The sequence below is a fragment of the Paenibacillus sp. RS8 genome (genome assembly GCF_041956825.1).
Lineage (GTDB): Bacteria > Bacillota > Bacilli > Paenibacillales > Paenibacillaceae > Paenibacillus_AQ.
In genome coordinates this window covers 5,237,795-5,468,480 of record NZ_CP168131.1, presented here as the reverse complement: position 1 = coordinate 5,468,480, position 230,686 = coordinate 5,237,795, and the positions used below count along the sequence as shown (strand labels likewise).

The window sequence follows — 230,686 nt, the reverse complement described above, 5'->3', positions numbered from 1 at the left end:
TTTATTACCTCATTTTAAATTAGATGATTGTATTCATTGTGCACAGTGCGATACGGTATGCCCTGATTTATGTTTTGTTTGGGAGGAGCAGCCTGATAAGAAGGGGCGTCCGCAAATGTTCCTGCAAGGCATTGATTATCAATACTGTAAAGGCTGTTTAAAATGCGTAGAAGCTTGTCCTACAACGGCTTTGTCTGGCGAACGCGAGGAAGATGGCTATGCAGAAAGTCATACTGTCCGGCATATTTTTGATCTCGTTACCGAGGCCTAATTAACGATGGAAAGGTGGAACACACGTGGCTATAGATTATGAAAAAGAAGTAGGCTCAAAGAAAGTAGAGCAGAAATTCCTATATGAATCCGGCAATGAAATGGCGGCTTATGCTGCCCATCAAATAAATTATCATGTCATGGGTTATTTTCCGATCTCCCCATCGACAGAAGTGGCTCAATTTCTAGATACGATGAAAGCGAACGGTCAGCATGATATTATGCTCATTCCATCAGATGGTGAACATAGCTCTGCAGGAATCTGTTATGGAGCTTCGACGGCTGGTGGACGTGTATTTAATGCAACCAGCGCCCAAGGCTATATGTTCATGCTAGAGCAATTGCCGGTACAAGCTGGTACTCGGATGCCTATGGTTATGAATTTGATCTGCCGCTCGATTTCCGGTCCGCTTAATATTCACGGTGACCATTCTGATTTGTATTTTGCGCTAAATACGGGCTGGCCGATTCTAATGTGCCGTGATCCACAATCCGTTTATGATATGAACCTGATGGCATTAAAGCTAGCTGAGCACGCCAAAGTGAGACTTCCAGTAATGGTAGCATCAGACGGATATTTTACTTCTCACCAGAAACGCCGCGTACAAGCATTTACTCACCGTGAGGATGTTCACAAATTTGTCGGACCACAACCTCCGGCAGGCTTTACGGATACACTGGACCGCAATAATCCGGTTACCGTAGGTCCTTACATGAACGAACCTGATTATATCAACAACCGTTATCAGCAGTCGGTAGCGATGTACAATGCGGGTGAAGTCTTCGAAGAAATTGCTAAAGAATTCGCTGAATTGACCGGACGCCACTATCCAATGATCGAAGAGTATCGGATGGAAGATGCAGAAGTAGCGGTATTCTTGATGAACTCAGCGTCAGAGATCATTAAAGATGTGGTAGATCAGCTTCGTTTGCAAGGGATCAAAGCAGGTGCAATTTCACCGAATATGATTCGACCTTTCCCGCAGAAGCAAATGGCTGAAGCGCTGAAGCATGTTAAGGCAATCACTGTAGGAGATCGCGCGGATTCGGTTGGCGGTCACGGCGGTAATATGGTAAATGAAATCAAGGCAGCTTTGTTCACCTACGGTAACACTACTACAAAGGTTATTAGCCGTATTTACGGGTTGGGCGGTAAGGACTTCTATGCAGAAGATGGTCATGCGTTCTTCCAATTGGCATTAGATGCCGTTGCAGCAGACCGTGTTGAAGTTCCGTTTGACTACTATGGTCACAATCCAGGTACTCCGGACAAAGCGCCACAGCGTCTATTGAAGCCGATGAATTTTGATTCACTGAAGACAGGATTAATTACGGTAAAACAAGATGAATCAACAGGAAAATTAAGTGTGCGGATACCCCCACTGCGGAGCTTGACGAAGAAACCTAAGCGGCTGGCACCAGGTCATGGCGCATGTCCGGGCTGTGGGATTTTCTCAGGTCTGGAGACGTTCTTCAAAGGCATTGAAGGGGATATCGTAGCGCTTTATCACACGGGTTGTGCGATGGTAACGACTACGGGCTATCCATATTCTTCTCATAAATCTACCTTTATTCATAACCTGTTCCAAAATGGTGCAGCTACCTTATCCGGTGTCGTAGAAATGTTCTGGGAACGCAAACGCCGTGGTGAATTGGACGGACTGGGGCTTCAAGACGACTTTACCTTTGTAATGGTAACTGGTGATGGCGGTATGGACATCGGAATGGGGCCGGCGATTGGGGCTGCACTACGCGGTCACAAAATGATTATCGTAGAGTACGATAACGAAGGTTACATGAACACAGGTGCTCAGCAGTCCTATTCCACACCACTGGGTCACCGTACCTCTACATCCAGCATAGGTAAGAATCAGCAAGGTAAAGTTACACAGCATAAGGATACTGCACAAATCATGGCAGCTACTAACATTCCATATGTCTTTACAGGTTCTGAAGCTTACCCGCAGGATCTTGTGAAGAAAGCAGCAAAAGCACAATGGTACGCTCAGAACGAAGGACTTGTGTACGGCAAAATATTGATCGCATGCCCGCTGAACTGGATGTCTGAAGATAAAGAAGGCACCAACATCGTTTCGTTGGCTGTTGAATCTTGCTTCTTCCCTCTATATGAAGTGGAGCACGGTTCTACGAATATTACGTACAATCCAGAGGATAAAGGCAAACGCGTTGAGCTCTCTGCTTGGTTGAAGACAATGGGTAAAACCCGTCATTTACTGAAGCCTGAGAATGAACCAGCTTTACGCAGCTTTGAGGCAGAAGTGGAGCGTCGCTGGAATCGTCTGAAAGCAAAACATGAGCATCCTGATTTGTAAGATATAATGATAAATAACCCGGCAGATTCGTCTGCCGGGTTATTTGTATATAATGGTAGTAGGGAGGGATGATTCTATTGAGCTGGATTCTATGGATATGCTTTTTTGTTTCATTACTATTGTCTTATGTTGATCAGCGAAAGACATTGAAGCTAAAAGACTGGATGATCATAATAGGGGCGTTTTTACTTTGTGAGTTCTACGTCAATTTATTTGGGTTACTGATTCCTGTAGGTTTTATCATTGGATTGATTGTTATGAATAAAAAGAAAACATTTCTTTACTCAAAAGCCCTACTATTTGGTTTGATTAGTGTCTGTGTTATTTTTTATGGCCCTAAGATTAGTTTGAATGAAATCCATGAGCTAACGAAGGCTAATAAATATACTGAGCAATTTAATAAGATTAAATCCGTCTCACAATTTTCCGTCGAATCAGATATTAATGATGTACTCTCAACGTCAGCAAATCATTTAAAAGATAAAAATCCAAACTCAGAAATTCCTGTAGACGACCCTCATGTAGCCTTCAGTATATGGGTTCTCCAGCATAGAAATGTAGCTCTTAAAGATTTAGATTGGTTATGGTATAAAGCTCCTTTAGAATTACATTATTATTGGCAAATTAATCGTCCCGATCCATTGGTTACTCTTGAATATGTTGTTTTTAATGAGGTTGGATACATGGGTGTTTTTGAAAGAGAGAATACGACTAGTCCTTACTATTTACGTAAGATTTTTGAGTTTGATCGGTTGAAAACAAATAACCCACAAATCCCTTGATCATATAAAAATGGAGGTTTTTCACTAAATTACGTCTAATGAATGGATATTTGCGCTTACAAAGTGGTTATCGAACTCCAGAGCACTTAGTTATTAGCATGGAAAACAACAAAAAAGGCTGTGAGATTGGAATAATCCATACTCTCCTGTCACTTGATAGGTTAGAACAAATTCCAGTTCCCTTTAACCCTAGCATGTTGTTCTGCCCTAAGCAAAAGATAGCGGGTACAAATAACAAGCCCTACACTACCCACAATTAATGCTCCTAAAGCCAACCACCAGGTGAACCCTATATTATCGTACAAAGCTCCCCGCACGAGAACTAGGCTATAGGTAACCGGAAAGAGAAGTGATAGACCGGTCGCCCATATTGGAAATACCGCTGGAGGAATCCGAACCCCGCCGAACAACTCCATAGGCGCTTGAAAGATGTAATATAACAGACCCGAATCTCGTGAAAATAGCGATATCGCACAGAGCAAAGCTCCCCAAATGACCGCAGAAATCATAATCAATGCTAATATAGGCAGTAAGACCCCCCAGTGAATAGAAGATACATCCGTTATAAAAAGGAAGGTTAGGCAGGAGAAGGCTGCGAACATCCATATACCGTGAAAAAGAGAGTATAAGGAACGCCCGTACAGAAATGCCATTTTTGAAGCAGGCGTTAAGAATATCATCTCCAATGTGCCGCCTTTGCGTTCCTGTTCGAATAGCCAGGCTGCCTGAACAACCGTCCAAAATAATTGGAAGACGAGATAACCACTAAGCAGAAATAACGGAATTCGCCCATCTGGAATTACCCTGGAGAGCGTGGAGCCTGCTCCGTTTCTAAAAGGCTGCATCGTAAAGTAGGAGGTCAGAAAGGTAAGCGCCGGCCAGAGAAGGAGTGAAAAAAATACTGCATGCCCCTTAACTCGGTTTCGATGCTGCTTCGTGACCTCGGCGCTAAGAGTTAGCCATAAACTGCTTAAGTTCATGAGACCCTTCCTTCCGAAAGAAGGATGATAGCATCTTCCAATGTAGGCTTCTCAGTAGCGAATCCAGTAATGCTTAATCCGTGCTCAGTAGTCCAAGGTAATAGTTCAGTAATCATGCGATCTGCGGAGGGTGTCATTACTGAGATTCGATGTGGCTCATCTGAACGTAGAGCTATTATTCCTTCACCTTCAGCTTTGATAAGCTCTGCAGGGTGTACAAGCGTTCTTAGATGCTTCAAAAGCTTGGGACGTAGTGATTCACTCCAACCCGTTACATCCAAATGTGCAGTTTGTGAACCAGCGACTTGACGGACAATATGTTCCGGTTTGTCACAGAGCAGCAATTCTCCACGATTTAGTACATAGACACGGTCACACAGCTCTTCGACCTCCTGCAAATAATGGCTGGTGAGTAGGATGCCTTTACCACTGTCAGATGCAAGTTTCCTCACAGTACTGCGAAGCTGCCTAGCGATTGGTGCATCTAGACCGAGTGTAGGCTCATCAAGGAATAAATATTGTGGATCATTAATAAGTCCTCTGGCGATTTGCAGACGTTGTTTCATCCCTTTAGAATATTGCTCAACGGGCTGGTCAGCCGCTTCAGTTAGTCCAACTTCTTCTAGTAAACGATTCGATTCTCGTTCGATGTGAGAGGTGCTCATCCCATATAGTTTTCCGAAGTACTGTAAATTTTCTCTACCGGTGAGCCGCCAATATAACATTCGTTCCCCGCCAGCAATCATATTTACTTTTTGTTGAATTGCTTGTCTATTCTTCGTCATGACCATTCCATCTACTTCTATATTTCCTGAAGTCGGTTCAAGTAGAGTAGAGAGCATGCGGATCGTAGTGGTTTTTCCAGCACCATTTAGGCCAAGAAGACCCACAATTTCTCCAGGGACAATATTCAGAGACAGAGATTTTACTGCGGAGACGGATCTCTTCTCGGAACGGAACCAGCCTTGTCTATGCTTCGTTTCATAAATTTTAGTGACCTCATTCATAGTAATCACTTTGGTTTCACTCCTTCTCATACTAGAATCGTTCGAATAAGCCCCGTTCAACGCGATGATTCGTCCATAGTCCAATGGTTATGTACAGAATGCTTAACAATAAAATCGGGTAAATATCATGAAGTCGGTTCAATTCTCCAGTAAGCAACGTCCCCCGGAGGAGTTGAAGCGCATGGGTCAGCGGGAATATTTCACCTACAGTCTGTAATATCTCAGGTAAATACTGCCTTGGAAATTGAAATCCGCATAACAGAGCGGTAATCGTAAATAACGTATTTTGCACAATGAATGTGTCTCGTGTATAGAGCATTATGCTTCCTAGTACTAGAGCCATGGCAAAACAAGATAGTAAATATAGTAAACTTGCCAAGAGGATAGAAAACACATGTACAGAAGGTAAATGTAATCCGGCTAGAAGACCGAACGAGAGGACCACCAGCAACTCGAACCCACTCCGATATAACTGCTGAACTGCATTCCCTAGAAAATAACCGCTCCGACTAGAAGGGGAGAGTAGGAGTGCCTCTAGTGTTCCTTCCCGCCATTCGGTAATGAGCGCTCTTGATACATTCATCATCATGCTGACGGAAAAGATACTGAGTAAACCACCAATGATTACGAAGGTTAAATAGTCATTACTGCCAGCGTAGATTGCGAATTTTGAATCGACATCTCCTTTAATTAAGTAGACATATGAAAAATATGAGATTAGTACGAGATAGGCCCCTTCAATGATGTGTCCGAATGTAAAGGTCCAGGGAAAGGCTCTAAGATTGGCCTTTTGGTTCCTTTTTAGGGTTGCGATAGCGGTATGCCACAAACGAATCTACTCCTTTCAAATATATCATTGTTCCAGATATTGCCTTTGCAGAACGATTAGACTATCAAAGGATTCTTTATGGACTGAATAGAATAAATAGTTTCCCTTACGCTCAGACTTGGTGAATCCAGCTTCAGTAAGCTGCTTTAATTGTTTGGATACTGCAGCCTCAGAGATCCCCAATACTGGCGCAAGCTGTTTCGTACAATGAGGACCTTTCCACAGAATCTTCAAAATACGCATTCGTGTATCATCACTTAAGGCTTTGAGTTGACGCAATAGGTCGCTTGGCGGACCGTCATTATACACTTGACCTGGAATATCGACGGCTAGAGGTAAGAATAAAGTATCCTCATTCCAGCCAATAAGCAGGTGTGGGAATATAAATGAAGAAGGAAACACAAACACCTGCTGCAAAGTTTCATAAGGAAAATAATAAGTGTGTGCTTTTTGTGCGGTTAGTGTCCCATTCTCAGCTGAGAGGCGAGGGTGCAGCGTACGTAATGCTTTTTCCGGAGTGCGACTGGCTGAATCTTGAAAATGAGCGGCAGTGGTATTCATCCAAGGCTGGATATAGTCCCATTCCTGACGAAAATAATCTTGTTCATAAGTAATTAATGTTTCAATCAGTAGCTTTCGTACACTGCCTAGATTCTCGATCAAAATCTGCATAGGTGCATTGATTAAAGCTCCGGAATTACTGCTAGCCGAACCACACAGGGCTTCCACAATCGTACTTAATGTGACTTTTTGGTTCATCATTAGATACACAAATTCCGCATCTGGAAGTTTACACAGCATAGTGATCCCTTGGTTGCATGAAATGGGGGCACCTGTTTGATCTGGAAGATCTAAGAGTGCGATCCAGCCGTCAGATAACTCTCCTAAGGATAGGATGTTCTCTTGGAGTGCGATAGGCATTGTTTTCTTGAGAGATCGCGCCCACTGCAATCGTTTCGAATGGTGCTCCGGTTGATACAAGACATGCAGACTGCATAATAATTCGTGAAAAGGGCTAACAATCGTTTTAATTTTTCGATTTAATGTTGGGAGTGAGCTCATCTCGTTCCTTTCCGATTAACCGTTTGGTTAATCAAAAACCACTTTCGCGTAAAGTGTTCAAAATTATAGGGGCAATGGTCGATATTGTCAAATATTTTCTGCAAAAAAAAGCGAGAGAAGACCCATTGCATTTAGCACGGGGCTGTCTCTCACTTATTGGGGACTTTTAATAGAGTTGTGAAGTAGAGTTATCTTCCGCCTCTAGGCATCATGTTATTATCGCAAAAAACATCTTTAACAGAATAAGTGTAGCAATGGCGAGGCACGGGTACACAGTGGTGACGTCTTACGATCTCAACAGGATGAATCACATTTACTACTTGTGGGTGGAAGTGATCTTGATAAATGACCTTAGGTGGGTCAGTAACGGTTTGGGCCGGGCATTTTGGACAATCAGACATTTCCTTCAGCTCCTTTTGTGTGTGGACTTACCGTATTATACGCACAGAACAAAAGCCTGCTTGGTTGTTTGTCTATTGCATTTAAAAATGGGTATTAGCTTAACGCTTGTAAATTTCACGCATGACATGGCGAAGTTCCGGGATAATTAACCGTTCCATAGCCAGCTTTACGGCTCCAGTAGAGCCAGGCATCGAGAAGATTGCAGTCTTTCCCATGGTGCCGGCAATGGCTCGACTAAGAATGGCAGCTGAACCGATGTCCTCTGTAAAGCTCAGCATCCGGAAAATCTCACCGAAGCCAGGTAATGTTTTATCTAGCAAAGAGGCAACAGCTTCATAGGTCGTATCCCGTGGAGAAATCCCTGTTCCACCAGTCAGGAGTACGGCTTCTATTCCGGCATGGTCGACACATTTATACAATAGCTCACGAATATCCTGATAATTGTCTTTTGTAATGGTGCTGCCTATCACTTCATACCCGGCTTCTACGAGCAAAGATTTAATCAAAGCTCCTCCGGTATCTGTTTCGGTAGTCCTGGTGTCCGAGACAGTAATGATATAGCAGGAAACGGTTTGTGGCGCTTCTTTCCGATGTTCTTCAACAGATGACAAATGGCTCAACTCCTAAATTAGAGATGAATTCATGATAGGGTATGGCTGAAATAAAGACAAGCTGACTTAGACTTACAAAAAGCACCTGGAATTTTCGGTACCGCTTGCGTGCTTCGCGCGCATGTAGTACACTCGCTACACATAACTGTAATTTGCTGGGGAGCGATGAAACATGGAACAGGTCGTACCTGTGTATATATTGTCAGGATTTCTGGGAAGCGGCAAAACAACACTGCTGCAGCGTCTACTAGATCATTGGAAAAATCAAGGTTTACGTCCTGCAGTAGTGATGAATGAACTGGGTGAAGTGAATTTGGATGGATTGCTAGTTGAGCAAACTGTCCCTATGGCAGAACTGCTTGGTGGATGCATATGCTGTTCTATCCGAAGTGATCTTAGTACAGAGCTGGCTACTCTGATCAAGAAGGAGTCTCCAGATGTCGTAGTGATTGAGGCAACAGGCGCCGCGAATCCGCTGGAAATTGTGGATGGCGTAACCGAGATTTCGTTATATCAAAAAGTAGAGCTGAAAAGCTTGATCACCGTCGTTGACGCCGCGCATCTTCTTGAACTGTATCGCGCGCAGCAGGGGCAAACGTATCGTTTGATGCAGGAGCAGATTCGCTGCGCTTCTGTCTTGTTATTGAATAAAATTGACCGTGTAACCGCTGAAGAGGCGGAGGAGGTTAACGCTGTACTGCGGAAATGGAACGCTTATGCACCTATTTTGCCAACTGTGCGTTGTGAGGTGGATACGGAGGAACTGTTGCGTGTTGCAGGTGGAGTTCTTACAGATGCACAATTGGAAGAGGCTGAGGACGCGAGTGTAAGCTCATCACATCATGAAGATGAACACACTACTAGTGGCACACATGCTACTCACGATCATGTTATGGCGTACACACATTATTTTAAACGTCCAGTAAACAGTGAGGAATTCGAACAGTTTGTTAAGGAACTGCCGCGTGATGTTTATCGAGCTAAAGGTATTGTGACCTTTAATGACACCTCCAGCCGGTTTCTTTTCCAATATGCCTATCGTGAAGCTGATTTTATGAAAATTACACCACAAGGCGAAGTGCCTGACGTAGCGGTATTTATCGGTGAACACTTCTCATCTAGCGAGCTGCGCACTAGGCTTCTGGAGATGGAGGGACGTAACTTCGTTCGTCCTAGTACAGTTAAGAGAAGCCTATAATCAGATCTCCTTGTCAGAAGTTGTAATGGTTCATTCCTAATCTTGTAGGTTAATAGTATCGCATACCCTATAAAAATACAGGAGGTTTAAGGCTATGACCCGAATTCAATATCAGGAGTGCATTGACGCTTGTTTGGAAAGTATGAATGCCTGTAATTATAGCTATGTCTCAAGCCTAAAAGAATATGATCTTGCTTCTCTGCGTGAAAGCATGCGGTTAGATCGTGAATGTGCGGATATTTGTTCTTATGCCGTACAAGCGATGACTCGCCAAAGTCCGTTTGTAGCCGGAATTCTTCGTCTGTGTGCCGAAATTTGTGAAGCCTGTGCAGATGAAAGCAGCAAGCATATACATACACATTGTCAGGAATGTATTGATGCCTGCCGTAGATGTGCTGAGGCATGCCGTTTGATTAGCGATGCGGTTGAAGTATACGCGTAAGATTGTATACCAAACTAACTATATATAAGCAAATGACCAGACCATTGCTGTGGATGTACAGCATGGTCTGTTTTTCTTTTTAGCACAAGGTTAGATTTATTTTCGTTTCTTGAAGAGGAAATATGTAGGGAACTGGAGAATTAACAGTAGATGTGAAGCGAACATAAACTTCTCCAAATCATATGGATGATATCAGTTTATTATAGCTCTGGCAGACCGTACAGAAGTGGAGGGGAAAGATGAAGCATACACAAGTACCAGAGAGTGAACAATCAAAGGAGTTATTTGCATATTTTGGACTGGCAGTTTATTATGGTCAAGCCCTAGAACAACAGTTGACCAATTTGTTATTGCTCACCAAATTATCTCAAGGCAAAGCGCCCACAGAAGCAGACCTGACGGATCTGTATCAGCGAAAACTCAGCAATTCACTCGGTCAACTCATCAAAGAAATCCAGCATCACTTTCCTTTCTCAGAGCAAGAAACCGCTCAGCTAGAAGAAGTGTGGAAACAGCGTAACCATATTGTTCACGATTATTTCAAGGAACGGATACAAGAAACGTTCACCCCCGCTGGAAGGGCGAAAATGATCGAGGAGTTAAAACGATTCAAAAATAAAGCTAGAAGACTTGAAATCAAATTACAAGGCTATTGCACAGAAATGTTCACGAAACTGGGGTTAGAAGAGGAGAAGTTGTTCTAATAACCCTTCTAATCCGCAGCCCTCTACAACCTCCGGTCTAAATTGAATCTTAGAAGCTCTAACGCAGCGTGAGAGTGCAGATAAAGCTTCGCCTAATGCCGGAAGCATCTCTGGCGTTAGGTGCTCACCCGGTTCCCACCACCAATTCACAATGTTCAATGTTTGGCTCTTCTTATCCATCACCGGTTCAAATCTCCCAATTAAACGATCATTATACAATAAAGGCAGTACATAATAACCATACTCCCGTTCCAAGGCGGGTTTATAGACTTCCCAGCGGTAATGAAATCCGAATAATTGGCGGATTAATTCTCGATCCCATAACAAGTTATCCAGTGGTGCTAATACCGCCGCAAACGAATAATTTGAATGACGCGCATCTTCTTCTGATTCCTGTTGTAATACAGCTTCTAAGGTTGGCGCGTCTATACTACGGATGTAGAGTGGAAGCTTAATTCCCTCAACTAGAACTTCCCTTAGACTGTCGGCTATTAACAGCCTTTGAATCGCTGCAGTACGTTCTTTGCTCTTCAGACCGGAAATCCCTAGCCAGCCGTCTCCGGATTTATTCCATAACAGTCCGATGCTGCCTATTCTTCGCAGCACATACCAATCATGAAATTGTTCATCAGTGGGGTTAGGATCTTCAGTGTTTAAAAGATGATGAGGAAGCAGACGTTCTGTGAAATCGTAATAACGGCGGGTATGAACACGATGATGAACGACTACTTCACCCCAAAAGTACATACTTTCCAACGCAGCCCGAGTTAACCTAGCTGGAGCCCAAGCCCAATCTACCTTGTCCTTACCATCTAGATCCAGAGAGGAGAGAGGCCCGCGCTTCAATAACTCTTCACGAACCTGCGCTACTGTAACCATCACAGGTTCATTTGCCTGATGGTACGAGGCTGATGCATCTCTTCTGCGTTTAAAATAAGGCCAGTCCTCTGTACAATAAATGGACATGTTCTTGTCCCAGCCATCTAATAATAGTCTGTCCTGATACAGAAGCTCCTGGGCTTGTTCGGGTGTGAACCCGGGAACTCGTGCTTGGAGAACAAGCTCATGGTTATGGCCTGCGATGTTAAGTGGATCATATTGAATACAACCTACGTGACGGACATAATCATAAATGCTAAGTTTACCGGCAGGAAGTGCACCTTTAGTTAACTTTTGGTGAGCCAGGAGAAAAAGTCGAGCTTGCTTCTTAGATACTGTGTATGTACGCATCAAATGCCCCCTTGACCTTTATGTATTATTTTTCATTTTACAGAACAAATGTTCTAATATCAAGTATATAAAAACCCTGAATCACTGGATGTGACTCAGGGCATATTTTACATTTTCTCTAACGATGGTTGCAAGCTACCTAATGAAGGTCTTGAGGGTACACCATTATTATTGTCTATACTGTTAGAACCAGCACCTACTTGTAGCTGGTACATTCGGAAGTATCTACCGCCGAGTGCCATTAGCTCATCGTGGCTACCCCGTTCGACGATCTCTCCGTGATGCAGAACAAGAATCTGATCTGCACTGCGAATGGTCGATAGACGGTGTGCGATGATGAATGTGGTGCGACCTTTTTTAAGAACTTCTAGTGCATCTTGAATAACGCTTTCTGTCTCCGTATCGATATTGGAGGTGGCTTCATCAAGAATTAGAATAGCTGGGTCGAAGGAGAGCGCTCTGGCAAAAGAAATTAATTGCCGCTGTCCTGCGGATAAGGTACTCCCTTTTTCAATAACGGGTTCATCAAAACCTTGAGGAAGGTGAGCTAACAATTTATCAGCTCCGACTTCCCGTAAAGCCCGTTCTACCCGTTCGCGTGAGATTCGTTCATCTCCTAGGCTGACATTGGAAGCAATGGTACCAGTGAAGAGGTAAGGGTCTTGAAGAACAATTCCCATGTGATTGCGCAGCCACTGTTTCGGAATATCCGTAACCTTCTGGCCATCAATCGTGATTTCCCCTTTTTGCGGATCATAGAACCGGAATAACAAGTTGATAATCGAGCTTTTACCAGATCCGGTGTGACCTACTAGAGCAACAGTTTCTCCCGGGCGTGCTTCAAAGGAAATATCGCGAAGGACGAAGTCTTTTTTGTAGGCGAAAGATACATTCTTAAACTCCACTTTTCCTTTATAACGCGGCATGGAACCGTCGGTAACATTCTCCCCGGGCTCATCCATAAGTGTAAAGACACGACCCGCAGATACCATAGAAGTGTTGAGGTTTGCGAGCTGATTCACCATACCCGTAATTGGTTGGAACAAACGTCCAAGCACATCGACGAAGGCGTACAGCACACCTAAAGATACAAATGTTGAACCCGTAATACTGCCATGTCCGAAATACCAGAGCACCATCACAAAAGAGAGACTGCGTAGAGAGTTCACCAGGTTGTGGGAGGTAAAGGCATTCAGATTCAACATTTTATTCTGATATTTCAAGTAGTCATCGTTCAGATTCTCAAATTCTTCACCAAGCTGCTTTTGACGGCGGAATATGCGAACAATGGTCATACCTTGAATCGATTCATTAATGATAGCGTTGATCTCACTCAGGCGTGAGCGGATGATCGTATTGTATTTTGTTGCGATTTTACGATAAAGCACGATCCAAAGAATAAGAATCGGGATGATGAACAAGCTGATCAGACCTAGTCGAACGTCAAGCAAGAACAAGGCGATGTATACGCCAGTAATATTAATAATACCGGTACTGAAATTGGAGAGAACCGCAATAAAGAGATCCTTAATCGCCTCGGTATCATTAGTAACACGTGACACTACCTTACCTGCTGGCAGGTTGTCAAAAAAGTAAACCGGAAGTCGCTGAATATGCGCATACACATCGGTTCGCAGCTTTCGGATTACCTGATTCGCCGAAGATTGCAGCCAATAAGTCTTGCCGAATTCGGCAAAGATCGAGATGACTAGGAAGATAGCGTACAAACCGACCAGCTGATAAATTCCTGGAAGCTCAGGTTTGTAAAAATCGAACAGCTCATCTGCTGATAGTTTAACCGCAGGATAGATGGCTTCATCTTCACCCCGCGTGATATGCATTTCACCATTGCTGAACTTTCGCTCACCATCAGGCTGTGTTACAGCTTCATTAATAAAGTAAAAGGTTCTTCCCTCTTGCAGAATGCGAATTTCTTGACCCTTAGCTTCCCCGGGTTCAAAACGGTCTCCGCGTTTGTAATAAGTGTTGTTATACTGAACCGCCTCATCTGGAGACGTAGTACTAAAATAAGGCTTTTCGATGGCCAACATATGATTGTCAATCATGCTTTTGGCGATAAATGGGCCTGCCAGTTCCGCCGCTACCCCGATGGAAAGGAGCAGAAGAGCTGCGATAAAGGTTTTTTTCGCAGTCAATGCGTATTCAAGCAGGCGTTTGCCTGTACTCTTTGTCAACGGTGACACCTCCTAAATGTTTTGCATAATCATAGCTAGTATGTCTTTTAATCATTCGATAAATTATTCTCTACTTGCTGCCGGTCATACTGCTCACGATACCAACCATTCATATCCAGCAGCTCTTGGTGCGTGCCACGTTCCACGATGTGTCCGTTATCCAGTACGACGATTATGTCGGCATGTTGAACAGCTGAGAGGCGGTGCGTAGAGATTAATGTAGTCTTTCCTGCACGCTCTTGTCGGATGTTCTCGATAATCTGAGCTTCGGTACGAGCGTCAACAGCGGATAAGGCATCGTCAAGAATCAGAACATCTGGATTTGCGATAAAGGCTCTGGATAAGGATACACGTTGCTTTTGTCCGCCGGATAAGGATACTCCACGTTCACCCACCAACGTATCTAAACCATCGGATAATGTTCCTAAGTCATTTTGGAAGGCGGCAGCTGTGATAGCTTTCATGATCGTATCGTCATCCGCGTTGTCTAGACCAAATTGAATATTCTGACGTACTGATTTGGAGAAAAGGATCTGCTCTTGAGGAACATAACCCATCCAGCTGTGTAGCTGATCCAATGAAATCTGTTGAATCGGAACTCCAGAGATGAGGATTTCACCATTACCTGTCGGATATTCACGAAGCAGCTGTTTGAGGAGCGTTGATTTACCGCTTCCCGTACGACCGACTACACCTAGTGTTTGCCCTTGGTTCAAGGTCAGACTGACATTGGTTAGATTGTCAATCGTCGATGAGGGATAACGGAATGTCACATCGTTTAGTTCGATTCGGGTAGGATTGGCAACATGAACCGGTTGTGCAGCACTTTGAACATCCGCTTTGGAGTTTAGCGTCTCATCAATACGTTCGAGAGAGGCACCACCACGTTGCATGATGTTAATTAGCTCTCCAATAGCGAACATCGGCCACACAATCATCCCGAGGTACATATTGAAGGAGACAAGATCACCTAGCGTGATCTGATTTCGGAACACAAGATAAATCCCATATGTAAGACCGATAATGTAGCTGAGTCCTACGCAGAACCGAATCGTCGGTTCGAAGAAGGCATCGACACGGGCGACGGCCATGTTCTTGTTGTATACATCTTCTGTAATATCTGAGAAACGTTTCTCATCGAGTCTTTCTTGTACATAAGCACGGATAACTCGCACACCTGAGACAGATTCGAGAACCTGATCATTCATATCCCCGAATGCATCTTGCGCTAAACTGTAGCGATCATGGATAGCCTTACCATAAAAAATCATAGCTATTGCAATTAATGGTAATGGCAATACTGCTGCAAGAGTCAGCTTCCAGCTGACAAGAAAACCCATTGCGAACAATACGACTGTGAGGTAGATCGTAGAATCCACCAGTGTGAGCATCCCAAATCCAACGGTAGCTGAGACAGCTCTGATATCGTTGGTTGCCCGGGCCATCAGGTCGCCGGTTCTATTGCGTTCGAAAAACGATGGGGTCATGGTCATCAAATGATTCATAAATCTCGAGCGCAGCAGGCGCTCTACGAGGTTGGAGCCTCCGAATAATTTGTGCATCCATATGTAGGTAATCCAATAAATGACTAGCAGCAAAAGGAGGATCATGCCGATATATTTGGCTAATGATGCTGTAGTTATCGAACCGCGTACTATGTCGTCAATGGCATTGCCTAGTAGGCGTGGGGGGAGTAATTCAAGAACACCAACACCAATTAGTAAGATCAGGCCAATCAGGTAACGCTTTTTTTCTCGGCGAAAGAACCAGCCAAGATTGCGGAGAACGGAGAACAAGTAAATCCCTTCCTTTCGAGTTGAAGTAATAGCTGTGACGTTGAAAAAAAGCACAAGTGGTTATCTCTACAGCCAAGAAAAAAACGACGGTGCCGTCCTTTAAAGATGACAACCGACAAAAAAGGCATATCATCCGAAAACGGACGATATGCCTGTAATTTACAGCTATCATGCGCACGGTGCTATACAGCACCAGGCATGTGAGAGACCTTCAAAAACTAAAGTTATACGATCAATTACACTCGCAGGGAACTTCAGGATGGTTTCACCACTTGGGCTGCTTCGGTATTCGGTTGATTGGAAATTCCAACAATAGTGATATGATATGGCTGTAACTTCGTAAACACCGCGCTCACCCCTTTCAATGATTTAATAATAACTACTGGTAATAACTAGTAGACCGTTAGTTATGTTCAGAGTTTATCACTCGCTTCGCAAAGTTGTCAAACTAATTTTTGAGGAGCTTGGGAAAACATTAATTGTATAAAGGTATTTGAATATCGATTCATTTTCAGTATGATTAGACTATACAAAGGAGCTGAGAGAGATGAACATGGAAATTAGTCAAGCAGCGGCAGCTTGGTTTAAAAGAGAACTGGATCTTAACAATGGAGACTATATTCGTTTATTTCCCCGTTATAGCTCGGGAGGCGGACTTCACCCTGGCTTCTCACTGGGTATCGCAACAGAGGCGCCTGGACGTCCGGCTATTCAAGTTGAACAAGAGGGTATTGTGTTCTACATGGAGGAGCAGGACTTATGGTATATGGAAGGTTATGGTTTAACTATTGTGTATTCTGAGGCAGAGGATGACATTGAATATAAGTATGAAGCCAAGTCAGTGCCTGATAGTGTACAGATTTAACTGACTTAATTTTGTTTATTAACTAATGATGAAAAGCCCTTGCCAAAAGGCAGGGGCTTTTTCTACGTTGATATAATCAGTGCGAATTGCGGAACGTTTCTTCCTCCATAGCAAAATCAAAATCGTCAATGTCGTATACTTGAACCGGGACTCCACCTTCAATAATGCGTTGAATCAGCTCGAATTGGTCAGTAAGAATAGGAACCTTCTCACGTTGAGAGGACAATAGCAGTTCTGTTTCGATTGGATCGAACGTTTCTCCATAGACTGCGGTATCCATGCTGTTAATGATGGTGATTTTTGATTGTCCACCGAGAAGAATTCCGGAGCTTTTTGCCCAAGGAACGGCCAGACAACGGTTGATTTTTTTAGCATTTAGCGGCTCTTCGAAATAGGCTATGAGCTCACCAATTTTGAGTTTGACATGCTTGTCATCATCTGGACGGTTCATTAACGGATCATCACTGTCCCGCAGCTCGTATAATTCCATTACGGTCGTATAAGGCACTATATATTCTACAGGGCTGCTCGATATGAGAAGCTGGCCGTAAATCGCCATCATGACGGCTTCCGTCACAAATTGTCTAGACATCTTTATCCTCCTGAAGTTCGGGTACTGCTATCGTACTTATGGACTTAAAAATATAAAAACACTGTAGAGCGCAAAAGTCAACTGTACTTAAGCAACTCAGTAAAGAGAAAGGACAGAATATTCCTGTGAAGCAATGGAAATCATATTTTACTTTCGTACGTCCTTACATGAAATTGATTGTGTTTACGCTATTTATAGGTATGATCAAGTTCAGCATTCCATTAACACTGCCAATGATTCTGAAATATGTAGTCGATGACCTGCTGATGAACCCTGCCATGAGCGTAGAGGAGCGGGTATCCCAATTGATGCTTATCCTCGGAGGCGCTTTTGTTCTATTTGTAATCGTGAGAGGACCGGTGGAGTATTACCGTCAGTATTTTGCTCAGCTGATTACAAGCAAGGTATTGTTCGACATGCGGAATAAGCTATACAGTCACTTACAGCGATTATCACTCCGGTATTATCAGAATACAAAAGTGGGCGAAGCGATTTCAAGATTTATAAATGATGTGGAACAGACCAAAAATTTAGTGGAAGTCGGAATGATGAATGTATGGCTGGATTTATTTACGCTAGTGTTTGCGCTTGGTTTTATGTTTTATTTGAATCCAGTGCTGGCGCTAGTATCTATCGCTGTCCTTCCGTTCTACGCCTTTGCGGTAAGCAAACTATATAAACGACTTAAGAAGTTAACCAAAGACCGTTCACAAGCTCTGGCAGGTATTCAAGGCTATCTTCATGAACGGATTCAAGGCATATCGATCATTCGCAGCTTCACCATGGAAAAAGTGGATCAGAAGCAGTTTGAGGATATCAACGGTAACTTTCTCAAAAAAGCGATGGCTCAAACCCGTTGGAATGCGATCACCTTCGCGATTATCAACACACTAACGGATATTGCACCACTGCTAGTCATCGGGTACGGCGGTTATCAAGTGATTCACGGCAATTTGACAGTGGGAACCTTTGTTGCTTTCTTTGGCTATCTTGACCGGATGTATGCGCCGCTGCGGCGATTGATTAATTCTTCGACAGTGCTAACACAAGCTTCAGCTTCTCTTGAACGGGTGCTTGAGCTGCTGGAAGAGCCTTATGATATCGTGGATAAGCCGGGAGCGAGACCGCTGACGAATGCACGAGGTGAAATTGATTTTCATAATGTATGGTTCAAATACAACGAAGAGAATGATTGGGTACTGAAGGATATCGATTTAAGTATCAAACCTGGGCAGACCGTCGCTTTTGTCGGAATGAGTGGTGGTGGGAAGTCCTCTCTCATCAGCTTGATCCCGCGATTCTATGACATCAGCAAGGGTAGCCTTAAGATGGATGGCCAGGATATACAAGATTTGACGCAAGAGAGTTTGCGAAGAACTGTTGGGATGGTGCTTCAAGATAATTTCTTATTTAGCGGATCTGTACGAGATAATATTTTGTTTGGTAATCCTAATGCAACAGAGGAAGAAGTCCTCTCGGCGGCAAAAGCTGCCAATGCGCATGATTTTATTGAGCAGCTGCCGCTAGGCTATGACACAGAAGTGGGAGAACGTGGAGTGAAGCTGTCCGGTGGGCAAAAGCAACGGGTGGCCATAGCAAGGGTGTTTCTAAAAGACCCGAAGGTTCTCATCTTAGACGAAGCTACATCAGCTCTGGATCTGGAATCAGAGCATTTAATTCAACAAGCGCTGCAATCCCTCTCGTCGGAACGGACTACACTAATTGTTGCGCATAGACTGTCTACCATTACACATGCTGATCAGATTGTAGTACTTGAGAACGGTGAAATCACAGAGCGTGGTACACATGAAGAACTGATGGGGATAGATGGGAGTTATGCGAGATTGTTTAACGTACAGCATTTGGATACATGATAAGATATATCATTATAATAAATTACTTAGGTGGTCTTCTCGGGAGAGAGGGCCACTTTTTTTAAACTCTATTGAGTCTTTTTGGATATCACATGCGTCTAAAAAATATAAGCAACATGAAAGGTAGTGAGAACTTGAATACAACAGAGCTGGAGGAAAAGGCGATAGCGGGTGATGAAGACAGCTTTACTGCATTGATAGAGGGGATGCAAGAGCGTCTTTACCGTATGGCATACTCCTATGTGAGGAATAAGGATGATGCGCTAGAGATTGTGCAGGAGACCGTCTATAAAGCGTATATCTCTGTTCATAAACTACAGCAACCTCAATATTTTAAAACTTGGCTGACAAAAATAGCCGTCAATTGTGCCTTAGACTTTATCCGGAAATCTAAAAAAATCGTGTATATGGAGAAAAATCCCGAAGGCAGCTACGCTTCAGAACCCATAGAGGATGTCATTGATCTTCAGGAGGCATTAAGAGTCCTTGATAAAAGATCAAGAATGATTATTGTGATGAGATATTTTGAAGACTTGCCCATAAAAGAAATTGCCGGGGTATTAGACATGCCAGAGAGTTCAGTGAAAACCGTCATCTATCGGGGATTAGGAAAATTAAAAATTAATATGAAGGGGAGTGAGTACTTTGGATAATCAAATGGAACGTTTACAGAAAGCATACAACGATATTGAAATCCCTGAAGAACTATCACAAGCCTCTCGTAAAGGTATTGAAAGAGGAAAACTTCATAAACAACAGAAAAGAGGAATAAAAATGAATGGATTAAAATGGACAGGGTCAGTTGCAGCAGCAGTTATTATTTCTTTTACAGTGGGCGTAAATACGGTGCCAGCCTTCGCTGATAGTATGAATGATGTGCCAGTGCTTGGTAAGCTGGTAAGTGTTTTGAAATTTACGGATGGAAGTGCAGGAGGCGGCACGATTCAGGATGGAGTAGATGTCAATTTCATTTCGTTGAAACATCAGAAGAACAGTGATCAAATGATTTTAAACTTTGCAAATTCGGACAATACACAAGACCTTGCAAGCTCTTATAACGTAAAATTCACTGACAATCCTTATACAATGACCGTAACCGTGAGTGGGGCAAGGAACTTCTCAGCTGTTAAAGATCTTGAGACATTAAAAGAAAGCAAGTATGTTCAAGATGCTTATCCTTTAATTACATTGGATGACTCGATGATACGTTTCAATGTGACCTTCAAAGAGCCAGTTGCTTATGAGGTAAAGGAATATAAGGATCCGGCACAGGTGGCGATTACATTGATGGATAAGAAGGGCGACGTGGGGGAAGGAGCTTCTATCTATTCACTTAGAACGGTCTCAGCGCCTTCTGGCGAGAGTCAAGGCATGGCTGAAGAGATGTTATTCGGGTTAAAAGACGTGCGCGTATTAAAGGATCAGAAGGGATTATTCCTAGTGGAAGCTGGCTATTACAATTCTGAAGCAGAGGCGTTGGCCCAGCTGGAAAAAATACAAACAGAGTATGGTATTAGTGATTTATTGTTTGTAGAAAAACGATCATCTCAGGAAATTCCACAGTCCATTTCTCAGGCTGAATAAAAAGAAAGTAGAGCGGCGATTCTCTCGTAGTGGAGAATCGCTGCTCTACTTTTGTGTTCAATCGTTGATCACCTTTTACATTTTGCCAATCAAGAGCGATAATATACCGGCTGCGATAAGCGGTCCTACAGGGACACCCTTGAACAATGCAACGCCTATCACTGTTCCGATCAGGAGACCCGCAACAACTGTGGGCTGGTTGGTCATAAGGATAGCTCCTCGCCCTCCAAGATAAGCGACGAGAATACCGATCGCAATTGCAAGAAGAGACTTCCAGTGAAGGAAGGATTGACCGACCATTTGTAGCGATATTTTTCCGCTGGCCAAAGGTGTCATGACCCCGATCGTAAGAATGATAATCCCGAGGGTTAAACCATATTTTTCAAGCCAAGGGAAGGTCTGCTGCAGCCCAAGAACTCTTAGCAGTAATAGGACGACCATTGCTATTGTTACAGGGGAGTTACTGCTTATAATACCGAGCGCAGCAAGTCCAAGCAAAAGCAAAGAGGTCATGTCCATCTTAAACGTTCAACTCCTTATTGTGAGAACTTCGCTTCGAAAGAATATGATCTGCGATAAGTTTACCATGCCCACGTCCTGTCTCAATAAACACTTCATTCGCATTCCGACCTGATGCAATTACTCCTGCAACATAAAGACCTGGAACATTACTTTCCATACTGGAGGGGTTAAAAGCTGGCTTATCCAGATCATCATCCATAACTACTCCCGCTGAAGTGAGAAGCACCCGGCTAGGGCGGAAGCCTGTCAAAGCAAGGACGAAATCATTATCTATGGATTTCTTATCTCCATTGTGACTTGTAACGATGACCGAATTAGCCGTAATTTCAGTAACACGTGATTCCAAATGAAGGGTGATCCTTCCCTTTTGTACCATCCCTTCAAAGATTGGCCGAACCCAAGGTTTAATATTCGAGGAAATGCTCTCACCACGATAGACCATATCTACTGTAGCTCCAACACGCATAAGCTCCAGCGCTGCATCTACGGCGGAATTACTTCCACCTATTACTGTAACCTTCATCCCAGTATATGGATGGGCTTCGCCGAAATAGTGGGTAACCTTAGGAAGCTCTTCACCTGGAATACCGATCATATTCGGTTGATCAAAATAACCTGTAGCTATTACTACATTCGCGGTAATCCGTGTTTGATGCTCACCCCGCATATTGGACGTATGTACAGCAAAGGTTCCATCCTCCAAAGGCTCAATGGACGTCGCTTCTTCGTAAGCGGCGATATCTAGACCATACTGTTTCGCAGCCCGGCGGTAATAGACAAGTGCTTCATGACGGTACGGTTTATCATTAGTCGAGGTGAAAGGAACGTCTCCGATCTCCAATAGCTCAGCTGTACTGAAGAATTGCATATTTGTTGGATACAAATAAATGGAGTGAACAATAAAGCTTTTTTCAATAATGAGACTGGACAGTCCTTGGCGCTGGCATTCAATAGCTGCCGAGAGGCCGCAAGGACCTGCACCGATAATAATTACATCTTTCATACAGCGGGTTACCTCCTGATTGTTACTATCTTTTCTTTAAATCCTACCCTAAATTCATTCATTTTGCCATAAGCATAGGATTAAACATAATATCCATTGCAACCGTAATGTTGATTGTTATATAATTAGATATATATCTAATGAGAATGTAGCTTACGAAAGTGAGGAGTGTGATTCCGATGCAGTTGGAAAAAATAGTGAACTATCATAAAGCTTTGGCTGACCCAACACGTTTGCGTTTATTGCTGCTTCTGTCACAAGGAGAAATGCATGGACAAGCGCTGGCTGAAAAATTGAATTTATCGCAACCGACAGTAACTCATCATGCTGCGAAATTGCGGGAAGCGGCTTTAATTAAGGAGCGGCGCGACAAGAATACCGTTTATTTTAAGTTGAATCCGGAGTTCATTAGTAGTGGCGCTGAGGCTTCACTTCAGTTTATTTTTTCGAAAGGAGCGAGAAATATGGAAGAGAAATCACCTGAGAATAGTCTAAAAGAGTCTGTGCTTCGTAATTTTTTCTCGAAGGATGGACGGCTACGGCAAATCCCGGCACAGTATAAAAAGAAATTGATCGCCCTTCAGTACATGGTTGAGAAGCTAGAACCTAGGGTAGTTTATACTGAAAAGGAAATTAACGAGTTTATTAAGCAGTTTCATGAGGATTTTGCTACCATTCGGCGTGAATTTATTATGCATCAGTTTATGTATCGAGAGAATGATAAATATGAGCTTAATCCCCGAGAAATATGGACTCGTTGGGAAGATGTCAAATAATGATCATAAAATTGTTAACAATTTGTGTCGAATGGAAATATGCTGATTAAGAAGGAGGAATTCGAATATAATAGAATTGTAAGCGTTAACAAAGATAGTTTTTCGAAAGGAGACTTGTCTTATGTTTTTCAAACGCATAAAAAAACAACCCCAATCCGATCACATTACCGTTACCTTGAATCAAGTCAAACAGGCAATCAGACAATTTGAAGAAGATATGCCTGCGCTCATTAATAGAACAGCCTTAATCCTTGACGACAAAAGAATAGATTTGAGTCGACTAAAACGATATTTAGGTGGAGTTCCAGACCAGAATTTCTATATGTCACGTGAGACATATGAAGTTTTCGAGGAAGAAGATAAGCTGGTTCCCTATTATCTTGATATGGTTCAGTCTGCTGTCGATAATTACATCAGTGATACAGGTCAGCTGCCTCTTGTTGAAGATTCTTGGTTGCCAGAGGTTCATTATCGATTGCTGGCCACAGAAAGTTATCTCAAAGAAACCCCTCCTTTCCCACTGTATATCACAGAAGAGGAAATGATGCTGACACATCGAGCGGAGCATTTTGAGTAAATGAATAAATCTAATATAAATCTTATAAAGACTGTTCGGTAGAAGGGGAGACAGCTAATCCTTTTTACAGAATGGTCTTTTCATTGTCTTAAAAGGCATAGTACAATAGATTACTGAAAGTTCAATTCTTAAAATCAACAGCATATAAGGGGAATCGCTTGATGAAAGAAGTACAAGCCATATTATTTGATTTAGATAATACTTTAATGGATCGTGACAATACATTTCGCAGTTTTTGTACTCAGTTTGTGCAAGATTTTCTAGGACATTTGGAACCTGCGGAAGCTCAGGATGTAATAGAGGATATGATCTATAGAGATGCTGATGGATACCGTGATAAAGACGGATTTTTCATTGAGCTAAGCGAGATACTGCCATGGGAAACGCCAGTTACAGCTGAGCATATTCGTGCGTATTACGATGCGAGCTATATCAATCATGGCGCAACGATGAAAGATGCTGTAGATATTCTGAAGTTCTGCAAAGACCGTGGTTATATTCTTGGTCTCGTTACCAACGGCAAAGTAGAAATTCAGAATACCAAAATTGATACACTTGGCCTACGAGAGTACTTTAAGGCTATTGTCATATCCGGAGAAGTAGGAATTGCTAAGCCCGATCCTAAGATTTATCAACTTGCATTAGACAGACTGGGGGTTACTGCTGATCAGACATTGTTTATTGGAGATCATCCAGTGAATGACATCTGGGGTGCTGGCAAAGCAGGACTTCAAGGGATTTGGCTGCAAAGGAAACATGCCTGGGATGATCAATTAGACATTCAACCTTGGAAGATGATTCGTGAGTTGAATGAGCTTAGGTCTATTTTGTAATCATATAGAAATTTGTAGTTGACATTATAAGGCAGCACCGATTATGATAACAACATCTTATTTCGGAAGGAGACGATGTTTTATGACAGTTTTAAATGTAATGAACTCAACTGTTGTGGATACGTGTCTTCCGGGAACAGCGGCTGCCGAATAAGTTATTCGTGCAGTTTAGCAGATAAGCTCTATTACGCTTATTAGAGTCGCGGGAACCGTATTGGGTCCGGCGGCTTTTTTGCGTGTATAGAACCGATAGGATTTTGTAGTTAAATGCCTATTTGTCTATATATCGCACGGGAAAATGAACTTATCCTAGCCTTTACGATAAGACACTTTTCTGATTGTGTATGCACTTCCTGTCCTTTTCGTCCTAGAAGAGTACATGAAGTGTGGACCGCCGCCGGATTCTTAAATTCCGGCGGCTTTTTGTGTTCTCGGAAAATGCTGGTAGGACAAAAAAATAAACCTTTAACAGATCTTTAGGAGGATTTAAATGACTAACATACAGCAATATGGTTGGAATGAAAATTGGAGTTCAAAATGGGATGAAAGATGGAAACAGTCGGAGAATAATAAACAGTTAGTTCCCGGACGAATTGTAGGTGATTTCGGAAGTAAGTATAGAGTAATGACTGATATGGGAGAGACATGGGGTGAACTATCAGGAAAGCTGAGACATACATTTGTGGCTTCAGGTGACTTTCCTGCGATCGGTGATTGGGTAGCACTTTCAATGCAGGATGGGGGTGAGCATGGGATTATACATGGGTTATTGCCTCGACATAGTGTCATCTCACGTAAGGTAGCAGGTAACACACAGGAGGAACAAATTGTTGCTTCGAATGTAGATACCTTATTTTTGGTCAGTGCTTTGAATGATGACTTTAATGTTCGGCGGATGGAGAGATACCTGATTATGGCGTGGAATAGTGGGGCAAATCCAGTCATTCTGCTGACCAAAGCGGATCTTTGTTCAGATGCAGATCGTAAAATCGCGGAAATGGAAAGCGCCGCCCCAGGTGTATCAGTTCATGCAGTTAGTACACTGCAGGATAATGGCCGTGAGAAACTGCTGCCTTACATCGGCAGTGGACAGACAGTGGCTCTAACGGGCTCATCAGGCTGTGGTAAATCAACGATGGTCAACTGGCTATGCGGAAAGAACCTTCAGCTTACACAGGATGTTAGAGAAGGAGATAGCCGCGGACGCCATACCACTACTCACCGTGAATTGTTTGTTATGCCGGACGGAGGAATTATTGTGGACACACCAGGGATGCGTGAGCTACAGCTCTGGGAAGATGAAGGTGGATTAGATCTGGCGTTCAGTGATATTAGCAGTTTTGCTGCAGCCTGTCGGTTTAGTAATTGCAGCCATGAACGTGAAGAGGGCTGTGCAGTGCTTGAAGCGGTTCGAACTGGTGAGCTGGAAGAGAAGAGACTGCTAAACTACCGAAAGACTCAGCGGGAGCTGTTGTACCAAAGCACCAAAGAAGTGAAGCTCAAGAGAAAAAGTGCTGCTTCCTCAAAAGTTAGTTCTTCAAGAACCAGAGGATACGGGTGGCGCAAAGAATTGGATGAGTATTAGAAGAATTGCTAAAGACAGTAACATTGATGGTAGTAATTTACTAATAAGAAAAAAATTCAAAAAGGGTGACCCTGTTGATATGCTCCCCATATAGTAGACAGGCGAAATAATAAAAACCTGCTGCTGTATGGGGAGTATTTTTATGGAACAAAAGAAGTATACGGCACTCGAAAAATTAACGGTTCTCCAAGAAATTGAACGGGGCGACATTGGTTTGAAAGCTGCGGCCCGAAAGTATGGATTATCCAAAAACTCTATAGTGAAGTGGCGGCAACGTTATCAATTGTATGGGTACGAAGGGCTGGAAGTTCGAAGCCACAACCGTACGTATTCCGCAGAACTTAAACTCCATGCCGTTAAGGATTATCTCGAGGGAGGATTGTCACAAAACCAAATCATCTGCAAGTATAAGATTGCAAGTTCAACCCAACTCGCCAACTGGATTAGGAAGTATAATGGTCATAGCAACAGCTTAACAGCTCATTCAGGAGGATCTAAAGCTATGACCAAAGGACGCGTAACCACTTGGCAGGAACGGATAGATATCGTGCTGTACTGCCTTTCGAACGGAGAAGACTACACGAAGGCGGCAAGCCATTTCCACGTGTCTTACCAACAAATATATAGCTGGGTAAAGAAGTACGAAGCAGGCGGTGAAGAGGCGTTACGTGACGGCAGAGGACGTACTAAAGCGCCCGAAGAACTTACGGAAGCAGCTCGCCACAAACTCGCGATGCAAAAGCTGGAGTACGAGAATGCACGCCTGCGTGCGGAGAATGCTTTTCTAAAAAAGTTAGAGGAACTCGAAAGGAGGAGACGTTAAGAACCATTCGCCAGGAGAACATCTACCTGGCCATTCAAGCCGTTCAACAGGAACAGTCTTGCTCCATTCGACTTATGTGTGACATCGTAGGGATTTCACGGTCAAGTTACTATAAATGGTTGAATCGCAAACCTAGTTCCCGAGAGACCGAAAACGAGAAACTGACAGAGGCTATGCTTCTCTTGTATGAGAAGGTGGAACGAACCTTTGGGTATCGTCAATTGACCCTGCATTTGCGCAGACAAATGAACAAATCTATTAACGCAAAACGAGTATACCGACTCATGAGACGCCAAGGTATCCAGTCTGTCATCCGCAGAAAGAGAAAGAAGTATGTAGGCTCCACGCCTCAGCAGGTCGCGGAGAATGTGCTAAACCGTAATTTTGAGGCGGAAGCTCCAAACCAAAAATGGGTAACGGATGTAACTGAATTCAAATACGGCAAGGGTAAGAAGGCGTATTTAAGTGCAATAAAAGATCTGTATGACAATTCCATTGTTGCTTACGTTCTGGGCCATTCCAATAATAATTCGCTAGTTTTTAACACGCTGGAATTAGCATTACAGGCAGCGCCGGAGAGCCGAACCTTACTCCATAGCGACCGCGGTTTCCAGTATACCTCTCTGCATTTTAAGAAGATGCTGGACGATTCACAACTGAAGCAAAGCATGTCCCGAGTAGGCTGTTGCATTGACAATGGGCCGATGGAATCCTTCTGGGGAACAATGAAATGTGAGAAGTACCACTTACATACCTACCAGACCTTTGAAGAACTCCAAACAGATATTGATACCTACATTCACTTTTACAATAACGAACGGTTACAGGCAAAATTAAACGGCCTCAGTCCCATTGAATTTAGGACTAAGGCCGCTTAAACTACTTTTATTTTTTGTACTGTCTACTTGACGGGGTGCAGTTCACTGTGCTCAGGGTCACCCTTTATATTGAATTGGCTCTTATAGGCTTGTATTAGAACGATGCAGCAGTTTCCTTAGCCAATTGTAATCCGTTCTCAATGATTTCAGCGGATTGTGCAGGAAGTTGGTTGTGACCTTCGATGATTACTTGTGTAATATCTTTGATACCCCAAAGGTTAAGGTTACCAACGATGAAGTTTACAGCCATTTCAGCACTTGCTGCAGGGCCTTCGGAATAAATGCCACCTCTAGCGTTCAGAACAATTGCTTTTTTACCTGTCAAAAGACCAACTGGACCTTCAGCAGTGTAAGAGAATGTTTTGCCAGCTTGGCAAAGGTAATCGACATAAGTGTGCAATACAGCTGGTACGGTCATGTTCCACAGTGGGAAACCGAATACTACTTTATCAGCAGCAATAAACTGTTCCAAATATTTATTTACTACAGCAGCACCTGCAGCTTCTTCAGCGGTTAGTTCGTAACCTTGAGCAGCTTTGTACATACCAGTGATCAGGGTATTGTCGTAGTAAGGAAGTTGTTCTGCGAACAGATCAAGTTCAGTGATTTCATCTTCTGGATTGTTAAGTTTGTAGTTCTCCAAGAATTCATTGTAGAGCTTAACACTTACGGATTGTTCTGCTGGACGGTTGTTTGCTTTAATAAATAGAACTTTAGACATTATGATTGCTCCCTTGGATGTGTGTATTTAATATTAACTATAAATAATATAGCATGTATTCTTTTGTTTGTAAATTATTATTTTGTAATAGTTTTTTGGGAATTGAGGAGTTTAATAAAAGTGCTAAAGTTTAAAAAAAAGAATTTCCGGTTAATAAACATACAAGGAAACAGGAAAAATTTCCCTATATCCATGAGTATCTGAATGAATTAAAAGGAGCGATGGACATGTCCATTGATCGGTTTATCATTAAGAAATTGGATAGCTGTCACGAAGAGCATACACGCCAAAATTTAGTGAGCCTCTTTAAGCTTCGAATACAGAAGGCTGAAAAAGCAGAAGATAAGAACTATAAGATTAGCTGAAATTGACTTATACTCGTAATTCACTAAATCTGCAAAATTAAAAACAGCAAGTCTCATTCAGAGACTTGCTGTTTAGTCTGCTAAAAGGTGAAAAAACTTTACAAAAAAACTACCCCTCTATTAATAGAGGGATAGCGCCAATGAATCATTCTCACTATAACTGTGCAATATAGCCTCAGAGCCTTTAATTTCGATACTAATCAGAGAATTCAGGCATTTCTGGATGGCATTTTTGCCCTTTTGAATTTTGAGCTCCAACGTACTGTTAAGTAATCTAAGTACTTTCTGAGTGGGCTGTTTATTTTCTGTTGTGAAATACACAGGTACAAGTTTGTTCTGAAAAGTGATGAGCATTCTCATTTTGAAGACACCTCGCTAAAAGTATTTCATGTTAATGATAATACCCTTTGTTTCTTAATTTTACCTTAAAATTAGCTTATGATAACATAAAGATTGTTATATTAATATACATATATATGTAATACAGGAAGGATACAATGATGTGAATGACAATGGAGTAACGGATTTAACGCATTTTTTATTCCCAGATGGGATAGAGGGGGAAGTAATAAGGGATCAGTTACATAAAGCTTCTACCGCAGACCGGATCTGTAGATTGAAATATAAAGAAAAGGAGAAGATGAAGGACCTTTGTCTCCAAGTACATAAAGATCGAATATTAGTAATCTGCAATAGTAAACCAGAATCCCTGCCCTATGAATTAAAGGACGAAAGTGAAACGGAGAGCTTTTGTCTTCAGCTGTTCGAATGTGTGAACACGAAGGAGCTCTACAATCGTGGGATTCCGGCATTACTAATGTCAAAAAAAAAGATTTGAAGAGCTGAGAAGAAGCTCTTGCTCATCCACGTTGCAAATGCTTTCAGATTGTTTAGCCGCAGAGACAGGGGATGATGTACATTCCATCCAACTAGCACGGGTGATGAAGTGCTTCATGGCAGAAGGAGAATTACGACTCTGCACATCCAGTGATAGTGGATGGATGTTTCAAAAAGCTCGCTTCATGGGTGATCATTCCAGTGGCTGGTTGTTACGAATGAGCAGCGATCCAACCAAAGACTGGCTTATAGCCCTCCCGATTACAAAAGCTCAATTATGCGGTTCAGTAACAAAATGGGTGTTGCATGCCTCCTCATTTCTTACTCCACAATAGCTGTTGAATAAGGAGGGAGGGTGAGTTGATCTGAATTCAAGGTCGACTTGATAGTAATGGTCTTTAGGATCTTGGAATAAGAGAAACCCTCGACATTGGGATGTAGAACAATGGTTTGTTCTTTTCCAGTAAGGTTATGAACGACGAGCACCTGATTCTGTGTTGTTAGTCGTTCGTAAGCCATAACCCCGGTATTGCCAGATGCATAGTCACGGATACCTCCATCCCGGAGCGCTGGGACCTCATTTCTTAATGCAATGAGTTCGCGATATCTTCCAAGCAGTGAGCTACTGTCATTTAACTGGCTCTCAACATCAACGTTGATCGCACCCGCATTATTACTTCCCGGCTCCCACGTAGTCTGCCCCTCTCCTTGATCGGCTGCCACCCATCTCATAGGCTCTCTAAGGCCTTCATCTGGCTTCACACCTAGCATTCCAATTTCTTCACCATAATAGATAAAAGGATTTCCGGGCAAAGTTAACAGTAGGGCTGCTGCCATTTTTGCATGATTTGGGTTGTTGTCTAATTGACTCATGACTCTGTTTTGATCATGATTCGTTAAGAAAGTAGCATCGGTAAATTGATTGTCGGATATTTTGGAGTACAATTTATACGTTCGCTCTAGCGTAAAAGCAGTCCCGCTGTCTTTTTCAGTTTTTACAGAATTGACTAGTGTTTCTGCTAATCCAAAGTTAAAGCTTGAGTCAAAGGCTTGATCTAAATAAGCCCCGACGGTGACAGCAGAATTTTCCCATACCTCACCCACTATATATGCCTCAGGATTAACTTCATTCATGGCTTTGCGGAACTCCTGCCACCAGGATACATTTTTAGCCGTAGTAGCCTCAGTTTTGTCACTCAACAGATCTTCATAGATATGCTTCGCAGCATCCAGTCGGAATCCGTCCACACCTTGCTCGAGCCAAAACTTTCCTATGTCCTTCATTTCCGTACGAACCTCAGCATTATCGAAATTTAGATCTGGCATGCCTTCCCAAAAGCCGCCCAGATAATGACTGCCAAGTAAAGAATGCCACGCATTGCCTCCGCCCGCAGCGCTGGCTCCGTTTGCGGCACGGCCTTGATCTTCAGCCCAGACGTACCAATCTCGATATTTGCTATCTGTGTTTTTAGCCGAATCTACGAACCATGGGTGTTCTTTGGAGGTATGATTCACAACCAGATCCATAATGATTTTAATTCCTCGTTTATGCGCTTCTGTAATAAGCTCTTGAAAATCCTCAAGTGTCCCATAATCAGGATTTATCGAAAGATAATCGGTTACATCATAGCCATGATAGCTCGGCGATGGGTTGATGGGCATAAGCCAAATCCCACCGATTCCCAAATCGTTGTTGGTCTCAGGATTCCCGTCATTTAAGTAATCTAACTTTTGGGTGATTCCTTTGAGATCTCCGATGCCATCCCCGTCTGAATCATAGAAGGAACGAACAAATAATTCATAATAAACCGTAGAGGGCTGTTCGTCCACCGTAGCTATGACTTTTGTAGCTTGAGGGGTAGCGGGGGGTTGAACTGAGTCTGTTTTAGGGGAAGGAGAAGCAATGGATGCTTTGTTGCCTGCATCTCCAGAACAACTGGTCAGCAGTAATGCGGTTAGGCTAATGCCTACCAGATTAAATATTATGTTTTTTTTGGTTATGGATGTAGCACTTTTATACATATGAACTAACCCCTTTTGCCGCAATTTTCCGATACAAGAAATAGAAAGCGCTTTATTTCCTATAGTACTCGAATGCATCCCTATTGGTAAAACGTTTGCACAGATACAAAAACAGCAAATTAATCGATATTTATCCATTATTCCAATGAAAATTGCTAATATCATGGTTATTCTTGGATTTCCCTATGTTATTGGAGGTTTTAACCTTTTTGTAGGCATCTGCATATGCTTTAAGCAAGGGCGAAGGACCCGGTAAGAAAGGAGAATGAAGAATGAAGATTAGGAAAAAGCTGTCATTGTCGCTCATGATCATTACTTTATGCTTTTCAGTGCTTGCCGGTTGCGGCGGAAAGTCAGAGATGGTGAAGGTGAAGATTGGTGAAGTCACACGTTCTGTCTTTTATGCACCCGAATATGTTGCTTTATCACAAAATTTCTTTAAAGATGAAGGACTTGACGTAGAACTACAGACGATCCCCGGTGGAGATAAAACTATGACTGCACTCCTCTCTGGCGCCATCGATGTGGCATTGGTAGGTTCTGAAACCTCTATTTATGTGTATCAGCAGGGCTCAGATGATCCGGTCATTAATTTTGCACAGCTGACTCAGAGGGATGGAACGTTCCTGTTTGCCCGTAAAGCTGACGGTGAGTTTAACTGGGATAAAGTGAAGGGGTCTACCTTCCTTGGTCAAAGAAAAGGCGGAATGCCACAAATGGCAGGCGCGTTTACTTTATCTAAAAAAGGAATAGATCCTGCCAAAGACATCACCTTGATCCAAAATATTGACTTTGCCAATATTGCAGGTGCTTTTGCTTCAGGTACTGGCGATTATGTGCAGTTGTTTGAACCTCAGGCTTCAATCTTTGAACGTGAGGGACGAGGGGAAGTAGTGGCTTCGTTTGGAGTCGAGAGCGGCTATTTACCTTACACCGTGTTTATGTCTAAGAATAGCTATATTAGTAAAAATGGAGACACGGTACAGAAGTTCACGAATGCGATCCAGCGTGCTCAGCTTTGGGTGAAAGAACATAGCCCTGAAGAAATTGCAGATGCGATTATGACTTATTTTGATAAAACAGATAGAGACATCGTGGTTTCTGCAGTCAAACGTTATAAGGAACAGGATACCTATGCGGTTAATCCAATTATAGATAATGAAGAATGGAACAATTTGCTTGATGTCATCGATCTTGCTGGCGAGCTTAAAGAACGCGTTCCCGCTGACAAAATAGTGAATAACAGTTTTGCTGAGAAAGCTGAGAAGAATATAAAGAGTAGCACTTCAAAATAAGAGAGAACCAAAGATCCTAAATAAGATGTGTAAACATGAAGGAGGGGCTGACAATGCCTCCAGTAGTGCAATTAAAGGGAGTAACGCATGCCTATCTTGGCGACCGTGAAGCATCACTGGCCGTTGAGGACCTGAACCTTAATGTCGAGCAAGGAGAGTTCGTTAGCCTAGTAGGTCCAAGTGGTTGTGGCAAGACGACTCTCCTATCGATTATTGCAGGACTGCTGCAGCCATCTCAGGGCGAAGTATTCGTAAACGGTCAAACCATTACGGGGCCTTCACCAGAGGTTGGGTATATGCTGCAGCAGGATTATCTTTTTCCTTGGCGGAGTATATTGGACAATGCGATTTTGGGTCTGGAGCTGACTGGAAGCTTGAACGAGGAGAGCAGAAAGCGGACCTTGGAGCTGCTTAGGGAGATGGGCTTAGAGGGAAAAGAGCATGCTTATCCTTCTCAGTTATCAGGTGGGATGCGGCAAAGAGTGGCTCTGGTACGTACCTTGGCTACGAATCCTGGACTACTTCTACTAGACGAGCCGTTCTCGGCGCTGGATTATCAGATTAAATTACAACTGGAAGATTTGGTCTCTGAGACCTTACGCAGCAGAGGAACGACTGCAATATTAGTCACGCATGATCTATCTGAAGCAATTGCAGTAAGCAGCAGTGTTATTCTTCTACAACGAAATCCGGGGAAGATCCGCAAAGTATTCTCAGTGCCAGAGCAAATCCGAACAGCACCTCCGCTGTTTGCACGTGATCAGCCAGGCTTTTCGGAGCTTTTTCATGAGATATGGAAAGAGATGGAGATTGCAGGGAGGGAAAGCTAATGAAGCATACGGAGCAATCGGGGTTATTAGCTTCCCGTGAACAGTGGCTACAGCAGATGCATGGTGATTATAAAAAAACGAAGCACCGGTGGCGCAATCGTGTAAATGTTGTAAGGGGCAGCCTGTTACTATTGTTTTTTGTTCTCTGGGAAGCAGGAGCAAGAATGGGCTGGATTGATGAGCTACTGTTTAGCTATCCTACAAAAGTCTTTCGCCAAATCTGGGGAGATATGGTTAGCGGGAGCTTGTGGCCGCATCTGGGGATGACGGTAGGTGAGACTGCGGTAGGCTTTGTACTGGGAACGCTGTTAGGGACACTGCTGGCTGTGATTATTTGGTGGTCTCCTTTTTTATCAGCAGTACTTGATCCGTATATGGTCGTATTTAACAGTATGCCGAAGGTGGCGCTGGGGCCGATTTTTATCGTCATGTTCGGGGCCGGATTCACTGCTATCGTTGTTACCACTTTATCTATAACGGTGATTATTACGACGCTTGTTGTTTACAACAGCTTTTGCAGTGTAGATCCTAATCTGGTCAAGGTGGTTCGTTCCTTTGGAGCTTCCAGAGTTCAGGTGTTCTTTAAAGTGATTCTGCCTGCTTCATTCCCAACGGTGGTGTCCACCCTCAAGGTGAATGTGGGGATGTCATGGGTAGGGGTTATTGTAGGGGAATTTCTAGTCGCAAAATCTGGTCTGGGCTATCTGATTATTTATGGCTTCCAGGTTTTTAACTTCACTCTCGTGATGTCCAGTCTTTTGATTATCGCGGCAGTGGCAACGGCGATGTATCAAATAGTGGTATATCTAGAGAAACGATTGCTATCAAGACGATGATCCTGATGTAATATTGTGTCCGTACACAAAATCTTGTAACATGTCTATATCTTTACCTATATATTGGATAGTGTTTGTATAGTGTTTGTAAGGAGAGATAGGGTTATGGGATTTCGTGTGATTAAAACAGCAGCAGCTACTTTATTATCCGTACTAGTTGCTTCTGCAGTGGGTATACCTAACGCACAGAGTGCAGGCTTGTTGGCAATTTTAGGTGTAGAGGTTACTTTGAAAAGGAGTTTCCGAACGATAACGGCTCGTTTTTTAGCCTCGCTCGTGGGACTCTTTTTTGGCTGCATCCTATTCTGGCTTCTAGGGTTCCATTACTGGGTACTTGGGCTGTATGTACTCGTAGGCTTTCCGATGATCGTAAAGTCTGGCTACAAAGAGGGGATCGTCACCAGCTCGGTTATCGTGTTTCGCGTGTTTGGACAAGCTGAACTGTCGCTCCATGTCCTGCTGCAGCAAATTGAGCTTTTGGCTATAGGACTAGGTTCAGCAGGATTGGTAAACTTGGTTTACATGCCTCAGACGGGTGGAGTTATTTATGGGATCCGTAAGGAAGTGGATCGTTATTTCTCAGTTATTTTTACTCAGATGGCCCGTACGCTTCGAGACCCTTTGTATATTTGGGACGGTAAAGAATTAATTGATGCAGATAATGCAGTGCAGCGGGGACTAACGGCAGCTACCCGTGAGATGGAGAATCATGTTATTCATCCTGATGAAGCATGGAATGTCTATTTCTATATGCGGAAGGAGCAACTGGAATCGATTCAAAGTATGATGCAGCTGCTGTCTCAAGTGTATCGCCACTTACCGCATGGGGAGATGGTTGCCGAATTGTTCGACCAGCTTAGCGGGGATGTGCTTGCAGAGGAATATACTGGACGAACTGAACATCTGCTGGACGAGCTAACACGAGAATTCGAAGAAATGGATCTGCCGGAGACACGTGAGGAATTTGAAGTACGGTCAGCTATTCTTCAGTTATGTAGGGAATTGGCACTTTATTTAAAGATCGCTAAGCGGCATAAAATACCGGTCAGTTACAAGCCGGAGAAACGTCTTAGCATACGAAAAAAAGCTTAAACTGAGGCTTTAATAAAGTGAAGTATTAACTATCTCTGTCAAAATCACGATAAGATATGTATGAACTAAAAGTTAATCACAAGATAGGATTAACGATTTTATGGTGAGTTCAAATAATAGCAGGAAGTTCGGTAGTCGAATTTTCCGCATTGGCAGGTGAGGCGTATGGACAAAGTTATGGAATCATTTATCGGAAAACAACTTATAGCTAACCTTTTTAATGACAAAGGTGTATTTGTTTTACCCGCATTGACTTTATTAAGTGCTGAGCATATACGATTAATCAGTCAACATAAGATCACGTTAGAGTCACATGACGTCGTGCAGCTGGACAGCGCGGAGTTTTTCCAACTAGCCATTGATGATTGCACAGCTGCAATAGAGAATATTTTTGAACAGATTCGACATAACAAAAACAAAAGAATTCCTATGCTTGAAGTTAGAAATGAAGTCATTCCGTTTATACAGCAGGTAAGCGAAAAAAATGATTTTTATGGCGTATTGGCTGCATTGCAGTCCAAGGATGATTATACATATAGACATAATGTAGCGGTTGGCATTTTATCTACTTTGCTAGGGAAATGGCTAAAATTAAAGCCTGAGGATTTGAGTATGCTGACGATCGCTGCGACTCTGCACGATATCGGCAAAATGAGGATTCCGGATGAATTACTAACTAGACCGGGCCCGTTGACCAATGAAGAGTATCAGCTTATGAAAAAGCATACGACCTATGGTTACGAGATGATCCGGGACACTATTGGAACCAATCATATGCAAGCGCTCGTCGCCCTGCAGCATCATGAAAGAATGGACGGCAGCGGTTACCCGTTCGGCGTTCTTGGAAATCGGATCACTGATTTCAGTAAAATTGTTGCTGTCGCAGACGTGTTCCATGCAATGACATCCGACCGTTTTTATCGTAAAGCATCCCCTCTATATGAAGTATTGTTGCAAATGGAGGAAAATGTGTTTGGTAAGCTTGACCCTTATATTTGTAGAGTCTTTATTAATAAGTTAATGCAGTCAATGATAGGGAATGAAGTGGAATTGACAGATGGACGGACAGGAAAAATCATAATGATTCTTGCTACGGATCCACTGCGCCCGCTCGTGAATATTGATGAGGACTTTATTGACTTAAGTAAACATAGATCACTTGGTATTGTACGCGTAATCCCGCAATAGCGCGCTTTATAAGGTTTTTTTAACGTTCAGAATGGATATGTAATAGGCTGGACCATTTTTATAATCTACTCATATCTGTACAAATTTTGAAATAAAATGAACTATGAGTCTTCTGATAAGACCTTTTGGAGGGCTTACTCAAATAAATTTATAGACTAACAATCAACAAATGCCTAGAACCTGCATACACTTGATAGTGAATGATTGTATGGAGGAGGTTTAAAGATGTCATTAAGCCATAAACGTCAAACAAGGGAGATCATTACGAAGGCAATTTGCGGCAAAGGTCGTAAGTTCTCTACAGCAACCCATACCGTGACTCCGCCACATCATCCGACTAGTATTCTGGGGGCTTGGATTATCAACCACCAGTACGAAGCGGTTGCCGCCGGGAACGGAATCGAAGTAATTGGTACTTACGATGTAAACATCTGGTACTCGTACGACAAGAACAAGCAGACCGAGGTAGCTAAAGAAACGGTCTCCTATGTGGAGCTCATTCCGCTCTCGTACCTGGACACGAGACACCGCACTTCTACCGTTGAGGTCTCTGCGGAGGCAACGCAGGAACCCAACTGTGTAGAAGCGGGCGTATCGCCAGGCGGAGGCAGTGTGACACTTCGCGTAGAGCGCGAATTCGAAGTGGAGTTGGTGGCTGAGACCAAAGTCCGTGTGTATGTTACTGAGCAAAGTGATGATCCGGAAGACAAGGATTATGATTTTGACGGTGATAGCTTCGATTACGATGATCTGGACCCTGACAATCTGGATGATGAACTGTAAGGAAGGATGCGCCGCCGCTAACTGAGTATCGATGGGTTATGGTCCATTATATGTAGGAGGGGCGGCGGCGTAGAGGGCGAATGCCCTCCTTTTTTTTATTTATTTTTAGGAAATCGGATGCATCTAGTGAGAATTGGTTCGAATTCAGGGCAGTAAGATGTGAAGGAGCTAGTGCTGAGCTTTCAATCTCGGGTGTAAGGGATGGAGGGGCGAGAGAAATGAATGAAGGCTATAAAGTGTATTCGGGATTGTCAGCAGCGCAGAGAGAGTCTAGGTTACTTAGGAGTGGTATTGAAGCGACGTTGTTGTCGTCTGCAAAACAGATCCTGTCGCGAAAAAAAGGCACAAAAACATCGATACAGACGCAGAGAAACCAGACCTCTGATGAAAGAACTCGTTTAGCCGATACATATGGTGCTTCGTCTTTCGAAAAGGCTCATAAACAGTGCTATAACATACTCGTATATAATCTGAACGTTCTTCAGATCACTCCACTTGGAGCAGGTTTAGGGATGCGAGCAGCCTTAGATGTGTTTTCCGGGGGATTAAATGAGGATCGCTTTGATAACAGTGAATCAATGAGCAGTGCCTCAAGAGAGTGGCGCGGGGTGATGAAATTGCTTCAGCGTATTGCTGTTCGAACTTTATACAGCTTGGGGCTGGATAGTGGTGAAGTACTATTGAGGGCAATGGGGAACCGGAGGTATGTTGTGGAGAGAGTTACTCCACTTTTACAGATTTCCGGCAAATCATTGCCTGAGCCATATCGTTCCGCAGCATTAGCGCTGGAACGGAAGCTTGCTCTGGAGCAGCCAGGCCGCAGTGGCCTGCTCATGGGCATGGACCCGGAGTTCATCATCCTCCGGGAATCCACCGGCCGCGTCGTGCCTGCGTCGCGGTACTTGCCCACGGACGGCGTCGCTGGCTGCGACGCCGGACCTCCGGGAACGCGGGGCGTGTTCCCGGTCGCCGAGCTGCGCCCCCAGCCGCGCGGGGAACCGCGCGCGCTGCTGGCGCAGCTGATGTCCGCCGCGGCCACGGCGGACCGGCTCATCGCTGACCGCACGCTGCGCTGGCGGGCGGGAGGCATGCCGCTGACGGGCTGGGCCCTCGGCGGCCATTTGCACTTCAGCGGCGTGACGCTGACAGCGCCGCTGCTGCGCGCGCTCGATAACTATCTCGCGCTGCCCATGCTTTTGCTTGAGGACGTCCGCGCGGGAGCGCGTCGTCCTCGTTACGGCGTGCTCGGCGATTTCCGGACTCAGCCGCATGGCGGCTTTGAGTATCGGACCTTGCCGAGCTTCCTGGTATCCCCGGTCATCGCTAAAGGCGCGGTCTATCTGGCTCATCTAATCGTGAGCCATTATGAAGACCTGACGCTGCGCCCGCTCGACCGGGAAGACCTGCATATCGCCTACTACGTCGGCGATAAATCCCCGCTGCGCGACGCAGTACCCCCTCTGCTGGCGCAGCTGCGCGCTCTAGGCGGCTACGAGATGGCCGCCCAACACATAGAGCCTTTGTTTCAATATATCGCCGCTGAACGAACGTGGGATGAATCTCGCGATATCCGTGAGCTTTGGTGCAGCAAAGTTAAAGGTTGAGCTTTTATTTCAAAATATTAGAAAGTGTTAGTTTTTCACATATTCCTTATATCTATTATTTCTCGCATAAACGCCTTGGGCGTCCTTATTAGGACGCCCAAGGCGTTTATGCTTGTCTACATGTACATGATGCTCCAAGAACCGATATCCTGAAATCCAAGACGTTTGTAAATAACCCCGGCATGAGGGTTGTCATAAAAGAGGCATAAAGATTTCCCTTCATGGAGCAGGTCTGTACATAGCTGTGCAACTACGCTTGTAGCCAATCCTTGCTCTCTGAATGCTTGATGCGTGGCAACCCCTACGATCATAGCCGACATGGAATTTTCTGCCGATGTTGAGGCTGTTGCAATTACCTGATCTTCACATTTCATATAATACGTGCGGCCTGTACCACTCGCCAATGTTTTACGTAGGCTAGTTCTCGATCCGTCCCGACTGCTTTCAAACTCTTCTATAGTATCTGTAAGCGAGCAAATCGCTTCTACATCCTGAACGGTTGCTTTTTTAATGTTTTCAGTAGGTGGAATGGATGCTTTAATTATAGGGTTCATTTCCTTTAGTTCAGCAAAGTACAATTGCTTTTCTTGTTTAAAGTCAACCACTCCGTCAAAGGCTTTTACCACTTCGGTTACACCGGAAATCATATGAATATCGTTATCTTTTCGCATGATTGTAGCGAATCCCTCGACATCAAACGGCCCATCTGCATAGGGAAGATAGCTTCTATAAAAACGCAAAAGAACGGCTCTCATCCGACCATTCGTTGAATCTATCTCCCCCCATAATGTCATGAAATCCTGTTCAAACCCGAAATTCTCTACATCTCCGATGATAAATAAATTAAGAGCCGGCTCTTTCCGCAGCAATGCCATTAGTAGTTCCCGATCATCCTCCGTGAGTCTTCGTATCATCTGATATTCTCCTTTGATTTTCTTATGAGTTGACACTCTGTGTTAAGATTTTACAATATTAAAATGCAGAAGAATATACCTCTTTCTAAGGAACAATGGATGCTTGAAAAATAAACAAACGGTAATACCCATTATGCCTTAGTAATTGTGTGAGATTTCTTGATTTTTTACCTGAGGATTGAATAGGATGAACTTCCATGAGGTCGCAGGGTGACTTTGTACGCCGACTTTCTGTTATAATGGAGGACAGCAATAAATAGGCATGGAGGTTGACCATGGCACAATATACGCCGATGATTGAGCAATATTTGAAAGTAAAGGAAGGGGCAAAGGATGCCTTCCTATTTTTTAGACTGGGCGATTTTTATGAAATGTTCTTTGAAGATGCCATTTTGGCTTCCAAGGAGCTTGAAATTACGTTGACAGGTCGCGAAGGCGGGGGCGCAGAGAAGATCCCGATGTGTGGAGTACCTTATCACGCCGCCGAGGGTTATATTCAGCGTCTGATTGAAAAAGGATATAAAGTCGCCATTTGTGAGCAGTTAGAGGATGCTTCCGTCACTAAGGGAATGGTGAAGCGGGATATCGTACGTGTCGTGACACCGGGAACGGTTATGGATGGAAAAATCATTGCCGACAAAAGTAACAATTATCTCGTTTGTGTAACCGAAAGTGATGGGATGATGGCGTTAGCCGCTTGTGATTTAACAACAGGTGAATTGTATGTTACTTCAGTTTTATCTGGTGGAGAGTGGCTGCGCGATGAGATTGGTATTTATGAACCGGCCGAGATCATCGGAGACCCAGCTTTATTGGAACTTTTACGCAGTGAAATGCCTCTGTTAGCGAAGCCTGTGGTGTACACACCTTGGGAGAAACGCGAAGAGGAACTGGCACGCCGTCAATTTGGTGAAGCTGCATGGGTACGTTTGGAGAAAGAACGCGGACAATGTCTAGCGCTGCTGATCTCCTATCTAAACGAGACGCAACGACGTTCAATGGGACAGCTTAGTCAAATTTCCCCTTATGAACCAGGCAATTATATGATTCTTGATCCCTTCACGCGCCGAAATCTGGAACTTACTGAGACGGTCCGAGAACGATCTAAAAAAGGATCTCTCCTGTGGCTTCTAGACCGTACCGAAACATCCATGGGTGCGCGCTTGTTACGTCGTAGAATTGATAAGCCGCTGTTGCAGCGAGCTCCGATCGAACGTCGCCTAGAAGCGGTTGATTATTTGTACAATCAGTTTATTGTTCGGGAGGACCTGCGTTTAGCGTTGAAGGAAATTTATGATTTAGAGCGGCTGGTAGGTCGAATTGCCTTTGGTAGTGCGAATGGTCGTGACATGAATGCTTTGAAGCTATCGCTGGCACAAATCCCTGCTTTGAAGGAATTATGTATGACTTCGGGGTCTGCAACCTTACGCGAGATTGGTGCGAGTATGGATGAATGCGCCGAGATCCGGGAGGATATCGACCGAGCAATTGTAGAGGATGCGCCGGTGTCCGTACGAGACGGAGGTATTATCCGGTCTGGTTATCATGCCCGGTTGGACGAGCTGCGGGAAGCTAGCAGTAATGGTAAACGTTGGATTGCTGAACTGGAAGCGAAGGAACGGCAAGTCACTGGCATTAAATCACTGAAGATCGGCTATAACAAAATCTTCGGTTATTTCATAGAGATTACCAAATCCAATCTGGCCGCGTTGCCGGAAGGGCGTTATGAACGTAAGCAGACGCTTGCAAATGCAGAGCGTTTTGTTACACCAGAGCTTAAGGAAAAAGAGGCACTGATTCTTGAAGCGCAAGATAAAATGACAGATTTGGAGTACAGCCTGTTTACTGAACTGCGTGATCGAATCAGCAGCCAAATACCGCGACTGCAGAATCTTGCAGAAAAGGTAGCGGAAATTGATGTGTATCAATGTCTGGCAGCTGTGAGTGCAGAGCATCGCTTCGTGAAACCAGTCCTATCCGATGGGTACGATCTTCGACTTGAAGGCGGTCGCCATCCTGTCGTAGAGGCTGTGTTAAAAGACTCGGCGTTTATAGCAAACGGAAGTACGCTCAGTAAGGAAGAGGGAAATATTCTTTTAATCACTGGTCCTAATATGGCTGGGAAAAGTACCTATATGCGTCAGGTTGCACTTATTTGCATTATGGCTCAGATTGGTTGTTTCGTTCCGGCATCCAGTGCAGAAGTACCTCTTATTGATCGGATCTTCACACGTATTGGGGCAGCCGATGATTTGATCGGTGGTCAGAGTACATTTATGGTAGAAATGGCCGACATTCAGGTCATGACAGAGAAAGCAACCGCCCGGAGTTTGATCATAATAGATGAACTTGGTAGAGGAACTTCGACTAGTGAGGGTATGGCGATCGCACAGGCGGTGATTGAGTATGTGCACGATACCATTTCTTGCAAAGCTTTAGTTTCAACGCATTTTCATGAGTTGGCTCACTTAGAAGAAAGTCTTAAAGGGCTTAAGAATTATTCTATGGCCGTTCAAGAGAGTGGCGATAAAGTAAACTTCCTGCGTAAGCTCGTTCCGGGAGCGGCAGACAGCAGTTATGGAATTTATTGTGCACGTCTTGCCGGGCTTCCTGAAGGCATTATTGATCGTGCTTACGGTCTACTTCAGAGCATCGAGCAGGCAGCGCATCCGGGAGGGTCCTCAATACATTATGGCGGTGGACTAGAGAGTCATGCCGCTGTAAAAGAGATCGCAGCAACATCATCTATCCAACATTCCGATAGCCTTATCGCTGAAACGTCAGGAATTCCTACGGGTTCTTCAGTAGGAAATGAAGTTGTTCAACTGTCTATCTTTGGTGAGGAAGAACCGCGTAAGAATCGCAAAGGTAGTTCAAGTCAGGCGGTAGTAGGATCTGAAGTACAAGAGAACCCTGCAATAAAAGAATTTATCACTTCTGTACGTAACGCAGATCTTATGAATATGACTCCGCTTCAGGCTATGAGTCTGCTGAATGATCTGAAGATGAAAGCGAAGGATCTTTAATAATTGATTGCCTAAATAAGAGGTGAATGAAATTGGCCAAAATTCATATATTGGACGAGCATATTGCCAACCAGATTGCTGCGGGTGAAGTTGTAGAGCGGCCAGCTTCTGTTGTGAAGGAGTTGGTTGAGAATGCTATTGACGCAGGAAGTACAAGAATTGAGGTTTCGGTTGAAGAAGGCGGCTTACAGAGCATTCGAGTAAAAGATAACGGCTCAGGGATCGAGCCAGAGGATTGCGAGACCGCTTTTTATCGCCATGCTACAAGTAAAATCGCTAATGGGCGAGATTTATTCCAGATTACTAGCTTAGGGTTCCGTGGGGAGGCACTTCCCAGTATTGCGGCGGTATCCAAAGTCTCTCTTCTCACGGCTACTGCCGATGACGGCAAAGGACGCTTGATCGATATTGAGGGTGGTAATTTAATTCGGAATGAAGATTCCCCTTCGGGTCGTGGGAGCGATCTAGCGGTGCGTGAATTATTTTTTAATACGCCGGCAAGGCTGAAATATATGAAGAGTATCCAGACGGAGCTTGGTCATATATCGGATGCCATGTATCGAATGGCGCTAGCGCATCCGGGGATTTCTTTTACCTTGCATCATAATGGCAATCAGCTGCTGCACACGCTTGGTAACGGTGATCTGCTGCAAGTGATCGCAGCAGTATACGGGACTTCCGCAGCCAAGGCTATGCTGCCGATTACGGCAGAGGACTTGGATTATCGTATTTCCGGTTATATAAGCCGTCCGGAGTGGACACGATCAAATCGGAATGCAGTGACTACCATTGTTGGAGGACGTTATATTCGCAGCAATGGTCTGAACGCGGCGATCATGCGTGCTTATCATACTTTGCTTCCGATAAACCGTTATCCGCTGCTGGTGCTTGAACTGGACATGCATCCTTCACTTGTGGATGTCAATGTTCATCCGGCTAAGCTAGAGGTTCGATTTAGTAAAGAGAACGAGCTTTACTCATTTGTTGAACAAGAAATCCGTAAAGTATTGCTGGGGCAAAGTTTAATACCGCGTCCTGGTAAAGAAACCATCGGACCAAAGGGCAGTAGTTCCTTTATACAGGAACAGTTTGCTTTTTCCAAAGGAACAGTTCCGCCACCGCCATCGGTTGACGGAGGCAAGGATTCAGTTCCTCAGGGAGCTGGTAGTTCCTTCAGTAGACAACAAACATCAAACGTTGAGCTTAACGCCCGTGAGTTCAGGCAGGAGGGGCTGACTGATCATCCGATGACTCGTGAAGCGGCTCCATCTTATGGGTCGGGTTATCAGCCTACCTCTTTACAAGGACGTCAAAATAATGTGAGCAATAACTATACGAATAGTTATCACCCACAACAAACTGCTTCATCACAGAAGCAACTGCCTTCTGTTGAAAAGCTGTGGGCTCCTCCGCAGCAGCAGGAAGAACCAGGACTCCCTGCCTTCCCGGAATTAAATTATATCGGGCAGCATCATGGAACTTATATTATCGCTCAGAATGACGGTGGGCTGTATCTCATTGATCAACATGCGGCTCACGAACGAATAAATTACGAATTTTTTTATGAGAAGTTCGGACGACCTGAAGATGCTTCTCAGGATTTACTTTTGCCGATTACACTAGAGTTTACCCCTTCGGAAAGTCGTCAACTTAGTGAACGTCTGCATTGGTTTCAGCAGGCCGGAGTGTACCTTGAGCATTTTGGGGGACAGACATTTTTAATTCGATCCTTGCCTTATTGGTTTCCTGAAGGCGAGGAAAAAGCGATCGTTGAAGAAATGGCGGAGTGGGTCTTGAGTGAACGCTTGATTGACCTTGCGAAGCTGCGTGAGAAATCATCAATACTCTGTTCATGTAAAGCTTCTATCAAGGCTAACCAGAAACTAACAGAACAGGAAGTCGAGGCATTGTTGTCTCGTCTGGCAGCTTGTAAGCAACCGTATACCTGCCCGCATGGGCGGCCGATTGTAATTTCTTTTTCATCCTATGATTTAGAGAAATTGTTTAAACGGGTGATGTGATTGTAAGTCTCCTTTTAGAATGTTTTTAAGATGAACTTATATAGAAATTTGTTGTAAGTATGACTGGAGGCAACATGATTATAACTACGGGTTATAGCCCGATAATGGAAATTGTAGAGCGAGCTCAGAATCTCGCAGAGAGAACGGGCTGTAATTACGCTCCACGGGAGAAATTCTCCATACCCAAGCTGGTGGAAAAGTACGGAGATGAGGATATTCTAATTCTTTCTCAAGAAGCTGTTCGTTTACACCGATTAGGGATGGAGCCGATGGAGTTTCACCCGAGCATGGGGTTCGTTCGCGCGAAACGGATTCTGAAGGGTGATATTGAACCGATGATTGTCGCCGCTCGAATGCTTCCCGGAGATAGTGTATTAGACTGCACAGCCGGCCTAGGCGCTGATTCCTTGCTGTTTGCTGTACATGGTGGTGAGTCCTCTGTAGTTACCGCTCTGGAGAGCTCATTGCCGCTGTACGCACTGCTCTATGAAGGAATGCGTCACTATACCTCTGGGCAAGTATTGGTGAATGAGGCGTTACGTAGAATTAATGTCGTGCATAGTGAGCATTTGGACTACTTACGAGCTCAACCGGATCGAAGTATTGATATAGTTTACTTCGATCCGATGTTCCGGGTGCCACTTACGGGTTCTGCTTCGATTTCTCCGCTGCGGCAGTTTGCTAATCAAGCTGCTTTATCTCTGGAGAGTGTAGCTGAGGCAGTGAGAGTCGCTCGTAAAACGGTTCTTTTGAAAGAGAAAGCTTTAAGCGGCGAATTCGAACGTCTTGGTTTTACAGAGCTGCTTCGGAGCAACTCTAAAACATCGTACGGGGTGATACACATTGACAACTAAAGAGAGACATAAGGTTCTAGTCTTATTAGGACCAACAGCCGTAGGTAAAACCAGGTTAAGTCTGGAGCTAGCGGCCGCCTATAATGCAGAGATCATTTCTGGCGATTCGATGCAGGTTTATCGTGGTATGGATATTGGTACAGCTAAGATCACTCCAGCTGAAATGATGGGAATTCCCCACCACCTAATCGATATTCATGATCCACAGGACCCATATTCTGCAGCTGAATTTCAGGAGCAAGGCAGCAGACTGATCGAGGAGATAAGCAGCCGTGGGAAACTTCCATTTATTGTAGGGGGGACGGGTCTATATATTGAATCCTTGTGTTACGGATTTCAATTCTCTGAAGCTGTAGCTGATGAAGCGTTTCGAAAAGAACAAGATCAATTCGCAGAAGTGCATGGAGCGCTTGCACTGCATGCCAAACTTGAAGCGGTTGATCCGGTCAGTGCGGCGAAACTGCATCCAAATGACCGTCGAAGAATCATACGGGCACTGGAAATTCATCACCAGACAAACACCACTCTGTCCGCTTCACATGCCGCTCAAAAGAAGGAGTCACCCTATGACTTATGCCTTATCGGTTTGACAATGGACCGGAAAATACTATATAAACGTATTGAGGACCGAATTGATAGCATGCTTGCGGATGGTCTTGTTGCTGAGGTAAAAGGACTGCTGGATAACGGTTACAGCAGAAGCCTTGTGTCCATGCAGGGGTTGGGCTACAAGGAAATTGCCGCTTACCTCGCAGGAGAACTGACGCTAGAGGAAGCTGTGGTACTGCTTAAACGCGATACTCGCCGATTCGCCAAAAGACAGTTGTCATGGTTTCGCCACATGAAGGAAATCGAGTGGATCGATGTCGAAGGTGAGCAAAACTTTTCTGAGAATTTCTCAAAAATACGTGCTATAATAGCAGGAAAGTTTCTCTCAGGTCTTGAATATACTTCTGAACAATATAATTGAACCATTGGGGGTACGTCATATGAACAAGTCCATTAACATCCAAGATACATTCTTGAACCAACTACGCAAAGAAAATATCCCTGCTACAGTATATCTGACCAACGGTTTTCAAATCCGGGGAATTATTAAAGCTTTCGACAATTTTACAATCGTTATTGATAGTGATGGGCGCCAGCAAATGGTGTATAAGCATGCGATATCCACATTTACACCACAACGCAGTGTGTCACTCATGCAGGACAATAGTAACGAAGAATAACATTTATCAAATTTGAAGTGAAACCTTTCTTGTTTATAAATCGTTTGAATAGAGAGTGCGAGAGCAACCTGAGAAGGTTGTTCTTTTCATTCAGAGCAGTCCATACATGATTTATCAAGGAAGGGAGTCAGGAGGCATCATGTCTAGAGATGATTCATCAAGGACGAATAACAATAGAAATAGAGGATCGTCCAGTTCCAATTCTAATTCAAAATCAAAACCGAAAAGTAAAAAGAAAAAGAAATTTTTAACGAAGAAGCGTGTGCTGTGGAGCTTGTTCTTTGCTACAGCGTTGGCTATTTTCTGTGCACTGGGCGGTTATCTGTTCATTATGCTGAATGGTCAAAAACTTCTTCTTGAGAACCAAGATAAGCTAACCGTTAATGAAACTACAAAAGTATATGACCGCAATGCTAATTTAATCGGTGAATTATCGCTTGAGAAAAGTGATCCTGTAGAGTATGAGAAGATCCCTCCGTTATTGATCAATGCCTTTGTGGCTACAGAAGATAAACGCTTCTTTGAGCATTCTGGTGTGGATTTATGGTCTATCGGCCGGGCAGCGGTAAAAGATATTGCTGCACGCAGCATGGTAGAAGGCGGTAGTACCATTACTCAGCAGCTAGCCAAAAACATCTTTTTGACACGGGATAAGACATTTTTCCGTAAAGCGACTGAGGTATCCATTGCTGTAGCGTTGGAGAACCAGAAATCTAAAGAAGAGATCATTACCATGTACCTGAACCGAATAAACTTTGGGGGTACGATCTACGGAATTAAAGCGGCATCGGAAAGATATTTTGGCAAGAGCGATCTGAATGAGCTTAAGGTTTGGGAAATTGCGACATTGGCTGCGATGCCTAAGGGACCGTCTCGTTACAACCCATTGCGCAACCCAGAGCTTTCAAAGGAAAGACGAGCAGTAGTGCTTCAGCTCATGTATGAACAAGGATATATTACGGAGCAAGAAAGAGACGAAGCACAAGCCGTGGATTATAATTATAAGCCGCCTGAAAAGAAACAGCGTTACCAAGCTTTTATTGATTTCGCAGTGGAAGAAGCGGAAGAGAAGTTTGGCTTGTCTGAAGATGATCTGAATATTGGTGGTTACAAGATCTACACCACGATGGATAAGCACGCTCAAGAAACCGTAGAGGATGCTTTTGCAGACAGTGATAACTTCGAGAAAAGTGTAGACGACGAGCTGGTGCAAGGTTCTATGACCATCGTCAATCAGGAGAATGGTGGCATCGTCGCACTTCTAGGTGGACGGAATTATGAGAAAAAAGGTTACAGCCGTGTAACGGGCAGCCGACGTTCTCCAGGTTCAGCTTTTAAACCAATCGTTTCTTATGCTCCAGCACTGGAAACTGGAAAATACAACATGAATTCTACGCTTAGCAACGAGAAGCAGTGTTTCGCGAACTATTGCCCAACTAACCTTCACGGGTATTCTAAGAGTATCAGCATGAGTGATGCTATACAGAAATCAGAGAATATTCCTTCGGTCTGGTTGCTTAATGAAATTGGAGTGAATACCGGATTTAAATTCGCCAAGAAATTAGGGATTGGACTGGAAGATGAGGACAAGAACCTCTCACTGGCTCTCGGAGGTATGAGCAAAGGAACGAATACACTGGAAATGGCACAAGCCTACAGTGCTTTTGCAAATGGCGGTGAACTACGAGAATCCTATTCGATTAAATCGATCACTGATAGCAGCGGAGAGACTGTCTTCAAAGCCAATACAACTCCTGAACGTGTAATGAGTAAGGAGACGGCTTATCAAATGACCGAGATGATGCAAAAGGTTGTTGAGAGTGGTACAGGTAGAAAAGCAAGGATTGACCGTCCTGTTGCTGGTAAGACCGGTACAACTCAAAGTGGATATTCTGGAATCAGCTCGAACCGTGACGTATGGTTCGTAGGATACACACCAGAATGGACAGCAGCTGTGTGGATGGGTTATGACAAGCCAAGTAAGAAGCATCTGCTTAAGAATAGCAGTGGGCTTGCCGCAGCATTCTGGGGCAAGGTGATGGAGGAAGCGTTAAGGGATGTTCCTAAGAAGTCTTTCCCACAGCTAGATAATGAAATTGCTCCTGAGCCTACCGAAACACCAGAACCCGCTCAGAATGTTAGTGGTCTTACAGCAGCCTATGATCCATCTACGATGACAGTAAACCTGGGCTGGAAGGCAGTTCCTGTTGCAGGTGTGGAATATCGTATATATCGTAGAGAGACCTCTGAGGCAGATTTTGGCTTATTGTTAAATACGGTCACGACTAGTGCAGGAGATTTTAGTGCAATGCCTGGGCTGGTTTACGAGTACTATGTTACTTCTTATGATCCTGCGACCCAATTGGAAAGTGAACCATCAAATGTGGTTACTGTCTCTGTGCAGGATGAGATGCCAACACCTGAGCCGACTATTGATCCTAATCTTCCGACACCAACACCTGAAGATGGTGGGGACAATGGCTGGGATAATGGTAATGGTGGAAATAATGGTGGTGACAACAATGGAGGCGGGAATAATGGTGGAACAGGTACCTTACCTGAAATCACTACGCCTCCACCTTCAGCAACACCGATACCTACCGCGCCACCGGATGTACCTTCTGGAGGCGGAACCTCAGGGAATGACAGCGGTAATGCAACGACGAGCCCTGATCAAGAGGTTGGCCATTTGAATGGAGATTCTTCTGTTCAATAAACACCTTAGAATTTATGAAGTTAAGCTATTCTTTACCCGAAGCTGTCTCAAAAGTAGTGAATGCTACTAATGAGACAGCTTCTTTTATTTGAGCAGGATTAATATGTTCCTTGAAGAAGATGGTTCTCGAAACGACTGTTGTTCAACCATTTCAGCTACATTACTAATTACAACTCCTTAATTTGCGAATTGTATTGTGATAATAATTGGTTGTATTTTACGGGATGTTTTGAGTGTATCCGCTAAATGTGTTAAGCTGAAGACACCATACTGGAGAGGGTAATTTCTATGAAACGTAAATTCGGAGACCGGGCCAACTGGCGCCGGATTACGCGTCGCCATTTTGCCTGCCGCTATGTGGAGAGCCGGGAATTCAGCGGATATATTACGCTTTATACCATCTACGGGCTGAAAGAACCACTGTGGAAGAGCTATGGACGGCATACATATCGTATTGCGGATAAAGGTTATTCCTGGCTGCAATATTTCCCCAAAGACAGTCACTATATTGTGACGGCTATGTTCGACGAACGGCAAAATATCATTCAATGGTACATAGACACCTGCAAGGTTCAGGGCGTCACAGACCAAGGCGTTCCATGGTTTGATGATTTGTATCTGGATGTGGTTGTGCTTTGGAACGGCGAGGTTTTCTTGCTTGATGAGGATGAATTAGAGGAAGCGCTGGAGAGGGAAGATATTTCCGAGAGTGATTATAAACTCGCCTGGGAGACAGCCAATACTATTTTACGCGGCATCGATGCTCATGCTTTCCCTTATTTCTCACTATCTTTGAAGCATCGTGCCGAATTATTTCATCATGGAGAATTCAGGAGGAAATAAAGAAATGGAATGGTACGTCTACGGAAGAGGGTCTTCCCCGATTCGGATTGTTTCCAAAAAACGCAGATTCTGGTCGAAACGAACGTTGCTTATCGCTTTATCGATTATTGTGATTGCTGGATTGTTGTGGTGTGCTTATGCGTTAAACAATATTAATAAAGCTGCCACGACAGATCCTATGCAAAAGGCGGAAGTTGGGATCATTCTTGGCATGTCGATGTGGGGGGATGAGCCAAGCCCTGGACTCAAGGAAAGACTGGATTACGGACTGAAGCTTTATGAAGAAGGGATGTTCCCGCATCTTATTGTTTCTGGTGGTTTAGATAAACCTGATTTACAATATACCGAAGCTCAAGGAATGCGTAATTATTTGGTTGCTAAAGGCGTGCCGGATAGCGCCATTTTTGTAGAGAATGAAGCTACCAGCACTTACGAGAATCTTTTGTATAGTAAAGAGATTATGGCGCGTGAGAGCTTGTCTTCAGCGATAATCATTACGCATACCTATCATGGGTGGCGGGCTCATGAAATTGCTGACGAGCTTGGATATGTGAATCCTGAGCTGGGACTTACAGAATCCACCGTACTTTCGATGACAAGACATAAAACACGTGAGATTCTAGCCTATACGAAATGGAAGCTTCAGCAGCTATTCCTGTGATTTGTCCAAAAAATCCCGAATCTTCTAATAACACTTCATTTGATGGAATAGACTTGATAAGAGAAGTCAGCCCTGGATAATGAGGTGATACCGATGAGCGGACGCGTAGCAGCGGCCAGTGGACGGGAGGAAGAAAGACCGTCTCGACAAATCAACATTGTATTGCGGAGTCAAGAGCCTCCGGCTATAACTCACCCTACTGGAGAGAGTCGGCCACTGCCTCCAAAAAATCACGGCCACACTAGCTTATTCCAAGAGTTAACACAAGAATTGGAAGGTTTAGTGGGTCTGGACAATATCAAAGAGCTAGTCTTTGAAATCTACGCTTTATTACAGATTGCACAAATGCGTGCTGAGGCAGGACTTGCAAGCGGTGGGCAAGCATATCACATGGTTTTTAAAGGGAATCCCGGAACGGGTAAAACAACAGTAGCTAGGATCGTAGCCAAGCTGTTCCAACGTATGGGAGTGCTGACCAAAGGACATCTCATTGAGGTGGAGAGAGCTGATCTTGTCGGCGAATACATTGGTCATACTGCACAGAAGACTCGTGATCTGGTGAAAAAGGCTTTGGGCGGCATTTTGTTTATTGATGAGGCTTATAGTCTTGCTCGTGGCGGGGAAAAGGATTTTGGAAAAGAAGCGATTGATACGTTGGTCAAGGCCATGGAGGATCATCGCAGTCAATTTATACTTATCTTAGCGGGGTACTCTGGGGAGATGGAGTATTTTTTGATGAGTAATCCTGGATTGCCTTCACGGTTTCCAATACAGGTAGAATTTCCTGATTATACGATCGACCAACTGTTGCAGATTGCTGAACTAATGGCAAAGGATCGCGACTATATTTTGATGCCACAGGCGATACTCAAGTTAAAGCAGCATTTGTTAGTAGAGAAGACGGAGAGTCTTCATGCTTTCAGTAATGCGAGGTATGTTCGCAACGCCATTGAAAAAGCTGTTCGGGGTCAGGCTGTAAGACTGCTTAACCAGTATGAAAGTACCAGCCCAGGCAAGCAGGAATTAATGACGCTTCGAACTGAAGATTTTAAATTATGATTTACAGGATACTATCACCGTCATAAGGAGCATGACATACATGGCAATAACTACGCATGATACGGAAACAGATGTACAAGATCGAGCGATATTGGTAAGTCTCGTCACAGATAAAATTAAAAGAACAGGAATTGATCCAGAGCTTTCTCTGCAGGAATTAGTGCAATTAGCTGAAACGGCAGGTGTTGAAGTTCTGGATGTGCTGCGTCAAAATAAGGAAACGCCTGATTCAAGATGGTTTATTGGTAAAGGTAAAGTAGAAGAGCTACGGATGGCTGCTGATGCTCTCGGAGCAAATACAGCTATCTTTGATCAAGAATTGTCCGGAGCCCAAGTACGGAACCTTGAGGAGGCTCTGGATCTTAAGATTATTGACCGGACGCAGCTTATTCTGGATATTTTTGCGGGGCGTGCGAAGACGCGAGAAGGGATTATTCAGGTTGAGCTGGCACAATTGTCCTATCTGTTACCCCGGCTTGCTGGCCAAGGCAAGAACTTATCTAGACTAGGTGGCGGGATTGGGACCAGAGGTCCGGGTGAAAGTAAGCTGGAAACCGATCGCCGGCATATTCGTGATCGGATTACGGAGCTGAAGCGTCAGCTTGATGAGGTCGTTAAGACTCGGGAGCTACATCGGGAGCGTCGCCGCAAGGCGGGAGCGGTGCAAGTCGCACTTGTTGGGTATACGAATGCAGGGAAATCAACGCTGCTTAAGCAACTTACCGATGCGGATGTCTATATTGAAAACCAGTTGTTTGCCACACTAGACCCTACTTCACGTGTGCTTGAACTAGCAGGCGGTAAAGAGGTTGTGCTTACGGATACTGTAGGCTTCATTCAGAATCTTCCGCATGATCTAGTCGCTTCTTTCCGTGCAACGCTGGAGGAAGTCAATGAGGCCAATTTGGTGCTGCATGTGGTGGATGCCTCTTCACCAATGCGTGAGGAGCAGATGGAGGTTGTTCAAACCATTTTGCAGGACTTAGGTGCAGCTAGTACTCCTCAAATCGTACTTTTTAATAAAATCGATCTGTGTCAGCCTGAACAACTGGAAATGTTGCCAACAGGTACAGGGTACTTGAAGATCAGTGCATTTAATCCTGAAGATTTAACTCGGATTACCGAAATGATCGCCGATGAACTGGCTGGCGACACACTCAACTTCCGTATTCCCGGAGACCGAGGTGACATTTCTTCCTTGCTCTATAGGGTAGGTGAAGTTCTGGAAACGACTTATGACGAGAACGATGTGCTCTATAACGTTCGTCTCAACAAAGAGGATTATGACAAATGGGGTTATATGCTTGCTGATTTTGTGGACCAGTAGTAATCTTGTCAGTTATTCCTAAAGTGGAAATGCTGCGTATATAGGTATAAAATAATAGCTAATCTAGAAAGCGTCAGTTAACTGCCGCTTTCTGTCATTATGATGGCAAGTAAATGTAAGGAGCGAATAAGAACGAATGGTAGTTTTTGCAGAGGATATTTTGAGCGCGGCAGAGGCCGCAGAAGTTGAAATAGAAGGCGCTGTCAAAGCCCTTGATCGTATTGTAGATAAGAATCAGTGGAAGGTTATAGAAGCGTTCCAGCGTCATCAAGTCAGTGATTTTCACTTTGCCGGTTCAACGGGGTATGCGTATAATGACCGTGGCCGTGAAGTGTTGGATCTTGTCTATGCTGACGTTTTTGGTGCGGAATCTGCTCTGGTACGCCCGCATTTCGCTTCAGGAACACATACGATATCAACAGCTCTATTTGGTGTGCTACGCCCAGGAGATGAGCTGCTGTATATCACAGGTCGTCCGTATGATACCCTACATAAGGTAATTGGACATGCCGGCGATGGGACAGGCTCTCTCGCAGATTTTGGGATCACTTATCGAGAGGTTGCTCTGACGGCAGAAGGAAAGATTGATTGGGATGAGGTAGCACTCTCTATTAACGAAAATACTAAAGTGATTGGAATCCAAAGGTCACGAGGGTATGATTGGCGTGCTTCTTTCACTGTAGCTGAAATTGGTGAGATGACTTCAAAGGTAAAGTTGATGAAACCGGAAGTTATTGTATTCGTAGACAATTGCTATGGTGAGTTTACCGAAGAGCTTGAGCCACCACAGGTTGGTGTAGATCTGGTAGCAGGTTCGTTAATTAAGAACCCAGGTGGCGGTATTGCTGAGACCGGCGGTTATATCTGTGGTCGACAGGATCTTGTGGAATTGGCAGCTTATCGACTAACCGCTCCTGGTATCGGTGGTGAGGTAGGGGCTATGTTAGGAACAACTCGTGGCCTTTACCAAGGATTGTTTATGGCTCCGCACACTGTAGGGCAAGCACTAAAAGGGAGCATTTTTGCTGCATCAGTATTTCAGCGCTGCGGGTTTGAGACGAAGCCAGCGTGGAATGAGCCTCGGACAGATTTAATTCAGGCGGTTTCCTTTGATGGTCCAGAACACTTAATTGCCTTTGTTCAGGGCATTCAGCGCGCTGCGGCTGTAGACAGCCATGTGGTACCAGAGCCTTGGGATATGCCAGGTTATGAACATCCTGTTATTATGGCGGCAGGTACGTTTATTCAAGGTGGAAGCTTGGAGTTATCTGCAGATGCACCTATACGTGCTCCTTTTATTGGGTACATGCAGGGTGGATTAACTTATTCACATGTGAAATATGGCGTTTTGATGGCGCTCCAAAGTATGCGTGAAAGAAAATTGCTGTAAGAATATCTCACACACCATTGACACGCTGTATTAGGAAATGTACAATGAGATCAGAAAAAGATCATTGGAAGGTTGGATGAGTCATGGGTGATGAAATCCGCAGAAATATGGCACTATTTCCTATTGGAATTGTAATGAAGCTGACCGATCTGTCTGCAAGACAAATTCGTTATTATGAGCAGCACAGTCTGATCGTACCAGCACGTACGTCGGGGAATCAGCGGTTGTTCTCTTTTAATGATGTTGAGCGCCTATTAGAAATTAAAGCACTGATAGAGAAGGGTGTTAATATTGCTGGCATTAAGCAAGTGATGAATCCTGTCTCTAAGGAATCCGAGGAAGCAACTGTTATTACTCCTGATACAGAGGTTAGACGTAGAGAGCTATCCGATTCCCAGTTACACCGAATGCTGAAGCAAGAACTAGTTTCCGGTAAAAGACCGGGACAAGTGTCTTTGATTCAAGGTGAGTTATCCCGGTTTTTTAATAAATAATAATATATAGAAGTTTGAAAGGGAGAGGATCACATGAGCTTTTCTAAAGAGGATATTTTACGCATTGCCAAGGAAGAGAATGTTCGTTTTATTCGTCTGCAATTTACGGATCTATTAGGTACTATCAAGAATGTTGAAATTCCAGTTAGCCAATTGGAAAAAGCACTTGATAACAAAATGATGTTTGATGGTTCTTCCATCGAAGGTTACGTACGGATTGAAGAATCCGATATGTATCTCTTCCCTGACCTTGATACATGGGTTATCTTCCCTTGGGTGACAGATAGTCGTGTAGCACGTCTGATTTGTGATGTTTACATGCCGGATGGAACACCTTTTGCTGGAGACCCACGTGGTATCCTCAAGCGTTGTCTGAAGGAAGCAGAAGAAATGGGTTTCACAGCTATGAACGTTGGACCTGAACCTGAATTCTTCCTGTTCAAGACAGACGAAAGAGGCAATCCAACTACGGAATTGAATGACCAAGGTGGTTATTTCGACTTAGCGCCAACAGGTTCTAGGAGAAAACTGTCGTCGTGAAATCGTATTGACCCTTGAAGAAATGGGCTTTGAAATCGAAGCTTCTCACCATGAAGTAGCATCCGGTCAGCATGAGATTGACTTTAAATATGCTGATGCGATTACTGCTGCTGACCAAATTCAAACCTTCAAGCTGGTTGTGAAGACGGTAGCCCGTCAACACGGCTTGCATGCAACCTTTATGCCTAAACCATTGTTCGGTATCAACGGATCTGGTATGCACGCTCACCAATCCTTGTTCAAAGGTAAAGAAAACATGTTCTACGATGAAAGCGACAAGTTGGGTCTGAGCAAAACTGCTCGTTACTACATGGCAGGTATTTTAAAGCACGCTCGTGCTTTTGCAGCGATTACTAACCCAACAGTGAACTCATACAAACGTCTTGTTCCTGGTTATGAAGCTCCTTGCTACGTAGCTTGGTCTGCAAGTAACCGTAGCCCGATGATTCGTATCCCGGCTTCTAGAGGCCTTAGCACACGTGTTGAAGTTCGTAACCCGGACCCAGCAGCTAACCCATACCTCGCACTTGCTGTTATGTTGAAAGCAGGTCTTGACGGAATTAAACGTAAGCTTGATCTTCCAGCTCCAATTGACCGTAACATCTATGTGATGTCTGAAGAAGAGCGTATTGAAGAAGGTATTCCAAGCTTGCCATCCGATTTGAAAGAAGCACTTAGCGAAATGATCCGCAGTCATGTTATTACCGAAGCTCTCGGTGAACATGCTCTGGCTCACTTCTACGAGCTGAAAGAAATCGAATGGGATATCTACCGCACACAAGTTCACGAGTGGGAAAGAGCACAATACATGACTCTTTACTAGAACTTTCAAACCCTTGACGCTAATGGCGTTGAGGGTTTTTTTTGTTTGTGGGCGTGGGAGTAGTCAGGGACCTCTGTAATGACGGTGCCCACAAAATGCCCACAAATAATCAGTGGGTGCTATTCGAGGATAGATCTCATGTGGGCTTCGTACTTTTCCATACTGCTTTCTTCAATCTTCTTGGAAATGTGAGAATAGACATCAGATGTAATTGTAATACTGCCGTGTCCGAGTCGCTCCTGAACATACTTCATATCATTGCCTGCTTCTAGTAGTAGCACTGCATGAGTGTGTCTTAGTGAGTGAATCGGCATTGGTGGGAGACCGATCCGTTTCAAAATTCTCGAAAAGGAATTGAATAAAGAAGACTTTGGCATGAAGTTTCCATCATCTCTACAAAGAACTAAGTTTAACTTATGTTTATAGGAACCCTTCCAAGCTAATTTGTTTTTATTCTGATATTTAATGTGTTGTTTTAGATCGCTAATGATAGATTGACTAATCTTTATTGTTCGTTGCGAATTAAACGTTTTTGTATCTCCGAATAGAGTTGCTTCATCCTCAGCTGAAAAATCTAAGGTCTTAAAAATGTTTATTGTTCCGGCTTTCAAATCTATGTAGTCCCAAGTTAGTGCTGCGGCTTCACCTTTACGCATTCCTGTCTCAATGAGGACTCTATAAAAGATCCAGTAAATGTAACCATATTGGTGAGCATTTTGTAAAAAGGCTGAATGTCTTCAGATTCGATATATTTTAAACTCTTTGTTTTAACAACCCCTTAATAGTAACTCCTTTACAAGGGTTCTTTTCTAATTTCCCAAGAATTACGGCTTTCTCTAGCGCTCCGTTCATGGTGTTATGAATAATCTGTATCGTACTTTTACTGTATCCTTGATCTCCGAGATGATTTAGAAATTTTTGATAACCAATCGGCGCTGATTTAATCTTTACAGCTGCTGGCAGGGATCTCCTAGCAAAAGAAATTAGATTTCTGGAATCATTGGAGATCAAGGATCTAAATACCTTCACAGCGTGTTTACTGATGTTCTTAATGGCTATGCTGCTCAGGGGGCTTATCGTGCACATGATCGTTTTGAAGATTAAATAATTCATATAACAATATAATTAAGTCATAATTATCGGTGAATGAAATGATAGAACATCTAACGGCAAGAGTCAACAAGTCATGAAAAAGAGCTGCTTTAACAGCTCCTCATAAATCGTAAATTACTCTGGCATGATCCAAACAATCTCACATATCCGGACAAAGAATTTTCTGCCTCTAGCATCTAACACAACATGGTCTGGTTTGACATCAATTACACATCCGCTGATTCCACCACGAGTAGTTTCTATCACAACTTGTTTTCCAATTACGGATTTTAAGGTTTCTACAACATATGGATCAACAGGGTATACCACGATGGATTGTGGAATTTGGTGCATTTGATGCTTCGAATTCATTTGGTTCATTGGATAGTTCAACATATTACCTCCCAATTGGTTATATGTCATCCTATGCTGATGCCTAGCCAATGTACTGGGCAGTAACCCAATTTCGAAAGAAGGTTAAACCATTAACCAGGCATAGCCCCATAAGGAGAGATGAACGAAATGACAAAACAACCAAAGCTCAAGAAATCGGGACCGAAACTGGAAGACAAAGTAATAATGCATTCATGCTATGAAGCTCGGAAGGAAAAATATAAGGATAAGGTCTGGACGGTGAATTACGGAGCCATGGGACTTGTGTGGATCGGAGGTTGTGTTGCTGGAAGGCTTTAATTGCGGTTTTGAGACTGAGTATCTGAAGAAGGTAGAGGGTTAACCACCCTCTTCCTAAAACATAAATAAGTTTTAAATCATTTATAAAAGTAAGAAGGGTGGTCTAGACCGGTTGGCTCATAAAATTCATTATGAGAGTAAGTAAATCCTAACTTTTTCAACAAATTACTAGAACCGATATTCTGGGGGTTGTGACCAGCAAATATGTTCTCAGCTTTTAATATTTCAAAAGCATAATTTATTACAGCATTTGCGGCTTCTGAAGCATAGCCACTACCCCAAGTGTCACTTTTAAGATGTATTCCAATCTCATATATATTTTGTTCTCGGTCGTACGGGCGTAGGCCGCAACAACCAATAAATCCCTCAGATTCGAGATTAAACAGAGGCCAATACTGTACTTGAAATTCTTTCTGCATATTAATTTCCTTGTATAACCTATCTGCAACTTGTTCTTTAGAAAATACTCCGTTAGCGGAGATATATCTTGTGACTGTTGTATCACCCCAAAGGGAATAGGCTAATTCTAAGTCACTATATTCCCAATGCGAAAAACCTAAACGAGCAGTGGTTAAAAAATAATTTTTCATTTTTGTTGAGCCTTCTCACTAGGACTTATTTTATTTAAGAATAACATTATAGGTTAACTTGTAAGGTGAACAATGCCTACATTTCAACACGAGATACTTTGTTCAAATTGTTGAATGATGCTTTAGCATGGGAAGGGTAAGTCAAGACACAGGTAAAGGATTAGACAAACATTTGCCCACGAGAGATGGCAGAGGCGGCATATATCACGCTTAGTAGTAAGCAGTAGACGCTTACTGCTCACTAGCGAATTCCATAGGAGCTCGTTTTGAAGGTTTCAATATAAAACCAACAGCAGTCTTAAACTTATAAATAAAGTCCTAGACTAGTGTTGGGTTATTGAGTTAAATTTCTCGGTTAGCTTAGTTGTGAGAATTGGATAAGTGCTAGAAAAATACTTAAAACAGTTAGTACAAAGAAAATAACAGAAATTTGACGATTCCTACGCATTTTGATTCCGTATAAGCAAAAGAAGATTGCGGCAGCTAACTTGGCAATAATATTAAAATAGACATGATTCGAAAACAATGAACTGCTAAAGAGAATAGAAGCAAGTAAAGTTAAAGATATAAAAACTTTAAACCATAGAGGTTCCCTTAAAAATTGATAGTACATAAATTTTATCGATTTCATAACGTCTTATCCTCTACGTTTTTAATCCTATTTTATCACAGAAAGCACCGAGAATCAGAATTCATTTCCATTGTAGTAAACTGCCGTTAGATGAGACGATGCACAGTAGGAAGATACATAGACAAAGAGGGTTAGCAGCCCTCCTCTCACAAAGGTTATGACGTAGTAGATGCATATTGCGACATGAAAAAAGATAAAAATGCTTATGCATCCTTACTGGATCTGGAATTGGTTCAGCGCATTGACTGCATTATTGCTGGCGGTGCACTTAATCTAGGGAGGAGGCCCAATGACACAAAGGAAGCTTGGACGTGGAGATCCGGTTATCATGTCAAGTGGTTTGGTTACGGAGCTCACAGATATTCAATACGAGCATAATCGTTACCGCAATAGGGCCGCAGGCCATCAACTCTTATCCATTGAAGATATACCATAGTAATCCATAAGCTATTCCAAAGTAAGCAATCACACCCAGTAAAGAGATGGATAAAAGAATAATAATAACTTTCTTACCGTTCATAAAATTCACCTCATATTTAATATAGCACGGGTTGAAGGAGGAACAAGAGACTATAATCAACTGGATTAAATACGATCCGAATAATCCACCAGAAGGGCATACAGAATACTTAGTTTGCTCAAGTTCATTCCGTGATGGCAAGAGGAGCGGTCTCTCGTTACCAAGCATTTTTAAACCATGCGGGTGATAAGGATTTGAAAAAGGTTCTTAACAGCCTAAGATCAAGCTGAGTTAGAAATTAAGGAATGTGATACACTGCTTACTGATAATGGCATCATTCCAGCGCCCATAATGCCAAAAGACCGGATGCAAAGCTTGAGGATATCCCAGTCGGTGCAAGAATTTCAGATCCTGAAATAGCAGCACATATTGCTGCTGATATTGCCGCAGCCTTAGTGGCTTGTAGCCAAGTAATGTGGCAATCCATTTGAGTGGATATTGGAGCCTTATTCGCTAAGTATCATTTAACGAAAGCGGCATTAGGGGTTAAAATAATTGAAATAACGAAAGAAAAAGGTTGGCTTGTTCCCCCACCTTTACAAATTAAACGACATGAAACAGTTGAAGCTTAGAAAAAAGAGATCCTGCATTTTTTTGCGGGATCTCTTTTTTAAACAATGAAATTAGTGAACACTGGACTTCTAAGTAAGCCTGACTTGTTCCAGTTTCTTATTCTCACCGTTGCTCTTAACTACATACCTCTTTATAAAATAGATCTAGACCCTGCCGGAAGTGGGTTGGGGCACTTTTTTTTCGCTGGTTTCGAATGGTGGGCTTTTTTTCAATAACAAACTAGTCGTTTAGTTAGATAATAGCAGTAAAGAAATATATGGAATTTGTATGTTAACAATTATAGTGCGTATAGGCTTGCAACGTAACCTTCATGATTAAAAAAGATAACAAAAGCTGAAGGGCTATCACTCTCTCTATTCACATAAGTCCATTGTTCGATATCTTGGAAATTGTATTTTTCACCAAGTACTTTTTTTATTTCTTCTATTTCTTAAGAACTACCTCTCAATATACGTTCGCTGATTCCAATAAAAGTACCAATCGTACCAATCGCTACAACTCTTCCACACCTTCCACCAAATCCGCTATCGTGATTGTCACAGATACGCACGGACGGCCCCCGGCTTTATTTCTTCCCATCTCATAAAGTAGGGGGTGCTCCTAAATCATTTAAAGTTATCTGGAACATTCCAAAGTAAGCAGCCCGATCATTTGAATAATAGTACTGTCGTTGTATCGTTAGCATCAGTGGTGTCTCCGGGAACTAATCATTGCAATGATCCGCAGCATACCTGAATTAACCCGGATTCTCATTCTCACTTTTGCTCTATAGCACAATGCAAGGATATTGGACGATTCTACCATCATCAATTTGAAAAAGTGTTAAGAATAAAAATAATGGAACCATAATGCATAATTAATCGTATCCAGTAATAGTAAGGGGATGGCTATAAAAGTAAAGTTAGGAAATGACTGTGTTAAGTGAGTGCAATGAATTAATTATTAAGAAATCATAATAAAGAATATACATAGAGGATTATCAAAAATATAGAGCAGATAAAGAACAAAAAAAGATAAATGACAGCAGATTACACAATGTTCTCGCAACTGGGGGAGTACCGCTTGGTCTGTCCGAAGTAAGTAGAAATATATTCACAACGGAATGGAGCTTAGATATTCACTAGAGTAAGGCGGCATTTTGGAGATTAGCCGGTTATCACATCTGATCGATTTGATGTGTATCATTGGAAGGAGATATTCGATATGAAAAAATGGAGAAGATCGGTCTTATGGCTCATTCTTTCCGTATGTATCCTCGTATCAGGGGCCTGCTCTATGAAGTCTCCACAGCAAGCGGCCTCGAAGGCAAATAATCAAGAGATCGAGAATGCATCAAATTCGCCTACTATGAAAGACGTAACAATTGATGCCGCTCGTGGTTTCATGTGGGAAGTGAAGAATAACGGAACGACGGTTTACCTCGTAGGATCAATACATCTTACGGATGATAACTTCTACCCCCTGCATTCGAAATATGAGAAAGTTTTTGCAGAAGCGGATTATTTGGGTCTTGAAATTGATTTTACCAAAGCCCCTGATGAAGAGCAGCAGAAGAGGATTGTGGATATGATGATGTATAAGGATGGCACTACACTAAAAGATCATGTATCCAAGGAAACGTATGCGAAAGTAAAAGAGTTTTTGATGAAGAACGGTTTGAAGGCCAACGCGTATGATGCGTTTAAGCCTTGGCAGGTGGAAGGAAATATTTCAGTTATGGCGTTGAAGGCAGACTACAACCTAGAAGAAGGAATTGATCTGTATTTTCTTCAGAAAGCCCTTGAACGCAAGATCCCGGTAATAGGACTAGAAACTCAGGAATCCCAGATGGGGACCTTAGCTGGCTTCTCTAAGGAGCGGCAGGAGAAGAGTCTCAATACTACGCTAGACGATTATAATTCTGGCGTTATCAATGATCCAACAGACGAATTGATAGAGATGTGGAAGAAAGGCGATGATCAAACGCTGCTCAAAATAACTAACAGCCTATATAGCGATCCAGAATACGGAAAAGCGATGCTGACTGATCGTAATATAGGTATGGCTGAAAAGATTGAAGGTTACTTAAATAGCAATAAGGAAGGAGAGTATTTCATCGTCGTTGGTGCTCTCCATTATCTGGGTGAGTATGGAATCATTGAACTGCTTGAGGATAAGGGCTTTACCGTCGTTCGTAAATAAATAGCTTATCTACAGTTACTCTCGAAGACTAAGATAATTGTGGGTGTTGGAATTATTCTCTGGAACAATCCAAGGCAATACATAACTCTTTACTAGAACCTTCAAACCCTTGACACCTTTGGTGTTGAGGGTTTTTTATGTTTGGTAAACCTGTTTCGGTAGGTTAACTTCTGGATAATTTCCAAAAAACTGATTATTCTCCCAAAATTACAAATAATAATGATAAACTAAGTAGTAAATACGACATTCTCCTAGGTAGGAGTGGAACGGAACTAATTTTCATTTAAATAGGGCTCTGCATTATTTTGATTTATGGAATTTATGTTGGAACTTTAGAAAGGAATAAGAATGACTGATTATACAAATGAACATAATGATTTAAAATTTGCGTATAAACAAGATTCAACGAATCCATTAATAGCCAATCAACTGGCGATAGCTAGTATGGAAGTTAATGATTATTTAGAAGCTTTTAAACTCTTCAAGAGGAATGCTGAAATAAACCCTTCTGAACAGTCATTATCTAATTTGGCTTACTTTTATTTTCATGAAGGAGAGCCGGAGATCGAGAGTGGTGGATGGATCAATCGTGAAGAAGATGCGATTCTATTATTAGAAAGAGTAATGCTGCTGAATCCAAAGTCAGAAGTTCCCAGTGCAATGCTTGGTCAATTTTATTTTGCAAAAGAGAGATGGAATGAAGCGAAATCAGCGCTAGAAAGATCTTTTAGTGTTAAACCAACCTTTCTAAATCAATATAATCTCGCAGCATCTTTATTTCAATTGGGACAACTGGAAGAAGCTTCAGAGTACTATTGGAAGGCTCATCAGGTTAAAAATGAATGCTACAGCTACTGGGCATTGTATTATTATGCTGTATGTAAAATTAAGACAGGTTCTTACCCAAAAGAGGCTATTGAAGAGCTTGTGAGGTCTATGGATGATAAGAATTCAGAGATAGATAAGGAAGGGTTAGCAGACATTTATTATGAACTGGATCAGTATACTAACGTGGTCAATGCTTATGAGGGAACTAAATTATGGGTCAGTCCGAACTGGGTGCTTCGCTATTTGTATGCCAACGTTCAATGTGGATTTTTGGATAAGGCTAAGGACATTCTGAACAATGCCTTGGTTAAGATTAATGAAGAATTAATTAATTGCATAACGGATGAAGATGAAGATTTTACTCCAGAAGATCGCGAAAGATATAAGTTGGAACTGGAGGCTGATAAACGGGATTATCTTAGAGGCTATGATGATATCCTACATTTAAATTATCGTCCTAGTATGAATTTTACGGCATATGTTGAATCAAAATGTTATTTATTTGGTTGTAAAAGACATGACAATCCTGACTTCTTAGAATCCTGATTAATCATTGTTGCTTAAATTCCTAATCAAATGATATGGTATGCACAGTTTTTGAGGATAAGGGGGCTTAATAATGGTGAAGATTTTTAATGAAAATACAGTTTCTTTTAAACAAAAGTTATCTCCGATCCCTGAGTTTGCTTGGCATACAAGTGAGAGGCTAGCTGAGGTTGCTAATTCTAAACATCTTGTTTTCGACATTAGATCGCTAGATCCAGATAAATATTCCTTTCCTTATCATTTTCATAGAAATGCTGAAGAGATATTTGTGATCTTAGCAGGAAAAGCAATGTTAAGAACTCCTGAAGGTTTTACTGAGGTTAGTGAAGGCGATGTGATTTTTTTTGAAATGGGACCGGAAGGTGCGCATCAACTTTATAATCATACGGAAGCACCCTGCAGGTATCTTGATCTTCGAACAAATCAGGGCATAGATGTTTGCGAATATCCTGACTCAGGTAAAATCAACATTCTCCCATATCAAGAGATCTATCAAGCGGATGATCAGGCGGATTATTATAAAGGTGAAGAACAGGTCCGGGAGAAATGGAACGGGTTGGAGGATCGCACTTGATGGAAGATCGATGGTTCACAGTTACGGAAATTGACCCGACAACGTATGCGATAAGTGAATATGGTCATTGGGAAAAGGTGCATTCATTTTTGCTGTTAGGAAAAGAACAAGCTGTATTGATTGATACAGGCTTAGGCATCGATAATATAAAAAGAATCACAGATCAGTTAACGGATTTACCTATTGCTGTTATCACCACACATGTGCATGCAGATCATATCGGCAGTCATGGACAATTCGATACGATCTATGTTCATAAAGAGGATGAGGATTGGCTGACGAATGGAATACAAGGCTTGTCCCTTGCACAGATCAGAAAAGATATGAGCAGAGACCTTACGCTAACTCCACCTGAATCCTTTGATCCTAGTACATACACACCATTTCAGGGTAAACCGACAGCTCTATTGCAAGAGGGAGATGTGCTTGACATAGGAGGGCGTAAATTAGAAATTTACCACACACCGGGTCATTCACCAGGCCATATAAGCGTCTTTGATCATGCCAAAGGGTATCTGTTTACAGGGGATTTATTGTATGATGTTACACCTGTTTATGCATTTTATCCTTCGACTAGTCCGGAAGATTTAGTGGCTTCTTTAGAAAAGATTGCGCACATTCCAAAGGTGACCCAAGTATTCGGCTCTCATAATACGTTAGGTCTAGATCCATCTATTTTGCATGAAGTAAAGCAGGCGGTTCGTGCTTTGCGTGAGCAGGGACTTGTCGCACATGGTACGGGGATTCATCGGTTTAATGGGTTTAGCTTGCAATTCTAATAAAAAGATAGATGTTCTGTTGATGTAGAAATAGAAATACGTTGATGGTTTTTAAAAACAGTAAAACGGCCTCAAAGAGGACCGTTTTTTGTAGCTTGTGAGCTTGTAGATTTCATCTGTTGGAAATAGAGATATTAATTGAGAGGAAAGAGGTAGTGGAGTAATGTTACCAACAACTGAAGCCTTTGCAAAATCGATGCGTTCCTATTCGAATTATATCCAAATGCCTTGGGGGAGATTGTTCTACCTGACCGCCTGGCATCAAATTGAAAATCACATCCTTTTAGAAAAGAAGCCATCGATTTTAGATATCGGCTGTGGGTTTGGGATAACTAGTCATGAATTTGCCAGAAAGGGGTACACAGTAACCGGAATAGATCCGACGACGGAGATGATAGCGAAGGCTCAAGAGTCTGCGATGAAAGAAGGTCTCGGTATTTCTTATAGCGTAACTACGTTACAGGATTCAGACGTGTTGGGGGAGCGTTATGACTGGATATTTTGCCACAACGTGCTTGAATATCTTGAACATCCCAAAGAAATGTTAATAGACATTAGTAAAAAACAATCTGCAAATGGAATGCTCTCTCTGATCGCTCATAATCCTGTGGCCAAGGTGATGAAGAAAGCCATTATGAATAAAGATCCTCAGGGAGCTCTGGATAGCATTGGAAATATGCGAGAATATAGTGGCATTATTCAAACAGAAATTACGATCTATACGAATGATCAATTGGCGGAATGGTTTGAGAATTGCGGATACGAGGTTAGATGCACTTACGGAATACATAATATCTATGGTTACATAGCAGAAAATGAAGTGAAAATGGATGAAGATTGGAATAAACACATGGTGGAGCTGGAGCTTAAATTAGGCAGTGAATCACCATATAAAGACATAGCGATTTTCACACATTTTATTGCGGAAAAAATCAGATAATTATTCGGATACGATCGTCCTGAAAAATGCATGCAACTGCTGTACTTGGGAGTAAGCTTCTTTATACTGATTGTCGGATTGTTTAATGGGCAATAAGCCTGGCAAGAAGGAGATACTATACACAGGCATTTCACTGCTGTTCATATATATTTTAAGCGTAAGTTCCTCAATAACACTAGCCTCTTCGTCAGCGCTATTAAGCACATTAATATTCGCACTTGAAGCGGTTGCTTTGCTGCTTTGTTGTCTTTTGGATACTTTTGAATGGGTTAGCGCGTTAACAACAATCTCTGATCCCATTACATTATCGAAGGAATACAGTTTTGCTATAGCTTTTTTACGTGTTTTCGGATCGCTACTGCCTATGGCTATTTTCTTATAGGATTCGTTAAGGGCGATCAAGTGAGATTGATTGGGTGGAATGAACGTTTTGGTGAATATGATGTTAAAGGATGAGATTGCGTTTAACAGCTTTGAAAGATCTGAAGAAGTAGATAGCTTTTTCAATTCTAGAAAACCGGCACTAAGAATTAATACAATTCCTATAATACCAAATATGTACATCAAGAAAATCAGCATGGAATCACACCTCCTAGTTATCTCTGCAGAACAAGATTTATTACTTAATGAAAGATATGCCTAAATCTTCTCGACTAGTATCTGCTAAAAGTGAAATTCGTTGAAATATAGGAACAATTACAGCATTAGCAAAAAAAAGCACCCAGAGATCCGCCTTTTATGCATGCTTGGGCAGTTACTGAGTGCTTAGATTAGAGTTATTAATGTAAATATGTCAAAATTATAAGAAATTGAATGCCGTAATTTGATCGGTATACACAATTAGCTGTTTGTATTCGATCGATGATTCAAAGTTAGCATAGGGTCTTACAGAAACATCATTGAGGACTACAAAGTTATAGCTGAAATTTTTATCGGGATGTTCCGCACCTAAATAAGATATGTATTCATCTACAATGACATCATCCATTAGAGATTTTAAGTCAAAAACATCCTCTTTATTGGAGGCGGAAGGGGAGATCGTCCCTTGAATACTGCCAAATGAGGTGAGTAGATTTACTTTTTTTCCACTAGCTTGATCGTTATTTAACAATAATCCTGAGAGTTTAACAAGTGCATCGACTTTAAAATCGACGAGGGTTCTAATTTTGGAGTTGTTCAAAACCAGACACTTCCTTTCTATTTGAAATCCTGTTAACATTATTCGACATATAACCACATAATTCCTATTACGCCATCAAAAATACTTAAATACAAACACACCCCATTCATTGAACCATGAGTGAAGTGTGTTTATTTATGGATAGATTTAATTCCTGATCGTTACTTGTGTTCCAATCGGAACAATCGCAGCTAGTGCTAGCACATCCGCATTGTACATCCGAATACAACCGTGGGAAACTTCGTGACCTATCGAGGAGGGATCATTATTTCCATGTATTCCATAGTGAGGCTTAGATAGACCCATCCAAAAGACCCCAAATGGACCACCTGGATCGGGTTCTTTGTTAATAATAGTGAAGTCACCCAAGGGTGATTGGGTTAACATTTTACCGATTCCGACGGGGAAACCTCTGATCACAATGTTGTTATCAAGAAGATACAGCATACGCTGGGTCAGATCTACAATAATTCGGTAATTTGGCATTGCGCAACACTCCTTTCTAATAGGATATGAGCAGAAAGCCTAAACGGTTATTAATAGAAAATGGCCATTTTAGCGTATGCGAACGCGTGTTCTAGTATGGATGATTTGAGTTAGAAAACAAAAAAAAGCTGTTCCACATTTGTGGAACAGCCTTTGATATTACAGTAAACAGTATCTTTATGCTTCTCGTAGAAACGGATACCGTCCTTTAATGGACGGTATCCGTTTTGGCTTGGTAGGAGTGCATACTTAGTGGATATCTCGAAATAATCCGATAACTCTGCCGAGAATGGTCACGCGATTAAGGCGAAGAGGCTCGTACGCCGGATTCTCCGGCTGAAGACGTATATGATCACGTTCTTTATAAAAGGTCTTAACGGTAGCTTCATCTTCTTCGGTCATAGCTACAACGATATCTCCGTTATCAGCTGTCTGTTGTTGACGGACAATAACATAGTCACCATTCATTATCCCAGCTTCGACCATACTGTCACCTTGAACCGATAACATAAATACTTTGTTATCTCCAACATAGTGAGTTGGAAGCGGGAAGTAGTCTTCAATATTCTCAGTAGCAGTGATAGGAACCCCGGCGGTAACCTTACCTACGACAGGAATGCGTGCGACGGTTTGTGCGAAATGATGGACATTCTCGGAATCCTCTTGGCCAAGCAATTCTATTGCACGAGGCTTCGTTGGATCTCGACGGATAAGTCCCTTCTTCTCTAGCCGATCCAAATGACCGTGAACTGTGGAGCTGGAAGCAAGACCAACAGCTTCTCCAATCTCCCGAACGGAAGGAGGATAACCCTTGCTGCGGACTTCGCTACGTATAAATTCCAGGATCGCCAGCTGGCGACTTGAAATCTTTGACATTGGAATCAACCCCATATAGTAATGTTTGGGAAAATTATAACATAGAACTACCGTTCGCACAAACATAAGTTCTAACTATTATAAATATTAATTCGAAAGAGTTAATAAATGGTAGTCTCGTATTGATAAAGCGAACTTTAAAACAATGATCAGCTGGATTCTTTTTATAGATGATAGGGTGATTTACTCTTTTCAAAAAAAAGAGAACAATTGTTCTGAAATAGTATTGAACAAAACACATGTTCGTGTTATTATAATTTCAAAAGTAAGAACAAGTGTTTGGAGGATGATATTCATGTTAAAATACAGTACATACCGTAGCATCTACGATAAAGCCCCCGTGGTTGAATCTTTAGGACATAATCCTGTTACCCGTTATTCAGCTCAGATTAAAGAGATTACAGCGCTTTTGCTTGAAGGATTGATGCGTTTGTTCCGGAGAGATTTTGTTATTAAACTTACATTGATCATTGTGCTCGTACTATCAGGACTCACAGTAGTAGGTAATGTATTTGCAGGATCTACTACTTTAATGAAGGATGAGAAGCGCGTAGTGGTTGAACGCGGAGATACACTTTGGAGTATTGCTCTTGAGAATAAACCATCGGATATGAAGACGGCTGTATATATAGAAGGAATTAAAAAATCTAATGGCATTAAAGGCAGTCAGATTAATGCTGGAGATATTCTCAGTTTACCTATTTATTAATATTCTAAGAACATAATAGAAGGACATAAAGAGCTTGCAGGGAGTAAACCTTGACAAGCTCTTTTTCTCATGGCAGAGTTAGAATTAATTTATATGGGGAGGGAAAGTTTTGAACATTGATGAGTTGGTCGCGCGTATTAACGAATTGGCACGCAAACAGAAGAGCGTAGGCCTTAATCAAGAGGAAACGGCGGAACGCGCCAAGCTTCGTGAAATCTATTTGGGGAATATTCGCAATAACTTCCGAGCACAATTGAATACGATTGAATTGGTCGATAATGATGAGCATGAACAAGGTAACAAGGGGCTTAAGCATTAACACCCTGTTCCTTTTCATAGATACTACTGGATGACTAGGGGGAACGCATATGGCCCGTTCTTGGGAAAGAATGGTTCAACGTAACACACAGCAAATTAACAAGCAAAGAAAGAAACAGGGGAAGGAAACGATTTACGCATCAAAATCCAAATCTCCTGGCAAGAACAGTGAAACCTTTAAAGGCCGTAACATTGCATTTCCAGTAGTGTTATTAGTGCTTGGTACTATGTTTTGGATGATTGGTTCGGTAGATCAGGCCAAAGGCAATGGTATGCTGATGAATTGGCTAGGAGTCGTTTTGTACTACTTACTAGCAGCACTTCTGTTTTTCCGACGTCCGTATTTGAAGGTGGAGAATGCTAGACTATCCACTATAAAATTCAATCGCGAACGCTATTTACCAGCTTCTGATATTGAGAAAATTATCCTTTCGCGTGGAGCTGTTGTTATTAAGCATAAAGGCAAACGCACGAAATGGATTTTTACCAGACTTATGAATCGTTATGATACAACTGCGATGGGGACTCGACTGGAAGCATTCGCAAAAGCTCACCAAATTGAAGTAGTTCACGAATAGAAATTAACCAGCCATGGGAGAGGGAGACCTGTAATGCCAATTTCCGCTGTACTATTTGACCTTGATGATACACTGCTCTGGGATGATCGGAGCGTCAATGAAGCATTTCGTTCTGCATGTGAAGCCGCTGGGGATACGATTGATCCACAAGAACTGGAACTTGCGGTGCGTAAAGAAGCCATAGCACTATATGAATCATACGAAACGAACCCATTTACAAAAATGATTGGGATTAATCCGTTTGAAGCACTTTGGGGGAACTTTACTGCAGGTGAACAACCGGAATTCCGTCAATTGGAGCAGCTTGCACCGGGATACCGTAAAGAGGCGTGGCGTCGTGGTCTTGCAGCACTTGGTGTAGAGGACGAAGTTCTTGCTGAGACATTAGCAGCCAAATTTGCAGCAGAGCGTAGAAATCGGCCTTACATCTATGAAGAAACAATTCAGGTGCTCGAAGAACTGAAGGGAAAAGTGAAGTTATTGCTTTTGACTAACGGATGCCCTGCATTGCAACAAGAGAAACTAGATGGTGTACCTGAAATCGTTCCTTTCTTTGATCATATCGTAATTTCCGGAAGCTTCGGCAAAGGAAAGCCGGATAAGGATATTTTTCTGCATGCTCTAGAGCTTCTAGATATTGCACCTGAGCAAGGGGTTATGGTCGGTGATAAGCTTACAACGGATATTCGTGGTGGGTTGGCAACAGGTTTGACTACGGTTTGGATTAATAGAAAAGGCAAACAGCCGGATCCGGAAATTCAGCCGGATTATGAAATCAAACATCTTGGAGAGCTTCTTTCATTAGTTCAATCTTTATAAATTAGAGTTAGAGGCTTTGAATAATTGAGCCTTAAGAAGGCAGTAAGTTCCTGGGTTACTAGGAGGCTTACTGTCTTTCTTTATATCTACATATTGCTTTTTAAAAATTGATGAAATTATCTAGTATATGATTTTAGTCACAAGAGTTAAGCTGAATTGATATGAAATACTGAAAAACCAATAATAATGTGTATAATAGATGGAGAATGTATAACATGAATTGGTAGATTCTTAGTACTCAAATCGGCTGGGAGGACTCTATATGAAGATTTCAAGAACAATCGTTCCTTTATTATTAGGTGCAACACTTTTAGTTCTGGGAGGATGTTCATCAGACCAAACCAAACATTCTGGAATACATAATATGAACATGAACATGGACATGTCTATGGAACCTATCAAAGTTGAGTTACATTGGAGTCCTGAAGAGGTTGTTGTAAATCAGAAGGTGACCTTTGAGGCTGTGGTGACGCAAGATAACTTGGCGGTGGATGATGCGAAAGAGGTTCTATTCGAAATTGTGAGTAAAAATGATAATGAACAGAAAATTGAACTTAAAGGGAAGCTAGTTGGTGATGGAGTCTATCAAGCAGAAGGAACACTTGAGAAAGAAGGACAATATATTGTTACATCACACGTAACTGCTAGAACTCAGCATTCTATGCCTAATAAGGAACTCTCTGTGAAACCATAATTAAAAGAATAGTAATGATATCCTATAATTACAGATAATGCAGAGTGGAAAGGAAGGCTTTCCGAAATTCCTTTATTCTGCTAAACTTACTCTAATGTTTTACTGGGGGGACTATACGTTGGCTAAATATACACTTGAGGAAAGCTTACAACAAAGAATATTAATTCTAGACGGTGCAATGGGCACAATGATCCAACAGGTGCCTCTGACAGGTGAGGATTTTGGTGGGGAAGAATTGGACGGTTGTAATGAAATGCTAGTATTAACCCGTCCAGAAGTGATTCAGACGATTCATGAGCAGTATCTCGAAGCAGGTGCTGATCTCATAGAAACGAATACCTTTGGTGCAACGTCTGTTGTACTTGCCGAATATGATATTCCGCAACGGGCACGCGAAATTAATCTGGTTGCAGCGAAGCTAGCTCGCAATGCCGTTGATAAATATGATACACCTGATCGTCCTCGATATGTCGTAGGCGCAATGGGTCCTACAACAAAGACGCTCTCTGTTACAGGCGGCGTCACTTTCCAAGAGCTCGTTGATAGCTACGAGGAACAGGCAGTGGCATTGATTGATGGTCAAGTGGATGCGTTACTGCTAGAGACCTCTCAGGATACTTTGAACGTGAAGGCTGGAAGTATAGGCATACGTAATGCGTTTGAGAAGACAGGCATCAAATTGCCAGTAATGATTTCGGGGACGATAGAGCCGATGGGTACCACGCTTGCCGGTCAGAACATCGAAGCCTTCTATATTTCTTTAGAACATCTCAAGCCTATCTCTATTGGTCTGAACTGTGCGACGGGCCCTGAGTTCATGCGGGATCATATTCGTTCGCTTTCTGCAATCTCTTCAGCGGCTGTGAGTTGTTATCCGAACGCTGGGTTGCCAGACGAGAATGGACATTATCATGAATCTCCTGATTCTCTTGCGCGTAAAATTGCTGCGTTTGCAGAAAAAGGATGGCTTAACATTGCAGGGGGTTGCTGCGGAACGACACCGGAACATATCCGTGCTATGTCGGAGGCACTCTCACAATTTCCTCCACGACCGCTTACAGGGAATCATCCACCGGCACTTTCAGGTATTGAGCCTATCTATATCGAGAACGACAACCGACCATACATGGTGGGTGAACGTACGAATGTATTAGGTTCGCGTAAATTTAAACGTCTTATCGTCGAAGGCAAATATGAGGAAGCTTCAGAAATTGCCCGTGCACAGGTGAAGAGCGGTGCACAAGTCATTGACGTCTGCGTGCAAGATCCGGACCGTGATGAGATTGAAGATATTAAACTTTTTTTAGAATTAGTTGTAAAGAAGGTTAAAGTTCCTCTAATGATCGATACTACCGATCCTAAGGTTATTGATCTGGCACTACAGTACTGTCAAGGTAAGGCTATAATTAACTCCATTAACCTTGAAGATGGTGAAGAAAAATTCGAGCTGGTTACTCCTTTGATTCATAAGTATGGTGCAGCTATCGTTGTAGGAACGATTGATGAGACAGGACAAGCAATCAAGGCTACAGACAAACTGGAAGTGGCTAAACGCTCCTACGACTTACTTGTGAATAAATACGGATTAGCTGGAGAAGATCTTATTTTCGACACGTTGGTATTCCCTGTAGGAACCGGAGACGAACAATATATTGGCTCTGCCAAAGAAACCATTGATGGAATTCGGTTGATCAAAGAAGCCCTTCCAGGTGTTCACACGATCTTGGGGATCAGCAATGTTTCTTTTGGATTACCGGAAGCAGGACGTGAAATGTTGAACTCAGTATTCCTTTATGAGTGCACTAAGGCCGGTTTGGATTATGCGATCGTAAACACCGAGAAGGTAGAGCGTTATGCTTCTATCCCTGCTGAAGACCGTCGTCTTGCTGAAGAATTGATTTATAATACGAATGACGACACACTTGCTGCTTTTGTAGCCGCCTTCCGAGGAAAGAAGGTTGAGAAAAAAGAGAAAATTTCTAATCTTTCGCTAGAAGAGCGTCTGGCTTCTTATGTGGTTGAGGGTACTAAAGAAGGTCTCATTCCTGACCTTAATGAGGCGCTTACTAAATCAGGACCTTTGGAAATCATCAATGGACCGCTAATGGCTGGGATGTCAGAGGTTGGACGGTTGTTTAATAACAATGAACTGATTGTTGCTGAGGTGCTGCAAAGTGCTGAAGTAATGAAGGCTTCAGTTGGTCATTTGGAACAGTTTATGAAGAAGGATGAGACATCGGTAAAAGGTAAGATCATGCTTGCTACTGTAAAGGGCGACGTACATGATATAGGCAAGAACTTAGTGGAGATCATCTTATCGAATAATGGTTATCAGATCATTAATTTGGGTATAAAAGTACCACCTGAGTCCATTATCGAAGCGTTTCGTCGTGAAAAAGCTGACGCGATTGGATTGTCTGGGTTACTCGTAAAATCGGCACAGCAGATGGTGCTGACGGCACAAGACTTACGTACGGCTGGGATTGATGTACCTATTATGGTAGGCGGTGCTGCCCTGACGCGAAAGTTCACCAAAACACGTATACGTCCGGAGTATGATGGTTTAGTACTGTATGCTAAGGATGCTATGGATGGCCTAGATATTGCTAATCGGCTTATGAACCCTGTTGAACGGGAGAAAATTGCCGAGGAAATTCGAGTAGAAGCGGAATCTGCAGTAGCAGTTGCTCCTAAACAAGAGCTTCCTAAGTTAACTAGAGCAGTTCGCTCCAAAATTTCACCAGATGCACCTGTATTTGTTCCGCCAGACTTAGAGCGTCATGTAATTCGTAATTATCCATTGGGGCATATTATCCCTTATGTGAATATGCAAATGTTGCTCGGTCATCATCTGGGTCTACGTGGTTCTGTAGAGGCGCAGTTAGCTGCTGGTGACGAGCGGACTGTTGAGTTGAAAGGTACTGTAGATGATATTCTACATCAAGCAATGCTGGAAGGTACGATTACTCCACATGCGATGTATCAATTCTTCCCGGCACAATCAAGTGGTAACAATATCATCGTGTATAATCCACAGAATACGGCCGAGATTCTGCATACTTTTACTTTCCCAAGACAAGGTGTTGAGCCTTATCTCTGTCTAGCGGACTTTTTGAAGTCGGTCGACAGTGGGATTATGGACTATGTTGGATTCCTCGTGGTGACTGCGGGACACGGTGTTCGTGAGCTCTCTACAGCACTTAAGGAGAATGGTGATTATCTACGCTCACATGCCTTGCAGTCTGTTGCACTAGAAGTAGCGGAAGGGTTAGCGGAGCGTGTTCATCACATGATGCGTGATACATGGGGCTTCCCAGATCCTGCGGATATGACCATGAAACAAAGACATGGAGCAAGGTATCAAGGGATTCGTGTATCCTTTGGTTATCCTGCATGTCCGGATCTGGAAGATCAGGGACCACTCTTTAAGCTATTATCCCCCGAAGATATCGGTGTCCACCTTACAGAAGGCTTTATGATGGAACCCGAGGCTTCTGTGTCGGCAATGGTATTCGCCCATCCAGAAGCGCAGTATTTTAATGTAGAGAAGCTGTAATTCTGTCATTTATTCACCCGGTCTGTAAGGGGATTGTATCCCTATCAGCGGAACCTCCCGTAACTGGGGGGTTTTTTGCTGGAAGAAGGACGTTTAGAATAGACATGAGAGGGTTCAGCCAATAAGAAGAGGGGAGGAAAAAGGATGGAATTATATTTTTTGGGTACGAATGCAGGGGTACCGACTCTGCAGCGCAATGTAACGTCGATTGCATTAAGACTACTGGAAGAACGCCGTAGTATTTGGATGTTCGATTGCGGAGAAGGAACTCAGCATCAGGTTCTTCGTTCACCGATTCGCCTAGGAAAACTGGAAAAGCTATTTATTACTCACTTGCACGGAGATCATCTATTTGGCCTTCCAGGTTTGTTATCGAGTCGTGGTTATCAGGGAGGGACCTCGCCGTTAACGGTTTACGGACCACCTGGATTGAAAGCATACTTAGATATATCCTTAGCTGTGAGTCAATCTCGTATTCCATACAAAATTGAGATTGTCGAGCATACCGGAGGAACGGTATTCGAGGATGATGGCTTTAAAGTGGAGGCGGCATTATTAGAGCATCGTATTGACAGCTATGGTTACCGGGTAACGGAAAAGGATAGTCCTGGGAGCCTCAATACGGAATTACTTAAGAGTTATGGTTTGAAACCTGGACCGATATATGGAAAATTAAAAAAAGGTGAAGATGTTATAACGGACGAAGGTATTCGTATCTGCGCGGCTGATGTTGTCAGAGAGCCTAAAAGAGGGCGTATTATTACGATCTTAGGTGACACAAGACCTTGTTCTGGAGCTTTAGAACTCTCACTTGATGCAGACCTTATCGTTCATGAAGCAACCTTTGGGCATGATCTGGCAGAAATGGCTTATCAGTACCATCACAGTACAGCACGTCAAGCTGCAGAGCTAGCAAAGGAAGCCAATGCAGGTCAACTATTGCTCACTCATTTCAGCTCTCGGTACAGCTCGTCTGAGGAGTTGATTCCTTTGCTGGAAGAAGCTGAGCTCGTTTTTCCAGAGACATTGTTAGCTGAAGAATTCAGCACATATCCAATTTATCGAAGACAAAACGGGCAATTGGGGAAATGATTATTTTCCGGGAAAGCGCAGGAAATGACAGTCCTATGCTAAAAAATGCTGGCTGAGACTCTCGTTCGATTTCTTTCGACGAAGTGTGTTAGATTTAAAGTGATCACAGCGTGGAAGACGTACGAATGGCAGGAAATCTTGCCGAATACCAGCGGGCAATACGACCAAACCCAAAGGATAATGAACCATTCCAAATTCAAGCTGGGCTTAGGTTTATCGCTTATTAATATCATTATTTATTTACCACATTAATTAAATTTCTTATGGAAATAGAGGGATTTATAATGGAACAGATTAAAGGGTTATTGATTGATCTTGACGGTACGTTATATCATGGGCATAAAATGATTCCCGGTGCTGATTTACTGATTAAAGGATTACGTGACGCAGGCATTCCTTTTCTATTTGTTACCAACAATTCATCGCGCACAGCGGCTAATGTGGCTGCTCACTTATGTGGAATGGGAATCGATGCGAAAGCTGAGGAGGTATGTACCTCATCAATGGCGGCCGCGCGTTACATAGCTGAGGAATCACCTGGGGCTGCAGTGGCGATACTTGGAGAAGAGGGTTTGCGTGAGGCCTGTAACGAAGCGGGGCTTCGCATCGTGACAGACTCACCTGACTATGTACTGCAAGGTATTGATCGTTCCTTCAACTATACGTCGCTCTCACAAGCTTCGCGTTGGATTCTGGGAGGCGCAAAGTTTGTACTCACCAACCCGGATTTAATGCTGCCATCAGATGATGGCGTCATGCCGGGGGCAGGTACCATTGGTGCAGCCATTGAGGCTGCTAGCGGTGTGAGTCCGGTAGTAATTGGCAAGCCGGAATCTCATCTAATCAAATTCGCGACAGATCTTCTTGGTATCGAGCCTGAACATGCAGTGGTTGTCGGTGATAATATGCGAACTGATATAGCTGCTGGAGTAAATGCGGGCTGTAGGACAGTTCTTGTATTTACAGGATTAACAAATGCCGACAATCTTGACCACTATAAAAATCTTACCGGGATCTCACCGGATGAAATTTGTGCCGATTTAACTGAACTTAAAACGTTTCTCGGTGTATAATAGCTAGGATCTTATTACTTCACCAACTTAGAGGGGACGATGAGCTATGCCGGAACTGCCGGAAATGGAGAATTATAGAAAGCTGCTAAGTCAGCATATTATAAATGTGCCAATATCTGATGTGATCGTGAACAGAGAAAAGTCAATTAACATGGAAACAGACGCTTTTAGAAAAGCATTGATCGGCGCACGTGTTGTTTTTGTTGAGCGGCGTGCCAAGTATATTTTGTTTCACCTTCATGATGGACGAAGACTACTTTTACATTTGATGCTAGGTGGACTGCTTTTTTATGGTACAGAGGAAGAACGTCCGGATCGTAACACACAGGTTGAAATCGCATTTGGTGATCATATCCTTTACTTCATAGGACTTCGCTTAGGGTATCTACATTTGCTGTCCGTTAAGGAAAGCGAAGCCACAATGGGTAAGCTTGGACCTGAGCTGTTGGATCGTCGAATGACACTGGAACGATTCACAGGATTATTAAAGGGACGGCGTGGTGCGCTCAAAAGCCTGCTGGTGAATCAGCATGTGATGGCTGGAGTCGGAAATTGCTATGCCGATGAGATTGCTTTCGAAGCTAGACTTTTACCTTCTGCACAAGTTCAGAATTTAACATCGGATTCTATAGCCCGCCTTTATGAGAGCATCCAAAAAGTACTGACTGAGGCTACTGAAATTGGTGGGTACATGGAAATGCCTTTTATGACTGGGGATACAGTTACAGGATCATATAATAATCAATGTAAAGTGTATGATCGTGAAGGCGAACCTTGCCTTCGTGATGGGGGAACCATTATTAAAACAGAGCAGACTGGACGCAAAGTATTTTATTGCCCAGACTGTCAGCATGAAGAATAGTCCCAAAATAGGGGCTCATGTTAGCATTCGCGGTGGATATGGGAGAGCTGCCCGATTTGCTTGGGAGAGCGGTGCAACATGTTTTCAATATTTTCCTAAAAATCCGCGTAGTTTGAAACTTAAACAGGTGGATGTCCGAGATACGAGGGATTGTGCGCACTATTGTCAGGAAAAAGGGATCGATTCGATTGCGCACACACCTTATGGGATTAACATGGCGGCTGGTATAGAGGATGTTACTCCGCGAAAGGTTTATGTAGCTTCTCTCTTAAATGATTTGGAGATTGCAGAAGCTTGTGGTTCATTAGGCATCGTTGTACATTTTGGACATTTTGGTGGAATGGAGCCGTTACAAGGCTATCAAAATATTATACAATGTATGAATGAAGTGCTGCAGTCCTGGGATGGCCGTGCTAAGCTCCTAATTGAGAATCAAGCAGGCAACCATGGAACGGAAGGAATTACACTTGAAGAACTCGTGAAAGTTCGAGAGCTCAGCCAATTTCCGGAGAACATAGGATTCTGTTTGGACACCTGTCACGCTTACGCAGCCGGTATCTGGAACCCTGAGCGAACGGAAGACTTCCTTGAACGAGGAGAGCAACTCGGATTTTGGCCACATCTTGTTGCGGTTCATTTAAATGATTCTAAGTTTCCTTTCGACTCAAGACGTGACAGGCATGCTGGAATCGGACAAGGACATATTGGAGAGCAAGGGCTGAAAAGCTTATTGTCCTCCGAGCTTTTACGAAGCTCAGCTGTTGTCATGGAAACTGAGAAGGGTGCGGATGGCAGTCATCGAAAAGAAATTGCTACTGTGCGTGGTTGGTTTGAAGCGGAGGCGTAATTGTGATTCATATCTATATGGATGATCTTCGAAAGGTACCGAAAGGGTTCGCTCTGGCTCGTACGACGGAAGAATGTCTTCTGATGCTGCGTGAGTGTGAGGTGGATATTTTATCACTGGATTACGATATGGGGCCGGATGATTATTCGGGTGGAGAAGTTGCTAGACGGATCGTACTGGAAGGACTATATCCCCGAGAAATTTATTTGCACACTTCCAGTCTATGGGGGCGAAGAGAAATGTTTGAGATCTTATACACGGCAAAACCTGAGGGGATGCTTTTGGTAAATGGCCCCCTAAGTTCTGATAAGCTTCGTGATATCTCCAAGGAGACGGAATTGAAATGAAGGAAATGCAGGAAGTAGAATTACTGGACGCGCTCAAGAGCGCTGGAGAACCACTTGTAGTATTTTTACACACTCCATTGTGCGGTACTTGTAAGGCTGCTGAACGAATGTTAGAAGTGGCGGCCCATCTTTTACCCCCTGAACTCCAGATGGTTGCAGGCAATGTGAATATGCTCCCCAATCTTGTAAGACATTATCGTATAACCAGCGTACCTGCGCTACTAGTGGTTTCTGCAGACCGGACAGATGATCCGAATATTTATTATTCAATGGTTTCAGTTGAGCGGGTGCTGGAATACATAAGGGGTGTTATATCATAATCATTTCATTACAACATTTATCTCTTCGTAGGGAAGAAAGCTTAATCTTGGATGATGTGTCGCTAGAAGTTAAGGAAGGTGAGAACTGGGTCATTTTGGGCCGGAACGGTTCTGGTAAAACAACAATTCTAGAGATTGTGACAGGTTACCTGTTTCCTAGCAAAGGGACTGTAGAAGTGCTGGGTTATAAATATGGGCAATGTGATGTACGTGAGGTTCGTAAAGAAATTGGTTATATCGGTCCTTCCTTGATGGAAAAGATGTCTTTAAATGATCCGGTGTGGGAGGTCGTAGCTACAGGGGCTTACGCTTATTTGCGTTTTTACGAGACGATCCCTACCGAAGTAAAAGAGAAAGCAATCAGTATGCTTGAAGATATGAATCTAGGCAATATGGCATTTCATCCCTTTGGGACCTTGTCACAGGGAGAACGTAAAAAAGCCATGCTGGCAAGATGTCTTATGGCTGACCCTAAGCTATTAATTATGGACGAGCCTTGTGCGGGCCTTGATCTATATGAAAGGGAAAAAATGCTGGCTGAAATAGATAAGCTGAGACAGCGTAATGTTTCTGTAGTGTACGTAACTCACCATGTGGAAGAAATTGTCCCGCTTTTCACGCATGTTGCATTAATTCGTGAGGGTAAGCTAGCTGGATCTGGACTGAAAGAAGAAGTATTAACGAAAGAAATGATCTTGGCCACTTATGATATTCCTGTTGATGTTGAATGGGATAGCGGTCGTCCCTGGATTAAAATTAGACCTGGAGGCAAAACGATTTGAACGATTTTAGACAAGATACCGAAGAGCAGACCATCGCTCCGGAAGAAGTAGTGTATTCCCGATATATTTGTACAGCTAATCACGGCTTTGCGCCTTATGCGCAAGAAGAGCTTCGCCGTTTATTCGGTGCTGTGAAGAGTACTTTGCTGTTGCCGGGAGAAATCTTTTTGGCTACATTGCAATGTGAACCGGAGGAAGTAACGCGCCTACTCACTCAGAACCTGCCTATTTTCCTGCGTCATATACAGCCTGTTGAGTTTCAGGATGAAGGAACCATGGAGGCACTACAGCGTTTGGCAGTCTATTTAAGTCGACGCAGCGAGCTGGAAGGGGAGAAAGTATCCCTGAACGTTCGTAAGGGGGATCCTTCCTTCTGGCAGGACAGTCCGGGAGAACTTCGTGAATGGCTCCAAGAGCAGTTGCAGAGCTTAGGCGCAGAATTTACAGTGCAAGATCCAGCCTGGGTCATTTCTGTCTACGCTGACGGGAATGCCTTATATGCAGGTGTATCCAGACCAGAAGCGAATTTATCTAGCTGGAATGGCGGCGCCATCCGTTTTCGTAAGGAAGATGGACAAATCTCACGCGCTAAGTTCAAGCTTATGGAAGCTGAGAAGGAGTTTGATATCCCTTTTTACAGCTTCCGTAATGCGTTAGATATTGGCGCTTCTCCAGGAGGGTGGACTTCTTTCTTGCTGGAACGTGGAATGAAGGTTACGGCGGTTGACCCTGCATTAATGCATGAATCCCTACGTAATTATCCGGGTTTGAAGATCCTTCGTAAAAACGCTGGAGAAGTGAAATTCCGCGATAATGAATTTGATCTGCTCGTTTGCGATATGAGCTGGAGTCCTAAGCTGATGGCGAAGCTTGTAACTGGGCTGCTACACAGCCTGTCGCCGGGTGGGACAGCTATTGTGACCGTAAAACTGATGCATAAGAAGCCGCTAGCGATGATCAAGGAAATTATTGCGATGTTTGAAGGAGAGCGGATGCAGATTCAGCGTGCCAAGCAGCTATTCCATAATCGTGATGAAATTACGCTTTATATGATTAAGTACTAAATCAAACAAAATTCTAAATTTCTAAGGGAAAGCATCCCGTTATTAACGTGACCGTATTTTGCGGTAAGACGTTAATGGCGGAAGCTTTCTCTTTTTTTTACGAAAAAGGGGGATTTAAATTGTATTTTGAGACAAAGCTTAAGATTGGACAGGTTATTAATGACAGATACAGAATTACGGATCTGATTGGATCAGGTGGGATGAGTATTGTTTATCTTGCGGATGATTTGCGCCTAAAGGGTAAACGATGGGCTGTAAAAGAAAGCTTGTGCTTAGATGAGCTTCATTCTGATATCCAAGCAGAAGCCGATATGTTAATCACTCTAGACCACCCACGTCTGCCTCGGATTGTCGATTTCTATCTTCCAGATCGAGAAGGGTATTCCTATTTAATCATGGACTATATTGAAGGCGTGAGCTTAAATCAGTTAATGAAGGACAATCCCGGACCTTTGCCATGTAACTTCATCGTTAAAGTGGCTAGACAGCTATTAGAGGTTCTTCAGTACCTACATGATCATCATCCACCGATTATTTATCGTGATCTCAAGCCTTCAAATATCATGTTGACGCTGCAAAAAGAACTGATGTTAATTGACTTTGGGGTCGCTCGAAGCTACAAGCACGGTATCTCCGAAGATACGGTTAAGCTTGGTACAGTTGGCTTCGCGGCACCTGAGCAATATGGAAGCGGGCAAAGTCAGCCGGTATCCGATTTATACGGGCTCGGAGCATTAATTCTCTATATGGCAACTGGAGGGCAATGTAGCCATTGGGAGTACGGGATGGAGGATCGGCTATATAATTACATGCCAGCAGGCATTATTCCAATCATAAGACGCTTATTAAGACATCTCCCAGAGGAGCGATATCAGAATGCAGGAGCAGTTCTTAAGGCGTTAGATCGTGTGGAATCCGAAATGGACCGTGAAAATGATCTAACAGCAGTAGTCCCGTTTCCGCTAGAAAAGGGAAAATCGATCGTTATCGCTTTACTCGGAGTAGCTTCAGGTCTTGGAACAACACATACTTCATTTGCTGTGAGTAGCTTACTTGCACAGAAGGGGTCTACTGCATGGGTTGATTGTTCTATGAATTCATCGATTTTTGATCGCATTCGTAGTTTGTTATATGCACAGATTGCAACTGTCCCATATACTGACGAACAATCTGCTTTTTCATGGAAAGGAGTACATTATTGGAATCGTTCTGTTGACAGGGAAATGGCTGATCTACTGAGTGGAAACTATCAATTTGTGGTGTTGGACCTGGGCACTGGCGAATATGGAGGGGCTCTTGAAGAGTTTAAACATAGCGATCTTCCGCTTTTAATTGCCTCAGGTGCAGATTGGAGAATCGAAGAGTTGCTTCTATGGATTAGGCGAAAGGGAATACAGGCTGAACCGAATTGGAGAGTGGGATTACCGCTCGCTGAACACTCCTCTACACAGCTGCTACAAAGCGCTATTGGGACAGCCAAAGTTTATGGACTTCCTTTTCAACAAGATCCATTCAAGCCCAAGGGGAAGTTGGCGGATGTCATTAATGAAATAATTGAGGGATTATTAGATGCGCCTATTAAGGTGAAAAGTCGTGTTTTTTTCAAAAAAAATGCTAAATGAAGGGGTTCTGTATGTTTTAACGGCTCACTCAACGAACTTTTAATTCAGTGTTGCGCTAAAGTGTGTTAAAATATATATTTATACGTGTTTTAAAAATATAATAAAGTATACGTTTTACACTATACTTTATTCTTAGATTTCTCGTATAAACGCTTACCGTCCTATGGAGACGCCGAAGGCATTTTTGCTTGTTTACGCATTATTTAAGTATAGATAGGAGCTTGCTGAGAATTTATGAGTTTACTTAGTGTAGAAGACGTTTCCCACAATTTTGGGGATCGGACGTTGTTTAAGAATGTTTCTTTCCGGTTGTTACCTGGAGAGCATGTAGGAATTGTAGGAGCAAATGGCGTAGGGAAATCAACGCTTATGAATATTTTGACAGGGAAACTGTTGAAAGATAGTGGAAGAGTAGAGTGGACACCTCGTGTCCGTTATGGCTATTTGGATCAGCATACCATCTTAACACCAGGTAAAACCATCCGTGATGTATTGAAGGACGCTTTCTTGCCGCTTTTAGAGCTGGAACAGGAAATGCTGAAGATCACTGAGCAGATGGGGGACGCTTCTCCTGAAGAGTTAGAGGTTTTACTTGAGCAAATGGGGGACATCCAGGAGCAGCTGGACATCGGGGATTTTTATTTAATTGATGTGAAAGTGGAGGAAATGGCGAATGGCCTAGGCTTATCCGTCATTGGACTTGACCGTGATGTCGCTTCTTTAAGTGGGGGCCAGCGCACAAAAGTCCTGTTGGCGAAGCTACTGCTTGAGAAACCAAACGTACTGTTGCTGGATGAGCCTACCAACTATTTGGATGTTGAGCACATCGACTGGTTAACTAACTATTTGAAGCAGTATCCATATGCATTTATTTTGATCTCCCATGATACGGAATTCATGAATAAAGTCGTAAATGTGGTCTATCACCTGGAGTTCGGCAAACTTACTCGTTATACTGCAAATTATGAGAAATTCCTGGATATGGCTGAGATGAACAAGATTCAACATATAGATGCTTATGAAAAACAACAGGATTTCATTAAGAAGCAAGAAGATTTCATTCAGCGTAACAAAGCCCGTGCCTCCACATCTGGTCGGGCGAAGAGCCGTGAGAAGCAATTAGATCGTATGGATCGAATTGATCGCCCAGAAGAAGCTGCTAAGCCGACCTTTAAGTTTAAAGAGAGTCGTGCCAGTGGCAAAACAGTCTTTGAAGGCATTGATTTCGAGATTGGCTACGACCTTCCGTTGCTACCTATGCTGAATATGACCATTGAACGTGGAGAGAAAATCGCTATCGTTGGTTGCAATGGTGTGGGTAAATCGACGTTATTAAAGACCATTCTCGGAGTAATTCCAACATACAGCGGTAAAACCTATCTTGGAGATTATCTGAATTCAGCATACTTCCAACAAGAAGTGAAAGCAGCTAATCTTACACCTATTGAGGATGTATGGAATGAATTTTCTAGTCTAACTCAGAATGAAGTGCGTGGACATCTAGCTCGTTGCGGTCTGAAAAATGAGCATATTACACGACCGCTTAGTATGCTGAGTGGTGGCGAACAAGCTAAGGTACGTCTTTGTAAGCTGCTGATGCGTGAGAGCAACTGGGTACTGTTCGATGAACCTACAAATCACCTTGATGTGATTGCCAAAGCTGAGCTGAAGCGGGCACTGCAAGAATATAAGGGTACAGTCCTGCTGGTCTCCCATGAACCTGAGTTCTATGAAGATTGGGTTACGAAAATTTGGGATGTAGAGCAGTGGTCAGCTGTACAAGTATAGAATCAACATCTTTCCGGGGAATAGCAGACTATCTGCTGTTCTCCGGTTTTTGGATACAGGGAGGGGAATCGATTGATCCATACAGAGGGGCGTGAAGACCGTTATTCTCGTCAGGTGCGGTTTACGCCATTTGGTGAAGAAGGACAACAAGGGCTCGCGCAGTCTAGTGTATTAGTAGTAGGAGCGGGTGCGCTTGGTACCGGAATTGCAGAGACGCTGGTACGCTGCGGGGTCGGGAGGATTATTTTAGCTGACCGTGACTATGTAGAGTGGAGTAACCTTCAAAGGCAACAGCTCTATACCGAGGCAGATGCACTAGAACGGATGCCTAAGGCTGCCGCTGCGCTGAGAAAACTTCAACAGATTAATTCTGAGGTTGTTATTGAATCCCACGTTATTGATGTCCGTGCAGAGGAGCTGGAAGGGCTCATTTCTGGGGTTGATCTAATCATGGACGGTACGGATAATTTTGATACTCGGCTCATTATTAATGATATGGCACAAAAACACGGTATTCCATGGATCTATAGTGCATGTGTAGGCAGTTATGGAATAACATATACGATTTTGCCAGGAGAAACCCCATGTCTCCATTGTCTCTTAGGGACAGTACCTATAGGGGGGGACACCTGTGATACTGTAGGAATCCTTCCGCAAGCTGTACAATTAGTTACGGCAAATGCTACTACAGAGGCGCTAAAGCTACTGGGAAAGCGTAAAACACAATTAAGAAACAAATTATTAACGTTCGATGTGTGGCGGAATGAACATCATGAGATTGGAGTGAAGGCTGCCAAAAAGGAAAACTGCCCTTCTTGTGGGAGTCATCCGATTTATCCCTATCTTACGGCAGCAAATACCGAGCGAAGCGATGTCCTTTGCGGGAGAGATACCGTACAAATCCGTCCTTCGAGACCACAGAAGCTTAACTTGCAGGAAACTGCGAATCGTTTGTCTCGTTTAGGAAGCGGAAGCGTGGACAGCAATGCTTATCTGGTTTCTTTTATAGAAGGGCCTTATCGAATGGTTATTTTTGCGGATGGCAGAGCCTTAATTCATGGGACTAAAGATATTGCTGCTGCTAGAAGTTTTTATCATCGATATTTCGGATAAAGAAGCGCTAAATAGGGTTCAGACCATTTCTAAGGAATGGTCTTTTTGTTTTCCGGGAATTCTATAAGTACCGCAGTGTTGCTATTGCAAGTCATATAGATATGGGGGAGCTTTGTGATTGAGCAAATAATATGGTATATGGCTGATAGCTCTAGTAGCGAAGAAGATCGAGTCGTTATTCAAAGTGTGCTACAAGATATTGGACTTGAAGCAACAAAAAGCGAAGATCCCGAGGATCTCCGCTTAACCATATCAAAAGTAGAACCGGTACTGCTGCTTGCTGAGTTATACGAGGTGGGGACTTGGGAAGGCTGGGATATTATTTCCGCTGTAAGAGCAGAGGGGATGATACTCCCGGTAATGGTGATTTCCGGTGAACAATCTGAATCTGGAACTGGGGCGGTTTCGGCATTCTCAGCCGGGGGTAATGAATATATGACCAAGCCTTTACATACCGGTGAATTCAAGTACAGAATTCTAAATTTATTAACCCTTACTGGACGGCGTCGAAATTTAAATCAACTGCTGAGAGTCGATGGTTTAATGCTCGATCCCAGTCGCAGATTTGTAAGTCGCGAAGGGATCGAGTTAAAGATGACGCCCAAGGAATTTGATCTATTGTATTATCTCGCTGCAAATCAGGGAATGATATGTTCCCGTGTCGAGATACTTAAGGAAGTATGGGGTTACCAATTTCACGCAGATACGAATGTTGTTGATGTTTACATTAGACATATCCGTTTGAAAGTTGATAAAGGTCACCGGAACAAGTTAATTCATACTGTTCGCGGAACAGGATATGTAATGAGGGCGCCCGAAGGCAGCACCACATCCTGAGACTTTTTCTCTATTATAGTTTGAACTCTACTACAGAGCCGTTGTTTACAGTACGCGGCGAGCCTTTAAATAAGTTTTTTTCCAAGTACCGGAGTTAAGATCGGAAATCGTAACACCTGGCTTACCGTAAGTGTGCAGAATTTTACCGTTGCCGGCATAAACAGCTACGTGAGTAACGTTTTTGCCAGTTGCTCTGCTACCGCTTGAGAAAAATACGAGATCGCCTACACGAAGATTCGCTTTAGATACGGCTGTTCCTTTTTTGGATTGTTCTGCAGCCGTACGAGGCAGTGTTACGTTATATTGTTTAAAGATATATTTAGTAAAAGAAGAGCAGTCAAAAACTTTAGTAGTAGATGTGGATGCACCGAATTTGTAAGGCACTCCCATATATTTCTTTCCGAGATTCACTATGCTTTGAGCTTTAGACACCGAAGCAGCTTCAACTTTAGTTGCTCCTACGCCTGTTGCCATCATTGTTCCTAAGCCCATTGTAGTAACCATTCCTATAACAATCGCTTTTTTAATCCATTGTTGTTTATTCATGTTGTAGTACCTCCAAGGTGTTAGTCTTTGTTGTTGTGTTTGTCTGTCTTGCTTGCCTGATTCGTAGTATAGCAGGTTATCTATTACATAAAAAATGGTAGAGGTGCAATAAAGTGAGGCTGGGTATGGGTTGGAAGCGTTATATTAAAAATTCATTAAAAGTTACAAAAAATTAATAATTTAATCTGTCAGGATATAAAAAAAGCCGAAAAACCCTTGGTATATAAGGATTTTCTCGGCTTCTTTCAATTTGCTATAAAAGTTACAATGATGTTTCTAAAATGCAAAAAGGGAGCATTTTTACGTTATACATGTGCCATATGTAATTAATCTTTACTCTGAATAATCAGCAACAATCCACTTCGGATGGAAACCGTTCCTGAGGATGAAATCAGTTTATTACTTACGCCAAGAGATTGTCCAAGCTTCAGCGTAGCGTCAGTCAATGGATATTGAAAACCTTCAATGGTAATCCCCGATACTTCTGGGGTTAAGGGTAGCAAAGAAACGTAGGTGTAGCCTAAATCGTTGATAACAGCCTGGGATCCTGTAAGGGTTATATAGTTATGAGTGTCCATGACGTAGCAGTTGATTTGACGTTGAAGGGCTCTTGTCATCATTTGAATGCTAGCCAGAGAATGATCAATTCTAGTCCCTGTAACACCTAATAGTAGAATAGAATCAGGTTGCTGATCTATTGCAATATCGAGTGCCATCTCGCTATCTGTTAAATCCTTGTTCACGGCATCACAGGTGACGGTCTTTTTACTTAGGTTCTCAATATCTTGAAGTGCCTCAGGCGAAACGGAATCAAAATCACCTACTGCTATATCTGGTGTATATCCGTGTGAAATGAGAAACAATGCCCCTTGATCCGCACCGATAATAAAATCATCTTCATCTAATAGATCGAAATAATCCGGAGATAATTCACCACCGGCAAAAATAACGACGCGTTTGGATGACATAACATCCATTCCTCCTCTTAAACCTCTAGTTGAGTATCCTGTCCAGTATAATGCAGATCGAAAGGTTGCACAATTGACCTCGACAACGCTAAAATGAGAGTGTGTGATCTTTTGAGTATAATTTCACATATATTTTAGGTTTAACAACCAGGAGGTGAACGAAAATCGTAAGAGTACTGTTTGTATGTCTAGGTAATATTTGTCGATCACCGATGGCGGAGGCTGTTCTACGGCATAAGATTCATGAACGAGAATTATCAGACAAGATTCTTGTAGACTCTGCGGGAACTGGTGACTGGCATATTGGGAAAGAACCGCATGAAGGAACGAGACGTATCCTTGATCATAATGGTATTAGCTATGAGAATATGATGGCGCGTCTAGTTAGCAGTGAAGATTTTCAAAAATTTGATTATATCGTCTGTATGGACAAGTCTAATGGAGAGAATGTTCGAAAGGTTCCAGGAGGAAATGACGCTGATCTAATGTTCTTCATGGATTTATTGCCTGAGGAGGAACTGCGTGAAGTACCAGATCCGTATTTTACAGGTAATTTTGAACAGGTGTATGACTTGATCAACGCGGGCTGTGACATATTGCTGGAAAGAATGATAAGAGAAAAGCTGTAACCCAATTTGGATTACAGCTTTCTCGTTATGATTCATATGGTAAATCGAGGAAAGTTGCTGGATTAAACTGTAAGCGCAAACAAGTAATCTACATACTGTTCTTTAGATGTTCACTATTTACTACAATCAACTGGTCATTATGCGTTTAAGAAATAGAGTAGAGACTCTGGTAGCTCTTTCTGCCAAAATCCCCAGAGATGACGTCCGTCCTTCTCTCGGTAGGATACGGTTGCTCCGCGTGATTCAAGCAATGTTTTAGTTTCTCGATTCATCTGAACAAAATCATAAATGCCGGTATCCGTTTTGTAGTCAGTTTCCTGAAGACCGACGACCATATTAATGTTGAGCCAGGAAAGATCCTCTTCTTTGGCCAGCATTTCGCGGGACTCAGGATAGAAAGCCCCGGAAAGGCTGATGATACGTGTAAAGATCGCAGGATAAGCAAGTGCAAGATGGAGCGATACACTGCCCCCAAGAGAGTCACCTGCTAGGATTCGTTCGTCCGGAGTACGGCGTACAGGATATTTTTGTTCAATGAAGGGAATAATCTCTTCGGAAAAGCAAGATAAGTACTGCTTGAATCTGCTGCCAAACGGCGCATATTCTTGAGTCCGAACAGCGACGTCTACTTCGACACCAACAATGATGAAGGGCTCCACGTCTTCTTCTATAATAAGACGTCCAGCAAGTGTAGCGATGCGGCCAAAGTTAAAGAATTCTTCTCCGTCTTGGCAATACACAACGGGATAGCTCAAGACTTCGTTGTAGCCGGGAGGGAGATAGATGCGTAATTTGCGTTCCTCCTGCAGATGTTCACTCCAAAGCGTTTCTTTTACAATTGTGCGTTTCAGAAAAACAGAATCGCTCATAGTTGCCACGTCACCTTTCTTGTCGAATTTTGCAATACACAACGGTTTGCTCTAAAATAAATAGCTGAGTAACTGTGTGATTAATCATTTACTTGTTCCAAAAGCTTTAAACTGTTATATAAAAATATATCACCTGTTATACATACAAAATTTAAAGAAATATAAATTTTATAAGTATTTCTTTGACGAAAGTAACCAAACAGGTGTATAATAATATTATAACAGAGGCAGCTGATATTCAAATTTTTTTATTGAGGTGAAGATAATGAGTAAAGTTCCTTATGAAGTGTATACAGAGGACGTCGAGGCTCTAACGGTACTTTCCCCGGATGGAGAAATTATCAACAAGGATAAAATGCCTGATTTAACCGACGATCAACTGAAAGAAATTATGTATCGTATGGTATTTACCCGTACTTGGGATGATCGTGCAGTAAATCTTGGTCGTCAAGGCCGTCTTGGTTTCTACGCACCGGTATCCGGTCAAGAAGCTACTATGATTGGTAGCGAATTCGCTTTGGAAAAAGAAGACTTCTTATGCCCAGGCTACCGTGATATTCCGCAGCTAGTATGGCACGGACTTCCATTGTACCAAGCATTCCTATATTCCCGTGGACACCAACATGGTGGAGCTATTCCTGATGGCGTTAATGTATTGATGCCACAAATTATCATCGGCGCGCAAATCCTGCACGCTACAGGAATTGCAATGGGCTTTAAATTGAAGAAACAAAAGAGTGTTGCAATTACTTACACTGGTGATGGCGGTTCTTCTGAAGGCGACTTCTATGAAGGCTTGAACTTTGCTGGTCGCTTTAAACTGCCTGTTATCTTCTTTGTTCAAAACAACGGTTACGCGATTACGACTCCGTTCGCAAAACAAACAGCTTCCAAATCGATCGCTCACAAAGCGGTTGCAGCTGGTATTCCGGGAATCAAAGTTGACGGCATGGACATCTTTGCGGTAATCAGTGCTGTTCGTGACGCTGCTGAGCGTGCACGTAATGGTGAAGGTGCTACATTGATCGAAGCTGTAACTTACCGTTTCCGTCCACACTCCCTTTCTGACGATGCAAGTAAATACCGTTCGAAAGAAGAAGAAGGACAATGGAGTGAAAAGGATCCAATTAACCGTCTTGCCAAGTATTTGGAGAAGAAAGGTCTTTGGACTGAAGAAGATACGCTGCGCGTGAAAGACGAAGCGAAAGCTACTGTTAACGAGCAGATTAAAAAAGCTGAACAAACCGAAAAAATGACAATACCTGGCTTGATCGACAGCATGTTCGAAGTAACACCTAAACATCTGGAAGAGCAAAAAGCCGATTTTGAATAAGGGGGATATCAGGCAATGGCACAAATGAATATGAAAGAAGCGATCCGCGACGCGATGCGCGTTGAACTGAATCGTGACCCTAACGTTCTTATCTTCGGAGAGGATGTTGGTAATGTAGGTGGCGTTTTCCGTGTAACGGAAGGACTGCAAAAGGAATTTGGCGAAGATCGTATTTTTGATACTCCACTAGCTGAGTCCGCTATCGGTGGTTTGGCATTTGGTCTTGGTGTACAAGGCTTCCGCCCAATTGCAGAAATTCAATTCGTAGGTTTTATCTTTGAAGCACTTGATCAGATCGTCGTTCAAGCGGCACGTCTGCGTTGGCGTTCTGGCGGTAAATATAATGCTCCAATCGTATTCCGTACTCCTTTTGGTGGCGGAGTTAAGGCTGCTGAGCTTCACACAGACTCACTTGAAGGTTTGATTGCACAAAGCCCGGGTATTAAAGTAGTAATTCCTTCAAACCCATATGATGCTAAGGGACTTCTTATCGCGTCTATCCGCGACAATGACCCTGTATTCTTCATGGAGCATTTGAACCTTTACCATGCGTTCCGTGCTGAAGTACCAGAAGGTGAATACACTGTTGAACTTGGCAAAGCTAACGTAGTTCGTGAAGGTACTGACGTTTCGATTATTACTTACGGGCTGATGGTACATACAGCTACCAAAGCAGCCGAGCAACTCGAAAAAGAAGGCATTAACGTTGAAATTATTGACCTTCGTACTGTAAGTCCAATCGACATCGACACTATTGTAGCGTCTGTGAAGAAGACTAATCGTGCTATCGTAGTACAAGAAGCTCAAAAGAGCTCCGGTGTTGCTGCTGAGGTTATTGCACAAATTAATGAAAAAGCATTGCTGCACTTGGAAGCGCCTGTGCTTCGTATCGCAGGACCTGACACAGTGTATCCATTCGCACAAATTGAAGATACATGGCTTCCAAACCCTGCGCGTATCATTGCAGGCGTGAAGAAAGTTTTGGATTTCTAAAAAATTCTATGAGAAACGGTTGTCATCCTATATAGGATGACAACGTCGTTTCTTCTTCTAAATTCTAATCATAAGGTCAGTCCCAATTTCACAAGGAGGTTTTCAAAGTGGCAAAGTTTGAATACCGATTCCCTGAACTAGGTGAAGGTTTGCATGAAGGTGAAATCATCAAAATGCATATCAAAGCCGGTGACAAGGTAACGGATGATGATATCGTAATGGAAGTTCAAAATGACAAGGCGGTAGTTGAGGTACCTTGTCCAGTGAACGGTACTGTGTTGGAAGTTTTGACTAAAGACGGTCAAGTATGCCGTGTTGGCGAAGTTGTAGCAATTATCGAAGCTGAGGGCGATGTGCCTGAGCAAGAAGGTCATGCTGCTGAAGAAGCTCCAGCTGCACCTGCACCTGCTGCACCAGCTCCTGCGAATGCTAAATCAGCGAACTTTGAATATCGGTTCCCAGAACTGGGTGAAGGTCTGCATGAAGGTGAAATCATCAAAATGCATATCAAAGCCGGTGACAAAGTAACCGATGATGATATCATCATGGAAGTTCAAAATGACAAGGCGGTAGTTGAAGTTCCTTGTCCAGTGAACGGTACTGTATTGGAAGTTCTGACTAAAGACGGTCAAGTATGCCGTGTCGGCGATGTTGTAGCTATCATTGCTGCAGAAGGTGACGTTCCTGAACAAGCCGGTCATGCAGCTGCAGAAGCAGATGTAGCAAAAGGCAGTGCAGATACAACTTCTTCCCCTGCAAGCGGATCTGTTAGTGCGGCACCAGCTCCTGACCGTGATGTATTGGCTACACCAAGCGTTCGCAAATTTGCTCGTGAGCAAAAAGTGGATATTTCTAAAGTGAACGGAACTGGAAAAGGTGGCAAAATCACTCGTGAAGACGTTGAAGCATTCCTGAAAGGCGGTTCAGTACCAGCAGCATCTGCAACACCAGCAGCGGCAGCTTCTGAAGCTCCTAAGGCTGCTAAGACCGAAGCTAAAGCACCAGCAGCAGCGGCGAGCGGTAATGTTAGTCTTGAAGAAGAACGTGTACCATTCAAGGGCATTCGTAAGGCGATCTCCAATGCAATGGTTAAATCGGCTTACACTGCACCGCACGTTACCATTATGGACGAAGTAGATGTTACTGAACTGGTAGCATTCCGTACACGTATGAAACCAATCGCTGAGAAAAAAGGCGTTAAGGTTACTTACCTTCCGTTCATCGTTAAAGCATTGGTTGCAGCTTCCCGTCAATTCCCAGCACTCAACGCTATGATTGATGAAGAAGCAGGCGAAATTGTCTACAAGAAATACTACAATATCGGTATCGCTACTGATACACCTAACGGTTTGATTGTTCCAGTTATCAAAGACGCTGACCGTAAGAGCATCTGGATGATCGCTAGCAGCATCACTGACCTTGCAGTTCGTGGTCGTGACGGTAAATTGTCTGCTAACGAAATGAAAGGCAGCACGATCTCTATCAGTAACATTGGTTCTGCTGGCGGTATGTTCTTTACTCCAATCATTAACTTCCCTGAAGTGGCTATCCTCGGAACTGGCCGTATCAGTGAAAAAGCAGTTGTGAAGAATGGTGAAATCGTAGTTGCTCCTGTAATGGCGTTGTCACTCAGCTTTGACCACCGTATTATCGATGGTGCGACTGCTCAAAACTTTATGAACTACATTAAATCGCTGCTCAATAATCCTGAGCTGCTGGTTATGGAGGTATAATTATGGTAGTAGGAGACGCTTCTCTAGATATTGACACATTGGTCATTGGTGCAGGTCCTGGTGGGTATGTGGCGGCAATTCGTGCCGCCCAGCTCGGCCAAAAGGTCCTCATCGTGGATAAATCGGAACTCGGCGGTGTATGTTTGAACCGTGGTTGTATTCCTTCTAAAGCACTGATTGCTGCTGCACATCAGTTCGAATCTGCTAAGCATGGTGAAGTTTTCGGTGTTACAGCTGAGAACGTTAAAGTGGATTTTGCCAAAACTCAAGAGTTCAAAAACGGCGTAGTTAAGAAAATGACTAGCGGCGTGACTAGCTTGATGAAGGGCAACAAAATTGAAGTATTTAACGGCGAATGCATGTTTATCAGCGACACAGAAGCACGTGTGTTCAATGATCATGAATCCCCACGTTACCGCTTCAAGCACTGTATCATTGCTACAGGTTCCCGTCCGATTGAATTGAAACCTTTCCCATTCGGTGGACGCATTTTGTCTTCGACTGAAGCTCTGGAACTTCCAGAAATTCCGAAGAGCATGATCGTAATCGGTGGTGGTTACATCGGCGCTGAGCTTGGTCAAATGTACTCCAAATTCGGTACTAAAGTAACAATCATTGAAGGATTGGATACTGTACTTCCAGGCTTCGATAAAGATATGACTCGTCTTGTTGCGAAGAACATGGCCAAAACTGGCATCGAAATCGTAACTAATGCTAAAGCTGAAAGTGCTGTACAGAACGACAAGGAAGTTACCGTGAAATATTCTGTTGGTGGCGAATCCAAAGAAGTAACTGCGGATTACTTGCTTGTTACTGTAGGCCGTCGTCCTAACACAGACGGTGAACTTGGTCTGGATCTGATCGGTCTAGAGCTTGACGATCGCGGATTGATCAAAGTTGATCACCAAGGTCGCACAAGCATTCCTAACATCTTCGCTATCGGCGACGTTGTTCCAGGTCTGGCATTGGCACATAAAGCTTCTTACGAAGGTAAGATTGCCGCAGAAGCGATTGCAGGACTTACATCTGTTGTTGACTACAAAGTCATCCCAGCAGTTGTGTTTACAGACCCTGAGTGCTCTAGCGTAGGTCTAACAGAGAAAGAAGCAAAAGACAAAGGCTACAAAGTGAAAGCTGGCAAGTTCCCATTCGCAGGGAATGGCCGCGCCGTATCTTTGAACAGCCCAGAAGGTTTCATCAAAATTGTTGCTAACTCCGAAAACAACCTTGTGCTTGGTGCACAAATCGTTGGTATCGAAGCTTCTAACTTGATCGCTGAACTTGGTTTGGCAATTGAAATGGGCGCAACACTTGAAGATATCGCTTTGACTATTCATGCGCATCCAACCCTTGGCGAAATCGTCATGGAAGCTGCTGAACTGGTTGAAGGTCATCCTATTCACGTAATGAAATAATTTCTCTACCCAATTGCTCTAGCAGGCACAAAAAAGGCGGAACGCATTTGCGTTTCGCCTTTTTGAGTTTTTCACTTATTTTTGAAAATAGATATAATGGGAGGAGATGAAGCAAATTGAGCGAATACACTATAAAAATCAATCATCCGTATTTAAAAAACTTATATAGGGAGGACAAATGATGAAACCCAATAAGTTAAAGCCTGGTGATGAGTTGCGGATTATCTCACCTGCCAGAAGTCTGTCATTAATTGCTGCTGAACAAAGGAAAATTGCCAAAGAGCAGCTACAGCAATTAGGATTTCGGATATCATTTTCCGTAAATTCCTTTGAGAAGGATGAATTTGTTTCCTCATCGATCGATTCTAGAATAGAGGATTTGCATGAAGCTTTTTTAGATCCGAATGTTAAAGGGATTCTTACTACCATTGGAGGCTTTAATAGCAATCAACTGCTACGTTATATCGATTACTCACTGATTGCAGAGCACCCTAAACGATTATGCGGGTATTCAGATATTACGGCTCTAAGTAATGCAATTTATGCCAAAACAGGATTAGTTACTTATTCCGGACCGCATTTTTCAAGCTTCGCTATGCTTCACGACAATGAATATACCACCCAATATTTCCGCAAGCTGATGATGGACAATAAAGAAATATTGGTAAGGCCATCTAAGCATTGGAGTGATGATGAGTGGTATTTGGATCAGGAGAACCGTGTGTTTATCAGAAATGAAGGTCCATTCATTATCAATGATGGAGAAGCGCAAGGGACGATTATCGGCGGGAACCTTTGTACGTTAAATCTTTTGCAGGGAACGGAGTATATGCCTAGTTTAAATAATTCGATTTTATTTCTCGAGGATGATTATGAATCATCGCCTGTAACCTTTGATAGGGATTTACAATCGCTGATTCATCAACCAGATTTTCAGCATGTCAAAGGAATTGTTATTGGCAGATTCCAACAAGGATCACGCATGACAAAGAATTTGTTGACCAAAATCATAACATCGAAAGAAGAGTTATCAGATATTCCTGTCATTGCGGACGTGGACTTTGGGCATACATCTCCTATGATTACTTTCCCTATAGGTGGACAAGCCTCACTTCGTGCGTATGGGGTTAGAGTAGAGTTAAGGATAGCGGAGTAGTGGACTCCTCATATTATTAAATAAATTTTAAAAATATCTTACCTCCTACAAAAATCGGATTTTTCAGATATAATATATGAGGTGAAATATTACGGAGGTGCAGTAAATTGACGAATGAGTTAGAACAAACCTATTTGGATTTTCTACAATATATTTTAGATAACGGTGTGACAAAAGAAGATCGTACCGGAACAGGTACAATTAGTGTATTTGGTTATCAAATGCGATTTGATTTATCAAAAGGCTTCCCACTATTTACAACAAAACGTACACCGTTCCGCTTAATCGCAAGTGAATTATTATGGTTTATTAAAGGCGACACAAACATCCGTTATCTCCTGAAAAACAATAATCATATTTGGGATGAATGGGCTTTCAAAAGATGGGTTGAATCAGATGAATATACTGGTCCAGATATGACAGACTTCGGGAATCGTTGTTTAATTGATGAAGATTTCAATCAAGTTTATCAAGCAGAGATGAAAGCATTTTGTGATCGTGTCTTAGAAGATGATGCGTTCGCAGCGAAACATGGCGACCTAGGGAATGTTTACGGTAAGCAATGGCGAAATTGGACATCTTCTACAGGTGAATCCATTGACCAATTACAAGATGTTATTCATCAGATCAAAACAAACCCTGATTCCCGTCGATTAATTGTTAGCGCATGGAACCCAGAAGATGTTATAAATGCTGGGGCAAAAGGGAGTAAAGCGGCGTTACCACCTTGCCACGTTATGTTCCAGTTCTACGTTGCAAATGGTAAATTAAGCTGTCACTTGCTGCAACGCAGTGCGGACTCTTTTCTTGGAGCTAACTTCAATATCCCGTCTTACTCATTACTTACTCATTTAATAGCACATGAGTGTGGTCTAGAAGTAGGCGAGTTTGTATATAGCATTAGTGATGCACATATTTATTCAAATCATGTTGAACAAGTTAAAGAGCAATTATCAAGAGACTTAAGACCATTACCTACATTGGTTATTAATTCAAATAAGAAATCACTTTTTGATATCGAGCTGGAAGACCTAGTTATTGAAGGGTACAATCCGCATCCTTCGATTAAAGCGCCGATCGCAGTATAACGTAATTGTCATAAATCAATATTTTTTGATCTTTATAGGCAGGAAGGAGCGTGTTTCGTGAGTATTACTTTAATTTGGGCAATGGGCACCAATCATGTCATTGGAAAAGATAATGATATGCCATGGCATTTACCGCTGGATTTCGCTTATTTCAAAGCAGAGACACTAGGGAAGAGAATGCTTATGGGCCGTAAAACGTGGGATTCGCTTGGAGGGAAGCCTCTGAAGGGCAGAACAAGCATAATCATGACAAGAGATACAGATTATGCTCCTGAAGGCGCAGAGGTTGTAAACACGCTTGAGGAGGCTCTCAGAGAGGGTAGAAAAGACGATGAGCTGATGGTGATCGGTGGTGCGGAAATTTACAAACTGATGTTACCTTATGCTGACAAGTTGTTGTTAACCCAAATTGAACAGGATTTTGAAGGGAATACCCGGTTTCCTGATATTGACTGGAGTGTGTGGAAAGAGATTTCCAATAAGAAGGGAATACGTGATGAGAAGAATCCGTATGATTACCGTTTTCTTGTTTATGAACGTACGGAATAGCAATAAAACGTTTTCTCTGACATAACATGTGAAATAGTACAAAAAAACAGTAGATTAATCCATTACTGTGCAAAAGTAATGAGTGCTACTATAATTAAAATTAGAAATGATAATCTACAGGTATAGAATGTGCAGGTACTTCATTGCGCTGCTCACGACCATACGAAGCCGCAATATGCTACAATGTACTATACTTCAACACGAAGAGAACGGATGGGGGAAACGTAAACATGTCTACACCTACAGGTTTTATGGAGTATAAACGGCAGCTCCCAGGGGATCGGGATCCTGAGCAGCGGGTAAAAGACTGGGAGGAGTTCCACCATCATTTATCCGAGGACGAGCTTCAGACACAAGGAGCGCGCTGCATGGATTGCGGAACTCCTTATTGCCATACAGGAATTGATATGGCTGGAGGAACCTCAGGTTGTCCAGTTCACAATTTAATTCCAGAGTGGAATAATTTGGTGTACCGCGGACTCTGGAAAGAAGCATTGGAACGCCTGCATAAGACGAATAATTTCCCTGAGTTTACTGGGAGTATTTGTCCTGCTCCTTGCGAAGGCTCTTGCACAGTGGGTCTAATTGGACAGCCGGTAACCATTAAGACCATTGAGCTAGCTATTATTGATAAAGGTTTTGAAGAAGGCTGGGTTGTACCTAATCCTCCAGAGAAACGTACAGGCAAGAAGATTGCAATCGTAGGCTCTGGGCCTGCTGGACTCGCAGCAGCTGCACAACTTAATAAGGCTGGACATACTGTAACTGTATTTGAACGCAGTGACCGCATCGGCGGTCTGCTCACATATGGCATTCCGACTATGAAACTCGATAAGAGAGTTGTGCAACGTCGTGTAGATTTATTAGCCGCTGAAGGTATTAATTTTGTAGTGAATACAGAGATTGGTAAGGATATTCCTGCGCAGCAAATTGTTGATGAGTATGATGCAGTCGTTCTGTGTGGTGGAGCTACTAAGGCACGCCGCTTTAACGTTGAAGGTAGTGAGCTTAAGGGTGTAATGTATGCTATGGACTATTTAAATGGTACGATTAAGAGCTATTTGAATTCCAACCTTGAGGATGGCAACTATGTGTCCGCTGAAGGTAAAGACGTGATCGTCTTGGGCGGTGGGGATACAGGTTCTGACTGTGTTGCCACTGCGCTTCGTCACGGCTGCAGCAGTATCACTCAATTTGGTACACATGAAAAAGCACCGTTACAACGTGATCCGATAGCTAATCCTTGGCCACAATTCCCGAATGTATACACGCTGGATTATGCGCAAGAAGAAGCCAAAGCCATTTTTGGGGATGATCCGCGTGAGTTCTCTATCATGACCACTAAATTTGTTGGTGATGAAGAGGGGAATTTGAAAGAACTTCACACCGTCCAAATCCGCCGGATTGTGGATGAGACAGGTCGTAAGATCTATCAGCCGGTTCCAGGCACCGAAGCTGTATATCCTGCTCAACTTGCTCTGATTGCCATTGGCTTTGATGGCCCAGAACAAGATATTATTCAAGAGCTTGATCTTGAGACAGATCGTCGTTCAAATGTGAAAGCACGTTATGGTAAATTCAATACGAACGTAGACAAAGTATTTGCTGCTGGTGATATGCGCCGCGGTCAAAGCTTGGTGGTTTGGGCTATCAACGAAGGTCGCGAAGCTGCACGTGAAGTAGATAAATACTTGATGGGGTCAACCGTTCTTGTTTAAAACGTTAAGATAATAATTGTATAATAAGCCGTTTCAAAAGCAGTTTACCTGCTGGAGAAACGGTTTTTTAAATAAAGCGATGCTTGACATAGATATCAGTATCCTATAAATTAAATACATTATTCACATGGTAAAAGCATTGACCAAGGATCTACGATTCAGAAAGCGTTAGAACAGAGAGGGAACCCACCGGGTGAAAGGTTCCTCAAACACGTGTGAGTGGTATCCTGCCTTGGTAGCTGTAGCGATATTATCTACTAACCCGCTACCGGAATCGACCGTTATCCGATTTGAGGATTGCCAAATCAGAATGGATTGTATGTTGAGCTGGCAGTTGAATAAGGGTGGTATCACGACACATTCGTCCCTGACGAATGTGTCTTTTTGCATTTAGAGAGATAATTTTTGGGGAGGGTATTTAAGATGCGACAAAGCAATTTATTATTAACAACACTGCGTGAGGTGCCTTCGGAAGCGGAGACAAACAGTCATCAGCTACTGCTGCGTGCGGGGTATATCCGTCAATTAGCTGCTGGAGTATATACCTATTTACCACTTGGACGGCGGGTTCTACGAAAGATAGAAGCGATTGTGAGAGAAGAGATGGATCATTCCGGAACGCAGGAGATTTTAATGCCATCCATGCAGCCAGCGGAACTTTGGAAGGAATCAGAACGTTATGATGTTTATGGTAAGGAGTTGATGACTTTTAAGGATCGTCATGAGCGGGAATTCATTCTCGGTCCAACGCATGAAGAAGTAGTAACCACACTTGTGCGGAATGAGATCAGCTCCTATCGTAAGCTTCCTGTTACCGTGTATCAGATTCAGACTAAGTTCCGAGATGAACGGCGTCCACGTTCTGGATTGCTAAGAGGTAGAGAGTTCTTGATGAAGGATGCGTACTCTTTTGACATAAGCTCAGAAGGACTTGATAAATCATACCACCAAATGTTCGATGCTTATCACCGGATATTTAAGCGATGTGGATTGAAGTTCAGAGCTGTTCATGCAGATTCTGGTGCAATTGGCGGAGAAGGGGGCAGCCATGAATTTATGGCACTGGCTGATATCGGGGAAGATACGATTGCGGTATGTTCCTCTTGCGATTACGCAGCCAATCTGGAACAGGCAGAAGCTGTGCGTCCTGTTAAGAAGGAAATGAATTTCGAAGTACCAGCGATAGAGAAATTCCATACTCCAAATTTACGTACAATTGATCAACTAGAGCAGGAGTTGGAGATCCAGCCAGAGCAGATTATGAAAACATTGATCTACGAAGGTAGCGGACAATTCTTTGCTGTAGTGGTTCGAGGAGATCATGAAGTAAATGAGATAAAAGTGAGTAAATATTTAGGTGCGACGGAGATTAAGCTTGCTGACTATGATGCTGTGAAATCCTTAACGGGTGTAGAGAGTGGGTTTGTGGGGCCGGTGGGTTTGACACTACCTGTACTAGTTGATGCTACAGTGTCTGGAATGACCCATGGGATTGCGGGAGCAGGAGAAAAAGATTATCACTTCCGTAATGTTGTACCTGGTAGAGATTTTGGGCTTGAGCATGTGGGGGATTTTCGCAATGTAGCGGAAGGAGAAGCTTGTCCACATTGCGAGGATGGCGTGCTTCATTTTCAACAAGGAATAGAAATTGGGCATGTCTTTAAATTAGGTACCAGATATAGTGAGAAGCTTGGAGCTTCCTTTTTAGATCGTTCTGGCAAAAGTCAGCCTATGATCATGGGTTGTTATGGAATTGGGATCTCACGTCTATTGTCCGCGATTGTAGAACAGAATCATGATGATCAAGGAATCATGTGGCCAGTTGCATTGGCACCTTATCAGGTTCATATTTTGATCATGTCTGTTAAGGACTCGGAGCAACTGGCAGTTGCAGAGGATCTATATGTTCAGCTTACTAAGCTCGGTATTGAGACGCTGCTGGATGATAGGGATGAACGTGCTGGCGTTAAATTTAAGGATTCAAGCTTGATTGGTATACCTGTAACGCTAGTGGTTGGTAAGGAAGCAACACAGGGAAGGGTGGAGTATCTAGAAAGAAACACAGCAGGAAAAGAGGTCCTAGAGTTAGTCGAAGCAGTTACTCGTATCCAAGCGATCTTTTCACAGCTGAAATAATTTCTATAACTCAAACCGAATACCATTGTTCAGGGCGGGAGAGTGCTGGCGGTAATTTTGTATAGTCATCGCCTTTCGCCGCATTAATCTGAGCTTGAGTTAGAAAAATACTTTCAGTTAGATTAGCGCCTCTAAGGTCAGTATCACGGAAATCTGCTCCTATGAGATCGGCACCTCTAAGATCAGCATCTCTAAGATCTGCAGCAATTAAATAGGCTCCCCGTAAGTTGGCGCCTCTGAGATCAGCGCCTTTGAGGTTAGCACCAATAAGATCGGCACCCCGGCTGAAAGTTCTCAAAGATTTTTTTAGTTTACGGCGAGCTTCAGTACGTACAAGTTCACTGACTTGCAGCAGCAACAGATTTATTTTTGCTCGATGAGCGTCAACATTTACTTTTAGTAGGGATTCAGGGTTAAGTAAAGTGAGTTGTTCCGTCTCATCGAGTGCTGCTTGCAGCTCAACATGGATAGTATGGGTGACTTCTAAGTTTAAAGATTCGTTTAGATACCATAACAATTCGTGTAAATGCCACATGGCCGGAAATACCTCGAACATTTGCTTCGCAGTTTTTGGATTCGTTCGCCAGTCCTCACCAGTATATGTAACCTGAGAGAGCTTTTGCCCAGCGCCAAAACAGTCATATACCCTACAACCACGAAATCCTAGTGTTCTTAAATCTGTATGTACACCACAGCGAAAGTCTGATTGTAGGTTATGACACGGCTGGCCGGCTGCTTTATCCATAGCAAAATCAACTGAAGCTGAAAAAGGCAAGGCGGCACAGCACAAACCGAAGCAGTTCTCACATTCTGCTTTAAGATAGTGGCCATTTCTGTCCGTAAAAGTTTCTGTGAATTTGTGATTCTCGGGCACGGTTTGATTCCTCCGATTTATAATAGAGTTTACCAAACTATTCTAATTCATAGAAAAGACTAAGTGAAGTCTGAATTTTACTAGCCTTCTAACCTATCCATTAAAAAAATCAGAGGTTAATGTTATAATAGAATACTGGACGCATTTTGGACTTAAGAACGAAAAGGTAAGGAGCGATTGTTTTTGAAGACACTCATTATTGCGGAGAAACCGGATATGGGGCGGAATATCGCCGCCGCAATAGAACCGAAGGCCAAAAATTACCGTTCCTATCTTGAAGGGGAGCAGTACATTATTACGTGGGCAATAGGGCATCTAATCGGTTTGGCCGAGCCGGATGCTTATGATGTTAAATACAAAAAGTGGAACATTAATGATCTGCCCATTATTCCAGACCAGTTCAAACTGGTGCCTAATGCGCGGACGATCGATCAGCTGAAGGTAATCGGAGACCTTGCGAAACGAAGTGACCTTTTAGTGAATTCATGCGATGCGGGGCGAGAAGGGCAGCATATCTTTTCACTTATTCAACGCCATTTAAAGCTGGAGCATCCTGTGAAGCGACTATGGATCTCGGATTTGACGCCAGAGACTATTCGCAAAGGATTTCAGGAGCTGAAGGATGGATCGGAATATGAGAATCTAACGAAAGCGGCAAAAGCACGCAGTGAAGCGGATTGGCTCATTGGTATGAACGGATCACGTGCTTTTACTACAAAGCATAATGTGCTGCTGTCCGTGGGTAGAGTTCAAACGCCCGTGCTTGCGCTGATTTACGATCGTCAGAAGACAATTGAGGCGTTCTCCTCCCTTAAGTTTTTTGAGGTGGAGGGACATTTTACTCAGAATGAAATGACCTATAAAGGGATGTGGCAGGGAGATCGGCTGACTGATGGAGAGAAGGCGGAAGCGCTAGCTGCCAAGGTCAAAGGAAAACCGGGCCGGATTGAGTCCTACGAGGTCAAGGAAACGAAAGAGTATCCGAATAAGCTGTATGATTTAACGCTGCTGCAGCGGGAGGCGAACGGAAAGTACGCATTTTCCGCAAAAAAGACGCTCGATATTGCTCAAGCATTATATGAAAAGCATAAGGTGATCTCTTATCCGCGGACGAACTCCAACTATGTTACCGAACAGAATATTCCTGAGATGCATAAGACCTTATCAGCGCTGCAAGGGACGGCTTATGATGAATGGGTGAAGGGTGCGAATCGCAATCTGGTTCATAAAGGGAATAAATTCATCTGTAACCCCTCGAAGGTGGAAGATCACCACGCGATTTTGCCTACATATCGTAAAGCATCAGGACTTAGTGCAGATGAGGGAAAGCTGTATGATTTGATTGTACGGCGCTTTTTGTCTCAGTTTTATCCGGCAGCGGAGTATAAAGTGCATACCGTGATGACCGAGGTAGAAGACGAAAAGTTCAAAACCACAGTCAAGGAATTGTTAAGCCTAGGTTGGAAGGTCATTTATGCCGACCAGAAAAAGGATAAAGCGAAGTCGTCCAAAAGTAAAAACAAGGATGATGAGGAAGACGAAGAAATTGAAGTGAATGAACCGTTCGCTATCGCTCCAGCAGATGAAGTGATTTGTAGTGATGCTGTCGTTAAAGAGAAAGATACACAGCCACCAAAGCACTACACAGAAGGTACGCTGCTTAGAGCGATGGAAAGTGCGGGCAAGCAGATTGAGGATGAAGAGCTTCGTGATGCCATGAAGGATTCAGGGCTAGGAACTCCGGCTACCCGCGCAGCAACTATAGAACGGCTTAAGAATGTAGGATATATTGAAATGCAAGGTAAAAAAATAGCCATCACGCAAAAAGGACGCACAGCTATTGAGCTGATACGTGGAGCGGGCATTGAGCTGTTAACTTCGCCTGAAATGACCGGACAATGGGAGCGTCGCTTGAACGAAATCTCCAGAGGAACGGCGTCGGACGGACAGTTTATGGAGAATGTAAAAAGATTCGCTTGTATGATCGTCGATAAAGTACGAGTACAATCTCGGGCGTCCAAAACCTCTTTTGAAGGGGAAACGCCTTCTGTCAATACAGGTGCTAAAGGTCGAGGCGGTGCAAGCCCAACCCGTAAAACCACTGAAAAACCTGCGGCACCGCGAAAACGTAAGGCAAGTAGCGAAGCGGAAGCTGCAAATTCAGGGCCTAAAATTATTGGGAACTGTCCACGTCCCGGCTGCGGCGGTATGATTTTTATGGGTAAAAAAGGCTACGGCTGCTCTCATTACAAGGAAGGCTGCAAATTCGTGATCTGGAAAGAGAACCATGGTCGTACACTCACGGATGCGCAAGTGAAAGCCTTGATTGAGAAAGGTCGGACGGGCAAGCTAAAGCTAACCAGCGAAGACGGTACGCCACTTGAAGGCAAATTAGTGCTTCAGAATATGGATACAGGTCAACTAGCAGTAGAGTCATAGCCGATCGGAAAGAATCTATGTACGGCAAAAAGGTGTCTTCAGCCATGTTGGATACGTGGCAGAGACACCTTTTTTATTCGCTAATTATTCAGTAGCTTTATCTAATTGCGCTTCAATCGCTGCAGTTAGCCCTTCATAGGAGGAGTCTGGAAGTAGGGCACCATTTACCATAAATTTAGGTGTACCATTAACCCCGTAGGATCCCGCAATTTTGAAGTCTTCTTTGACGTCGAACATGTAGGTATGATTCTTGAGATCTGTCTCGAATTGTGCATAATCAATGCCTTCAATGTTATCTTTGACGAAATTTAGAATGAACTTCTGTGTGGCCCATATTTTGCTCTCATCACCTTGATTGGCATATAGCTTATGGAGGTATTCCCAGAACTTCTCGTTGCTTTGCTTATAGATGGCTTCACCTGCACTTGCCGCTAGATAGGAATCTCGATCCAAGAAGGCAAAGTTCATGAAGAAGAGTTCAACTTTTCCGGTCTCCACATAGTCCTTAACAAAAGTGTCCAGATATTTCTCTGTCCAATTTTTGCAGGCAGGACATTTGAAATCTGCGAATTCGATAACTTTGATTTTGGCATCAGGACTACCAAGATGAGGTTGCTTTTCATATTTCAGCCCGTCAACAACAATGCTCCCCTTCACATCAGTGTAGTTAGGTAGTCCCTCAGTACTGTCCGTCTTGTCATTCAGAATAAAGACAATAACAGCGACAAGGATTACTACTACTACGCCTAAGAGCATGGGAAGCATTGGTTTGTTAGTTCGGGAATGGTTGGACTTCACGTTCTTGTTCATATCTCATCTCCTACCTCATATGGGAATTATACAAAAATAGTATAATCATCCTAGAGATAGAGTGGATATGTCATTTGTAACAATGTCTAAGTTTACGTAGCACCTAGAGTTTCTGCAGGGTAGCTGTACGAATAACAGGAGGCACCTCATGGATGGAGGAAATGGTCTTCACAGCTTGCTGCATCTCTTGCTCCAGTTCTATAAGGTTGTAACTCCATTCATTCTGTTGCTTTAGATAGATACTGTTAATGCCTGCGGTCACTGCTGGGAGTACATCTGTACGTAACGAGTTACCAATCATCCAGGTACGTTTGCGGTCAAACCCTTGTGTAGTCAAAATATTTTCAAGTGCCTCAACATTTTTATGTTGACGAATATAGATCCGATCATCAAAGTAAGCATCCAGCTTCATTTGCTCTATCTTACGTTGTTGGATCGTATCGTCTCCACCTGTGTAAAGAAATAAATGGTGACCGTCCTGCTTCAACGCATCGAGCGTTTCAACCATGCCGGGATAAGCTTCGATTTCTTGGTCGTAGACACTTAGTCCGAGCTTGTGTAATTGCTGTTCTTGAAAACGGTCTGTCGGGCGATTATATTTAGCACAAAAATAACGGTAGGTAGCGATTAGGGATTTAGGGAAATTATCGCTGGCAAGACCACTTGTGTTGACCGTGTGCACATCTATTTCTATTTGTTTGTTGCGTAATTCACTCGTGCTCGGTCCAAATTCATTAAACCAATCTGTCATCAGCTCAAAATATTGCCCTAAAATCAAATCAAAGTATTTGTTGCAGTGAACCAGTGTATCATCTAGATCGAAAATCACCTGTTGTGTCATGTATTTCATATCTCTCACTCCTTGGATCTGTATCTGTATAGTGGTCTATAGGTAAATATAAGACTCTAGGAACATTTGAAGCTCTGAGGCGCCATCTGGACGAATACTGAAGCGTTCGTCTTGTTCTCCTCTTAGATGGATGCGGAGTAAGCCGGCTACTCGTAGAATCATAAGGTGGTGCATGAGCATTTCTCTGGATTGATTGAGATCGGATTGCATCTCCCACAATGACTTTGGTTCATGTGCGACATAGCGGAGTAACCGAAGTCTGTTGGGGTCGGAAAGAGCCTTAGTCATGCGCAACAGCACCATAGGGGCTTCATTTTCGTCTTCTAAAGGCACATCTACAGGATACTGTACGATCACCATAGTTTTGTAGAAGCAGTAGGTGTTAATCGGACGATTATGAACAGTTGGCAATAATACAATCGTCTTTAGATCCTTGATCTCCTCGAAAACTACACCGCCTGATGCGTATTCAATTAAAGAAATGGGGTCCATTTTGCTTTCAAGCATTTTTTTCTCAGAAGCATCTTCAATTAATAGCGGTAAAATTTTGTGCTCCACATGGCGGAAGTATTGTTCGTACCAGAGACGCAAGAGTGGACTATAGCTGTTCCGGATCCGCAATGCATCTTCAATCGTAAACTCTTGAATGAGGGGAGCAATCTGCTGATAACATTCTTCTATGGAAGCGGAATCCAGATCATCGAAGAAATGCAGCACTGAGGTTGCAGGTCCTCGAATGTAAACCCAGGCATACAGCACATCATAATCCGTAAATGGCCACTCAGCGGCTTGCATTAAAGCTGTTACCTTATGAGAAGAAATGCGATCTTCCACATCACTTATCCAGTGGGGACCAATATCCAAATTGGAGATCCATTTTCTAGTTACATATAACATAAAACTGTCTAGCAGTTCATACACCGGCGATACGTCGATCTTTAATTCGTACTCCATGTCTCATGCACCCCCAGGAAATCCGTAACATCTTCATATTATCTCTTGTTTTGAAGAGGGTTGTCCACTATAATGTTCGGTGTTTGCCAATTGGCGTTAGATCAAATTAGGGTTATTAATCTTAGGGGGATATCATCTGTGTCAGACCGGCCAAGAGTATCTATTCGCAGTAACAGCAAAATGAATTTCATGATTCTTATTACCGCTACCATAGCGGCTGGACTCAGCCAAGGAATGCTGCTTCCCGTATTATCCATTCTATTGGAGCAGAAAGGAGTTTCTTCTTCGCTTAATGGACTAAATGCAGCGGCTCTATACATAGGATCATTCGGAATGACCTTGATTGCTGAAAGAGTTCTCGGAGCGATTGGATTCAAAAAATTGATTGCTGGCGGGATCAGCCTAGTCTTAGTAAGCTTACTTCTGTTCCCCTTTTTTCCTGGTATCAAAATATGGTTTGTATTGCGTTTGCTTGTTGGTGTTGGTGATGCAGCTATCAATTATGCCGCACAGCTATGGGTACTGCTAATGACGCCTGCCGAGCATCGCGGACGAAATCTATCCCTGTACGGGATGTCCTATGGCCTGGGCTTTAGCTTGGGACCGCTGGGAATTAGCCTGCTGCGATTTGGTCAGGCAACACCATTTATAGTTCTAGCATTTCTTTTTTTATTAGTCCTAATACTTGCCGTTACAATGCTTCCAGATTCCCGCCCAGATAAAGTTGAGAGTGGAGAAAGTCAGGTACGCCGGTTTGGACGTTGTTACAGTTTAGCCTGGTTCGCCTTAATTCCTGCACTCCTATACGGTTTCATGGAAGCGAGTTTAAACAGTAATTTTCCAGTGTATGGCCTCCGGATCGGTTACAGCACAGATCAAATTGCAGCCTTATTGCCTTTTGCAGGTATAGGGGGACTGTTGTTACAATTCCCACTAGGGCTCTGGAGCGACCGTTATGGTCGAAAGAAGGTATTGATTCTAACCGGGATTGGAGGCGGAATTGCCTTCGCATTGCTGCCGCTAGCAGGAGACCATTTTAAAGTGACTATGGTACTGCTGATGATTGCAGGTGGTCTTGTAGGGTCTTTTTTCTCATTAGGGCTAAGCTTAGCTGCGGATATTCTACCACGACATCTACTGCCTGCTGCAAATGTGGTTGCTTCTTTTCATTTTAGTATAGGCAGTATTATAGGTCCAGGTATCGGCGGTTTGCTCATGCAAGTCGGCTGGGGCGGGGGGATTTTCGGCTTGATGGGCGCTTTATATATCACGTTCGGATTGCTTGGGTTATTTTTCTCGCCACGGCAAAAAATTTGAGGTAAGATAAGAACGAGTGCTCGCATGGAAATTCATCTGGCTTTCAGAGTACACTATAGATTATAGATAAAGACAGGGAGAGGCTGAACTATGATCACAGTTGAACACTTAGCCAAGGCAGTTGGGGAAGATAAAAATCCAGTTCTACAGGATATAGGCTTTCAATTAGAACCGGGTGAGTTCGTAGCAATACTTGGAGCTAGCGGGAGCGGTAAGACCACTTTACTGCGCTGTTTAGCGCTGCGTGAGAAATGGGATAGAGGGAATTTTAGAGTAGACGGTACAGATATTATGGCGAGTGCCTTTACAGGTAAAAGAAAGATCCGCCGCGAGTGGGCTTACCTGGAGCAGAATGCAGAGCTCAATCCGAACCGTACTGCATTGAAAAATGTACTGATCGGCCAGTCCGCGCAAACGCCTTTATGGCGAATGGTTACTGGGATGGTACGTTCAGATGATTATATGGGTGCAATGGATGAATTGGATGCCCTCGGCCTTCTGGATAAGGCGAAAATGAAGGCGAGCCAACTTAGTGGTGGTGAAAGGCAGCGTGTAGCAATTGCGAGAGCATTGACTCATGGTGCGAAAGTGATTTTAGCGGATGAGCCGGTAACGGGATTGGATCCTAAATCCGCAGAGAATGTGTTGGAAACATTGCGGAAGCTGTGTAAAGAAACCGGCCTTACAGTTATAACTGTACTTCCGATAGAATTAGCGGAACGTTTTGCTACACGTCTTTGGGTACTAGAAGATGGCAGAATTAAGCATGATATAAAGGGGCGTAGATTAACGTTCCAAGAACGTGCAAATCTTTAAATTTTGGACACGGATAAGGAAAAGAGTGATGAAGTTGAATATGAGAAGTCTTAGGTGCTTTGTAGCCGCAACGCTGACTTTATCCGTTTTGTCGGGTTGTACTTTCATCAGTGATCCTGTTTCTAAGATGAAATCCCCACAATTGTCTGCTGACAAAGCAACACTTATGGCTGCTATTAATTCACTTAAGCCAGCGGGGTCCACGTTGATTCGACCGACCAATGACGAGGATAGTACCATTTTTACTGAGGATCTCAATAAGGATGGAATAATGGAGACACTAGTGTTCTATAAGACACCTGGAGAAGCTGTAGAGATTCACGGGATGATCTTGGAGAAACAAGGCGACACCTGGGTCAAGAAGCTTGTATTCGATGGTGACGGAACTGTGCTGGAGTCGGTTGATATAAAGGACATGACGGGTGATGGGAAGCTTGAAATTGTTACCGGATATTCACGAGGTGAAGAAAAGGGGCTAGTGGTCTATAGCTATTCCAGCGGTTCATTGGTAGAGTTGCTTTCACATCCGTATACAAAATATATGATTGATGATCTAAACGGAGACGGAATTGAAGATATCACCGTTGTTTATTTTAAAAGAAATGAATTTTCGACCATTTCAATCTATCAGTACAATGATGATGGCTTTAAGGTTCTCGATAAACTTGATGATATAGACCCTTATTTTAACAATTATTACAATATTGTTGCAGGAAAAATCTCGGAGGATAAAGAAGGAATCGTATTGGATGCTGCAGTGGATTCTCAATCTGCTTATTCCTCGATTGTTCTTATGGAGAATAATAAGCTGCGTGTGGTTTTACCAGGTGATGCGCGGACTTATAAAGATCGTCGGATTGCAAGCGAAGATATTGATCATGATGGCATTATTGAAATTGGATTGCTTGAGGTACCCAAAGGGTGGGAGTATTTCGATCCAGCTGAAATTCCATACTTTACCTCCTATTATAAATGGGATGGAAAAGACGGGCTGACCTTCACAACCCAGCTATATCATGATCCATCGGATCGATTCAATATTAATTTTTCTCCAGAATGGCATGAGAAGGTGACGGTTGATACGAAATCGGTTTTGGATGAGAACCTTAAGTTCATCATGTCTGATACAGGTGAGACGGTTGCTGAGGTTGCTTTCTTTTCTCCTTCTGAATGGGACCGGGTAAAGAATGACGGTTGGGATCTTCTTGCACGTGATGCAGCTAAGGTTATCGCCTACCGCGGTAAGTTAGAACAAAGTACAACAACGGAAGGAAGTAATAAAATTGCTTCCCCTATAGAAAGGAAGGGAATAGATGAGTAAAGTACTGATACTGGAAGATGAGGAGTCTATTCGTAGTTTTATTGTTATCAACTTGAAGCGTAATGGTTTCGAAGTGATAGAGGCTGCGGATGGGCATGAAGCTCTTCACAAGTTAACCACGATTCCTGATATTGATATCGCCCTATTGGATGTAATGGTTCCAGGTATTGATGGATTTGAAGTATGTAGACGAGTTAGAGAAACCAATGAACGTTTGGGTATTATTTTTCTGACTGCCAAGGTTCAAGAGCAAGATAAAGTGTATGCTTTATCCGTAGGTGCTGATGACCATGTTAGTAAGCCATTCAGCCCGACAGAACTGATAGCTAGAATTCAATCCTTGCTGCGTCGAGTGAACGTTCATCGTGAACAGTCAGCGAAGGTCTCTTTTGTTTCAGGTCCTTTCACCCTGGATCTAATTTCCAAACATTTCAAGCGTGATAATGAAGCGATTGAACTGACGCCAACGGAGTTTTCATTAATTCAATTCTTCCTTGAAAAAGAAAATACACCGCTCAGCCGCGATCTTCTGCTGGATCATGTGTGGGGTAAGGAGTATATGGGTGATCCCAAAATCGTGGATGTGAATATTCGTCGTCTGCGCCAAAAGATAGAAAATAATCCGTCGGAGCCAGAATTTTTGCAAACGGTATGGGGACACGGATATAGATGGAAAGGCCAAGTACAATGATTAAGAAGGGGATGCGCAGGCAAATCGTTCTACACTACATTCTTGTAGTTTTTTTGGCGCTTCTCCTTGTAGAAGTTATCTTCTTGCTTGCCATCAGAACGTATTATTATGACAGTGTTTATAGCAAGATAAAAAACCACATTACCATGGCAGAGACGTTCTACCATAAATATCAGTTAGGTGGCGATAACAATTCGAACCAGCTGCAAGAGCTGCTGGATAGATTTTCGCTGAACAATACCGAACTGGAAGTATTGACCCTGAATGGGGATATGATTACCAGTTCAACTGGTTTTCAGCCTGACCGTACGATTACAACCAGTGACGTCCCAGAAGCAGTAGGAGGCAGTATTGGCCGCTGGGTAGGGCGCCAGAGTGGTACTAACGAGAGCGTTATGGCTGTATCTAAAATGTTACAGATTCACGGCCGTGATACGTATGTTCTAAGGTATCTTACTTCACTAGAAGGCATTAACAACGACTTGCTTAATCTTACATTACTGTCGATTGGAATAGGTGCAGCTGTCTTGGCTGTTGTTATCGTATTCAGCTTCGGACTTGCCAATTCTATCGTAAAACCGCTCAATAACATTACGGCGGTTTCAGCCCAGATGGCTAAGGGCAGATTTAATGTGCGAATTAAGGGGAATTACAAGTTTGAGATTGGTGATTTAGCTTCAACGCTGAATTATATGGCTCAAGAAATTGTGCGAAGCAATCAGATTAAGGATGATTTTATTTCTTCTATTTCACATGAGCTACGAACACCACTTACGAGTATCAAGGGCTGGAGTGAGACATTGATCTCTGGCGGCTATGATCCGGAGGAGACGAAGCTTGGTGTAAGTATTATTTCTAAAGAAAGTGAACGACTGATTGGTCTAGTGGAGGAGATTCTCGACTTTTCAAAGCTGCAGCAGAACCAAATGAAGCTATCCATTGGGATTGTTGACGTGAAAGTGTTACTTCAGGAGACGATACTGAATATTTGGGCTAAGGCGGAGAAGAAGCGTATCCACTTGCTTCTGGAATGTGAAGATGGGATCTATGTTAAAGGCGATGCTAATCGTCTAAAGCAAGTGTTCTTGAATCTGGTAGATAATGCTGTGAAGTTTTCCCATGAGGACTCCAGTATAGAATTGTCTGCGAAGAGACTGTCCTCAACTGAGACTGCTATCATGGTTCGTGATAGTGGAATTGGGATTAGTGAAGCGCATATCTCCAGAGTTAAAGACCGATTCTTTCAAGTGGATGCACTCAATGGGGGAACTGGCTTGGGGTTAGCGATCTCACAGCAGATTGTAGAACTTCATAATGGAACACTGGATATGGTAAGTGAGCTTGGAAAAGGGACGGAAGTTACCGTAATCTTACCACTTACTGAGAAACCACCTGAGGTCGTTTCAGATCAAGTAATGCCAAATCAAGCTATATTACCTGATTCAGATGTCTAGGGGGTATGGAAATGGATGTCTTGGGGAACTCAATTAGGATTGTTCGCGGAGAACCCGACCGGACAGGTGATATCTTAAGTTTACTGCAGGAAGCAGCAAATTGGATGGAGCTAAACGGGATTAAACAATGGACTCCAGGACAATTCAATGAGTCTGATATTGCAGGCTATTTTAACGACAGGCATGTTTATCTTGCGCTTGTCGATGATGTTGTAGTTGGAATGTTCACGTTACAATTTACTGACCCTCAATACTGGGGAGATAAAAATGATGAGGCCTATGCTTATTTGCATAGGCTGGCTGTAGCGGGTACACACCGCAGTCAGGGACTTGGGAAGCATATGCTTATGTATGCTGTGGTGCTAGCTAAAGAACTTGGGTGCAGAGGACTCAGATTTGATACCGTCGCACACAACATTAAACTCAATCGTTATTATCAAAGCATGGGTTTTCATTACATGGGCACTAACGATATGGGAAATGGTCGTTTAGTGAACCTTTATGAGCATTTTGAGGAGACACCTGATCCCGATCGTCTGATTCTTAGATTTATGTCTGAATCGGACTTTGAACACTTGAAACGATGGAGTGTATCACTTGATTATCTGAAGCAGTGGGCTGGACCTTCACTAACCTTCCCTCTTGACGATGACCAGCTTAATAAGTATTTGAGTGGAGCTAATCATCCAGCGAATTCTGACCGCATGATCTTTTGTGCGGTGCATGAAGCTACTCTAGAGGTCGTGGGTCATATCAGCTTTTCAACCATAGACCGTTCTAATCGATTTGCACGAATAGGTAGGGTTGTTGTAGATCCTGATTGTCAGGGTAGAGGCTTTGGAACAAGGATGATGAATGAAATGCTTCGGATCGGATTTGAGAGCTTGGGGATGCATAGACTTTCCCTGGGTGCGTTTGCTTTCAACACCGTTGCCTTGAAAACTTACGAAGCCGTGGGCTTTAAGCGTGAGGGCGTTCAACGTGAGGCAGCGCTGTTTGGGGATCAATATGTAGATTGTGTGGAAATGAGCATGTTAGATAGAGAATGGACAGCACTTCAAAATTCATAAAGATTAACCTCTAACAACCGAAGGGGCTGTTGCTCTGGTCATGATCGACCAGGACAACAGCCCCTTTTTATAAATATAAGAATGTATAAGTTTCACACTATACATCATCCTTATATTTCTCGCATAAACGCTTACCGTCCATTTGGGACGCCGAAGGCGTTTTTGCTTGATAAAGTATTTTTCTATATAATGGTTTTTATGAAGGGAGAACTTCCCGTAGACGTCCTGTCTTCTCATAAACATCCTGAAATAGACGGGAGGGTTGGTTCCGAACCGCTGGCTTTGGAGCTACGGTCTCATAAGGCCCAACGACTACAATATTATTTATACTTCCCTTGATGACAGTCCCATCCTTAATAATTGCACCTTCGCCAATAATGGCATTTTCAATCTGTACTCCACGCCCAATGCGGACGCCAGGCATAATAACACTTTGCTTAATCTGGCTCATTTTGCCGATTTCAACACCGTTGAAGATTACAGAACGTTGTAAGCTGCCTTCTTGTGTGCAGAATTCATTCACGAGTGAGTCCGTTGATGGGATCTGAACACGTGGTTTATGGACAGCAAGCTTGGTCCGGCGGTTCCGGCTGTACATCGGCCAAAGTGCTTTGTCGAGCTTCATGCCATTGTTTTTTTGCAGAAGGTCCATGTGAGCTTCCCAGAGACTACCCACAGTTCCAACATCTCTCCAGTATCCTTTGAAGCGGTAAGCGAATAAATCATCATTCTGATCAAGCATCGTTGGTATAACATCTTTACCAAAGTCATGACTGGAATTCGGATTAGCTGCATCCCGCAACAAGTGCTCCTTCAGATAAGCCCACTCAAACAGGTAAATACCCATGGAAGCCAAATTACTTTTAGGTACTTTAGGTTTTTCCGCAAACTCAGAAATTTTTAGTTCATCATTTACGTTCATTACGCCAAAACGACTGGCTTCATCCCACGGTACCTCCATTACGGAGATGGTGGCTTTTGCAGCTTTCCCTACATGATATTCTAGCATTTTCCGATAATCCATATGGTAAATATGGTCACCGGATAGAATGAGTACATGTTCTGGATTGCAGCTATCGATATATTCAATGTTCTTATAAATCGCATCAGCAGTTCCTGTATAGCTATCTCTGCCTTCAACACCGGAAGGAAGCAGGGTGACGCCTTTGTCCTTTTGACTATGTAAGCCCCAAGGTTCACCTTCTCCGATGTGATCATGCAAGGATTCAGCTTCATACTGTGTCAGGACACCTACTGTATCAATTTTGGAATTTACACAATTACTTAGTGGGAAATCAATAATTTTGTACTGTCCACCGAAAGGGACTGCAGGCTTAGCCATACTGGAAGTTAAGGGAGCCAATCTACGGCCTTCCCCTCCTGCCAAGAGCATGGCGATACAATCTTTTTTGTTATTCATTTGTTATCCCTCCCATTATTTTGTCAATGCTTGTAATATAAACTTACGACAAGCACTTGAAACGACATAGGTGAAGTATATTGCTGTGTAAAAAGAAAAATTACAATTAATATTTCTTTATCAGAAAATCTTTTGTTTTCACATCAAATCATTTTCAAAATGGTAATATTCGGTTAATGTAATAGGTACAAGCATTCAAAAAAGGTGGTGTAGAATTGGCTGAAATAGCAACAATCGATACCCTTCCGTCAGCTGCTGATATTTATTTGTTCCATGAGGGCACCAATTATCGCAGCTATTCTATGCTGGGTGCGCACACTGCCGCTGAAGAAGGCGTTACGGGCGTGCGCTTTACCGTGTGGGCTCCTCATGCGACATATGTAGGACTAGCTGGTGATCATAACGGCTGGGATGGAACACAGGACATGGACTCGTTATATAAGATACCCGATTCAGGATTTTGGAGTCGTTTTTTTCCGGGAATAGAGCCGGGAACTTTTTACAAATACAGGATTGTTGCCAGTGATGGCTCAAGCTTCCTAAAAGCTGATCCATTTGCCTTCAAAGCTGAGGTTCGCCCGGCGACTGCATCCGTTGTTACGGATCTCAGTGGTTACCGATGGGGGGATGCGGTATGGCGGAGAAAGAGTAAAACTCCATATCATCAACCGATGAACATTTATGAGATGCATTTTGGAACTTGGCGTCAAAAAGAAGACGGAGAATTTTACAGCTATAAAGAAATGAGTGAATTATTAATTCCTTATTTGGTGGAAATGGGCTATACCCATGTTGAGTTTATGCCGCTAGCGGAGCATCCATACGATTTATCTTGGGGCTATCAAGGAACGGGGTATTTCGCGGCGACGAGTCGATATGGTGAACCCCATGAGTTGATGTATTTAATCGATCATCTGCATCAAGCTGGAATAGGTGTGATTCTGGATTGGGTTCCGGCTCATTTTGCAAAGGATGCTCACGGTTTAAGAATGTTTGATGGTTCACCGCTTTATGAATATGCAGATCCGATGTTGGCGGAAAAACCAGGCTGGGGAACTCTTTCCTTTGATTTCAGCAAGCCAGAGATTTCTTCGTTTCTTATCTCAAACGCACTCTTTTGGTTTGAGTATTATCATATTGACGGGATGCGTGTAGATGCGGTTACCAGCATGCTTCGTCTCGATTTTGAAAAGCAGGCTCATCAATATCGGCGGAATGTGAATGGTGGTCTTGAGAATTTAGAGGCTATTAAGTTTATTCAGAACCTGAATAAAGCGATATTTCAGTATTTTCCTAAAGCATTGATGATGGCAGAAGAATCCAGTGCTTGGCCGGGAGTTACTGCGCCCGCTCATGAAGGTGGGCTAGGTTTCAATTACAAATGGAATATGGGATGGATGAATGATACATTGGGCTACATAGAACATGATTTCTGGGGGCGTCCATATCATCATAATTTATTAACTTTCCCAATATGTTATGCTTATGCCGAAAATTATGCATTACCGCTATCGCATGATGAGGTTGTACATGGTAAGAAGTCGTTGCTCGACAAAATGCCGGGTTCTTATGAACAAAAGTTCGCAGGACTTAGGCAGCTGCTTGGTTATCAAATATCCCATCCCGGAAAGAAACTCCTGTTTATGGGAGGAGAATTTGGTCAATTTATCGAATGGAAGGATCAGGAACAGCTGGATTGGTTGCTGCTGGACTATGAGAGCCATCGCGGCATGCTAGCCTATACTGCTGCTCTTAATAAATTGTATCGCTCGGAGAAAGCTCTGTGGGAGCTTGACCATTCTCAAGAGGGTTATCAATGGATTGATGCAGATGACAATGAGCAAAGCGTAATTTCATATATGCGTAAAGGTAAGAAGCCTGGAGATACCTTGCTGTTTATCATCAATTTTCAACCTGCCCAGCGTCAACAGTATCGTATAGGTGTCCCACGTCAAGGAACTTATGAAGAAATTTTTAGCTCGGAAGATGTAGCATTCGGAGGCTCGGGTATACACAATGCACCTCAGAAGAGCAAAAAGCTGGAATGGCATAATCAGGTGAACAGCATAGAGCTAACATTACCGCCTCTTAGCTTCCTAGTGTTTAAGAAAACAGCACGAGTGGGTAAGAGTAAAGAGGCAAATGAGTAATAGTAATGAGTAATAGTTCAAAGCAAGTATAGAGAATCCGTACACTTTAAAGGGGGAAATAATCATGAAAGTTTTATTTGCCGCAGCTGAAGCTCATCCATTTGTCAAAACGGGTGGCCTGGCCGATGTCATTGGGGCATTACCTAAAGCGCTGAAGGGTGCCGGGGTGGATGTACGAGTGATTTTGCCTAAATATCGTGGGATTCCTGAAAAGTTTACTTCGAAAATGGAACATTTAACGGAAGTTTATGTGCCAATCGGCTGGCGTAATCAATACTGTGGGATCGAACATATGGTTTATGACGGTATTCCGGTATACTTTATTGACAATGAGTACTATTTTGGGCGGGACGGAATTTACGGATATATGGATGATGGTGAACGCTTCGCGTTTTATAATCGTGCGGTGCTGGAGTGTCTGCCGGCTATTGATTTTCAGCCTGATGTCTTACATTGCCATGATTGGCATGCGGCTGTGATCCCAATGCTGCTTCAGGGACATTATCGACACAATCCATTTTACAGCGAAATGCGAAGTGTATTTACTATACATAACCTGTTGTATCAGGGAGTGTTTCCTTATGAGGTGCTTGGGGAGCTATTAGGTCTGGATAGCAGTTATTTTGGAGGCGTGGAGTATTACGGGAATGTGAATTTCTTAAAAGGTGGCATTGTATACAGCGATCGAGTCACCACCGTTAGTCCAACCTACTCAGAAGAAATCCGGACCCCATATTATGGTTATGGGCTGGATGGATTGTTGAATGCGAGAGCGGATGTGTTAAGCGGTATTGTGAATGGGATTGATACGAAAAGTTATAACCCTGCAACAGATACAAGTCTTGTTACACGTTATCGTTCTAATCTGGCTAAGAAAACGGAGAACAAGCTAGCCCTGCAAGAGGAATTAGGATTACCTGTGGATGCTAATATCCCTATGGTTGCCATGGTTACTCGTCTTGTGGATTCCAAAGGCTTAGATCTGCTTACTCGAGTATTGGATGAGCTACTCTATAATGATGACATTCAATTTGTTCTGCTGGGAACGGGGGATGAGTCCTATGAGCGTTGGTTCAAGGAGGCAACTTGGCGTTATCCAACAAAGTTATCTTCACAAATCCTGTTTAATGATGCACTCTCACGCAAAATATATGCCGCTAGCGATATCTTTCTCATGCCTTCCAAGTTTGAACCTTGCGGGATCAGTCAACTTCTCGCATTGCGCTACGGAAGCATACCAGTAGTGCGGGAAACGGGTGGTTTAAATGACACTGTCCAAGCTTACAATGAAGAATCCGGTGAAGGTAATGGCTTCACGTTTAGCAACTACAACGCCCACGATATGATGTTTACGCTTCGCCGAGCGATCTCTTTATATAAGCAGCCTGAACACTGGAAAAAGATTACGAAAAACGCGTTCGCTGGCGATTACAGCTGGAATGTATCCGCTCAGCAGTACATTGATATTTATAATGAAATTACGGATTAAAGGTTTATCCTAATCTCTAACAGTTTAATAAGGAGTACTCTTGAAGTTTGGCTCATACTTCAGGAGTACTCTTTTTTATGGGAAAAAGGGAAATCTAGCCGCATGATTTGGTTAAGTTAGGGAATAGTAAAAATGTATAAAATTATATAAAATTTGAATAAATGTTGAATAATTATTTTCTGAACAATGAATCATTTGCTTTGAAACCCAATAAAAGGAAGTTATTGTCACAATTATGCCTTTGCATATTCATGCGTTCTGATTTATAATAAGTCGGTCAAAGAGACAACTTGGATTTTTTTCATAAGAATAGGGGAGATATAGAAATGAACAAATGGGGTAAACTTGGTTTAGGTATGATATTAGCGGTAGGTCTGTTATCAGGCTGCGGTCAAAATAAAAATGATAATGATACCGCTGCAACTGGTAATGCTAATTCCGGTGGGGCTACTAAGAAGCTTACAATGGGAACAAGTGCTGATTTTCCTCCATACGAATTCCATAAAGTAGTAGACGGTAAAGATACTATCGTGGGCTTCGATATCGATATTGCTAAGGAAATTGCTGCTGATATGGGCGCTGAACTTGTAATTAAGGACTTGCCATTCGATTCACTGCTAAACGAATTGTCCAGCGGAAGAGTAGATATTGTAATTTCTGGACTGAGCCCAACTGAAGAACGTAAAAAGGCAGTTGACCTTTCAGACATTTATTACAAAGCTGAACAAGCCATTGTTGTGCGCGAAGCAGATAAAGATAAATACGCCACTATGGACGCTGTAAAAGGTACAAAAATTGGTGTGCAGACTGGATCGATTCAAGAAGAAATCGCTAAAGGGATAGAGGGAGCTAAGATCACTTCTCTTGGTAAAATCTCCGAAATCGTTCTACAATTGCAATCTAATCGTGTAGATACTGCTATCATTGAAGGACCTGTCGCCAAATCATTCGTTAAGAATGTTCCTGGTCTTGTAATTACTGATGCTAAGCCGGAAGTTGAAGACGATGGTTATGCAATTGGTATTAAGAAAGGCAATAAAGAGCTTTTGGATCAAGTAAACAGCACACTGACACGTTTAAACTCTGAAGGTAAAATTGATGAGTATGTGACGGCAGCTAGTGAGCTTGCAGATAGCACGAAGTAAAGAAACAACGGATATTTTTTAAGTCTGCTAAAGTAAATTGTATGTGTATACAGAAAATAGCGGCAATAGCTATTTTCTATTTTTTTGGAGATGGGAGGATAGGTTATGGATATTACTTTATTTAAAATGGCTTATGATTATCGTGATTTTTTCCTGACCGGTTTGCAGTATACTTTGTTACTTGCCGTTCTGGGTGTCTTCTTTGGTTTTATTCTAGGAATTATCGTTTCATTGCTGCGTATGTCCAAATGGGGTGTGCTTCGCTTCTTGGCAACAGCCTGGGTAGAATTCCTTCGTGGCACGCCTATGCTTGTACAACTTTTCCTAATCCACTATGGATTGGCTACGTTCGGTATTGAGTTTACACCGATTCAGTCGGGGGCAATCACTTTATCCATTAACAGTTCTGCTTACCTTGCAGAGATTTTCCGTGCTGGGATACAGGGGGTAGATCGCGGACAAATGGAGGCAGCCCGTTCGCTTGGAATGAAGCAAGGGATGACTATGCGTCATATTATTCTCCCTCAGGCACTGAAAAGTGTTCTTCCGGCAATCGGAAATGAATTCATCACCATTATCAAGGAATCATCGATTATTTCTTTTATCGGCGTTACGGATTTGATGTTTCAAGCCCGTACGGTTACAACGATTTCATACGATGGTATGACACCACTGGTAATAATCGCATTTATGTACTTTGTACTGACATTTACGCTATCCAAGATCCTTGGCAGATTGGAAAGGAGGCTGAATACCGATGATCGCCGTTAAGAACTTGCAAAAAAATTATGGGAAGCTGGAAATTCTCAAAGGGATTGACTTGGAGATTCATAAGGGTGAGGTCGTCGTCGTGATCGGACCGAGTGGATCGGGTAAAAGTACCTTCCTGCGTTGTTTGAATTTACTGGAGCAGCCAACAGGTGGCGAAATCACGTTTGAAGGTGAATCGATTACCTCTAAAAAACATGATATTAATGTCACACGTGAGAAGATGGGGATGGTATTTCAGCAGTTTAACCTCTTTCCTCATAAAACAGTTCTGCAAAATATTACTCTCGCACCTATTAAGGTGAGAAAGCAGCAGCAGGCTGAAGCAGATAAATTTGCAATGGAGTTACTGAAAACTGTAGGGCTGGAAGATAAGAAGGATGCTTATCCAGCTCAGCTATCCGGAGGACAGAAGCAGCGGATCGCGATTGCCCGTGCGCTGGCGATGCAGCCCCATGTGATGCTCTTTGACGAGCCAACCTCAGCACTTGACCCAGAAATGGTCGGTGAGGTGCTGGAGGTTATGAAGAAGCTTGCAGAAGATGGGATGACAATGGTCATTGTTACGCATGAGATGGGCTTTGCCCGCGAAGTGGGCGACCGTATTCTATTTATGGATGGTGGCGTCATTGTAGAGCAGGGTACACCGGCACAAGTCTTCGGGAATCCTCAACATGCACGTACGCAGGATTTTTTAAGTAAAGTGTTATAATAAGTTAAATTACAGCGGCACTCGGACAAGTTATCCGGGCGCCGCTTTATTTTTTTAACAGTTGCGTTAATTGAGGATATAATGGACTGAGTTCATTTATTTATGTAAACCATGTATAATAGATGGTCAATCAACTTGAAAAGGAGTACATACATAATGAGAGATGATCTGCGCCGTATAGGCATTATCGATATTGGTTCTAACTCCATACGTCTTGTAATCTATGATACAACGCCGGAGGGAGGCTATAAGATCATCAAGGAGTGTAAGTACTCTGCACGTCTTAGTGAGAAGATTACGAAGGAAGGTCGACTGGAGCAGAAGGATATGGAGACCATTATTCCTGTCTTGCGTCAGTTTAAGGAGATCTGCAATGCTTTTGAAGTGGAGACTATACGTGCGGGTGCTACAGCGGCAATCAGAAACGCAGCTAACTCTAATGAAATTATTACCTTCTTGTCACAAGCTTCTGCGATTCCAATAGAGGTTATTAGTGGTCATCAGGAGGCTTACTTTGGCTTCTTAGGTGTCATAAACGCTTTTAATGTTGAGGATGGTTATGTCATAGATATTGGTGGCGGCAGTACTGAAATCACACTTTTTCGCGGACGCCGTTATCAACATAGCATTTCCTTTCCATTTGGAGCGGTGAATACAAACCTGATGTTCGGACAAGGTGGTAACTGGAACGGAGATCAGATTCACAAGCTGGAGACTTTTGTTCTGGGGAGATTGGTAGAACATGATTGGCTTAACGCAACAGCGGGTCTTCCGTTATTTGGACTGGGAGGGACAGTGCGTTCTTTAGGCAAGCTGGATCAAAAAACGAGAGCATACTCATTACCTAACTCGCATGGTTACACCATGGCTAGTGAGACGATTGAGCATTTTATGAACACATTACCTTCAATGCCTTACGATAAACGTAAAGATTTAGATGGGCTGTCTAAGAGCCGAGCAGATATCATTGTATCCGGTTTAATTATTTTCCATACGGTATATCAGTATGTTGGTGCTAGCCAGGCTGTAATCAGCGGTGAAGGGCTCAGAGAAGGTATGCTTCATGATCTACTGAAGCCGGAGCAACCGGTGCGAGACAGTGCGCTTGAATACAGTTTAAATACGATCATTCGGTTTGATATTCGTACCTCTAAACGGTATTTGGATCATATCAACAAGCTTGCGCTAAGTCTGTTTGATGCATTCAAGGATGAGGAGAATAAAGCTGAACATGAGATGTTGATTTATGTATCCATCATGCTGCATCGCACGGGATCTAACATTAACTATTATCAATCCAAACGTCATACCCTGTATTGGCTAATGAATTCACCGATTCGTGGGCTAACACACCGTCAGCTTATCTTATGCGCGATGATTGCCTCGTATAGCACAAAAAGCCGGAAGCAGAAACTGTCCCAAATGTATAAGGACATTTTACTGCCTTCCGACGAAGAGTGGATTCATAAGCTCGGATCGCTTGTTCAGCTAAGTATTGCACTGGACAGCACCGAGATCGGGATTGTAAGTGGCTTGAAAGCTAATCTACACGGCAATTCACTTCATCTGGACCTTGAGGGCGCCTCAGCACTTCTGATCGGTCTAGAGGACATTGAGAACGCCTTAAAAGCATTTAAGAATGCTTGGGCGGTAAAGGTAAAACTCGGGTTCCCTTCCAACGTATAACATCCATAGCTGCGAACTGGCTCCGGAAAGGGGCCTTTTTGTCGTCTGGTTGCTCGTAATATCCGTTAGGCTGTAAGAAGCTGGCCTTCACATTATCTTTAAGGGATAGTTCAAGAATCTTAACTATCTGTTTACGAATATTGCTGTCTTTGACTGGGCACATCAGCTCAATCCGGCGGGTTAGGTTTCTTGTCATCCAGTCTGCACTGGATAAATAAACCTCAGGCTTTCCACCATTTTCAAAATAGTAAATTCTTGAATGCTCCAGAAAGCGGTCGACAATACTGCGAACCGTAATGTTCTCGCTCAAGCCTTCAATCCCTGGACGAAGACAACAAACTCCCCGAACGATTAAATCGATCGATACACCGGCCTGTGCAGCACCATATAAATCGTCAATGACTTGTTGATTGGAAAGAGAGTTCATTTTGGCAATGATACGTGCAGGTCTACCAGCTGCAGCATGCTCCGCTTCACGGTGCATCAGCTTTTGTAAGGAAAGACTCATATTCGTCGGAGCAACAATAAAGGAGTTCCAGTCAAAATTGGCGGAATAGCCAGTCATTTGATTAAATAGCTCAGAAGCATCGAGTCCAATATCGCTTTGAGCGGTAAATAGACTGAGATCCGTATATACTTTGGCGGTACTGTCATTGTAGTTTCCTGTGCCTACATGCACGTAGCGACGTAATTCTTGACCTTCCTGACGGACGATCAAAGTAACTTTGGCATGCGTTTTGAGTCCAACTAAACCATAAACGACATGACATCCGGATTTTTCGAGTTGGCGAGCCCAAGCGATGTTACGTTCCTCATCAAACCTGGCCTTTAACTCTACAACCACAGTTACCTGTTTCCCGGATTCAGCAGCATTAGCGAGTGCAGTGATCAGCGGAGAGTTTCCACTAACCCGGTACAAAGTCATCTTAATGGCCATCACCTGTTCATCCTCTGAGGCTTGAATGATAAAGTCCGTCATCGCGTCAAAGGATTCGTAAGGGTGGTAGACTAGGACATCCCGCTCACGCAATACCTCAAAGAAATCCTCATTTTCTTCAAATTCAGCAGGGTAGACGGGCTCGATACTTGGATAGTTTAAGTAACCAAAGCCTTTAATACTTCCAGCGAAATTACGAAGGAAACTTAGGTCTAGTGGACCTTCAATTTCGAATACGAAGTCCTCCAGTTCAAACTCAGCTTGCAGCTGTTCCAAAGCATAAGGATGAATGCCTTTTTGTACTTCAAGTCTTGCAGGGACACCGCGACGACGCTTGCGCAGCTCTTTTTCAATCTCTTCTAGAAGATCCTCGGCCCCTTCTTCGTCGATCGTGAGATCAGAGTTGCGGGTCAAACGAAATTCACTAACAGCCACTGGCTCGTAACCACTAAACAATGTTTGAATGTGATGACGAATGACATCCTCTATAAATACGAACTGCCGTTTCTTACTGTTTGATCGGTGTGGAAGAGGGATACATCTCGGCAGATTTGATGGAATTTGCAGAATTGCAAAAAAAGGCTCCTCTTCAAGGCCATTCTTACGAGTAAGAACTACTGCTAAATAGATGAATTGGCTATGAACGAGTGGAAACGGTCGACTCTGGTCAACAGCCATTGGTGTAAGTACAGGATAGATAATATCCCGGTAATATTGTTCTATGGACTGTTCCTGTGCATGAGTGAGATCCTCATAATCCACAAAAACGATTCCTTCTTTATGCAAGCTCCGTGAAATATCACGGAAAATCCGGTATTGATCGGCAACAATTTTGGTAACTCTCTTAATGAGACGTTTATATAACCCGGAAGGGGTGTAGCCAGTGAAATCTTTTTTCGTATACCCCGCCCGGATTTGATCTTGAATTCCTGCTACTCGAACACTTATAAATTCGTCCAGATTACTTGAGACAATAGCCAGAAATCTAGCGCGTTCCATAAGCGGGTTATCTGGGTCTTGCGCTTCTTTAAGCACGCGTCGATTAAACTCGATCCAGCTCAAATCTCTATTGAGGTAAGCAGTGGCTGGACTGCTTTGGTTGTTTTTATTCTCTTCTGTATTCATGAGACCTCCAAATATGATTCGTTATCTATATCTAATCTATTTATCATATTCTATCATTCTACTATTGGATAAAGCATGAAATGTTAACGCTATGTAAAATCTTCGGGAAATTTATATGATATTTTTTAAAAAAAAGGTGCATGAATCTTTATACGAAGTTTACATAACAAAAAATATGTTAACTGAAATCTGAAAAGATGACAAAATTGAAACTTGATATTTCGTAATGGTAACAATTACATAGGCACAGGTTACAAAATTGTGATATATTAAGTCCTGTCAGTTTTACAAAAGACCACAACACACCATGAAATCACACGGGATGTACATAGGTACTCAAAATGTACACGAGCGTATACGGAAGTCATACCGTTCACGCCCATCTAATGAGGAGGCAATTATGAAGAACAAATTTAGAACAATTAAAGCCCTTGCTGCAGTAATGGGAATCAGTGCATTGTTGCATGCTGTACCAGCACATGCAGACAGCGTTCATATCGCTAAAGAAGGCAATACTTTTTATACTTTATCCAAGCAATACAATGTAGGTATGAATGAATTAATGAAAGCAAACCCAAACGTTGCAGCACTTAATATTTACGAAGGTCTTGAGATTACGATACCTAGTAAAATGCAGGCTGAGTCCGTAACCACAACTACAACTACAACTGACAATTCACCAGTGATTACACCAAATCTGAATGTAAACTCAGGGACCAAAACAGTTGAAGCATGGGGTAAGACCTTTAATTATGACAAAACGATTCAAGTTAAAGCATCAGCTTATTCATCAGCAAGCAGTGAGAATGGCGGATGGGGTGCTGTAGATTATTTCGGAAATCCGCTCAAGCTTGGTACTATTGCAGTTGATCCAAATGTGATTCCACTCGGTACCAAAGTGTTGGTAACTGGTCATTCACATGATGGATTGCCTAAAGATGCTTTCTTAGCTACGGCAACAGATGTGGGCGGTGCTATAAAGGGTAATCGTATAGATATCTTTATTCCTGGTAGCCAAAGCTTTGTATCATCTTTTGGTTATCAATATGTACAATTATACATTGTTAAATAGAGAGATAAAAATAGAAAGACTTATATAGATAAATAAGAGATATGAAAAGTTCTAAAAAAGATAAATAGGAAACGGAGGGAGTCCTTAGCGGCTGCCTCCGTTTTTTTTTAGAAAATATCATTAAGTCTATGTTTGTGGGGATTCTTTATTTACTTTTGGATACCTGTAGTAATTGAGGAACAGTAACGAATGTATAACCCCGTTTGCTCATAATAGTGATTACTTCAGGCAAGGCTTGAATCGTTCCTTGTAGTTGACTACCAGGACCTCCTCCACCGTGTTGAAGAATAATCGCTCCTCTTCCAATATGAGCTAGAATGTTATTTCTAACTTGGTTTTTGGAAAGTCCCTTCCAGTCTAAAGAGTCCACATTCCAATTCACCAGCGTGTAGCCATGATTTTTCGCCCACTTTAACTGTTGTTCACTGATGTCCCCATAAGGTGGGCGAATTAGACGAGGTTTATATCCCGCCAAGGTCTGTATAATATTTTCGGTCTTAATGATTTGTGTCCGAAAATCATTCATCTCTAATTTCACAAACTGAGGGTGGTTATACGAGTGATTACCAATCGCATGACCTTCTCTAATCATCCTTTTTACCAACGCTGGATGTTTTTTTGCTCTACTTCCCACCACAAAGAAGGTTGCCTTGACATGATATTTTTTTAGGATGTTTAGCAATTGGGGGGTAAATCTTGGATCAGGAACATCATCAAAAGTAAGTGCGATGACTTTATTCCGAGGCCCACTTGTCTTAAAAGTTTCTGGATATTTGTGTAATAGCTGACTTAACGTCAGACCCTTAGTGTTCTTATTATTGTTAAGCGTCGAACTATTTGTAGCAGCGCTACCTGCTGAAATTGCCTTATCTTCGTCTGAAACAGGTGCGCTTTGTGTTTGTTCTTGCGGAGTTTTCTGACTCTGCACAGGCGCTGACGCAACCTCTGAAGAATAGGTTGGGAATAGCATAGTTATGATTGTTCCTAATATTACAAGCAGTTTCTGACCTCTCCGTTGAAAATACATCCCCATCTGCCTCCTTTACTACCTGATCACCGTCATATTCTTAATTGTTATCTCCATAGATGGGTAGATTTATGCTGATAACAATACAGTATTGGTTAAGATTTCTTGAAGGAACCAATGCGTGTATACTAATAGAACGGGGAATTCCCGAGTCAATTATAGATTACGGAAGGATGGAGACATGAATGTCTGATTTGTTTGCACCGTATGAATTGAAGGGGTTATCGCTGAAGAATCGTATTGTTATGCCACCTATGTGCCAGTATTCGGTGGATAAAGAGGATGGTATCCCTAATGATTGGCATTATGTTCATTATGTAAGCCGTGCTATTGGTGGTACAGGATTTATTATCGTGGAAATGACTGGCGTACATTCAGACGGTAGAATCACTAATCGAGATACAGGAATTTGGAGTGATTCACAAATTGATGCTTATCGTAGAATCACAGATGGTGTACATGCCTATGGATCAAAAATCGCAGTTCAATTAGGACATGCTGGACGGAAAGCCGTGGATGCAGAGCCGCCAGTAGCTCCATCAGCAATTCCTTTTGATTCTAAATCTAAAACGCCACAGGCTCTTTCTAAGGATGGGATTTTAGAGTTGATCGAAGCTTTTCGTGAAGGTGCGCGCAGAGCTGTGGAGGCAGGATTTGATACGGTTGAAATTCATGGTGCACACGGTTATTTAATTCACCAGTTTCATTCACCATTGACCAATATCAGAAAAGATGAATATGGCCAAGATCCTGCGCTGTTCGGAGAACAAGTAGTTAAAGCTGTCCGAGAAGTAGTTCCTGTGGACATGCCATTGATTATGAGAATATCTGCTAAGGAATATGTAGAGGGCGGATATGATGCTAATTATGCCCTGGATATTTGCCGCCGGTATAAGAATGCTGGTGTGGATATGTTCCATGTTTCTTCAGGTGGGGAAGGTCCAATAGGTTCAAATGGCGGGCCCAATGCCGGACCTGCTTATCAAGTGGATCTGGCTGAGTTTATCCGCAGTGAATTACAGGTGCCAGTAATTGCAGTAGGGCGGCTTGAATCTTATCCTGAGGCACAGTCCATTGTCGCGGAAGAACGGGCGGAGCTGGTAGCAGTTGGCCGTGGGATGTTAAGTGATCCATATTGGGCTTTACATGCGGAAGAAGCGCTTGGAGGCGTGCATAACGTACCCAAACCTTATGAACGTGGGATCTGGAAAAAAGGATAGCTCGCTTTGAATGTGAAGTTTGTCACAGATTTTATGTTCCTTCTAAGGCAATCTTAATAAAGATAAAATTTGAAGGAGCTTGATAACGTGGGGATGGTTTTAAGTAACGATAGGCTAACAGACGGAGTGTACCACCTTAAGGTTGAAACGAATAGTGGCGGTAAAATGGGTCAATTCTACATGTTACGGGCATGGGGAGCTTATCCCATCCTTTCCAGACCGTTAAGTATACATGAAGTGAACGAAGATAGTATTGAATTTTTATATCACGTAGTAGGGGAAGGTACAGAGATATTTTCTCGGTTGACTCCTGGTGATTCTGTGGAGCTTGAAGGACCTTTTGGTACGGGATTCCCGCAGGTAGAAGGGAAGGTTGCACTTATCGGTGGTGGGATCGGAATAGCGCCGCTATATTATTGTGCAAAGCAGCTCCCCGGTTGTGATGTCTTTCTAGGATTTAGTCGGGAGGCTTATCGGACAGAAGCCTTTCGTCCATTGGCTGCCGAGCTTACAGTAGATGTAGGCGGATTTATTTTGGATCGTGTAGACTTTAGTCAATATGATCATATTTTTGTCTGCGGTCCGCACCCAATGCTTAAAGCTGCACAGCTTAAAGGCATAGCAGCTGAAGAGGCAGGCAGCAAAACAAAAGTTTACCTCTCTCTAGAGAACCGAATGGCTTGCGGTATTGGTGCTTGTCTTGTCTGCAGTGTTTCATGTCGTGATGGACAACGAAAAGCCTGTGCAGACGGACCTGTGTTCCTTTCAGAGGAGGTGATATTCCATGACTAAGATGAGCACAACAATTGCAGGCGTGCATTTTAAGAATCCGATTGTAATGGCTTCAGGCACATTCGGCTTTGGTCGTGAGTACGGAAAGCTGTATGATGTATCTTTACTAGGTGGAATCTCAGGCAAAGGGCTCACCCTCCATCCAAAAGCAGGTAATCCTGGCACTCGAGTATATGAGACAGCCTCTGGTATGCTGAATAGTGTAGGATTGGAGAATCCTGGTGTAGCCGCGTTCTTGGAAAAAGAATGCCCTTATTGGGAAACACTCGATACCGCTCGTTTGGTGAATCTTGGGGGCGGGACGCTTGAAGATTACGTACTTGGAGCAGAAATGATCCAACGTGATGCTGATCTACGATCAAGCTTAGGTAAAACAGCTGTTGATATGATTGAGTTGAATATTTCCTGTCCAAATGTAAAAGAGGGTGGAATCGCATTTGGGATCAAGACTTCTGAAGCTCAAAAAGTAGTACAAGCTGTTAGACGTGCTACTAAGCTGCCACTTGCGGTAAAGCTGTCTCCAGGTGCTGAGAATATCGTTGAAATGGCGCAAATGTGTGAGGAAGAGGGAGCAGATGCCGTCTCTCTGATTAACACTATTTCCGGTATGAAGATTGATGTGAGACGGAGAAGCAGTGTGTTTAATAACTTGTATGCCGGACTGTCCGGACCAGCAATTAAGCCAGTGGCTTTGCGCATGGTGCATCAGGTTGCTCAGAACATATCTATTCCGGTGATCGGAATGGGGGGCATCACCACAGCTACTGATATTATTGAATTTATTATGGCAGGTGCTTCGGTAATTCAGGTGGGAACCTACAATTTCATGAATTTAAGAGCGGGTAGTCAGCTTGTTGAAGAGCTTGAGCAATTCATGGTGCAAGAAAATATTCAATCCTTGGATGAAATACGTGGCATTATATAAAGTAGAGTAGTGAGGAGATACTATTGGCTTCTAACAAGATTAATCCTGATGATATTGAGCTGACGGCGACGGCTGTCGGACGTGATCTCTTGCTCGTAATTTGTGGTGGCGTTCATCATATCGGAGCGTCAAGTACGGCTTATCTAAATGGAGATCAGGTTGAGGTGCAAACCTCTGCGGTTCCTCACCATAAAGAGCACACGATAAGCGAATCAATTGCGGTCAAGGTAGCGGAGGCGCTGAACAAGACGGTCACAGTTGTTATGGGCATTCATTACGACGAGATCACGAAAGAAGGCATTATGGAAGTCGTAGAAATTGTAAATAATAAAGTTAATCAATATTTAGCGCAACAAATTTGAAACGGGATTGGCAATTCTGCGTAAAAGATATCAAGTGAGTTTTTAAATTATCTTTTGGAGGAATGAAACCATGTCTATATTTAAAAGATTGCGCGATTTAACGATGTCTAATGTGAATGCGATTATTGACAAAGCAGAAGATCCAATTAAAATGACGGATCAGTACATTCGTGATATGACCGAAGATTTGGAAGATGCAGAAAAAGCGGTAGCGGCTCAAATCGCTATTGAAAAGAAATTCAAGCAGCTGTATGAAGAACAGGAAGCGCTTGTTAACAAACGTACACAACAGGCACATGCTGCAGCTCAAGCTGGTAACGTTGATCTCGCTCGCCGTGCTCTGGAAGAGAAAAAGGCTGCTGAAGCTAAATTGGTAGAATATAAAGCTAGCTTCGATCAGAACAAAGCCTCTGCGGATAATCTTCGTGGGAAGCTTGACGAAATGCGCAAGCAACTTACTCAAATGAAGAACAAACGCGAAAGCTTGGTTGCTCGTTATAATGCTGCCAAAGCTCAAACTGAAATTAATAAAGCGATGAGCGGCTTCAGCTCTGATTCCGCATCTGCTGGTCTGAAGCGTATGGAAGAAAAAATGCTGCAAGCAGAAGCTCAAGCAGAAGCAAGCAACGAAATGAGCTCGGGCAACAAATCACTTGATGATGAGTTCGAGAAGCTGAACAAAGATCAAGCAGTAGAAGATGAATTGGCTGCTCTGATGAAACAATATGAGAAGCAATAACATTTGATCTTAGCCGATTCACGGCTGATGTTCACAGGCGAAGGGGAGACAGGAATATCGTTTCCGCTTCGCTTTATCTATGCTTATGACAGGCATGCAAAATGAATAAGCGGGGGCTATTTGAATGGATTTCCATATCCTGGTGTCCATGGTCGTGTGGACGGTGAGCGGTGCGGTGTTACTGTTTGTGCTAATGTTTGTGGATTCACTTTTCACTCGATACAATGATCTAGAAGAGTTAAAGGCTGGAAATATGGCAGTTACTACACGTTTTGTGATGAAGCTATTAGCACAGGCATTCATTTTATCGTCATCGATAGCTGCATCTAACAGTTTGCCAGATGCTTTGTTGGTCTCGATTGTATCTTTTTTTCTTTTGCTTATATTGGAAAGAACGGTCCGTCTTCTCTTAGCTAAATGGGGGAATCTGGACCTGGATCATGGGACACAGCTTGGCAAAATTGGATACGGCTTATTATCAGGCTCACTGCAAATTACGGGAGCTTTAATTATTTCTGCATTTATGTAGGGGGAATGATCAAATTGAGTATATGGAAACGTATAGGTAATCTTTTCTCCAAACCAGTGACTCAGGAAGTACAGAAAAGTATGCTTAATTTGTCTCCCGGAGACATCTGTGAAGTATCACTCGTTACCTACGAGGTAACCGGCAGGACTCATAATCGTGGACGAAACGCAGTAGTACTGACGTTAAGAGATGGTAGTCAAATTGCCTATTTGCATATTGAGGAGCGGGAACAGCTACAATATGGTTTGTATAAACCTATCGATGGGCGCTTAGATAATCCTGCTGAAGTTCCAACAACTCTTGAACTGGATGATTATACATTTTTTCTGGAGGAAGAGTATGAAGGATATGTTGCTGTTGCTGGCCAAACCCCTTTTATGAATGGTGGAGAACAGCATGTATGGCAATATCAGTCAGACGATTCTCGGCTTCTGCGTGTGGAATGGCAACATGGACGGTTCATGCTTTATGAAGGAGAAAAAGTAATTCCTGGTGATGTAAAGGTTATTAGAGCATCCTAGAAATGAATCGTAGGAGATGTGATCTTGTGATCGCATCTTTTTTTGTGCAATTTTGTAGTTGAAATAGGTAAAGGATTTTGCCGTTTCCGCAATTCATTTATCTTCAGGATGTCTCATGTTAAAATAGTACCTATTATACTGAAAAATGGACGATTTAGAGCGGAGGCATTTGTATGGAGGATCATAAATTTCAGCGCAGAGCACTTCAAGTAAAAGAGGCACAAGCTAAAATAATCAAATTTGCTAATCCGTTAGAGCCACAGAAGGTCCCGTTGAATGAGTGTTGTGGTCGCTATTTAGCTGAGGAAGTAATTGCTCCGCATCCTTTCCCAGCGTTTAACCGTTCGAGCATGGATGGATATGCGATTATCGCAGCGGATACGAATCTCTGTGTAAATGGACAAGTCGTATGGTTAGAAATGGTGGACAATATTCCATGTGGCGCTGTGCAATCTGTAGATATTACTTCGGGAACAACAGCAAGAATAATGACAGGGGCACAAGTTCCGTCAGGGGCAGATACTGTAGTAATGCTGGAAGTAACGGAGACACGTGTGGAGGATGGAAAGACTTTCGTTGGTATTCGTAAGAAGCAGGAAGCGAATTCTAATATCACACCGATGGGGCTGGAGTTAAGTCCTGGCGAGCTAGTGCTGCCAGCGGGACGATTAATCTCTGCGGGGGATATCGCTGTTCTGGCAGCGTTTGGTATACATACAGTGAAAGTCTATCGTCGGCCTAAGGTGGCAATCTTTGCGACAGGAACAGAGCTGCTAGAGGTACATGAACCGCTACAGCCCGGAAAAATTCGAAACAGCAACTCTCCTATGCTTGAGGCTTTAGTCAAAGAGGCAGGCGGGGAGCCAGTGATGCTGGGATCCATTGTGGACGATCTGGAGCTGGCCCGAAGTAAAGTGCAGATGGCGCTGGAAACTTATGATTTTGTAATCACAACGGGTGGTGTATCGGTAGGAGATTATGATATTATGGGCGATTTGGTACGTGAACAGAGTGGAGATATGTTGTTTAATAAAGTGACGATGCGTCCGGGGAGCGTTACCACTGCTGCTGTTAGAGGGGGGAAGCTGCTGTTAGCCCTATCAGGTAATCCAGGTGCTTGTTTCGTTGGGTTTCAATTGTTCGCACGTCCCGTTATCAGATTAATGCAAAGTGCCTCACAACCCTTCTTGCCTGAATGGAGAGCTACACTTGGTGCAGATTATAATAGAGTAAATAACTTTACCCGATTTGTTAGAGCACGACTAGAGATCCGGGATGGTAGTCTTTATGCCTTTCCAGCAGCTATTGACGAATCTTCTGTGACGGTCACGATCAAGGATAGCGATTGTCTGATAGTTTTTTCACCAGCGGAAAATGGAATATCTGCGGGAGCTAAAGTAACTATTATCAAGCTTCCTGGAGAAATTCGTGGATAGGATAAAGATGAAATGTACTTTTTACATTAACAATAGAACGGAAATAGCTAAAACTAATATTCCAACGATATTATTTATAACGTTTCAACATATGAAAAATTCACAATAGAAAAGCCAATAATTTAACATAATGCTAATCTGATCAGTCTTTCTATACAATGTAGAAAGAGAACCGGCCACACCTTTTCCATAAAAATCGGAGGAGGTATGGCCGGGTTTTTGCGAAAAATTAACTATCCAAACGACGTTCAATCGCCTCAGACATCGTTTTGTCTGTGAGGTGAGCATAGATTTCGGTTGTTTCTGTGGAAGCATGCCCGAGCTGTTCTTTTGTTTTATAAATATCATTTTGCAGATAATAGTCTGTAGCAAAAGAGTGACGAAGCTTATGTACCGTTAAATAGGGCTTACCAAAACGTTTTGCGTATTTAATAATCATTTCTTGAATGGCCCTTTTGGTCATACGTTTACCTTCTTGACGTCCGTTGGGCAAAGCGATAAACAATGCTTTTTCCCTCTTTGGTGTTTTATAACGAGATTGACGCAGGTTTAGATAAAGAGCTAAATCATCCTTTGCTTGTTCACGAAAATAAACAGGGGTTTTGAAGGTTTCATCATTATTCCCTTTTCGAGTGACATAGAGTAGCTTGTTGTTAATATCCAGATCATCCACGTTCAGATTGACTACTTCAGATACCCGGAGGCCAGAATTAAGAATTAAGCTGGCAATACAGGCGTCGCGTTCACGATTTAATTGAAAAGAATAATAAGCCTGCTTGTTTCCTTCAACATCTCGTCCATATCCTTCAAAAATATAACCCACGAATTCCAGCAGTTCCTCATCTTCTAGAATCTTGCCCTTTAATTTAGCAGCGGTATCCTTAGGCTTATGCGTTCGTTTAACTTCTACCTTGGCCATAATATTTCGTTTAAGCAAAGGATAGAAATTCTCGTCCTCAGCGATTTGACTTAAATAATGAAATAATGAGCGTAATGCAGACAGTTTACGAGATACGGTTACACGTGTATTTGTTCCCTCTGCACGGGTTGTGAGATGCAGACGGTATCCAACAATACTATCCATATGCAGGGTTTCTAATTCAAGTAGCGTGATCTCTGTATTGGAGCTGGCTTGAGAGAGACCTTCGGCACGTAGCCATCCGAAAAAGGACTCATAGTCCCGAATATACTCCAGGAGGGTGGAGGGGGATAGATCAGGACGTTTATAGTCAATGAACTGCTGAACGAACCAAGGCATGAGAGGTAGCTTTAGATCCAGTTTTTTACGGTCATCGTTCTTTTGAACGCTCATGTGATTCACCTTTTTCCATAGTTTTCTTATAATTTCTTCCTTCTATCTTATCATGTTTTAGCCCCTATGGGCTTTGATTAGAGTTAATTAAAAGGGGGGAACTTGCTCCTAAAGGAACTAAGTTATATGATGTGAAGTAAACATAAATGGCAGAGGTGCACCTAATGGAACTTGGAATGGAGCTGGTTCCCAGAGAGCGGAAACAGACGATAAGCAAACTTATGCAGTTTTATTTATATGATTTTACCCGTTATCTGGAGCTTGATGTAGACCAAGATGGCGTATACCCAGCTTATCCGGGACTAGAATCATTTTGGAGTAGTGGCGATAATAAATTTGTGTATTTGTTCAAAGTGGACGAGCATATTGCTGGATTTGCTTTGGTAGAACGGTTGCTGCGTAATCCCGAAGGGCAATTTTATATGACAGAGTTTTTTGTAATGCAGAAATATCGCCGGAGCGGAGTAGGAACCTGGGCTGCACATAAGTTGTTTGACATGTACCCAGGTGATTGGAAGGTGTCACAGGTACGTGCGAATACGCCTGCTCGTAATTTCTGGCAAAGAGTGATTGGGGAGTACACAAATGGAGAATTTCAAGAGCGTTATAATCCACCTCAAGGCAATCCGAGCCAGTACTTCAATACATTAAATAATAATAGAGTTAATAATTGAAAAGAAAACAATGGTATTGTAGTCAATCTAAATGAATGGTTATCTTATGATAGTTAAGTTAAAAGCACATTAAGTTAACATAATTATGATTATGTTAACTTAATTAATAACCCAACGATCTCACTAGGATTGTTTGGGTTATTTTTGTTCATTTCACCCAAGCACAGATGGGGATTTAGCATATCTTATGATGTACTCAATTACAAAGGAGGAGTTAAAATGGGCGAATTCGCAGGCGGATACGGTGGATTTACTTCCACAGGAGCAATTCTGGTTCTGTTTATCCTGTTGGTTATCATCACTAAAACTCTTTGTCTGTAATCCTTTAACTTCATGAATAAGGGTTCCTCCGTCAGTCTATATGGACTGGCGGATTTTTTATGTCTGGATATTACATTAACTGGGCGGGTTTTGTGTGTGATTTACTATATAGAAAATAATAAAAGAACTTATATATATTTAACAGTGTTCAATGATTAAACGATGTTCAAGTTATGAGGAGACATTAAGATGAATAAAGAACAACGGCAAATGCGTGAACGTGAGAAAATGAAGAAAAGGATTTTACAGGCCGCGGCTTTGTTGATTGCAGAAGAAGGTATTGAGAAGCTTTCTATTCGCAAAATTGCAGAGAAAATCGAGTATTCACCGGGAATTATTTATCATTACTTCCAGGGTAAAGATGAAATTGTGGTGAGATATTTGCAACAAAAATATACAGATATGGTCACCGAGCTTCAGTCCGTACAGCGCAAGGCGGAGCATGAACTGCCACCAGAGAAGCTTTTGAGACAATCGCTTGAGCAATGGATCAGGATGACCCTTTCGACAAGTGTAGAGTACCGTAATGTAATGCTGAACGATACACCGGCTGTTCTTAGTTACACAGCTGTTCTATTCAAGGGAGCTGCTCAGGAGCGTAAAGCGATTGGTATGCTCTGCCAATGTTTATCTAGGTTCGGATCGAAAGAACTCCATAAGGAATCTTCTATAGAGCTCACTGCTCAAGTGATATGGAGTGCTGCATTCGGATTAATTATGCGTTTGATTGTAGAAAAGGATTTGCCTGAAGAACAGGTCGAAGCTCTCATTTCTTGTTATTTGGATTCAATGGTTTCTATAGCAAACAGGTAAATAAGTACACCTTTAACACAGTAGGAAGATCAGAGCGTGAAGGGGAGTGATTAGAATGAAGACAATTATTATTTATACTTCCAAATATGGATGTACGGAGAAAGCGGCTTATTTATTGAAAAATCAGTTGGGTGAAGAGACTGAAGTAGTCAATTTGATGCTTGCTAAAGAGCCGGCATTAGAGCGATATGATACGGTCATCTTAGGTGGATCTATTTATTATGGGAAAATACAAAAACAAATGATGGAGTTTACTTCAAAATATCAAAATGAACTAAGTAAGAAGCGCGTTGGATTATTTATTTGTGCAGGAGCGAAGGGGGAGCAGGCCGCACAGGAATTGAAATCTTCATTTCCAGAGAAGCTGTATGACCAATCAATTACAAAAGAAGTGTTCGGAGATGAGATTTATGAAGAGAAGTTCACTTTATTAGATCGATTGGTTCTGCGGATGGTAAAAGGGAAGGGCATGAGTGTAAATGGGTTATCCAAAGAGACGATAGAGAGGTTTGCACTTGCGATAAAACAGAGGTAAAAGTGTATGGAGAGTCGACTTCTTGAAATCAGTTAACATAATAATTATTATGTTAACTGATTCGTATTTCTGCTTCCAATTATCATTAGCTACCTAAATTTGAAGCATATAATCCCTTTCGCAGCCTTGTGAAATAATAGCCTTTCATGAACAAGCACCAAGTATAGCTTTTAAAAAAGACTATATTCTCACAATAATTCTGTAATTTCATCATATGAAAAATTCACAATAGATAATTCAAATTCCAATACTCACCCCAGCCACTATCATAAATCATATACGTCAACTCACCCTACAAATAAACCCCATGAAAAAGGATATAACACCCCTTGATCCATTTATACAAGCTTTTTTCCAATCCTAATGGCTAATTCTATTGCTTGCAAGGCAGCGTCAAACTCAATTTCTGATAAAATACCATTCTCTAGACAGTGGAGTGCGTGCTCCAAACTTTTTTCATAGGGATTAGCTGGTTCTGACAAAAGCTCCTGTTTACCTAAAGGGGTAAATTCAATTAATGTGCTCTCGATTGATCCATTCATGTGGTCACTTTCTTGATAGACAAGCTTGCCTCGTTCAAAATAAGCCTCATAACCCACGGAAAAAGGATACGAGGTAGGCATCTGTGAAGAAACAACGATCTCAACGGATACATTAGATTGTTGAAAAGTTACACGGACTAAGGCTTGATCACTTTTACCACCATCGGTTCCCCAAACGGAGTGCGGCTCCGTAGATCCCAGCATCCAGGTCACAAAATCCAATTCGTGAATCATAAGATTGGTTGCGATGGCATGTAGACCGAGGCCTCCCCACAAAGGAGGCGTTTCTCTTTTTAAGGTGAGGGATAAAAGCTTTCCGTATTTCTCCTTATTGGTTACTTCATATAGATATTTGTACGCAGGATCGAATTTAATAAACTGGTTGACGAGGATTCGCGAATCATATAATTGTTCGGCTTCCTTCATCCCATAGGCATCTTCTAAATTGTAGCAAACCGGTGTCTCACAGAATACATGTTTTCCATACTTAAGTGCATCAACAGCATATTGCCTATGTAAAGCAGAGGGCAGACAGATATCAATCACATCGATGGTGGTATCAAGCATAATGTCGTCAATATTAGTAGTGATTTCAACGCCTAAAGACTGTTTTAGCTCCTGCAGCTTCGCTTCGTTTCTACCAAAGATAATTACTTTGTCTACTCGATCCATTTTTGTCCATAACTGCGCATGATAAGCTCCAAATCCAGTCCCCAATACGCCAATATTCATATGTATCAGCTCCTTAATTGTATTGAACTAATCATAACCTTCTATTGTTGACAACAGCTTGGCAAGAATTATGATGTATACTTTAAAAAAGAAAAAATTGGAGGATCCCCATGCGCTTGCACCGTTTAATCGCAATTTTATTATTAGTAGAATCAAGAGGGAAAATGAAGGCCAATGACCTAGCTCAAGCCTTGGAAACTTCCGTACGCTCTATCTATAGAGACATTGATGTACTAGCTGAAGCTGGAATCCCACTGTTATCCACACCGGGACCGAATGGTGGCATCTCCTTAATGAAGGGGTATACAGTTAACTTAAGTCAGCTTCATGAGGAAGATGTAATCAATCTATATCTAACTGGAATGGGGATCCATACTGGCGGTCATACTCATTCCGGATTAAAGCTTAAGACAACCTTGCTGAAATTAGAAAAAACATTACCCGCTTCCTATCAGACAGATATCCAGAAGGCACAAAAGCGGTTTTATTTCGATGATACGCCGTGGTGGTCAGAACGTTTAGAAATCCCTTGTCTGGAATCGATTAGGGCTGCCGTATGGAGATCTCATAAACTATGGATTGAGTACCACAAGATTAACGGAGTCATATCAAACAGGAAATTACAGCCCTATGGTCTAGTTGTGAAAAAAGAAGAGTGGTATCTTATTGCATACTGTGAAAAAGCCGAACTAATCCGCACGTTTAAATGTGAGAGAATCGCCACTACACAGCTTATAGACGAAGAGTATGCTATCCCTCAGAACTTCTCTTTAGAAGGGCACTGGAAGCAGCAGGAGAGGGAATTTAAGCAAGCTTGTAAAGAGGAAGAGATCTACCCAGTATTGATTAGAACGAATAAGAGCAGAGTGGCTTCTATACACGGGCTGGAGATCATGAATAGGGTAGAGGAAGGCGATCAAATAACCCTTACTGTAAATATGTATAGCTATGAAAGTGCATGTACGAATGTTTGGGGGATACTTGGACAAGCCGAGATTGTGGAACCTTTGAAACTGAGACAATATGTGAAGGAACAGGTGAATTTGATACAGGGGGTTTATAATTAGCAAAGTCATTTTATATAAAAGAGACCGTCTCGATTGCATGTTCTGCAGTGAAACGGTCCCGCTCTTATTGTGAAAAAGTTCAACGGATTTTAAAGGTTTACATAATAATTAATATGTTAACTATAAATAGATGATTCCAAAATATCCCTTAAGTTTAATGAATTAACCATTTATGCACTAGTGTCAATATCAAGAGATAACTTCTCTCTAGCAGCGAGCCTTTTGTGCGCTAAGATTAGAAAAGGAAGTCCTATAGCTGTGGTTAGAGCAAGTGGTAAGAAGATCGTAAGGCCGTTCTGAGCTCCATAATGATCTAGAAGTACACCACCGAAGATAGGCGCGATTACACTCCCTAAATTGTTAAATCCAATCGTTCCAAAGTATGTACCTTTCATTTCTGGCTTCGCGATCCGATCAATTAACATGTCCATCATCGTAAAGAGTAGTACTTCTCCTATTGTAAACAGAACAACACTGAACATAAGAAGGGCTACACCTTCTGCCAAACCAACTAAGAGAAGACTAAGTGCAACGCATATATTGCCAAGAATCAAAGGAACAATCGGTGAGAACTTACTAGCAGTACGTACGATAGGATACTGTACCACGAGCACTGTAATGGCATTGAGTGACAACATATATGAAAATAATTGCCCACCATTTGTGAAATGGGTGTTCATTGCTAAATACTGCGCCATAGTTGAGCCGAAATGTCCGTATCCAAGCACACAAAAGATAGTACCAAGTAGAACTGGCAAGAAGACACGGTCTCTACCGGTTATTGCCAAGGCTTCAAGTAAACGTGGTGGTTCAGCTTGAGTATGACTCTGCATGGTTGAATGATGCAATTTGAATTGGACGAATAATACAAGCCCGTAAGCAACATATACAATCCCAGCGATCATAAAGGGAAACGTAGACTCGGCAGAACCGAGCTGCACTCCAATAATCGGACCAAAGACAACACCAAGGTTGATCGCAGCATATCTAAGATTGAATACAAGCAGCTTACTTTCAGCTGGAGTAATGTCGGATAGAAGCGCCCGTGAAGTGGGCTCAAACACGGATCTGCATAATCCGTTCAAGGTGTTGACCAAGAAGAATACCCACAGATGTTGTGCAACAGAGAATCCGAAGAATACTGCTGCCCAGCCAAATACGGAGATTAACATGACGATTTTGCGGCCTACAATATCTGAAATGTATCCTCCATAGAAGCTAGCCATTACGCCCGCCAGTGAGCTGACGGCTACGGTAATTCCCGTTTGAGTGGGGGTAGCTCCAAGGACCTGGGTTAAATAGATGGATAAGAACGGAATGCTCATTGAAGTTACTAAACGTCCGAACATCGTACCGATAATGATAGTCCATGCTAGTGGGTGAACATGCCTTAGATGCTGATTCATAATTGAAAAGGTCTCCTAATCTGATAGCTATAATATTAGTACTGCATATTCATTGCTGATATATGTATAATTATAATGATAAAAGGGGGAAGTAAAAGTGTAAGAAATACTTAAAGTGTTTCACCTTTAAAGGAGTGAACGAGCGTGGACCATATAAGTAATCATTTTTTATGTTTAGCAATAGCCATCCCATCCCCAATAGATATAGGGGAAGCTATTCCTGTCACCATAGATAGACTGGCTACAATTCTGTGCTGCACTCCTCGTAACGTAAAGTTTATTCTTCGAAAGCTTGAAGAGCAGGGGTTTATCCATTGGCAGCCGGGAAGAGGGCGTGGAAATATCTCGCAGTTAACTTTTCTACGAACGATTGAAGAGGTGCTGGAGGACAGCTTTCAGGAACTTATTAGTAAGGGGAAGATTAAGCAAGCTATAGAGCTATTAAGTCGTGGCCAAGTTAGTGACCCATTAAAGGAACGGTTATTAATGGTGTTAAATAAGCAGATGGGCTTCCGTAGTGAAACAGAGTCAACATCAGGATTGGACGTCTTGCGAATTACACGTAACCGGCATATGGAAGAGCTAGATCCAGCTTATGTATACACCGCGTTTGAATCCTATTTACTCGGACAAATTTATAGCACATTAGTTTCCTATGATGCAGGAAGTGATACTTTTCTCCCTGGTCTGGCTCATATGTGGGAAGCCAATGAAGATTGTACAAGTTATATTTTTTATCTCCGCAAAGGTGTGCGATTCCATCACGGCAGAATAATGACCTCCAAAGACGTAAAAGAGACATTTCAACGCCTTATAGATTTGAACAGTCCAGCATTGAGCCTATACAAAGATATAGAACGAGTAGAGCTTGAAGGAGATCACAGGATCCGGTTTGAGCTATCTCGTCCCAATCTCTTTTTTCTACACATGTTCAGCTGTATTCATATGTCGATTCTTCCTTATGATGTAGATCTCGCTAATGAGGTGAGTGGAACTGGGCCTTATCGTTTATTAGATCTAAATGAAGATGTGCTAGTCCTCGCGGCATTTGATTATTATTACGGTATACGTCCGCTACTAGATCGTGTAGAAATCTGGTATTTGCCAGAACAAGCTTCTAGTGAACGATTGTATGAACTACCAGACTCCGTTCAGGAGGGTTTATTACCTAATATCATCTGCAACCACAGTATTGACTACCCTGCTTTGGGATGCCGATATCTCTTATTCAATTTCCATAAGGAAGGAGTTCATCAACATCAATTTTTTCGGCAGGCCATGAGAATTCTTTACAGCCGAGAGACTTTAATTAAGGAGTTAGGAGGGAACCGTAGTACTCCTGCTGACAGCTTTTTACCTTGGGAGAGCAGTAAGAGAAGCATTGTTGAACCTGCTTTGGAACAAGCGAGAGATCTTCTAGTAGCAAGCGGCTATCAGGGAGAAATCTTAACTTTAGCTACAAAGGATAAAAAAGAAGAACGAGAAGAAGCGCTGTGGCTTCAAGCACGAGCGGCTTCAGTAGGCCTGCAAATTGAACTGTATTTATTCAATGAATTTAACTCAGCAGACATAAAGAACACCGCCGAAATCCTCCTTGCTGAAGAGGTTCTAGAAGATGATTGGCAGTGGGGGATGGTTAACTACTTTAATAATAAACTTAATTATCTATTTTCTCTGCTGAGAGACGACCAGATCTTGTTATTCTCAGAGGTACTCATTGATTTCACGCAATCCCCTAAGGAAAACAGAATAAAATTGCTGAATCAGGCAGAAGGCGTGCTTAGGGACAACTATTGGGTGCTATATGGTTGTCATATGAATAAAAAAGCGCAGCTAAATCAAAGCTTGTTTGGTCTTCACACCAGCTCATTCGGATTTCTGGATATCTCAAAATTGTGGATCAAAACTACTAGTCTTTAAGAAGAGTAGGGACATCGATGGCGTTTATGCTTGTACAGGGATGTTTTCTTTTGCTATACTTTCCAGGGAGGCTGTATCGATTAAATCGTCGAATGGCGCTCTAATAGGTTTTGAGATATGAATAGGAATATACTTGTAGCCATGGAGGTGAACTCGTTGGATTTTGCTCTGATCCGTAAGGACCGAGACAAAAGAACGGTCGATACTTGACTCTTTTTTTGCCTTTCGGACCTGTTTAGCAGATAGCTAAAAGGTCTTTTTGTTTGTTCAAATTAAGGAAAAAAAGGGGAGACTATCATGCGATTTCTTATCGTGGGTGCAGGAGCTATAGGTGGATATTTCGGGGGGCGTTTAGCTCAAAAAGGAGAAGATGTTACTTTTCTTGTTCGTACTGCCAAACAGATTCAGTTAAAAGCAGACGGGTTGATCGTAAAAAGTGTTCATGGTGATTTTCAGTCTTCTGTACGAACGATTTCTAATAGGGAAGAAGCAGAGCCTTTCGACTGCATTATTATAGCGGTCAAGGCATACCATTTGCCTCAGGTGATGAATGACATCGAACCCTACGTGGGTGAACATACAGTTATCCTCCCGCTCCTTAATGGTTATGATCAATTTAGCATTTTGCAGAATCGTTTTGGTCCAGAACATGTACTGGGTGGTCTTTGTTATATAGAAACAACTCTAGATTCAGCAGGTACTATTGTCCAAAGCAGTTCGTTCCATAGTATTGTCTTTGGTGAATGGGCAGGTGGTGAGTCAGAACGAACACAGCTGCTTTTGAGCCATTTGGATAATGCTGGTTTCACAGTGACATTAAGTTCTGACATTCAGCGTGAAGTGTGGCAAAAATATATGTTTGTAGCTAGTTTAAGTGGGATTACAACCTTAATGGATAGCTCAGTTGGACCTATTTTGGCATCTCCAAAGGCACGTGCTATCTATGAGCGACTTCTGCAAGAGATTGTGAGCCTGGCTCAAAATGCTGGAATGCCTGTGGGACCGGAAAACACAGCTTCCACAATGCAAAAGATGCTTTCTGTGTTGCCCGAATTTACTTCATCCATGCATCGGGATATGCATAAGCAATTACCAGTAGAAGCAGATCATCTGCATGGTAGTCTTCTGGCTATGGCTTTGCCGGGTCAAGATGCGTATCCGGTTCTCGAAACCGTGTATGCCCGTTTGAAAGTATATGAAAGCGTTAATGATATGAGATGATTTAAATTAAATCACAATAGGGAGCTGGGCAATTATGAAGGAAACGAATCAAAAGATAATGACTTTTCTTATGTTCGAAGGGAAAGCAGAAGAAGCTATGAATTTCTATACTACCTTATTTGATGATTCTGAAGTTATTAGCGTTAAGCGCTATGGAGCGAACGAAGCAGGACCTGAAGGGAGTGTTATGCAGGCTTCTTTTTCTTTACATGGACAAGTATTTATGTGTATAGATAGCTATGTTCAGCATGGGTTCACCTTTACGCCAGCGATATCCTTATATGTAAATTGTGAGAGTGAAGCTGAAATTGATCGGGTCTACGAATCATTAGCGCAAGGTGGACAGGTCCTAATGCCACTTGGAAGCTATCCGTTTAGTCCGAAATTTGGTTGGGTAGCGGATCGATTTGGTGTGACCTGGCAATTAAATCTTCCGGGGAATGCATAACGATTGAAGTGTTGCTCGTTCAAATCCTTTAGGGTTTGATCCGACATACTTTCCAAGTGAAAAAGTAGGTTTTCTACGATTAGAGACAGCCAACTCTCCATTTTTAAACCGAAAAAAGGTCAAAATAGCAGCAATTCTCCCGTCAGTGGAGAATTGCTGCTATTTGTTTTTGGTTATAGCAAGTAAAAGCCAACCGACCTCAAGCGTCACTTTTTCCATGCTGTCAGAAGAAAATAAAGTATTAGACTCGAAAAATAAAACTGTAGACTGGCATGTCGATTAGCAAACGGCTGAGCAGCGAGGCTGCAGCTCGAGCTCCTGATTCTTTTGGATGCATTGGGGTGGACAGCCAGTAGGGTGGCGAGATTATATGCTCAAACAGAACCATAGCAAGGATACGCACGTCTGACTGGTTAAGGTCTAAAAGAGTAACCGGCTACATCACAAAAAAAGTTGGTCGAGCTTATCCGTGTATCCCAGGGACGAGTGAGTCAGTTAATTCGAAAATTGAAAGAGACTGCCCGCGGGTTGGCGTGTAGTTGGCACTGCTATGGGAATGAAGTAGGCGCTTCTGGACTACAGCCGGAAGCGCCTTTTTTCATGTTTTGATGATAATACACAGAAGAAGAGTTATATGCTTTTAGAAAGGGCTGGGTTAATCAGTAGCTTGGAAGAAGGGAGAATTGGAAATGAAGCATTGGGCTTTGTGATATAATATGGTAAAATATTCAACTCCGAAGAGACTATCCCGCATGTAGCGTCATCTTTCAGAGAGATTATCTCTCAAATAACCGTTGTTTGCGGAGTACCTGGATTTGAAGGAATCCCAAGAGGAGGAAAACAGAAATGAAGAAGAAGGTTGTTACGACTTTATGCGGTACCATGATACTTTTAGTGGGCATGGGCACAGGTGCTTTCGCTAGCTCGCAGCTTCAAGAAATTAAAGCGTTGTTAAACGGAGAATTAAAAATCAGAGTTAACGGGGAGATTACCCCTCTCAAAGATGGGAATGGCAAAGCGGTACTTCCCATTACTTATAAAGGAACTACGTATCTTCCGGTACGATCTGTTTCTGAGCTGCTGGATGTTCCGGTGAATTATGACGGGACAGCCAAAGAGGTGATTATTGGCGAACAGCAGGCAGGCGTTCCCGTGAAGCAGGAGGATTTTAACACGAGTCTGTATACCAAGGACCCTGCACTGACCAAATACGGCAGCAAGAATTATAAGGAAGTTCTATATAGCGCACCTAATTCCAATATTAAATATACCGCGCTCAGCCCTAACGGCAAATATCAGAAGCTTGTTCTGCAATTCGCTGCAATCGGCAAGGAAGTGGAGTCTCTTGAAATTAGAGATAATGACAAGAATGTGCTCCTTAAAAAAATAGAGAAGATTTCGCCTAATAGTGATCTCCAGACGATTGAGGTAGATATTTCTGGAGTAAAGAACATCGCAATAAATGTGACACAAGCTGTTGACGGAGGGTTCATTATTCCGCTTGATACTTCAATTTACAAGTAAGATTAAGCAGCGAAGCCCACAATGCCCGTATAGGCGTAGTGGGCTTATTTTCACGTGAAATTACATAAGATTTTTTCTCGTTCTTTTGCAATGAAGAGATTTAAATCCATCGTTCGTTATATGTGGACAGGCTTAGAGGGTATGTGTCGACTCGAAAAATAAAGTTGTAGACTGGCATGACAATTAGCAAATGGCTGAGCAGCGCGCCTGCAACTCGTGTTCATGGTTCTTTCGGATACAATGGGGTGGGCCGCGATCGGCATGCCGACGACAAGAATGAGTTCGCCGGTAGCCATTTAAAGGGACATTGCTCAGTCTACTAATTTATTTTCTTCGAACACATGCCGCGAAGCGACGTACGGACAAAGCATAAACTTCCTCGTTTCGCCGGATTTCCTGGGCTTGGTATACTGAATGTACAAAAGAAACCTCTTCTTTAAAATGGTTGTGTGGTAACTCCATTTCCCGCTTACACAGCGGAGAGAACGGACTGATTGTGGAAAAGCGATAGCGGTCGCCTTTGTGTCCCGATATTAACCACTAAGGGAAAATGAAAAAATCTGGATGCAACATCGGTTGGAACAACGGTCCGTTCGCGGAACGTCTTTATGGAGCACAACCGTCTATCTGACTACAAAAACATGGGATCTCCTAAGCAGCCATTTCATGGCTTTTGGGACAGCCCTTAGAAGAACGGATTTAATTACATTGCTGAACTATAGTTGTGCCCTCATTAGTTATCGTGACAGTTGAATAACCAGATAGATACTCTGTATAACCGCATACCGTTTCTTGGGTGGATCGTCCTTTTGCGTCAGTATATTTAAGGTATATAGAACCTTCACCACTTAAGCTCAGTGTAGGTTTGAACTTTTTCGTTGCACCTTTTTTGATGGGATTTGTAAATAATTCCTTGGAGTCCGTATGCAATAAACCTATTTCAATAGAGCTAATTTCATCATCCGACTGATTATTTACAGTGAGCAAGAAACTCTTAAATGGAGTTAGAATATTTGATATCGTACCGATCCCTAAAGCTATTACAATACCCATTGAAAATATAGAAATACCTATAAAAAATCGTCTCTTCATTATTTAGTCCCCCTATGTAAGTAAGACAGGGTTCACTCGATAAATGTTACGGTATATAAGAATTAATTATAACTATTAATTAACAGGTGAAATTGGAAGAGGTATGCTAACCTTGATGTATAAATATAAATTCATTTGAAAAGGGGTTTTGTTTTGACAAAATCTACGCTTCTTTCATCAGAAGGATTAACGATTCGTCATTTTGAACAAGGGGATATGCCATTACTGGGGGAGTTATATAACTCGGTTACTTCGCGGGGAAATGCTGTTTTTTGGTGGGTTGGTGATGAGGAAAACTGGGAGAATGTGTACTGCGCCTTTGAAAATGGGAAAATGGTTGCCAAAGGTCAAGTAGAGATCATAAATATTGTGCCGCCTGGGCGCTCAGATGAAAGCAGACATTCGATCTATTTAAATTTGAAAACAATACCTGAACGAGAAGAAGATTATGATCTATTGGATAGTTTGTATCAAACGCTCCTTTTGAGAGCACTTGAATTAAAGGAAACTTTACCAGCAGAGTATAAAACGACGCTATGTGTGGGGAATAACGCATCCGAGATCGCAAATACGCAATTTTTTGAAAAAGAAAAGGGCTTCTGTCAATACAATAGCTTATTTAAAATGAATCATAATCTTAATACTTCCTACACTGTACCTGAACTGAAAAAGGAATTTGAATTTGCAACTTGGATGATGGAGACGCCGCAAGAAGAAGATCATTATTTAGAATTAGAAGCTGAGATTTGGCCAGAAACCCCACTCGGGAAAGAACGGTTATCTCAGTTTAAGCAAAATCCGCTTTGGAACTCTATGGTTGTTCGAGAAGGGGAGAGGGTTGTAGGCAGCTTGATGGTATGGCAGGAAGAGAAAAGTGGGTATATTGAAAATGTTTTTGTATTAGAGCCGTGGAGAAGATTTGGAATTGCTAGGTACATGCTTTCTCAAGCGTTGAATTATTTCAGAACACATGGACTTGATGAAGCTTATTTAATGGTGTTAACAGACAATGATTCTGCATTGCATCTTTATGAATCTGTCGGATTCAATTTAGTAAGTGAGGAAAGACGGTATCGTATAGAACTCCCATAGGTTTTTGAAGTTGAGGATTACTAAGCAAAGTGGGATTCAGTTTCATCGAGGTTCGATGACAGGATTGCACTTTTTTAGTAATCCGTTCGCCTTGTAATAATGATGACAGGAAATCCTCTGAACAATTTTGTTCAGTTACTGTTAGTTACTTGTTTACCCTCGCATTTCTTACACACGTTAACCTTTTCGCCAGAAAGTCCTTTTCCGATGTATAAAAGCTTAATACGAGTGCTGCCGCAGATCAGGCATGTTCCTCTACCTCGGGATGGCATGCGCCAGAGTGCTTTACCGCGTTTATTTTTGGACATAAATAGCCCACCTTTGCGATTGATACCCTATCTTATGAGCGAGGCAACCTTAAAGTTCGGAGAATGAAGCTTATAAATTCCTTTGTGATTGCAGACAAAATTAAGAATAATAAGGGCGAAAAACGCCCTAAAAAAACAGCGCATAACTTAAATTATACGCTGTTTTGATTCTAAGACGTTTTTTTGAGGATAGATCACCACTTGGACGAGTAAAAAGGAGGTATTTTAAGGGTTTTTTTATAAATAACGGATGTCGATATCTCTAAATTTTCCTGATGACATTTTTGGCATTCTGAATTGCAATGAGCCTTGTTTATAAGTGCCTCTGCTCTGATCCGGATTGACTGGAATGGGGAGTGGGATGATCTCGCTATGATCTTTTCCAAGACCGCTTAATTTAATTTGTGTTCGGTTAATTTGTGCCCAAATACTTTCGGGGTGAATTTCACTTGGAATACGAATTTTCGTGATCAGGTAATTATGTGTGTCAAGATGCTCAAAGTGCAGACTAGAGGTTTCGTCCGTCAATGATGAAGAGGTCGACGCGGTAGCTTCTCTGATTATTTTTTCAACATATCCGTCGATCTGGCTTGGATCCAGCTTCCATTGCTCTTCAAGCGACTTTAAGGATAGCTTTTTCTTAAAAAAGGGATCTTCGTTCATCCAATCTAAAGGGTTCGATTTATTCGGACTCATGAACGCTGAACCTCCTTCATTTTTTTATCCATTGTATGGGCGTATGACTTATTCAGTGACATCTGGGCGGATATCTACATAGAATAGGTTATCATTCCTAAGGGAGGAGTGGTTTGGTGGTTTCAATCATCGGTAACATTAAAATCAACAGCGTGGGCCCTAGTTCCACAGTTTTAGTAGGAAATACAGCATCCGTCATCTTGAGCAGTAACTCCAAAATCTATGCCGGTGCCAACTCCTTCTCGATAGGTGACTCCATAGGTACAAACATTACGAATAATGCAGCCAGCAGTACGAACACGATGGATTCAGATGTGGTGGATCAAGTATCGCCTCCTTAAGGGTGGGTTTACATGAATATTACGGTGTATCAGTGCATATCGGTCAATCATCTAAAAATTGGTACGATCTCTAATTCATCGGTTCTGCAGATCGGCACTTCCGGCCGAATTAATGCCTTGTCTCATAGTTATCAGTCTAGTGACGTTCCAGAATCTCCTCCTGCACCATTACCAGGGGTAAGTGATTCGCCTCTTGTACGTTTGCCTCCGCCAACTGAACTATATACAGGCTAGAATTAGGCGCTTATCCTTCGCATACAATAAACCATAGGAGGGGGTTGTATGCACCCGTATTATGTTCAACAAGTCTTTAATACATTAAGATTACAATCAGAAAAGATTCAGCAGCTGGAGAAGCAGCTCCAAGATTTTAAGGGGATGTAGACAGCATAAAGAACAATAAAGCTGCAAGTATAGGACCTATAAATTATCATTTTGAACAATTGAAAATCGAGAAGCTGGAAGGCACTTTAAATATAGGCATAACACCCAATGAGGGAAATAATCTGGATGAAGCGATCGTCAATGGAAAACCTATCGGTCAGCAAGAAGAAGGGGCACCAACTGCAACCGCCTTATCGGATAAGATTCGTCCAGAGATTCTGAAGTATGTCCAAGAGGAAGTCCCTTCACAATTTTCACGGTTAGAAAAAGAGCAGAACTTAAGTATTGATGAGAACTATATCCAAATGGTAACTCAGGATCTGCTGAATCAGATGGATGGCCGAATTAACGACTATGTGAGCCAGCTGCCTACCTCAGAGGAAGGGCGCGGATACACAGAAGAGGAAAGTGCTTCTATTGTAGAACAAATCAAACGAGATATTGTTACGGCGATAGAGCGGCATTTGGAAATAAATATAACTGGAAGGCGGGAACCACATGAAAGTAACCGTGATTAACAGAGAAATAAATGTAAACGCAGTAAAAGTGGTTTCGATATCAGGTTCTTCGGTATTTTTAGTAGGGGATACCCAGACGATTAACTGTTCTTCGGCGTTTGACAGCGTGATAGAGTATGCTCCCAGTGCTCCAGATCAAGTCCAAAAAGGCAGTTAACTAATGCATACCTCGCGTATACAAGATGTGTACATCAATAATCTGTCTGACAGTTCTATTTTCATATGTGGATCTGTAGAGCGGATTCAGTCTAATTTTGTGGGTAGTAAAGAAAATTACCTATATAACATTAAAGAGATTAACAGCAATAATAGAGAGGCATCACCCTTAGAGATCCCACTCACGGCATGGTCGAAGCAAGTGAATGAAGATGAAGTTGAGATTTTGAATGATTCCGAGGCTTCAACGATTAATATGCAATATATTAGAATTTTATCGATTGGGTCCGGGACGACCTTTCAGATTGGAAATGGCGGTTCTGTTCATTTGGAGAGTCGAACGAGTGAGTTTAAGCGAGAATTAGCTTCAAAAGATGAGGCGTAACAGCATCTGTAAGTTCTAGAAGCAAAGAGGTCTCGAAATGATCTTGCAGCCAGCCAATGGCCTGCTCCTCGTATCGGTTGGGCGTAATTGTTGTTTCTTATAACATTAGTTAACATAATCATAATTATGTTAACTAATGAAAACATCGGCGTCCAATAAGTAAATATTTTACACGATGGAGGGAACTTTAGTCACGAAAGTGACCCCTAAGGATGGTTAAGAGTCAATAGAAGGAATGTCAGGAATTTAATGTAGAAGGTAACGACCGTCAACGTAAGTATTCATCAAAAAAATAAGTGTCCCAGAAGCCATTTCATGGCCTTTGAGACACTCCCTCATGTAGAAAATGTCGATGGACTTATTAGTTTTAGAAGCCTTCACGAAGCCAGGTAGTCGCCAACTTGATGGCGGCTTTTTTGGCATTGGTTTCTGCTAAAGGATTTAACATCACAAAATCATGTATGATCCCTTGAAAGCGAACTGCTGTGACAGTGACGCCAGCTTCACGTAATTTGGCAGCATAAGCTTCACCTTCATCACGTAGAACATCTGCTTCACCCGTTATGACTAGTGCTTCAGGCAGATCGCGTAACTGCTCTACACTGGCACAAAGCGGGGAGGCTGTGATCTGATTCCGCTCCGCTGAGTCAGTTGTATATTGATCCCAGAACCATTTCATTCCGTCACGCTGTAGGAAATATCCTTCGGCGAACTCATGATAGGATTCGGTATCAAATGAGGCATCAGTTACTGGATAGAACAATAGTTGTTTCCCTATTTTCGGGCCACTGCGTTCTTTTGCCATAAGAGTAACGGCTGCTGCCATATTCCCGCCGACACTATCACCACCTATGGATAGCTTGCTAGCATCAAGGGCATGATCACTGCCCTGTTCAGCGATCCATTTTAGAACAGCATAGATTTCTTCAATTGCGGTAGGATATTTAGCTTCTGGAGATAGACTGTAATTTGGGAATACGATTGCTGCCTCCGCACCAACAGCTAATTCACGGATTAAGCGATCATGGGTATGCGCATTGCCAAATACCCAGCCTGCACCATGAATGTATAGGATGACTGGCAACGATGCGGAAGAGGAGCTAGGGGGCCGAACAATTCTAACAGAAACATTACCGTTAGGTCCTCCTGGTACCATAAGATCTTCGATATCGACTTCAGGTTTATTAATCTCGCTGGATTGTACTGTATCTACCGTCTCACGACCTTTTTCTGGTCCAAGATCAGGAAGGAACGGAGGTTTTGAATTATCATCGGCAAATTTCTGCGCTGCTTGCTCGAGAATGATCTTTGGTTGATTTGGCATGATGTATCGTCTCCTTTGTCTGGTCATAGTATAGTTTACCCTCTTCATTCCATAACCAACTAAACGAACGCTGAAACGTAAGCTTTTTAATTATTAGCTAGAAAAATGCAAGTATAGAAGGAAGATTTCTTTGATTCGCTCATGTACATGAACAGATAAGTTGAGTAAAATAATGGCAGAATATGAGATTTGAAAAAGGATATAACCTTGTAATAATAGGAGGCGTGCAGATGGGGTATGTTGAATCACTTCGAGAACTGGTTGGAAATAAACCTGTAATTTTGGTAAGGCCGAGTATAATAATTATTAATCCTTCAGGTGAACTATTATTAGTCCAGCATGAAGATGGCACCTGGGGAGTTCCTGGCGGGTTAATGGAGCTTGGTGAATCAGTAGAAGAGTGTGCTAGACGCGAAGTCAAGGAAGAGCTTGGTATAACAATTAAGACGCTTCATTTAATGGGTGTATTTTCTGGAAAAGAACTGTATACAAAATTAAGAAATGGCCATGAGTATTACAATGTTATTATTGGATATATTTGCACAGACTATGAGGGGGTTATTCAACCAGACGGAGTGGAGGTTCTTGATGCTAAATTTCATCACCCGCTTCAGCTCCCTGAAAGAATTGACCCATTTATTAAAACCAAGATTAAGGAGAATATTGGAATCATATCAAAGTTTTTAAAAAAATAAAGAAAAATAAACCCGTAACCGATCCTGATAAAGGACTGGTTACGGGTTTATGATATTCATAACACTTTTCGTTGACCGTCATATATTTCATTACTTAAATCCTTTATTCCGGTAATCCCTTGTTTATGTTTAAGACGAAAGATCAAAATAAACATCAAAGTAATAAGTAACGGATAACCTATCGCCCAGCCTGTAAAAGGAAACACGGCAGCAGTAGCTAGAAAAGAGATCCAGCTAATCGTCACACCTAATCTGCTCCCCTTGAGTAGACGTATCCCCGCAGCACAGCCTCCGATATAGGTTAGAATGAATGTCGCATTCGGAAACTGAATCAAAGTAGTGATTGATATAGATCCGCTGCCGTACAGTGACATCACCGTCACGAAACAGAGGAGCAGAAAAGCTATCCCGCCGATAGGGGTATGATATTGTTTGGATAGTCTACCCATCCATTTCGGCGCATAGCCCTGACGTGATAACGCATAAGCCACACGTGAGGCCGCACCGGCATAGGCGATAATGGTGGCAGTACAAATGAATAGACCTGTAAGACCTGCGATAAATCCTCCCCAGCGTCCAAGAGGCTGGCTGATGATCCAAACGAGCGAAGTGCTTGACCCACCTTTAAGGTAGCTTTGTGTGCCAACTGTTGCTAAAGCAGATAAGAAATATAGAATACCTACAATAATTGCAGCGATGGTCACACCTTTAACTGCAGCACGCTGTGGGTCTTTGAACTCCTCAGAAAGATGTGAGACAGCCTCCCAGCCAATAAAACACCAAAATAAAATTGCTGCAGCCTGACCAATGCTCATCCATCCATGTGGGACAAAGGGTGTGAAGTGTTCCACCTCCATCCGTGGAAGTGCAGTAGCAAAGGAGAAGACGAGAACAGCTACAATTGCAATTACTACGGCAATTTGTACCTTTCCAGCCACTTGCATGCCAATCCAGTTAGTAATTAGCCCAATGGCCAACATCACTGCAGCGATAGTAATTCTCGCAGGTTCATCCCAGCCCATTGCGGCTGTCATATAACCAGCACCGGTCAGTGCAGCGACGGGCGCACCAATCGGAACGGACATTAGGAAGAACCAGCCCACTAAAGATCCAGCTTTAGGTCCGAAAGCAAGAGTAACGAAGTGTGACACGCCTCCAGCGTTAGGGAATTTGGCAGAGAGCAGTCCCATCGATAAGGCCATTGGCAATATCAACAGCGTCATAAATCCCCATGCCAGTAATGAAGCGGGACCAGCCATTTCTGCAGCCAGCCCGGGCACGATTAAGACCCCTGAGCCCAAAACAGCGCCGATATAAAGAGCTATGGCTTGGGGCATGCCGATGTTTCTTTGTAATGTGTTTGCACTTGAATCTTTCATGATTTTTAATCCTGCTTTCATTGTCTTTTGTTATAGAGTAGCAGATAATAGATCCATTGGAAAAACAGATTTTTTGAATAGTATCCATTCGAAATTCCGATGGTTAACTATTATTCAGGGGGCACGTATGGAATCACGTCATCTTTTTACCTTTATTGTCGTAGTGGAGACGGGTAGCTTCACACGCGCTGCACAGAAGCTTGGTTATGCACAATCCAGTATTACCGCACAGATCCAAGCGCTAGAGACTGAAATAGGTCAGCCTTTATTCGATCGGATCAGTAAAAAGATCATCCTAACCGATGCAGGCCGCCGTCTGCTTCCATTCGCTCAAGAGATCTCCAGAATGCACTCTCTAGCGGAAGATGCTCTTCGCTCCGAGAGTGAGCTAACAGGGTCTTTACGAATTGGCGCACCTGAATCTCTGGCTGCTTTTCGCTTACCAGGCATTATCAAGGAGTTTCGCACGAAATATCCGAAGGTCCAAATTATTTTGAAGCCTGGGGTCTGCTGGGAGCTAACGGACTTAGTCCGCTCCGGTGAACTAGATCTGGCTTTCTTACTGCAACCAGAGACAGAAGATAAAGATCTGAACATAGAAACACTGGTGCATGAACAAATGACCTTGATCGCCCCACCAGATCATCCCTTAGTGAGTCTTTCAGAGGTAGAGCCGGTTCATCTTAAGGGAGAAACGATTTTGCATACAGAAACGGGTTGTAGCTACCGTACTTTGTTTGAACATCATTTAAACAGTCATGGGGTATTTCCTGACCCTACGTTAGAGTTTTGGAGTATTGAGGCGATCAAGCAATGTGTTATGGCGGGGCTAGGTATCGCTTTTATTCCACTGATTACAGTGAACAATGAATTAGCGGAGGGAAAGTTAGCTAGTTTGAATTGGAATGATGAATCGCAGCGTGTGACTACTCAAATAGCCTATCATCATAAGAAATGGAAATCACCTGTACTAACAGAGTTTTTAATGACTGTACAAAAGCACGCTGAAAAATGGAGTACTTAAGTATAAATCTCGTAGCTATTCTATGGTACAATAGATTGTCGAAATCAAGGGAGGCTCGAAGCCATGAATGAGTGGAGTGAAGACTACGAAGAGGGGCTTGAGGCTTTTTTAATCTGGATGAAAGATGCCGGTTACACTCCCTATACGCAGAAATCCTATTTAGTAGATGTAAGACAGTTTTTAGAAAGTCTAAATGGAAAAAAGCTTGAATCGGTAAAGAAGTTACATGTTATTTCCTTTCTTACGTCTGTGCGTGAACGTGGAGTAAGTGATGCTACTCGGAACCGGAAGCATGCCTCTATTAACTGTTTTTTCAAGGCATTAATCGAACTGGAATTACTTCTAACCAATCCTGCAGCTGGGATCAAGAAATCTAAGACAGAGATCAATCGTGAGCCAGTCTATTTAGATGAAGGTGATCTGGGGCGATTTTTATCTTCTATAGACGGGAAGTACAAAGGCCGTAATTTAGCAGTTTTTTTACTCATGTCCTATATGGGGCTTCGGGTGGGGGAAGTCCACACGCTGAATTTAAGTGATTATAATGTAGAAAGGCATTCACTTCGAGTGTTTGGTAAGGGACGTAAATGGCGTAATGTACCGATTCCAGAGGATGTGGTCCCCTTTCTCGATCTGGCAATAGAAGAACGGCTAGAACCTTGGCGCAGTAAAGAAGAGGCTATGTTCATTTCACAAAAGGGACGCAGGCTGTCTATTCGTGGTATTCAGCAAATCGCTGCGGACACCTTCGAGCGTTTCCAAAAGGATGTGCCTGCTGCACAACGTCGACCATATTCCAGCCACAAGCTTCGACATTCCTTCGCTACCATGCTGTTACGAAAAGGCGCGGATCTGCGAACGGTTCAGGAACTGCTCGGACACTCTTCTATTCAGACTACAACGGTTTACACGCATATCACGAGCCGGGAGAAGGAAGAAGCCATGTCGAAATTGCAAGTCCAGATTTGATAGAATTCAAAGTGCATTTTTTTTCATGAAAAAGGGACTATCCCAGTCATGAGTCATGACATTCGGGACAGCCCCAATTCTTGCTTACAGTTCTAGCTTAGCAATCTCTGCCTTAAGCTTCTCGGCAGATTTCTGGAATAAAGCTTTTTCTGTCTCATTTAGTGGAAGATCTAGTACTTCTCGTACACCGGAGCGATCTACGATACAAGGGGCACCAAGGTAGACATCCGAAACGCCATTATAATTATTCAATAAAGTAGATACGTTCAACACAGAACCTTCATTATGCAGAATGGAGACTACAATTCGATCAAGTGCTAGTGCTATTGCGTAAGAGGTAGAGCCTTTGGCATCAATAATTTCATAAGCGGCATTCTTAGTATCTTCGAAAATTTCATTTTGTTCTGCTTCATCAAAACCAAGATCGATTCCGGCAACATTCGCTAGACTCCAAACAGGAAGTTCTGAGTCTCCATGTTCCCCGATAATCTGTCCGTGAATACTGCGAGGATCAATTTCTTTATGGCGGCCGATCAGGTAGCGAAACCGTGCACTATCCAACACTGTACCGGAACCGATGACTCTTCTGCGATCAAATCCGCTTATTTTTAAAGTGGCATATGATAAAATATCTACCGGGTTAGTAGCAATAAGTAGTATCGCATGTTGATTGTATTTTGTTATTTTTTGAACGATATCTCGGAAAATTGAAATGTTTTTGCGGAGCAGATCTATCCGGGTTTCACCTGGTTTTTGTGATGCACCGGCCGTAACAATGATGATATCCGCTTCACGGCAATCTTCATATGTACCAGCCCATAGCTTCACACCGCCAACAAAAGGCATGCCGTGATTCATATCCAACGCTTCTCCAAGTGCTTTCTTTTGATTAACGTCAATAAGTACGAGCTCAGGCATACGTCTCCGTAGCAATAATGTATAGGCTGTTGTTGTACCAACTGCTCCAGTACCAATGACTACGACTCGATTGGGTTTCGGGGGCATGATTTCATCTCCTCAGTATTTTAAATTTTTGGTATTTAATCTTGTCCATCATAATCGCTAACGTTATTGTTTTCAAGCAGGTCTTATTTAATGCATTACCCCATTTTGGGCATACTAAATAGAAATTCTCTAAACAATTTGACAACAAGACTAGACAGGAGAGAATGTAAGAATGGATTTATTTCGCAAAAAACCGTTAATCGCACCTTCAAACTCGGGTGCAACCAAGTTAAACAAAACACTTGGTGCACTAGATCTAACCATGCTAGGTGTAGGAGCGATCATCGGTACTGGTATTTTTGTAATGACAGGCGTAGCGGCAGCAGAACACGCTGGTCCTGGGCTTGTGATTTCATTCCTGTTAGCCGCTTTTGCGTGCGTGTTATCAGCCCTTTGTTATTCAGAGTTTGCATCGACCATCCCGGTCTCCGGAAGTGCCTATGCTTATAGTTATGTAGCATTTGGAGAATTACTCGCTTGGATTTTAGGCTGGGATCTTGTGTTAGAATACGGCGTTGCAGCAGCGGCAGTTAGCAGTGGGTGGTCCGGTTATTTACAGGGTCTTTTAGAGGGATTCGGGATACATATTCCTACAGCACTATCTGGGGCTTATAATGCGGAAGCGGGTACCGTTATCAATTTACCAGCAGTAATTATCATCTTACTAATTTCCTACTTACTGACACGGGGAACTAAAGAGACTGCTCGTTTTAATGCCATTATGGTAGTTATCAAAATTGCTGTAGTACTTTTGTTTATCGTAACGGGATTCTTCTATGTTAAGCCAGAGAACTGGACTCCATTCCTACCGTTTGGCTTTCAAGGTGTCGTGAATGGTGCGGCAACGGTCTTCTTCGCCTACATAGGCTTTGATGCATTATCGACTGCAGCAGAAGAAGTAAAGCGACCACAGCGGGATTTGCCAATAGGAATTATTTCATCTCTTGCTATTTGTTCAGTATTGTATATTCTAGTTTCACTCGTATTAACGGGTATTATTCCTTACACGGACCTCAATGTAAGTGATCCTGTTTCTTATGCGCTTCGCGTCGTAAATCAGGATCTGATAGCGGGTCTAATCTCGGTAGGGGCTATTGCAGGAATGACCACAGTGCTGCTCGTGATGCTGTTCGGTCAAACTCGACTGATATTTGCAATCTCACGGGATGGACTTTTGCCAAAAGGATTATCTAACATCAATGCTAAAACTCAAACGCCTATTCGTAGTACATGGATGGTTGGTATCATAATAGCAGTATTAACTGGCTTCATACCTTTGGATCGGTTGGCTAACTTAACAAGCATTGGAACACTGTTTGCCTTTTTTGTCGTTTCTTTGGGTGTAATTGCCTTACGGTATATTCATCCCAATATGAAAAGAGGGTTCAGAGTACCCTGGGTACCTTTCATTCCGTTGCTAAGTGCGGCAACATGCGGATTTTTGATGTATAATCTAGGAAGTGAGACATGGATTGGATTTCTTATTTGGACGGCTCTTGGACTTCTGATCTATTTTTTATACGGCTACCGTAATAGTAAGTTGAATCATAAATAAGAATCGAATCGAGAGGAGAGAGGGCATTGACATCTAGGACTGCTGGATTGAAAACACTAAGAATGTTTCTGATGCTATTTTTTTTAGCGTGGATAGTCTCGGCATGTTCTTCACCACCACCGGAGCCTTCTCCACAGCCACAGCCAACAGAAGCACCGGAAGAAGGACAAACGATTACTCTGATTACACCACCTGATAACAATACTAATAATGAGAGTGCCCCGAAATATCAGGTTCAGACGAGAATTACGGGCTTTCATTTGCTAAGCGAGACAGTGGGCATGGTCTGGGGTGTTACAAAAAATGAGCTTCGTTTGTACATTACCCGTGATAATGGAGCGACATGGGCTAATATTTCTCCAGCGCCAAATGTACAGTTCCTTTCCACGCCCGTCTATGGAAAAGGCATCTTTTTTACGGACCCCAATCATGGTTGGATTATAAGAAGTGCATTTGGTACGACAGAGAACATTGTGCTGCGAACCACGGATGGTGGTCAGAGCTGGAAGATCTCATCACTAGGCGATGATAATGATGTATCTTCCGTTTATTTTAATTCTCCGACCCAAGGATGGCTGATGACCTCTTCAAAAGCTACTCCTAACAGGGAGAGCAAGGCCCTTTACTCAACATCAGACGGTGGTGCCACGTGGGAAGAAGTGATGCAGAATGAACAATATAATCCGAACCTTCCAAATCATTCGATTCCGTTCACAGGTGTAAGTACTGGAATGATATTTAAGAACCGTGTAGAGGGATTTGTGACCCTGCAGACAGGTGCTCTTCCAAAGATCTTTATGACTAAGGACGGTGGTCAGAGTTGGAATCCGGGATCACCTTTTTTGGTAAATGAACAACTGGAAAGCTGTGACAGAGTGATTACTGGCAAACCAGAGTTCTTCGATGCTAGTAAAACTAATGGCTGGATGTCTGTGGGCTGCCAAAAAGATAAAGATAAGACGATTACTTACCACGGTTACTTTACAGCTAATGGTGGAGATAATTGGAAATTTGCACCTTTTGAATTAAAGAGTTCAACCGAAGGAAATCATCAGAGTGCCCCAACATTTCTGAATTCCCAAGTCGGTTGGGCCATCATCGGTGACACCCTTTACCACACCGTTAACCAAGGGAACAATTGGCTCCCCCTTAAGGAGAGCAATGTTCTGCAGTCAAAGCTTGAGGAATATCCTGAGACGATTAAGATGCAGTTTATTTCTCCAGAGGTCGGCTGGCTTTTGATTGAGAAAAAAGAACAAAAACGCTCACTCCTCTTACAAACCACTAATGGTGGGATTAGTTGGCGTGTGATGTAAAGTGAAGAGGGGCTGTTTCTTAAGTGGTGGACGCTACTTTTGGGACAGCTTCTTTTTTTGTGTATAAGGGATGAATTCCCAAAACTACGTATTTTTGATTAATTGAATATAAGGAAAAAACTTAATTAAAATTTTCTTTAAAGATGTGAAAAAAATCACATGACATTTAAATGATCGTGTGATATATTTAACACATAGAACAAGTTCAAATTTTCACAAACTCAACTTTCGAATAGGAGAGATTACAATGAAAACTTTTGAAACAGATTATATGACAAGAAACCTGCTGCAACTTTGCTACAACTGTGATGACGCTCACCTGTGTGAAACAGAAGAACAATGCAGAGCATGCTGGGCAGATAACGGAATGTTAGACGATCAGACTGACGAAACAAAGCAATTGCTAGACCTCGTTCATGCTTAATCTGATCACTCAAAACTATGATTGAAAGACCACTTCATTTCTTGATTTCTAAGAAAACGAAGTGGTCTTTTTGCATGAAGTCTCATTAATTTAATGCTTTCTTAACTAGAAGAGGCATATACATGTACAGAAGTGCCCGAAAGCTAAGGAAAAGTCGGAATTACATGGGTATGAAGGGGGAAAATGTCATGGGAATGGGCCCGGATCTTTCATGGATGTTTGATTTCTCTGGAACAGTGATGCCAATATTTCTCATTGTAATGGTTGGTATTCTTGCAGTATCAGCAGGCAGGGGTTTGCTTCAATGGAGCCGGAACAATAGCTCACCCATGCTAACCATTCCTGCCCGTATCGTTAGTAAACGAAGTGAAATAAGGCAGCAGCAGACTCAAGAAGATAATGGTTCAAGTCGTACAAGTACAACTTACTACTTAACGTATGAATTGAATGGTGGCAGTCGAATAGAATTTAAAGTAGATGGTCATGAATATGGAATGAGTGCAGAAGGCGATAAAGGCATGCTTACCTATCAAGGAACTAGATATCACGGATTTGAGCGACAGCCACAATATTCCACTGCGGAGTAGCCATTAGCATACTTAAATCTTAATCCATCCCCCTCTTCCTTTTAGTGGAACAGGGAGATGGATTTTTATTTGCAACTATTAAGAATGTTGCAGAAAGTAATCGACTGTAAAATTAGGCGTGAGCTGTCACCAGTTAGGCGAATGCACATACAATACAGCATGCAGTTAAGAACGAGGTTGCAAGCTAAAAGCGACCCCAAGGAGGAGACAGCGTGGCCGTCATCAAAACGAACTCGGAAGATGTGAAGGTGCTAGCGCGGTTGATGAGAGCAGAAGCTGAGGAAGATGGAGATCTCGGCATGCTTATGGTCGGCAATGTTGGTGTCAATCGGATTCTTGGCAATTGCCTCGATTTTTTGAACATTCGTACTGTGAATGACATGGTCTATCAAAGTCCAGGAGGATTCGAAGCCCCGCAAAAAAGCTACTTCTATCAACGAGCGAGAGAAGCAGACATACGTCTTGCTAAACGTGCAATTGCAGGTGAAAGAACCTGGCCAGCAACCAATGCTTTATGGTTCTTCCGTCCTGTAGGGGATTGCCCTCCAACTTGGTATAACCAACAAAACACAGGCCGCTTTAAAGCTCATTGCTTCTTTACTCCGACTGGAGAAGATTGCCCAGCTGTATTTATTGGCAATTAGCAGGGGAACTGTGCAAAGAGAATTACTCTACATATGAGTAATTCTCTCAGTAAGCTAGTTTTAAATTTTTTGGTGTCCAAAGGGAGCAACTGCTCCGATAAACATTTAGGAGGTTCATTAAATGATCGTTCAACCATACCGTCCCGTCACTTATACTATTGGTAGTGTTTCTTCTTCAGGTATGCAAATGCCAATGTCAACAGGAATGCAAGGAATGCAAGGGATGCAAGGCATGGGTAGCATGCCGCCACAAGTTAGCAGCGGAAGTCCGATGACACCAGGAGGGGTTGTAGTTCAAAACCCACCTCAACAGTTTGAACAATCGTATATCGAAAATATCTTCAGACTGAATTTAGGCAAAGTAGGTACATTTTATTTTACTTACGAAAATAACAAAGAGTGGAATGCCAAAGTTTACAAGGGTGTACTGGAAGCTGCGGGCCGTGACCACATTATTATTAGTGACCCAGTAACAGGTCAACGTACTGTATTACTTATGATTTATTTTGATTATGCTACATTTGATGAACCCCTTACTTATCAATACCCTGGTGTCATTGGTAATCCTCCTACAACAAGAAACTGTCGCTAATCAAGTCCTAATATTTGTGGATGAACCCCAACACTTAACGGTGAGGGGTTTTTCTTTATACAGACAGATATTTTGGAATAATAAGGGGAATAAAGACCCATTTTTTTTCGAAAGGACACGCATGCTTGCGGTTTGCCCCAATATATTAATATAATAAAGTATATATTCAAAAACGTGATTCCAGACTGGAGATGAAACCATTGGGAAATTGATACTGAAAGGAACAACTGGCAAGCTTCTTGCCGATACTCTGAAAAAACGAAGGAGGTGGGCCTATCCATCCGTACGGAGAATGATGGATAGGATTATAAATTGAGCGACCCTTTACCCGGTATATTACACGTAGGTCTTATTATTCTGTTGGTATTGTTAAACGGATTTTTTGTTTCAGTCGAATATGCAATGGTAAAAGTACGAAGCGGTAGAATTGATACCCTTATTGAAGAAGGTAGTAAAAAAGCTTTAAAAGCGAGAAGCATCGTACGCAACTTGGAAGGTTATCTATCCGCCTGTCAACTTGGTATTACTTTGGCTTCGCTTGCGCTAGGATGGCTGGGTCAACCAGCTATAGCTAACCTTGTTGGGCCATTATTAGGAAGTATAGGTTTTGGGGTAACCGCAGTTAATGTTGTATCTTTGATTATTGCTCTAATGTTTATCACTATCTTGCATATCGTACTAGGTGAACTTGCACCTAAGACTATTGCTGTTAACAAGGCTGAATCTGTCCTCTTGCTAACATCTGGACCGATGAATGTGTTTTACAAGATCATGTATCCAGTGATATGGATCGTAAATGGGCTAGCACGCGGTTTATTACGGATCTTCCGTTTAGCCCCTGCTTCAGAGCTGGGGACGGCGCATACGGAAGAAGAGATCCGTATTATCATGCAAGAAAGTAATAAAAGCGGCTTTATCGATAATACCGAAATGGCTCTAGTTGACAATATTTTTGAATTCGTGGATACGATGGCCCGTGAGATCATGATTCCTCGGACAGAAATGATCTGCCTGAATAATCATCTTCCAACGGAAGAGAATCTTGAAATTGCTTTTGATGGAATGAGGACGCGTTATCCAGTCTGTGATGGAGATAAGGATCACATTCTTGGCTTCATTCATATCAAGGACTTAATTAGGGATCGTGAACAAAGCTATAATAAGTTAATTCGTCCTATACTAACCGTACCAGAATCTATTCAGATTAGTGCTCTGCTGAAAGTCATGCAGCGTGCGAAGACACAAATCGCCATTCTGATTGATGAGTATGGTGGAACATCGGGAATGGTAACACTGGAAGATATCATGGAGGAAATTGTAGGAGAAATTCAGGATGAGTTCGACGAAGAGCGTCCTGGTGTTGAGAAGCTGGGGGAGGATGAACACTCCATCGACGGCTTGATGCTTATTGAAGAGATCAATGATCTTTTGGGTCTCCACATGGATACAGAGGATTATGATACGATAGGCGGTTGGCTGTATTCTAAACTGGAGGTTAATCCACCTCAAAAAGGGCAGTCTGTAGAATTTGATGATCATCTGTTTATTGTGGAAGAAACGGATAATAAGCGGATTTCTCGAATTAAGCTACTGAAGTTACAGCTATTGACTGAAGAAGCTGGTGCATAACGAACTTATTTATATTTATTAAGACACAGGGCTGTAGCCTTGTGTCTTTTTTTACAGTGTATTTACAGTATTGTTTGCCAAAAAGAGATTAAAAATTATATAATTTTAAATGTATATGATAAAAACTACATTAGTCCACAGAGGACAGAAAGGAATTCTCCTTGAGTAAACCTAATAAAAGTACAAGCGTTCCCCAGCTAAGCAAACAAGAGAAACGGCGGGTAGAACAGGAGCAACAAAAGCAGAAGACGAGAATTTTAATTATTGGTTCAATTGCTTTAGTAGTCATCATTTTTGTTGGATTGTTTATGTTAGCTTCGAAAGATGCCGCAAAAAATGCCACTACGGGAGAACCAGTGGAATTCAATTACAGTGAGCTACCTAGAGTCGGTAAAGAGGATGCACCTGTTAAAATTGTTGAATTTGGTGATTTAAAATGTCCAGCGTGTTCCCAATTTGCAACTTCAGTTAAACCGAAGATTGTTCAAGATTTTGTCAACGAGGGAAAAGCAGCGCTCTACTTTGTAAATATGGCTTTCGTTGGTCCAGACTCTGAGACTGCCTCACTTGCTGCATTATCTGTATATCATCAGAATAAAGATGAATTCTGGAAGTTCTACGATGCTGTATACGCACAGCAAGGTGATGAGAGCGAAGAATGGGCAACTGAAGATTTCTTAGTAAGCCTTGCGGAGAAAGAGAAGTTAGCTATTGATTACGAACTGCTACGTAAAGATATCAAGGATCGTACGTATGCAGATGACCTAAATAAGGGCATGCAGCTAGCTACTGAAGCAGGGGTAACTACAACGCCATCCCTCTACATCAATGGAGTAAAGACTGCGGATCCATTTAACATTGAAGCGATTTCAACTGAAATCAATGACGCCGCAAAAGCTGTGGAGGCAAAGTGACAAAGTTCCTATCTTTTTGCAAGCGTAACTGCCTGTATCTGGCCTGGTTCGTCTCTTTAGTTGCTGTTGCCGGTAGCTTGTATTTGAGCGAAGTATTGAAATATGAACCTTGTAAGCTTTGCTGGTTCCAGAGAATTTTCATGTATCCTCAGTTATTCCTCTTGGGAATTGCAACGTTTCGAGGGGATAAACGGATTATCCCTTATGTACTTCCACTAAGCTTGATTGGTGGCAGTATCTCGATCTATCACTATGCGGAACAGAAAATTCCTGCGTTAAGTAAAGTTCTTCCTTGTACAATTGGTGTTCCTTGTAATAAGGATTACTTGAACTTTTTTGGATTCATTACAATACCATTCCTTGCGTTAATCGCTTTTGCTTTAATTAGTATTTTACTTTGGTACGGACGTAAGGAAGAAGAAGTGATGGAGTTAGATACAGAGGAAAGTTTAGGATTTTGATTTTTTAACTTTAAGTGATCCGAAAAAATGTGAAAAGTGATTAAAAACACGATCCAGAGGGATAATTGAAGAGAATGAAAGAGAGCATCCAATAAGACGCTGTATTTGCGCTTACTGGATGTTTTTTCATTCTTTTTTCATTTTTTTCAACGCTTTACTGTAACCACTTTGTAGACTAATATTAGACCTTGTGAGAAGTTGAATATGCGCTGAATTTTCTTAGGAAAAACGGGGGAACCAAACTTGGCATTCATGCCAATGGGGTGAATCGGAATGGGTCGATTGGACTTAAACCGTAGGGCTATACCACAGCCCGAATCCGCCAGCTAACCTCGTAAGCAAAGGTGGGATAATGACCATGCATAGCATGCGGATCATTTCCGTATGCTATTTTTAGTGTCTGCATTTATGAAATCCACCAATGAAAACAGCGCGCGGAATTTCCGTTTCAGCTCCCAAAGAAAGGAACTGTATCCACCATGGTAAGCAAGGTAAAACGACTATTGATCGGGCGTCCGATGAAGTCGAACGAACTCGATCATGAAAAGTTATCCAAGGTTAAAGCACTGGCTGTCCTGTCTTCTGATGCGCTCTCGTCTGTAGCCTACGGAACGGAACAAATTCTGATTGTACTAGTGGCTGCAGGGTTTACTGCCATCTGGTATTCCCTGCCAATTGCATTAGCCGTATTGGGCCTGCTGGCCATCCTGATTTTATCCTATCGGCAGACGATCTACGCTTATCCTCAGGGAGGCGGAGCTTACATCGTTGCCAAGAGTAATCTTGGTGTTCCGACAGGGCTTTTAGCAGGAGGGTCTTTGTTAGTGGATTACATTCTGACCGTTGCTGTTAGTGCGTCGGCAGGGACGGATGCGATCACATCGGCTTTTCCAAGTCTTCATAATCACACCGTTCTTATTGCAGTATCCGTTATTATTCTTCTTACTTTAATTAATCTTCGCGGAGTTACAGAATCAGCTTCATTCATCGCAATCCCAGTGTATTTGTTCGTGGTGTCGATTGTAGTGTTGATTATCTCCGGTATTATTAAATATGCAGCAGGTGGCGTGCATGCGAATGTCCCTGAAATTGGCGCTGCTGTTTCTAATGTTAGTTTGTTTCTACTATTAAAAGCCTTCAGTTCTGGCTGTTCGGCTCTTACGGGTGTAGAGGCTGTATCTAATGCTATTCCAAACTTTAAAGCACCTGCAGAAAAGAATGCAGCCAAGACCTTAATGGTCATGGGAGTTATACTTGGATTTATGTTCACAGGCATCACACTCCTGGCGTATTGGTACGGCATAGTGCCTGACGAAAAGGCCACAGTTGTTTCTCAGATCGCTGAATCGACCTTTGGTCGCGGAACTTTATATTTTTTCATACAAGGTATCACAGCAGTAATTTTGTTCTTGGCGGCTAATACGGCATACTCAGCGTTCCCGCTGCTTGCATTTATGTTTGCAAAAGATAAATATATGCCGCATGCTTTTATGGTTCGTGGTGACCGTCTAGGCTTCTCCAATGGTATTATTTTTCTAGGTGTTCTGTCAGCTCTGCTTGTAGCTGCATTCCACGGAAATACAGAAAGCCTGATTCCTCTTTATGCGGTTGGCGTCTTCATTCCATTCACATTGTCACAGCTAGGAATGATGGTTCATTGGTTTAAAACCAAACCAGCGGGATGGAAAAAAAGATTTGTTGTAAATACCATTGGTATGCTGACTACATTGACGATTACACTTATTTTTATCATTACTAAGTTCTCAAGCGTATGGATGGCTTTCATTTTCTTACCTGCTGTAATGTTCGTGTTCTACCGTATCCACAAGCACTATTTGAATATTGCAGATGAGCTTCGTATATGTCCGAGTACCGATAAACCTTTGATTAAAGGCAGCACGGTTGTTGTCCCTGTTGCCGGTGTAACACGTGCTGTACTGCATTCCATTAGCTATGCCAAGTCTTTAACGGATAATGTTGTAGCAGTATATGTTGGATTTGATGAAGAGGACATCCAAAAGATGGAGCAACGGTGGGAGGAGTGGAGCCCAGGTGTACGCCTGATTGTACTCCGTTCCAGATATCGCAGTATTATTCGTCCGTTACTGAAATTTATTGATACAGTGGAGTGGAAGACCGCAGCAACGGATCATATCACGATCCTGATCCCACAATTTATCACTAAGCATTGGTGGCAAGCTGTACTTCATAATCAGACCAGCTTTTTAATCCGTTCTTACCTAATGAATTCAAAAGATGTTGTGGTAGCGACTGTCCCTTATCATTTGAATAAATAGTGAACCCTTAAGGAGAGGCTATATCCGGAACGTTCGGAATATAGCCTTTTTTGTATTTTAAAGAAGGAAATTGTTACAAATCCACAAAATTTAAAATTTATATGTTGACATAGAGAATGAGAATCAATATCATTTAAAGGTGAGACAGAGACAATCAACATCTTTGAGAAAACATAGCTTGTACACACTAGGAGGGTATTAAATGTTTTGGTTTAACAGAAAAAGATTTGGAAGCATGAAATTAACGATGATCGGATTAATGGTGATGGTGCTATTTTTATCCGCTTGCGGTAATAATAATTCCGGTAACGCATCAAACACAGGATCAGAGCCTACAGCAGCACCTACTGCTGAAGCCACAGAAGCTCCTGCAGCGCCTAAGACGTTAACGGATGCAATGGGGCATGAAGTAACGATTCCGGCTAATCCAACGCGTGTACTGGGTTCTTATTTGGAGGATGCTCTGGTAACTCTGGGCGTGACTCCAGTAGCACAATGGTCCGTACCGAATGGTGTTCAGGATTATCTGGCCGCTGAATTGAAAGATGTGCCTACCATTAGCTACGATCTTCCGCTCGAGGCAGTAACCAGCTTTGCTCCGGATCTTATTCTCATCCCATCGGAGTCTTCTGTACAGAACGGTATCTACGACCAACTGAATAAGATTGCACCGACTTATGTGATTGGGGATGAACTAAATCAAGATTGGCGTAAATCGCTGCTCAAGATTGGTGAAATTCTGAACAAGACCCCTGAAGCAGAGAAAGCCATTAAAGAGTATGAAGACAAAGCGGCTGCTGCGAAAGAAGAGCTTAAAGGAGCTATTGGTCAAGAGTCCGTGGCGATTTTATGGTTGGTACAAAAGAACTTCTATATTGTAGATGAAACACGCAGTAGTGGTGCTGTGTTATACACAGACCTTGGTGTAACGCTGCCTAACTTAGTAACAGAAATTCCTGTTGGTACAAGAGCTACTTGGAATCCAATCTCGCTAGAGAAGCTTTCTGAGCTGACGGCAGATCATATTATTCTTGTAAACAGTGATAAGACTGAGGGTTCGGAAATCCTGGACAGTGCAATTTGGAAAGGTATCCCGGCTGTAAAAGCTGGTAATGTGCATGAAATGAGCTCAACCAGCAGCTGGTTATACAGTGGTGCGAACGCTGGCGGCAAAATTATTGATGATGTGTTAAAAAGTCTTGTGAAATAAAAAGTCGTAATTCACCATGAATGAGACTGATCTTTTGGTGGGGAAGGGCGTGCAGATCAAGTATCTTAGGATACTAAGATCTGCACCATTTTTTTATAAACCATTGTCATATTACGGAAAAACTACTCCTACAATTGTACAACCTAATTTTTTTTGCGATAATGAGAATGATTGTTGTTATCATATAGACTAATGTAACTATCGATTAAGGAGACGACTCATGGTTTCACCCTCAGATTTCGCACATCGCAATAAAAATGATACAAAAAAAGCTCTACATACCCGACCGGCAGCTGCAATGGGTATTCTAGTGATTGGACTTGCTGCTATAGCCTTCGGACTGGCGCTTTCGGTCTCGGTGGGTGCGGCAAATATCAAGCTAGCTACGGTATGGGAAGCAATATTTCATTTCAATCCAGATTTACAGCAGCATCAGGTGATAAGAGAACTGCGATTTCCACGCGCGATAGCAGGTGCTATAGTCGGTGCTTGCTTCGCAGTAGCAGGGGCAATCATGCAAGGGATGACAAGAAACCCGCTGGCGGATTCAGGTCTGTTAGGCTTGAATGCGGGAGCAGGTGTAGCGCTGGCCATAGTTTTTGCTTTTGCACCTTCGCTCTCCTTCACTTCACTTATGTTGTTTTGTTTTATAGGTGCCGCTGTAGCCTCATTTATCGTATTCGGAATTGGGTCGCTATCTTTTAATGGCCTTACACCGTTACGTTTAACGCTCGCAGGCTCTGCGGTAAGTGCATTACTGGTTGCTGTTAGTCAGGGTATAGCTATTCTTTTTAACTTATCCCAGGATATTGCCTTCTGGCTGGCTGGCGGAATGGGTGGGGCGAGCTGGACTCAGATCAAGATTATTTTTCCTTGGGTGTTCGTGGCATTAATCGCAGCGATGATATTATCGCGGTCCGTCACTTTGCTCAGCCTAGGAAGAGAAGTTGCTGTTGGTCTGGGGCAGCGGACAAGATTAGTGCAGTTGGCATGTATGATTGTTGTAGTCGTTCTTGCCGGAAGTGCAGTCTCAATGGTTGGCCCGATTGCTTTTATAGGACTAATTATTCCACATGTTACACGTTATTTCGTTGGTGTAGATTATCGCTGGATTATTCCTTGCTCGGCGATTCTAGGGAGCTTATTGATTATCTTTGCGGATATCGCCGCTAGAATGATAAATGCACCTTATGAAACGCCGCTAGGCGCTTTAATAGCCATCATCGGTGTACCTTTTTTTATTTACTTAGCGAGTAAGCGTAAGGGGGAGCTGTAATGCACAGATTAACCCTTTCTCCTAATGAAAAAGAACGCCGCACACGTGCCATTACAGTGTTATCGCTGCTTGCCATTTTGATCGTTGTTGTATTTATTGTCAGTATGAATACAGGATTTATGCGTCTATCCCCCCGGGAGGTATTACATACACTGCTGGGAGATGGAACTCATCAGCAAAAGCTAATTTTATTTGATTTCAGATTACCTCGCATCGTTATTTCATTGTTAGTTGGAGCGGGCTTTGCAGTGTCAGGTTGTATCTTACAAAGTCTCGCTCGGAATGCACTTGCTGAACCGGCTACGCTGGGCATTAGTGCGGGTGCAGGTTTTGCGGTAATCATTTTTATCTCGTTTTTTCCGGCTACAACAGCAGCTCCGGTATTCGTCTTGCCGCTTTTAGCGCTTGGAGGAGCTAGCTTAACCGCCGCTTTAATCTATATTCTTGCATATCGGAAAGCAGATGGTCTGTCTCCAACAAGATTGATCCTTATCGGGATTGCGGTCGCTGCCGGAATCAATGCTTGCCAGCTTGTGTTGGCCCTTCGGCTTGATCCTAATAATTATCAATTTGTAGCGACTTGGATCGCCGGGAAAATATGGGGTGGCGATTGGAGATTTGTCCTTGCGCTGCTGCCTTGGATAGCGATTCTGTTACCGTTCGCCTTCTATAAGGCCCGTATTCTTAATGTATTGAATCTAGGAGATCATACTTCATTAGGACTTGGAATGCGCGTGGAGAAGGAACGTATTCTCCTTCTGGTAACAGCAGTAGCACTTGCCGGCTCCTGTGTCGCTGTAAGCGGAGGGATTGGCTTTGTTGGTTTAATTGCACCACATCTAGCTCGCAAGCTTGTGGGACCCCGTCATCAGGTATTATTACCAGCTAGTGCTTTGACAGGGGCACTCCTTATGATTACTGCGGATACCATCGGAAGATGGGTTCTGCAGCCTGCAGAAGTTCCAACAGGTATCGTGGTTGCGATCATTGGTGCACCTTACTTTTTGTATTTACTCGCCAAATCAAAAGCGTAAAACTAAGCTCTTGCTTACGAAGCAAGATAAATTGTGTAGTTCATTCTAGGAGCATAGCTTCATAAAACTTTTAAGGAGTGGTTAACATGTCAGAACGTTTGAATACAGAAGAATTAAGTATTGGGTATGCAGAGGCTACGATTGTTAAAGGTTTGAACTTATCCATCCCTACGGGAAAAATCACCGCACTAGTGGGCGCTAACGGCTCTGGTAAATCTACAATTCTTAAAACTATGGCCCGGATCATGAAGCCTAAGAGCGGCAGCGTGATGCTGGACGGCAAATCGATCCATAACTTTTCTACGAAAGAGGTAGCTCGTCAGCTTGCGATCCTACCGCAAAACCCAACGGCTCCAGACGGACTAACGGTCTCTGAACTTGTCAGCTATGGTCGCTTCCCGCATCAAAAAGGATTCGGCACAATGACAGCGGAGGATCGCAGCATTATCTCTAACGCTATCACTGTTACAGGTATGGAGCCTTTCCATGACCGTCCGATTGACCGCTTGTCCGGAGGACAACGTCAGCGTGCTTGGATCGCAATGGCATTGGCGCAAGAAACAGACATTCTATTCCTGGACGAACCAACAACATTTCTAGATATGGCGCACCAGCTTGAAGTTCTACAGCTTCTGCAAAAGCTGAATGAGGAAGAAGGCCGTACCATTATTATGGTAGTGCATGATCTGAATCATGCTACTCGTTATGCGCAGCATATGGTCGCTATTAAGTCCGGTACTGTGGTTAGTGAAGGCTCACCTACTGAAGTTATGACACCAGATGTACTGCGGGAAGTGTTTGGAATTGAGGCGGATATTGTGCCAGATCCACGCACCGGTGTGCCACTGTGCCTTCCTTACGAGCTTGCAGCCTATAAAGCGGTGTAAACATAATTAAAAATCATACAACGAACAGGCTCCCGTCATTGACAAGGGAGCCTGTTCGTTGTTACAGTTGTGGTTGCCTACAATTCCATGATACCACTACTTAAAATAGATCAAGAACCATCATTTTTACATGGTTAAAGGAGCATGAAACATGAATATTGACAAAATTCAAGATGACCTAGAGCAATTAATGACTGCAGGAATAGTGAAGAGTCATGAAAACTTAAAGGATCACGTGTATACCAAAATGGGCGGCAAAGCTGATATTTTGGCGGCACCAGCTACTTATGATGAAATTCAAAAGATCGTTACATATGCTGAACAAAATGGGATAACCCTTACGGTACTTGGGAACGGCTCTAACGTGATTATCCGTGATGGAGGTGTGCGTGGGATCGTTCTGCAAACGGCAGGACTAACTGGAATGGGAATTCGAGATAATCTCTTGTATGCGGAGTGCGGCGCCAAGATTATTGATGTTTCCAGATATGCGCTGGAAATGGAGCTTACGGGTCTTGAGTTCGCCTGCGGCATTCCAGGAACAGTTGGTGGAGCGTTATACATGAACGCAGGTGCTTACGGCGGAGAAATTAAAGATGTACTGCATAGCGCGCTGGCTATAACTAAGAGCGGACAATTAGTGACTCTGCAAGGGGATGAGCTGCAATGGGGTTATAGAAAAAGCGTGTTCGCAAGCGGTGAATACATCGTGCTTGAGGCCAATTTTGCTATGACTTCTGGTGATGCGTTAGCCATCAAGTCGAAAATGGATGAACTTACTTACCTGCGTGAATCGAAGCAGCCGCTTGAGTATCCATCCTGTGGGAGTGTCTTTAAACGTCCTCCAGGTCGTTTTGCGGGTCAGTTAATTCAAGAGAGTGGCTTACAGGGAACAAGAATCGGTGGTGCTGAGGTATCCAAGAAACACGCAGGATTTATTGTAAATGCAGATAATGCAACCGCCAGTGATTACATCGGGTTAATTCACCATGTAAGATCGACTGTGAAGGATAAATTCGGAGTGGAGCTGGAAACTGAAGTGGAGATCATTGGAGAAGAATAACCTCTAATTAGTAAGAGCCCGCAGATTACTGTGGGCTCTTTTGCTGTTATCACTTATGGTTCAATCCACTGATAGGGTGTATTTAGCTCTATCTGTAGTTATTTCCGCCTTATGATCACCTATATCCTCAATACGAAGCCCGTCAATAGCTAAGTCATAGGTGGAATGTGGTAGAGATACTAGCTCACCATCAGCGTTTAAAGTGCTGCCAAATCCTTTTAATATTAATGCACTCCCTAGATAATCATCGATAACATCCTCCGCACTCCGGAACTCAACTGCCTCCAGATTAAAATGAATTTTATCCAGATCACGAAGCTCTTTCTTTTCAATAACAATGGTTTCATTTACATGACTGTTAACCCAGTCCATCAATTTCTGTATGCTTTGTTCCATAAGATGATCCCACCTTTACTTCAAAGATTATTAGGTTTAAGTTACCCTTTTTGTAGGATTTGAATCCATATTTTTGCCACATCTGAGCGAAAATGAACAAAGGATGGTGCTAAGCTATAGCGAATGTTACAGAATAGCAACAGCAGAGATAATCCTCTACAACCAGAATAAGGATAGATAGATATTAACTATTCGAAAAAGGGGGTAGTGTCATTTGATTCAGCTAACTGAGGTCTCCAAGTATTATCAGGAGAGGTGTGCGGTTGATCGAATAACTTTTGCAGTGGAGAAGGGTGAGGTCTTTGGGTTTCTAGGTCCCAATGGTGCTGGTAAGACGACCACGATGCGAATGATGACGGGGCTTCTTCAGTCTACAAGGGGAGAAATTTTAATTAATGGCATGAATATTTTACGACATAAAAAAGAAATTCATGCCCAAATTGGCGTTGTTTTCGAGCTTCCCAATCTGTATATGCGTTGTTCTATCCGAGATAATCTAGAGCTGTATGCTGACCTGTATAGGGTAGCAGCCAGTCGGGTGAATGAAGTCATGGAAATTCTTCAACTGTTAGATAAGGAAAAAGCTAAGGTAAGTAGCTTGTCCAAAGGCTGGAAGCAGCGTGTCCTAATCGCCAGAGCATTATTACATAAGCCTCAAGTGTTGTTTTTAGATGAGCCTACGAGTGGATTAGATCCAAATTCAGCCTCACTCATTCGTAATCACATCAAGAGAATTCAAGATGAAGGTACAACTATTGTCTTAACAACGCATGATATGCACGAGGCAGAAGAATTAAGCGATAGAGTAGGGATCATGCACGCTGGTGCATTGGTGGCACTTGATGAACCCCATAGACTTAAGACCATGTATGGTAAACCAGAAATTGAAGTGAAATATCAGCAGGATAGAGAAGTGATTATGAAATCCTGGCCGATAGCAGAAGAGTCTACAAAAGATCATATTTATCAGCTAATGTCTAATCATCAAATGATAAGTATGCACAGTAAAGAGGCTTCGCTGGCAGATGTATTTGCTGCCTTGACGGGAAGTGAGTTAAGTTGAGTTATCCGTTATGGAAGCTGTTTAAGCATGAGTGTAAGGATATACTACGTAATCCAGCGACTGTAATTCTAATTGTGTTGCCTATATTTATGGCTAAAATAATCATCACTGTAGTGGACAAGAGCGGTCTAGATTTCATGCTTCTTTCTACTTGGATCTTGTTTGCGCAAGTAATGGTTGGAATCATGATTACCGGCCCAGGATTAATTGAGGAGCGAGAGAGTAAAACTTATGATGCACTGTTGATCTCACCGTTAAGCAGAGGTCAGATCATTATTGCTAAGGCGGGTTCTGTTCTTGTCTTTTCGTTATTTTCACAGCTGATAGTTTATGTACTTAATCAAGGGTTGAACATAGATTTATTGTCTTCGTTGATATATATGTTATTGGGTGGAATGATCTTTGTACAAGTTGGAATTATCATCGGATTAAAGGTAAGTTCCTCCAAAAATGGCTCGGCCATCAGCTCTGCATTTATGGTTCTTTTTTTCTTGGTGGCTTCTGTTTACTTAGCTCTTCCAGAATGGACTTATCCGATCTTTGCAGCTTTGCCGAGTATTGAAATCACCCAGAACTTGAACAGTATTCTTAATGGAGAAGGGATATTGCCTGTAGAAAGTCTGCTGTTGCTCATATGGATTGCGGTGCTTTCAGTTTGGATTTGGAAGATCGAGAAAGAGTAGAACTTGTCAGGAGCAGGCCACCCGTGGTATAGTTCAAGACGCAATATGCTTAAAGAAGAAGTCTGCACGGATTGTGCAGGAGAGGTTCGCGAACTCCCTCTATAAAAAACTAAGAGTATATTAAACCGTATAAGCGGATGCTGTCCTTTACCCGGACGTTGCTTCCGTTTCTTCTTAGTGGAGCCAAGTTTTCGAAATCTCGTTCTTCTTTCCATTACCGGCCAAGGCCGAAGGAAAAGAGAGGGGTTTTTTGTCGTGTCAGAAGGAAGATTAAAAGAGGAAATGCAAGAAGTCACTTTGCTTGGTAATCAGGGAACGCAGTACAAGTTTGGTTATGATCCAGACATTCTAGAAGTATTTGATAATAAGCATCCTGGGCGTGATTATTTTGTTAAATTCAACTGCCCTGAGTTTACTAGCTTATGTCCTGTTACAGGCCAGCCGGATTTTGCCACACTGTATATTTCGTATATTCCTGAACAGAAGATGGTGGAATCTAAATCATTAAAGCTGTATTTATTCAGCTTCCGTAACCATGGTGACTTTCATGAGGACTGTGTCAACATTATTATGAATGATCTGATCTCACTGATGGACCCACGTTACATTGAGGTATGGGGCAAATTCACTCCGCGTGGAGGCATTTCTATTGATCCTTATTGCAACTATGGAAGACCGGGTACGAAGTATGAGGCGATGGCGGAGCACCGCTTGATCAATCACGACCTCTATCCGGAAAAAGTGGACAACCGCTAATCCCAATAAGTTGATAAGGAGAGATTAAGATGAATAAAAAAGCACTAGTTGTATTCAGCGGCGGACAAGATAGCACCACTTGCCTGATTTGGGCATTGAAGCGTTTTGAGGAAGTGCAGGTAGTTACCTTCAACTATAATCAGCGTCATGCGGCTGAAATCGAAGTTGCTACAGAAATAGCAGCTAAGTTTAATGTAAAACAGCATATTCTTGATTTGGGACTGCTGAATCAACTGGCACCAAATGCTTTAACACGGCAGGATATTGATATTGTGGCTGGCGAAGGCGATGACCTTCCAAGTACGTTTGTGGACGGACGAAATCTGTTGTTTTTATCTTTTGCCGCAATATTAGCTAAACAGTTAGGTTATTCCCATATTGTTACTGGAGTCTGCCAAACGGACTTTAGCGGATATCCGGACTGCCGTGATGTCTTTGTGAAATCATTGAATGTTACGCTGAATTTATCTATGGACTATGAGTTTGCAATACACACTCCACTGATGTGGCTGGATAAAAAAGAAACGTGGAAGATGGCCGATGAACTGGGTTATTTTGATTATGTTCGCGAACATACTCTGACCTGTTATAACGGCATAATTGGCAGAGGTTGTGGATCTTGTCCAGCATGTCTATTACGTCAGCGGGGACTTGAACAATATGAGGCGGAAAGAACGGAGGTCCGTTCTTAATGCTTAACGAGGTCTCAGTCTGCAAAATATTTACGTTCGACGCGGCGCATCAGTTAGTGGGTCACAAAGGGAAGTGCAGTAACCTGCACGGTCATACGTATAAGCTCGAAGTAGTGCTTAAGGGCAAACCTATGACCGCGGAAGGCCATTCGGACGAAGGGTTTGTAATTGATTTCAGCGATATCAAAACAACAGTGCAGCAAAGCCTTGTAGACCGTCTAGATCATGCTTTTCTCGCTATGGGAAATGAACCTGTGTTAGAGACGTTAACGAATACGGGTTCCAAAGTAGCTTTGCTGTCTTTCCGGACCACCGTTGAGAATATGTCTTCATATATAGCATACAAGCTTAAGCAAGCGGGGCTGCCCTTGTACGCTGTAAAGCTATGGGAGACACCAACCTCTTGGGCAGAAGTGCTGGCTGAAGATATCCCTGAGGATGGACCATCTTACCGCTTGTATGGAGGCTGTGATTGTGAGTAAGATTCCTGTAATTGAAATCTTCGGTCCGACCATTCAAGGTGAAGGTGCGGTAATTGGTGTGAAGACTATGTTTGTCCGCACCTATGGCTGCGATTATCGCTGTGGCTGGTGTGACTCCGCTTTTACTTGGGATGGTTCGGCTAAGGATAAGGTTCGAATGATGGCCTCGGATGACATTATGAATGAACTTATAGCTATAGCTGGAGATAATTTCGACTGTGTTACGATTTCAGGCGGCAATCCTGCTTTAATTGGTGATGGGATGGGCACTTTTATTAACCTGCTACATGAGCGAGGGATACAAGCTGCAATAGAAACTCAGGGCAGTAAATGGCAGGAATGGTTCAATGACGTGGATGTGCTGACCATTAGTCCGAAGCCGCCAAGCTCAGGGATGACAACGAATTGGGAAATGCTAGATAACATCATGAGTAAGCTGGAGAATCTGGGCCGTTCCACACACAGTCTTAAAGTCGTAGTGTTTGACGATAAGGACTTCGGTTATGCAAAAGACATTCACCATCGATATCCCAATGTGCAGCTCTATCTGCAGCCTGGGAATGATGATGTCACTGAAGAGGGTGACATTTCTGCTCGACTTTTGGGGAGGCTGGAATGGTTGTTTAATAAAGTAATCTTAGATCCTGAAATGAATAGAGTGCGTGTACTACCACAGCTGCATGCTTTAATCTGGCATAATAAGCGTGGCAAGTAAAAAGGGGTGTAATGTAATGGGTGTCTGCATAGCAGATGCCCTTTTTTTGTTGATTTGAGTCTTTAAAAAGGTAGATAGAATGTCCCATAATCTGGTATGATTTTCATAAAAGTTATAGGAGGTACCTAATGGGAAATTTAACTGCACTGTTAATTATTGATGTTCAAGAAGCTATGTTCTCCTATCCTGATCAAAAGCTGTACGATGAAGAGGGTGTGATGGAGAGAATTATTTCCCTTCAGCATAAGGCTAGGGTGGCAGGTACTCCAATTGTTTATATTCAACATACGGAAGATGAGGAATACACAAAAGGTACGCCCACATGGCAGATCAGTCACCGTATCACACCGCAGGAAGGCGAAGTTATTGTGGAGAAGCCTACTTGGGATGCTTTTCACCAAACCGTGTTGCAAGATGAGCTACAGAAGCTCGGGATCACGAATCTGGTGATTTGTGGGATGCAAAGTGAATTCTGTCTAGATACGACGATAAGACGCGCATACAGCATGGGATATAAAAGTGTGCTGGTTTCAGATGCTCATAGCACCTTTGATAATGGGGTTCTGAGTAGTAGAGAGATCGTTAAGCATCATAATGCGGTAATTGGAGGTAGATTCGCCCAGTTACGAGCTGAAAGCGAGGTTCAGTTCTAGATGAATACCCCACAGGCTGCCATGAAACCTATTCAGCGTTCTCGACTTAGACTATTTGCCGGAAAGCGATATTTTATTTGGAAAAGATACTTGAAATGGTGTACTGATCGCGGCAAGATGGCGAAGCAGCGCACTAGTGATATTTTATCTTATGAGGCAATGACTCACGCTACACCGTTATTACGTAGTCTTCGGAATGTAGATATGGTGCTTCAATATAATAAAATAACAAATTTACGGCTGGCGATCGCGAAACTGGATGGACTCATGGTGCGGCCGGGGGAGACGTTTTCCTATTGGAGAAGCATCGGCAAGCCCAGTAAGCGAAAAGGATATCTGGAAGGTATGGTTCTGCATTATGGCGGTTTTCATTCTGGAGTTGGCGGGGGGCTATGCCAGTTGTCTAATCTGATCTACTGGATGACACTGCATACTCCTCTTACGGTTACGGAACGGCATCGGCACAGCTATGATGTATTTCCAGATGAACAGCGCACACAGCCATTTGGAAGCGGGGCTACCTGTTCTTATAATTATTTGGATCTTCAAGTGAAGAATAACACGAATCAAACGTATCAATTAAAGCTCTGGCTGGATGACAGTCATTTGCATGGGGAATGGAGATGCGATGAGCAGTCACTTTATAAATATGAAGTGTACGAAAGTGATCATCGGATAAGCCTAGAACCATGGGGCGGATATATTCGTAGCAATAAGATCAGTCGAAAAATATTCACACGTACAGGCGACCTAGTTGGAGATGAAGCTGTAACGGATAATTATGCGCTTATGATGTATTCTCCGCTTCTTCATGGTTAAGAGCCAATGACATTCCACAGTATCTTAAGCATATGCTCTCGTCAGAAATGACATTGCTTATGCTTTTTTTAGCGAAATCTAATGAAAATAGATGCATTTTTTCACGGTCTGCGTTAAATTAACATAAGTGACTTAAGATATTGAAAGGACGCGTACCATGTGAATCTTAAAAAACCGCCACTTCCTATTCCAATTTTAATGTTGATTGGGATTGTGGCCATCTCTTTTTCTGCCATTTTTATCAAGTGGTCTGCAGCACCAGCATCTATACAAGGAATGTATCGGCTGTTGTTCACCTCGCTGCTGATGTTGCCTTTTGCAAGACCATACAGCGGAGCAGCGTTCGCGCTTCGTAAAAAAGACTGGATCATGCTAGTGCTCTCAGGCACTATGCTAGCGCTACATTTTTTGCTTTGGATGGGCTCTTTGAAGTATACTTCGGTAGCTAGTTCAACAATGATCATGGCGCTGGAGCCCGTGTTTATAATGCTGGGCGTTTATTTTTTGTATAAGGAAAAAACAGCTGTGTCTGCTATTCTAGGGTTGAGTATCGCTATTGGCGGAGTAGTATTTATCGGCTGGGGAGATATTGGAATCTCTGCGGATAATCTTAAAGGTGATTTGCTATCGGTTGGAGGAACAGTCGCGGTAGCTGTGCATATGCTTATCGGTCAAAGGCTTGTAGTGCGCATGCCCTCATATTTGTATAGCTTGATAGTATTCTTGTCAGCGGCTGGCGTGTTTGCCATTTACAATCTGATCATGGGGATTTCCTTCTTCAACTATCCTGCAAATGAGTGGGGAATCTTCGTTTTGCTAGCAGTGGTTCCAACGGTGTTCGGGCATATTTTATTTAATTGGCTGCTTCAGTATGTATCCGCAACTACGGTATCTATGAACATCTTAGGAGAACCAGTGGGGGCAAGTATCCTCGCGTATCTGCTCTTGGGTGAACAATTAACTGCGCTACAATGGGCAGGTGGACTTTTGGTTATGTTTGGACTTGGCGTATATTTGTATACTGGAAGAAAGAAAACGATTCAGGTGGCGGAAGCCATTCAGAATGCTTCATAACAGATATTTTAATCATAAAGGGGTCGCAAGGTATGGAAGAACAAGATCAAAATTTAGAATTGCATTCTGGAAAAGGCACTGGGCCAACAAGTGAGGAACTATGGAACGAAGACACGTACACAGCTTGGGTTGCTCGATTTGGTACACCGTCAGAGGCAGCAGCAAAGTTAATTAAGGAACCAAGTGCAAAGCTGTACCCGCTCTCTTCTTATTTTGGAGATGTACAGGGTAAAAAGATGATGAATCTCATGGGATCAAACGGAATGAAGGCAGTCGCTCTGTCATTACTCGGGGCGGACGTAACTGTTGCCGACTTCTCGGAGGCTAATGCGCGTTATGCTGCTGAACTCGCTCAAGAAGCGGGTGTTCAGCTAAACTATATCGTATCGGATGTTCTGAAGCTTCCAGATCACGTACTGGATGGTTCATATGATATCGTATTTGCGGAGTTAGGGATTGTTCATTACTTTACCGACCTTGCTCTTTTTATGGAAACAGTCCACCATTTACTTTCTCCTGGTGGGATTTTTATTCTGCGCGATTTCCATCCTGTGACGACTAAGCTTATATCCTCTAAGGGTTCTACAGCGAAGGTTCGCAAACACAAAGTCAGCGGTGACTACTTCGACACGACATTGGAAGAAAAAAGAGTCTCATACTCTAAGTATTTGCCTTCAACAGGCAAACCAGCAGGCGAACAGGAGCATAGCGTGGTATATTGGCGTCGCTGGACGCTTGGAGAAATTGTAACAGCCGCTGCCAGTTCCGGACTTGTGATCCGTCAATTGGTAGAAGAGCCTAATCTATCCTCGGACGTTTATGATAAAGGAATACCAAAGACATTCACCTTGGTGGCTGGTAATGGTCAGAACCTGTAAGAGTATATGTTTACACGTTACAATAACCTTATATTTCTCGTAGAAACGGCTGCATCGTCCCTGAGAGGACGGCGCAGTCGTTTTTTTGTTTAAAACATAAATTTTTAAACTTTTTTACGGAGAATATTCCATTACATTGGAAACGTATAGGTAATACAATAATTTTACATTCAACATTTGAAAGCGGTTACTTTACGGAAAGGCATTCATAAAGGATTTGAGGTGGTTATGAAATGGACGAAGTATTACTACGAATGACGGGGATTGATAAATTTTTCCCAGGTGTTCATGCATTGAATCAATGTCAATTTGAGCTGAAGCGTGGGGAAGTTCATGCCTTAGTTGGTGAAAATGGAGCAGGGAAGTCTACCCTGATGAAGATTGCAACAGGGGTGTATTCCAAGGATGCGGGTCAGATGTGGTACAAGGGATCTGAGGTGGAGATTGTCAATACACGCGCTGCACAGGAACTCGGGATCAGTATTATTCATCAGGAACTGAATCTAATGCCGCATCTTACAGTGGCCCAAAATATATTTATTGGCCGTGAGCCGCGGAAGGCACTGAAATGGTTCGTTGATGATCTGGAGTTAAATCGTAAAGTGCAGGAATTGTTTAATCAAATGAATCTAAAGCTGGATCCGAAGAGCTTGGTCTCAGACCTGACGGTCGCTAATCAGCAAATGGTGGAAATCGCCAAAGCCTTGTCCTTCAATGCGGAGGTACTGATCATGGATGAACCAACTGCAGCCCTGACAGATACGGAAATTAACGAATTGTTTCGGATGATCGAGAAATTACGATTAGAAGGTGTAGGGATTATATACATTTCTCACCGCATGGATGAGTTGAAACGGATCACAGACCGCATTACAGTCATGCGGGATGGTTGTTATGTGGATACCGTTCGGACGGATTCGGTAACGATTGATCAAATTATCAGCATGATGGTTGGTCGTGAACTGTATCAAACGTCGAAGCCAACGGTTTCGTTGCAGACACAGCAAGTCGTATTAGAGGTTCAAAATCTATCCAGTGGACAGTTGTTAAAGGATATTAGCTTTCATCTGAATAAAGGTGAGATACTGGGCTTCGCTGGGTTAATGGGCGCTGGACGTACTGAGGTTGTTCGTGCCGTATTTGGGGCTGATCCTATCGATAAGGGTGAGATTAAGCTACATGGAAATACGGTTCGTATAAGACAGCCTCATCAAGCGGTGCAGCATGGCATCGGTTATTTATCTGAAGATCGCAAACGATACGGATTGCTTGTAGATATGGACATTAGCATGAATAATGCAATTGCTTCCTTCTATAAATTCCGTAATGTATTCGGATGGATGAGAGATAGGGAGATGCGAAAGTCCGCGGAGCAGCATGCGGAAGCGCTAGCAACTAAGACTCCAAGTGTAAGTCAAAAAGTCAAATTCTTATCCGGCGGCAATCAGCAAAAAGTAGTTATCGGGAAATGGTTAACGAGAGATTGCGATGTGTTGATCTTCGACGAACCAACACGTGGTATTGATGTAGGAGCGAAAAGTGAGATCTATAAGCTGCTTGATCAGCTAGCGAGTGAGGGAAAGGCGATCATTATAGTCTCTTCAGATCTACCAGAAATTCTAAGAATGAGCCATCGCATTATTGTTATGTGTGAAGGACGTATAACTGGTGAACTACTCGCAGAAGAAGCATCGCAAGAAGCGATAATGAAATATGCGACGATGCGTTCATAATCGTTCAAGAGTTTATCGGAGGTGTCAAGGTCATGAAGATCGCAGATAAAGGGATTAGTCAGTCTATCGGCTCTAAGCAAGCCGGGGCGCAATCAGGGTTTAAACAAAAATTGTTAGCATTCGCAAGTTTGATCATACTGGTCATCGTATTTTCAATAGCATCAAGTAACTTTTTTCAATTTTCTAATTTAGTCGGGATCCTCGTCTCTACAGCTGTAATTGGTGTATTAGCACTAGGAGCAACCTTTGTAATTATTACGGGTGGAATCGACCTTGCTTTGGGTACTGTGATGACCTTCTCCTCTGTGATGGTTGGTGTCATCATTACATTCTGGGGTCTACCCGTTCCGCTCGGAATTGTAGGCGGGATTCTTGCTGGTGCACTGTGCGGATTTATAAGTGGCTTAATGGTGGCGAAGATGAATATTCCACCATTCATCGCCACTCTAGCAATCATGATGGTCACTAAAGGATTATCACTTGTTATAACGGGTGCCAAGCCGATTTATTTCAATGATGATCCGATTTTTGCCAAGATTGCAATGGGGAAGATGATCCCAGGCATTCCGAATACCATCATTATCTTCCTATTGCTTGGGGTTATCGCAAGTATCATTTTGTCGAAGACGATTATTGGACGCTATAACTTCGCCCTTGGCAGCAATGAAGAAGCAACTCGCCTATCAGGTGTGAATACGGTCAAATGGAAGATTGTTATCTATACTATCACAGGAATTTTCAGCGGAATTGCTGGTATCTTGATGGCATCTCGACTAAATTCAGCCCAGCCGTCACTTGGCACTGGTTATGAACTTGAAGCTATAGCAGCTGTCGTTATTGGAGGCACATCTTTGAGTGGGGGCGTAGGTTCAATTCTAGGTACGATTATTGGTGCGCTAATTATGAGTGTACTGACGAATGGCTTACAAATTATGTCCGTTGCTCAGGAATGGCGGACAGTCATTGTCGGTGTTGTCATCATCATAGCAGTATATGCTGATATTCTTCGCCGACGGAAGCAGTGAACGAGGTATTATCTCCATACGGAGTGATATACAAACAAATGACGAGGGGGAAGATTAAATGAAACAACGTCGAAGAGGGATTATCTTGCTTGCCAGTTTGTTACTGGCTACTACCTTACTTGGTGCTTGTAACAACAGTGATAGCAAAAAAAGTGCTTCCGGTTCAGACAAACCATACATCCCAGTCATTTCAAAAGGCTTCCAGCATCAATTCTGGCAAGCGGTGAAGCAAGGAGCCGAGAAGGCTGCGAAGGAGTTTAATGTTGAGATTACGTTTGAAGGACCTGAAAATGAGAGTCAGGTAGATAAACAAATTGAAATGTTGCAGACGGCTCTAGACAAGAAACCGGCAGCCATCGCATTAGCAGCTCTAGACAGCAAAGCAGCGATTCCATATCTGGAAAAGGCAAAGGAAAACAATATTCCAATCATTGGCTTTGACTCCGGTGTAGATAGCGATATTCCTGTAGCAACAGCAGCGACTGACAATAAAGCGGCAGCAGCTTTGGCAGCTGATAAAATGGCTGAGTTGATCGGCAAGAAGGGTAAAGTAGTTCTAGTCGTACATGACCAAACGAGCAGCACAGGTCAACAGCGTCGTGATGGCTTTTTAGAACAAATGAAAGCGAAATATCCCGATATTGAAGTCTTAGAACCGCAATATGGCGGTGGAGATCAGTTGAAGTCCACGGATCTTGCAAAGGCGATGATGCAGGCAAATCCAGACCTTAAAGGGATCTATGGCTCAAACGAAGGATCTGCAGTAGGTGTGGCTAATGCGGTAAATGAATTGCAAATGGGTGGAAAGATTGTGGTCATCGGATTTGACTCCGGTAAACAGTTAATGGATGCTATTCGAAGTGGTGTTGTGGCCGGCGCTGTTACACAGGATCCCATTGGTATCGGTTATCAAGCGGTGAAGGCAGCAGTGCAGGCGATTAAAGGGGAAACCGTAGAAAAGAATATTGACACCGGGTTTCACTGGTACGATAAGAACAATATAGATTCCGATGAGATCAAACCTCTGCTGTACGAATAGAAGAGATTAATAATAGAGGTTGCCTCAAGAAGGCAACCTCTATTATGCTTATCCCCAAAGGTAAACTTTTACATTATAAGTAATCGATGAATTCATAGCTGAGGAGGTGTTGGATGTACAAGATTATTCTAGTTGATGATGAAGATGAGGTTCGTGAGGGGATTAAACAGAAGATAGCATGGAATAACCATGGTTTTGAACTTGTTGGAGATTTCGATAACGGCAGAGATGCTCTTGATGCAGTAGAGCAGTATCGACCGGATGTGATTATTACAGATATTTGCATGCCCTTTATGGATGGACTAGGTTTGGCCAAAGCTGTAATGGAAAGATACCGGGACATGAAGGTCATTATCGTAACTGGTTATGAAGACTTCGAATACGCCAAGCAGGCTATATCTTTGAAGGTGACTGAATATTTGTTAAAACCGATCAATGCTCGTGAGTTTGCCGAGTATCTAAGCAAAATGAAGCAGGATTTAGATGAAGAGCATTTACAAAAGGCCAATATTGCTAAGCTTCGCATGCAATTAAATCAGAGCTTTCCTTTGTTACGCGAACGATTTCTAGAGAAGCTTGTTACTACTCGAATGAGAAATGAAGAGATCGAGAATAAAATGAATTATTTCCATATACAGCTGCGGGGTGCGGTTAACCTTGCAGTCGTAATAGATATAGAAATTGAGAATCGGAGCCTGGATATTGCTTCAGAGGCTGAGCTGCTACGCTTTGCCGCTTTTAACATTGTGCAGGAACAACTTGAAAAGGAGCAGGGCGGTGTGGTGTTTCAGACGAGAGATGGTAAACTCGCCGCGATATTATCAGGGGATTCCGAGGAGATCGAAGTCACAACACAACTTCTTGCGGATCAAGTACAAACCAGTTTGAACAAGTATTTGAAGCTGACGGCAACCATCGGCATCGGTAGAAAATACGCTGGCTTGCAGCAAATTCCACAATCCTTTCAGGAAGCGATTTCATCCATAGAATACCGATATCTATTAGGCATAGATAAGGTTATCTCCATACAGGATCTTGAGTTTGGCAAAGGATTGGATCAAGCACACTTCTCTTCATGGGAAAAAGAATTCATATCCGCGTTGAAGACCGGTAAAGCATCAGCGATCTCGGAGGTCCTCTCAAAATGGTTTCAGGAGCTAAAGAGCAACAGCTCTTCTATAGAAGATTGCCGCAGTAGCATCTACCAAATGCTCGTCTCTCTAATGAACTATGTGGTCGATATCGGATTCCCAAATACAGAGCTTGTTTCGCATAATATGTTTGCTGAGGTTGCAGCCCTTAAGACTTTAGATGAAGCAAGAAATTATTTAGAGAGAACTTGCCATGAGCTGATACTCAAGTTATCGGAACAAAGAACAACCGTCAGAACCTCTCAGATGAAAGCAGCAGAAGCTTATATTCGGGAGAATTATTGTAATGACAGCTTTTCACTTAATGAGCTGTGCAGCCATATTTTTATGAGCATCAGTTATTTCAGTGCGACTTTTAAACAGCATACTGGAGAGACTTTTATTGAGTATTTGACTCGCCTCCGTTTGGAAAAAGCTAAAGAACTCCTTACCGTCACACAGTTGAAGACTTATGACATCGCTGCTAGAGTTGGCTATGCTGATCCTCAGTATTTTAGTGTGATTTTCAAACGTAATGTTGGGATCACACCGAAGGAATATCGACAGCGAAAGAAGGAGAATCTTCTTCTATGAAACCTCATCGTTTCTTCCGAAGTCGAAGTATTCATAATAATATCGCCATTTCTTTTTCACTTCTTATCCTCTGTACGACTATAGTGCTGAGCTATACTTCATATCGACTTTCTTCTGCTGCTGTTATGGGGAATTCTGTAGCTTATACTTCACAATTAATAGAACAAGTAAAACTGAACATTGAAAATTATATTAGTAACATGGAGAGTATTGCTGCTCTGGTGTTAACTAGCAGTGATCTTGAGAGATATGTAAAAGGTTCGAGTTCGGGACAAGAAGGTAAAGTCAAAGATAAGCAGTTAGCCAGCCAATATCTTCGATCTGTCGTCCAATCCCGCACCGATATTTCTTCAATAGTGTATGCAAGCTCGGAGGGGATAACGGTGTCGGATCGACTGGACGCAGTTTTGAAACCGCTTCCTGAATTGATTACCCAAGAGTGGTATCAGCAAGCAGTGAACCAAACCGGTGTAGCTGTCTCCTCCTCACATGTTCAGCACATATTTCAGGATGAATACCGATGGGTAGTGTCGATCAGTAGAAAGCTTTCAGATACCTTTTCAGAAATGGAAGCAGATCGACAGGGTGTGCTGCTTGTGGATCTTAATTACAGCGTGATTAACAATTTGTGTAAACAAATCGAACTGGGAAAGCGCGGTTATGTATTCATTGTGGATCCCTCAGGGAGCCTAGTCTATCATCCTCAACAGCAGCTGATCTACTCGCAACTCAAGTTTGAACAATTGGAAACCGTTCTTGGGATTAAGAGCGGCTCGGTTACGGTGAACACAGGGAACGAACAGAAGCTATACACCGTGGATACAACCAGCTTTGGCTGGAAGATTGTGGGGGTTACCTATCCGGATGATCTGGTTGCAAACAAACAGCAGATGCAAGGGACGGCTGCCTTGTGGGGAGCTGTAAGCTTGATCTTTGCCATGGCAATTTCCGTGCTTCTTTCTTACGCACTGACTAAGCCGCTCAAGAATTTGGAAATCAACATGAAAAAGGCTGAACGCGGAGAGTTCGACATTCGCGTGGAGATTGAGAGCACGAACGAAATCGGCAAGCTTGCCCGAACATTTAATTTGATGATTATGAAGATTAAAGAGTTAATGAGCCAGATTGTTATGGAGCAAGAAATGAAACGCGTGAGTGAGTTGAAGGCACTACAAGCACAGATTAAGCCCCACTTTTTGTATAATACCCTAGACTCAATCATCTGGATGGCAGAGACCGGAAAGATGGAGGAGGTGGTGGAAATGACCTCATCATTATCGAAGCTGCTGCGTTCTACAATCGGTGAGGGTGAGGAATTGATCCCGATCGCACGAGAACTAGAACATATTCGGCACTATTTAACGATTCAGAACATGCGCTATCGCCATAAATTCACTTATTCAATAGAGGTGCAGGAAGATATTCTTAAATGCAGTATATTGAAATTAGTCCTTCAACCCTTAGTTGAAAATGCGATTTATCATGGGATAAAACATAATCCTGAGCAAGGCCACATCCTGATTAGGGGAAAAAGAGAGCACAACGATATTACCATTCAGATAATTGACAATGGTGTAGGCATGAATCCAGAGCAGATGGGCAAGTTACTGCTTCAAAAAGCAGATTACAGGATGGGTAGTGGAGTAGGTGTCGCGAATGTGAACCATCGCATTCAGCTTTATTTCGGAGATCATTACGGTTTGTCTTTTGAAAGTGAAATGGAAGAAGGGACGACGGTCACTTTAAGAATTCCTGCGCTCTATGAGGAGGAGAATCCATGAGCTCACTATGGTCAAAAATAGGCCTGTCCGCTCTATTGTTATTCTTCATAATAGCGCTCGGGTGGGTAGGTTATCGTATGTTTACGAATGAGCTTGATCCAAAAGTCAGAACCATTATCTACGTTCCTAAGACTATCGACACCAGTATTGAATTCTGGGAGGTAATGAAACAAGGTGTAGCGACTGCAGCCAAGGAATTCGGTGCAGATGTCCATACGATAGGAACAGATACCGAGCTAGATGTGGATAAGCAGATTCAACTGCTGGAACAGGCGATTGAGGAGAAGCCCGATGCCATTATTTTAGCTGCTACCGACTATTATCGTCTCGTTCCGGTTGCAGAGCAGATTAAGGCTGCGGGTATCACTCTTATTACAGTGGATTCAGGACTAAACGGCGGTGTATCAGAAAGTTTTATCGCCACAGATAATTACGAAGCAGGACGTAAAGCAGCGCAGAAGTTGATTGAAAATATTCATAGCGACGATAAAGTCGCCATTATGAATTTTGTACCTGGCTCCGCTACAGCTATTGAGAGGGAGAAAGGGGTTCGTGATGCTTTATCTCAGAATGGAGTAGATCATGTGCACGATACCCTTTATAGCAATGGTTCTTCCCAGAAGGCATACCAATTAACTGTTGAACTTCTAAAGAATCAGCCGCAACTGAAGGCAATCATTGGCTTAAACGAGCCATCTACATTAGGAGCGGGTCTGGCAATTATGGATTTGGGCTTAAAATCAAAAGTGAAGCTGGTGGGGTTCGACAATTCCAGTAGTGAGGTTCATTTGCTGGAGAAGGAAATTATGCTGGGCACGGTGATTCAAAAACCTTTTACCATGGGGTACCTGGCCGTGAAAACTGCACTTGAAGTCGTTTCAGGTCATAAAGTAGACTCTGTTATGGATACAGGCTCCGAATTCATTACGAAGGAAAATATGTATACAAGCGAGAATGAAAAGTTAATGTTTCCTTTTATAGAATAAAAAAAGGAGAGTCCAAAACCGTTAAGGCTTTGGACTCTCTCTTTTGTAAAAGTATAAGGTTTCATAAGTTGTTTAATATGTCGGCAAAAGACTGCTGTAACGGCGTTAATATATGATCTTTTCGCCACGCCAGAACAAAACCACCGCTCTCAGGTAAAACTCCCGGTAGAGGAGCATAAGAAAGACGACCTAATTCAAGTTCTGCTTCAATGCTAGCTTTAGAACAAATTCCTACGCCACCCCCCTCGCAAACTAACTTCTTTAGGGTCTCAGGTGAATTCAACTCGGATCGGTTCCATAAACGAAAATGATTTAATTCTGCCCATTGATCTGCAAATCCCCGTAAACAAGAGCCAACTTCATGCTGAATCCAAGGTTCAAGCGCGATCTGTTCTGGTGTTAATTTTTCTATAGTTTCGAATGGATGACCAGGTGCAAAAATGAGCACAGGCTCGTCGCGGACAATGAGCTGAAAGTTAAAGGATTCATCATACCAATCAGAAGTGTGTAAAATAGCTATTTGAATTTCTCGGCTTCGGAGTCGTTCCTTTAACAAATAATCACTTTGGATCGTCATGGAATTATTAATCCCCGGATATTGTTTCATGAATTGGATTAACGCTTTAGGTAAAATATAAGTTGCAGGAATATAACTTGCTTCCAGCTTTAATGTACCTTGTGAAGGGGAAGCAAACTGTTTAACAGTGCGTTCAGCTTCAGACGTAAGTGAGACAATCTTAAGTGCATATTGATAAAGGGCCCGACCTGCATCTGTGAGCAGTACTCTTCCACTTCGATATAGGAATAAAGGCGTTCCAAATTCATTCTCTAGATTCTTCATATGAAAAGATACGGTGGGTTGTTTAAGGCCTAACTCAGCAGCTACATCGGTTACTTTCTTATATTTTTCAAGTAGGATAACGATCTTTAATTTTATAATATTCATGACTTTCCTCCGCACAAAGCTTAGTTGAATAACAAATTATATGTCCATTATAGATTAAATCTATACATATATATAGTTTCTATTGGTATTTTTATCGTTGGCTTTACAAAGTTAAGAAGTTTCTCTAACGAACGAGCTCTAGAATAAGAAGAGTCAGAGGGGCCAAGAAGCTCCCGACAACAACATTAACATATGCGTACAATGCAATTTTACAGTAAACAAGCATATGGGGGCCAAAGCTCCACAACACCATGTTAAAGCTTTCGAAGCCAGTTCCGTATGAACTGTATGAGGAAGCCGTGCTAACAAAACATTTAGGAGGAGACAAAACAATGCAATTCAAAAAATCTTGGGTTATGACTTTGGCTTTAACAAGCGTACTGGCACTTTCGGCCTGCGGTAATGGTGGGGCAAACAACACGGGAGGAAACGCTGCAGCTACAAATGAAGGTAGCGGCGCTAAAATAAGTGGTTCGATTCTAGCTTCAGGTTCAACAGCACTACAACCATTGGTTGAGCTGGTAGCCGAGAATTTCATGGATAAAAATGCTGGTGTGGACATTCAGGTTCAAGGCGGCGGTAGTGGTACTGGTCTTACTCAAGTAGCTGAGAAACAAGTAGATATTGGTAACTCTGACGTATTCGCAGAAGAAAAACTAAAAGATGCAGATGCAGAAAAAGCGGCAGCTCTTGTAGATCATCAAGTAGCAGTAGTAGCGATCGCAGCAGTAACTCATCCGGATGCTGGTGTGGACAGCTTGACTAAGCAACAGCTTATCGATATTTTCACAGGAAAAGTTACAAACTTTAAAGAAGTTGGCGGAGCGGATCAAAAAATCCAAATCATCAACCGTCCAGGCAGCTCCGGTACTCGCGCAACCTTTGAAAGCTTTGCACTTGGAACTAAAACTGAAGATATCCCAGGATCGATTCAAGAAGATTCCTCCGGTACTGTTAAGAAAATGATCGGAGAAACTCCAGGGGCTATCGGTTATCTGGCTCTTTCATACCTTGATGATTCAATCAAAACACTTAGCCTTGATGGTGTAGAAGCATCTGTAGACAATGTTATTTCTGGTAAATATCCAGTATGGGCTTACGAGCACATGTATACAAACGGCGAACCAAATGAAACAGTAAAGGCATTCCTTGATTTTTTCTTGACAGACGAAGTACAAACAGGTGAAGTCGTTGAGCTTGGATACATTCCAGCAGTAAAAATGCAAGTTACTCGTGACGTTGCAGGAAATGTTACAGCTAAGTAATTCACTTCTAAGTAATTTGTAAGGATTAGAATCTCAAGTGATTAGAGGCGGATACATCTGCCTCTCTTTTCACTTTAGAAAGAGGGAGCAATTGAGGGTGAAACTAAAGAACTCACGCATCGAGAAACATCATATTGAAGATTTTGTGGGACGTACATATATGTCCTTCTGTGTACTGCTATTGATAACAATCATTGTATCGATGGTATATTTTGTGGCGTCTAAAGGTATTTCAACTTTCACAAGTGGCGATGTTAGCGTTACTGATTTTCTATTCGGAACAAAGTGGTCACCTGAAGCAGATACGCCATCCTTTGGTGCTTTTCCGTTTATCACTGGATCCTTCTTAGTTACTCTTCTTGCAGCATTGATTGCTAGTCCACTTAGCCTTTGCGCTGCGCTGTTCATGACTGAGATTGTCCCAGGATGGGGCAAAAAATTGCTTCAGCCTGTAATCGAGCTGTTGGCAGGTATCCCTTCAGTTGTGTATGGTTTCATCGGATTAAGTGTTATTGTACCGTTTCTACGCAACAACCTGCCTGGTCAAGGCATCGGGGTAGCTGCAGGCGCGCTTGTGCTCTCGGTCATGATTCTTCCGACGATTACAAGCGTGGCTGCAGACGCGCTGGCTTCATTGCCGCAAAATTTAAAGGAATCCTCCTATGCGCTTGGTGCCACCCGGTGGCAGACGATCTCTCGAGTGATTATTCCGACAACGTTTCCTGCTATTATGACTGGTATTGTACTGGGGATGGCACGTGCATTCGGTGAAGCCCTTGCTGTACAGATGGTTATCGGGAATGCGCCATTCGTACCAAAATCACTCTTTGAATCAGCTTCTACCCTGACGAGTGTAATCACGCTTGGAATGGGGAACACAACCATGGGCTCTGCGCACAATAATGCTCTGTGGAGTATGGCACTGGTTCTTATGCTGATGACCTTTGTATTTGTCTTCTTTGTGAGACTGCTTGAAAGGAGAAATAAGATTTGAAGCCGAGAACCGTAAATAAAATTGCCACAAGCCTTATTGTGTTTTTCGCATTGCTCATCGTAGCTATTCTGGTTGGTCTATTAGGATATATCCTCTTTCGAGGTCTTAGTCACATTAGTTGGGATTTTCTATTCTCTGCACCGCAAAAAATTCGAGCAGGTGGAGGAATTGGCCCTCAGCTATTCAACTCCTTATTCCTTTTGGTACTCACGCTAATAATTACAGTACCTCTTGGACTGGGTGCCGGTATTTACATGGCTGAATATGCTCGTCCAGGGAAAATCACCGGCTTTATTCGCTTAATTGTTGAGGTATTATCATCGTTCCCTTCAATCGTAGTCGGCTTGTTTGGTCTATTGCTGATTGTTAACTATTTTAATCTTGGCTTTTCCTTAATCTCTGGAGCACTGGCATTGACGGTCTTTAATCTACCGCTGATGGTTCGGATTACGGAGCAAGCTTTCCGTAGTGTTCCGAAGCAACAAAAAGAGGCTGGTTTTGCACTAGGATTGTCCAAGTGGAAAATCGTAACCTCCGTGTTGTTCCCAGTAGCATTACCAACGATTATTACGGGTACTATTTTGTCCGCTGGCCGTGTCTTTGGGGAAGCAGCCGCGTTGATGTTCACTGCAGGAATGAGTAGTCCAAGACTAGATTTCACCAACTGGAATCCACTTAGTCCGAACTCACCACTGAATCCTTTCCGTCCAGCTGAAACACTGGCTGTTCATATCTGGAAGGTAAATAGTGAAGGCCTTGCTCCTGATGCCGCGCAAATTGCTGCGGGAGCTTCAGCAGTACTTGTAATTATGGTGTTAATCTTCAACTTGGCAGCACGTTATTTCGGTAGATTTATTTATCGTAAGCTTACAGCTTCAAAAAGAATGAACTAATTCCTAAAAACTAAAGTAGAGATGTAGGAGGAGTAATCGATGGGAACGTCGGCAACAGCAGTGCGTGAATCTTTTCAAACCGAGGACCTGAGTATTTTTTATGGAACATATGAGGCAGTAAAGGGGATTAGTCTTCCTTTTGCTGAAAATACGGTTACTGCACTGATCGGCCCATCCGGCTGCGGTAAATCAACCTTTCTTCGTTCACTGAACCGTATGAATGACGAAATCTCCGGATCAACAACCAAAGGAAGCATCTGGATAGATGGCGTTGATATTAATGCTCCTGGAACAGACGTGATCAAACTGCGTCAGAAGATCGGGATGGTTTGGCAAAAGCCGAATCCGTTCTATAAATCCATTTATGATAACATCGCTTTTGGACCTAAGTACCATGGTGTTAAAGGAAAAAAAGCACTTGATGAGATCGTAGAGAGCAGCCTTCGTAAAGCAGCATTGTGGGATGAAGTAAAGGACCGTTTAAAAGATTCAGCATTAGCTTTGTCCGGTGGACAACAGCAGCGTCTTTGTATTGCAAGAGCGTTGTCAGTTAACCCACAAATTCTACTCTTGGACGAACCAGCCTCCGCACTAGATCCGGTTTCTACTGGTAAAGTTGAGGAGCTCATCAAGGAGTTAAAAGAAGAGCTTCGCATTGTAATTGTGACGCACAACATGCAGCAAGCTGCACGGATTTCTGATTATACGGCTTACTTTTATCTGGGATCTCTTGTAGAATACGATAAGACGGATAAAGTCTTTACTAATCCTGAGAATCAAATGACACAAGAATATATCATGGGTCGTTTCGGCTGAAGCCTTTCAACATCGTTCCTTAGGGAACGGTGTTTTTTTGTTTCTATTATTTGCAAAAGGCAGATAGATACTGTATCATTAATGATAATGATTATCATTATTACTATAGGGAGTGGATCTCATGACACAAACTCAACCGACTCAAAAGAATAGCGTAGCTGAAGTAATAAGAGAAAGACGCTCTATTAAGCTTTTTAAAAAAGATCCACTGCCACAAGGTCTATTAGAGGAGTTGTTAAATGTAGCGGTATGGGCGCCCAATCACGGGGTGCGTGAGCCGTGGAGATTTATTGCTTTTCAAGGTGATGGTACAAAGTTCTTGGCTGAAGCGGCATTTGCTTTCGTGAAACGTGCTTTTTCTGATCCTGAAGTGGCTGCTAAGCGAAAAGAATATATCTCAAATATTCCTTTAACGTTAATTGTGGTGATGCCTGAAGATCCTCGGCAGAGAGAGTGGGATGAGGATTTTGCAGCAGCGTCCGCACTTGTACAGAACTTTCAGCTAGCGGCTTGGGAACAAGGCGTAGGCACGATTTGGAAGACCGATCCTTATATCAATAATCCTGATTTCCGCAGCAAAATTGGCGTGAAGCCAGGTGAAAAAATAATTGCCATGATTCATGCCGGATATCCGGAAACCGTGCCAGACAGCCGTCCACGGACGGATGCTTCGGAACTACTGCAGATCATTGATAGCTATCCAGAGAACGATGTAGTGGAATAAGCAGGATACTATACGGTATTTGAATAGAGATTATCAAAGGGATATATATGTCTAAAGCATCCGAAGGGGTGCTTTTTTTGTTGCTTAGAACTCGTCAAAGAAACTGTGATATTGAATTGTGTAGATATATTGGTCAGCATGTTAGTAGCAATATATAATGTACACAATGATTGGTATAGATTACACTTGGGTAAAATGGATGTATCTACATAAGGAGGAATTGGCGTGGGGGAGAACAAGAACATCAAGATGAAACTGGCTCGTATACAAAAAGATCTTTCCCAAGAACAGTTAGCAGAAGTAGTAGGGGTTACAAGACAGACGATTGGCCTGATTGAAGCCGGGAACTATAATCCGACACTTAAATTGTGCATAGCCATATGCAAGGCATTAGATCGATCATTAAACGATATTTTTTGGGAGGAATAAGATTGAAAGGGTCAGGAATTTAGGATGAGTTGATTATTACTGAAATTCAGAAGCCTAGTACGCATGGGTTTATGATAGTGTTCGTGGGTTTCTTGAGTCTTTTGTAAAAGTGTTTGTGCAGATAAAAATCTAGATGGTTAGAAGAATGGATCATTCACTCTTGCGAAACTAATATGATTAGTTTATATTTAAGCTAATACCATTAGTTTTGTGGAGGGGTTATCATGAGAGTAACACGTGAAGCTTTTTTGCTACAGCTGACTTGGATGCCAAGAGTGTTTCCTGTGAATTGTTACATGATTGAGGAAGAGAATGAATTGACTTTGATAGATGCAGCCATGCCGTTCAGTGTAAAAGGAATTATAGATACCGCAACGAAATTAGATAAGAAGATCACTCGTATTATATTAACGCATGCGCATGACGATCATGTAGGTGCACTGGATGAGCTGAAGAAGCAGCTCCCAGACGCTCAGGTGTACATTTCTGAAAGGGATGCGGCATTGCTACGCGGAGATCGTTCACTTCGTGAGGGGGAACCTCAGACTCCTATAAAGGGAGGCGTGCCCAAGAAGGTAACAACGAGACCAGATGTATTGCTCCATGATGGAGATACCATAGGTTCATTAACAGCAATTCTAACTCCTGGTCATACTCCTGGATCTATGTCTTTCATTGATTCTCGAAGCGGCGCTGTTATCGTTGGAGATGCTTTTCAAACCTTCCGAGGAACCGCTGTTTCAGGCACCGTAATTCCTTGGTTTCCGTTTCCGGCTATGGCAACCTGGAGTAAAGAACAAGCATTAAAAAGTGCGACTAAGCTTCTAGAGGCTTCCCCGACTATACTGGCTACTGGACATGGAGACTTACTTAGGAACCCAGTACAAACCATGGAGAAAGCTATTCACAAAGCACAAATGATTCAAGATAGGAGTAATTAAAATGTCACCTAGAGCAGGATTAGATCGTCGTACGCTAGTTATTGCAGCAGCAGAAATCGCCGATCATGAAGGAATAGAGGCCGTAACCTTAGCCGCATTGGCTAACAAACTAGGTGTTCGTTCTCCGTCTTTATACAATCATATTAACGGGCTACAGGAATTGCGCACACAACTTGCGATTTATGGACTAGGTGAGCTTTCCAATGTAATGAACAACGCCGCTAAAGGCTTTAGTGGAGACCACGCTGTACAGGCGATGGGGCGAGCATATGTGGACTTTGCACGAGCCCGACCAGGATTATACGAGACAACGCTGCGATCCCCTGAACAGGCAAATACGGAGCTGGAAACGGCAAGTGATCATATTTTGCAGCTGATCATTCATGTGATGAAGGATTATCAATTAGGTGAGGAAGGAGTAATTCATGCCGTTCGCGGGTTACGAAGTATTCTGCATGGATTTGCCTCTTTGGAGCAAAAAGGCGGTTTTGGATTGCCTCTTGATACGAATGTAAGTCTATCTCGGCTCATCAGCACTTTTATTGCTGGGATAGGAAATATGAAGTCTAATTAATGGAGTACATAGGAGATGATGTAGTGATGTATACGGGATATGAAGAAGGCAGTGTCACCACTTTTGAAGAAGCTGCAGCAATTGTCGCCAAGATTGGGATATTGCCGCTTGCAACCCTGATTCCTGAGCACCCATCTTTAAACGGATTAACGAAAGCGGAGAATTGGCATACAGGATCAGAGCTAGATCCGTGGTCATGGCGTGTAAGGTTTCCTGGTGAAGGTCTAGCCGGATATGGGAAGTTTGTTAAGAAAAAAGCTATCTTAGTCTCTAGAGACTGGTTTCCAGCATTTGTTGCAGCTGTAGGCAGTAATAAATCTATAGAAGAACGATATAATGACGGATTGGCAAGCAGAGAAGCAGTTGCCTTACTACAAATTATCCGTGAACATCAAGGGATTGATACGCGTATCCTTCGTGCGGAAGCTGATATGAAAGCTAAAGAAATGAAGACGGCATTCGATAATGCGGTTACGGAGCTTCAGGCTTCACTAGACATCGTTATTTCAGGTGTAAAAGAACGCAAAAATGCAGAAGGAGAGAAAAATGGCTGGAGTAGCACCTCGTTTGAGACCGTAAGTCATTGGATGGAAGATAACGGTCTTTCCACATTTGAGGGTGACAGAGGAGAGGCAGTTGCTTGGTTACAATCCGGAATGAGTGACATATGGTCGCCTTCAGCAATTGCATGGACGAACAAAGCATTCTCATGGAAATAAGAAGAAACGATGTTGTAGTCAATAAAAACGGTTAATCACTACTCCCATGAGAGTGATTAACCGTAAGCGTTTTCTAATAAAGTCATATCCATCACATTATTGTTCCAACATTGGTGCCAAGTAAGCAATCAGGAAATACAAGAATCCGAAAAACAGCATAACATAGGCGGTATATTTGATTGCATTAGATGCAACAATTCTTGAATCCACCGGTGCTTGAATTTCTAGCTGTTCTTCTTCAACGCTGTCAATTTCATTGGATATTGGATCTCTTAACATGATAATCCCCTCCTTGGAAATTCAATCCTTAACTGTATTGTGACATATTTGTGAACGGAAATCAACAATAGTGTGAACAATTATTGAACTTTTATTCAAATTTGGACTATTTATTTTCTGAATATCTAGTATGCAATAAAAAACAACCTGCTTTTGTCCTCGGAAGAGGAACCAAGCAGGTTGTTTGGCATTTTATTTATTCAATAATTTAAGCGGACAAACTAAGCCCAATCGCCGTCACGGAAGATAGGTACGGTTGTTCCATCATCCTTAATACCATCTATGCTCATTTCAGGTGATCCCATCATAAAATCAACATGTGTATGGCTTTGATTCATTCCTTTTTCCTGCAATTGTTCTTTGGTCATTGTCGTCCCCTCGTGAAGGGTAAAGGCATATGCTGCACCTAACGCCAAATGGCAGGATGCATTCTCATCAAACAACGTAGTGTAATATAGAATACCGCTCTCTGAGATTGGGGAGTGGAAAGGCACCAACGCGACTTCTCCCAAATAAGCTGAACCCTCATCTAACGCGATAAGGGAAGCCAGGGTTTCTGAACCTTGTTCAGCTGTGAAATCCGTTACTTTACCGTTCTCAAAGGTGAGGGTGAAGTTGTCAATAAGATTCCCACCGTAGCTAAGCGGTTTAGTGCTGCTTACCTTACCGTTCACACCAGACTTCAGTGGGGCAGTAAATACTTCTTCAGTTGGGATATTGGCGAGGAAAGGAACACCTTTGCCATTAACAGCTCCCGCCTGACACCAAATATGCCCCTCAGGAAGCTCAATCGTCAAATCGGTTCCTGGCGCTGTATAATGCAGCTTACGGAACTTATTATCATTCAATGTAGCACAACGTGCTTTTAGACCCTCTAAATGTTGACTCCAGGCTTGAATAGGATCAACTTGATCCGCACGTGTGGCTTTAAATATAGCTTCCCATAGCAAATCAATCTGCTGATCAGGTGCTGCCTCAGGGAATACCTTTGCCGCCCACGATGGTGATGGGAAGGCTACAATACTCCAGCTCGCGTGATTCCCCATTAACAATTCACGATATGGAGCTAATGTCTGTCCGGAGATCCGCTGATTATCCGCAATTCTTCCTGCTTCAACACCGCTCAATAGATCTGGATTCGTTGATGTTATTGAAAGAAATGCAGCCCCCTTTTTAGCCAGATCTTCCAATTCATCCGCTTGCCATTGCGGCGGTTCCAAGAAGGAATCGGAGGGAGCAAGGTCATAACGTGTCCGTGTAACAACCTCGTCACTATAATTAACCTTGACGAGCTTCGCACCCGCTTCATAGGCTTTACGTACCACAAGACGTACTAGTTCAGCAGAAACGATGTCGGAATTTACAACAAGGGTCTGCCCAGGTTGGATATTTACACCAATCTTCACTGCCAGCAACGCATAATTTTCAAGTTTTTGCTTGAAATCCAACATAGTCTCAACTCCTCCCAATATCTCTAGTCTTTTATTTCATAGTTGCAATAATTAGAACGCCCAGTTTCCATTTAGGAATACGGGTTCTTCGGTTCCATCAGCAGAGATACCATAAATGTTCATCTCCGCTGAACCGATCATGAAATCCACATGGGTGACACTATTATTCAAACCATGTGCAATCAGTTCATCAGGAGTCATATCTTTACCGCCCTCTAAGCAGAAAGCATAAGCCATACCTATTGCTAGGTGATTGGATGCATTCTCATCAAACAAGGTATTGTAATAAAGAATATTGGACTCAGAGATAGGAGACTTGTGAGGAACTAATGCAACTTCACCGAGGTATTTTGCTCCTTCATCCATACTAATGAGGTGTTCTAGTGCTTCTTGGCCTTGCTCTGCACTAACACTTACAATTCGTCCGTTCTCAAAAGTAATAGAGAATCCATCGATGATATTACCACCATGGCTAAGAGGTTTTGTGCTTCGTACGGTGCCATTTACACCAGTCTTTAGGGGAGCAGTAAATACTTCTTCGGTAGGCATATTGGCTACAAAAGAATGACCTTTAGCATTAATGCTATCTCCTTGTGCCCAAATATGGCCTTCTGGAAGCTCGATGCTTAGGTCCGTACCAGGTGCTATGTAATGCAGCTTTTTATATTTTTTTGCGTTGAGTACATTTGCTTTTTGATCTAAGGTGTCGAGATGTTCCTGCCATGCAGCTACCGGATCTTCACGATCAAGGCGTACGGTGTGGAAAATAGCCTCCCAAAGCTTATTTACACGCTCTTCAGCTGGAACATCCGGAAATACTTTATCTGCCCATGCCTGACATGGTACTGCAACAATACTCCAGCTAACTTTGTCGGACATTTGCATTTCACGATATTTGGTGAGTGCGGCTCCCCGAACTTTTTGATAATTGGAAATGCGCACGGGATCGATGCCTTTAAGTGCATCAGGATCTTCCGCGATCACGTTAAGAATAGCTGCACCCTTCTCGGCGAGTTCGGTCATTTCACCTGCGTACCAAGTAGGAGGTTCAGTGAACACTTCTGGAGCAGCATGTTCAAACTGCTGGCGTGTAATGCTCGCATCACTCCAGTTCACCTTCACCAAGCTTGCTCCAATCGCATATGCCTTGGCGGTGATCATACGAACAAAATCTGCTGCAAGAATCGGCGCATTCACCACTAGAATTTGTCCTGGTTGAACGTTAACCCCAATTTGCACAGCTAGATCTGCATATTTACTAAGCTTTGCTTCGAAATCAGTCATCGATATTTCCTCCATTTGCTAATAGTTTGGTACTAAACAAGCATTGTACTAAATTATTAACCGCCGGATGAAAAAAGTCAATTACATGGAATTTACAGTGTAAATTGAGGAATTACATTCATTTCAATGCTATACTGAGAGAGGAAATGATTTGATGAAAGGAAGGACGATTAGCGGATGAATTTAGAGATCGTAAGTGCTGAAATGAGCCGTAAAGAGGATAAAAGCTATGTAGGGAGGACTATATTCACTCTCGAAAACCATAAGGCTCCATATGAGATTACTTTTTTCAGTACAAGAGGAACGGAATGGGATTACAGCCTAAGCTTTGCAGGTGAACCTGGAAGCGAAGAGCAGTTCTTAGAAACTGACGCGCTGCTTGAGAATGATGATGATATATACAATCAGTTGCTTGATGCAGCACTAGATAAACAAGAGATTGTCGAAGAGTAAAACATAGAATTGTTGATGTGATTAACAGCGGCAATTTTGATTGCCGCTGGTTACATCACACCTTAACCGATTGTAATCTTTCCTTCAGGATAGCGGTAAAGTTCCTTACTTCCCTTAGGCTTGAGTGCATAAGCTAAAGTAAGCGGACCCGTCCGACCCAGAAACATTAGAATAATGATGAGCAGTTTACCCGCAGTAGTCAGTTCTGGTGTAAGTCCCATGGAGAGACCGGAAGTCCCGAATGCCGAAACGGATTCAAAGAGTACAGCAAGGAAATCAGCCTCCTCTGTTACGGATAACAACATCGTAGCGATGACAACTAGCATCAGAGACATTAATGTCATTGTCACAGCTCTATAGACATTTTCTTTAGCAATCCGGTAACGAAACATTACAATATCCTCTTTACCCCGTAACCTTGCAGATACCGCAGCCACCAGAATAGCGAATGTAGTAATCTTAATTCCCCCACCAGTAGACCCAGGCGCAGCTCCTATGAACATTAGCATAATCATAAGAAATTGTGTTGATTCCCGCAAAAGTGGTATTTCAATCGTGGTGACACCGCCTGAACGTGGCGTTATCGCTTGTAATAAGGTGGCCATCATCTTCCCACCAGCACTCAACGGCTTAAGCGTAGAATTAAACTCCAACAAGAAAAATAGAGCAGCACCAATGACAATCAATATGGCAGAGGTTGAAAGAACAACCTTTGAATGAAGTGTTAGCTTCTTGCGTTTTGGAAAGTCCAACACATCGGATAGGACGATAAATCCGATCCCTCCAAGGAATATGAGGGCCATCGAGGTAAAGTTAACAATAGGATCATTAACATACCGAGTAAGTCCGCTAAAGGGTCCGTGAATGTCACCAAACAGGTCGAAGCCTGCATTATTAAAGATAGATATACTATGAAAAATTCCATAATAGACAGCTTTCCCAAAAGGCATGTCCATAATAAACCTTAAGGTAAACAAGAAGGCACCTGAAAGCTGAATAACAAGGGAATAAATCAGCACTCTACGGATTAGCAGTACAATACCTTGCATCGAATTTTGGTTCATGGATTCTTGCATAAGAATTCGCTCTTTTAAGGATATTCGTTTATTAAGGACCAAAGTAATCAATGTAGCCATTGTTACAAAACCCAGCCCGCCGAACTGAAATAATACGAGTAGAACAACTTGTCCAAAGGTAGTCAGCTGTGTCCCTGTATCAATGACTGCCAAACCAGTAACACAGGTTGCCGATGTTGCCATGAATAATGCATCAATAAAAGAAATTTTCCCTTCTACTGAAGAGGCCGGGAGACTGAGCAATATACTTCCGGCGGTGATAAGTATAACAAATCCTAGTGATAAGACTTTAGGTGGAGTTAGTTTCAATCTACCGAAGTTCAGGTTAGCCAATTCAATTCTCCTGTCATACGTGAAATTAGAGTAGTGCTCACAAAATTATAACATAACTTACCAGACCTTCCCTAAGGGGAGGGAGGTAATTGACATATTTTATCGAATTATTCTAGAATAACACCCTATTCTGCAAACTTAAAGAGGAGGCTTTCTTAATGGTGATAAGTCCGATTCTGAATCAGATTGGTGCGGTTTTTATTCCGGTAAAGGATATTGAGAAATCTAAAGAATGGTATTGTCAATTGCTTGGGTTACCTTTGGATGGTGAAGTATTATTCGGGCATTTATATGTGATCCCCATGCAGGGACCAGAAATCGTATTAGACAGCAAAATTTACACTTCTGAATCCGTTCTTAATATTCCCTCTTTTCATCTAAATACTGAAGATATAGATGCTGCTTATGATTATGTGAAAGCAAATGGCGGTGAGATTCTTACAGATATCGAGCATGACCATTGGTTTAATTTTAAAGATCCTGATGGAAATGTGATCATGGTCTGTCGTTGTTAAAATTGAGTAAGAAAGGAATAGACAGATGATAAGAGAAGCTGTTCCTGAAGACGCTGTGTATATTGAAAGTCTTTATCGAATGTTGTTACCTGAGCAAACAGCTATTCAAGTGTCACCAGAACGACTGAAGCGGATCGCTGAGAATACGGATAGCTTTCTTTATGTGTGCGAAGAAGAAGGAACTATTATTGGGACGCTTCATCTTCATTTGTGTATGGATGCATTATGTGACGATCGACCCTTTGCTGTCATTGAAAGAGTTATCATAGCACAAGAGGTGAGAGGGAAAGGACACGGAGCAAAATTAATGAGATACGCTGAGCATGTAGCCACCTCTAGGGGAGCCCTTAAGATCATGTTATCGAGTGCGGTCAGAAGGGAGGATGCACATCAATTTTACGAACATCTTGGATACAATAGCAGCTCCAGTAAGCTGTTCAAAAAGTACTTATAGCTATTTATGATTGGAAGTGATGAGATGATGGTTACCCTTAAAGTGCTGATTCCAGAGGATGCAGAGGAATTACTTCGTCTACAGCATCAGTTGGATCAGGAAACGAAATTTATGTTATTAGAACCTGATGAACGAAAATCAAGTCTTCATCAGGTCAAAGAGATGATCGAAAGCTTCGCTTCAGCAGATACTTCAATCCTTATTGGTGCAGAGGTAGATAACTCTTTGATTGGTTTTATGTCGATTAGAGGTGGAAGTGTTAGACGCAATCGCCATAGTGCGTACATAGTCATTGGCATTCTCAGACAATATCAAGGTCAGGGAATCGGCGCGGCTCTATTCCGAGAGTTGGATAGATGGGCTAGGGATACTGAAATTGTTAGACTTGAGCTAACAGTCATGACACATAATGAGCTGGCTATATCTCTTTATATCAAAAATGGGTTTGAGATCGAAGGGACGAAAAGAAAATCGCTTGTGATTGATGGCCAGTGGGTAGATGAATATTACATGAGTAAGATTCTGGTACAAGAAAAAAGGATAGAGGATCAGATTTAATCTGATGACTCTACCCTTTTTTTATGTTTAAGAGCTTATGAATGCTCTAACTCTGAAGATTCAGTGTTCTCTGTAGTCTCAATGATGACTTCAACCTTGCGTACACGATATCTGTTCATCTCACGAATGATTAAGGTTACGTGGTCATGAACAATACTTTTACCAACGGCTGGATCTGGGATATGGCTGTATAGCCAGCCTCCAATAGTAGTCACTTCCTCATCTTCGAAATCAAGACCGGTGAGTTCCTTGACCTCAATTAGAGATACCTTACCGTCGAACAGATAATTTGTATCGCTAATTTTCTCAACTTCTCTGCGTTCATCACCGTCAAATTCATCTCGAATTTCACCAACGATTTCTTCTAAAATATCTTCAATCGTAATGAGTCCAGACGTTCCGCCATATTCATCAAGCAGCAGGGCGATATGCACCCGCTCCATTTGCATACGTGTTAAAAGATTCTTAACAGGTGTTACCTCAGATACGGTCAGGACAGGCTGGATCAAGCTTTTGAAATCAAAATCAGGATTGTTATCATATTGCAAATAAAGCTGTTTTGTATTGATCATTCCGATGATATTATCCTTGCTACCCTCTGCAACCGGGAAACGAGTATATTGTTCCTTGCGGATAATCTCGAAATTTTCTTTCAATGAATGATTGGTGAAAAGACATACCATATCGGTTCGTGGAACCATGATTTCTTTAGCCAACATCTCATCAAAAGTAAAGATACGGTTTACATAGCCATATTCAGCTTTATTGATTTTTCCACTTTCATAGCTCTCGGACAAGATCAAACGAATCTCGTCTTCACTATGTGCGTCTCCATGCTCACTGGCAGGCTTCATCCCGAAAAGGCGAACAAGCAAATTTGCGGAACCGTTCATAAACCAAATGAGTGGGTACAAAATTCTGTAGAACCAAATAATCAGCGGTGATGTAATTTGACCAATTCTTTCCGGAATGTTTATAGCTACCGTCTTCGGAGCAAGTTCACCGACAACGACGTGTAGGAATGTTGCAATAATGAATGCAAATGCAAATGCAAGAGGGTGACTCACACTTGAACTAATGTTAGCCCAGTCGAATACCGGAAGGAGCAGTTGCTCAAATGCCGGTTCTGCTAGTGCACCAATACCCAGAGCAGTGATCGTAATCCCGAGCTGACACGCGGATAAGTATCCGTCAAGATTAGCGGAAACCCGTTGTACAGCTAACGCATTCTTCTTTCCATCGATCACCATTTGACTGATCTGGCTACCTCTAAGTCTCACCAATGCAAATTCCGTTGCTACAAAAAAAGCGGTTAAAATAATCAAAATAGCCACCAACGTCAAACTAAGTCCTATACCCATATAATCTTTACCATCCCTTTCGTTCCTAAAATAGGTTATACTCATATTATGAGTTCTTATGAACTATTCTACGAACTTTTCAGAGAAATATCAAATGGTGGAGGGAAACAGATATGGAATCATTTGCATTGACTCGTGTGGAGATGTCCAGTCTTCTGCTCTCATTGACCGGATTATCAGACCGGAAACCGCTGAATATCCTCCAAGAGGCATGGACTAAATTTCATCTTGATGAAATAGAAAAGGGGACTTCGTTACCCGCTTTTTTATCTACAGATGTTCCACCCATTTTACAAAAGATCATTAAGGGCGATAATGTTAAAGGCTTTTCACTCGGTGAAATTGCAACATTAGGCCATCTTATAGAGTATTCCACGTTGACTGTGACAACTATGCAGAACTGGGTAAAGCGTGACTTTAAGGAGTATCTCGGTTCTCCAAGAGAAGGAAAGAAATATTCAGTGAATCAGGCGGCTCTTCTGTTTATGATCGATGATCTCAAATCTGCCCTTAATTTTGAAAGCATCCGTCAGCTATTCCGATTAATGTTCTTAAAGCCAGATCGAGACGATGATGATCTCATAGAACCGGCAAAACTGTATTATGCATATGCTGGGCTTTTTGAGGAGATCAAGAGTAATCCGACTATACAAACGCAATGCAAGGTAGATCAACAGTTGCATAAAGAGTTTTCATGGAAAGAGGATTCCCTGCTTAGAAATTCCACAGATCGTGTAATCAATCGTCTGACGCATCTAACTAGATCTCAGAGAGAATCTGTCCGCAATATACTGCTGATAGCTACGATTGCTGTTCAGACCTGTTATTTTCAGTCGCTTGCCAGACAATATTTTAATGCTGCTTTATTTCTTGATTTTTGAACGCTACAATTTTAAAATGTATAAGTGAAACAATCAAAAGTAGTTTTATTAGAGAGATGTTGGATATAAGGGGGTTTGGAAGTGAATCAAATGACACTGCTGCGGAATCCAAAGCAAAGGAAACTACTCTTCAGCGCAGGCTTAAGCTGGATGTTCGACGCGATGGACGTTGGGATGATTTCTTTTGTTGTCGCGGCTTTAGCCAAGGATTGGAGTCTGGGACCGGAGCAGATCGGTATATTGACAAGTATTAACTCCGTGGGCATGGCTGTAGGTGCCGCTGCGGCAGGAATATTAGCAGATCGTTTTGGACGTAAACCGATACTTCTGTGGACACTCCTGATTTTCTCGGCTGCAAGTGGATTGTCGGCTTTTGCTACAGGCTTCGGAATACTCTGTGTACTCAGGTTTATCGCTGGGTTTGGACTTGGCGGGGAGCTGCCTGTCGCCTCAACATTAGTGTCTGAAAGTATGCCTGCCCGTGAGAGAGGCCGTGCGGTTGTGCTGCTGGAGAGCTTTTGGGCGGTTGGATGGATTGCTTCTGCATTAATTGCATTCTTCGTCATTCCTGATTATGGCTGGCGTGTAGCATTCGGTATTGGTGCTGTTCCCGCTCTCTATGCGCTATATTTAAGACGCGCAATAGACGATTCACCGAAGTTTGCTGAGATTAAGAAGGCGCCAGTGTCCTTGAAAAAACGAATCGCAACGGTATGGTCACCAGAGTATCGTCGTTCTACTATTATGCTGTGGATTTTATGGTTTACCGTGGTGTTTTCGTATTATGGCATGTTTCTGTGGTTACCTACAGTTATGGTTCTTAAAGGCTTTAGCTTGGTTAAAAGCTTTGAATACGTGCTTATCATGACACTCGCTCAGCTGCCTGGTTACTTTACTGCCGCTTATTTCATCGAGAAGTTCGGCCGTAAGTTTGTCTTAGTCATTTATATGCTGTTCACTGCTGTCAGTGCTGCATGGTTTGGTAATGCGACTACAGAAGGTATGCTAATGGCTGCGGGGATTTGCTTATCGTTCTTTAATCTCGGAGCATGGGGCGGCATGTACGCTTATACACCAGAGTTGTACCCAACAGCTATTCGTTCAACAGGGGCTGGTTTAGCAACTTCCTTTGGCCGGATTGGTGGTATCATCGCACCTTTACTAGTAGGGGTGCTGGTAGGTAAATCTATAGCGATTGGCTCGATCTTCATGTTGTTTTTTGTAACGATTATTATCGGTGCATTAGCAGTGCTCTTCCTAGGAAAAGAGACAAAGGGAACGGAGCTTTTGTAGAGGATAATTCTTCATTACATACTTGATGTTAATCTATCAACAATGCTAATATTTAATAAGAACAAAACGGTTCCTTCACAGTTGTGAACAGGGCCGTTTTTTTTAACATATCGGAAGTTATATATTAGTGGAAACACTTTACGTTAGTCCTTCTTTTATTAAGAACGGAGCGATCGAACATGAATAAGGATAGGAAGCAGCCTCATTTTACGGAACTAGTCTGGGAAAGTACGGAACAAAATATTCCGATACCCCCGCGAAATTCATCAGAATCAGCGCTGCCTAAGAGATCTTCTGCAAATAAAGAGAAGCCCAAAACATCTTCTGAGCCTTCTCTGCAGTTACAGCTCTGGGATCTAGAGACTGACACCCCGGAGCCTGTGACAACAACCGAAGGTCAGTTTGTAACAAGAGCGAAGGAATTGGAACATAGAACCGAGGATTCAGCACTATTTGTTCCATTTAAGAGTTACTGGCCCACGTATGGTCATATGACAGGCACACAAAGTAGATGGTATTTTTATTGGCGTAACGAAGTTAGACAGGGTATATATCCAAAAACGGATCTTTCATATATATTTCTTCATGTGTATGAGCTTATTAATGGTGTAGGTTGGAAAGATCCTTATGATGGCTATAAGCAGCTCAGTCAAATCTGGGAAGCTTATCGAGAAAATTATAAACGTCTAGATCAATATTTGGGCGGTTGGATTGCGGACTTCTCGTTTGTTCATCATTTGGATGTGCCTCTATCTTTAATCGTTGCTCGTTCACGCGGTCTTGCCGGTGATCTGGCAGAGCTAGAGTTAGAGAGATGTCTTACTGTAGCTCCTGAGCAGCTAACCTTTACGGTATTAACAGCAATGTCGGACTACGATATTAGTAAATCGAAGTTTTATATGGGGGAAGGTAAAGAAGCCCTCGAACGATATATTCCGCAGGTAGTGGCATTAATCAACGCTTATGTTACGCGGAAACATGGATCGAATCTGGTTGAAATGTTCCCGCCTGGTCCCTCAGTGATGCGGGAGCGTTATTTATTCCGTAGCGCCGTATATGATATTTCGCTATATGGCTATTCTGTACTTATACCGGTTGTGCGTATCAGTAAATCTCCACCGCTTCGAAGTTTGATTACAAGGCTATTCCGATTGACTGAGAATAAATTACGGGAACTGATGGGATATCGAGGTCGGCTCAAAGGGGTTAACGTGGATGCGGATATGGATGACCTAATCACTCGTTTCCTGAAGCGGGAGTTTGAGAAAGAGAAACTGGAGGATAAGGGTCCAGCAGTAGTCATTGACCGTGAGAAGCTTGAAAGACTGCAAAGTGATTCCGAGATTGTACGAACCATGCTTACGGTTGAGGAAATGAATGAGCTGGAGGAACTTGAGGATAGCGGTTTTGAGATTACTAATGAGGAATCCGAGCTTGAAGAAGTAGTACAAAAAGAAGAATTTGAAGATATTGAGGATGAAATCATTGTACCGCTTCAGTCTCTTGAGCCTGAATTAACGATAGAAGAAATTCAATCTGCAAACGTAGATACGGAGTGGGAGCAGTTCGATAAGGCTTTAAGTCCACTCCAGCATGAAGCGCTCCTTGCGCTTATGAACGAGGATGGAACACAAACCATACAGAAGCTAGCGGCTGTAAACGGCACAATGTCAGAGCTCTTGATTGATGAGATCAATGACATCGCAATGGACATTCTAGGTGATTTGATCATAGATGGTGAAGAAATTGCAGAGGAATATAAAATTTATCTGCTTAATATTTAATGGGGTGAACTTTAGATGGACGTTTTGAAAATTCCTAAACGTATGACGACAGCGCTAGTTAATTCACTGACAGCCGGTGTGGTTCCGCGTATCGGACTAGAACATATAGCCGTTGGTCGTCGGCCAGAGATTGAAGCAATCTTGAGAGATATGGACAATATCGCGGAGGGTGGAGCGGCCTTTAAACTGATTACAGGCAAATTCGGTAGCGGTAAAAGCTTTCTTTTGCAGATGATCCGTAATTATGCGATGGATCGGGATTTTGTAGTAGCCGATGCGGATCTTTCCCCTGAACGAAGATTAGTGGGAACGAAAGGACAAGGTCTTGCTACATATCGAGAACTGATGAGTCATTTGTCTACTCGGACGCGTCCAGATGGAGGTGCTCTGGAGATTATTTTGCAAAAATGGATCATTACGCTTCAGCAGTCTGTGATGCAAGAGAATGAATACGGCCCTGATCACCCCCAGCTTGGTGATGAAGTTGAGAAACGAATCTATGCTGTAGCCTCCGAAATGCGCGGTTTAGTACATGGATTTGATTTTGCCAAAGTGCTGGCTTCTTATTGGAATGCACATAAGCTCGCTGACGATGAATTGAAGCAGGATTCCCTTCGCTGGCTAAGAGGTGAATTCGCTACTCGAACGGAAGCACGAAAAGCACTTGGTGTTGGCGTGATTATTGATGATGATAATTGGTATGATTATATGAAGCTGTGGGCAGAATTCACTTCTGCTATCGGTTATAAGGGACTGCTGTTGTTCATAGACGAAGGCGTCAACCTCTACAAAATCACGAACAGTATCTCACGTCAGAGTAATTATGAGAAGCTGCTTACGATGTTCAACGATACGATGCAGGGCAAGGCAGAAAGCCTAGGAATTTTTATAGGGGGGACTCCGCAGTTTGTGGAGGATGGACGGCGTGGATTATTTAGTTATGAAGCGCTGCGTTCTAGATTAGTTGCAGGAAGATACGGTGCAGCAGGTCTGAATAATTTCACTGGACCTATTATTGCATTGGACATGCTTTCACACGAAGAAATCCTAATCCTTTTGCAAAAGCTTAGAGATATTCATGCGCTACATTATGGTTATGAAGCACAGTTAACACAGGAACAATTGGTTCATTTTATGGAAGAAGCTGTGGGCAGATTAGGGGCAGACGAGCTCCTGACTCCGCGTGAAGTGGTGCGTGATTTCATGGATCTTCTTCACACTTTGCACCAGCATCCGGAGATTTCATTCGAGAAGCTAGTGGGCGAACGAACCTCCAAACCTGCTGAAACAGAGCAAAACGAGTTGGATGGATTCCTCGCGGAGTTTGAATTATGAGTGATAATCCGTTTTATCGGCTGGCTCCCTTCATTAAAGAGTTTATTTATAAAAATCGCTGGGAGACGTTGCGTGAGGCGCAGGTGGATGCCTGCCGAGTGCTGTTTGATACGCCGCATCACTTACTGATTGCTTCCGGTACTGCTTCAGGTAAGACTGAGGCGGCATTTTTTCCAGCGCTTACTGAGTTATATGAACGTCCTTCCGGTTCGGTCGGTATTCTGTATATCGCTCCCTTGAAAGCATTGATCAACGATCAATTTACACGGCTGAACGATTTGCTCCGTGAAGGCAATATTCCGGTATGGCACTGGCATGGGGATGTTCCGCAAGCCGATAAGACGAAGCTGGTGCAGAATCCTTCCGGCGTGCTACAGATTACCCCTGAATCGCTTGAAGGACTATTGATGAACCGTCCGAATGCTATCCCGGCGCTGTTCCATGATCTCCGTTATATTGTCATTGACGAGGTGCATGCCTTTATGGGTGCTGATCGGGGGATTCAGGTTCTGAGTCAGCTGGCGAGAATCTCACGAATGGCAGGATGTCATCCGCGTAGAATAGGTCTATCGGCTACGCTAAGCGACTATGCTTCGGTGACGGAGTGGCTGGCGGCAGGGACACGGGAGAGCGTAGAGGTGTCCGCTCCACAAGGCGGGCGTAAGCTCCGTTTAAGTGTGGAGCATTTCTCTTTCCCGGATGCACGGGATGAAGTGCAGGCAGAGCATTTAGAACGCGCGAAGCAGTCTTACTACGATTTCATTTACGATCATACGCATCTTAAGAAAGCGTTGATCTTCACGAATAGCCGCTCGGATGCGGAGACGGCGACTCTTGAGCTGCGGAGAACGGCCGCGAAGCGTGGGGAACGGGATGTTTTTCACGTTCACCATGGCAGCATCTCCGCGATGCTCCGCGAAGAGACGGAAGCCGCGCTGCGGCAAGGCTCTGGACCTGCAGTCGCGGCAGCGACATTGACGCTGGAGCTGGGCATTGATCTAGGAGAGCTGGAGCGAGTGCTCCAGGTCGGCGCTCCCTATAGCTGCGCAAGCTTTGTGCAGCGACTCGGTCGCTCGGGCAGGCGCGGTGACGCCGCATCCGAGATGATCTTTGTCACGCCCGAGGAAGAGGATGAGGAAGCGCAGCTTCCGGCAAGGATGCCTTGGACGCTGCTTCGAGCGATAGCGGTTATAGAGCTATATGTGCGCGAGAAGTGGGTTGAACCACTGGTGGTACGCCAGCTGCCAGTTGGGTTGTTATACCATCAGACGATGAGCATATTGAAGAGTATGGGGGAGGCGGAGCCGGAGGATTTAAAGGAGGCTGTTCTGAGCTTGCCTTCCTTCAATAGTATTGATCCCGCGGATTACGACATCTTCATGACTTATATGCTGGGCATGGGGCAAATCGAGAAGATGGATGAAGGCAGCTTGATTATTGGGATGGCGGGAGAAAAGATAGTGAACAATTTCCGCTTCTACGCAGTGTTCAAAGACGATGAGGAGCATGTTGTCTATAACGGAACTGAGGAGATTGGATCTATTACAACGGTACCACCGCCAGGGTATTGTTTTACTCTGGCAGGGAAGCTTTGGAAGGTAGAAGAGGTCGATAATCGCCATAAAGCTGTTTATGTAAAAACTTCACGCGGTAAGGTGGATACGCTGTGGCTTGGAGCGGGTGGAGATGTACATACACGTATCATGACCAAAATTCGGGAAGTCTTAGGGGCTACTGCGTTATATCCGTATTTAGCTCCGAGTGCGGCTGCGCGTCTTGAACGAGCCCGCCGTTTAGCGAAGGAGAGTGGATTGCTTGAACGCTCCGTTATGCCCGCAGGTGGAGATTCGATGTTTATTCTGCCATGGGCGGGTAGTCGGCAGTTCCGCACACTAGAGCGCCTTCTCAAGAACAATTTGAAGAGCTCACAGGGACTTCGATCTATCGTGCCGATGGAACCTTATTATATGGTGGTTGCAGGCAAAACAGATGCAGAAACGCTGGAAGCGGAAATCATTGCTGAAAGTATGGCTGCCTCAGATCCTTTATCATTGTTATCTCCAGATGAAGCACCCTACCTTGGAAAGTATGATGAGTTCATCCCACATGAATTGCTTCGCAAGGCTTTTTCCTTGGATGGACTAGATGTTCCTGGGCTGCTTGAAGTGCTAAAACAATGGCGGCAACCACAGTAAATATAGTAAAGCGTTTTAATTGAGACGCCCACTTATGTGGGCGTCTCTTTATGTTCAGACCCTCAGGGATATTTACCCTTCGCATCAATATAGACTTTCCTGCTATTCCAAAAGTTGTATAAAAATTTAGCGGACGGAGAATAGTACCTAAAAGATTCCTATTAGAGGATGATTGCGATGTGGTCTAAAATAGTCTCTTATATTCCGGATTGGACAATTTTTATGCAGGCGGCGATCACGCTGCTTTTTCCAAGTACTTGTATTTCTATGTTGGAAGCGGACGCTCCAAGGAGTCAGGAGCTAACGCTCAGGATGCAGAGCCAAAGAAGACAGACAACGGGGAAGCAAATCAACAGCAACCTAAGACTACAGTGTTTACCCAAGATTACGATGCCGATCTAGCGGTGATAAGAACGGCATTGGAAGGAAACAGTGATGTACATTTCCGTGAATTTACAGTCAAAGGTATTCAGGCACGTGCCGCATTGGTCTATGTGGAGGGCATGCAGGATGAAGAACTAATCAATCAACAGGTGCTGCAAAATCTGATGTTCGCCGGTGAAATGCAGGCTTCAGAAGGAATATACACCTTCATGAAACAGAATATGCTCCCGCTGGCTCAGCTTAGTGATGCCAGAGATTTGGACCATCTACAGGAGTCTGTCCTGTTTGGATATACCGCACTGATTGTTGAAGGTATGGGAAAGATGCTTCTGGTTGGCTTTCCACATGGAGCAGTTCGCGCAATAACTGAGCCAACCTCGGAAGCTTTACTGCGGGGACCCCGGATTGGCTTTACCGAAGTGCTCAGTGAGAATACCTCTATGTTACGGCGTCAAGGTCTTAATAAGAATCTGGAAATGAAAAGGGTTGAAGTGGGTAGCGAAATCAAGAAGAGTCTAGTTATCGCTTATATGAAAAACATTGTAAATCCTGATCTGCTACAGGAAGTGAATGAACGGATCTCCAAAATTGATATGGATTTTATTCTGGAATCTGGCTATGTGGAGCAGTTAATCGAGGATGATTATTTAAGTCCGTTTCAGCAAACACAGAACACGGAAAGACCCGATCGAGTGATTGCCTCTTTATTAGAGGGGAGAATTGCAATTTTGCTGGACGGCACACCGTTTGCACTTATTGTTCCAGTGACGTTCAGTATGCTTTTACAGTCTCCCGAGGATTACTATGAGCGCTGGTTTCCAGGAACACTATTACGGGTGTTACGGTTTTGCGCATCATTTCTGGCTCTGTTAGCCCCGGCGCTGTATATTTCCTTTATCTCCTTTCATCCGGGACTAATTCCTACTCAGCTGGCCATTTCCATAATTGAAGCACGCCAAGGTGTACCCTTTCCTGCTTTAATTGAAGTACTGATTCTGGAGATTTCTATTGAAATCTTACGTGAAGCTGGAATTCGTCTGCCGAAGCCCATAGGTCCGGCAATGGGAATTGTCGGAGGTCTGATCATTGGAGATGCCGCGGTACAGGCCGGTATTGTAAGTCCATTTCTAGTAATTGTCGTTGCAGTGACAGCGATCTCTTCGTTTTCCATACCGATGTACAGTGCTGGAATTACCCTCCGGATCTTACGATTCGCAGGCATGTTATTTGCAGCTGTCCTGGGCATGTACGGAACCATCCTGTTCTTCCTGCTGATTTGCAGTCATCTGACTCGCCTTTCAAGCTTCGGGGTGCCTTACATCACACCTATCTCGCCCTTTCGGGTAAGTGACTGGAAGGATTTATTTATCCGTGCACCCTTGTCCATTATGAAGCGAAGACCGGAGATGCTGAAAACCCAGAAGAAAAATCGCAAATCCTAGAGAATGTATTCTTGCAGGAGCAGGGGGGAGACCACAGTGTTCAAACGTACGGATGACAAGATCACAACCTCGCAAGCTGCCATAGTATTGACCAATTCAATGCTGGGTGCCGGAATTTTGACCTTGCCAAGAGATCTTGTCAAGGCTGTACAGACTCCTGATGCCTGGGTTTCTGTGGTGCTGGGTGGTGTCGTCGTGTTTATGGTAATTATGGTTATGGTAAAGCTTAGTCAGCAATTCCCAGGAAAAACAGTCTTTCAGTATTCCAAAAAAATTGTTGGAAAGCTTCCTGGCAGTGTGCTGAGTTCACTGTTGATTCTGTACTTTATAGTCATTGCAGGCTTCGAAATCCGTGTACTGGCGGAAGTAACGTTGTTCTTTCTTCTGGAAGGGACTCCAATTTGGGCGATTGTGATGCCGTTCATCTGGGTAGGTACCTATTTGGTGTATGGGGGGATTAATTCCATTGCCCGTGTGTTTCAAATTGTGTTTCCGATCAGTATCTTTATCCTGATTATTTGTTTTATCTTAAGCTCCAGAATATTTGATATCCATCATTTACGCCCTTTTATGAGTGAAGGCCTGATGCCGGTCATTCGGGGGATGAAGTCGGGCATCCTGATCTTTACTGGATGTGAGGTTGTTATGATCATGACGGCCTTTATGGAGCATCCGCAGGAAGCGGTTAAAGGGATGATGGTCGGATTCTGTATCCCATTGGTACTGTATTTGGTAACTGTTGTGATGGTTATAGGAGGTCTGTCCATCAATTCTGTAATCACCAGTACCTGGCCTACGATAGATTTGGTACGAAGCTTGGAAATTTCAGGATTCTTTTTTGAACGATTTGAATTTCCTTTGTTAGTCATATGGCTGATGCAGATGTTCTGCAATTTTTGCAGTTTTTTCTTTAATGCGTCACTTGGAATTTCGCAAGTGTTTAATCTGAAGATCCATCCGGTTATGTTCGCCTTAATGCCTGTAATTTTCATCTGCACGATGATTCCTCAACGCATCAACGATGTCTTCAGTCTTGGTGAATCGATTGGCTATATGGGTGTGCTGATTTTTATGCTGTTGCCACTTTTATTGTCGATCGTATTACTAATCAGGAAGAAAGGACTCAAGCAGAATGTTTAGACAGAGGGTAATACACTTACTAATAATATTTATGATTCTGCTTACGCAGCCTGGTTGTTGGAGCAGTAAAGAAATTGAAGACCTGAGTGTTATTACGGGATTGGCACTTGATAAGGGGGAACCTAGAACGCTCGAACGGGAATTTGAGGAGCGTGGAGGGAGCTACCCAAAGCATAATAAACTTACGGCAACCGTACAAATTGTGCCTGAAAGAACAATCGGGAACTCCGGTAAAGAAGGTGAAATAACCAAAACCCATTTTTACAATATTTCAGAAACAGGGGATTCTCTGCTTGAACTATTCCGTCAGTTCTCCATTCGTAAAAACCGTCCGATTATAGGCCATCACCTTAAGGTTATCGTCATATCAGAGGATCTAGTGCAAAAGGCGAAGATCAGACAGTTAATGGATTTTGTACTCCGAGATAACGATATCCGTCCCAGCTGTCTCATATTTCTTAGCCAGGGGCTCGCGTCCGATTCGCTTATGACAACTGAGGAGGAGATTCCATCCTTCCGGCTGGTGGAGATGGTCCGTAACAATTTCAGAACCAGTAAAGTTATGAAGGGCATAACGTTATCGAATCTAGATGCGCTGATGTACTCCAAGCAAAGCTTTGTGTTGCAGAACGTTATAGAGGCACAAGGGGAGATCAAATTTTCCGGAGCCGGTATTATCAAGGGAGATACAGGACATTGGATCGGAAATCTCGACCAAAATGACGTGGAGAGTATTGCCTGGATCAAGGGGGATATAAGAGGAGGGAGCCTCAAAGCATATGATCAGTCGAACGAGTCGATTACTTATGAGATTAAATCCGTTAAGAGCAAGATTACGCTGAAAGAGACCGATGATAAGAAGATATCATTTCATGTTGCAATTGAGTCCACTGGACGCCTAATTGAGAATTGGGATGTTGATGCGTATTCCTCGGAAGTTGATTATTTCAAAGAACTAGAGAAGATATTTGAAGAAAAATTAACCCAACAAATCAATGCTCTTATCAACAAAATGCAATCCACTTACAAAGTGGATGTAGCAGGATTCGGAGATTGGTTTAGCATTGAAAGGCCTCATGTCTGGAAACAGATTAAGGATCATTGGGACGAAGAATTTACTCGGATTCCAGTGACCTTTGATCTAAAGCTTAAGATTACCGATTTTGGTACAACATCTGATTGAACGAATTTCCAGATAGAATATCGAAAATAAGTTTAATCGAAGCGCCCGCATTAACGGGTGTTTCGTTATGTTCGGACATATATTGTATTTTTCTAGAAAAAACAAACCATTTATCTTAAATTTGACACCTTGTTGAAAGCGCTTAACAGTACAATAATTAGCCTATAACGAAAACAGGGGGCGTCAAACAATGGTCAGCAAAAAAATGAAGGCAACTTCAACAATTGCGTTATCAGCAGCTTTGGTTTTAAGTATGGCAGCGTGTGGAAATTCAAACAACAACGAGAGTAAAGGCGCTACAGAGTCGAAAGGGAATACAGCTACGAAAGCTCCAGATGCTGGAACTACAAAAACCGATAGCGGTAAGAAGGTCACGATTACGTTTCAAAATATTTACCCGGATCCAGCCACACCTTCTTATAAGATGCTTCATGAATTAGTTGACCAATATGAAAAAGAGAATCCTAATATTCACATCGAACTGGATACTTTAAATACGGACCAGCAAAAGGTCAAATTGAAAACACAAGCCGCTTCCAAAGAAATTCCTGATATTACGATTGTTAACCCGGCTGCACAAATGAAACCTTTCGTTGATGCTAAGCTGTTCGCTCCCCTGAATGACATGCTGGATCAAAATGGTCTGAAAGACACCTATCAATCCGGTCTGCTTGATTACTACAGCTTTGACGGCAATGTGTATGCACTGCCAGATGGTAATAACATCGAGGTAGTCTACTATAATAAAGAACTTTTCGAGCAAGCGGGAATCAAAGACACTCCTAAAACATTTGATGAATTACTCCAAGATGTAAAAACCTTGAAAGCAAAGGGCATTACGCCAATTGCGATCGGTGAAAAAGATTCCTGGACAGGTTCATTCTTGTTCATGAATATCCTGCTTCGCACTAATGGAGGACCTGGTTTCCTTCAAGATGTGCTGGATGGCAAAAAAACATTTGAAGATCCTGCTTTCGTAGAAGCTGTAGACCGGTTCCAAGACCTCGTGCAAGCAGGTGCATTCCCTGATGGAGCAACTTCCATTGATGCTAATGCAGGCGGTAATATCTTCAAATCCGGTAAAGCTGCTATGTGGGTTATCGGTTCATGGGAAACAGGCGCAATCGATGCTTCCTCAGTGGCTGGTAAAGCAGGAGCTTTCCAATTCCCAAGCGTCAATGGTAAAGGGGATCCAAATGAATTCATGCTCGCACCAGGTAGCGCCTTTGCGATTTCTGCGAACAGTGAGCATTTACAAGAAACGAAAGATTTCTTGAATTTCTTCACTCTGAATCTTCCTAAAAAACAATTTGAACTTAAAAATGCTGTAGGAATTGGTCAAAAAGTGGATGGAGACCTGAAAGGTGCAGGATATTCGGATCTGGCGATTAACATTTCAGGATTGTTTAATCAGGTTAAAGGTGGCGACTTGGCCTTTGACAACACCATGAACCCAGCTACTGCACAAGTCCATCTCAGCAGTATCCAAAATCTTTTTGTTCAAAAAGTGGATTCCGCTCAAGTAGCTAAAGAACATCAAACCGCATTTGAAGCTAATAAATAAGAAGGTTTCGAAAACGCGATGCGAGGGTGCTTAAACGCTTCTTCGCATCGTGTTTACATTCTAGGGGGCGGAAATAATGAAGGTACTAAAGGTTCCAGCGCGCACAATCGCCGTCTTCGTGTTACCTTGCCTGCTTTTGTATGTGTGCTTGGTGTTTGCTCCTATCCTAGTATCCTTTTATACAGGATTGCTGCAATGGGACGGAATTACGACTACGAAAACATTTGCTGGACTTGCTAATTTCAAAGAGATGTTTTTTCATGATCCAGTGTTTTGGCCATCCGTAAGGAGGACTTTGCTCTATGCGGTTGCTTCTATGGTGGAAATTCCATTTTGTTTGCTGATGGCTATTCTTCTAAATCGGTATGTGAGAAAAGGAAACACTTTAGTTTCTATTTACTTTACGCCGGTTATTTTGTCAGTGGTTATCATTGGGCAGCTCTGGAAAACGATCTATGATCCGGTCTCCATGGGAGGGATGTTGAACGGCGTTCTGATCTCACTTGGACTAGATAACTGGACTCACAATTGGATCACAGAACCTAAAATTGCGATGTTCGCGCTCTATGCAGTATCTCTTTGGCAATATTTCGGCTACCATTTGCTGATTCAATATACCGGGGTTCAGAATATTCCGGATGAGCTGTATGAAGCGGCAAAGATTGATGGGGCTGACGGATTCAAAGCCGACCGATATATCACTTTTCCGTTGATTATTCCAATCTTTAAAATATCTATCGTACTCGCATTTATAGGGTCATTGCAGGCTTTTGATCTTGTTATGGTTATGACAGCCGGTGGACCAGCTCATGCTACAGATGTGATTTCCACACATATGTACAACAGTTCATTCCTATCTTTTAAATATGGATATGGCAGTGCGATCGCTTCGTTCTTGGTTATTCTGTGTCTTGTGTTTACTGCTGGCATTAATACTATCTTTAATAAGCTCGAGAAAAAATTCAGTTAGCAAAGGAGTGCGCGATCATGCGGAATGTCAAGCATAAACGCCCAAAGCGTCCTTACAAGGACGGTAAGCGTTTAAGCGAGAAATATAAGAATAATGTATTCCGTGAAACTAATACGTTCTTATATTTTAAAAAAGGACTCGTGTATCTTCTCTTTGCGATTCCTGTCGTTACCCAGTTATATCCTCTTCTATGGCTAATGCTCTATTCCTTAAAGACTAATGAAGAGATTTTGGGAGGAAGTTTTTTCTCGTTTCCTAAAATATTTCAGTGGCATAACTATAGCGAAGCTTATAAAGCCGGTAGTTATCTAAAGTATTTATCCAACAGTGTTATAGTTACCGGTGTAACAATGATCTTCGTCATTCTGCTTAGCTCGATGGTAGCTTATGCGATCTCTCGCTTTCGTTGGCGTTACGGCAACTTGGTCATGACGATATTCTTAATGGGAATGATGATTCCCATGCAGGCCACTTTGCTGCCATTGATGATCATTTTCAAAAATATGCATATTCTAAATACGCATTTGTCGCTCATATTGCCTTATGTAGCTTTTTCAACGCCTATAGCAGTGTTTATTCTAAGTGGGTTTATGAAGAGTATTCCGCATGAAATCGAAGAATCGGCGTTTATCGATGGGGCAAGCGTATATCGGATCTTCCGCACGATTATTCTTCCGGTCTCTATACCGCCGGTCATGACAGTATGTATTCTAACGTTTATTAACATTTGGAATGAATATATCTTAGCGGCAACCTTCATTTCCTCCGAGAAATTGAAAACCTTGCCCTTTGGCGTCTACACGTTCGTTAGTCAGTATTCTGTAAACTATGGGAATATCGGTGCTTTTCTAGTTATGGGTGCGTTGCCCGTCATTTTAATCTATTTCTTCTTATCTAACCAGATCACAAAAGGAATGGTAGCAGGGGCAGTAAAAGGCTAATATTGTATTGCAAAACATATAAATGGAATTATAATGAAGGAGCAGCTGGACAGATGAGTTGGAGGAGGGAAGCCTTTTTTGAGAAATAGCTTTCATTCCATTCACCATCGATTGTTTTTGCTGTTTCTTTTTTGTATGTCTAGCATTCTATTAATTGTGAGTCTACTCTATTACAATCGGACAACCGTACAGTTTCATGAAAAAATAAGCGATTTGTCGCAGAAAAATGTCGCTCAGACGGCGGATCTATTCAGCTTGCTGTACAAGGGGTATGACAGTCTCTCTAAATCACTCAGCAATAACTTTGAATTAATACGTCTGATAAATGAAACAAGCAATGAGCCCGCTGTAGCCTATATCAATGAACAGACGATTACAAATATTCTCGGCGCTATATTTTATTCTCGGGATGATCTTGTTGGTATCCATGTCATTACAGATAAAGGTAAGATCTATAATTACGGAAACTATATGAATGTGGTTGATCCCGATTATATGAAGGAAGATTGGTACCATCAGCTGCAGGCTTCCTCCGGTAAAATGGTCTGGCTCGGCGTCTATGAACATTCTCTTATCGATCAAGTGGAGGATAGTCCTGTGTTTGCCTTCGGCCGTCAGATTTACGATCTCAATGAACATAAACCAATTGGCATTGTTCTGTACGAAACGAATCCGAAGCCTGTTCTAGATGCGCTTGATAATGTGAAGCTGGGTGAGCATAGTCAGGTGTATTTAATGTCGCAGGATGGGCGATTCGTATCCTCTGCCGAAGATCAGGAACCTGATTTAACTCAGCTACCGTCTTTGCAGAACTCCCAGAATGTTGTGGTCGAACAGACAGCCAATCGTCTGCTTGTCGCTTCTAAACTATCCTTCTCCGGTTGGTGGGTGCTTAGTATCACTCCTAATCGCGATCTAAATGTTGAGTTGGTAGAGATGAAACGTTATCTGTTCATTGTATTTTCGATTCTTGTTCTCGTCTCTACTTTGATAGCTTCTATTGTTTCACGAACGATTTCCTTGCCGCTTAAAAAGGTGATTCGAGAGATGAAGCAGGTGGAGATCGGTAATTTCCGGGGAATGGTGAATGTTTCATCTTATCAAGAGATTAATATTCTTGTTGCTTCGTTTAATCGGATGGTTCGCCGGATCGAAGAACTAATCGAGCGGGTAAAACTTTCTTCCGTCAGTGAGAAGAATGCTGAGCTTCATGCCTTGCAATCTCAAGTGAACCCACATTTTCTATACAATACTCTGGATATGATTTATTGGATGCTGGATGAGGAAGGGAATGAGCAGCTAGGCGAGCTTGTGCTCTCGTTATCTTCTATGTTTCGGTACAGCAGTCATTGGGAAGTTGACGTAGAAGTCACGCTACGAGAAGAGCTGGAACAAATCGGGCACTATCTAAATATTATTTCTATCCGGCTGGAAGGTCGTCTACGGATTGAGATAAATATAGATGAACGATGGCTTGAGGTTCGCCTTCCCAAGATGACTGTACAACCGGTCATTGAAAATGCTGTAAAACATGGCTTGGAATCGCTCGATCGTCAAGGTATTCTGAAGGTGAGTATACTTGAAGAAACTGGAGTGCTGAACATCGTCGTTCAGGATAATGGCAAAGGTATGGATGCAGAGAAGCTGAATGCATTAGTGGAATCCTTGGATCGGCCATCAACGAAAGAAAATGGAAAAATGGGGATAGGTCTTCAGAATCTACATCGGCGGCTCCAGCATATGTTCGGAGAATCCTATGGGCTTGTGATTCGAAGTTTACCTGGAGAGGGAACCGAGGTTGCTATCGTGCTGCCGATTTCGCAGGAAGGAGAGCGTAGTCGTGAACATTCTCATAGCTGATGATGAACGGGTGATCCGCGAAGGGATCAAGCGTACTATAAGAAGTATTTATCCAGATTATTGTGTACATGTTGCAGCATCAACAGAAGAAGCTGTCAAGATTATGGAGGAACACTCCATTCATATCGTCTTAACAGATATCCTTATGCCCGGTATGAATGGCCTGGAGTTCATGAGGATTTCTAAGCGGAGGTATCCTTATGTCAAATGGGTAGTCATCTCTGCTCACAGTGAGTTTGCCTACGCGCAGGAGGCTGTTCGTCTTGGGGCGAGAGATTATTTACTTAAACCGATCGGCAAAAGCAAGCTGCTTGAGATTATCAGTAACTTAACGCAAGAAATTGAGCAGGATCGTAAGCTCATTAAAGATGAAGACCGATTAAGGTCAAGTCTGAAATTTTTAAGAGAAGGTGTGTTTCAGAGACTCGCATCTGGCTTCAATCTCGGTAATTTAGATATCAGTCAATTGATAGAAGATCATCAATATTTCTATTTGATTTTGCTGCAAATGGATGCGGGTGATAAAAACGTTCGAATAGAACATTTTATTGTTGAAAATGTGTTAACTGAGCTGATAGAACGGGACGGGAGCGGGTTTGTTGTCAGCTACGACCGACAAAGTTTACTGGGCTTAATCACCTTAAGGGAAGAGGCGCGATTAGAAGCTTTTCTGGATGATGGGCGGACATATTTGAAGCAATATTTAAAAATACCCTTCCAAATGATTCATTCCGGACTAAGCTATGATATAAATTCTGTCCCACAGATCGTAACGAGCTTAAGAGAGGCCGCGAATTCGCAAGTATTGGATTTAGCACCTGCGAAAGGAAGCGGTGAAAAAGCCATCGACATCGCATTGCAATATGTAAAGGAACACTATTACGAAGACCTCAGTTTGGAAAAGATTTCGTCTGTTGTATTTTTGAATCCGGTCTACTTTAGTCAATTATTCAAACAGAAAACGGGTCAGGGGTATAAGGAGTACGTTACATCTTTACGATTAGAGCAAGCGAAGCTGCTGTTAGTGAATTCGAAGCTTAAGGTGGCAGAAATCGCTGAACGTATTGGATATCAGGACATGCGACATTTTACACAGATGTTTCGCAAGCGGTTCCTCTTAACTCCGACGGAATATCGTCAGCAGCTTCACAAAGGAGCATACTAAATTATCCATAGGTTAAGCAAAAGGATCTCAACAGCCATTCGGTGGGCTACAGAGATCCTTTTATGTGTGGATTAGTAAGAGGGGTAACTGGCTGCTGCGTATACAAACAAAAGAAAAAGTAAAATTAATATGGCGTAAAGTAGAGTGCCGACAATACCACATACCAAACCCGCGATAGCTAAACCTCTTCCTTGCTCATACCGTATCCGGATTTCCTTTAGGGAGAGGGCAGAAAGTATAATTGCTACAATCCCTAACAAAAATCCGATATAAGGAACCATTATGGAGAGGACACCTAGCACGAATCCGGCAATTGACTTGCCATTCATTGGCGTTGGTGGGGGCGGCGGTGGGAAATAGTTTTGTTGCTCGTTCGGTTGGTAGCTCATTCAAATCACCTCCAATCAAGCAAGTTATTGGATGTAGTTAATCCAGTGTTCAAGCTGTACACAAGGAACGAGTCCAATGGATTCAGCTAATCGGATGGACGCATGATTGGTTTCAAGCACATGATAACGTGGAATAAACCCACGTTCTAATGTTTCTTGTAGGGCTGTTCGGACCACCTTTTTCGCGTACCCATTTCTTTGAGCGGATTCTAAAGTATGTACTGCACCGATTTCCCAAATGGTCTCTTCATTACGGAACGCTAAGCAAGTACTGATTGGATTGTTCCCAAGGAAGATTGACACGGAAAAAGCACCAGTTTGAAAATAGTTGTCTATTTCGTCTTTAGTGTAATGATTAGCAGCCCACAGCGGAAATAATCTGTCATCAACCGCATGACTGATAACAACTTCTTCGTCTTTCGGAAAGATTTGTCCCTCCGTTGTACTATATGAGTAGAACCCTCGGACTTTCTCCATTGAAAAATGTGAAGATAATGCCTCCCTGTACCTCAGATCTTGCAGTTTAAAAACAAACTTTGCTTGCGAAGGCAGCAGATGAAATAGAGCCGGAAATACATCTGGGCTGCTGTAATCCATAAATACGATGTAATCCGCTTGAGGATATACTCTATGATCATATGCGTAGGCTGAGGCAGGAAGAAGCAATAAAACGCCCCATTGATCTCCTTGCTCTACCAGATGCGTCTTCATGACTTCTTGAAAAGAGGTTATCATTTTTAACAAACTGACATTCTTCAATGGTTCCTTGCGCAATTTGAGCAAAATTCGGTCATTCTGATTCATGTTATTTACTCCTCGCTCTATGTACTTCACTTTATATTGTACTTATGTAGATAATGTATCTGGGGATGATTATTAAATCGCTGAAAGACGTTAGCTTGACAGTGACTGCTATAATGTATTAGGAAAATAAAGCTTGCTGTTTGATGCAGCATACGTAATCGGAGGCACAGAATTTCATGACACAATCTATCATACCCGCTGCAGTTCGTTTAGGAGGAGGCCTAACCAAGCAATTCATTCTTATATTAGCCATTGCATCTGGTTTAAGCGTCGCAAATATGTATTACAATCAGCCCCTTCTAGCCGATATCGGACGAACTTTTCAAGCTTCATCTAACGCAGTAGGATATGTATCGATGCTGACTCAGATCGGTTATGCGCTTGGGATGTTACTCTTTGTTCCGTTAGGCGACATTCGTGAACGAAGAACATTAATTTCGGGACTTTTAATTGCTGTATCCCTGTCACTGGTTGGTTTCGCCACAGCCCAAAACCTAGTCTGGATGTATATCGCCAGTTTTGCTATTGGCATAACTACGGTGGTGCCGCAGGTCATCATTCCGCTCTCAGCAGAGCTCGCTTTGCCAGAAGAACGAGGTAAAGTTATTGGAACCGTAATGAGCGGGTTATTTTTTGGCATTTTGCTGGCAAGAACAATATCCGGAATTATAGGCGATATGTTCGGCTGGAGAGCGATGTACTGGATTGCTGCAGTTATAATGCTATTGTTATCCCTTATCTTATACCAACTAATTCCAAAGGTGAAACCAGAAAATAATTCATCCTATACGGATCTACTGAAATCAATGGGGAATTTGATTCGCAGATATTCGACGCTTCGTGAAGCATCACTGATTGGTGCTTGTATGTTTGGTGGCTTCAGCGTGTTCTGGACTTCACTGGCTTTCTTTCTAGAAGGAGAACCTTACCACTATAGTAGCTCTATCACAGGCTTGTTTGGGTTGATCGGTGTAGCAGGTGCTGCGGGTGCTCCATTTATCGGGAGGTTAGCCGACAGGATTGCTCCTAAGAAGATTGTAGGTATTCTGCTGTTGCTTACATTGATTGCTTACGGATTCTTCGGTTTAGCTGGATTTACAATCTGGAGCCTGATTGCCGGTGTTATTATTCTGGATCTTGGAGTACAAGGGTCACAGGTTAGTAACCAAACACGGATCTATGCACTTGAGCCGGCTGCGCGCAGCCGAATAAATACTGTGTTTATGGTTAGCACTTTTACAGGTGGAGCTATTGGATCAACACTTGGAAGCTTTGCATGGCAGCATTGGGGCTGGAGTGGCGTTTGCTTGATGGGTGGAATGCTAATTGTAGCCGCTATATGCATATGGGTAGTATATAGAGTAATTGAGAAGAAGGCATTAAACGCAGGAGGTGTATGAGCATCGCTCAGAAGACGAAAATCTTAGAAGTTGTCCCGTATGATCCAGAGTGGAAGGTAGAGTTCAATCAAATTAGAGATCAGTTGTTATCTTATGTCGGAGATCTCATTATTACAATTGAACATGTGGGCAGCACCTCCATTGAAGGACTCGCTGCTAAACCTATCATAGATCTTGATCTTGTAATGGATAGTTACGAAGTATTCCCACAAATCATTGAACGATTACAACTGCATGGATATGAACATCAAGGGAACTTGGGAATAGAGGGCAGAGAAGCCTTCAAAAGACGTCAAGCGGATGAATTTATGAAATATCATCTGTATGTATGCCCTAAGAATGGAAAAGGGTACTTGGAGCATATCGCATTCAGAGACTATCTTCGTTCGAATGTGCCTGCGCGTCAAGCGTACGCAGAGCTCAAACAGCGTTTGGCAGAACAACATCGCTACGATATGGATGCTTACTGTGAAGGAAAGACAGCGTTTGTCACCTCGATTTTATCAAAAGCCATGAAATAACCCATAAGCAATCATGTGCCAGATCGAAGATGGCTTCGATATTCACTGGGGGACATACCGCTCCACTTACGGAACTGCTTGGAGAAATATAACGCATCATTAAAACCGACCGAGGAGGATACCTGGTCGATGGTGAGCGTTCCTCCAAGCAGTTCCTTTGCTTTATCCATGCGAACCTTTAACAAATACTGCTTGGGTGACATTCCTATCTTTTGCTTAAAGGCCTTAGAGAGGTGTGCCCTATGATAACCAAGAGAGGACGCCATGTGGTCGATACTGATCTGTTGATGAAATTGGAGAGAGATCCAGCGGATCGCTTGATTGATCTGACGGTCGATAACATCCGGTAATTGTGCGGATTTAGGGGTGAGCGAACATATGTTCGCAAGACCGAATTTATGCACCAAAAGGCGCAGCCACCCAGAAGCCTCCAAACTTTCCAACCTTGGATAGGCAGACTGTTGAAAGGAAAATCGAATATGTTCATACAAGTTATGTATCTCTATTAGGTTATCTAAGTGTATTAACGGCTTATCCGGTGTAATCCCCGCTTCCTTTAATAGCTGTTGAACGGCATCCCCTTGCAAGGCGACCCATACGTAAGTCCAAGGCTGTTCCATGTCTGCCTGATAACTGAATAATGCCCCTGGGAAAATAACAAAGGTATCTCCCGTACCACATACATGAGATTTACTTCCACTCTGAAACACCCCCTTTCCATCCAATACGGTATGTATAAGGAAGTAATCGTGAACAGAAGGCCCCATCTTATGTCCCGGGACCGGGTTACCTTCTCCGCTAAACAATACAGTTAGGTCGATTTCATCAGGAGCAAGATTAAACCCTGCTGTGAAATGATAATGCTCTGAAGCCATTTGCTTCTGACCTCCTATACGTGATTTGAATTACATTTAGATTATAGGATGGACCACTTAAATGCAACAAATATCCATATATGAATTGTATTTCTCCATACTCATTGAGATCGCTCTCATTTATAGTGAATAGTGAAGAGAGAGTTGGATACCCTCTGATATTCTAGTGTTTATAAGGAAAATCCATCAAGGTTGTCGCAGTCATTAGCGAAGTCGTGACCGTACAACTCACTATTTAAGGAGGATTATTTTATATGTCGAAAATTACATTTATCGGAGCGGGTAGTACTGTATTTGCGAAGAACGT

At 42.8% G+C, this 230,686-nt stretch carries 224 protein-coding genes, 3 pseudogenes and 2 riboswitches (2 of these 229 cut by a window edge); of the genes and pseudogenes, 174 read left to right on the top strand and 53 right to left on the bottom strand.

Annotated elements, in window-relative coordinates; translation table 11 throughout:
- From ACDZ28_RS25850 to ACDZ28_RS25840, 3 genes are all read left to right on the top strand, one after another.
- A protein-coding gene (locus ACDZ28_RS25850) for a 2-oxoacid:acceptor oxidoreductase family protein (RefSeq protein WP_042128438.1) crosses the window boundary here: on the top strand, window positions 1-271 show its final stretch. 740 nt of this gene lie to the left of the window's left edge; only the last 271 of its 1,011 coding nucleotides appear in the window; its start codon lies off the left edge, out of view; the stop codon is at window positions 269-271.
- Between the two features lie 25 nt (window positions 272-296).
- A complete protein-coding gene (locus ACDZ28_RS25845; RefSeq protein WP_375103126.1) occupies window positions 297-2,603 on the top strand; it encodes a thiamine pyrophosphate-dependent enzyme in 2,307 nt (768 codons plus the stop codon).
- A gap of 77 nt (window positions 2,604-2,680) precedes the next feature.
- Complete coding sequence (locus ACDZ28_RS25840) at window positions 2,681-3,385, top strand: hypothetical protein (RefSeq protein ID WP_076118791.1); 705 nt, start codon at window positions 2,681-2,683, stop codon at window positions 3,383-3,385.
- Between the two features lie 161 nt (window positions 3,386-3,546).
- Here the strand turns inward: ACDZ28_RS25840 and ACDZ28_RS25835 are convergent, their stop codons facing one another.
- From ACDZ28_RS25835 to ACDZ28_RS25810, 6 genes are all read right to left on the bottom strand, one after another.
- Window positions 3,547-4,365 (bottom strand): ABC transporter permease, encoded by an 819-nt coding sequence (locus tag ACDZ28_RS25835; RefSeq protein ID WP_375103125.1) that lies wholly within the window; start codon window positions 4,363-4,365, stop codon window positions 3,547-3,549.
- Complete coding sequence (locus ACDZ28_RS25830) at window positions 4,362-5,372, bottom strand: ABC transporter ATP-binding protein (RefSeq protein ID WP_375105418.1); 1,011 nt, start codon at window positions 5,370-5,372, stop codon at window positions 4,362-4,364. Before ACDZ28_RS25830 ends, ACDZ28_RS25835 begins: the two co-directional genes overlap by 4 nt.
- Window positions 5,373-5,403: 31 nt before the next feature.
- A complete protein-coding gene (locus tag ACDZ28_RS25825) occupies window positions 5,404-6,201 on the bottom strand; it encodes an ABC transporter permease (RefSeq protein ID WP_375103124.1) in 798 nt (265 codons plus the stop codon).
- Between the two features lie 24 nt (window positions 6,202-6,225).
- Window positions 6,226-7,263, bottom strand: coding sequence for an ArsR/SmtB family transcription factor (locus ACDZ28_RS25820; RefSeq protein WP_375103123.1), 1,038 nt, complete (start codon window positions 7,261-7,263; stop codon window positions 6,226-6,228).
- Between the two features lie 188 nt (window positions 7,264-7,451).
- A complete protein-coding gene (locus ACDZ28_RS25815; RefSeq protein WP_375103122.1) occupies window positions 7,452-7,664 on the bottom strand; it encodes a hypothetical protein in 213 nt (70 codons plus the stop codon).
- 99 nt (window positions 7,665-7,763) lie between these two features.
- Window positions 7,764-8,276, bottom strand: coding sequence for a molybdenum cofactor biosynthesis protein B (locus tag ACDZ28_RS25810; RefSeq protein ID WP_375103121.1), 513 nt, complete (start codon window positions 8,274-8,276; stop codon window positions 7,764-7,766).
- A gap of 172 nt (window positions 8,277-8,448) precedes the next feature.
- On the opposite strand from ACDZ28_RS25810, the gene ACDZ28_RS25805 reads away from it, so the two are divergent.
- The 3 genes from ACDZ28_RS25805 to ACDZ28_RS25795 all read left to right on the top strand — a co-directional run bounded on the left by ACDZ28_RS25805 (window position 8,449) and on the right by ACDZ28_RS25795 (window position 10,620).
- Window positions 8,449-9,474, top strand: coding sequence for a CobW family GTP-binding protein (locus ACDZ28_RS25805; RefSeq protein ID WP_375103120.1), 1,026 nt, complete (start codon window positions 8,449-8,451; stop codon window positions 9,472-9,474).
- Window positions 9,475-9,568: 94 nt separating this feature from the next.
- Window positions 9,569-9,916, top strand: coding sequence for a four-helix bundle copper-binding protein (locus ACDZ28_RS25800; RefSeq protein ID WP_042128424.1), 348 nt, complete (start codon window positions 9,569-9,571; stop codon window positions 9,914-9,916).
- Window positions 9,917-10,155: 239 nt separating this feature from the next.
- Window positions 10,156-10,620 (top strand): hypothetical protein, encoded by a 465-nt coding sequence (locus ACDZ28_RS25795; RefSeq protein ID WP_042128422.1) that lies wholly within the window; start codon window positions 10,156-10,158, stop codon window positions 10,618-10,620.
- On the opposite strand, the gene ACDZ28_RS25790 is transcribed toward ACDZ28_RS25795, so the two are convergent.
- The 3 genes from ACDZ28_RS25790 to ACDZ28_RS25780 form a co-directional block, all read right to left on the bottom strand.
- The gene (locus ACDZ28_RS25790) at window positions 10,597-11,850 is read right to left on the bottom strand and encodes a winged helix-turn-helix domain-containing protein (protein WP_375103119.1); all 1,254 of its coding nucleotides are present in this window, start codon (window positions 11,848-11,850) and stop codon (window positions 10,597-10,599) included. The two genes, ACDZ28_RS25795 and ACDZ28_RS25790, sit on opposite strands and share 24 nt — an antisense overlap.
- Window positions 11,851-11,957: 107 nt before the next feature.
- A complete protein-coding gene (locus ACDZ28_RS25785) occupies window positions 11,958-14,045 on the bottom strand; it encodes an ABC transporter ATP-binding protein (protein ID WP_375103118.1) in 2,088 nt (695 codons plus the stop codon).
- Between the two features lie 47 nt (window positions 14,046-14,092).
- A complete protein-coding gene (locus ACDZ28_RS25780) occupies window positions 14,093-15,841 on the bottom strand; it encodes an ABC transporter ATP-binding protein (protein ID WP_042128416.1) in 1,749 nt (582 codons plus the stop codon).
- 547 nt (window positions 15,842-16,388) lie between these two features.
- Between ACDZ28_RS25780 and ACDZ28_RS25775 the strand changes: the two genes are divergently transcribed.
- On the top strand, window positions 16,389-16,706 hold the full coding sequence (locus ACDZ28_RS25775; protein ID WP_042128414.1) for a HesB/YadR/YfhF family protein: 318 nt from the start codon (window positions 16,389-16,391) through the stop codon (window positions 16,704-16,706).
- Between the two features lie 76 nt (window positions 16,707-16,782).
- Here ACDZ28_RS25775 and ACDZ28_RS25770 read toward each other — a convergent pair whose 3' ends face one another.
- Window positions 16,783-17,298, bottom strand: a complete 516-nt coding sequence (locus ACDZ28_RS25770; protein WP_042128412.1) for a hypothetical protein — start codon at window positions 17,296-17,298, stop codon at window positions 16,783-16,785.
- Window positions 17,299-17,423: 125 nt separating this feature from the next.
- Between ACDZ28_RS25770 and ACDZ28_RS25765 the strand changes: the two genes are divergently transcribed.
- From ACDZ28_RS25765 to ACDZ28_RS25755, 3 genes are all read left to right on the top strand, one after another.
- On the top strand, window positions 17,424-19,172 hold the full coding sequence (locus ACDZ28_RS25765) for an ABC transporter ATP-binding protein (protein WP_375103117.1): 1,749 nt from the start codon (window positions 17,424-17,426) through the stop codon (window positions 19,170-19,172).
- Window positions 19,173-19,306: 134 nt separating this feature from the next.
- Window positions 19,307-19,825 (top strand): sigma-70 family RNA polymerase sigma factor, encoded by a 519-nt coding sequence (locus tag ACDZ28_RS25760; protein WP_042132244.1) that lies wholly within the window; start codon window positions 19,307-19,309, stop codon window positions 19,823-19,825.
- On the top strand, window positions 19,818-20,756 hold the full coding sequence (locus tag ACDZ28_RS25755; RefSeq protein WP_375103116.1) for a DUF4179 domain-containing protein: 939 nt from the start codon (window positions 19,818-19,820) through the stop codon (window positions 20,754-20,756). Before ACDZ28_RS25760 ends, ACDZ28_RS25755 begins: the two co-directional genes overlap by 8 nt.
- 75 nt (window positions 20,757-20,831) lie before the next feature.
- On the opposite strand, the gene ACDZ28_RS25750 is transcribed toward ACDZ28_RS25755, so the two are convergent.
- A complete protein-coding gene (locus tag ACDZ28_RS25750) occupies window positions 20,832-21,275 on the bottom strand; it encodes a DUF441 domain-containing protein (protein ID WP_042128405.1) in 444 nt (147 codons plus the stop codon).
- A gap of 1 nt (window position 21,276) precedes the next feature.
- Entirely contained in the window at window positions 21,277-22,281 is a 1,005-nt protein-coding gene (locus tag ACDZ28_RS25745; protein WP_375103115.1) for a YpdA family putative bacillithiol disulfide reductase, read from the bottom strand.
- 179 nt (window positions 22,282-22,460) lie between these two features.
- Here ACDZ28_RS25745 and ACDZ28_RS25740 point away from each other — a divergent pair, with 179 nt between their 5' ends.
- The 5 genes from ACDZ28_RS25740 to ACDZ28_RS25720 all read left to right on the top strand — a co-directional run bounded on the left by ACDZ28_RS25740 (window position 22,461) and on the right by ACDZ28_RS25720 (window position 27,753).
- Window positions 22,461-23,057: a metalloregulator ArsR/SmtB family transcription factor gene (locus ACDZ28_RS25740; RefSeq protein WP_042128401.1), complete on the top strand. Its 597-nt coding sequence runs from the start codon at window positions 22,461-22,463 to the stop codon at window positions 23,055-23,057.
- 121 nt (window positions 23,058-23,178) lie between these two features.
- A complete protein-coding gene (locus ACDZ28_RS25735; protein ID WP_042128399.1) occupies window positions 23,179-23,634 on the top strand; it encodes a DUF3939 domain-containing protein in 456 nt (151 codons plus the stop codon).
- Between the two features lie 161 nt (window positions 23,635-23,795).
- The gene (locus ACDZ28_RS25730; protein WP_076118770.1) at window positions 23,796-24,467 is read left to right on the top strand and encodes an HAD family hydrolase; all 672 of its coding nucleotides are present in this window, start codon (window positions 23,796-23,798) and stop codon (window positions 24,465-24,467) included.
- 490 nt (window positions 24,468-24,957) lie between these two features.
- A complete protein-coding gene (gene rsgA, locus ACDZ28_RS25725) occupies window positions 24,958-26,052 on the top strand; it encodes a ribosome small subunit-dependent GTPase A (protein ID WP_375103114.1) in 1,095 nt (364 codons plus the stop codon).
- A gap of 142 nt (window positions 26,053-26,194) precedes the next feature.
- Window positions 26,195-27,753 (top strand): IS3 family transposase gene (locus tag ACDZ28_RS25720; protein WP_139328618.1). Its coding sequence is split into 2 segments (ribosomal slippage): window positions 26,195-26,828 and window positions 26,828-27,753, totalling 1,560 coding nucleotides; the frame shifts between segments, so codons are not numbered across the junction.
- A gap of 94 nt (window positions 27,754-27,847) precedes the next feature.
- Here ACDZ28_RS25720 and ACDZ28_RS25715 read toward each other — a convergent pair.
- A complete protein-coding gene (locus ACDZ28_RS25715; RefSeq protein WP_042128394.1) occupies window positions 27,848-28,474 on the bottom strand; it encodes an FMN-dependent NADH-azoreductase in 627 nt (208 codons plus the stop codon).
- A gap of 227 nt (window positions 28,475-28,701) precedes the next feature.
- Here ACDZ28_RS25715 and ACDZ28_RS25710 point away from each other — a divergent pair, with 227 nt between their 5' ends.
- Window positions 28,702-28,839: a hypothetical protein gene (locus ACDZ28_RS25710; RefSeq protein WP_170880275.1), complete on the top strand. Its 138-nt coding sequence runs from the start codon at window positions 28,702-28,704 to the stop codon at window positions 28,837-28,839.
- 120 nt (window positions 28,840-28,959) lie between these two features.
- Here the strand turns inward: ACDZ28_RS25710 and ACDZ28_RS25705 are convergent, their stop codons facing one another.
- Window positions 28,960-29,199, bottom strand: coding sequence for a hypothetical protein (locus ACDZ28_RS25705; protein WP_042128392.1), 240 nt, complete (start codon window positions 29,197-29,199; stop codon window positions 28,960-28,962).
- 142 nt (window positions 29,200-29,341) lie between these two features.
- Here ACDZ28_RS25705 and ACDZ28_RS25700 point away from each other — a divergent pair, with 142 nt between their 5' ends.
- Complete coding sequence (locus tag ACDZ28_RS25700) at window positions 29,342-29,677, top strand: hypothetical protein (protein WP_375103113.1); 336 nt, start codon at window positions 29,342-29,344, stop codon at window positions 29,675-29,677.
- 37 nt (window positions 29,678-29,714) lie between these two features.
- The gene (locus ACDZ28_RS25695; protein ID WP_375103112.1) at window positions 29,715-30,011 is read left to right on the top strand and encodes a hypothetical protein; all 297 of its coding nucleotides are present in this window, start codon (window positions 29,715-29,717) and stop codon (window positions 30,009-30,011) included.
- Here ACDZ28_RS25695 and ACDZ28_RS25690 read toward each other — a convergent pair.
- Complete coding sequence (locus ACDZ28_RS25690) at window positions 29,998-31,698, bottom strand: alpha-amylase family glycosyl hydrolase (RefSeq protein ID WP_375103111.1); 1,701 nt, start codon at window positions 31,696-31,698, stop codon at window positions 29,998-30,000. The genes ACDZ28_RS25695 and ACDZ28_RS25690 overlap by 14 nt on opposite strands.
- A 272-nt stretch (window positions 31,699-31,970) precedes the next feature.
- Between ACDZ28_RS25690 and ACDZ28_RS25685 the strand changes: the two genes are divergently transcribed.
- From ACDZ28_RS25685 to ACDZ28_RS25655, 7 genes are all read left to right on the top strand, one after another.
- Complete coding sequence (locus ACDZ28_RS25685) at window positions 31,971-32,993, top strand: ABC transporter substrate-binding protein (protein ID WP_042128388.1); 1,023 nt, start codon at window positions 31,971-31,973, stop codon at window positions 32,991-32,993.
- A gap of 53 nt (window positions 32,994-33,046) precedes the next feature.
- Window positions 33,047-33,823 carry an ABC transporter ATP-binding protein gene (locus ACDZ28_RS25680; RefSeq protein WP_076118762.1) on the top strand — a complete coding sequence of 259 codons (777 nt, stop codon included), beginning with the start codon at window positions 33,047-33,049 and terminating at the stop codon, window positions 33,821-33,823.
- Entirely contained in the window at window positions 33,823-34,659 is an 837-nt protein-coding gene (locus ACDZ28_RS25675) for an ABC transporter permease (RefSeq protein WP_375103110.1), read from the top strand. Before ACDZ28_RS25680 ends, ACDZ28_RS25675 begins: the two co-directional genes overlap by 1 nt.
- Before the next feature lie 105 nt (window positions 34,660-34,764).
- The gene (locus tag ACDZ28_RS25670; protein WP_042128381.1) at window positions 34,765-35,751 is read left to right on the top strand and encodes an aromatic acid exporter family protein; all 987 of its coding nucleotides are present in this window, start codon (window positions 34,765-34,767) and stop codon (window positions 35,749-35,751) included.
- Between the two features lie 165 nt (window positions 35,752-35,916).
- Window positions 35,917-36,939 (top strand): HD-GYP domain-containing protein, encoded by a 1,023-nt coding sequence (locus ACDZ28_RS25665; protein WP_052414631.1) that lies wholly within the window; start codon window positions 35,917-35,919, stop codon window positions 36,937-36,939.
- A gap of 225 nt (window positions 36,940-37,164) precedes the next feature.
- Window positions 37,165-37,722 (top strand): outer spore coat protein CotE, encoded by a 558-nt coding sequence (locus ACDZ28_RS25660; RefSeq protein ID WP_042128379.1) that lies wholly within the window; start codon window positions 37,165-37,167, stop codon window positions 37,720-37,722.
- Between the two features lie 218 nt (window positions 37,723-37,940).
- Window positions 37,941-39,326 carry a hypothetical protein gene (locus ACDZ28_RS25655; protein WP_375103109.1) on the top strand — a complete coding sequence of 462 codons (1,386 nt, stop codon included), beginning with the start codon at window positions 37,941-37,943 and terminating at the stop codon, window positions 39,324-39,326.
- 116 nt (window positions 39,327-39,442) lie between these two features.
- Here ACDZ28_RS25655 and ACDZ28_RS25650 read toward each other — a convergent pair whose 3' ends face one another.
- Window positions 39,443-40,240: a GNAT family N-acetyltransferase gene (locus ACDZ28_RS25650; RefSeq protein WP_375103108.1), complete on the bottom strand. Its 798-nt coding sequence runs from the start codon at window positions 40,238-40,240 to the stop codon at window positions 39,443-39,445.
- Window positions 40,241-40,515: 275 nt separating this feature from the next.
- Here ACDZ28_RS25650 and mutS point away from each other — a divergent pair, with 275 nt between their 5' ends.
- From mutS to glnA, 13 genes and pseudogenes are all read left to right on the top strand, one after another.
- Window positions 40,516-43,266 (top strand): DNA mismatch repair protein MutS, encoded by a 2,751-nt coding sequence (gene mutS, locus ACDZ28_RS25645; protein ID WP_375103107.1) that lies wholly within the window; start codon window positions 40,516-40,518, stop codon window positions 43,264-43,266.
- Window positions 43,267-43,298: 32 nt separating this feature from the next.
- Window positions 43,299-45,287 carry a DNA mismatch repair endonuclease MutL gene (gene mutL / locus ACDZ28_RS25640; RefSeq protein WP_339286826.1) on the top strand — a complete coding sequence of 663 codons (1,989 nt, stop codon included), beginning with the start codon at window positions 43,299-43,301 and terminating at the stop codon, window positions 45,285-45,287.
- Window positions 45,288-45,361: 74 nt separating this feature from the next.
- Window positions 45,362-46,141 carry a class I SAM-dependent methyltransferase gene (locus ACDZ28_RS25635; RefSeq protein ID WP_375103106.1) on the top strand — a complete coding sequence of 260 codons (780 nt, stop codon included), beginning with the start codon at window positions 45,362-45,364 and terminating at the stop codon, window positions 46,139-46,141.
- Window positions 46,131-47,111, top strand: a complete 981-nt coding sequence (gene miaA / locus ACDZ28_RS25630) for a tRNA (adenosine(37)-N6)-dimethylallyltransferase MiaA (protein WP_375103105.1) — start codon at window positions 46,131-46,133, stop codon at window positions 47,109-47,111. The genes ACDZ28_RS25635 and miaA overlap by 11 nt, the downstream gene beginning before the upstream one ends.
- A gap of 19 nt (window positions 47,112-47,130) precedes the next feature.
- Complete coding sequence (hfq, locus tag ACDZ28_RS25625; protein WP_042128368.1) at window positions 47,131-47,370, top strand: RNA chaperone Hfq; 240 nt, start codon at window positions 47,131-47,133, stop codon at window positions 47,368-47,370.
- A gap of 139 nt (window positions 47,371-47,509) precedes the next feature.
- A complete protein-coding gene (locus ACDZ28_RS25620) occupies window positions 47,510-50,086 on the top strand; it encodes a transglycosylase domain-containing protein (RefSeq protein WP_042128367.1) in 2,577 nt (858 codons plus the stop codon).
- 288 nt (window positions 50,087-50,374) lie between these two features.
- Window positions 50,375-50,929: a DUF402 domain-containing protein gene (locus tag ACDZ28_RS25615; RefSeq protein ID WP_042128364.1), complete on the top strand. Its 555-nt coding sequence runs from the start codon at window positions 50,375-50,377 to the stop codon at window positions 50,927-50,929.
- A gap of 4 nt (window positions 50,930-50,933) precedes the next feature.
- Window positions 50,934-51,590, top strand: coding sequence for a YdcF family protein (locus ACDZ28_RS25610; RefSeq protein WP_341113287.1), 657 nt, complete (start codon window positions 50,934-50,936; stop codon window positions 51,588-51,590).
- 93 nt (window positions 51,591-51,683) lie between these two features.
- Window positions 51,684-52,649: an AAA family ATPase gene (locus ACDZ28_RS25605; RefSeq protein ID WP_042128361.1), complete on the top strand. Its 966-nt coding sequence runs from the start codon at window positions 51,684-51,686 to the stop codon at window positions 52,647-52,649.
- A 40-nt stretch (window positions 52,650-52,689) separates the two neighbouring features.
- Entirely contained in the window at window positions 52,690-53,976 is a 1,287-nt protein-coding gene (gene hflX / locus ACDZ28_RS25600; RefSeq protein ID WP_375103104.1) for a GTPase HflX, read from the top strand.
- Between the two features lie 136 nt (window positions 53,977-54,112).
- Window positions 54,113-55,366, top strand: a complete 1,254-nt coding sequence (locus ACDZ28_RS25595) for an aminotransferase class I/II-fold pyridoxal phosphate-dependent enzyme (protein ID WP_375103103.1) — start codon at window positions 54,113-54,115, stop codon at window positions 55,364-55,366.
- Between the two features lie 83 nt (window positions 55,367-55,449).
- The gene (locus tag ACDZ28_RS25590) at window positions 55,450-55,860 is read left to right on the top strand and encodes a MerR family transcriptional regulator (protein WP_042128355.1); all 411 of its coding nucleotides are present in this window, start codon (window positions 55,450-55,452) and stop codon (window positions 55,858-55,860) included.
- Between the two features lie 33 nt (window positions 55,861-55,893).
- A pseudogene (gene glnA, locus ACDZ28_RS25585) lies at window positions 55,894-57,223 on the top strand (type I glutamate--ammonia ligase).
- 119 nt (window positions 57,224-57,342) lie between these two features.
- On the opposite strand, the gene ACDZ28_RS25580 reads toward glnA, so the two are convergent.
- The 3 genes from ACDZ28_RS25580 to ACDZ28_RS25570 form a co-directional block, all read right to left on the bottom strand.
- Window positions 57,343-57,879 carry a site-specific integrase gene (locus ACDZ28_RS25580; protein WP_375103102.1) on the bottom strand — a complete coding sequence of 179 codons (537 nt, stop codon included), beginning with the start codon at window positions 57,877-57,879 and terminating at the stop codon, window positions 57,343-57,345.
- A gap of 97 nt (window positions 57,880-57,976) precedes the next feature.
- Window positions 57,977-58,336: a hypothetical protein gene (locus ACDZ28_RS25575; RefSeq protein WP_375103101.1), complete on the bottom strand. Its 360-nt coding sequence runs from the start codon at window positions 58,334-58,336 to the stop codon at window positions 57,977-57,979.
- A gap of 114 nt (window positions 58,337-58,450) precedes the next feature.
- A complete protein-coding gene (locus ACDZ28_RS25570) occupies window positions 58,451-58,696 on the bottom strand; it encodes a DUF2642 domain-containing protein (protein WP_375105417.1) in 246 nt (81 codons plus the stop codon).
- Window positions 58,697-58,837: 141 nt separating this feature from the next.
- On the opposite strand from ACDZ28_RS25570, the gene ACDZ28_RS25565 reads away from it, so the two are divergent.
- The gene (locus ACDZ28_RS25565) at window positions 58,838-59,008 is read left to right on the top strand and encodes a hypothetical protein (RefSeq protein ID WP_375103100.1); all 171 of its coding nucleotides are present in this window, start codon (window positions 58,838-58,840) and stop codon (window positions 59,006-59,008) included.
- Window positions 59,009-59,085: 77 nt separating this feature from the next.
- Here the strand turns inward: ACDZ28_RS25565 and ACDZ28_RS25560 are convergent, their stop codons facing one another.
- Window positions 59,086-59,598 (bottom strand): GNAT family N-acetyltransferase, encoded by a 513-nt coding sequence (locus ACDZ28_RS25560; RefSeq protein WP_375103099.1) that lies wholly within the window; start codon window positions 59,596-59,598, stop codon window positions 59,086-59,088.
- A gap of 920 nt (window positions 59,599-60,518) precedes the next feature.
- Here ACDZ28_RS25560 and ACDZ28_RS25555 point away from each other — a divergent pair.
- From ACDZ28_RS25555 to ACDZ28_RS25525, 7 genes and pseudogenes are all read left to right on the top strand, one after another.
- Window positions 60,519-60,665, top strand: a complete 147-nt coding sequence (locus ACDZ28_RS25555) for a hypothetical protein (protein ID WP_375103098.1) — start codon at window positions 60,519-60,521, stop codon at window positions 60,663-60,665.
- Between the two features lie 212 nt (window positions 60,666-60,877).
- Window positions 60,878-61,321: pseudogene (locus tag ACDZ28_RS25550) on the top strand (DUF3231 family protein); the annotation flags it as partial.
- A 1,204-nt stretch (window positions 61,322-62,525) separates the two neighbouring features.
- Complete coding sequence (locus ACDZ28_RS25545; RefSeq protein WP_375103097.1) at window positions 62,526-63,503, top strand: TraB/GumN family protein; 978 nt, start codon at window positions 62,526-62,528, stop codon at window positions 63,501-63,503.
- A gap of 348 nt (window positions 63,504-63,851) precedes the next feature.
- The gene (locus ACDZ28_RS25540) at window positions 63,852-64,877 is read left to right on the top strand and encodes a CDC27 family protein (protein WP_375103096.1); all 1,026 of its coding nucleotides are present in this window, start codon (window positions 63,852-63,854) and stop codon (window positions 64,875-64,877) included.
- Window positions 64,878-64,950: 73 nt separating this feature from the next.
- The gene (locus tag ACDZ28_RS25535) at window positions 64,951-65,451 is read left to right on the top strand and encodes a cupin domain-containing protein (protein ID WP_375103095.1); all 501 of its coding nucleotides are present in this window, start codon (window positions 64,951-64,953) and stop codon (window positions 65,449-65,451) included.
- Complete coding sequence (locus ACDZ28_RS25530; protein WP_375105416.1) at window positions 65,451-66,230, top strand: MBL fold metallo-hydrolase; 780 nt, start codon at window positions 65,451-65,453, stop codon at window positions 66,228-66,230. Before ACDZ28_RS25535 ends, ACDZ28_RS25530 begins: the two co-directional genes overlap by 1 nt.
- A gap of 163 nt (window positions 66,231-66,393) precedes the next feature.
- A complete protein-coding gene (locus tag ACDZ28_RS25525) occupies window positions 66,394-67,170 on the top strand; it encodes a class I SAM-dependent methyltransferase (RefSeq protein WP_375103094.1) in 777 nt (258 codons plus the stop codon).
- Here ACDZ28_RS25525 and ACDZ28_RS25520 read toward each other — a convergent pair whose 3' ends face one another.
- From ACDZ28_RS25520 to lexA, 4 genes are all read right to left on the bottom strand, one after another.
- Window positions 67,171-67,749: a hypothetical protein gene (locus ACDZ28_RS25520; protein ID WP_375103093.1), complete on the bottom strand. Its 579-nt coding sequence runs from the start codon at window positions 67,747-67,749 to the stop codon at window positions 67,171-67,173.
- 220 nt (window positions 67,750-67,969) lie between these two features.
- Window positions 67,970-68,350, bottom strand: a complete 381-nt coding sequence (locus ACDZ28_RS25515; RefSeq protein WP_375103092.1) for a hypothetical protein — start codon at window positions 68,348-68,350, stop codon at window positions 67,970-67,972.
- A 147-nt stretch (window positions 68,351-68,497) separates the two neighbouring features.
- Complete coding sequence (locus tag ACDZ28_RS25510; RefSeq protein WP_042128339.1) at window positions 68,498-68,836, bottom strand: L,D-transpeptidase; 339 nt, start codon at window positions 68,834-68,836, stop codon at window positions 68,498-68,500.
- A 249-nt stretch (window positions 68,837-69,085) separates the two neighbouring features.
- Window positions 69,086-69,712, bottom strand: a complete 627-nt coding sequence (gene lexA / locus ACDZ28_RS25505; protein WP_042188849.1) for a transcriptional repressor LexA — start codon at window positions 69,710-69,712, stop codon at window positions 69,086-69,088.
- A 295-nt stretch (window positions 69,713-70,007) separates the two neighbouring features.
- On the opposite strand from lexA, the gene ACDZ28_RS25500 reads away from it, so the two are divergent.
- The 18 genes from ACDZ28_RS25500 to ACDZ28_RS25415 all read left to right on the top strand — a co-directional run bounded on the left by ACDZ28_RS25500 (window position 70,008) and on the right by ACDZ28_RS25415 (window position 88,133).
- Complete coding sequence (locus ACDZ28_RS25500; RefSeq protein ID WP_042128336.1) at window positions 70,008-70,421, top strand: LysM peptidoglycan-binding domain-containing protein; 414 nt, start codon at window positions 70,008-70,010, stop codon at window positions 70,419-70,421.
- Window positions 70,422-70,530: 109 nt separating this feature from the next.
- The gene (locus ACDZ28_RS25495) at window positions 70,531-70,740 is read left to right on the top strand and encodes a DUF896 domain-containing protein (RefSeq protein ID WP_042128334.1); all 210 of its coding nucleotides are present in this window, start codon (window positions 70,531-70,533) and stop codon (window positions 70,738-70,740) included.
- Between the two features lie 49 nt (window positions 70,741-70,789).
- Entirely contained in the window at window positions 70,790-71,317 is a 528-nt protein-coding gene (locus tag ACDZ28_RS25490; protein WP_042128332.1) for a hypothetical protein, read from the top strand.
- Between the two features lie 33 nt (window positions 71,318-71,350).
- Window positions 71,351-72,136, top strand: coding sequence for an HAD family hydrolase (locus ACDZ28_RS25485; RefSeq protein WP_042128330.1), 786 nt, complete (start codon window positions 71,351-71,353; stop codon window positions 72,134-72,136).
- 262 nt (window positions 72,137-72,398) lie between these two features.
- Window positions 72,399-72,830: a FixH family protein gene (locus tag ACDZ28_RS25480; protein ID WP_042128328.1), complete on the top strand. Its 432-nt coding sequence runs from the start codon at window positions 72,399-72,401 to the stop codon at window positions 72,828-72,830.
- A 178-nt stretch (window positions 72,831-73,008) separates the two neighbouring features.
- A complete protein-coding gene (gene metH, locus ACDZ28_RS25475; RefSeq protein WP_375105415.1) occupies window positions 73,009-76,386 on the top strand; it encodes a methionine synthase in 3,378 nt (1,125 codons plus the stop codon).
- A 144-nt stretch (window positions 76,387-76,530) separates the two neighbouring features.
- Window positions 76,531-77,478 carry a ribonuclease Z gene (rnz, locus tag ACDZ28_RS25470; RefSeq protein ID WP_042128323.1) on the top strand — a complete coding sequence of 316 codons (948 nt, stop codon included), beginning with the start codon at window positions 76,531-76,533 and terminating at the stop codon, window positions 77,476-77,478.
- A 284-nt stretch (window positions 77,479-77,762) separates the two neighbouring features.
- Window positions 77,763-78,551, top strand: coding sequence for an HAD-IIA family hydrolase (locus ACDZ28_RS25465; RefSeq protein ID WP_375103091.1), 789 nt, complete (start codon window positions 77,763-77,765; stop codon window positions 78,549-78,551).
- A gap of 46 nt (window positions 78,552-78,597) precedes the next feature.
- The gene (locus ACDZ28_RS25460; RefSeq protein WP_076118718.1) at window positions 78,598-79,413 is read left to right on the top strand and encodes an Fpg/Nei family DNA glycosylase; all 816 of its coding nucleotides are present in this window, start codon (window positions 78,598-78,600) and stop codon (window positions 79,411-79,413) included.
- Complete coding sequence (locus ACDZ28_RS25455) at window positions 79,403-80,260, top strand: deoxyribonuclease IV (protein WP_042128316.1); 858 nt, start codon at window positions 79,403-79,405, stop codon at window positions 80,258-80,260. Before ACDZ28_RS25460 ends, ACDZ28_RS25455 begins: the two co-directional genes overlap by 11 nt.
- 2 nt (window positions 80,261-80,262) lie before the next feature.
- Window positions 80,263-80,607, top strand: coding sequence for a cyclic-phosphate processing receiver domain-containing protein (locus ACDZ28_RS25450; protein WP_076118716.1), 345 nt, complete (start codon window positions 80,263-80,265; stop codon window positions 80,605-80,607).
- A complete protein-coding gene (locus ACDZ28_RS25445) occupies window positions 80,604-80,927 on the top strand; it encodes a thioredoxin family protein (RefSeq protein WP_042128312.1) in 324 nt (107 codons plus the stop codon). Before ACDZ28_RS25450 ends, ACDZ28_RS25445 begins: the two co-directional genes overlap by 4 nt.
- Window positions 80,927-81,709 carry an ABC transporter ATP-binding protein gene (locus ACDZ28_RS25440; RefSeq protein ID WP_042128310.1) on the top strand — a complete coding sequence of 261 codons (783 nt, stop codon included), beginning with the start codon at window positions 80,927-80,929 and terminating at the stop codon, window positions 81,707-81,709. The genes ACDZ28_RS25445 and ACDZ28_RS25440 overlap by 1 nt, the downstream gene beginning before the upstream one ends.
- Window positions 81,706-82,773, top strand: a complete 1,068-nt coding sequence (locus ACDZ28_RS25435) for an SAM-dependent methyltransferase (protein WP_042128309.1) — start codon at window positions 81,706-81,708, stop codon at window positions 82,771-82,773. The genes ACDZ28_RS25440 and ACDZ28_RS25435 overlap by 4 nt, the downstream gene beginning before the upstream one ends.
- 119 nt (window positions 82,774-82,892) lie before the next feature.
- Window positions 82,893-84,395: a serine/threonine-protein kinase gene (locus tag ACDZ28_RS25430; protein ID WP_339286803.1), complete on the top strand. Its 1,503-nt coding sequence runs from the start codon at window positions 82,893-82,895 to the stop codon at window positions 84,393-84,395.
- A 234-nt stretch (window positions 84,396-84,629) separates the two neighbouring features.
- Complete coding sequence (locus ACDZ28_RS25425; protein WP_375103090.1) at window positions 84,630-86,183, top strand: ABC-F family ATP-binding cassette domain-containing protein; 1,554 nt, start codon at window positions 84,630-84,632, stop codon at window positions 86,181-86,183.
- 72 nt (window positions 86,184-86,255) lie between these two features.
- Window positions 86,256-87,296, top strand: a complete 1,041-nt coding sequence (locus tag ACDZ28_RS25420; protein ID WP_375103089.1) for a ThiF family adenylyltransferase — start codon at window positions 86,256-86,258, stop codon at window positions 87,294-87,296.
- A gap of 114 nt (window positions 87,297-87,410) precedes the next feature.
- The gene (locus ACDZ28_RS25415; protein ID WP_052414627.1) at window positions 87,411-88,133 is read left to right on the top strand and encodes a response regulator transcription factor; all 723 of its coding nucleotides are present in this window, start codon (window positions 87,411-87,413) and stop codon (window positions 88,131-88,133) included.
- A gap of 45 nt (window positions 88,134-88,178) precedes the next feature.
- Here the strand turns inward: ACDZ28_RS25415 and ACDZ28_RS25410 are convergent, their stop codons facing one another.
- Together ACDZ28_RS25410 and ACDZ28_RS25405 are read right to left on the bottom strand one after the other, a co-directional pair.
- On the bottom strand, window positions 88,179-88,679 hold the full coding sequence (locus ACDZ28_RS25410; RefSeq protein WP_042128301.1) for a C40 family peptidase: 501 nt from the start codon (window positions 88,677-88,679) through the stop codon (window positions 88,179-88,181).
- 326 nt (window positions 88,680-89,005) lie between these two features.
- Window positions 89,006-89,647: a thiamine diphosphokinase gene (locus ACDZ28_RS25405; protein ID WP_042128299.1), complete on the bottom strand. Its 642-nt coding sequence runs from the start codon at window positions 89,645-89,647 to the stop codon at window positions 89,006-89,008.
- A 164-nt stretch (window positions 89,648-89,811) separates the two neighbouring features.
- Here ACDZ28_RS25405 and ACDZ28_RS25400 point away from each other — a divergent pair, with 164 nt between their 5' ends.
- A complete protein-coding gene (locus tag ACDZ28_RS25400) occupies window positions 89,812-90,276 on the top strand; it encodes a low molecular weight protein-tyrosine-phosphatase (protein WP_042128296.1) in 465 nt (154 codons plus the stop codon).
- A 137-nt stretch (window positions 90,277-90,413) separates the two neighbouring features.
- Here the strand turns inward: ACDZ28_RS25400 and ACDZ28_RS25395 are convergent, their stop codons facing one another.
- Window positions 90,414-91,145: an esterase family protein gene (locus ACDZ28_RS25395; RefSeq protein ID WP_042128294.1), complete on the bottom strand. Its 732-nt coding sequence runs from the start codon at window positions 91,143-91,145 to the stop codon at window positions 90,414-90,416.
- 265 nt (window positions 91,146-91,410) lie between these two features.
- Here ACDZ28_RS25395 and pdhA point away from each other — a divergent pair, with 265 nt between their 5' ends.
- From pdhA to ACDZ28_RS25350, 9 genes are all read left to right on the top strand, one after another.
- Entirely contained in the window at window positions 91,411-92,478 is a 1,068-nt protein-coding gene (gene pdhA / locus ACDZ28_RS25390) for a pyruvate dehydrogenase (acetyl-transferring) E1 component subunit alpha (RefSeq protein ID WP_042128292.1), read from the top strand.
- Window positions 92,479-92,493: 15 nt separating this feature from the next.
- The gene (locus ACDZ28_RS25385) at window positions 92,494-93,471 is read left to right on the top strand and encodes an alpha-ketoacid dehydrogenase subunit beta (RefSeq protein ID WP_042128290.1); all 978 of its coding nucleotides are present in this window, start codon (window positions 92,494-92,496) and stop codon (window positions 93,469-93,471) included.
- Between the two features lie 107 nt (window positions 93,472-93,578).
- Complete coding sequence (locus ACDZ28_RS25380) at window positions 93,579-95,204, top strand: 2-oxo acid dehydrogenase subunit E2 (RefSeq protein ID WP_042128288.1); 1,626 nt, start codon at window positions 93,579-93,581, stop codon at window positions 95,202-95,204.
- A gap of 2 nt (window positions 95,205-95,206) precedes the next feature.
- On the top strand, window positions 95,207-96,619 hold the full coding sequence (gene lpdA / locus ACDZ28_RS25375; RefSeq protein WP_042128286.1) for a dihydrolipoyl dehydrogenase: 1,413 nt from the start codon (window positions 95,207-95,209) through the stop codon (window positions 96,617-96,619).
- Between the two features lie 181 nt (window positions 96,620-96,800).
- A complete protein-coding gene (locus ACDZ28_RS25370; protein WP_375105414.1) occupies window positions 96,801-97,775 on the top strand; it encodes a S66 peptidase family protein in 975 nt (324 codons plus the stop codon).
- Between the two features lie 107 nt (window positions 97,776-97,882).
- A complete protein-coding gene (locus ACDZ28_RS25365; protein WP_042128282.1) occupies window positions 97,883-98,863 on the top strand; it encodes a thymidylate synthase in 981 nt (326 codons plus the stop codon).
- Between the two features lie 57 nt (window positions 98,864-98,920).
- Window positions 98,921-99,412 carry a dihydrofolate reductase gene (locus ACDZ28_RS25360; RefSeq protein ID WP_375103088.1) on the top strand — a complete coding sequence of 164 codons (492 nt, stop codon included), beginning with the start codon at window positions 98,921-98,923 and terminating at the stop codon, window positions 99,410-99,412.
- 230 nt (window positions 99,413-99,642) lie between these two features.
- Window positions 99,643-101,130, top strand: coding sequence for a glutamate synthase subunit beta (locus ACDZ28_RS25355; RefSeq protein ID WP_375103087.1), 1,488 nt, complete (start codon window positions 99,643-99,645; stop codon window positions 101,128-101,130).
- Window positions 101,131-101,553: 423 nt separating this feature from the next.
- A complete protein-coding gene (locus ACDZ28_RS25350) occupies window positions 101,554-103,266 on the top strand; it encodes a proline--tRNA ligase (RefSeq protein ID WP_375103086.1) in 1,713 nt (570 codons plus the stop codon).
- 10 nt (window positions 103,267-103,276) lie between these two features.
- Here the strand turns inward: ACDZ28_RS25350 and ACDZ28_RS25345 are convergent, their stop codons facing one another.
- Window positions 103,277-104,140 carry a pentapeptide repeat-containing protein gene (locus ACDZ28_RS25345; RefSeq protein ID WP_375103085.1) on the bottom strand — a complete coding sequence of 288 codons (864 nt, stop codon included), beginning with the start codon at window positions 104,138-104,140 and terminating at the stop codon, window positions 103,277-103,279.
- Window positions 104,141-104,323: 183 nt separating this feature from the next.
- On the opposite strand from ACDZ28_RS25345, the gene ACDZ28_RS25340 reads away from it, so the two are divergent.
- On the top strand, window positions 104,324-106,579 hold the full coding sequence (locus ACDZ28_RS25340) for a DNA topoisomerase 3 (protein WP_375103084.1): 2,256 nt from the start codon (window positions 104,324-104,326) through the stop codon (window positions 106,577-106,579).
- A gap of 84 nt (window positions 106,580-106,663) precedes the next feature.
- Here the strand turns inward: ACDZ28_RS25340 and ACDZ28_RS25335 are convergent, their stop codons facing one another.
- The 3 genes from ACDZ28_RS25335 to ACDZ28_RS25325 form a co-directional block, all read right to left on the bottom strand.
- Window positions 106,664-107,389 (bottom strand): DsbA family protein, encoded by a 726-nt coding sequence (locus tag ACDZ28_RS25335; RefSeq protein ID WP_375103083.1) that lies wholly within the window; start codon window positions 107,387-107,389, stop codon window positions 106,664-106,666.
- 103 nt (window positions 107,390-107,492) lie between these two features.
- Entirely contained in the window at window positions 107,493-108,239 is a 747-nt protein-coding gene (locus ACDZ28_RS25330; protein WP_375103082.1) for an HAD family hydrolase, read from the bottom strand.
- Between the two features lie 36 nt (window positions 108,240-108,275).
- Window positions 108,276-109,193, bottom strand: a complete 918-nt coding sequence (locus tag ACDZ28_RS25325; RefSeq protein ID WP_375103081.1) for an ArsR/SmtB family transcription factor — start codon at window positions 109,191-109,193, stop codon at window positions 108,276-108,278.
- A gap of 162 nt (window positions 109,194-109,355) precedes the next feature.
- On the opposite strand from ACDZ28_RS25325, the gene ACDZ28_RS25320 reads away from it, so the two are divergent.
- From ACDZ28_RS25320 to ACDZ28_RS25295, 6 genes are all read left to right on the top strand, one after another.
- Window positions 109,356-110,510, top strand: a complete 1,155-nt coding sequence (locus ACDZ28_RS25320) for an MFS transporter (protein ID WP_375105413.1) — start codon at window positions 109,356-109,358, stop codon at window positions 110,508-110,510.
- Window positions 110,511-110,600: 90 nt separating this feature from the next.
- Window positions 110,601-111,326 (top strand): phosphonate ABC transporter ATP-binding protein, encoded by a 726-nt coding sequence (locus ACDZ28_RS25315; protein ID WP_076118691.1) that lies wholly within the window; start codon window positions 110,601-110,603, stop codon window positions 111,324-111,326.
- A gap of 40 nt (window positions 111,327-111,366) precedes the next feature.
- Window positions 111,367-112,647 carry a hypothetical protein gene (locus ACDZ28_RS25310; RefSeq protein WP_042132236.1) on the top strand — a complete coding sequence of 427 codons (1,281 nt, stop codon included), beginning with the start codon at window positions 111,367-111,369 and terminating at the stop codon, window positions 112,645-112,647.
- A complete protein-coding gene (locus tag ACDZ28_RS25305) occupies window positions 112,640-113,338 on the top strand; it encodes a response regulator transcription factor (protein WP_042128265.1) in 699 nt (232 codons plus the stop codon). The genes ACDZ28_RS25310 and ACDZ28_RS25305 overlap by 8 nt, the downstream gene beginning before the upstream one ends.
- Entirely contained in the window at window positions 113,335-114,792 is a 1,458-nt protein-coding gene (locus tag ACDZ28_RS25300; protein ID WP_042128263.1) for a cell wall metabolism sensor histidine kinase WalK, read from the top strand. Before ACDZ28_RS25305 ends, ACDZ28_RS25300 begins: the two co-directional genes overlap by 4 nt.
- Before the next feature lie 11 nt (window positions 114,793-114,803).
- Window positions 114,804-115,862 (top strand): GNAT family N-acetyltransferase, encoded by a 1,059-nt coding sequence (locus ACDZ28_RS25295; protein WP_375103080.1) that lies wholly within the window; start codon window positions 114,804-114,806, stop codon window positions 115,860-115,862.
- A 196-nt stretch (window positions 115,863-116,058) separates the two neighbouring features.
- On the opposite strand, the gene ACDZ28_RS25290 is transcribed toward ACDZ28_RS25295, so the two are convergent.
- Window positions 116,059-117,282 (bottom strand): glucose-1-phosphate adenylyltransferase, encoded by a 1,224-nt coding sequence (locus tag ACDZ28_RS25290; protein ID WP_375103079.1) that lies wholly within the window; start codon window positions 117,280-117,282, stop codon window positions 116,059-116,061.
- A 215-nt stretch (window positions 117,283-117,497) separates the two neighbouring features.
- Between ACDZ28_RS25290 and glgB the strand changes: the two genes are divergently transcribed.
- The 6 genes from glgB (at window position 117,498) to ACDZ28_RS25260 (ending at window position 125,232) form a co-directional block, all read left to right on the top strand.
- Window positions 117,498-119,432: a 1,4-alpha-glucan branching protein GlgB gene (glgB, locus tag ACDZ28_RS25285; RefSeq protein WP_081389809.1), complete on the top strand. Its 1,935-nt coding sequence runs from the start codon at window positions 117,498-117,500 to the stop codon at window positions 119,430-119,432.
- A gap of 64 nt (window positions 119,433-119,496) precedes the next feature.
- The gene (glgA, locus tag ACDZ28_RS25280; RefSeq protein ID WP_375103078.1) at window positions 119,497-120,921 is read left to right on the top strand and encodes a glycogen synthase GlgA; all 1,425 of its coding nucleotides are present in this window, start codon (window positions 119,497-119,499) and stop codon (window positions 120,919-120,921) included.
- A gap of 326 nt (window positions 120,922-121,247) precedes the next feature.
- A complete protein-coding gene (locus ACDZ28_RS25275) occupies window positions 121,248-122,066 on the top strand; it encodes a transporter substrate-binding domain-containing protein (RefSeq protein WP_042128255.1) in 819 nt (272 codons plus the stop codon).
- Window positions 122,067-122,171: 105 nt separating this feature from the next.
- Window positions 122,172-122,837, top strand: coding sequence for an amino acid ABC transporter permease (locus ACDZ28_RS25270; protein ID WP_042128253.1), 666 nt, complete (start codon window positions 122,172-122,174; stop codon window positions 122,835-122,837).
- Entirely contained in the window at window positions 122,824-123,546 is a 723-nt protein-coding gene (locus ACDZ28_RS25265) for an amino acid ABC transporter ATP-binding protein (RefSeq protein WP_042128251.1), read from the top strand. Before ACDZ28_RS25270 ends, ACDZ28_RS25265 begins: the two co-directional genes overlap by 14 nt.
- 156 nt (window positions 123,547-123,702) lie before the next feature.
- Complete coding sequence (locus ACDZ28_RS25260; protein ID WP_375103077.1) at window positions 123,703-125,232, top strand: Ppx/GppA family phosphatase; 1,530 nt, start codon at window positions 123,703-123,705, stop codon at window positions 125,230-125,232.
- Here ACDZ28_RS25260 and ppk1 read toward each other — a convergent pair.
- Window positions 125,180-127,294, bottom strand: a complete 2,115-nt coding sequence (ppk1, locus tag ACDZ28_RS25255) for a polyphosphate kinase 1 (RefSeq protein WP_375103076.1) — start codon at window positions 127,292-127,294, stop codon at window positions 125,180-125,182. The genes ACDZ28_RS25260 and ppk1 overlap by 53 nt on opposite strands.
- A 400-nt stretch (window positions 127,295-127,694) precedes the next feature.
- Here ppk1 and ACDZ28_RS25250 point away from each other — a divergent pair, with 400 nt between their 5' ends.
- A complete protein-coding gene (locus tag ACDZ28_RS25250) occupies window positions 127,695-128,366 on the top strand; it encodes a 3D domain-containing protein (RefSeq protein WP_042128246.1) in 672 nt (223 codons plus the stop codon).
- Between the two features lie 145 nt (window positions 128,367-128,511).
- Here the strand turns inward: ACDZ28_RS25250 and ACDZ28_RS25245 are convergent, their stop codons facing one another.
- Window positions 128,512-129,393 (bottom strand): polysaccharide deacetylase family protein, encoded by an 882-nt coding sequence (locus ACDZ28_RS25245; protein WP_042128244.1) that lies wholly within the window; start codon window positions 129,391-129,393, stop codon window positions 128,512-128,514.
- A 185-nt stretch (window positions 129,394-129,578) separates the two neighbouring features.
- Between ACDZ28_RS25245 and ACDZ28_RS25240 the strand changes: the two genes are divergently transcribed.
- From ACDZ28_RS25240 to glp, 8 genes are all read left to right on the top strand, one after another.
- Window positions 129,579-130,613, top strand: a complete 1,035-nt coding sequence (locus ACDZ28_RS25240; RefSeq protein ID WP_375103075.1) for an NADH:flavin oxidoreductase/NADH oxidase — start codon at window positions 129,579-129,581, stop codon at window positions 130,611-130,613.
- Window positions 130,614-130,700: 87 nt separating this feature from the next.
- Window positions 130,701-131,405, top strand: a complete 705-nt coding sequence (locus tag ACDZ28_RS25235) for a dihydroorotate dehydrogenase electron transfer subunit (protein WP_156114818.1) — start codon at window positions 130,701-130,703, stop codon at window positions 131,403-131,405.
- Window positions 131,398-132,330: a dihydroorotate dehydrogenase gene (locus ACDZ28_RS25230; protein WP_042128240.1), complete on the top strand. Its 933-nt coding sequence runs from the start codon at window positions 131,398-131,400 to the stop codon at window positions 132,328-132,330. The genes ACDZ28_RS25235 and ACDZ28_RS25230 overlap by 8 nt, the downstream gene beginning before the upstream one ends.
- A gap of 23 nt (window positions 132,331-132,353) precedes the next feature.
- A complete protein-coding gene (locus ACDZ28_RS25225) occupies window positions 132,354-132,692 on the top strand; it encodes a hypothetical protein (protein WP_231573789.1) in 339 nt (112 codons plus the stop codon).
- Between the two features lie 70 nt (window positions 132,693-132,762).
- Window positions 132,763-133,431, top strand: coding sequence for a PspA/IM30 family protein (locus ACDZ28_RS25220; protein ID WP_042128238.1), 669 nt, complete (start codon window positions 132,763-132,765; stop codon window positions 133,429-133,431).
- A gap of 124 nt (window positions 133,432-133,555) precedes the next feature.
- Window positions 133,556-133,960 (top strand): DUF350 domain-containing protein, encoded by a 405-nt coding sequence (locus ACDZ28_RS25215; RefSeq protein WP_042128236.1) that lies wholly within the window; start codon window positions 133,556-133,558, stop codon window positions 133,958-133,960.
- Window positions 133,961-133,974: 14 nt separating this feature from the next.
- Window positions 133,975-134,481, top strand: a complete 507-nt coding sequence (locus tag ACDZ28_RS25210; protein ID WP_042128234.1) for a DUF4178 domain-containing protein — start codon at window positions 133,975-133,977, stop codon at window positions 134,479-134,481.
- A 173-nt stretch (window positions 134,482-134,654) separates the two neighbouring features.
- Window positions 134,655-135,917, top strand: coding sequence for a gephyrin-like molybdotransferase Glp (glp, locus tag ACDZ28_RS25205; RefSeq protein ID WP_042128232.1), 1,263 nt, complete (start codon window positions 134,655-134,657; stop codon window positions 135,915-135,917).
- A gap of 229 nt (window positions 135,918-136,146) precedes the next feature.
- Here glp and xerS read toward each other — a convergent pair whose 3' ends face one another.
- Window positions 136,147-137,229: a tyrosine recombinase XerS gene (xerS, locus tag ACDZ28_RS25200; protein WP_042128231.1), complete on the bottom strand. Its 1,083-nt coding sequence runs from the start codon at window positions 137,227-137,229 to the stop codon at window positions 136,147-136,149.
- Window positions 137,230-137,393: 164 nt separating this feature from the next.
- Between xerS and ACDZ28_RS25195 the strand changes: the two genes are divergently transcribed.
- From ACDZ28_RS25195 to ACDZ28_RS25180, 4 genes are all read left to right on the top strand, one after another.
- A complete protein-coding gene (locus tag ACDZ28_RS25195; RefSeq protein WP_042128229.1) occupies window positions 137,394-137,903 on the top strand; it encodes a GNAT family N-acetyltransferase in 510 nt (169 codons plus the stop codon).
- 219 nt (window positions 137,904-138,122) lie between these two features.
- Window positions 138,123-138,224: a sporulation protein YjcZ gene (locus ACDZ28_RS25190; protein WP_197069683.1), complete on the top strand. Its 102-nt coding sequence runs from the start codon at window positions 138,123-138,125 to the stop codon at window positions 138,222-138,224.
- A 189-nt stretch (window positions 138,225-138,413) separates the two neighbouring features.
- Complete coding sequence (locus tag ACDZ28_RS25185; protein WP_076118671.1) at window positions 138,414-139,037, top strand: TetR/AcrR family transcriptional regulator; 624 nt, start codon at window positions 138,414-138,416, stop codon at window positions 139,035-139,037.
- Between the two features lie 55 nt (window positions 139,038-139,092).
- On the top strand, window positions 139,093-139,572 hold the full coding sequence (locus tag ACDZ28_RS25180; RefSeq protein ID WP_375103074.1) for a flavodoxin domain-containing protein: 480 nt from the start codon (window positions 139,093-139,095) through the stop codon (window positions 139,570-139,572).
- Between the two features lie 338 nt (window positions 139,573-139,910).
- Here the strand turns inward: ACDZ28_RS25180 and ACDZ28_RS25175 are convergent, their stop codons facing one another.
- The gene (locus ACDZ28_RS25175; protein ID WP_375103073.1) at window positions 139,911-140,846 is read right to left on the bottom strand and encodes a Gfo/Idh/MocA family protein; all 936 of its coding nucleotides are present in this window, start codon (window positions 140,844-140,846) and stop codon (window positions 139,911-139,913) included.
- A gap of 110 nt (window positions 140,847-140,956) precedes the next feature.
- Between ACDZ28_RS25175 and ACDZ28_RS25170 the strand changes: the two genes are divergently transcribed.
- Entirely contained in the window at window positions 140,957-141,913 is a 957-nt protein-coding gene (locus ACDZ28_RS25170) for a helix-turn-helix transcriptional regulator (RefSeq protein WP_375103072.1), read from the top strand.
- A gap of 170 nt (window positions 141,914-142,083) precedes the next feature.
- On the opposite strand, the gene ACDZ28_RS25165 is transcribed toward ACDZ28_RS25170, so the two are convergent.
- Complete coding sequence (locus ACDZ28_RS25165) at window positions 142,084-143,319, bottom strand: MDR family MFS transporter (RefSeq protein ID WP_375103071.1); 1,236 nt, start codon at window positions 143,317-143,319, stop codon at window positions 142,084-142,086.
- Between the two features lie 144 nt (window positions 143,320-143,463).
- Between ACDZ28_RS25165 and ACDZ28_RS25160 the strand changes: the two genes are divergently transcribed.
- The 4 genes from ACDZ28_RS25160 (at window position 143,464) to ACDZ28_RS25145 (ending at window position 148,432) form a co-directional block, all read left to right on the top strand.
- Entirely contained in the window at window positions 143,464-145,239 is a 1,776-nt protein-coding gene (locus ACDZ28_RS25160; protein WP_375103070.1) for an ABC transporter substrate-binding protein, read from the top strand.
- 297 nt (window positions 145,240-145,536) lie between these two features.
- The gene (locus tag ACDZ28_RS25155) at window positions 145,537-146,460 is read left to right on the top strand and encodes a ketopantoate reductase family protein (RefSeq protein ID WP_375103069.1); all 924 of its coding nucleotides are present in this window, start codon (window positions 145,537-145,539) and stop codon (window positions 146,458-146,460) included.
- A 34-nt stretch (window positions 146,461-146,494) separates the two neighbouring features.
- Entirely contained in the window at window positions 146,495-146,908 is a 414-nt protein-coding gene (locus ACDZ28_RS25150) for a VOC family protein (RefSeq protein ID WP_339286759.1), read from the top strand.
- A gap of 846 nt (window positions 146,909-147,754) precedes the next feature.
- On the top strand, window positions 147,755-148,432 hold the full coding sequence (locus tag ACDZ28_RS25145; protein ID WP_339286757.1) for a stalk domain-containing protein: 678 nt from the start codon (window positions 147,755-147,757) through the stop codon (window positions 148,430-148,432).
- 699 nt (window positions 148,433-149,131) lie between these two features.
- Here ACDZ28_RS25145 and ACDZ28_RS25140 read toward each other — a convergent pair.
- On the bottom strand, window positions 149,132-149,524 hold the full coding sequence (locus tag ACDZ28_RS25140; RefSeq protein WP_339286756.1) for a hypothetical protein: 393 nt from the start codon (window positions 149,522-149,524) through the stop codon (window positions 149,132-149,134).
- A gap of 153 nt (window positions 149,525-149,677) precedes the next feature.
- Between ACDZ28_RS25140 and ACDZ28_RS25135 the strand changes: the two genes are divergently transcribed.
- On the top strand, window positions 149,678-150,616 hold the full coding sequence (locus ACDZ28_RS25135; RefSeq protein WP_375103068.1) for a GNAT family N-acetyltransferase: 939 nt from the start codon (window positions 149,678-149,680) through the stop codon (window positions 150,614-150,616).
- A 131-nt stretch (window positions 150,617-150,747) separates the two neighbouring features.
- Here the strand turns inward: ACDZ28_RS25135 and ACDZ28_RS25130 are convergent, their stop codons facing one another.
- On the bottom strand, window positions 150,748-150,924 hold the full coding sequence (locus ACDZ28_RS25130; RefSeq protein WP_167348469.1) for a hypothetical protein: 177 nt from the start codon (window positions 150,922-150,924) through the stop codon (window positions 150,748-150,750).
- Between the two features lie 237 nt (window positions 150,925-151,161).
- Window positions 151,162-151,620 carry an Hsp20/alpha crystallin family protein gene (locus ACDZ28_RS25125; RefSeq protein WP_339286753.1) on the bottom strand — a complete coding sequence of 153 codons (459 nt, stop codon included), beginning with the start codon at window positions 151,618-151,620 and terminating at the stop codon, window positions 151,162-151,164.
- A 116-nt stretch (window positions 151,621-151,736) separates the two neighbouring features.
- On the opposite strand from ACDZ28_RS25125, the gene ACDZ28_RS25120 reads away from it, so the two are divergent.
- The 5 genes from ACDZ28_RS25120 (at window position 151,737) to ACDZ28_RS25100 (ending at window position 153,404) form a co-directional block, all read left to right on the top strand.
- A complete protein-coding gene (locus ACDZ28_RS25120; RefSeq protein ID WP_036687577.1) occupies window positions 151,737-151,961 on the top strand; it encodes a spore germination protein in 225 nt (74 codons plus the stop codon).
- A 12-nt stretch (window positions 151,962-151,973) separates the two neighbouring features.
- The gene (locus ACDZ28_RS25115) at window positions 151,974-152,195 is read left to right on the top strand and encodes a spore germination protein GerPB (RefSeq protein WP_081954099.1); all 222 of its coding nucleotides are present in this window, start codon (window positions 151,974-151,976) and stop codon (window positions 152,193-152,195) included.
- A gap of 155 nt (window positions 152,196-152,350) precedes the next feature.
- Window positions 152,351-152,863, top strand: a complete 513-nt coding sequence (gene gerPC, locus ACDZ28_RS25110) for a spore germination protein GerPC (RefSeq protein ID WP_339291370.1) — start codon at window positions 152,351-152,353, stop codon at window positions 152,861-152,863.
- Entirely contained in the window at window positions 152,844-153,020 is a 177-nt protein-coding gene (locus ACDZ28_RS25105; RefSeq protein ID WP_375103067.1) for a spore gernimation protein GerPD, read from the top strand. The genes gerPC and ACDZ28_RS25105 overlap by 20 nt, the downstream gene beginning before the upstream one ends.
- A gap of 3 nt (window positions 153,021-153,023) precedes the next feature.
- The gene (locus tag ACDZ28_RS25100) at window positions 153,024-153,404 is read left to right on the top strand and encodes a hypothetical protein (protein ID WP_375103066.1); all 381 of its coding nucleotides are present in this window, start codon (window positions 153,024-153,026) and stop codon (window positions 153,402-153,404) included.
- Between the two features lie 367 nt (window positions 153,405-153,771).
- Here ACDZ28_RS25100 and ACDZ28_RS25095 read toward each other — a convergent pair whose 3' ends face one another.
- A complete protein-coding gene (locus ACDZ28_RS25095) occupies window positions 153,772-154,728 on the bottom strand; it encodes an alpha/beta hydrolase (RefSeq protein WP_339286749.1) in 957 nt (318 codons plus the stop codon).
- A gap of 182 nt (window positions 154,729-154,910) precedes the next feature.
- Here ACDZ28_RS25095 and ACDZ28_RS25090 point away from each other — a divergent pair, with 182 nt between their 5' ends.
- Window positions 154,911-155,423 carry an NUDIX hydrolase gene (locus ACDZ28_RS25090; protein ID WP_375103065.1) on the top strand — a complete coding sequence of 171 codons (513 nt, stop codon included), beginning with the start codon at window positions 154,911-154,913 and terminating at the stop codon, window positions 155,421-155,423.
- 56 nt (window positions 155,424-155,479) lie between these two features.
- Here ACDZ28_RS25090 and ACDZ28_RS25085 read toward each other — a convergent pair whose 3' ends face one another.
- The gene (locus ACDZ28_RS25085) at window positions 155,480-156,802 is read right to left on the bottom strand and encodes an amino acid permease (RefSeq protein WP_339286748.1); all 1,323 of its coding nucleotides are present in this window, start codon (window positions 156,800-156,802) and stop codon (window positions 155,480-155,482) included.
- Between the two features lie 127 nt (window positions 156,803-156,929).
- Between ACDZ28_RS25085 and ACDZ28_RS25080 the strand changes: the two genes are divergently transcribed.
- Window positions 156,930-157,826 (top strand): LysR family transcriptional regulator, encoded by an 897-nt coding sequence (locus tag ACDZ28_RS25080; RefSeq protein ID WP_339286746.1) that lies wholly within the window; start codon window positions 156,930-156,932, stop codon window positions 157,824-157,826.
- 63 nt (window positions 157,827-157,889) lie between these two features.
- On the top strand, window positions 157,890-158,795 hold the full coding sequence (locus ACDZ28_RS25075) for a tyrosine-type recombinase/integrase (RefSeq protein WP_042128190.1): 906 nt from the start codon (window positions 157,890-157,892) through the stop codon (window positions 158,793-158,795).
- An 84-nt stretch (window positions 158,796-158,879) separates the two neighbouring features.
- On the opposite strand, the gene ACDZ28_RS25070 is transcribed toward ACDZ28_RS25075, so the two are convergent.
- On the bottom strand, window positions 158,880-159,800 hold the full coding sequence (locus tag ACDZ28_RS25070) for an L-lactate dehydrogenase (RefSeq protein ID WP_042128188.1): 921 nt from the start codon (window positions 159,798-159,800) through the stop codon (window positions 158,880-158,882).
- Window positions 159,801-159,972: 172 nt separating this feature from the next.
- Here ACDZ28_RS25070 and ACDZ28_RS25065 point away from each other — a divergent pair, with 172 nt between their 5' ends.
- From ACDZ28_RS25065 to murB, 15 genes are all read left to right on the top strand, one after another.
- The gene (locus ACDZ28_RS25065; protein WP_339286742.1) at window positions 159,973-161,355 is read left to right on the top strand and encodes an amino acid permease; all 1,383 of its coding nucleotides are present in this window, start codon (window positions 159,973-159,975) and stop codon (window positions 161,353-161,355) included.
- 26 nt (window positions 161,356-161,381) lie between these two features.
- The gene (locus ACDZ28_RS25060) at window positions 161,382-162,671 is read left to right on the top strand and encodes a YCF48-related protein (RefSeq protein ID WP_339286740.1); all 1,290 of its coding nucleotides are present in this window, start codon (window positions 161,382-161,384) and stop codon (window positions 162,669-162,671) included.
- Window positions 162,672-162,918: 247 nt separating this feature from the next.
- Window positions 162,919-163,095, top strand: coding sequence for a hypothetical protein (locus tag ACDZ28_RS25055; protein ID WP_170880345.1), 177 nt, complete (start codon window positions 162,919-162,921; stop codon window positions 163,093-163,095).
- 194 nt (window positions 163,096-163,289) lie between these two features.
- The gene (locus tag ACDZ28_RS25050; protein WP_042132227.1) at window positions 163,290-163,682 is read left to right on the top strand and encodes a DUF2500 domain-containing protein; all 393 of its coding nucleotides are present in this window, start codon (window positions 163,290-163,292) and stop codon (window positions 163,680-163,682) included.
- Between the two features lie 212 nt (window positions 163,683-163,894).
- Window positions 163,895-164,326 (top strand): cell wall hydrolase, encoded by a 432-nt coding sequence (locus ACDZ28_RS25045; protein WP_042128184.1) that lies wholly within the window; start codon window positions 163,895-163,897, stop codon window positions 164,324-164,326.
- 181 nt (window positions 164,327-164,507) lie between these two features.
- Window positions 164,508-164,918 carry a spore coat protein GerQ gene (gerQ, locus tag ACDZ28_RS25040; RefSeq protein ID WP_371916527.1) on the top strand — a complete coding sequence of 137 codons (411 nt, stop codon included), beginning with the start codon at window positions 164,508-164,510 and terminating at the stop codon, window positions 164,916-164,918.
- Window positions 164,919-165,230: 312 nt separating this feature from the next.
- Entirely contained in the window at window positions 165,231-166,547 is a 1,317-nt protein-coding gene (locus ACDZ28_RS25035) for a hemolysin family protein (RefSeq protein ID WP_042128180.1), read from the top strand.
- A 161-nt stretch (window positions 166,548-166,708) separates the two neighbouring features.
- Window positions 166,709-167,461 (top strand): thioredoxin domain-containing protein, encoded by a 753-nt coding sequence (locus tag ACDZ28_RS25030; protein WP_076120498.1) that lies wholly within the window; start codon window positions 166,709-166,711, stop codon window positions 167,459-167,461.
- Window positions 167,458-167,922: a disulfide oxidoreductase gene (locus ACDZ28_RS25025; RefSeq protein WP_042128176.1), complete on the top strand. Its 465-nt coding sequence runs from the start codon at window positions 167,458-167,460 to the stop codon at window positions 167,920-167,922. Before ACDZ28_RS25030 ends, ACDZ28_RS25025 begins: the two co-directional genes overlap by 4 nt.
- A 197-nt stretch (window positions 167,923-168,119) precedes the next feature.
- Window positions 168,120-168,278: riboswitch (cyclic di-AMP (ydaO/yuaA leader) on the top strand.
- A 123-nt stretch (window positions 168,279-168,401) separates the two neighbouring features.
- Complete coding sequence (locus tag ACDZ28_RS25020) at window positions 168,402-170,219, top strand: APC family permease (RefSeq protein WP_375103064.1); 1,818 nt, start codon at window positions 168,402-168,404, stop codon at window positions 170,217-170,219.
- 202 nt (window positions 170,220-170,421) lie between these two features.
- Entirely contained in the window at window positions 170,422-171,429 is a 1,008-nt protein-coding gene (locus tag ACDZ28_RS25015) for an iron-hydroxamate ABC transporter substrate-binding protein (RefSeq protein ID WP_375103063.1), read from the top strand.
- Window positions 171,430-171,649: 220 nt separating this feature from the next.
- Window positions 171,650-172,705: an iron ABC transporter permease gene (locus ACDZ28_RS25010; protein ID WP_076120501.1), complete on the top strand. Its 1,056-nt coding sequence runs from the start codon at window positions 171,650-171,652 to the stop codon at window positions 172,703-172,705.
- On the top strand, window positions 172,705-173,739 hold the full coding sequence (locus tag ACDZ28_RS25005; RefSeq protein WP_375103062.1) for a FecCD family ABC transporter permease: 1,035 nt from the start codon (window positions 172,705-172,707) through the stop codon (window positions 173,737-173,739). The genes ACDZ28_RS25010 and ACDZ28_RS25005 overlap by 1 nt, the downstream gene beginning before the upstream one ends.
- A gap of 86 nt (window positions 173,740-173,825) precedes the next feature.
- A complete protein-coding gene (locus tag ACDZ28_RS25000) occupies window positions 173,826-174,626 on the top strand; it encodes an ABC transporter ATP-binding protein (protein WP_042128168.1) in 801 nt (266 codons plus the stop codon).
- Window positions 174,627-174,777: 151 nt separating this feature from the next.
- On the top strand, window positions 174,778-175,689 hold the full coding sequence (gene murB / locus ACDZ28_RS24995; RefSeq protein ID WP_076120503.1) for a UDP-N-acetylmuramate dehydrogenase: 912 nt from the start codon (window positions 174,778-174,780) through the stop codon (window positions 175,687-175,689).
- A 60-nt stretch (window positions 175,690-175,749) separates the two neighbouring features.
- Here the strand turns inward: murB and ACDZ28_RS24990 are convergent, their stop codons facing one another.
- Entirely contained in the window at window positions 175,750-176,085 is a 336-nt protein-coding gene (locus ACDZ28_RS24990; protein WP_076120504.1) for a hypothetical protein, read from the bottom strand.
- A gap of 214 nt (window positions 176,086-176,299) precedes the next feature.
- Between ACDZ28_RS24990 and ACDZ28_RS24985 the strand changes: the two genes are divergently transcribed.
- From ACDZ28_RS24985 to ACDZ28_RS24910, 16 genes are all read left to right on the top strand, one after another.
- Window positions 176,300-177,148 (top strand): ABC transporter ATP-binding protein, encoded by an 849-nt coding sequence (locus ACDZ28_RS24985; protein WP_375103061.1) that lies wholly within the window; start codon window positions 176,300-176,302, stop codon window positions 177,146-177,148.
- Window positions 177,145-177,831, top strand: coding sequence for an ABC transporter permease (locus ACDZ28_RS24980; protein ID WP_156114814.1), 687 nt, complete (start codon window positions 177,145-177,147; stop codon window positions 177,829-177,831). The genes ACDZ28_RS24985 and ACDZ28_RS24980 overlap by 4 nt, the downstream gene beginning before the upstream one ends.
- Before the next feature lie 75 nt (window positions 177,832-177,906).
- A riboswitch (PreQ1 riboswitch) is annotated at window positions 177,907-177,950 on the top strand.
- A gap of 163 nt (window positions 177,951-178,113) precedes the next feature.
- Window positions 178,114-178,587, top strand: a complete 474-nt coding sequence (queF, locus tag ACDZ28_RS24975) for a preQ(1) synthase (RefSeq protein WP_036687775.1) — start codon at window positions 178,114-178,116, stop codon at window positions 178,585-178,587.
- Window positions 178,588-178,616: 29 nt separating this feature from the next.
- Window positions 178,617-179,279 carry a 7-cyano-7-deazaguanine synthase QueC gene (gene queC / locus ACDZ28_RS24970; RefSeq protein ID WP_076120507.1) on the top strand — a complete coding sequence of 221 codons (663 nt, stop codon included), beginning with the start codon at window positions 178,617-178,619 and terminating at the stop codon, window positions 179,277-179,279.
- A complete protein-coding gene (locus ACDZ28_RS24965) occupies window positions 179,279-179,761 on the top strand; it encodes a 6-carboxytetrahydropterin synthase (protein ID WP_042128160.1) in 483 nt (160 codons plus the stop codon). Before queC ends, ACDZ28_RS24965 begins: the two co-directional genes overlap by 1 nt.
- Window positions 179,754-180,476, top strand: coding sequence for a 7-carboxy-7-deazaguanine synthase QueE (gene queE, locus ACDZ28_RS24960; protein ID WP_076120508.1), 723 nt, complete (start codon window positions 179,754-179,756; stop codon window positions 180,474-180,476). The genes ACDZ28_RS24965 and queE overlap by 8 nt, the downstream gene beginning before the upstream one ends.
- Window positions 180,477-180,604: 128 nt before the next feature.
- On the top strand, window positions 180,605-181,129 hold the full coding sequence (locus ACDZ28_RS24955) for a cysteine hydrolase family protein (protein ID WP_375103060.1): 525 nt from the start codon (window positions 180,605-180,607) through the stop codon (window positions 181,127-181,129).
- A 21-nt stretch (window positions 181,130-181,150) separates the two neighbouring features.
- Complete coding sequence (locus ACDZ28_RS24950) at window positions 181,151-181,948, top strand: VanW family protein (RefSeq protein WP_375103059.1); 798 nt, start codon at window positions 181,151-181,153, stop codon at window positions 181,946-181,948.
- Between the two features lie 159 nt (window positions 181,949-182,107).
- Entirely contained in the window at window positions 182,108-183,022 is a 915-nt protein-coding gene (locus ACDZ28_RS24945) for a DMT family transporter (RefSeq protein WP_375103058.1), read from the top strand.
- A gap of 32 nt (window positions 183,023-183,054) precedes the next feature.
- Window positions 183,055-183,900, top strand: a complete 846-nt coding sequence (locus ACDZ28_RS24940) for a methyltransferase domain-containing protein (RefSeq protein ID WP_375103057.1) — start codon at window positions 183,055-183,057, stop codon at window positions 183,898-183,900.
- Window positions 183,901-184,133: 233 nt separating this feature from the next.
- Window positions 184,134-185,633 carry a sugar ABC transporter ATP-binding protein gene (locus ACDZ28_RS24935; RefSeq protein ID WP_375103056.1) on the top strand — a complete coding sequence of 500 codons (1,500 nt, stop codon included), beginning with the start codon at window positions 184,134-184,136 and terminating at the stop codon, window positions 185,631-185,633.
- Window positions 185,634-185,665: 32 nt separating this feature from the next.
- Window positions 185,666-186,658, top strand: a complete 993-nt coding sequence (locus tag ACDZ28_RS24930; RefSeq protein ID WP_042128147.1) for an ABC transporter permease — start codon at window positions 185,666-185,668, stop codon at window positions 186,656-186,658.
- A gap of 58 nt (window positions 186,659-186,716) precedes the next feature.
- Window positions 186,717-187,697: an ABC transporter substrate-binding protein gene (locus ACDZ28_RS24925; RefSeq protein WP_375103055.1), complete on the top strand. Its 981-nt coding sequence runs from the start codon at window positions 186,717-186,719 to the stop codon at window positions 187,695-187,697.
- 113 nt (window positions 187,698-187,810) lie between these two features.
- Entirely contained in the window at window positions 187,811-189,421 is a 1,611-nt protein-coding gene (locus ACDZ28_RS24920) for a response regulator (RefSeq protein ID WP_375103054.1), read from the top strand.
- Entirely contained in the window at window positions 189,418-191,202 is a 1,785-nt protein-coding gene (locus ACDZ28_RS24915; RefSeq protein WP_375103053.1) for a sensor histidine kinase, read from the top strand. The genes ACDZ28_RS24920 and ACDZ28_RS24915 overlap by 4 nt, the downstream gene beginning before the upstream one ends.
- Window positions 191,199-192,188 (top strand): substrate-binding domain-containing protein, encoded by a 990-nt coding sequence (locus tag ACDZ28_RS24910; protein WP_375103052.1) that lies wholly within the window; start codon window positions 191,199-191,201, stop codon window positions 192,186-192,188. Before ACDZ28_RS24915 ends, ACDZ28_RS24910 begins: the two co-directional genes overlap by 4 nt.
- A 61-nt stretch (window positions 192,189-192,249) precedes the next feature.
- On the opposite strand, the gene ACDZ28_RS24905 is transcribed toward ACDZ28_RS24910, so the two are convergent.
- Window positions 192,250-193,134 carry a LysR substrate-binding domain-containing protein gene (locus tag ACDZ28_RS24905; RefSeq protein ID WP_375103051.1) on the bottom strand — a complete coding sequence of 295 codons (885 nt, stop codon included), beginning with the start codon at window positions 193,132-193,134 and terminating at the stop codon, window positions 192,250-192,252.
- A gap of 332 nt (window positions 193,135-193,466) precedes the next feature.
- Here ACDZ28_RS24905 and ACDZ28_RS24900 point away from each other — a divergent pair, with 332 nt between their 5' ends.
- The 9 genes from ACDZ28_RS24900 (at window position 193,467) to ACDZ28_RS24860 (ending at window position 200,489) form a co-directional block, all read left to right on the top strand.
- Window positions 193,467-194,399 (top strand): phosphate ABC transporter substrate-binding protein, encoded by a 933-nt coding sequence (locus ACDZ28_RS24900; protein ID WP_042132223.1) that lies wholly within the window; start codon window positions 193,467-193,469, stop codon window positions 194,397-194,399.
- Window positions 194,400-194,490: 91 nt separating this feature from the next.
- Complete coding sequence (pstC, locus tag ACDZ28_RS24895) at window positions 194,491-195,393, top strand: phosphate ABC transporter permease subunit PstC (RefSeq protein WP_042128137.1); 903 nt, start codon at window positions 194,491-194,493, stop codon at window positions 195,391-195,393.
- Entirely contained in the window at window positions 195,390-196,286 is an 897-nt protein-coding gene (gene pstA / locus ACDZ28_RS24890) for a phosphate ABC transporter permease PstA (RefSeq protein ID WP_042128135.1), read from the top strand. Before pstC ends, pstA begins: the two co-directional genes overlap by 4 nt.
- 39 nt (window positions 196,287-196,325) lie before the next feature.
- Entirely contained in the window at window positions 196,326-197,102 is a 777-nt protein-coding gene (gene pstB / locus ACDZ28_RS24885; protein WP_042128132.1) for a phosphate ABC transporter ATP-binding protein PstB, read from the top strand.
- Between the two features lie 121 nt (window positions 197,103-197,223).
- Window positions 197,224-197,826: a nitroreductase gene (locus tag ACDZ28_RS24880; RefSeq protein WP_042128130.1), complete on the top strand. Its 603-nt coding sequence runs from the start codon at window positions 197,224-197,226 to the stop codon at window positions 197,824-197,826.
- Window positions 197,827-198,075: 249 nt separating this feature from the next.
- Window positions 198,076-198,255 carry a helix-turn-helix transcriptional regulator gene (locus ACDZ28_RS24875; RefSeq protein ID WP_042132222.1) on the top strand — a complete coding sequence of 60 codons (180 nt, stop codon included), beginning with the start codon at window positions 198,076-198,078 and terminating at the stop codon, window positions 198,253-198,255.
- A gap of 224 nt (window positions 198,256-198,479) precedes the next feature.
- A complete protein-coding gene (locus ACDZ28_RS24870) occupies window positions 198,480-199,196 on the top strand; it encodes an MBL fold metallo-hydrolase (protein WP_375103050.1) in 717 nt (238 codons plus the stop codon).
- Window position 199,197: 1 nt separating this feature from the next.
- Window positions 199,198-199,770 (top strand): TetR/AcrR family transcriptional regulator, encoded by a 573-nt coding sequence (locus ACDZ28_RS24865; protein WP_375103049.1) that lies wholly within the window; start codon window positions 199,198-199,200, stop codon window positions 199,768-199,770.
- Window positions 199,771-199,796: 26 nt separating this feature from the next.
- The gene (locus ACDZ28_RS24860) at window positions 199,797-200,489 is read left to right on the top strand and encodes a hypothetical protein (protein WP_375103048.1); all 693 of its coding nucleotides are present in this window, start codon (window positions 199,797-199,799) and stop codon (window positions 200,487-200,489) included.
- Window positions 200,490-200,585: 96 nt separating this feature from the next.
- Here ACDZ28_RS24860 and ACDZ28_RS24855 read toward each other — a convergent pair whose 3' ends face one another.
- The 3 genes from ACDZ28_RS24855 to ACDZ28_RS24845 all read right to left on the bottom strand — a co-directional run bounded on the left by ACDZ28_RS24855 (window position 200,586) and on the right by ACDZ28_RS24845 (window position 203,503).
- Window positions 200,586-200,768, bottom strand: a complete 183-nt coding sequence (locus ACDZ28_RS24855; protein WP_042128123.1) for a hypothetical protein — start codon at window positions 200,766-200,768, stop codon at window positions 200,586-200,588.
- Between the two features lie 221 nt (window positions 200,769-200,989).
- On the bottom strand, window positions 200,990-202,219 hold the full coding sequence (locus tag ACDZ28_RS24850; RefSeq protein ID WP_375103047.1) for an aminopeptidase: 1,230 nt from the start codon (window positions 202,217-202,219) through the stop codon (window positions 200,990-200,992).
- A 51-nt stretch (window positions 202,220-202,270) separates the two neighbouring features.
- The gene (locus ACDZ28_RS24845) at window positions 202,271-203,503 is read right to left on the bottom strand and encodes an aminopeptidase (protein WP_042128118.1); all 1,233 of its coding nucleotides are present in this window, start codon (window positions 203,501-203,503) and stop codon (window positions 202,271-202,273) included.
- Window positions 203,504-203,680: 177 nt separating this feature from the next.
- Here ACDZ28_RS24845 and ACDZ28_RS24840 point away from each other — a divergent pair, with 177 nt between their 5' ends.
- Window positions 203,681-203,956 (top strand): hypothetical protein, encoded by a 276-nt coding sequence (locus ACDZ28_RS24840; RefSeq protein ID WP_042128116.1) that lies wholly within the window; start codon window positions 203,681-203,683, stop codon window positions 203,954-203,956.
- Window positions 203,957-204,018: 62 nt separating this feature from the next.
- Here ACDZ28_RS24840 and ACDZ28_RS24835 read toward each other — a convergent pair whose 3' ends face one another.
- The gene (locus tag ACDZ28_RS24835) at window positions 204,019-205,365 is read right to left on the bottom strand and encodes a TrkH family potassium uptake protein (RefSeq protein ID WP_375103046.1); all 1,347 of its coding nucleotides are present in this window, start codon (window positions 205,363-205,365) and stop codon (window positions 204,019-204,021) included.
- A gap of 158 nt (window positions 205,366-205,523) precedes the next feature.
- Between ACDZ28_RS24835 and ACDZ28_RS24830 the strand changes: the two genes are divergently transcribed.
- The 3 genes from ACDZ28_RS24830 to ACDZ28_RS24820 are packed head-to-tail and all read left to right on the top strand — an operon-like array spanning window position 205,524 to window position 206,892.
- A complete protein-coding gene (locus ACDZ28_RS24830) occupies window positions 205,524-205,880 on the top strand; it encodes a VOC family protein (protein WP_375103045.1) in 357 nt (118 codons plus the stop codon).
- 25 nt (window positions 205,881-205,905) lie between these two features.
- Complete coding sequence (locus ACDZ28_RS24825; RefSeq protein ID WP_076120527.1) at window positions 205,906-206,334, top strand: GNAT family N-acetyltransferase; 429 nt, start codon at window positions 205,906-205,908, stop codon at window positions 206,332-206,334.
- A 24-nt stretch (window positions 206,335-206,358) separates the two neighbouring features.
- Window positions 206,359-206,892: a GNAT family N-acetyltransferase gene (locus ACDZ28_RS24820; protein WP_375103044.1), complete on the top strand. Its 534-nt coding sequence runs from the start codon at window positions 206,359-206,361 to the stop codon at window positions 206,890-206,892.
- A 35-nt stretch (window positions 206,893-206,927) separates the two neighbouring features.
- Here ACDZ28_RS24820 and ACDZ28_RS24815 read toward each other — a convergent pair whose 3' ends face one another.
- A complete protein-coding gene (locus ACDZ28_RS24815; RefSeq protein WP_076120528.1) occupies window positions 206,928-208,253 on the bottom strand; it encodes a hemolysin family protein in 1,326 nt (441 codons plus the stop codon).
- A 113-nt stretch (window positions 208,254-208,366) separates the two neighbouring features.
- Between ACDZ28_RS24815 and ACDZ28_RS24810 the strand changes: the two genes are divergently transcribed.
- From ACDZ28_RS24810 to ACDZ28_RS24750, 13 genes and pseudogenes are all read left to right on the top strand, one after another.
- Window positions 208,367-209,134 (top strand): DUF1836 domain-containing protein, encoded by a 768-nt coding sequence (locus ACDZ28_RS24810; protein ID WP_076120529.1) that lies wholly within the window; start codon window positions 208,367-208,369, stop codon window positions 209,132-209,134.
- Window positions 209,135-209,224: 90 nt separating this feature from the next.
- Window positions 209,225-210,427, top strand: a complete 1,203-nt coding sequence (locus ACDZ28_RS24805) for an MFS transporter (protein ID WP_042132220.1) — start codon at window positions 209,225-209,227, stop codon at window positions 210,425-210,427.
- Between the two features lie 179 nt (window positions 210,428-210,606).
- Complete coding sequence (locus tag ACDZ28_RS24800) at window positions 210,607-212,211, top strand: TerB N-terminal domain-containing protein (protein ID WP_375103043.1); 1,605 nt, start codon at window positions 210,607-210,609, stop codon at window positions 212,209-212,211.
- Between the two features lie 15 nt (window positions 212,212-212,226).
- A complete protein-coding gene (locus ACDZ28_RS24795; protein WP_375103042.1) occupies window positions 212,227-213,546 on the top strand; it encodes an ATP-binding protein in 1,320 nt (439 codons plus the stop codon).
- Window positions 213,543-215,741 carry a DEAD/DEAH box helicase gene (locus tag ACDZ28_RS24790; RefSeq protein ID WP_375103041.1) on the top strand — a complete coding sequence of 733 codons (2,199 nt, stop codon included), beginning with the start codon at window positions 213,543-213,545 and terminating at the stop codon, window positions 215,739-215,741. Before ACDZ28_RS24795 ends, ACDZ28_RS24790 begins: the two co-directional genes overlap by 4 nt.
- Window positions 215,742-215,918: 177 nt before the next feature.
- Window positions 215,919-217,567: pseudogene (locus ACDZ28_RS24785) on the top strand (spore germination protein).
- A gap of 36 nt (window positions 217,568-217,603) precedes the next feature.
- Window positions 217,604-218,707, top strand: coding sequence for a GerAB/ArcD/ProY family transporter (locus tag ACDZ28_RS24780; protein WP_339286678.1), 1,104 nt, complete (start codon window positions 217,604-217,606; stop codon window positions 218,705-218,707).
- The gene (locus ACDZ28_RS24775) at window positions 218,700-219,890 is read left to right on the top strand and encodes a Ger(x)C family spore germination protein (protein WP_375103040.1); all 1,191 of its coding nucleotides are present in this window, start codon (window positions 218,700-218,702) and stop codon (window positions 219,888-219,890) included. The genes ACDZ28_RS24780 and ACDZ28_RS24775 overlap by 8 nt, the downstream gene beginning before the upstream one ends.
- 190 nt (window positions 219,891-220,080) lie before the next feature.
- Window positions 220,081-221,454 (top strand): extracellular solute-binding protein, encoded by a 1,374-nt coding sequence (locus ACDZ28_RS24770; RefSeq protein ID WP_042128092.1) that lies wholly within the window; start codon window positions 220,081-220,083, stop codon window positions 221,452-221,454.
- A gap of 76 nt (window positions 221,455-221,530) precedes the next feature.
- Entirely contained in the window at window positions 221,531-222,424 is an 894-nt protein-coding gene (locus ACDZ28_RS24765) for a carbohydrate ABC transporter permease (protein WP_042128090.1), read from the top strand.
- 17 nt (window positions 222,425-222,441) lie between these two features.
- Entirely contained in the window at window positions 222,442-223,365 is a 924-nt protein-coding gene (locus tag ACDZ28_RS24760; protein WP_231573787.1) for a carbohydrate ABC transporter permease, read from the top strand.
- Window positions 223,366-223,443: 78 nt separating this feature from the next.
- Window positions 223,444-225,225, top strand: a complete 1,782-nt coding sequence (locus tag ACDZ28_RS24755; RefSeq protein WP_375103039.1) for a sensor histidine kinase — start codon at window positions 223,444-223,446, stop codon at window positions 225,223-225,225.
- Window positions 225,206-226,390: a response regulator gene (locus ACDZ28_RS24750; RefSeq protein WP_076120537.1), complete on the top strand. Its 1,185-nt coding sequence runs from the start codon at window positions 225,206-225,208 to the stop codon at window positions 226,388-226,390. The genes ACDZ28_RS24755 and ACDZ28_RS24750 overlap by 20 nt, the downstream gene beginning before the upstream one ends.
- A 71-nt stretch (window positions 226,391-226,461) precedes the next feature.
- On the opposite strand, the gene ACDZ28_RS24745 is transcribed toward ACDZ28_RS24750, so the two are convergent.
- A complete protein-coding gene (locus tag ACDZ28_RS24745) occupies window positions 226,462-226,779 on the bottom strand; it encodes a DUF4190 domain-containing protein (protein WP_341113095.1) in 318 nt (105 codons plus the stop codon).
- A 24-nt stretch (window positions 226,780-226,803) separates the two neighbouring features.
- On the bottom strand, window positions 226,804-227,583 hold the full coding sequence (locus ACDZ28_RS24740) for a GNAT family N-acetyltransferase (RefSeq protein ID WP_341113094.1): 780 nt from the start codon (window positions 227,581-227,583) through the stop codon (window positions 226,804-226,806).
- 176 nt (window positions 227,584-227,759) lie between these two features.
- On the opposite strand from ACDZ28_RS24740, the gene ACDZ28_RS24735 reads away from it, so the two are divergent.
- Window positions 227,760-228,983 (top strand): MFS transporter, encoded by a 1,224-nt coding sequence (locus ACDZ28_RS24735; protein ID WP_375103038.1) that lies wholly within the window; start codon window positions 227,760-227,762, stop codon window positions 228,981-228,983.
- Window positions 228,980-229,504 carry a GrpB family protein gene (locus ACDZ28_RS24730; protein WP_375103037.1) on the top strand — a complete coding sequence of 175 codons (525 nt, stop codon included), beginning with the start codon at window positions 228,980-228,982 and terminating at the stop codon, window positions 229,502-229,504. The genes ACDZ28_RS24735 and ACDZ28_RS24730 overlap by 4 nt, the downstream gene beginning before the upstream one ends.
- Window positions 229,505-229,515: 11 nt before the next feature.
- On the opposite strand, the gene ACDZ28_RS24725 is transcribed toward ACDZ28_RS24730, so the two are convergent.
- Window positions 229,516-230,379, bottom strand: a complete 864-nt coding sequence (locus ACDZ28_RS24725; protein ID WP_341113089.1) for an AraC family transcriptional regulator — start codon at window positions 230,377-230,379, stop codon at window positions 229,516-229,518.
- A gap of 254 nt (window positions 230,380-230,633) precedes the next feature.
- Between ACDZ28_RS24725 and ACDZ28_RS24720 the strand changes: the two genes are divergently transcribed.
- Window positions 230,634-230,686, top strand: partial view of an alpha-glucosidase/alpha-galactosidase gene (locus tag ACDZ28_RS24720; RefSeq protein ID WP_375103036.1) — the beginning only. It continues 1,246 nt past the right edge of the window; the window shows 53 of its 1,299 coding nt (coding positions 1-53); it begins with the start codon at window positions 230,634-230,636; its stop codon lies beyond the right edge, outside the window.

What these genes read in the sequence shown, in the direction of transcription:
- ACDZ28_RS25835 (WP_375103125.1), bottom strand. Translation starts at nt 4,365, where the DNA reads ATGAACTTAAGCAGTTTATGGCTAACTCTTAGCGCCGAGGTCACGAAG.
- ACDZ28_RS25830 (WP_375105418.1), bottom strand. Translation starts at nt 5,372, where the DNA reads ATGAATGAGGTCACTAAAATTTATGAAACGAAGCATAGACAAGGCTGG.
- ACDZ28_RS25820 (WP_375103123.1), bottom strand. Translation starts at nt 7,263, where the DNA reads ATGAGCTCACTCCCAACATTAAATCGAAAAATTAAAACGATTGTTAGC.
- ACDZ28_RS25815 (WP_375103122.1), bottom strand. Translation starts at nt 7,664, where the DNA reads ATGTCTGATTGTCCAAAATGCCCGGCCCAAACCGTTACTGACCCACCT.
- ACDZ28_RS25805 (WP_375103120.1), top strand. Translation starts at nt 8,449, where the DNA reads ATGGAACAGGTCGTACCTGTGTATATATTGTCAGGATTTCTGGGAAGC.
- ACDZ28_RS25800 (WP_042128424.1), top strand. Translation starts at nt 9,569, where the DNA reads ATGACCCGAATTCAATATCAGGAGTGCATTGACGCTTGTTTGGAAAGT.
- ACDZ28_RS25795 (WP_042128422.1), top strand. Translation starts at nt 10,156, where the DNA reads ATGAAGCATACACAAGTACCAGAGAGTGAACAATCAAAGGAGTTATTT.
- ACDZ28_RS25790 (WP_375103119.1), bottom strand. Translation starts at nt 11,850, where the DNA reads ATGCGTACATACACAGTATCTAAGAAGCAAGCTCGACTTTTTCTCCTG.
- ACDZ28_RS25775 (WP_042128414.1), top strand. Translation starts at nt 16,389, where the DNA reads ATGAACATGGAAATTAGTCAAGCAGCGGCAGCTTGGTTTAAAAGAGAA.
- ACDZ28_RS25770 (WP_042128412.1), bottom strand. Translation starts at nt 17,298, where the DNA reads ATGTCTAGACAATTTGTGACGGAAGCCGTCATGATGGCGATTTACGGC.
- ACDZ28_RS25750 (WP_042128405.1), bottom strand. Translation starts at nt 21,275, where the DNA reads ATGGACATGACCTCTTTGCTTTTGCTTGGACTTGCTGCGCTCGGTATT.
- ACDZ28_RS25745 (WP_375103115.1), bottom strand. Translation starts at nt 22,281, where the DNA reads ATGAAAGATGTAATTATTATCGGTGCAGGTCCTTGCGGCCTCTCGGCA.
- ACDZ28_RS25740 (WP_042128401.1), top strand. Translation starts at nt 22,461, where the DNA reads ATGCAGTTGGAAAAAATAGTGAACTATCATAAAGCTTTGGCTGACCCA.
- ACDZ28_RS25735 (WP_042128399.1), top strand. Translation starts at nt 23,179, where the DNA reads ATGTTTTTCAAACGCATAAAAAAACAACCCCAATCCGATCACATTACC.
- ACDZ28_RS25730 (WP_076118770.1), top strand. Translation starts at nt 23,796, where the DNA reads ATGAAAGAAGTACAAGCCATATTATTTGATTTAGATAATACTTTAATG.
- rsgA (WP_375103114.1), top strand. Translation starts at nt 24,958, where the DNA reads ATGACTAACATACAGCAATATGGTTGGAATGAAAATTGGAGTTCAAAA.
- ACDZ28_RS25715 (WP_042128394.1), bottom strand. Translation starts at nt 28,474, where the DNA reads ATGTCTAAAGTTCTATTTATTAAAGCAAACAACCGTCCAGCAGAACAA.
- ACDZ28_RS25710 (WP_170880275.1), top strand. Translation starts at nt 28,702, where the DNA reads ATGTCCATTGATCGGTTTATCATTAAGAAATTGGATAGCTGTCACGAA.
- ACDZ28_RS25705 (WP_042128392.1), bottom strand. Translation starts at nt 29,199, where the DNA reads ATGAGAATGCTCATCACTTTTCAGAACAAACTTGTACCTGTGTATTTC.
- ACDZ28_RS25695 (WP_375103112.1), top strand. Translation starts at nt 29,715, where the DNA reads ATGCTTTCAGATTGTTTAGCCGCAGAGACAGGGGATGATGTACATTCC.
- ACDZ28_RS25690 (WP_375103111.1), bottom strand. Translation starts at nt 31,698, where the DNA reads ATGTATAAAAGTGCTACATCCATAACCAAAAAAAACATAATATTTAAT.
- ACDZ28_RS25685 (WP_042128388.1), top strand. Translation starts at nt 31,971, where the DNA reads ATGAAGATTAGGAAAAAGCTGTCATTGTCGCTCATGATCATTACTTTA.
- ACDZ28_RS25680 (WP_076118762.1), top strand. Translation starts at nt 33,047, where the DNA reads ATGCCTCCAGTAGTGCAATTAAAGGGAGTAACGCATGCCTATCTTGGC.
- ACDZ28_RS25675 (WP_375103110.1), top strand. Translation starts at nt 33,823, where the DNA reads ATGAAGCATACGGAGCAATCGGGGTTATTAGCTTCCCGTGAACAGTGG.
- ACDZ28_RS25670 (WP_042128381.1), top strand. Translation starts at nt 34,765, where the DNA reads ATGGGATTTCGTGTGATTAAAACAGCAGCAGCTACTTTATTATCCGTA.
- ACDZ28_RS25665 (WP_052414631.1), top strand. Translation starts at nt 35,917, where the DNA reads ATGGACAAAGTTATGGAATCATTTATCGGAAAACAACTTATAGCTAAC.
- ACDZ28_RS25660 (WP_042128379.1), top strand. Translation starts at nt 37,165, where the DNA reads ATGTCATTAAGCCATAAACGTCAAACAAGGGAGATCATTACGAAGGCA.
- ACDZ28_RS25655 (WP_375103109.1), top strand. Translation starts at nt 37,941, where the DNA reads ATGAATGAAGGCTATAAAGTGTATTCGGGATTGTCAGCAGCGCAGAGA.
- ACDZ28_RS25650 (WP_375103108.1), bottom strand. Translation starts at nt 40,240, where the DNA reads ATGATACGAAGACTCACGGAGGATGATCGGGAACTACTAATGGCATTG.
- mutS (WP_375103107.1), top strand. Translation starts at nt 40,516, where the DNA reads ATGGCACAATATACGCCGATGATTGAGCAATATTTGAAAGTAAAGGAA.
- ACDZ28_RS25635 (WP_375103106.1), top strand. Translation starts at nt 45,362, where the DNA reads ATGATTATAACTACGGGTTATAGCCCGATAATGGAAATTGTAGAGCGA.
- hfq (WP_042128368.1), top strand. Translation starts at nt 47,131, where the DNA reads ATGAACAAGTCCATTAACATCCAAGATACATTCTTGAACCAACTACGC.
- ACDZ28_RS25620 (WP_042128367.1), top strand. Translation starts at nt 47,510, where the DNA reads ATGTCTAGAGATGATTCATCAAGGACGAATAACAATAGAAATAGAGGA.
- ACDZ28_RS25615 (WP_042128364.1), top strand. Translation starts at nt 50,375, where the DNA reads ATGAAACGTAAATTCGGAGACCGGGCCAACTGGCGCCGGATTACGCGT.
- ACDZ28_RS25610 (WP_341113287.1), top strand. Translation starts at nt 50,934, where the DNA reads ATGGAATGGTACGTCTACGGAAGAGGGTCTTCCCCGATTCGGATTGTT.
- ACDZ28_RS25605 (WP_042128361.1), top strand. Translation starts at nt 51,684, where the DNA reads ATGAGCGGACGCGTAGCAGCGGCCAGTGGACGGGAGGAAGAAAGACCG.
- hflX (WP_375103104.1), top strand. Translation starts at nt 52,690, where the DNA reads ATGGCAATAACTACGCATGATACGGAAACAGATGTACAAGATCGAGCG.
- ACDZ28_RS25595 (WP_375103103.1), top strand. Translation starts at nt 54,113, where the DNA reads ATGGTAGTTTTTGCAGAGGATATTTTGAGCGCGGCAGAGGCCGCAGAA.
- ACDZ28_RS25590 (WP_042128355.1), top strand. Translation starts at nt 55,450, where the DNA reads ATGGGTGATGAAATCCGCAGAAATATGGCACTATTTCCTATTGGAATT.
- ACDZ28_RS25580 (WP_375103102.1), bottom strand. Translation starts at nt 57,879, where the DNA reads ATGCGTAAAGGTGAAGCCGCAGCACTAACTTGGGACTACATAGATTTG.
- ACDZ28_RS25575 (WP_375103101.1), bottom strand. Translation starts at nt 58,336, where the DNA reads ATGAATTATTTAATCTTCAAAACGATCATGTGCACGATAAGCCCCCTG.
- ACDZ28_RS25570 (WP_375105417.1), bottom strand. Translation starts at nt 58,696, where the DNA reads ATGAACCAAATGAATTCGAAGCATCAAATGCACCAAATTCCACAATCC.
- ACDZ28_RS25565 (WP_375103100.1), top strand. Translation starts at nt 58,838, where the DNA reads ATGACAAAACAACCAAAGCTCAAGAAATCGGGACCGAAACTGGAAGAC.
- ACDZ28_RS25560 (WP_375103099.1), bottom strand. Translation starts at nt 59,598, where the DNA reads ATGAAAAATTATTTTTTAACCACTGCTCGTTTAGGTTTTTCGCATTGG.
- ACDZ28_RS25555 (WP_375103098.1), top strand. Translation starts at nt 60,519, where the DNA reads ATGACACAAAGGAAGCTTGGACGTGGAGATCCGGTTATCATGTCAAGT.
- ACDZ28_RS25545 (WP_375103097.1), top strand. Translation starts at nt 62,526, where the DNA reads ATGAAAAAATGGAGAAGATCGGTCTTATGGCTCATTCTTTCCGTATGT.
- ACDZ28_RS25540 (WP_375103096.1), top strand. Translation starts at nt 63,852, where the DNA reads ATGACTGATTATACAAATGAACATAATGATTTAAAATTTGCGTATAAA.
- ACDZ28_RS25535 (WP_375103095.1), top strand. Translation starts at nt 64,951, where the DNA reads ATGGTGAAGATTTTTAATGAAAATACAGTTTCTTTTAAACAAAAGTTA.
- ACDZ28_RS25530 (WP_375105416.1), top strand. Translation starts at nt 65,451, where the DNA reads ATGGAAGATCGATGGTTCACAGTTACGGAAATTGACCCGACAACGTAT.
- ACDZ28_RS25525 (WP_375103094.1), top strand. Translation starts at nt 66,394, where the DNA reads ATGTTACCAACAACTGAAGCCTTTGCAAAATCGATGCGTTCCTATTCG.
- ACDZ28_RS25520 (WP_375103093.1), bottom strand. Translation starts at nt 67,749, where the DNA reads ATGCTGATTTTCTTGATGTACATATTTGGTATTATAGGAATTGTATTA.
- ACDZ28_RS25510 (WP_042128339.1), bottom strand. Translation starts at nt 68,836, where the DNA reads ATGCCAAATTACCGAATTATTGTAGATCTGACCCAGCGTATGCTGTAT.
- lexA (WP_042188849.1), bottom strand. Translation starts at nt 69,712, where the DNA reads ATGTCAAAGATTTCAAGTCGCCAGCTGGCGATCCTGGAATTTATACGT.
- ACDZ28_RS25500 (WP_042128336.1), top strand. Translation starts at nt 70,008, where the DNA reads ATGTTAAAATACAGTACATACCGTAGCATCTACGATAAAGCCCCCGTG.
- ACDZ28_RS25490 (WP_042128332.1), top strand. Translation starts at nt 70,790, where the DNA reads ATGGCCCGTTCTTGGGAAAGAATGGTTCAACGTAACACACAGCAAATT.
- ACDZ28_RS25485 (WP_042128330.1), top strand. Translation starts at nt 71,351, where the DNA reads ATGCCAATTTCCGCTGTACTATTTGACCTTGATGATACACTGCTCTGG.
- ACDZ28_RS25480 (WP_042128328.1), top strand. Translation starts at nt 72,399, where the DNA reads ATGAAGATTTCAAGAACAATCGTTCCTTTATTATTAGGTGCAACACTT.
- metH (WP_375105415.1), top strand. Translation starts at nt 73,009, where the DNA reads ATGGGCACAATGATCCAACAGGTGCCTCTGACAGGTGAGGATTTTGGT.
- rnz (WP_042128323.1), top strand. Translation starts at nt 76,531, where the DNA reads ATGGAATTATATTTTTTGGGTACGAATGCAGGGGTACCGACTCTGCAG.
- ACDZ28_RS25465 (WP_375103091.1), top strand. Translation starts at nt 77,763, where the DNA reads ATGGAACAGATTAAAGGGTTATTGATTGATCTTGACGGTACGTTATAT.
- ACDZ28_RS25460 (WP_076118718.1), top strand. Translation starts at nt 78,598, where the DNA reads ATGCCGGAACTGCCGGAAATGGAGAATTATAGAAAGCTGCTAAGTCAG.
- ACDZ28_RS25455 (WP_042128316.1), top strand. Translation starts at nt 79,403, where the DNA reads ATGAAGAATAGTCCCAAAATAGGGGCTCATGTTAGCATTCGCGGTGGA.
- ACDZ28_RS25445 (WP_042128312.1), top strand. Translation starts at nt 80,604, where the DNA reads ATGAAGGAAATGCAGGAAGTAGAATTACTGGACGCGCTCAAGAGCGCT.
- ACDZ28_RS25425 (WP_375103090.1), top strand. Translation starts at nt 84,630, where the DNA reads ATGAGTTTACTTAGTGTAGAAGACGTTTCCCACAATTTTGGGGATCGG.
- ACDZ28_RS25410 (WP_042128301.1), bottom strand. Translation starts at nt 88,679, where the DNA reads ATGAATAAACAACAATGGATTAAAAAAGCGATTGTTATAGGAATGGTT.
- ACDZ28_RS25405 (WP_042128299.1), bottom strand. Translation starts at nt 89,647, where the DNA reads ATGTCATCCAAACGCGTCGTTATTTTTGCCGGTGGTGAATTATCTCCG.
- ACDZ28_RS25395 (WP_042128294.1), bottom strand. Translation starts at nt 91,145, where the DNA reads ATGAGCGATTCTGTTTTTCTGAAACGCACAATTGTAAAAGAAACGCTT.
- pdhA (WP_042128292.1), top strand. Translation starts at nt 91,411, where the DNA reads ATGAGTAAAGTTCCTTATGAAGTGTATACAGAGGACGTCGAGGCTCTA.
- ACDZ28_RS25385 (WP_042128290.1), top strand. Translation starts at nt 92,494, where the DNA reads ATGGCACAAATGAATATGAAAGAAGCGATCCGCGACGCGATGCGCGTT.
- lpdA (WP_042128286.1), top strand. Translation starts at nt 95,207, where the DNA reads ATGGTAGTAGGAGACGCTTCTCTAGATATTGACACATTGGTCATTGGT.
- ACDZ28_RS25370 (WP_375105414.1), top strand. Translation starts at nt 96,801, where the DNA reads ATGAAACCCAATAAGTTAAAGCCTGGTGATGAGTTGCGGATTATCTCA.
- ACDZ28_RS25355 (WP_375103087.1), top strand. Translation starts at nt 99,643, where the DNA reads ATGTCTACACCTACAGGTTTTATGGAGTATAAACGGCAGCTCCCAGGG.
- ACDZ28_RS25350 (WP_375103086.1), top strand. Translation starts at nt 101,554, where the DNA reads ATGCGACAAAGCAATTTATTATTAACAACACTGCGTGAGGTGCCTTCG.
- ACDZ28_RS25335 (WP_375103083.1), bottom strand. Translation starts at nt 107,389, where the DNA reads ATGAACAAGAACGTGAAGTCCAACCATTCCCGAACTAACAAACCAATG.
- ACDZ28_RS25330 (WP_375103082.1), bottom strand. Translation starts at nt 108,239, where the DNA reads ATGAAATACATGACACAACAGGTGATTTTCGATCTAGATGATACACTG.
- ACDZ28_RS25325 (WP_375103081.1), bottom strand. Translation starts at nt 109,193, where the DNA reads ATGGAGTACGAATTAAAGATCGACGTATCGCCGGTGTATGAACTGCTA.
- ACDZ28_RS25315 (WP_076118691.1), top strand. Translation starts at nt 110,601, where the DNA reads ATGATCACAGTTGAACACTTAGCCAAGGCAGTTGGGGAAGATAAAAAT.
- ACDZ28_RS25310 (WP_042132236.1), top strand. Translation starts at nt 111,367, where the DNA reads ATGAGAAGTCTTAGGTGCTTTGTAGCCGCAACGCTGACTTTATCCGTT.
- ACDZ28_RS25305 (WP_042128265.1), top strand. Translation starts at nt 112,640, where the DNA reads ATGAGTAAAGTACTGATACTGGAAGATGAGGAGTCTATTCGTAGTTTT.
- ACDZ28_RS25300 (WP_042128263.1), top strand. Translation starts at nt 113,335, where the DNA reads ATGATTAAGAAGGGGATGCGCAGGCAAATCGTTCTACACTACATTCTT.
- ACDZ28_RS25295 (WP_375103080.1), top strand. Translation starts at nt 114,804, where the DNA reads ATGGATGTCTTGGGGAACTCAATTAGGATTGTTCGCGGAGAACCCGAC.
- ACDZ28_RS25290 (WP_375103079.1), bottom strand. Translation starts at nt 117,282, where the DNA reads ATGAATAACAAAAAAGATTGTATCGCCATGCTCTTGGCAGGAGGGGAA.
- glgA (WP_375103078.1), top strand. Translation starts at nt 119,497, where the DNA reads ATGAAAGTTTTATTTGCCGCAGCTGAAGCTCATCCATTTGTCAAAACG.
- ACDZ28_RS25275 (WP_042128255.1), top strand. Translation starts at nt 121,248, where the DNA reads ATGAACAAATGGGGTAAACTTGGTTTAGGTATGATATTAGCGGTAGGT.
- ACDZ28_RS25270 (WP_042128253.1), top strand. Translation starts at nt 122,172, where the DNA reads ATGGATATTACTTTATTTAAAATGGCTTATGATTATCGTGATTTTTTC.
- ACDZ28_RS25265 (WP_042128251.1), top strand. Translation starts at nt 122,824, where the DNA reads ATGATCGCCGTTAAGAACTTGCAAAAAAATTATGGGAAGCTGGAAATT.
- ACDZ28_RS25260 (WP_375103077.1), top strand. Translation starts at nt 123,703, where the DNA reads ATGAGAGATGATCTGCGCCGTATAGGCATTATCGATATTGGTTCTAAC.
- ppk1 (WP_375103076.1), bottom strand. Translation starts at nt 127,294, where the DNA reads ATGAATACAGAAGAGAATAAAAACAACCAAAGCAGTCCAGCCACTGCT.
- ACDZ28_RS25250 (WP_042128246.1), top strand. Translation starts at nt 127,695, where the DNA reads ATGAAGAACAAATTTAGAACAATTAAAGCCCTTGCTGCAGTAATGGGA.
- ACDZ28_RS25245 (WP_042128244.1), bottom strand. Translation starts at nt 129,393, where the DNA reads ATGTATTTTCAACGGAGAGGTCAGAAACTGCTTGTAATATTAGGAACA.
- ACDZ28_RS25240 (WP_375103075.1), top strand. Translation starts at nt 129,579, where the DNA reads ATGTCTGATTTGTTTGCACCGTATGAATTGAAGGGGTTATCGCTGAAG.
- ACDZ28_RS25230 (WP_042128240.1), top strand. Translation starts at nt 131,398, where the DNA reads ATGACTAAGATGAGCACAACAATTGCAGGCGTGCATTTTAAGAATCCG.
- ACDZ28_RS25220 (WP_042128238.1), top strand. Translation starts at nt 132,763, where the DNA reads ATGTCTATATTTAAAAGATTGCGCGATTTAACGATGTCTAATGTGAAT.
- ACDZ28_RS25215 (WP_042128236.1), top strand. Translation starts at nt 133,556, where the DNA reads ATGGATTTCCATATCCTGGTGTCCATGGTCGTGTGGACGGTGAGCGGT.
- glp (WP_042128232.1), top strand. Translation starts at nt 134,655, where the DNA reads ATGGAGGATCATAAATTTCAGCGCAGAGCACTTCAAGTAAAAGAGGCA.
- xerS (WP_042128231.1), bottom strand. Translation starts at nt 137,229, where the DNA reads ATGAGCGTTCAAAAGAACGATGACCGTAAAAAACTGGATCTAAAGCTA.
- ACDZ28_RS25195 (WP_042128229.1), top strand. Translation starts at nt 137,394, where the DNA reads ATGGAACTTGGAATGGAGCTGGTTCCCAGAGAGCGGAAACAGACGATA.
- ACDZ28_RS25190 (WP_197069683.1), top strand. Translation starts at nt 138,123, where the DNA reads ATGGGCGAATTCGCAGGCGGATACGGTGGATTTACTTCCACAGGAGCA.
- ACDZ28_RS25185 (WP_076118671.1), top strand. Translation starts at nt 138,414, where the DNA reads ATGAATAAAGAACAACGGCAAATGCGTGAACGTGAGAAAATGAAGAAA.
- ACDZ28_RS25180 (WP_375103074.1), top strand. Translation starts at nt 139,093, where the DNA reads ATGAAGACAATTATTATTTATACTTCCAAATATGGATGTACGGAGAAA.
- ACDZ28_RS25175 (WP_375103073.1), bottom strand. Translation starts at nt 140,846, where the DNA reads ATGAATATTGGCGTATTGGGGACTGGATTTGGAGCTTATCATGCGCAG.
- ACDZ28_RS25170 (WP_375103072.1), top strand. Translation starts at nt 140,957, where the DNA reads ATGCGCTTGCACCGTTTAATCGCAATTTTATTATTAGTAGAATCAAGA.
- ACDZ28_RS25165 (WP_375103071.1), bottom strand. Translation starts at nt 143,319, where the DNA reads ATGAATCAGCATCTAAGGCATGTTCACCCACTAGCATGGACTATCATT.
- ACDZ28_RS25155 (WP_375103069.1), top strand. Translation starts at nt 145,537, where the DNA reads ATGCGATTTCTTATCGTGGGTGCAGGAGCTATAGGTGGATATTTCGGG.
- ACDZ28_RS25150 (WP_339286759.1), top strand. Translation starts at nt 146,495, where the DNA reads ATGAAGGAAACGAATCAAAAGATAATGACTTTTCTTATGTTCGAAGGG.
- ACDZ28_RS25145 (WP_339286757.1), top strand. Translation starts at nt 147,755, where the DNA reads ATGAAGAAGAAGGTTGTTACGACTTTATGCGGTACCATGATACTTTTA.
- ACDZ28_RS25140 (WP_339286756.1), bottom strand. Translation starts at nt 149,524, where the DNA reads ATGAAGAGACGATTTTTTATAGGTATTTCTATATTTTCAATGGGTATT.
- ACDZ28_RS25130 (WP_167348469.1), bottom strand. Translation starts at nt 150,924, where the DNA reads ATGTCCAAAAATAAACGCGGTAAAGCACTCTGGCGCATGCCATCCCGA.
- ACDZ28_RS25125 (WP_339286753.1), bottom strand. Translation starts at nt 151,620, where the DNA reads ATGAGTCCGAATAAATCGAACCCTTTAGATTGGATGAACGAAGATCCC.
- ACDZ28_RS25115 (WP_081954099.1), top strand. Translation starts at nt 151,974, where the DNA reads ATGAATATTACGGTGTATCAGTGCATATCGGTCAATCATCTAAAAATT.
- ACDZ28_RS25105 (WP_375103067.1), top strand. Translation starts at nt 152,844, where the DNA reads ATGAAAGTAACCGTGATTAACAGAGAAATAAATGTAAACGCAGTAAAA.
- ACDZ28_RS25100 (WP_375103066.1), top strand. Translation starts at nt 153,024, where the DNA reads ATGCATACCTCGCGTATACAAGATGTGTACATCAATAATCTGTCTGAC.
- ACDZ28_RS25095 (WP_339286749.1), bottom strand. Translation starts at nt 154,728, where the DNA reads ATGCCAAATCAACCAAAGATCATTCTCGAGCAAGCAGCGCAGAAATTT.
- ACDZ28_RS25090 (WP_375103065.1), top strand. Translation starts at nt 154,911, where the DNA reads ATGAGATTTGAAAAAGGATATAACCTTGTAATAATAGGAGGCGTGCAG.
- ACDZ28_RS25085 (WP_339286748.1), bottom strand. Translation starts at nt 156,802, where the DNA reads ATGAAAGATTCAAGTGCAAACACATTACAAAGAAACATCGGCATGCCC.
- ACDZ28_RS25080 (WP_339286746.1), top strand. Translation starts at nt 156,930, where the DNA reads ATGGAATCACGTCATCTTTTTACCTTTATTGTCGTAGTGGAGACGGGT.
- ACDZ28_RS25075 (WP_042128190.1), top strand. Translation starts at nt 157,890, where the DNA reads ATGAATGAGTGGAGTGAAGACTACGAAGAGGGGCTTGAGGCTTTTTTA.
- ACDZ28_RS25070 (WP_042128188.1), bottom strand. Translation starts at nt 159,800, where the DNA reads ATGCCCCCGAAACCCAATCGAGTCGTAGTCATTGGTACTGGAGCAGTT.
- ACDZ28_RS25065 (WP_339286742.1), top strand. Translation starts at nt 159,973, where the DNA reads ATGGATTTATTTCGCAAAAAACCGTTAATCGCACCTTCAAACTCGGGT.
- ACDZ28_RS25055 (WP_170880345.1), top strand. Translation starts at nt 162,919, where the DNA reads ATGAAAACTTTTGAAACAGATTATATGACAAGAAACCTGCTGCAACTT.
- ACDZ28_RS25050 (WP_042132227.1), top strand. Translation starts at nt 163,290, where the DNA reads ATGGGCCCGGATCTTTCATGGATGTTTGATTTCTCTGGAACAGTGATG.
- gerQ (WP_371916527.1), top strand. Translation starts at nt 164,508, where the DNA reads ATGCAAATGCCAATGTCAACAGGAATGCAAGGAATGCAAGGGATGCAA.
- ACDZ28_RS25020 (WP_375103064.1), top strand. Translation starts at nt 168,402, where the DNA reads ATGGTAAGCAAGGTAAAACGACTATTGATCGGGCGTCCGATGAAGTCG.
- ACDZ28_RS25015 (WP_375103063.1), top strand. Translation starts at nt 170,422, where the DNA reads ATGTTTTGGTTTAACAGAAAAAGATTTGGAAGCATGAAATTAACGATG.
- ACDZ28_RS25010 (WP_076120501.1), top strand. Translation starts at nt 171,650, where the DNA reads ATGGTTTCACCCTCAGATTTCGCACATCGCAATAAAAATGATACAAAA.
- ACDZ28_RS25005 (WP_375103062.1), top strand. Translation starts at nt 172,705, where the DNA reads ATGCACAGATTAACCCTTTCTCCTAATGAAAAAGAACGCCGCACACGT.
- ACDZ28_RS25000 (WP_042128168.1), top strand. Translation starts at nt 173,826, where the DNA reads ATGTCAGAACGTTTGAATACAGAAGAATTAAGTATTGGGTATGCAGAG.
- murB (WP_076120503.1), top strand. Translation starts at nt 174,778, where the DNA reads ATGAATATTGACAAAATTCAAGATGACCTAGAGCAATTAATGACTGCA.
- ACDZ28_RS24990 (WP_076120504.1), bottom strand. Translation starts at nt 176,085, where the DNA reads ATGGAACAAAGCATACAGAAATTGATGGACTGGGTTAACAGTCATGTA.
- queF (WP_036687775.1), top strand. Translation starts at nt 178,114, where the DNA reads ATGCAAGAAGTCACTTTGCTTGGTAATCAGGGAACGCAGTACAAGTTT.
- queC (WP_076120507.1), top strand. Translation starts at nt 178,617, where the DNA reads ATGAATAAAAAAGCACTAGTTGTATTCAGCGGCGGACAAGATAGCACC.
- ACDZ28_RS24965 (WP_042128160.1), top strand. Translation starts at nt 179,279, where the DNA reads ATGCTTAACGAGGTCTCAGTCTGCAAAATATTTACGTTCGACGCGGCG.
- ACDZ28_RS24955 (WP_375103060.1), top strand. Translation starts at nt 180,605, where the DNA reads ATGGGAAATTTAACTGCACTGTTAATTATTGATGTTCAAGAAGCTATG.
- ACDZ28_RS24950 (WP_375103059.1), top strand. Translation starts at nt 181,151, where the DNA reads ATGAAACCTATTCAGCGTTCTCGACTTAGACTATTTGCCGGAAAGCGA.
- ACDZ28_RS24940 (WP_375103057.1), top strand. Translation starts at nt 183,055, where the DNA reads ATGGAAGAACAAGATCAAAATTTAGAATTGCATTCTGGAAAAGGCACT.
- ACDZ28_RS24935 (WP_375103056.1), top strand. Translation starts at nt 184,134, where the DNA reads ATGGACGAAGTATTACTACGAATGACGGGGATTGATAAATTTTTCCCA.
- ACDZ28_RS24930 (WP_042128147.1), top strand. Translation starts at nt 185,666, where the DNA reads ATGAAGATCGCAGATAAAGGGATTAGTCAGTCTATCGGCTCTAAGCAA.
- ACDZ28_RS24925 (WP_375103055.1), top strand. Translation starts at nt 186,717, where the DNA reads ATGAAACAACGTCGAAGAGGGATTATCTTGCTTGCCAGTTTGTTACTG.
- ACDZ28_RS24920 (WP_375103054.1), top strand. Translation starts at nt 187,811, where the DNA reads ATGTACAAGATTATTCTAGTTGATGATGAAGATGAGGTTCGTGAGGGG.
- ACDZ28_RS24915 (WP_375103053.1), top strand. Translation starts at nt 189,418, where the DNA reads ATGAAACCTCATCGTTTCTTCCGAAGTCGAAGTATTCATAATAATATC.
- ACDZ28_RS24910 (WP_375103052.1), top strand. Translation starts at nt 191,199, where the DNA reads ATGAGCTCACTATGGTCAAAAATAGGCCTGTCCGCTCTATTGTTATTC.
- ACDZ28_RS24905 (WP_375103051.1), bottom strand. Translation starts at nt 193,134, where the DNA reads ATGAATATTATAAAATTAAAGATCGTTATCCTACTTGAAAAATATAAG.
- ACDZ28_RS24900 (WP_042132223.1), top strand. Translation starts at nt 193,467, where the DNA reads ATGCAATTCAAAAAATCTTGGGTTATGACTTTGGCTTTAACAAGCGTA.
- pstB (WP_042128132.1), top strand. Translation starts at nt 196,326, where the DNA reads ATGGGAACGTCGGCAACAGCAGTGCGTGAATCTTTTCAAACCGAGGAC.
- ACDZ28_RS24880 (WP_042128130.1), top strand. Translation starts at nt 197,224, where the DNA reads ATGACACAAACTCAACCGACTCAAAAGAATAGCGTAGCTGAAGTAATA.
- ACDZ28_RS24875 (WP_042132222.1), top strand. Translation starts at nt 198,076, where the DNA reads ATGAAACTGGCTCGTATACAAAAAGATCTTTCCCAAGAACAGTTAGCA.
- ACDZ28_RS24870 (WP_375103050.1), top strand. Translation starts at nt 198,480, where the DNA reads ATGAGAGTAACACGTGAAGCTTTTTTGCTACAGCTGACTTGGATGCCA.
- ACDZ28_RS24865 (WP_375103049.1), top strand. Translation starts at nt 199,198, where the DNA reads ATGTCACCTAGAGCAGGATTAGATCGTCGTACGCTAGTTATTGCAGCA.
- ACDZ28_RS24860 (WP_375103048.1), top strand. Translation starts at nt 199,797, where the DNA reads ATGTATACGGGATATGAAGAAGGCAGTGTCACCACTTTTGAAGAAGCT.
- ACDZ28_RS24855 (WP_042128123.1), bottom strand. Translation starts at nt 200,768, where the DNA reads ATGTTAAGAGATCCAATATCCAATGAAATTGACAGCGTTGAAGAAGAA.
- ACDZ28_RS24850 (WP_375103047.1), bottom strand. Translation starts at nt 202,219, where the DNA reads ATGTTGGATTTCAAGCAAAAACTTGAAAATTATGCGTTGCTGGCAGTG.
- ACDZ28_RS24845 (WP_042128118.1), bottom strand. Translation starts at nt 203,503, where the DNA reads ATGACTGATTTCGAAGCAAAGCTTAGTAAATATGCAGATCTAGCTGTG.
- ACDZ28_RS24840 (WP_042128116.1), top strand. Translation starts at nt 203,681, where the DNA reads ATGAATTTAGAGATCGTAAGTGCTGAAATGAGCCGTAAAGAGGATAAA.
- ACDZ28_RS24830 (WP_375103045.1), top strand. Translation starts at nt 205,524, where the DNA reads ATGGTGATAAGTCCGATTCTGAATCAGATTGGTGCGGTTTTTATTCCG.
- ACDZ28_RS24825 (WP_076120527.1), top strand. Translation starts at nt 205,906, where the DNA reads ATGATAAGAGAAGCTGTTCCTGAAGACGCTGTGTATATTGAAAGTCTT.
- ACDZ28_RS24820 (WP_375103044.1), top strand. Translation starts at nt 206,359, where the DNA reads ATGATGGTTACCCTTAAAGTGCTGATTCCAGAGGATGCAGAGGAATTA.
- ACDZ28_RS24815 (WP_076120528.1), bottom strand. Translation starts at nt 208,253, where the DNA reads ATGGGTATAGGACTTAGTTTGACGTTGGTGGCTATTTTGATTATTTTA.
- ACDZ28_RS24810 (WP_076120529.1), top strand. Translation starts at nt 208,367, where the DNA reads ATGGAATCATTTGCATTGACTCGTGTGGAGATGTCCAGTCTTCTGCTC.
- ACDZ28_RS24805 (WP_042132220.1), top strand. Translation starts at nt 209,225, where the DNA reads ATGACACTGCTGCGGAATCCAAAGCAAAGGAAACTACTCTTCAGCGCA.
- ACDZ28_RS24800 (WP_375103043.1), top strand. Translation starts at nt 210,607, where the DNA reads ATGAATAAGGATAGGAAGCAGCCTCATTTTACGGAACTAGTCTGGGAA.
- ACDZ28_RS24795 (WP_375103042.1), top strand. Translation starts at nt 212,227, where the DNA reads ATGGACGTTTTGAAAATTCCTAAACGTATGACGACAGCGCTAGTTAAT.
- ACDZ28_RS24790 (WP_375103041.1), top strand. Translation starts at nt 213,543, where the DNA reads ATGAGTGATAATCCGTTTTATCGGCTGGCTCCCTTCATTAAAGAGTTT.
- ACDZ28_RS24775 (WP_375103040.1), top strand. Translation starts at nt 218,700, where the DNA reads ATGTTTAGACAGAGGGTAATACACTTACTAATAATATTTATGATTCTG.
- ACDZ28_RS24770 (WP_042128092.1), top strand. Translation starts at nt 220,081, where the DNA reads ATGGTCAGCAAAAAAATGAAGGCAACTTCAACAATTGCGTTATCAGCA.
- ACDZ28_RS24765 (WP_042128090.1), top strand. Translation starts at nt 221,531, where the DNA reads ATGAAGGTACTAAAGGTTCCAGCGCGCACAATCGCCGTCTTCGTGTTA.
- ACDZ28_RS24760 (WP_231573787.1), top strand. Translation starts at nt 222,442, where the DNA reads ATGCGGAATGTCAAGCATAAACGCCCAAAGCGTCCTTACAAGGACGGT.
- ACDZ28_RS24745 (WP_341113095.1), bottom strand. Translation starts at nt 226,779, where the DNA reads ATGAGCTACCAACCGAACGAGCAACAAAACTATTTCCCACCGCCGCCC.
- ACDZ28_RS24740 (WP_341113094.1), bottom strand. Translation starts at nt 227,583, where the DNA reads ATGAATCAGAATGACCGAATTTTGCTCAAATTGCGCAAGGAACCATTG.
- ACDZ28_RS24735 (WP_375103038.1), top strand. Translation starts at nt 227,760, where the DNA reads ATGACACAATCTATCATACCCGCTGCAGTTCGTTTAGGAGGAGGCCTA.
- ACDZ28_RS24730 (WP_375103037.1), top strand. Translation starts at nt 228,980, where the DNA reads ATGAGCATCGCTCAGAAGACGAAAATCTTAGAAGTTGTCCCGTATGAT.
- ACDZ28_RS24725 (WP_341113089.1), bottom strand. Translation starts at nt 230,379, where the DNA reads ATGGCTTCAGAGCATTATCATTTCACAGCAGGGTTTAATCTTGCTCCT.